Below are 222,617 nucleotides of genomic sequence, written 5' to 3'. Positions count from 1 at the left end.
AGGCCAATCCGCGATGGACTGGACCCATGGCGCGCACTCCCTCTCCCGGTCCCGGCGGTCTGGCCGACCTGGGCCCGCTCGCACAGCTGCGCGCCGGCCGGCTGGCGCGCCGGGTCCCGCAGCTCTACGTCGGGCTCGTGTTCTACGGCGTCTCGCTGGCGATGATGGTCCGCGGCAACCTCGGCCTGGCGCCGTGGGACGTGCTGCACTCCGGGCTCATCCGGCACCTGCCGATGAGCCTGGGCCAGGCGGTCGTGGTGATGAGCTTCGTGGTGCTCGTGCTGTGGATCCCGCTGCGCGAGGCGCCCGGGCTCGGGACGGTCTCGAACGCCCTCGTGGTGGGCATGTCCGCCGACGCCACCCTCGCCCTGCTCGACGCGCCGGCCGGGGCGGGGTGGCGCGTGGCGCTGTGCGTCGGCGGAGTGGCGCTGTGCGGGGCCGCGGGGGCGATGTACATCGGCGCCCAGCTGGGGCGCGGCCCGCGCGACGGGCTGATGACCGGCCTGGCACGACGTACCGGACGGTCCCTCGGGCTGGTCCGCACCGGCATCGAGGTCGCGGTGGTCCTGGTCGGGCTGGCCCTCGGGGGCGCACTGGGGGCAGGGACGGTGCTCTACGCCCTCGCGATCGGGCCGCTGACGCAGTGGTGGCTGCCGGCCTGGACCGTGGAGGTCGGCGGGGTTCGCGACCACTGCTCCGCCGCCTGATAGCAGGATATATGATCTCGGTCATGGCCTTCGGGCCGCCATCCTGCCGGAGAGGGAGCAGCACCCATGGCCTTCAGCACCATCACCGACCTCGACGTCGCCGCGTCCCAGCGCCACAGCCGCGAGCTGCGTGCACGACTGCTGGAGACGGAGTCCACGACGTACGTCACCGGACCGGTCGGCACCGGCGACGGTGAGCGGGTGCTCCTGCTCGGCGGCACCGGCTACATCGGGCGCGCGGTGGTGAAGGAGCTGGCCGCGCGTGGCTACCGCCCGGCGGTGCTGGCCCGCAGCGCCGAGACCAAGAACGACCCCGACTACGCCGAGGCCGAGATCGTCGTGGGCGACCCGACCCGCGCGAGCGACGTGGAGTCCGCGGTCGCCGCGGCGCCGACCGCCGTGGTGATCTCGCTGCTGAGCGGGCGCAAGCCGAACGACGCGGCGGAGTGCGAGGTCGTCGACCACGACGCCGTCGTCAACGGCATCCGCTCGGCCGTCGCGCACCAGGTCGAGCAGTTCATCCACATCAGCGACTTCGGTGCCTACCGCCCCGAGCTGATCCCGCAGGTCTACAAGCTCCAGGTCGAGGGCGAGCTGATCGGCGAGCACCACGGCCGGCTGAACTGGACGATCGTGCGCCCCACGGCGTACTACCCCTACCTGTCGATGACCTTCGGCGACGTCAAGAACGGCGAGCCCTACCGGATCTTCGACCACGGCGAGTACAGCGTCGTGAACCCGATCGCGCGCGAGGACCTCGCGGAGTTCATCGTCAACCAGGTGCTCGCGCCGGACTCCTACCGTCGGGTGCTGCCGGTGGGCGGGCCGTGGGTCCCCGACAACGTCGTGACGCTGAAGGCGGCCGGCGAGATGATGTTCGACGTGCTGGGCCGGGCTCCGGAGTTCAACGTGGTCACGATGGCCTCGTGGGACAAGAAGATCGCCCGCCTGACCCGGCTCGGCAGGATCAGCAAGCAGCTCAAGCCGGTCGCGTTCTACCTCGAGGCCGCGAAGTACTGGTCGGTCGTGGACCACGTCGCCCCGGCGTACGGCACCCGCACCCTGCGCGGCTTCATGGACAAGCTCAAGGACCGCGAGTTCCCCACCGGCAGCTTCAAGGAGCGGATGAAGAACGGCACCCAGATGATGCCGACCGACATCTGAGCGGCGCGCCTCGCCGTTCTCGCCGACTCGGGGGAGGGGTCAGTGGCGGGTGGCGACGATCACGGAGGCGTCGGAGGCGACCATCACCTCGACGGCGGTGAAGCGCTCGTCGGTCAGCCACTGCTCGCGCAGGGTGTCGACGCGGCCGTAGGTGACCGGGGGCCAGATCTCGCAGGGCGTGAAGTCGTCGAGGACGACGATGCCGCCCTCCTCCACCAGGTCGGCGATCGCGTCGACCCCGACGTCGGCGGGCTCGCCGGAGTCGAGGAACAACAGCGAGAACGGGCCCTTGTCGAGCAGCGTCGACCAGTCCGCAGCGAGCACCTCGACCTGCGGGTCGTCGACGAAGATCGTCGCGGCCGCTCGCGCCAGCTTGGGGTTGAGCTCGGCGGTGATGATGCGCGCGGAGTCGCGGCGTACGCCGGAGCGCAGCCAGGCCGTGCCGACGCCGCACCCGGTGCCGAACTCCGCCATCGTCCCGCTGCGGGTGGCGGCGAGCGTGGCCAGCAGCCGCCCGGTCTCGTTGCGGCAGAACGACACGTAGCCCGCGGTGCGGGAGACGGCGAACGCGCGGGAGACCACGTCGGGAAGCTCGGGCGGGGCGCTCATGCTGGCGAGTCTCCCACCTGCGCGGACCTGTCTCGCATGGCGAGCAGTTCGTGAGAAGGGTGTTCCGCGACCCGGAACCCGGGAGTAACATCTCGGCCATCATGCGGAGCGTCTTCGTACTTATCGAGCGCCGCGGCGAGGCCTGAGCAGCAACTGCTCACGAGAGGCCACCTCGCCGCGGTGGTCGGCGTTGACGGCTTCTCGGCACATCTGTAGATGTCTCCGCGGCGGGTACGCCCTCGAGCTGGCGCGATCCGCACTCTCCTGACCGGCAGTTGGCCGTTCCCCGGGCGATCCTCGGGCTCGGTCCTCCGCACTGTCGTCCCCACCGCGGGGTCATCTCCGGATGTGGCGTACGCCGCCACCGGAACCGCACCGCACCCGTCCCGCGACGATGAGGAGAGACCGATGTACGACATGTACCCCGAGTGGGGACCCGCGAGCCACCACCCCGACAACCCGCGCAGCCGTGAGAACACCCTGCTGGCCGTCCAGCGCGCGCTCGACCTGCGGGACAACGGCGGCCAGCGCCCCGACGACAACTAGCGTGACCCCCATGAACAGCTCGAACCCCACCAGCGCACCAGCCTCCGGCACCGTCAGGCTCGCCGTCGTCCCCGGCGACGGCATCGGTCAGGAGGTCACCCCCGAGGCCCTCAAGGTCCTCGAGGTGGCGGCGCCCGCGGGTGTGAAGTTCGAGCAGACGCACTACAGCCTCGGTGCCGAGCACTACCTCGCCACCGGCGAGGTGCTGCCCGACGCCGCGCTCGCCGAGATCCGCCAGCAGGACGCCATCCTGCTCGGCGCCATCGGCGGCAAGCCGAACGACCCGAACATCCCCCCGGGCCTGCTCGAGCGCGGTCTGCTCCTGCGCCTGCGCTTCGAGCTCGACCACTACGTCAACCTGCGACCCTCGCGCCTCTACCCCGGCTCGAGCTCGCCGCTGGCGAACCCCGGCGACATCGACTTCGTCGTGGTGCGCGAGGGCACCGAGGGCCCCTACACCGGCAACGGCGGCGCCCTGCGCGTCGGTACGCCGGCCGAGGTGGCCACCGAGGTGTCGGTCAACACCGCCTTCGGCGTCGAGCGCCTGGTGCGTGACGCCTTCGCGCGTGCCCAGCGACGCCCCCGCAAGAAGCTCACCCTGGTCCACAAGACCAACGTGCTCGTCCACGCCGGATCGGTGTGGTGGCGGCTGTTCAACGAGGTGGCCGAGGAGTACCCCGAGGTCACCACGGACTACCTGCACATCGACGCGGCCACGATCTTCATGACCACCGACCCCGCGCGCTTCGACGTGATCGTCACCGACAACCTCTTCGGCGACATCATCACCGACCTCGCCGGCGCCGTCACCGGCGGCATCGGCCTGGCCGCCTCCGGCAACGTGAACCCGTCGGGCACGGCCCCGTCGATGTTCGAGCCGGTCCACGGCTCCGCGCCCGACATCGCCGGGCAGCAGAAGGCCGACCCGACCGCGGCCATCCTCTCCGCGGCCATGCTGCTGGACCACCTCGGCCACCCCGAGGCGGCCCGCCGCATCGACGACGCCGTCGTCGCCGACCTCGCCGCGCGCACGCCCGGCCAGGCCCGCCGTACCCCCGAGGTCGGCGACGCGATCGCCGCCCGAGTATCCGGCTGAGGCCCGCTCCGCCCTCCGGTCGGACGCCGGGCACCCGTGTGGTGCCCGGCGTCGGCCATTTTGTCCCCGACTGCCTCGCAGTCGCCCCGAAAACCACCACCGAGTGCCGCCCACGGGCCCGCACCGATCCGACGAGGACTACCGTGCCTTCCATGCAGATCCGCACCACCACCAACCCGAACCCGGTCGACGACGAGCGTCTGGCGCAGATCCTCGCCGACCCCGGGTTCGGCAACCACTTCACCGACCACATGCTCACCGTGGAGTGGACCCCCGAGGCCGGGTGGCACGACGCCCGGATCGAGCCGTACGGCCCGCTCACGCTCGACCCGGCCACCGCGGTGCTGCACTACGCCCAGGAGACCTTCGAGGGCATGAAGGCCTACCGCCACGCGGACGGGTCGATCTGGGGCTTCCGTCCCGAGGCCAACGCCGAGCGGATGGCCCGCTCCAGCGAGCGCCTCGCGCTGCCGGTGCTCGAGGTCCCCGACTTCCTCCAGGTCGTGGAGGAGCTGGTCCGCGTCGACCAGCGCTGGGTGCCCGACACCACCGCGCCGGGCGCGGGGGAGAAGAGCCTCTACATCCGCCCCTTCATGTTCGCCTCGGAGAAGTTCCTCGGCGTGCGCCCCTCCCAGCACGTCACCTTCATGGTGATCGCCAGCCCGGCGGGGTCGTACTTCAAGGGCGGGCTCAAGCCGGTCTCGCTGTGGCTGACCGAGGACTACACCCGCGCCGGGCGCGGCGGCATGGGCGCGGCCAAGACGGGCGGCAACTACGCCAGCTCGCTGGTCGCCCAGCAGCAGGCCTCCGCCCACGGCTGCGACCAGGTGGTCTTCCTCGACGCCCAGGAGGGCAAGTACGTCGAGGAGCTCGGCGGGATGAACATGTACTTCGTCTACGCCGACGGCCGCATCGTGACCCCGGCCACCGGCACGATCCTCGAGGGCATCACCCGCAGCAGCATCATCGACCTGGCCCAGAAGATGGGCCACCCGGTCGAGGAGCGCCGCTTCGCCATCGAGGAGTGGCGCGAGGGCGTCACCAGCGGCGAGATCGTCGAGATCTTCGCCTGCGGCACCGCCGCGGTGGTCACCCCCGTCGGCAGCCTGAAGTGGGACGGCGGCGAGGTGCCGTGCGCCAACGAGGGCGGCGAGGTCACGATGGCGATCCGGTCCGCGCTCGTCGACATCCAGTACGGCCGCGCCGAGGACACCTTCGGCTGGATGCGCCGCATCGTGTGACCCGTCCCCGCACGGGTCTCGGGCCCGTCGGTGCGCTGCGTCGTGCCGGCGGGCTCGCCAGCCGTGGCCGGTGAGGTTAGCCTTACCTTTGGGAACGCGTCGTCCGGATGCGCGTCAGCTGCGGAGGTGGTCATGAGCTCGCTGCTCGACCGTGCCGCCGGCGCCTCCGCAGGACCCCCGTCGCCGCCCGCCGCGGTGCGCACCACCGGAAGCTCGCGCGGCGTCGTCAGCGTGCTGGTCCTCCTCGTGCTGCTCGCCCTGGTCGCGCTGGCCAGCCTGATGTGGGGCGCGCGCGACATCAGCGCCGCCCAGGTGTGGGCCGGGCTGTTCTCCCCGGTCGCCGGCGACAACGACCACTCCGTCGTACGCGACCTGCGGGTGCCGCGCACCCTGGTCGGCCTGGTCGGCGGCGCCGCCCTCGGTGCGGCCGGGGCGCTGCTGCAGGGCGTCACCCGCAACCCGATCGCCGACCCCGGCCTGCTCGGCATCAACGCCGGCGCCTCGCTCGCGGTGGTCACCGCGATCTCCGCGCTCGGGGTCTCCTCGGTCGCGGGCTACCTGTGGTTCGGCTTCGCCGGAGCCGCGATCGCCGCCGTGGTGGTGTACGGCGCCGCCTCCCTGGGCTGGGAGGGCGTCACCCCGATCAAGCTCGCGCTGGTGGGCGCCGCGTTCACCGCCACCGCCACCTCGCTGAGCAGTGTCGTGCTGCTCACCGACCGCCGCACGCTGGGGGAGTACCGCTTCTGGCAGGTCGGCTCGCTGGCGAACCGGCCGCTCGACGTGCTGGTCGCCGTGCTGCCCTTCGTCGCGGTCGGCCTGCTCCTGGCGCTGGCCTCCGGGCGGGTGCTCAACGCGCTCGCCCTCGGCGACGACGTGGCCCGCGGCCTGGGCCAGGACGTCGCCCGCGGCCGGCTCCTGGTCGTCACCGCCGTCGTCCTGCTCTGCGGCTCGGCCGTGGCGCTGGTCGGCCCGATCGCCTTCATCGGCCTGGTGGTGCCGCACCTCGCCCGGGTGCTCGTCGGGCCCGACTACCGCTGGCTGGTCGCGCTCTCGGCGCTGCTCGGTCCGGTGCTGCTGCTGGCCGCCGACGTGGTCGGGCGCCTGGTCGTGCGCCCCGGCGAGCTCGAGGCCGGCCTGGTCGTCGCCGTCCTCGGTGCGCCGGTGCTGATCGCCGTCGTGCGCCGCTCCCGGACGGTCGCGGCATGAGCGCGTCCCCGGGCCTGCTGCCCACGACCCCTGCGGAGCGCCTGGACGTCGCGGCCCGCGGGCTGCTCGCCAACCGCCGGCACCGCCGGGCCCGGCGCACGGGCGTCACCCTCGGCCTGCTCGCCGTGGCCGTGGCGCTGTGCCTGACCTCGCTCATGATGGGCGACTACCCGCTCTCCGTCGGCCAGGTGCTGGCCGCCGTGGCCGGCTCCGACGAGGCGCCGGCCGCCTTCGTCGTCACCGAGCTGCGCCTGCCCCGGGTCGCGCTCGGGGTGCTCGTGGGCATCGCCTTCGGCATCGCCGGCGCGCTGTTCCAGTCGGTGCTGCGCAACCCGCTCGCCAGCCCGGACGTCATCGGCATCTCCCAGGGCGCGAGCGCCGGCGCGGTCGCGGCGATCCTGGTCGGCGGCGCCACCGGTGCGGTCGTGTCGCTCTCGGCGCTGGTCGGGGGAGCAGCCGTCGGCCTGCTGCTGTACGCCGTGGCGTGGCGCGGCGGGATGACCGGCCACCGCTTCGTGCTGGCGGGCATCGGCGTGGCCTACGTCTGCTCCTCGGTGGTCGGCTACCTGCTGACGCGCAGCGAGGTGCAGCAGGCGCAGTCCGCGTTGCTGTGGATGACCGGCAGCCTGGCCCAGGCCGACTGGAGCCTGGTCCGGTCGCTGGCCCTGGCGCTGGTCGTGCTGGTGCCGCTGGTCGCCGCCGTGGCGCGGGCCCTCGACGTGCTCCTGCTCGGCGACGACCAGGCCCGCAGCCTGGGCCGGCGCCCCGACCTCACCCGCGGCCTGGTGATCGCGCTCGGCGTCGGCCTCGCCTGCGTGGCCACCGCCGCGGCCGGCCCGGTCGCGTTCGTCGCGTTCACGGCCGCCCCGATCGCGCGCCGCATGCTCGGCGACGGCACCCTGGCGCTGCTCCAGGCCGCCCTGGTCGGGGTGGTCCTGGTGGTCGGCGCCGACCTGGTGGCCCAGCACCTGCTCCCCGCCGACATGGCGGTCCCGGTCGGGGTCGTGACCGGCGCCGTCGGCGGGCCCTACCTGATCTGGCTGATGGCCAGCGGCCGCGCCCGCGCGGCCTAGGCGCGCTCCGCGCCCCGCCCCCGCCCACCCGAGACCCGCAGGCACCCGTGAGAAGGAGAACCCCGATGACCCTCACCGCGCACCGGTCCGAGGAGACCGGCGCCCGCGACGAGGCGCCGGTGTCGCTGGTGGCGCGCGGCGTGCACCTGGCCTACGACCAGCGCACCGTCGTGCACGGCGTGGACCTGGCGGTCCCCTCGGGGCAGGTCACCGTGATCGTCGGGGCCAACGGGTGCGGCAAGTCCACCCTGCTGCGCGGCCTGGGCCGGATCCTGCGCCCCGCCGCGGGCACCGTCGAGCTCGACGGTACCGACCTGCAGCGGCTGCGCCCGCGCGACGTCGCGGCGGTGCTCGGCCTGCTGCCCCAGCAGCCGGTCGCGCCCGAGGGGATCACGGTGGCCGACCTGGTCGCCCGCGGGCGCCACCCGCACCAGGGGGCGTTTCGCCGGTGGAGCTCCACCGACGCCTCCGCGGTCTCGGCGGCCCTCGCGCTCACCGACACTCACGAGCTCGCCGGGCGCCGGGTCGAGGAGCTCTCCGGTGGCCAGCGCCAGCGCGTGTGGGTGGCGATGATGCTCGCCCAGGACCCGCGGATCATGCTGCTCGACGAGCCCACGACGTACCTCGACATCGCCCACCAGGTCGACCTGCTCGACCTGCTGGCCGAGCTCAACGCGACCCGGGGCACCACCGTGGTGATGGTGCTGCACGACCTCAACCTGGCCGCCCGCTACGCCCACCACCTGGTGGTGATGGCCGAGGGGCGACTGCTGCGCGAGGGCCCGCCCGCCGAGGTCCTCGACGTGGACTGCGTGCGCGACGCCTTCGGCCTGGAGTCGCGGGTGATCCCCGACCCGGTGACCGGCTGCCCCCTCGTCGTACCGGTCGGGCGGTACGCCGCGGGCTCGGGCCACGGCACGGTCCCGGTCCGGCCCCCGGTGGAGTGACGCGATCGACCCGACGGGGTAAGGTAAGCCTGTCCTAATCAGTGGGCCGCCCGTCGGCCCCGCACCCCGAGGAGTGGACGTGACGTCCCTTCGCCCGATCCCTGCGCGCGCCCGCCTGCGCGCGGTCCTTCCGCTCGCCGCGGCCGCCCTGCTCGTCCTCCCGCTGGCTGCCTGCGGCTCCGACGACTCCTCCGACGCCCCCGAGGCCGGTGGCAGCAGCGGTTCCTTCGAGCCGGTGACCATCGAGCACGCCTTCGGTGCGACCGAGATCGACGAGCAGCCCGAGCGCGTCGTCACCTGGGGCTGGGGCTCCCCGGACGCCGCCCTCGCCCTCGGCGTCACCCCGGTCGCCATGGAGAAGCTGACCTACGGCGCCAACGAGGCCGGGTTCATGCCGTGGCAGGAGGAGGCGTTCGAGGAGTTCGGCGACGAGGTGCCGATCGCGCTGACCCCCGGCGAGGCGCCGCCGTTCGAGGAGATCGCCGCCGCGGAGCCCGACCTGATCCTCGCCAACTACTCCGGCATCACCGAGGCCGACTACGAGAAGCTCTCGAAGATCGCCGACACCGTCGCCTACCCGGAGGAGCCCTGGGCCACGCCGTGGCGCGACGTGGTGACCACCGTCGGCGAGGCGCTGGGCAAGCCCGAGGAGGCCGAGCAGCTGCTCGAGGGCATCGACGCCGAGGTTGCCGAGGCCGCCGAGGAGCACCCCGAGTTCGAGGGCAAGACCATCGCCGCGGTCGCGATCGACCCCAGCGCGTTCTACGTCTACCGCGGCGTCGACCCGCGCGTGCAGTTCCTCGAGGACCTCGGCTTCACCCTGGCGCCGAGCGTCGACGAGCTGGACACCGAGGAGACCACCTTCTACTACACGCTCAGCACCGAGGAGGTCGACAAACTGACCTCCGACGTGCTGCTCTCCTACGTCCCGACCGAGGAGCGCGCCGAGCAGATCGCGAAGGACCCGACCTTCAAGACCATGCAGCAGTTCCGTGACGACACCGTCGCCACGGTGGTCGGCGAGGACGTCGTCTCCGCCGTCTCGCCCCCGACCGCGCTGTCGCTGACCTGGGGCCTGGACGTCTTCGTGGACGCCCTCGCGCAGGCGGCCGACAACGCCGGCTGAGCCCGTCGACGTCGCGGCGGTGGCGCGGAGACCGGCCCGGCGCAGGTAGATTCCGACCTGTGTCAGAGCTTCCGGCCTCCCGCGCCGCCGCGACGGTGGGTGACTACACCCTCCTCGCCAAGATCGGCGAGGGCGGCATGGGCGTGGTCCACCTCGCCCGCCACGCCGACGGCCACCGCGTCGCGCTGAAGGTGATGCGCCCGCACATCGTCGGCGACGACGAGGCGCGCGCCCGGCTGGCCCGCGAGGTGAGCTCGCTGGAGCTGATCCGCAGCCGCTGGGTCGCGGAGATCCTCGACGCCGACCCGTGGGCCGAGGTGCCCTACGTCGCGACCCGCTACGTCCCGGGTCTCTCGCTGCACGACCACGTCGTGGAGGAGGGGCCGATCAGCGGGCCGGACCTGATCTGGTTCGCCGCGGGGCTCGCGGAGGGCGTGGCGAGCGTGCACGCCGCCGGCGTCCTGCACCGCGACATCAAGCCCTCCAACGTGCTGATGGAGGGCCGCACGCCGATCCTCATCGACTTCGGGCTGGCCCGCGTCGCCGACGACCCGCGGCTGACCCACACCGGCTGGCTGCTCGGCACGCCGGGCTACCTGGCCCCCGAGATCCTCTACGGCGAGGACGCCACCGCCGCCTCCGACATCCACTCCTGGGCCGCCACGGTCGCCTACGCCGGCACCGGCCGCCCGCCGTTCGGCCGCGGCCCGGCGATGGCGATCATGGACCGGGTGCGCCGCGGCGAGCACGACGTCACCGGCCTGCCCGACGACCTCCCCGAGGACCTGCGCGGACTGGTCGAGGCCGCCCTGGACCCCGACCCGCTGTTCCGCCCGAGCCTGGCCGACGTGCTGCACCGGCTGCGCCCGCGCACCACTCGCGCGACCACACCGGTGCCGCCTCCGCCCCCGGCCGAGGACCTGCACACCGTGCCGCTGGCACTGGCCGCCCAGCAGGCGCCGTACCAGCCCACCGACCGGATCGCCGAGCCGCCCGCGGCCGACGAGGACTGGGCCGACGACGGGTGGAGCCACGACCCGCCGCCCACGCGGATCGAGACCCAGCACGCCACCCAGGTGCTGCCGTGGGCCGAGGAGCCGGGCCACGAGCCCGTCCACCCGGTGCCGCAGCAGGCCTGGCACGAGGAGCCCTGGCCCTACGCCGAGCCGCAGGAGCTCGCGCCGCCGCGCGCCGGCTTCGCGGAGCGGGCCCGCCGCGCGGTGCTGTGGGGCGGTGCGGCGCTCGGCGTCGGTGTCGGCGTCGCGGCGTACCCCTGGCTGGCCACCGCCGCGGTCCTCGTCGTGGTCTGGCTGCTGCGCAGCGGCTCGCTCGCGGCCAGCGCGGTCGGCGAGCGGCGCCGGCTGCGCGGGCGGCGCTGGTACGACGGCCCCCAGCTGCTCCTCAGCGCCCCGTGGGGGCTGGTGCGCTCGATCCCGAGCACGCTGGTGCTCGTGCTGTGGAGCGTCGGGCTGAGCGCGGCCGCCGGACTGGTCTGCTACGCCCTCGCCACCGCCCTGCCGGCGACGCTCGTGGTGTGCGGCACGGTGCTGGCGCTCGCGCTGGCCTGCGGTCCGGGCGGCAACCGGGTGCGCCGTCCGCTGGCCCGGGTGGTCCACCCGGCCGCGGCCTCGGGGTCGAGCTGGGTGCTGGCCGCCGCCGTGCTCGTCGCGGTGGTCGGCACGCTGGCCTGGCAGCTCCAGGACGGCGGCCCGAGCTGGGCGCCGGGCGTGGACCAGCCGCTCGCCGGCCTCTCCGACCGCCCGGCCCTGCCGTGGGACGACGGCGCGCGCTGATCCCGCCCCACGGTTGAGTCGAGACTTCTGACGGTTGAGTCGAGACTTCGTACGACGTGAGTCGAGGGTCATGACCGTCCGGTCCGGCTGTCGCGTCCCAACCGCCGACTCGGCGCGCCACGAGAGCCGACTCGGGCAACCACAAGAGCGGACTCGGCGAGGCGGGGGAGGGGTCAGCGGCCGACGATGCGGGAGGCCAGGTCCACCCAGGCAGCGTGGATGCGGTCCACGTCGATCCCCTCGAGGGTGACCTGGCGGTGCAGCACCGGCTCCTCGAGCGGGGCCAGCAGCGCGGTGGCCAGCAGCGGCAGGTCGCCGGGGGTGTGCAGCTCGGCGAGCAGGTAGCGCACGTGCAGCGCCGTGAAGGAGTGCACGGCGGCGGAGCGCGCGTTGCTGAAGTCGGCGGCCTGGATCAGGTCGGCCGCTTCCAGCACGCGCTGCAGGCGGGAGCGCCCGAAGGCGACCAGCCGGTCCCAGGGCGGGGCCCCCGGGCCCAGCGGCGGCGGGCCGGCGATCACCGAGGCCTGCCACTCGGCCTCGGAGAAGTCCAGGACGGCGGCCATCAGCCCTCCGCGCGAGCCGAACCGGCGGAACACCGTGCCCTTGCCGACCCCGGCCGCGGTGGCCAGCGCCTCCATCGTGAGATGCTCCGGGCCGTCCTCCCGGATCAGCCGGTGGGCCGCCGCGAGCAGACGCTCCCGGTTGCGGGCGGCGTCGCTGCGCTCCGCGGGGGCGGAGCCGAGCAGCGGCAGCAGGTCGGGATCGGGCATGGTGCGGCCAGCCTAGAGAGCCCGACCAGGACGCGGGCGAGAACGCCCCCGAGCGGCGCGACGCAGGTCACGCCCGGTCCGGGCCGGTCCAGGGAATGAAAGCGGACCACGGTCCGTTTAGTCCGACTGAGACCTGACCCTGATCGAAGGAGCACCATCGTGAGCACCATCCGTGTCGCCGTCCTCGTCGGCAGCCTGCGCGCCGACTCGCTGAACCGCAAGGTCGCCGAGAAGCTCGCCGCCGAGGCCCCCGAGGGCGTGACCCTCTCGATCGTCGAGGGCCTGGACCAGCTGCCGTTCTACAACGAGGAGCTCGACGCGGGTGACGCTCCCGCCGCCGCGGTCGCCGTGCGTCAGGCCGTCGCCGACGCCGACCGCGTCCTGGTCGTCACCCCCGAGTACAACGGCACCATGCCCGCCGTGCTCAACAACGCCATCGACTGGCTCTCGCGCCCGTACGGCGCCGGCGCGCTCAGCGCCAAGCCGTTCGCCGTCATCGGCACCACCCCCACGCCGTACGGCGGCAAGTGGGCGCACAACGACACCGCCCGCTCGGCCAACATCGCCGGCGCGGTCGTGCTCGAGGACGTCACCGTCTCCCAGTCCGCCCTCGAGGTCGACGTCCTCAACGACGCCGAGGTCTTCGGCAAGCTCCAGGCGGCCGTGCAGGCGCTGGTCGACTACTCCGAGACCGCCGCGGCCTGACCCGTCCGGGCCGGGAGGTCGGCTAGCGTCTGCGCATGGCCGACCTCCACGACCTGACGGCGCTCGAGCAGGGCGAGCTGGTGCGGCGCCGCGAGGTGTCGCCCCTCGAGCTCACCGAGCACTACCTCGAACGCGCCGACCGGCTCGACTCGGTCGGCGCGTTCGTCACGCTCACTCCCGACCGCGCCCGCCGGGCCGCGCGCGACCTCGGCCCGGGCGTCCCCGGACCGGGCGAGGCGACCGGCCCGCTGTACGGCGTCCCGACCGCGATCAAGGACCTCAACCTCACCGCGGGCGTCCGCACCACCTTCGGCTCCGCGGCGTACGACGACCACGTACCGGAGGTCTCCGACGCGGTGACCCTGGCCATCGAGGCCGCGGGCCTGGTCAGCCTCGGCAAGACCAACACGCCGGAGTTCGGCTCGCCCTGCTACACCGAGCCCGACGTCGCCCCGCCCGCCGTGACTCCCTGGGACCGCACCCGCACGGCCGGCGGCTCCTCCGGCGGTGCCGCCGCGGCGGTGGCGGCCGGGCTGGTGCCGCTCGCGCAGGGCTCGGACGGGGGTGGCTCGATCCGGATCCCCGCCTCCTGCTGCGGCCTGGTCGGGCTCAAGCCCAGCCGCGGGCGGATCAGCGGCTATCCGATGTACGGCGACCCGATCGGGCTCGGCACCGCCGGCTCGATCGCGCGCACGGTCCGCGACGCCGCCGCGCTGCTCGACGTGCTCGCCGGGCGGCGCGCCGGCGATCCGTCCTGGGCGCCCGCGCCGGGCGGGTCGTTCCTCGCGGCCTGCGACAGGGAGCCGGGCCGGCTGCGGGTGGCCCGGTTCGTCGCGCCGGTGATCTCCGAGGTCTCGGTCGACCCGGAGTGCGTGCGCGCCTGGGAGTACGCCTCGCGCCTGTTGGAGTCGCTGGGCCACGAGGTGGAGGACGTCGCGGTGCCGCTGCCACCGGAGGCGGTCCCCGTCTTCGAGACCTGCTGGGCGGTGCTGACCGCGCTGTCCACCGCCCCCGCCGGGCGCGAGGACCGGTTGCGGCCGCTGACCCGCTGGCTCACCGAGCGCGGCCGGGCCGTGAGCGGTCCCGAGTTCGGCCTCGCCATCGGCGCGCTGCGCCGCTACGCCGCCGAGGCGCTCGTCGCGCTCGCGCCGTACGACCTGGTGCTGACCCCGACGCTCGCCTCCCCGCCGGTCCCGGTCGGCGCGCTGCGCGACGACGCCGACCCGGAGCGCGACTTCGAGGCGCAGAAGGCATTCACCCCGTGGACCTCGGCCTGGAACGTCACCGGGATGCCCGCGGTCTCGCTGCCGCTGCACTGGACGCCCGACGACCTGCCGGTCGGCGTGATGCTCGCGGCCCGCCCGGCCGAGGAGGAGCTGCTGCTCTCGGTCTCCGCGCAGATCGAGGCCGCGGCGCCGTGGGCGCACCGTACGGCGCCCGGGTGGTGAGCGTGGCCCCGCAGGGCGGCGTCGGCGTGCTCGCGCTGGCGCGGGAGTGGGGCGACCTGCCCGCCCCCGGCCTCGCGGACCTGCGCGCCGAGGTGTCCGGCGACCTCCGGGCGTCGTTCGCGCGCCCGCTGACCCGCGTCGCCCCGCTGGGCCTCGGCCTGGTCGGGCTGCCGCGCTGGCAGGGCAAGCGGTTCCGCGACGACGGTGCCGACGGTGACGGGATCGCCGGCGCCAACGTCGTACGCCGTCGCGACGGCGCGACGGAGGAGGTCCTGGCCATGCGGGCGAGCATCGGGGCGTCCTTCGCCGACGGGCGCCCCGCTGTCGTGGTCGCCTACGCCGCCGACGCGCGGCGTCCGTGGCGCTGGGTGCGCGACGAGCTGCGGCTTCGCCCCGACGGCACGCTGCTCGGGATGACCTGGGTGGACGCCCCGGTGCTGCGGCGTGCGCCCGGCACGCCGTTCCTCCTCACGCCGTCGCGCTGAGGGTCCTGCGCACACCGTCGCGCTGAGCGGGCCCACCCTCGCCGGGTGAGCGGCTGCGCCGACCCCGCGCGCAGCCGCGGACAGCGGACGCGACCTGACTGTTGACGCAGATCACGATGGCGCCTTAGCCTCCTTCCACGCCGTGGAACATTGTTCCGCGTGACGAAACAAGTGAAGGAGTGGTCCATGCGTGCTCGGCGCAGGTGGCGTCATCTCGGGCGCTCGGTGATCGTGGGGAGCGCCTTGGCGCTCGTCCTCGCGGGGTGTGGCTCCGGGGGCCAGGGCGGAGGAGGTGGGGCCGGGTCCGACGGATCGCCCCAGCGTGGCGGCACCGTCACGATCGACTGGGTGGCCAACCCGACCAGCCTCGACCCGTTGAAGTACAACGTCTTCGCGACCTACAACCTGGTCGGACTCGTCTACAACACGCTGTACCGCTGGACCGAGGAGGGCGAGCTCGAGAACGAGCTGGCCACGGCCCCGCCGCGCCTCAGCAAGGACGGTCTGACCGTCACGATCCCGATCCGGGAGGGCGTGAGCTTCCACGACGGCACGCCGCTGGGCGCCGAGGACGTCGCGTTCACCATCGAGACCGTGCTCGACCCGGAGAACGCCTCCATCTGGTTCGCCGGGCTCTCCCCGATCACGCAGGTCGACACCCCCGACGAGCAGACCGTCGTCGTGACGCTCGCGCGCCGTCACGACGTCCTGGCCGGCGTCCTCGCCCAGGTCCCGATCATCTCCAGCGAGCAGCCGTACCTGCCCTCCGACACCTACGCCCGCACCATGATGGGCACCGGGCCGTTCAAGTTCGTCGCCTGGGACCAGGGCGTCCAGGTGGAGCTGGAGCGCAACGACGACTACTTCGTCGCGGACCAGCCCTACCTCGACGGTGTCGTGATGCGCACCGTCTCCGAGGACGCCGCCCGGATGGCCAACCTCGTCGGCGGCGCGGCCGACATCATGCCGATGGTGCCGTTCAACCAGGTGAGCAACCTGGAGAAGAGGGACGTCGAGGTCGAGGTGACCTCCCGGTCGGCGCTGATGCCGACGATCTTCCCGTCGATGGCGGCGGGCAGGCCCAGCGCCGACCCGGCGTTCCGCCGCGCGGTCGCGTGGGCCATCGACCGTGGCAAGCTCGTCGACACCGTGTTCCAGGGCGTGGCCGAACCGGCCTCCACCGTCCTGGCGGACGGTACGCCGCACTGGGACGCCGAGCTGGGCGGCACCTACGGCGACGCCGCCGACCTCGAGCAGGCCCGCGCCGCGCTGGCCGAGTCCGGGGTGCCGGAGGGCACGAGGATCGAGCTGATCGTGCGCAACGAGCCGTTGAGCATCTCGCTGGGCACGGTCATCCAGGCCAACCTGCGCGAGCTGGGCCTGGACGCGACGCTGTCCCCGCAGGAGTCGGCCGCCTACATGCCCAAGCTGGTCTCGGGCGAGTTCGACCTGATGATGCTCAACGTCGAGGCCGGTCTCTCCTCGGGCTACACGCCGATCTACGCCTTCTCCTCCCTGCACTCGGAGTCGCGCGCCAACTACACCGGGTTCGCGGACGCCGAGCTGGACCGCCTTCTCGTCGAGGCCATCGGCGCGCCCGAGGACCCGGACGCGGCGTGGCGTGCGGTCCAGGAGCGCGAGCTCGAGGTCGTGCCGCTGATCCCGACCGTCACGGCCCGCTACGTCGAGGCCTACTCGCACCGGTTGAAGGGCCACACCGCCTCGTCGCTGTTCAGCCTCCGCGACCTCGACCGCGCCTGGCTCGCCGACTAGTCACCCCGGCCGCTGGCGCTCCGGCCTGCGGCTCCTCCATCACCGAGCCCGAGAGGGGCACCCCATGATCGCTTCGCCCGAACGAACCCCGCTGGACACCGCGACCCTGATGCTGGACTCGCTGCGCGACCGCAGCCTCGAGGGGGTGCTCGACTGCTTCGACGAGGCGGAGGACACCTACGTCTTCGTCGAGGGCCCCCGCTGGACCAACAAGGGCGGAGAACGCATCCACCAGGGCTGGCGGGACTACTTCCAAGCCCCCATCCGGCTGCTCGACTGGCGCTGGACCGAGGGGCCCGCGGTCTTCGAGAGCGGTGACCTCGCCACCGTGTGCGGCGTCATCGAGTACCAGTTCGAGGGCGACGGCAAGCCGCGCCCGCTGCCCATGCGGATGACCTGGGTGGTGCGCCGCCGTGAGGACCGGGTCTGGCGGATCGTCCACGAGCACGGCTCGCAGCCGCTGGAGGACCCGTACGGCACCGGTGACTGGCTGGTCGAGCCCGCCCAGCCCTGAGGCTCCTGCGCCGCGCGACCCGCGCGGCGCAGGACTCAGTCCTCGCCGATCCCGCGGGCCTGGAGCGCCTGGCCGGTGCTGCGCGCCTCGGCGACGACGCGGATCACCAGCGGGACGAGCAGGGCGCGCGGGTCGCGCTGCAGGCCGCGGGCGATGGCGGCCTGCCGGGTCTCCCGGGCGATCTCCAGGGTGGTCGGGATGGCGCGCAGGGTCAGCGAGAACGCCAGCGCGACGGTCTCCGGGTCCACCCCGAGCCGGCGCAGGGGGCGCAGCAGCCGGGTGAGGGTGTCGAGCAGCTCGTCGACCGAGGTGGTCGCGGTGAGCACCGTCGCGGCCAGCACCAGGGCCACCAGGTCGGCGACCGACTCGACCGCGCGCCACCAGCCGTGCTGCCAGACCGCGAACGCGCCGAGCAGGACGACGACCACGGCGATCCGCCGCAGCGCGCGCAGGGTGCGGCGCAGGCCCATGCCGGACACTGCCACGAGGACCAGCGAGACCGCGAGCGCGACCAGGCCGATCGTCGGCGAGCGCAGCGCGACGACGGTGCCGCCGACCGCCAGGGCGAGCAGCTTGGCGCCGGCCGGGAGCCGGTGCAGCACGGTGTCGCCGGGGCGGTAGTCCCCGAGCAGCGGGTCGCTCACGCGGTCGCCCGGTAGTGCGCGACCGCGTCCGCACCGGTGCCGTCGTGCACGACCCGGCCGCCGTCGACGACCAGCGCCCGCTCGCAGCGGGACGCGAGGTCGAGGTCGTGGGTGACCAGCACCAGCTGCTGCTCCAGGCCGAAGAGCAGGTCGGCGACGCGGCGGGAGTTGCGCAGGTCCAGCAGGGTCGTGGGCTCGTCGGCGACCAGCACGGAGGGTCCGGTGGCGAGCACTCCGGCCAGCGCGAGCAGCTGGCGCTGGCCCCCGGAGAGCGCGTGCACGCTGCGGTCGGCCAGGTCGGCGAGCCCGTGCGCCTCGAGGACCGCGAGCGCGGCGCGCTGCCGCTCGGCGCGGTTGCGGTGGGCGCGGCGCAGCGAGAGCGCGACGTCCTCGACCGCGGTCGGCATGACCAGCTGCGCGGCCGGGTCGGTGAAGACGAACCCGACGCGGCGGCGTACCTCACGGCCCTGGGTGGCCACGTCGAGGCCGTCCACGGTGACCTGTCCCGTGGACGCCTCGACCAGGCCGTTGACCAGCCGCGCGAGGGTCGACTTGCCCGAGCCGTTGGGGCCGATCAGCGCGATCCGCCGCTCGGTCAGGTCGAGGGTCGTCTCCTCGAGGATGGTCAGCGGCCCGTCGGGGCCCGGGACGGTGACGCCGACGCGGTCGAGCCCGATGCTCACGCGGTCGCCGGGGCGGGGCGGCCGGCGCGGCGCGGGCGGCGAGGGAGCAGGTCGGGGAAGGCGCGGTGCACGGCGGTGGCGACCACGGCCATGCAGACGTTCTTGATGACGTCGCCGATCCAGAAGACCTTGTCGACGTTCCAGGCCTGCGACCAGGTCATGTCGGCGCGCCAGACCAGTCCGGCCATGCCGAAGGTGTGGATGAACAGCGCGCTGCTGGTCAGGCCGGCCACGAGGACGAGCGGGACGCCGACCCGGGTGGCGCGCCGCGGGAGCAGCCGCCCGACCAGCAGGCCGCACAGCGCGGCCGCGAACGGGAAGCCGACCAGGTAGCCCGCGGTCGGGCCCTGGAGCACGGCCAGCCCCGCGGCGCCCCCGGAGAAGACCGGCATCCCGGCCGCGCCGACGGCGACGTAGAGGCAGACCGAGAGGAAGCCGCGCCACGGCCCGAGCAGCGCGCCGGTGAGCAGCACCGCGAAGGTCTGCAGCGTGATCGGCACCAGGCCGGCGCCGACCTTCAGGGCGGGCAGGAGCGCGCACACCGCGATCAGGGCGGCGAAGGCGGCGACCAGCGCCAGGTCGGCGGGGGTGAGGCGACGGGTGACGGTGCTGCTCATGGGACCTCTTCCGGGCGAAACCTGAACGGTGGTCAGGTGAACGGCGTTCAGGTTAGGGTGAGGGGACCAGCCGGGTCAACGAGGGTCCCGACGGCGGGGCCGGCCGGCGAGGCGAGGAGGGCGGGTGCGCAACCACCGCGAGGACGTGGTCGAGCGGGCGCTGGACGTGCTGGACCGCTTCGGCCTGTCCGACCTCACCATGCGCCGCCTCGGCACCGAGCTCGGCGTACGCCCCAGCGCGCTCTACCACCACTTCGCCAACAAGCAGACGCTGCTGGCCGCGGTCGCCGACGAGGTGCTCGCGCGGGGCGCGCGTCCGGTCGCGCCGGGGGCGTGGGACGCGCAGGTGACGGCCGTGTGCACCGGGCTGCGCGAGGCGCTGCTGGCCTACCGCGACGGCGCCGAGCTGGTCGCCACCGTGCGCGCCTTCGGGCTCGGGGCGAGCGCGCCGTACGACGCGCTGGTCGGGGTGCTCGCCGATGCCGGGCTCCCGCCGGCGCTCGCGGCCACCGCCGCGGACACGCTGCTGCATTTCGTGCTCGGCCACACCCTCGACGAGCAGACCCACCTCCAGGCCGGCAGCGCCGGCGCGATCGCCGACGAGCCGCGCAGCGCCTCGGACTTCCCGCTCGGCCTGGCGATCGTGGTGGACGGGATCCGGGCGCGGGTGCCGCAGGAGGCGCGGAGCCGCTAGTCGAGAGGGGCGCCGAGCCGCCAGGACGCGAGGGTGCCGCAGCGGTCCTGCTCGTACCACGCGAGGTCCACCCGGTCGGCGCGGCACTCCAGCGGCAGCGGCTCGTCGAGCAGGGTGTCCAACAGGGCGCGGGTCGACTCCTCGGTGACCACCTCGCCCGGCTCGCTGACGCGCAGGTCGAGGGTGAGGTGGGGCTGGAGGGCCTCGAGGCTGCCGAACGCCCCGTCGTACGGCGCGCACTGCGGGAACGCCTCGACCAGCCGGGCGGTCAGCTCGCGGAACCCCGTGTCGGGCTCGGGCACCAGGTGGATGATCCCGTTGGGGAAGGTCGCCAGCCGCGCGAGCCGGAAGTCGAACGGCGCCACCGCGGCCGCCACCGCCCCGACCCGGGCGCGCACGTCGTCGCCCACGCCGTCACCGACCTCGGGCAGGAACGGGCCGAGGACGGTGACGTGCGCGTGGACGTGGGCCGGGTCGGGGGAGAGGTACGCCGGGTCGTGGTGGCGGGTCCGCGCCCGCACGAACCGCTCCAGCGCCGGCACCGGCACCTGCAGCACCGAGTGCCCCGGCCACCGCCGCCCCTGCTCTCCCACACCCGCCACCCTCTCAGTCCCTCGCCGAGTCGGCCCGTGTGGTGCGCCGAGTCGGCCCGAATGGCGCCTCGAGTCGGCCCGAATGGCGCGCCGAGTCGGCGCTGGTGGCGCAGCTGGTGCGGTGCTGTGGTCGCTTCCCCCGTCGTACGCCGCGTGTTCAGCGTCAACAACCCCGCGTGACAAGCAGATCCCGCGCCTCGGCCGCCGGGTTGCGCAGCGTGCCGGCGTACATCAGCGACTCGGCCTGGTCGCTGATGTCAACCATCTCCAGGGTGTTGCGCAGCTGGAGACGGTTGAGGCAGCTGTGCTGGAACTCCTCGCGCAGCAGGCCGTACGACGCGGACTGCGCGGCGAGCCCGGGGTGGTCGGCGGCGTGCTCGGTGAGGCAGGCACGCACCTCGGCCCAGAACTCCTCCTGGTCGAGCACCCCGTCGGCGTGCAGGATCGCGGCCAGGTGGCGCAGGAAGCCGTCGAAGACGTCGGTGTGCAGCGACAGCGAGCGCAGGTCGCGCGGCACCCGGGCCCGGATCCGCTCCACCTCGGGCGGCAGCGGCCGGTCGTCGAGCACCGCGACCTCCTCGCCGATGTCCTTCATCACCGCGCGCACCGGCACGTGGTCGCGCAGCACCAGCACGAGGTTCTCCCCGTGCGGCATGAACGCCAGCTCGTGGGCGAGCAGGCAGTGCGCGACCGGGCGCACGTAGGCGCGCAGGTAGGAGCGCACCCACTCCCGCGCGGTCACCGGCGCGGCGGCGACCAGCTCGGCCACCAGCGCGCGCCCGTCGCGGTCACGGTGCAGCAGCGAGGCCATCGAGGCCAGCCGCTCGCCGGGTCGCACCCGCGGCAGCGGGCTCTCGCGCCACAGCGCCGCGATCATCCGCCGCTGCGGCGACGGCTCGGGCAGGGCGTGGAAGACGTCGCCGGTGTAGCCGATCGCGGCCCGCTCGCGCAGCACCGAGAAGCCGCACTCGACCAGCGTCGGGTCGCTGCGCACCAGCGCGTCGACCCAGTCGTTGATCGCCGGCGTGGGCCCCATGTAGGCCGGGGACAGCCCGCGCAGGAACCCCATGTTCTGGATCGCCAGCGCGGTCTTCACATAGCTGCGCTCGGGGCGGCTGGTGTTGAAGAACGTGCGGATCGACTGCTGGGCGCGGTAGCCGTCCGGCCCCTCGCCGAGCAGCACCAGGTCGCGCCGGGCCAGATCGGGCGCGAAGGTGATCGCCAAGCGGTTGCGCCACTGCCAGGGGTGCACCGGCAGGAGCAGGTAGTCCGCCGGCTCCAGGCCGAGCCCCCGCAACCGCGCCTCGAACCCCGCGCGCACGGGCGCGTCGAGCTCCGCGGCGTACAGCTCCTCCTCGCTGAGCCCCTCGCCGAGCGAGAGGTGCGTCATGCTGCGCCGCGCGGCGACCCACACCAGCCGCACCTCCGAGCCGGTCTCGGGGGCGTAGGCGGCGTAGTCGTCGAGGCCGAACCCGATCCGCCCGTTGTTGGCGAGGAACGCGGGGTGGCCCTCGGTCATCGCCGCCTCGATCTCCTGGTAGTCCGCGTCCAGCAGCTCCGCGGCGCTCGGAGCGGGGTGGGCGAGCTTCCAGCAGGCGGCGGCCAGCGTGCTGGCCAGCTCCTCGAGGTACGTCGGGAGCAGCGCGGCCGGCAGCCCGAGCACCTCGGCGTGCTCGGCGACGAAGGCCTGCACGTCCAGCGGCGCCTCGCGCCCGTCGACGGTGCGCACGAGCGAGCCCTCCTCGAGTGCCCAGTGCTCCAGGGCCAGGACCTGCGCCCGGAAGCGGTACGACGTGGCGCCGTCGGGCGCCTCCAGCACCCAGGCGTCCGGACCCGAGGCGCGATCCGGGCGCGGGGCGAGCAGCCGCTCGTGGGACAGCTCGGAGACCGCCTTGGCGACCAGGTGGCGCTGGGCGCGGGCGAGGTGCTCGGGGGACAGGTGGTCGGCGGTCGGGACGGGGTCGAGCGGGCGGGACGTCATCGGGGCACCTCCGGGGCGCGGTCGTGCAGCGGCGAGGCGGCGAACGCCTCGCGCGTGCAGACGGACAGGGCGGCGGTCTTGGTGGGCAGGGCGAGCTCGCGCAGCACCACGAACCCGGCCTCCGCGTTGAGCGCGGCGATGGCGCGGTTGCGCACGTCGGGCTCCACCACGACCCGCGCCACTGCTGGGTCGGCGAAGCAGTGCGCCATCACGGCCGCGAAGACGGTGCGGGTCAGCCCGCTCACGGGCTCGCCGGCGGGCGGCGCGACCAGCACGTGCATGCCGAGGTCACCGGGCCGCAGGTCGGGCAGGCTCACCAGCCCGGCCTGCGGGGAGCGCGCGGGGTCGTAGGTCTCGGCCAGGAAGGCGGGCTCGCCGTCGACGCGCCCCAGCCAGGCGTGGTGGTGCGGCTGCTCGGCGATCGCGGCGTACTCGGCGTGCACCTCCTCGCGGGTGGCGTCCAGCATCTGCCAGTACGACGAGCGCGGGTGGGTCACCCAGGCGTGCACGAGCGCGAGGTCGCGGTCGAGGTCCAGCGGTTCGAGTGTCGCCCTCATGCGGACACCTCCCTGGTCGGCGCTTGCGTGCGCAGGTGGTCGGGGACGCCGAAGGTCTGCACCGCGATCCGCTTCTCCACCGGGTAGACCTCCCGCCCGGCCATCCTCGCGATGATCACGGAGTTGCGGTAGGCGCCCATCCCGAGGTCGGGCGCGACGAAGCCGTGGCTGTGCTCCTCGGCGTTCTGCACGAACACCTCGCCGTCGACGACGCCGGCGCTGTAGGTCGGGGAGACCCGGAAGCGGCCCCGGTCGTCCCAGGCGATCCGGTCGCGGACCGGCTCGAGGAACTCCGGCACCTGCGCGGCGTACCCCGTGGCGAGCACGAGGCCGTCGGTCTCGACGCCGAAGCGCTCGCCGGTCTCGTGGTGCTGCATCCCCAGGGAGTACGTCGTGCCGTCCCACGCCGCGTCGGTGACCTCGGTGCTGGTCACCAGCGTGGTGCGCGGGCCGTCCCCGGTGACGCGCAGCCGGTAGTGCAGGTCGGAGATGGCGTTGATCGTGTCGCCGCTGATGCCCTTGTAGAGCGCGCGCTGCTCGCGCAGCAGGGAGGCGCGGGTGGTCTCGGACAGGCCCTGGAAATAGCGGGTGTACTCCGGGGAGGTCATCTCGAGGGTGAGCTTGGTGTACTCCATCGGGAAGAACCGCGGGCTGCGGGTCACCCAGAGCAGGTCGTAGCTGTGCGCGGGGCTCTCGGCGAGCAGGTCGAGGTAGACCTCCGCGGCGCTCTGGCCGCTGCCGACGATCGTGATCGTGCGGCGCTGCTGGAGCTCGGCCTTGTGGCCCAGGTAGTCGGCGGAGTGGATCGCCGGCCCGCCGGCGTCGCGCACGCAGTCGAGGACCCGCGGACGGGTGCCGACGCCGAGCACGAGGCGGCGCCCGCGGAAGACCGTGCTGCCCGCGGAGCCGCCCGCGACGCGCACGACGTAGGCCTCCCCGTCGTGCTCGACCGCGGTGACCGGGCACCCGAAGCGCACCGAGGGCAGCCGCTCGGCGGCCCAGCGGCAGTACTCGTCGTACTCGCGGCGCAGCGGGTAGAAGGACTCGCGGATGTAGAACGGGTAGAGCCGCCCGGTCTCCTTGAGGTGGTTGAGGAAGCTCCACCGCGAGGTCGGGTCGGCCATCGTCACCAGGTCGGCGAGGAACGGCACCTGGAGCGTCGAGTCGTCCAGGAGCATCCCGGGGTGCCACTCGAGGCGCTCGCGGGCCTCGAGGAAGACGCCGTCGAGGTCCTCCACCGGGTCGGTGAGGCAGGCCAGGCCGAGGTTGAACGGGCCGAGGCCGATCGCGACGAAGTCGTGGACCCGCTCGCTGGTCTGAGCGTTGGTCGGGGTGCCCATCAGGCCACCGCCCCGGCGCCGACACCCAGCTCGCGGCCCGCGGTGGCGACCCGGTCGATGATCGCCAGGACGTCCTCGCAGGTGGTCATCGGGTTCAGCAGGGTCAACTTGAGCCAGCAGCGCCCATCGACCTTGGTGGCGGCGACCATGGCGCGGCCGCTGTCGTAGAGCTCCTGGCGGATGCGGGGGACCAGCTCGTCGGCGCGGTCCTCCTCGAGCCCGGCCGGGCGGTAGCGGAACACGATCGTGGACAGCCCGGGCGGCGCGGCGACCTCGATGTCGTCGCGGTGCGCGAGCCGGGCGTGCACCTCCTGGGCGAGGTCGCAGACGGTGTCGACGTAGTCGCCGATGCGGTCGGGGCCCATCACCCGCAGCGTCATCCAGAGCTTGAGGGCGTCGAAGCGGCGGGTGGTCTGCAGGCTCTTGTCGACCTGGTTGGGGTGGCCGGTGCCGTCGGGGTCCTCCGGGTTCAGGTAGTCGGCGTGCCAGGTGACGTGGCCCAGGTGGTGGGCCTCGCGCACGATCAGCGCGCTGGAGGAGACCGGCTGGAACCAGGTCTTGTGGAAGTCCACGGTCACCGAGTCGGCGCGCTCGATGCCGGTGAGCAGGTGGCGCCGGCGGGTGGAGGCCAGCAGCCCCCCGCCGTACGCCGCGTCGACGTGCAGCCAGGTGTCGTGCAGGTGGCACAGCTCGGCCACCGCGGGGAGCGGGTCGATCGCGCCGAAGTCGGTCGTGCCGGCGGTGGCGACGACGGCCATCGCGACCTCGCCCCGCGCGGCGCACCCGGCGAGGGCGCGGGCGAGGGTGGGCACGTCCATGCGGTGCCGCTCGTCGACGGGCACGGTGATGACCGCCTCGTCGCCGAGCCCGAGCAGCCGGGCGGCCTTCTGCACGCTGAAGTGGCCGTCGGTCGAGGCGACCACCCGCAGCCGGGCGAGCTCGCCGCGGGCGCGGCCGGCGAGCGCGCGGTCGCGGGCGAGCAGCAGGCCCTGGAGGTTCGACTGGGTGCCGCCGCTGGTGAAGATGCCGTCGGCGGTCTCGCCGAAGCCGATCCGGCCGGCGGTCCAGTCGACGAGGTGGCGTTCCATGAAGGTGGCGCCGACGGACTGGTCGAAGGTGTCCAGCGAGGCGTTGACGCCCGAGACGAAGACCTCGGCCAGCAGCGCCGGGATGACGACGGGGCAGTTGAGGTGCGCGGCGTACCCGGGGTCGTGGAACCACACGGTGTCCTCGAGCCAGAGCCGGCTCATCTCGCCCAGCGCCGCCCCGGCGTCGCCGAGCGGGCGGTCCAGGTCGACGTCGGTGACGAGCTTGGCGGCGTGCTCCGGGGAGGTGCCGGTGGAGGGGCCGGTGAGGCCGGCCATCGTCGCGCCGAGCTGGGCGACGCCGCGGTGCATGGTCTCGACGTACCCGTCGAGGTTGGCCGGGTGGAACAGGTCCCGATGGTTTTCGGGCAGGGGGCAGGTGCTCACCTGAGAGGTCCTTCCGAGCAAGGAGTTAGGTAAGGCTTACCTTATAAACATCGTCCGCCCGGATGGCAAGCCCTGTCTCACCCCGGGCGTGTCGCCGCGTGTCGCCGAGTCGGCGCTTGTGGCGCGCCGAGTGGGCTCCAATGGCGCGCCGAGTGGGTCGAAACGGCTTCCGCAGTGCTGTGGACGCTTCCCGCGCCGTAGACCGTGTGTGCAGCGTCAGTAACCCCGCGTTACAGCGGGGCGGGGACCGCGAGCAGCCTCTGGCACTCCGCAAGCAGCGCGGCGCGCAACGGCGCACCCCGCTCGGCGAACCCCCGCTGGGCCGCGACGTACTCGGCCTTGCCCTCGGGGGTCTCGATGCGCACGGGGGTGAACGGCGAGCCGTCGTGGTCGGTGAGCCCGGTGAGGTCGTACGGCGCGGCGCGCATGTCGAGCACGCGGATGTCGCGGGCCAGCTCGAAGCAGTCGGCGACCAGGTCCGAGCTGATCATCGGGGTGAGCCGGAAGGCGTGCTTGTAGAGGTCCATCCCGGCGTGCAGGCAGCCCGGCTGCTCGAAGTCGACGCGGTCCGCGCTGGTCGGGGCGAGCGCGTTGAGCGGGCGCGCCGGCTCGGTGAAGAACCGGAACGCGTCGAAGTGGCTGCACGCGATCTTGTGCGACTCCACGACCGCGTCGGTGCCCTCGGCGCCGAGGCGCAGCGGCCACGCGTTGTGGCGGGTCTGCTCCTGGGTCTGGCGGTAGACCATCGCCCACTCGTGCAGGCCGAAGCACCCGAAGCTCGCCGGGCGCGACGCGGTCGCGCTCAGCAGCGCGTGCAGCGACTCCAGCACCGGGCGCTGCCGGGCCACGTGCGCGGGCGTGACCGCGCCGTCGGCGTACCCCTTGAGGCCGTCGTACTCCGGCGCGTCGGCGAGGCGTACGTCGTACCCCGGGTGCCAGCGGCGCAGCTGCGCCGGGCGCTGGGAGTAGTAGGTGAACAAGAAGTCGTGCACCGGGTGCTTGACCCGCGCCTCGCGGCGGGCGAGGTGGGGCGCGACGAAGGCGTCGACCCGGGCGGCGTGCGCCGCGGCCCGCGCCTGCCACTCCTCACGCGCCAGCACCTCCACGGCCACCAAGGCTAGGTCGCGCCGGGGTCGATAGGGTCGGGGGGTGCGCATCGCTAGGTTCACCACAGGTGAGGACCCGCTCTACGGAGTGGTGTCGGGAGAGCTCGACGACTTCGGTCAGCCGAGCGAGGACAGCGTGGTGGTCGCCCTCGCGGGTGACCCGCTGTACGTCGGGGTGAAGCCGCTGGAGCAGGAGTACCGCTTGGCGGACGTGCGCCTGCTGGCGCCGGTGCTCCCGCGCAGCAAGGTGATCGGCATCGGGCGCAACTACGCCGCCCACGCCGCGGAGCTCGGAAACGAGCTGCCCACCGAGCCGCTGATGTTCCTCAAGCCCAACACGAGCGTCATCGGGCCGGGCGAGGCGATCCAGCGCCCCGCGCAGTGCGAGGACCTGCACTACGAGGGCGAGCTGGCCGTGGTCATCGGCCGGATCTGCCGCGACGTGCCGGTCGAGCGCGCGACCGACGTCATCCACGGCTACACGATCGCCAACGACGTGACCGCCCGCGACCTGCAGCGTCGCGACGGCCACTTCACCCGGGCCAAGGGCTTCGACACCTTCTGCCCGCTCGGGCCGTGGATCGAGACCGACGTCGACCCGAACGACTTCGCCGTCGGGCGCACCGTGCAGACCTTCCTCAACGGGGACCTGGTGCAGGACGGCTCGACCGCCGACATGGTCTTCGACATCCCCACGCTGGTGGCGCACGTCTCCAGCATCATGACGCTGCTCCCGGGCGACGTCATCCTCACCGGCACCCCGGAGGGTGTCGGTCCGATGGAGCCCGGCGACGAGGTCGAGATCTCGATCGCCGGACTCGGCTCTCTCACGAACAAGGTGGCACAGCGTTGAGCACCCACACCCCCACTCGTCCCGTCCGCGTGCGGATGGCGCCGTCGCCGACCGGCAGCCCGCACGTCGGCCTGGCCCGCACCGCCCTCTACAACTGGGCCTTCGCCCGCCACCACGGCGGCACCTTCGTCTTCCGCATCGAGGACACCGACAAGGAGCGCAACACCGAGGAGTCCTACGAGGCGCTCATCGAGGTCATGCGCTGGCTGGGCCTGGACTGGGACGAGGGCGTCGTCGTCGGCGGCCCGTTCGGTCCCTACCGCCAGTCCGAGCGCGGCGACGTCTACGCCGACGTGCTGGCCAAGCTGCGCGGCTCCTCGCGCACCTACGACTGCTTCTGCACCACCGAGGAGGTCACCGCGCGCCGCAAGGAGTCCGGCTCCAAGGTGCTCGGGTACGACGGGTTCTGCCGCGAGCTCTCCGCCGAGCAGCGCGCGGCGTTCGAGGCCGAGGGGCGCCCCAGCGTCGTCCGGTTCCGGATGCCCGACGGCGAGATCACCTTCACCGACCTGGTGCGCGGCGAGATCTCCTTCCAGACCGAGTTCGTCCCGGACTTCGCGCTGGCCCGCGCCAACGGCGACCCGCTCTACACCCTGACCGCACCGGTCGACGACGCCACGATGGAGATCACCCACGTGCTGCGCGGTGAGGACCTGCTGTCCTCCACGCCGCGTCAGATCGCGCTGTTCGAGGCGCTCAAGGAGATCGGCGTCGCCACCGAGACGCCGGCCTTCGGCCACCTGCCCTACGTCATGGGCGAGGGCAACAAGAAGCTCTCCAAGCGCGACCCCGAGGCCAACCTGCTCGGCTACCGCGATGCCGGCTTCCTGCCCGAGGGGCTGCTCAACTACCTCGCGCTGCTGGGCTGGTCGATCGCCGCGGACCGCGACATCTTCTCCCTCGAGGAGATGGTCGAGGCCTTCGACATCGCCGACGTCAACCCCAACCCGGCGCGATTCGACCTCAAGAAGGCCGACGCGATCAACGCCGCCCACATGCGGCTGCTGTCGATCGAGGAGATCACCGACCGGGTGCTGCCGTTCCTCAAGGACGCCGGCGTCGTGTCGGAGCCGGTGAGCGACGCCGACGCGCAGCTGCTGGAGCTGGCGATGCCGCTGGTCGCCGAGCGCATGAACAAGCTCACCGAGGCCCCGGCGATGCTCGGCTTCCTCTTCGTCGCCGAGGAGGACTTCGTGCGCGACGAGGCCGACGTGGCCAAGCTGCTCGACGAGACCGGCCGCGGCGTCGTCCAGGCGTCGTACGACGCGCTGGCGGGGCTCGAGGAGTGGTCGACCGCCGCGATCCAGGACGCGCTCCAGGCGGCCCTGATCGACCGGATGGGCCTCAAGCCGCGCCACGCCTTCGGGCCGGTGCGGGTCGCGGTGACCGGTCGTCGGGTCTCCCCGCCGCTGTTCGAGTCCCTCGAGCTGCTCGGGCGCGAGCGCGGCCTGGGCCGCCTCCAGAGCGCGCTCGCCTGAGGCGCGCCGCATGAACGAGCCGCTGGAGCCGCTGGAGTACCACCGGCTCCAGCGGGCCGCTCCGTGGGCGCCCTGGCGCCCGCTGGTGGGCGTCGTGACGCTCAGCGTCGTCTTCGTGGTCCTGGCGCCCGTGGTGAGCCTCGCGGCGTTCACCGTCGGGCTGGGGATCAGCGGCGCCGACGTCACGAGCTCGGTGGAGCGGATGCTCGACACCGACCACGTGACCCCGCTGGGCCTGGCCTACCTCAACGTCGCCATCGCCCTGATGATCCCGGCGACCTGGCTGGTCGCGTGGGCGCTGCACCGCCAGCGGCCCGGGTGGCTGGCCTCGGTGGCGCCCCGGATCCGCTGGCGCTGGCTGCTGATCTGCCTGGGCCTGGCGTTCCTCGCGCTCCTGGTGACCCTCATGGTCGCCGCGGTGGTGCCGGCCAGCGAGGACGCCGGCGAGGTGAGCACCCAGCTCAACGGCTGGACCACGACCACGCGCGACTTCGTGCTGGTCGTGCTGCTGCTGACCCCGCTGCAGGCGGCGGGGGAGGAGTACGTCTTCCGCGGCTACCTCACCCAGGCCTTCGGCGGGCTGGTCCGCTCGCGCTGGCTCGCGGTGGTGGGACCGGCGCTGCTCTTCGCGCTGGCGCACGGCGCGCAGGACCCGCAGATCTTCGTCGACCGGTTCGCCTTCGGGCTGGTCGCCGGGATCCTGGTGATCCTCACCGGGGGCCTGGAGGCGGGCATCGCGATGCACGTGCTGAACAACTTCTTCGCCTTCGGCCTGGCGCTCGCGTTCGGCGACATCACCACCGTGCTGAACCCCACCGGCGGCAGCTGGTGGAGCCTCGCGACCACGCTCACCCAGTCGGTGTCGTTCCTCGTGTTGAGCGTCGGGGCGGCCCGTCTCCTGGGCCTCCGGACGGTCGCGAAGCCCCCCGTTTTGGCGCCGTCGGACACCCGTGTGTAATGTTTCCGATCGTGCCCAGCCGCGCAGCGGAGGGGACACAAACACTGGAAAGTCAGTGGGATATGGTGTAATTGGCAGCACGACTGATTCTGGTTCAGTTAGTCTAGGTTCGAGTCCTAGTATCCCAGCGAGATCGAGACCACACGGTCACGATTTTGAAGCAGAACTGCGAAAGCGATAAAGTTCTGCGAGTCAGGCCGAGAGAGATCCGCAAGGATTGATCGAGGATGACAAGGCAAGCCCCCGTTGTGTAGCGGCCTAGCACGTCGCCCTCTCAAGGCGGTAGCGCCGGTTCGAATCCGGTCGGGGGTACGTCGAAGCGAAGGGCCCGGATCCGCAAGGATCCGGGCCCTTCGTGCATTTCCCGCCGAGTCGGCTTTTGTGGTCCGCCGAGTCGGCGCGTGTGGTGTGCCGAGTCGTCGCTTGTGGCGCTGGTCTCACGCGTTCGCCGAGGGGTACGCCGTGTGCGCGGTGTCACAGCTCTCGACTCGTGCGCGAGAACTCTCGACTCGCGCGCGAGAACTCTCGACTCGAGCGTCAGAAGTCTCGATTCAACGAGTGGGGTCAGGCGCAGAGGCCGTTGGCGAGGGCCTGGGCGCGCCGGGCGTCCTCCTCGTCGCTGCCGCCCGCGCCGCCCCCGCCGTTGCCGGTGCCACCGCCCTGCGAGGGGCGCCCGGAGGGGCTGCCGGACGGCTCGCCCGCGGTGCCGTCCGGCGGGTCGGCGACGGTGATGCTGTCGTCGGAGAACTCCGCGCCGAGCGGCTGGTCGGCCGCGATGCGCTTCCACAGCCGGGAGGCCTCGGGCGACCACTGCAGGCGGTTCTCGTCGGGCGGGTACGCCTCGAAGGGGACCGTCACGAAGCGGATGTCGGCCAGGTCGGTGTGGCGGAACTCCATGGCCAGGTCGGCCAGCTTGCGCAGGCTGTCGAGGTCCTCGTCGACCTGGATGGAGTCTGCGACGGCGCTGAGGAAGTCGTAGATCCGCGTCGGCTGGGCCAGCGTGTCCGCGGAGAGCACCCGGTTGAGCAGGGAGGCGATGAAGGCCTGCTGGCGCTTCATCCGGCCGATGTCCCCGGTGACCGAGAGCTGGGTGCGCTCGCGCACGTAGTTGAGCGAGTCGCGGCCGTCGAGCACCTGGGTGCCGGCGTCGAGGAAGATGTTGTGTGCGGGGTCGTTCACGGCCTTGGGCAGGCACACCGTGACCCCGCCGACCGCGTCGACCATGTCGACGAAGCCGCCGAACTCCAGCACCAGGTAGTGGTCGATGAACAGCCCGGTGAGGCTCTCCACCGTCTGCACCGCGCACGTCGGACCGCCCACGGCGTACGCCGTGTTGAACATCGCCGGGTCCTCGCCCGCGACCCTGCCCTCGGCGGTGCGGCAGTCGGGGCGCGCCACCATCGCGTCGCGCGGCAGGCTCACGCCGTACGCCGAGCGCCGGTCTGCGGAGATGTGCAGCAGGATGCTGACGTCCGAGCCGCCGCCACCGCCCTCCTCGTCGATGCCGCAGCCCTCGCAGTCGCGCTCGTCGATGCCCATCACCAGGATGTTGAGTGGCGCCTTGGGCCCGTCGTGCCGCTTCTTGCTGACCTCGTGCGGGATCTCCCCGCCCGCCTCGATGCGCCCGTCGATGCGCTGGTAGGCCACCGTCACCACCAGCGCCGTGAGCAGGGCCATCACGAGCTGGGTCGCCAGGACGACCCGGAGGACGGTCCGGCGGTGCGGCGGCGTCTGACTCGGGGTCTCGGGCACATGTCCATGCTGACACCAGGAGGGTCACCGGTGCGCGACTTCGGCCCGACGCGATCCGGGCCGTCGTGTCCGATTCCCGCCGGAAGGCGCTCGGGGCGGAGGTGGATGATGGGGTCATGAGCACGTCGAGCCGGCTGGACCGCGAGTCCTGCTACCGCGCGGTGAAGTCGCGCGACCGGCGTTTCGACGGCACCTTCTACACCGCGGTCCGCACGACCGGGATCTACTGCCGGCCCAGCTGTCCGGCCCGCACCCCGGCGTACGCCAACGTCACCTTCCACCCGACCGCGGCCGCGGCCCAGGCGGCCGGCTACCGCGCCTGCAAGCGCTGCCTGCCCGACGCCACCCCGGGCAGCCCCGACTGGGACGTGGCCGCGAGCGTCGCCGGCCGCGCGATGCGGCTGATCTCCGACGGCGTCGTCGACCGCGAGGGCGTCGAGGGGCTCGCCCGGCGCGTCGGCTACACGCCGCGCCACCTCGGCCGGATCCTGGTCGCCGAGCTCGGGGCCGGGCCGCTCGCGCTCGCCCGGGCCCGCCGGGCGCAGACCGCACGAGTGCTGGTCGACACCACCGACCTGGCCCTCGCCGACGTGGCGTTCGCCGCCGGGTTCGCCAGCGTGCGCCAGTTCAACGAGACCGTGCGCGAGGTCTACGCCGCGAGCCCGAGCGAGCTGCGCGGTCGCCGCGCCGGGCGTCCGGCGACCGGCACCGTCACGCTGCGCCTCGCGGTGCGCACGCCGTTCGCCGGACGGGCGCTGCTCGCGTTCCTCGCCCACCACCTGGTGCCGGGCGTCGAGGTGGCCCGGGTGGGGTCGGACGGCACCGGCTCCTACGAGCGGACCCTCGACCTCCCGCACGGCTCGGGCACGCTGCGCCTCGACCTCGGGGACGAGACCCGCGCCGGGGCCACGGCGTTCGTGCCGGCCACGCTGCGCCTCACCGACCTGCGCGACGTCCCCGCGGCCCTCGAGCGCGCGCGGCGCCTCCTCGACGGCGACTGCGACCCGGTGGCGGTGGGGGAGCACTTCGCCGGTGACCCCGTGGTCGGCCCGCTGGTACGTCGGACCCCGGGGCTGCGCGTGCCCGGCCACGTCGACGGCGACGAGCTCGCGGTGCGCACCGTGATCGGCCAGCAGGTCAGCGTCGCCGGCGCCTGCACGGTCGCCGGGCGCCTGGTCGCGGTGCACGGGCGCCCGGTCGAGACCGGCGCGCCGGGCCTGACCCACGTGTTCCCCCGTGCCGGCGACCTCGCCGACGTGGACCCCGAGAGCCTGCCGATGCCCCGGTCCCGCGGCCGCGCGCTGGTCGGCCTCGCCCGGGCCCTCGCCGACGGGAACCTCGCACTGGACCGCGGCGCCGACCGCGACGACGTGCGCCGGGCGCTGCTCGCGCTGCCCGGGATCGGCCCGTGGACGGCCGACTACGTGGCGCTGCGCGCCCTGGGCGACCCGGACGTGATGCTGCCCAGCGACGTCGGCGTCCGCAACGCGCTGCGCGGCCTGGGCCACGACCCGGCCGCGGTGCTCGCCGCCGCCGAGCGGTGGCGCCCCTGGCGTTCCTACGCCCTGCTGCACCTGTGGGACACCCTGATGCCCCGCCCCGACCCCATCCCCCGGGAGAGCTGACCATGTGGACCACCATCGAGAGCCCCGTCGGCGAGCTGCGCCTCGTCGAGCAGGACGGCGCGCTGAGCGCGATCGAGTTCACGCCGTTCCGCGACCCTGGTCCCGACGGGCCGCGCGCGGACGACGTACCGGTGCTGCGGGAGACCGCACGCCAGCTCGCGGCGTACTTCGCCCGTGAGCTGACCGAGTTCGACCTGCCGCTGGCGCCGCGCGGCACCGAGTTCCAGCACCGGGTCTGGGCCGAGCTGCGCGCGATCCCGTGGGGGCGCACCGCGAGCTACGGCGAGGTCGCGCGCCGCCTCGGGCTGACCAACGCGGCCTCGCGCGCCGTCGGCCTGGCCAACGGGCGCAACCCGGTCCCGATCGTGGTGCCGTGCCACCGGGTGATCGGGGCGAACGGCACCCTCACCGGGTACGCCGGGGGGCTGCCGCGCAAGCAGCTGCTCCTCGACCTCGAGCGGGCCGAGGAGCCCGTGCTGTTCTAGCGGGGGGCGGGACGTGGGGGAGGGCTCAGCCCTCGGCGGCGGCGCGGCGCAGCGACTCGGAGAGCCGCTCGGCGGCCGCGAGGACGGCGGGTGCGTGCATCCGGCCGGGCTGGCGCGAGAGCCGCTCCAGCGGGCCGGAGACCGAGACCGCGGCGATGATCTTGCCGCTGGGGGAGCGGACCGGGGCCGAGACGGACGCGACGCCCTGCTCGCGCTCGCCGACCGACTGCGCCCAGCCGCGCCGGCGGATGCCGGAGAGGGCGGCGGCGGAGAACGCGGCGTTCTGCAGGCCGCGGTGCATGCGCTCGGGGTCCTCCCAGGCGAGCAGCACCTGGGCGGCCGAGCCGGCGCGCATGGTCAGCTGCGAGCCGACCGGGATGGTGTCGCGCAGGCCGCTGGGACGCTCGGCGGCGGCGACGCACACGCGGTGCTCGCCCTGGCGGCGCCACAGCTGGGCGGACTCACCGGTGATGTCGCGCAGCCGGGCCAGCACCGGGCCGGCGGTGGCCAGGAGGCGGTCCTCGCCGGCGGCGGCGGACAGCTCGGAGAGGCGGGGCCCCAGCACGAAGCGGCCCTGCATGTCGCGAGCGACGAGGCGGTGGTGCTCCAGCGCGACGGCGAGGCGGTGGGCGGTGGGCCGGGCGAGGCCGGTGGCGCCGACGAGGCCGGCAAGGGTCGCAGGTCCCGACTCGAGGGCAGTGAGCACGAGGGCGGCCTTGTCGAGCACGCCCACGCCGCTGGAGGTGTCCATATGCCAATACTGTCGTCTCAGAACATGGGATGCAAGTCGGTACGCCGCGGTCGGCCGCCCGAGGCTGCCGGGCCGGGCGAACGGGGCGCCGCCCGGGGTGCGGTGCCGTCGCGGAGGCCGACTCGTGACCCACTCGTAATCTCATATGTCGAGAATCGAATCTCATCTTATGGGATCGCGGGGTTAGCCTCGATCTTCGTAAGCAGGACGTACACGAGGGAGTGGACATGGGCAGGACACTGGCGGAGAAGGTGTGGGACGAGCATGTCGTCCGGTCGGCCGAGGGGGAGCCGGACCTGCTCTTCATCGACCTCCACCTCATCCACGAGGTGACCTCGCCGCAGGCGTTCGACGGCCTGCGCCTGGCCGGCCGCACGGTCCGCCGCCCCGACCTCACGCTGGCGACCGAGGACCACAACGTCCCCACCCTGAACTGGGACAAGCCGATCGCCGACCCGGTCTCGCGCATCCAGATCGAGACGCTGCGCAAGAACTGCGAGGAGTTCGGCATCCGGCTGCACCCGCTCGGCGACGTCGAGCAGGGCATCGTGCACGTGGTCGGCCCGCAGCTGGGCCTGACCCAGCCCGGCATGACGATCGTGTGCGGCGACTCCCACACCGCCACCCACGGCGCCTTCGGCGCGATCGCGCACGGCATCGGCACCTCCGAGGTCGAGCACGTCCTGGCGACCCAGACGCTGTCCCAGGCGAAGCCGAAGACCTGCTCGGTCACGGTCAACGGCAGCCTCCCCGAGGGGGTCACCGCCAAGGACCTGATCCTCTACCTGATCACCCAGGTCGGCACCGGCGCCGGCATGGGCTACATCGTGGAGTACCGCGGCCAGGCGATCCGCGAGCTCTCGATGGAGGGCCGGATGACGGTGTGCAACATGAGCATCGAGTGGGGCGCGAAGGCGGGCATGATCGCCCCCGACGAGACCACCTTCGCCTACCTCGAGGGCAAGCCCGAGGCGCCCAAGGGTGCCGAGTGGGACGCCGCGGTCGAGCACTGGAAGACCTACTACACCGACGAGGACGCGGTCTTCGACAAGGAGATCGTCATCGACGCTTCCGACGTCACCCCGTGGGTCACCTGGGGCACCAACCCCGGACAGGGCGCCCCGCTGGCCGGCAGCGTCCCGGTCCCGGCCGAGTTCGCGGACCCGATCGAGCGCACCGCCGCCGAGAACGCCCTGGAGTACATGGGCCTGGAGCCCGGCACGACGCTGCGCGACGTCGCCGTGGACCACGTGTTCATCGGGTCGTGCACCAACGGCCGTCTCGACGACCTGCGCGCCGCGGCCGTGGTGCTCGAGGGCCAGCGGGTCGCCGACAGCGTCAAGATGATCGTCGTCCCCGGCTCGGCGCGGGTGCGCCTGGAGGCCGAGGCCGAGGGCCTGGACAAGGTCTTCCTCGCCGCCGGCGCGGAGTGGCGCGGCGCCGGCTGCTCGATGTGCCTGGGCATGAACGACGACAAGCTCGACGGCCCGGTCCGCACGGCGTCGACCTCCAACCGCAACTTCGAGGGCCGTCAGGGCACCGGCGTGCGCACGCACCTGGTGTCGGTCCCGGTGGCCGCGGCCACCGCGGTCCGCGGCACCCTCTCGTCCCCGGCCGACCTCGTGTCGGCCACGGTCTGATCGCAGGAGCACTGACATGGAGAAGTTCATCAGCCACACCGGTGTGGCCGCTCCGCTGCGTCGCAGTGACGTCGACACCGACATGATCATCCCGGGCGACTTCCTCAAGAGGATCACCCGCACCGGCTTCGAGGACGGGCTGTTCTTCGGCCTCTTCAAGGACCCGGAGTTCGTGCTCAACAAGGAGGGCTTCCGCGGCTCCTCGGTGCTCGTGGCCGGGCCCAACTTCGGCACCGGCTCCTCGCGCGAGCACGCCGTGTGGGCGCTGCAGGACTACGGCTTCAAGGTGATCGTCTCGCCGCGCTTCGGCGACATCTTCCGCGGCAACTCCGGCAAGTCCGGGCTGCTGACGGTCCAGATCGACGAGGCCCGCGTCGTGGAGCTGTGGGACCTGCTCGACGCCGCCCCCGGCACCGAGGTCACCGTGGACCTGGAGAACCGTGAGGTCCGGGTCGGCGACACCTTCGTCGCGCCGTTCCAGATCGACGACTACACCCGCTGGCGCTTCATGGAGGGCCTCGACGACATCGGCATCACGCTGAGCCACGAGGACGACCTGATCGCCTACGAGGCCACGCGCCCCAGCTGGCGGGCCCGGACCATCCCGGCCTGACCCACCCCACGGCGTACGACGGGCCGCGGTCCCCTGCGAGGGGGGCCGCGGCCCGTCGCCGTACCGCAGAAAAGTCGGCGGGTTGCCCGTGGGGCGTTGTGGCCGGCCCCGGGAGTGCCTACCGTGCCGTGCAGAGCGGCGCTACCGCACGCGCCGCCGCGACCACGCGGCTCGGCCGGGCGCCGGTCCCACCGGTGGTCCTTCGTCAAAGGGGAAGCCAGTGAACAAGACCCAGCTCATCGATGCCCTCGCCGCCCACTTCGAGGGCAACCGCCGGGCCGCGGCGCACGCGCTCGACTCCGTCCTCGACACCATCACCCGCGAGGTCGCGAAGGGCGAGAAGGTCGCGATCACCGGGTTCGGGTCCTTCGAGAAGCGGGTCCGCGAGGGCCGCTGGGTGCGCAACCCGCAGACCGGCGACCGAGTGCACACCCAGACCAGGGAGGTGCCGGCCTTCCGGCCCGGTGCGGACCTCAAGAACGTCGTCTCGGGCGCCAAGATGCTGCCCCAGCTCACCATCGCCGTGGCCACGGCGCCGATGAAGGCGGCCGCCTCGGCCGCTCGCAAGGCGGCGGCGGGCGCGGCGCCCGCGAGGCCTGCTGCCGCTGGGGCGGCGGCGAAGAAGAGCACCACGACGACGAAGGCGGCGGCGTCGAAGACCACGCCTGCCAAGGCGGCAGGGTCCGGCACCGCGAACGGCTCGGCGACCACCTCGAGCGCCAAGAAGGCGGCATCGGGGTCGACGGCGAAGAAGTCGAGCGCCACGAAGGCGTCCGCGAAGAAGACCACGTCCAAGGCGACCGCCCCGTCGGCCGCGAAGAAGACCACGGCCAAGAAGACCACCGCGAAGAAGACCACCGCGAAGAAGTCGTCCGGGAGCAGCACCGCGAAGAAGAGCACGTCCTCGACGGCGAAGAAGACCGCCTCGGGGTCGTGAGCGGGCGGGCGCCCGCGGGGGTCAGGGGAGCAGGTCGAGGCGGGCCGCGAGCGCGCGCGTGCGGGGGCCGACGCCGAGGACGAGGGCTCGCGCGAGGTCGTCGAGGTCGTCGACGTCGAGGCGCAGGCTGGCGAGCTCGCCACGCACCTCGAGCGCGAGCTCGTCGTGCGCCGCCCGCGATCCGGGGCCGAACCGGGGCGCGAACTCCTCCACCGCAGCGGTGTAGAGCGTGGTGCCCTCGCCGGCCGCGTCGGCGACGAAGAACGACTGGTCGCTGCGGGACGCGACCGTGGCCAGGGCCTCGTCGAGGTCGTCGGGACGCAGGGCCGGGAGGTCCGCGCACAGGGCCACCGGGCGCAGGTCGGGCCAGCGCCGCGCCGCCTCGAGCGCCGCCTGGCGCAGGCTGGAGTTGAGGTCGCCGGTGACGGCGTCGGGGATCGCCGACCAGCCGGCGGCGCGCACCTCGCGGGCGAAGGCCGCGTCGTCGGTCGCCACGAGCACCGCGCCGACCAGCCGGGCCGCACCGCAGGCGGCGATGGTGTCGAGCGCGAAGGCCGCCGCGAGCTCCTGGCGCGCGGCGTCGGGCAGGCCGACCAGACGCGACTTGCCGAACGCCGGGGGCTTCACCGGGACGACGACGCTGAAGGCGGGGTGGGAGGGGGCGGGCGCGGACATCGCCCGCGATCCTGTCAGGTCCGGCGCCGGCTCGCGAGGCGGGGCGGGTCCGCGACGCCGAGAGAGCGAGTAGCCTGCCGTGGTGCGGCGCGAGGATGCGCCGGGTGGTCGGCCGTGGGCCGCGGAGAGAGGGAACGAGGCTCGGGGTGACGGTGCGCAAGGTCGAGGCCGAGCGGGGATGGCCCTGGCGCCTCGCGGTTCTGCTGGTCAAGCCCCCGCTGCTGGCCACGACGCGCCAGGACTGGCAGGGCGGCGAGCGGATCCCCGCCTCGGGCGGGTGCCTGGTGGTGCTCAACCACGTCTCGCACGCGGACCCGTTCACCGCGGCGCACATCGTCTACGACCACGGCCGGCTGCCGCGCTACCTGGCCAAGTCCGGGCTGTTCCGCACCAGGATCCTGGCCCGGTTCCTCAACGCGCTGGGCCAGATCCCGGTGGACCGGCACTCCGCGAACGCCGCCGGCGCCTACGACGCCGCGGTGGCCGCCGTACGCCGCGGCGACTGCGTGGTGGTCTACCCGGAGGGCACGATCACCCGCGACCCCGACGGCTGGCCGATGGTCGGCAAGTCCGGTGCCGCGCGGATCGCGCTGGCGACCGGGTGCCCGGTCGTCCCGATCGGCCAGTGGGGCGCCCAGGAGCTGCTCCCGCCGTACTCGGCCCGGTTCCGGCCGTTCCCGCGCAAGACGATCCACATGCGCGTGGGGGAGCCGGTGCGCCTGGACGACCTGCGTGCGCAGGAGGTGAGCGCCCAGACGATCCGGGCCGCCAGCGACCGGATCATGACCGCGATCACCGATCTGGTCGCACAGGTCCGCGGCCAGGAGCCGCCGACGGTACGGTACGACCCGCGCCGAGACGGGACCCCCCGGACCGGTGACCAGCAGCCCGATCAGCACCGGAGGGACCAGGCATGAGCGCAGGCAAGGTCGCCGTCCTCGGCGCGGGCTCCTGGGGGACGGCGTTCTCCATCGTGCTCGCCGATGCGGGCAACGAGGTCACCATCTGGGGTCGCCGCGAGGAGGTCTGCGCCTCGATCAACGAGCAGCACGAGAACGTCGAGTACCTCCCCGGGGTCCAGCTGCCGCCCACGGTGACCGCGACCCACGACCCCGAGAAGGCCGTGGCCGGGGCCGACGTGGTGGTCCTCGCCGTGCCCTCGCAGTCGCTGCGGGCCAACCTGACCGAGTGGGCGCCGTTCATCGACGACTCCGCGGTCATGGTGTCGCTGATGAAGGGCGTGGAGCTCGGCACGCTGAACCGGATGAGCGAGGTGATCGCCCAGGTCACCGGCGCCGGTCCCGAGCGGATCGCCGTGATCAGCGGCCCCAACCTCGCCAAGGAGATCGCGCGTCGCGAGCCGGCCGCCTCGGTGGTGGCCTGCGCCGACGAGGACGTCGCGAAGATGCTCCAGGCCCGGTCCAACTCGCCGGCGTTCCGCCCCTACACCTCGGTCGACGTGCTGGGCTGCGAGCTGGGCGGGGCGTACAAGAACGTCGTCGGGCTCTGCGTCGGCATGGCCGTCGGGCTGGGCTTCGGCGACAACACCACCGCCTCGCTGATCACCCGCGGGCTGGCGGAGACCGCGCGGCTGGCGATGAAGCTCGGCGCGAACCCGCTCACGCTGATGGGCCTGGCCGGTCTCGGCGACCTGGTCGCGACCTGCTCCTCCCCGCTGTCGCGCAACCGCAGCTTCGGCGAGAAGCTCGGCCAGGGCATGACCACCGACGAGATCGTCGCCTCCACCCGTCAGGTCGCCGAGGGCGCGAAGTCGTGCTCCTCGCTGCGCGCCCTCGCCGAGCGCAACGGCGTCGACGCCCCCATCGCGGTCGCCGTGGACGACGTCGTCGCCGGCAGGACCACCGCCGTCGACATGATGGACGCCTTCATGGCGCGGGAGACCAAGGCCGAGACAGACTGACGAACTACCCCTCGCGCAACCCCAAGCCCCGGCTCGCGAGGTCAGGTGAGGTCGTCGAGGGCGGTGGCGAGGTCGTTCCAGAGGTCCTCGACGTCCTCGACGCCGACGGACATGCGGACCAGCGCGTCGGGGACGGTGGCGGGCTCGCCCTTCCATCGGCGGCGGCGCTCGAAGGTGGACTCGACGCCGCCGAGGCTGGTGGTGTGCACCCACAGGCGGGTCTTGCGCGTGAACAGGTCGGCGGCCATCGCGCCCTGGGCGAGGACCACCGAGACCATCGCGCCGAAGCCGGGGTAGCGCACCTCGCTGATCGCGGGGTGCTCGCCGAGGCGGACCGCGAGCTCGGCGGCGTTGGCCTGGGCGCGCTCGACGCGCAGGTGCAGGGTCCGCAGGCCGCGCAGCGCGAGGAACGCCTCGAGGGTGCCCGGCACGGCGCCGACCAGGTCGCGGCGGCCCTTCAGGACGCCGAACAGCTCGGGGTCCTCCACCACGAGCGCACCCATCAGGATGTCGCTGTGCCCGGAGAGGTACTTCGTCGCCGAGTGCACGACGATGTCGGCGCCGAGCTCCAGCGGCTTCTGCAGCAGGGGAGTGGCGAAGGTGTTGTCCACCACGACGTGGGCGCCCGCGTCGCGGGCCGCTGTGGCGATCGTCTCGATGTCGGCGACCTCGAGCATCGGGTTGGTCGGTGACTCCAGCCACACCAGGGCGGCGTCCTCGCAGGCCGCGACGTACGCCGCGGTGTCGGTCACGTCGACCAGCCGCGAGCGGATCCGGCCCCGCGCCTCGAGGTCGCCCAGCTGCATGATCGTGCCGTTGTAGGAGTGCCGCGGCGCGACCACGGTGGCGCCCTGTCCGACCAGGTCCAGGACGGTGGCGACCGCGGCCAGGCCCGAGGAGAAGGCGAGCGCGCGCCCGCCCTCCAGGGCGCCGAGAGCCTCCTCGAAGGCCTGCCAGGTGGGGTTGCCGTAGCGGCCGTACTCGCGGTCCCCGCCGGCGACGTAGGTCGAGGCGAGGGTCAGCGGGGTGTTCAGCGGCTGGTCCGGCTCGTGGGGCGGGCGTCCGGCGTGGACGCCGAGGGTCGCAGGGCTCACGTGGTCGAGGGGGGTGTCCGTCACTTCTTCACGGTATCGACCCGGCTAACCTCGTCGTCGTGCTGACCACCCTCCTGAACGGACGTGCCTTCGGTGAGCGGTTCGGCTCCAACGAGGCCAGAGTGGTCGCCCTCCACGGGTGGGGCCGCTCGCGTGCCGACTGGAGCGCGACCCTCGACGGGTACGACGCCCTCGCCCTCGACCTGCCCGGCTTCGGGGCCACCCCGGCGCCCGAGACCGGCTGGGACACCGCGGCGTACGCCGACTGGACCGCGGAGATCCTCGCCGACCTGGAGCGCCCCGTGCTGCTCGGGCACTCCTTCGGCGGCCGGGTCGCCGTCCAGCTCGCCGCGACCCGCCCCGAGCTGGTCCGCGGGCTGGTGCTGACCGGCGTACCGCTGCTGCGTCCCGAGGCCACGGGGAGCACCTCGTCCGGCCCGAAGCTCGGCTACCGCGTGGTCCGCGCCCTGCACCGCCGCGGCCTGGTCTCCGACGCGCGCATGGAGGCGCTGCGCCAGAAGCACGGCTCCGCCGACTACCGCGCCGCCCAGGGGGTGATGCGCGAGGTGCTCGTCAAGGCCGTCAACGAGGAGTACGCCGACCAGCTCGCCGCCGTGCGCGAGCACGGCGTGCCGGTGGCCATGGTCTGGGGCGAGCACGACACCGCCGCCACCGTGGAGATGGCGCGCCGCGCCCAGGCGCTCCTCGGCCCGCAGGCCACGCTCGACGTGGTCGCCGGCTCCGCCCACCTGCTCGACCCTGCGCTGGTCACCGCGATCCGCGCCCAGATCGACCGCCTCGGAGGCACTGCATGAGCACGCTGGAGATCCTCTGCACGGTGGGGGTCACGCTGCTGGTCCTGCTCAGCCAGCTGCGCTGGCTGCGCGTCGCCCAGCGCGAGCACTACGAGCCCGGCCGGCTCTTCGCGATCGCCGCGATCTGGGCGCGCGCGGGCTGGATCAACACGCTGGGGCTCGTGGGTGTCGTCGCCGGCACCGTGCTCGCCGTCGACCCGCTCTCGGCCTGGACGGTGCTGCTCCCCGCGCTGTTCTGGTTCGCCTGGCCCGAGGGCCTCGCGGTGTGGCCGTCCTCCTCGCGGGTCGTCTTCACCGACCGCGTCAAGCGGCTCGCCGCCGTCATCGTGGTCCTCGAGCTCGTGCTCGCCGCCGGTCTCACCGCGGTCGGGCTCATCGGCCTGCTGCCGATCCTGGCGCTCCCGGTCGCCGAGCTGGCGCAGCTCATCACCGCGCCCGTCGAGCGCGCCATGGGGCGCAAGTACCAGGTCGCGGCCGCGGCCAAGATGCGCAAGCTCGACCCCCGCGTCGTCGCGATCACCGGCTCCTACGGCAAGACCTCGACCAAGAACTACGCCGCGCACCTGATGTCCGGGCGCTGGGCGACGCTGGCCAGCCCCGCGAGCTTCAACAACGCGATGGGCCTCTCCCGCGCGGTCAACGACCGCCTCGAGGGCGGCACCGACGTGTTCGTCGCCGAGATGGGCACCTACGGCCCCGGCGAGATCGCTGCGCTGTGCGAGGTGTTCCGCCCCGAGGTCTCCGCGATCACCACGATCGGCGAGGCCCACCTGGAGCGGATGAAGAACCGTGAGACCATCGTCCGCGCCAAGTCCGAGATCCTGCCGCCCGCGAGCACCGTCGTGCTCAACGTCGACGTCCCCGAGCTCGCGGCGATCGCCGACGAGATGGCCGCCACCAAGCGGGTGATCCGCGCCTCCGGCGGCGAGACCCCGGACGCCGACGTCGTCGTACGACGTGCCGGCGACGGCTGGGAGGTCGTGCTGTCGGGCGCGGTGCACCGCGTGGACCTGCCGGCCGAGGTGGGGCACCCGATCAACGTCGCGGTGGCCATCGGCCTGGCCCAGGCCGTGGACGTGCCGGAGCAGACGATCCTCGACCGGCTCCCCGGCATCCCCAGCACACCGCACCGCGCCGAGGCCACCCGCACCGAGACCGGGCTCACGGTCATCGACGACACCTACAACTCCAATCCGCAGGGCGCCGCGCAGGCGCTGGCCCGCGCGCGCGAGCTCGTCGGCGAGGGCGGGACCGTCTGGACGATCACGCCCGGTATGGTCGAGCTCGGCGCCTCGCAGCACGAGCGGAACGCCGACCTGGCTCGCGCGGCGACGGCGGACGACGGCATGATCCTGTGCGTCGTCGGTCGGACCAACCGTGCGGCGCTGGACTCCGGCACCGCCGGGCGGACCCGCCACTTCGCCACGCGCGAGGAGGCCGCCCAGCACGTCATGGCGCAGGCCGGGCCCGACGACGTGGTGCTGTACGAGAACGACCTCCCCAACCACTACCCGTAAACCGCGGGCGGAGCGGGAACCCCGAAGCAGACACGAGGAGACACAGTGGCAACCAAGGCGACCGTGGTGTTCGGCGGTCCGTCCGCCGAGCACGACATCAGCATCCTGACCGGGCTCCAGGCCGAGCGGGTGCTCGCCGGTGCCGGGCACACGGTGCAGTGCATCTACTGGGCGCGTAGCGACCAGTGGTTCCTGGTCCCGAGCAACACCGAGGCGCGCGACTACCTCGGCGGCCCGCCGTCCGGCTCGAAGCGCGTCGAGCTGCGCATCGGCGCGGAGAAGGGCGACGGCTTCTACATGAAGGCCGGCCTCGGCGGCGCCAAGCCGCTGGAGACCGGCACCATCATGAACTGCTTCCACGGCGGCGCCGGCGAGGGCGGCGGCGCCCAGGGCCTGTTCGCGCTGGCCGGGCTCAAGGCCACCGGCGGCACCGTCGCCGCGGCCGCGCTCGGCATGGACAAGCTGGCCTTCGGCGCGGTCATGGAGACCGCCGGCGTGCCGTGCCTCAAGCGGGTGCTGCTCTCCGCGGACGCCCCGCCGCCGTACGAGGGGCCCTACATCGTCAAGCCGCGCTTCGGCGGCTCCAGCATCGGCATCGAGGTCGTCGAGGACCACGCCACCGCCGTGGCGCTGCTCCAGACCAGCCCGCACCTGCGCGAGGGCGCGGTGGTCGAGCCGAACCGCCCCGACCTGTTCGACCTCAACATCTCGGTGCGCACCGCGCCGACCGTGCAGGTCTCCGAGATCGAGCGGCCGCTGCGGCCCACCGACGGCGCGATCTACTCCTACGCCGCCAAGTACCTGCACTCCGACGGCCTGGCCAGCGCCCCGCGCGAGTTCCCGGCGAACATCCCCGACGCGGTGCGCGACCGCATCAAGGAGCTCGCGGTCCGTGTCGTCGAGCTCACCGGCCTGACCGGCGTGCTGCGCATCGACTTCCTCTCCGACGGCACCGAGGTGTTCGTCAACGAGGTGAACTCGATCCCGGGCGCGATGGCGCTCTACCTGTGGCCGCAGACCACCCCCGGCGAGGTGCTCGGCAGCGCGCTGGCCGAGGCCGAGCGGGCCCGTCCGCGCGCGACCAGCAACTTCGAGGAGGGCGTCGCGCTGCGTGCCGCCGGCGGCATCGCCGGCAAGCTCGCGGCGCTGCCCGAGCAGCCGCGCTGAGCAGGCCCTGAGGCACCGACGCACGACGAAAGGGCCCGGGCCGGAGCGAGATGCTCCGGCCCGGGCCCTTCTTCGCTCGTGGCGGGTGGGGCTCAGGCGCCGCGGCGGACGGCGCGCTCGAGCAGGGTGCGCGCGACCTCGCCGAGGGAGGTGCCGCTCTCCTTGCAGGCGAACGGGAACACCGAGGTCTCGGTCGTCCCGGGCGTGATCGCGGTCTCGAGCAGCACGAACGTGCCGTCGGCGGAGACCACGAAGTCGGAGCGGGAGACGTCGTCGAGGCCGAGCACCCGGTGCGCCTCGCAGGCGACCTCGCCCAGCCCGGCGATCAGCTTGTCGTCGAGGTCGGGGCGGTGCAGGGAGACGAACTCGGCGGTGTAGCGGGCGCTGAAGTCGAACTCGTGGCCCTTCTCGTACTCGATCGCGATCGGCTCCAGGGAGCGGAGCCCCTCGTCGCCCTCGAGCACCACCACGCTCACGTCGATGCCGTCGTGGAAGCGCTCGATGAGGGCGTCCTCGCAGTAGGCGTAGCTGCCCACCAGGGCGGAGGGGAGCGCGCCGAGGCCGTCGACGCCGGTCACGCCCAGCGCGCTGCCGCCGCGTGCGGGCTTGACCACGACCCGGTCGCCGAGGCGGTCCATGACATGGCTCATCAGCGCGGTGGCGCCGATGTCGCGGAAGGTCTGGGCGGAGAGCCCGACGCTGTCGGGGACGGGGATCCCGGCGCGGCGCAGCAGCTCGCGCGCGGTGCCCTTGTCGTAGGCGACGCGGCAGGCGCGGCTGCGCGAGCCGACGTAGGGCAGGTCGATGAGCTCGAGCAGCGTCTGGATCTCGCCGTCCTCGCCGAACTGGCCGTGCAGCGCGGGCAGCGCGACCGCGACCTGGTCGCGCTCGAGGTCGTGGAGCAGGTTGCGGTCGAAGTCGTAGGTCTGGGCCTCGACCCCGAGCCCGCGCAGCTCGCGGACCAGGTTGCGCCCGCTCGACAGGGAGACGTCCCGCTCGTGGCTGAGGCCACCGGCGATGATGGCCACGGGTCCTGCGAAGTCCTCGATCGTCATGGGACGACGATCCCACATCGCCCCGCCGCCCCGGCGCGCAGGTTCAGCCGCCCCGGCGCGCAGGTTCAGCCGCAGCGGGGGGTCGTCTCGAAGCCGCTGAGCGGCTCCGCGAGCTCGCCGAAGGCGTCGAAGGCGACCTGGCCGCGGTACTGCGCGGGCACCACGAGCGCCACCCGCGGGGAGACCTCGACGGCGGTGGCGACCAGGTCCTGGTCCTCGTCGCGCTGGCTCGGCGGGACGAACCACGCCACGCCCGCGACGATGTCGCACTCCTCGGCCGGCGCGAGCTCCTCGGGCTCCGGTGCGCCGCAGATCACGGCGAGGCCGTCACCCCAGGCCCGCGCCGGGGCGTCGGGCGGGTCGACCTCGGCCGGCTCCAGGCCGGCCAGGTCGTCGGGCAGGGAGTCGAGGAAGTCCTCGCACACCGACCGCTCGGCCGCGGAGAGCTCGGGGGAGTCGACCTCGACGGCGTCGCTGCAACCGGCGAGCAGCGCGAGCGCCAGCACGAGGGGGAGTCCGGACATGGCCGCGCCCCGCGTCCGGAGGGACGCGAGGCGCGGGCGGGGCTGCTGGGGGTCCACTCAGATGTGGACGACCGGGCAGGTCAGCGTGCGGGTGATGCCCTCGAGGGTCTGCACCTTCGCGACGACCAGCTTGCCGAGCTCGTCGACGTTGCGCGCCTCGGCGCGGACGATCACGTCGTAGGGACCGGTGACGTCCTCGGCCAGGGTGACCCCGTTGACCTGGGCGATGGCTCGGGCGACCTCGGCGGCCTTGCCGACGTCGGTCTGGATCAGGATGTAGGCCTGGACGACCATCGCTCGTCTCCTCGGTGTGAAGGGGGCGTTGCAGGGGGATGCCGCTGCGCGCGGGGCAGGGGCCCCGACCGGCGGTTCAACCTACCCCGACCGGTGGCAGCGGCACACCCCGTGTCGTGGGGCACGTGGCGAAGACCTCGCTGCCGGGCCCGAGCGCGCCGCCCGGCCCGCGCGCCGGGTCTCTGGTGGACTGGGGGCATGCCGCTTGCACCCGACGCGACCCTCGCCGACGCCGGTGAGTTCGGCCTCCTCGCCGAGCTCCTGCCCCTCTTCCCCCAGGGCGAGCAGGTCCTGATCGGCCCCGGCGACGACGCCGCCGTGCTGCGCGTGCGCACCGGGCACGTCGTCGTCTCGACCGACCTGATGGTCGAGGGCCGCCATTTCCGCCGCGAGTGGTCCTCCGCCGCCGACGTGGGCCACCGCGCCGCCGCCCAGAACATCTCCGACATCAACGCGATGGGCGGCACCGCGACCTCGCTGACGATCGGCGTCGGCGCCCCGCCGGACCTGCCGGCCCAGTGGGTGCTCGACCTGGCCCGCGGCTTCGCCGAGGAGTGCGGCGAGGTCGGCGCGAGCGTGGTCGGCGGCGACCTGACGCGCGCCGACCAGGTGGTCATCGCCGTGACCGTGCTCGGTGCCTGCACCCAGGCCCCGGTGGTCCGCTCCGGTGCCGCACCCGGCGACGTCGTGGCGCTCGCCGGTCGGCAGGGCTGGGCCGCGGGCGGACTCGCCGTGCTGGGGCGCGGCTTCCGCTCCCCGCGGGTGCTGGTCGAGGCGCACCGCCGCCCGCAGCCGCCGTACGCCGCCGGGCCGATCGCCGCCGCGGCCGGGGCCACCGCGATGATCGACGTCTCCGACGGCCTGCTCGCCGAGGCCGGCCACCTGGCCACGGCCTCCGGGGTGGCGGTCAACGTGCGCGCCGACGCCTTCGACATCGCCGAGCCGCTGCACGCCGTCGGCGCCGCGCTCAACGCGGACCCGCTGCAGTTCGTGCTCACCGGTGGCGACGACCACGCGCTGCTGGCCACGTTCCCCGACGCGGCCTCCGTGCCGTCGGGCTGGCGGGTGGTCGGCGAGGTGCTCGAGGGCAGCGGCGTCACCGTCGACGGTCGGACCCACGTCGGCTCCGCCGGCTGGGCGCACTTCTGAGCCTCGCCCGGGGCCGGGACGGCGTACGACGTCTCCCGGCCCGGGGCAGGCACGCCGCGCCGCCGCCCGCGCTCCGGCGAGGGCGCGCACCCGTCCGGGCACACAGAAACGGCCGCCGTCCCGAGGGACGACGGCCGTTGCTGCTAGCTGAACTGGGTCAGCGGGAGACCTTGCCGGCCTTGAGGCAGCCGGTGCAGACGTTGAGGCGCTTCGGGGTGCCGTTGACGGTCGCCCGGACGCGCTGGATGTTGGGGTCGAAGCGACGCTTCGTGATCTTGCGCGACCAGGGTCGGTTGTTGCCGAAGCCCGGCTTCTTCGCGCAGATGTCGCAGACGGCAGCCACCGTGAACTCCTGAAAAATCGAGGTTGTGAACGAGGGGCCCGGCGGAGCGGGCAACCGAACGAGAGTATCCGATCGAGGCGCTCGCGAGAAAATCGCGGCTCGCCCCGGGTTCCCCGTGGGTGGGTCACCCCGCTCGGGCACCACTGACATTACCCTGACTCCTTCATCCGATCGACGGCGAGGCAGGCGATGCAGCAGGTACCCACGGGCGGCAGGCTGAGCCTGGGCCTCGTGCTGCGCTTCGTCGACGTCGCCTTCGACGCCCTCGCGGGGGCGCGCGAGGAGATCGACGCGCTCAACGTCTACCCCGTGCCCGACGGCGACACCGGCACCAACATGTACCTCACGATGTCGGCGGCGCGCGACGCGCTGCGCGAGGCCTGCGGCGGCGACGAGGGTGCGCCGCTGGGGGAGTCCATGGCGACGTTCGCCCGCGGCGCGCTGCTGGGCGCGCGGGGCAACTCCGGGGTGATCCTGAGCGAGATGCTCGGCGCGATCGCGCGCCGGATCGTGCGCGCCGACCCCGCGGAGCCCAACGCCACGGTGATGGCCGAGGCGCTCCAGGCCGCCAGCGACGCGGCGTACGCCGCCGTCGGCACGCCGGTCGAGGGCACGATGCTGAGCGTGATGCGGGCCGCGGCGGCCGCGGCCCTCGAGTGCGCGGGGCGCGCCGGGTCCCGCGCCCGCGACGTCTTCGCCGCCGCCGCCGGCGCCGCCCGCGAGGCCCTCGCACGCACCCCCGAGCAGCTGCGGGTGCTCGCCGACGCGGGTGTGGTCGACGCGGGCGGGCGCGGGCTGAGCGTGATCCTCGACGCGGCCGAGACCGTGCTCACCGGTCGCCGCCCGGTGCCGGTCACCGCGCCGATCGGCGCCCGGACGATCCCGGTCCCGGTGACGCCGCTGCCCGAGGGCGACCTGACCGCCGACGGTCCCGCCTACGAGGTGATGTACCTGCTCGACGCCGAGGACGACCGGATCGCGCCGCTGCGCGCCACGCTGGCCGGGCTCGGCGACTCCCTCGTGGTGGTCGGCGGCGAGGGCCTGTGGAACGTCCACGTCCACACCGACGACGTCGGCGCCGCCATCGAGGCCGGCATCGAGGCCGGCCGTCCCCGCCGCGTGCGGGTCACCCACTTCGCCGAGCAGGTCGCCGCCCGGACCTCGCAGGCGCGCAGCGGGCGCCGGATCGTGGCGGTCGCCGCCGGTCCCGGCCTGGCCCGGCTCTTCGAGGAGGCCGGCGCGATCGTGCTGCCCGGCGGCCCCGGCCGCCGCCCCTCGACCGGGGAGGTCCTCGCGGCGATCCGCGACTGCGGCGCCTGCGAGGTCGTGGTGCTGCCCAACGACCCCGACTCGGTGCGGGTGGCGCGTGCCGCCGCCTCGATGGCCGAGAACGACCCCGACCTCGAGGGCATCCGGGTCGCGGTGATCGCCACCCAGGCCCAGGTGCAGGGCCTCGCCGCCCTCGCGGTCCACGAGCCCGGCCGGGTCTTCGACCAGGACGTGCTCGAGATGACCGCCACCGCCCGGCACGCGCGCCACGGCGCGGTCACGGTCGCGGCGCGGCAGGCGATGACGATGGCCGGTCCCTGTGAGCCCGGCGACGTGCTCGGCGTGGTGGCCGGGGACTTCGTGGTGGTGGGGGACGACCGCTACGCGGTCGCGACCGACGTGCTGGAGCGGCTGCTCGGCGGAGGTGGCGACCTGGTGACGGTGGTCGCCGGCGCCGAGGACGCCGACGGCGGGCTCGCGGCCCGCTGCGCGGCGTACGTCGAGGCGCACCACCCGGCTGTCGACGTCGTGGTGTACGACGGTGGCCAGGAGCGCTACCCGCTCCTGGTGTCGGTGGAATAGGTCGGGAGGAGCCGCGTGATCACCCTGGAGTCGCCGATCGAGGCGGTGCTGGCCGGGCACGCCAAGGCCGACCGGATCACCGAGGGCCTGGGTCTGCGCACGGTGGGGGACCTGCTGCACCACTTCCCGCGCCGCTACCTGCGCACCGGCGAGCTGACCCGCCTCGACGAGCTCGAGGAGGGCAGCATCCTCACCTTCGTCGGCGACGTCGTCGAGAGCGCGGAGCGCACCTACACCGACCGGCGCACCGGGCGCACGGCGTACCGCCTCGACGTCCGGGTGCGCGCCGACGGCGCCACGTTGCGCATGTCGTTCTTCGCCAAGAGCGCCCACATCAACCGCTGGCAGGCCGGTCGGCTGAGCGTGGGGCGCCGCGGGGTGTTCCTGGGCAAGGTGAGCAGCTTCCGCGGGGAGTGGCAGCTGACCAACCCGCAGATGACCCTCTTCGGCAGCGGCGAGGAGGACTCCGCGCTGATGTCGCTGGACGCGATGCGCGAGCTGTTCCCGATCTACCCGCTCACCAAGGGCGTGGAGTCCTGGGACCTCCAGCGCGCCGCCACCTTCGCGCTGACCGTGCTGGACGAGGTCCCCGAGCTGCTGCCCGAGGAGATCCGCACGACCTACTCCCTGCTCGACGCCCGCGAGGCGCTGCAGTCGATCCACGCCGCCGACTCCATGGAGGAGGTACGCCGCGCGCAGCGACGCTTCCGCTTCGAGGAGGCGCTGGTCACCCAGGTCGTGCTCGGCCGGCGCCGGCGCGAGCAGATGGCGCTCGGCGCCCAGGCGCGCCCCGGACGGCCCGGCGGGCTGCTGGAGGCCTTCGACGCCCGGCTGCCCTTCGAGCTGACCGGCGGCCAGCGCGAGGTGGCCGCGGAGATCGAGCACGACCTGGCCCAGCCGCACCCGATGAACCGCCTGCTCCAGGGCGAGGTCGGCTCCGGCAAGACGCTGGTGGCGCTGCGCGCGATGCTGCGCGTGGTCGACTCCGGCGGGCAGGCCGCGCTGCTCGCGCCCACCGAGGTGCTCGCCCAGCAGCACCACCGCACGATCACCGCGATGCTGGGCGACCTCGGCATGGGCGGGTTGTTCGGCGCCGCCGAGGGCACCACCGTCGAGCTGCTCACCGGGTCGATGACCAAGACCCAGCGCAAGGCGCCGCTGAGCCGCCTGGTGACCGGCGAGGCCGGGATCGTGGTCGGCACCCACGCACTGCTCGAGGACCAGGTGATGTTCGCCGACCTCGGTCTGGTCGTGGTCGACGAGCAGCACCGCTTCGGCGTCGAGCAGCGCGCCGCGCTGACCGACAAGGCCGGGAGCCCTCCGCACGTGCTGGTGATGACGGCCACGCCGATCCCGCGCACGGTGGCGATGACCGTCTTCGGCGACCTCGAGGTCTCCACGCTCACCGAGCTGCCCGCCGGGCGCGCCCCGATCCAGACCAACGTGGTGCCGCTGGGCGAGCAGCCGCTGTGGATCGACCGGGCCTGGGCCCGGCTGCGCGAGGAGATCGAGGCCGGCCACCAGGCCTACGTCGTGTGCCCGCGCATCGTCCGCGACGAGATGGAGGCCGGCGAGCACGACCAGCTCGACCTCGACGAGGAGGACAACCTCGTCGTCGACCGCACCGGCACCGGCCTCAGCTCGGTGGTCGACGTGGCCGCCGACCTCGCCGACGGCCCGCTGCGTGGCCTGCGCATCGGGGTGCTCCACGGTCGGCTGCCGGCCGAGGAGAAGGACCGCACGATGCGCGCCTTCGCCGCCGGCGACCTCGACGTGCTGGTCTCGACGACGGTCATCGAGGTCGGCGTCGACGTCGCCAACGCCACCGCGATGGTGATCCTCGACGCGGACCGGTTCGGGGTCTCCCAGCTGCACCAGCTGCGCGGCCGCGTCGGTCGTGGCGGGCTGCCGGGCCTGTGCCTGCTGGTCACCCGCGCCGAGGCCGGGTCGCCCGCCCGGGGGCGCCTGGACGCCGTGGCCGCCACCAGCGACGGCTTCGAGCTCAGCCGCGTCGACCTCGAGCAGCGCCGCGAGGGCGACGTGCTCGGCAAGAACCAGTCCGGCTACCGCTCCAGCCTGCAGAACCTCCGGGTGCTGCGCGACGAGAAGACCATCCGCGAGGCTCGCGAGGCCGCCTCCCTGCTCCTCGACACCGACTTCGAGCTGCGCCACGCGCCGGAGCTCGCGGCGGCGGTCGCGGAGATGGAGCGCTCCGTGCAGTCCGACTACCTCGAGAAGTCGTGAACCGATGACCCGCATCATCGCCGGCCGCGCCGGCGGCCGCCGCCTGTCCACCCCACCGGGCACCGCCACCCGGCCCACCAGCGACCGGGTCCGCGAGGCGCTGTTCTCCGCGGTGGAGTCGTGGTGCGGCTCGCTGGCCGGCCTGCGCGTCCTGGACCTGTACGCCGGGTCCGGCGCGGTCGGCCTGGAGGCCTGGTCGCGGGGCGCGGCGGCGGTGACGCTGGTCGAGTCCGACCGGCGCACCGCGGCCCTGGTCACCGCGAACGCCCGCGAGATCGGGGCCGGCGAGGCCCAGGTCGTCACCGGCGCGGTGGCCTCCGTGCTGGCCCGCCCGCCGGCCGCGGCGTACGACGTGGTGTTCGCCGACCCGCCGTACCCGCTGTCCGACGAGGCGGTCGCCGACGACCTCCGCGCGCTCGTCGCCCACGGCTGGCTGGCGCCCGACGCGCTGGTGGTCGTGGAGCGCTCCGCGCGCAGCCCCGAGCCCGCCTGGCCCGAGGGCCTGGAGCCGCACCGACGGCGTGCCTACGGCGAGACCGTGCTCTGGTACGGTCACGCGGCCCCGCCCCCGGAGGCCGAGGCCCCGCAGTCGTCCGACAGCCACCACCAGCCCGAAGGGGAGTGAGTCCCGTGCGCCGAGCCGTCTGCCCGGGATCGTTCGACCCGGTCACCAACGGTCACCTCGACGTCGTGGGACGCGCCTCGTCGCTGTTCGACGAGGTCGTCGTCGCGGTGGGGGTCAACGCCTCCAAGAACCGCCTGTTCAGCGCCGAGGAGCGCATGGAGATGCTGCGCGAGGTCTGCGCGGACCTGCCCAACGTGCGCGTCGCGGGCTTCACCGGCCTGCTGACCACCTTCTGCGCCGAGCAGGGCATCCAGGCCATCGTCAAGGGCCTGCGCGCCGTCTCCGACTTCGAGTACGAGCTGCAGATGGCGCAGATGAACGCCTCGCTCACCGACGTCGAGACCGTCTTCGTGCCCACCAGCCCGGAGTACTCCTTCCTCGCCTCGAGCCTGGTCAAGGAGGTCGCGACCTTCGGCGGCGACGTCTCCTCGCTGGTGCCGGCGAGCGTCCACGCGCGCCTCACCGAGCGGCTCGCCGAGGTCGCCGCGCGCCGGGCACAGGCGTGAACCTGCCCCCGGCGTGCGCCGGGGACCGCCCGGGTTTGGTGACCCGTCTCCCGGGCGGATACGATTCCCGACGATCTGTTCGTGCCCGGAACCGGAAGTGATTCAACTGTCTAGCCTGGACCCGAGAGCGCCGCTCGTGCTCGACACCCGCGAGCTCGGCCGCCGCCCGGGGTCCCAGCAACAGCTGACACTGTCGGTGCCGGCACCCCCAGATCTTGGCATCGAGGTCCTCAAGGTCCCCGAAGGTGCGCCGGTCGAGCTTGACCTGCGCCTGGAGGCGGTCATGGAGGGCGTCCTGGTCACCGGCACGGCGAAGGCCGTGCTGGAGGGCGAGTGCGTGCGGTGCCTGGAGGAGATCGACGACGAGATCGACGTCCGCTTCCAGGAGCTGTTCGTGTACGACGACCTGCGTGACAAGGACGCCGACGACGAGGACAACGGGGTCAGCAACCTCCAGGACGACCTGCTCGACCTGGAACCCCTGCTGCGGGACGCGGTGGTGCTCGCACTACCGTTCCAGCCGCTGTGTCAGGACGACTGTCCGGGACTGTGCACCGAGTGTGGTGCGCGCCTGGCGGATGATCCGGACCACCAGCACGAGGAAGCGATCGACCCGCGATGGGCGGGGCTGACCGCGCTGGACAAGCTCGACAAGATGGACTCGGAATCCTCCGAGAACTGACCAAGCACATCAATGCGGCCGGACCTCCCGGCCACGGTATGAGGAGAGAACAGTGGCTGTCCCGAAGCGGAAGATGTCGCGCAGCAACACGCGTCACCGTCGCTCGGCCTGGAAGGCCGTGGCACCGACCCTGGTGACCTGCGCGAACCCCGCCTGCGGCGTCAAGCACCTCCCGCACCGTGCGTGCGGCGAGTGCGGCCAGTACGGCGCCCGTGCCGACCGTCGTCAGGTCCTCTGAGCCCGCTCAGGGTCTCTGACCACGGTTGACCAACTACGCGGAGCTGCGTCGAGCGCTCGGTGATCCCCAGCTGGATCCCGAGCTGCTCGAGCGCGCGCTCACCCACCGGTCCTACGCCTACGAGAACGGCGGCCTGCCGACCAACGAGCGGCTGGAGTTCCTCGGGGACTCCGTGCTCGGGGTCGTCGTCACCGAGACGCTCTACCGCACCCACCCGGACCTCTCCGAGGGCCGGCTGGCGAAGCTGCGCGCCGCGGTCGTCAACGCGCGCGCCCTCGCCGAGGTCGGGCGCGGCATCGGCCTCGGCGAGCACGTCAAGCTCGGCCGCGGCGAGGAGTCGACCGGCGGACGCAACAAGTCCTCGATCATCTCCGACACCGTCGAGGCGGTGATCGGGGCGGTCCACCTCTCCGGTGGCATGGAGGTCTCCGCACAGGTCGTGCACCTGCTCTTCGACCCGCTCCTCGAGGCCGCCTCGGCGCTCGGCGCCGGGCTGGACTGGAAGACCTCGCTGCAGGAGATCGCCGCCGAGCACTCCCTCGGCGTGCCGGAGTACGTCATCACCTCAGACGGCCCCGACCACATGAAGACCTTCACCGCGCAGGTGAAGGTCGCCGACCGGCTCTACGGCAACGGCGTCGGCCGCTCCAAGAAGGAGGCCGAGCAGGCCGCCGCGGAGACGGCGTACGGCGAGATCGTCGAGCAGCTGGGCCTCACCGCCACCTCCGACGCCAGCTGACGTGCCGGAGCTTCCCGAGGTCGAGGTCGTCCGGGCCGGCCTGGAGCGGCACGTCGTCGGGCACACCGTGCTCGGCGTCGAGGTCCTGCACGAGCGCCCGGTGCGCCGCGACCTGCGCGGTCCCGCCGGCTTCGCCGCCGCGCTGACCGGGCGCGTGGTCACCGGTGCGCGCCGCCGCGGCAAGTACCTCTGGCTGCCGCTGGACAACGGCGACGCGCTGCTGGCCCACCTCGGCATGAGCGGGCAGATGCTGGTGCAGCCCGCCTCGGCGCCCGACGAGCGGCACCTGCGGGTGCGCCTGGTCCTCGACGACGCTCGTCAGCTGCGCTTCGTGGACCAGCGGATGTTCGGCGGGCTGACCGTCTCCGCCGGCGGCGCCGACCTGCCGGGCGAGATCGCCCACATCGCCCGCGACCCGCTGGACCCCGAGTTCGACGACGACGAGTTCGTACGCCGGGTGCGCCGGCGTGCCTCCGGGATCAAGCGCCAGCTGCTCGACCAGGGGCTCGTCTCCGGCGTCGGCAACATCTATGCCGACGAGTCGCTGTGGCGCGCCCGGATCCACGGCGAGCGCCCGGGGGACCGGCTGAGCGCGGCCCAGGTCCGCGAGCTGCTCGGCCACGCGCGCGACGTGATGGCGGAGGCGCTCGCCCAGGGCGGCACCTCCTTCGACGCCCTCTACGTCAACGTCAACGGCCAGTCGGGCTACTTCGACCGCTCGCTGCGCGCCTACGGGCGCGAGGACGAGCCCTGCGAGCGCTGCGGCACCCCGATGCGCCGGGTGGCGTTCATGAACCGCTCCTCCTACTTCTGCCCGACCTGCCAGCCGGCCCCGCGGCGGCGCCGGGCGCCCGCCCCGGGACGCGGGGTCGCAGGCACCCCGGGCACCCCCGTCCCGGATTGACCCGACCGGCGTCCGGGTGGGATTCTTGAAGACGGTCCGCGGCGAGCGGATCGCCCGCGCGGCCATCGGCGCCGCCCGGCCCCACCACCCGAATTCGGAAGGCTCACCATGGCCAAGGCACTCATCGGCCACCTGAGCAGGGATCTGCGCACGCCCAGCCACGTGATGGTCGAGAACTCCCGGCTGCGCGCCCGCGTGGGCGAGCTCGAGGCGCTCGTGCTCCGGCTGGCCGAGGAGAACGACCGGCTCAGCGCGGCGCACCGCACCGACCTGCTCGACCTCGACGACGCCACGTCCGTCGAGGACATGCAGCCCGCCTGAGGACCTGCTCCCTCCCGCCCGGCCGGACCGGCCGGGCCACGGCCCGTGCCCGCCGCACCGTCCGGGGCGGCCCGAGACGGCGTGAGACGTCGTCCGGCCGGGGTCCTGGTGACCCCCGGCACCCCCTCGGAGGCCCTCCGCGTGGCTGCCCGATCGACCGCGCGCCCGCGAGTAGGGTGACACGCACCGCGCTTCCCCGCCTGCGGTGCTGCGGCGATGCAGCATCGTCCCTGAAGTCCAGCGATGGGAGCCACGGGTGTATCTGAAGAGCCTGACCCTCAAGGGGTTCAAGTCCTTCGCCTCCGCGACCACGCTCCAGCTCGAGCCCGGGATCACCTGCATCGTCGGCCCCAACGGGTCGGGCAAGTCCAACGTCGTCGACGCGCTCGCGTGGGTGATGGGCGAGCAGGGCGCGAAGTCGCTGCGCGGCGGCAAGATGGAGGACGTCATCTTCGCCGGCACCTCCGGGCGCCCGCCGCTGGGCCGCGCCGAGGTCGTGCTCACCATCGACAACTCCGACGGCGCGCTGCCGATCGAGTACACCGAGGTCACGATCAGCCGCACGATGTTCCGCAGCGGCGGCTCGGAGTACGCCATCAACGGCAGCACCTGCCGGCTGCTCGACGTCCAGGAGCTGCTCTCCGACTCCGGCATCGGGCGCGAGATGCACGTCATCGTCGGCCAGGGCCAGCTCGACCAGATCCTGCACGCCACCCCCGAGGAGCGGCGCGGGTTCATCGAGGAGGCCGCCGGGGTCCTCAAGCACCGCAAGCGCAAGGAGAAGGCGCTGCGCAAGCTCGACTCCACCGACGGCAACCTGCACCGCCTCAACGACCTGATCGCCGAGATCCGCCGCCAGCTCAAGCCGCTGGGCCGCCAGGCCGAGGTAGCACGGCGCGCGGCCGGCGTCCAGGCCGACGTCCGGGACGCCCGAGCCCGCCTGCTCGCCGACGACCTGGTCACCGCGCGCGCCGCCCTGGAGCGGGAGCTGGCCGACGAGTCCGCCCTCCACGAGCGCCGCGAGGAGCTCGAGGGCCAGATCGCCCGCGCCCGGACCCAGGAGGCCGAGCTCGAGGCCGGGCTCCGCGAGGACCTGCCGGCCCTGGCCCGCGCCCAGGACACCTGGTTCGCCCTCTCCGGCCTGCGCGAGCGGCTGCGCGGCACCCAGTCGCTGGCCGCCGAGCGGCTGCGCAACGCCACGGCGGCCGCCGAGACCGACCACCGCGGCGGCCGCGACCCCGACGAGCTCGAGGCGCAGGCGGCCCAGGCCCGCGGCCAGGAGGAGCAGATCGCCGCGGAGGTCGAGGCCCAGCGCGTCGCCCTGGAGCGGGCCGTGCTCGCCCGGCGGGCCGCCGAGGACGCCGCCGCCGAGGAGGAGCGCCGGGTCGCCGCGCTGCACCGCGCCGCCGCCGACCGGCGCGAGGGGCTCGCGCGCCTGCAGGGTCAGGTCAACGCGATGCGCTCGCGCGCCGTGGCCGCCGACGAGGAGGTCGGCCGGCTCACCGCCAGCCGCGAGGACGCCCTGGCCCGCGCCGAGCGCGCCCAGCGCGACTTCACCGCCCTCGAGACCCAGGTCGCCGGCCTGGACGCGGGGGAGGAGGGCCTCGACGCCGAGCACGAGGCGGCCGTCGCCGCGCTCGAGGACCTCGAGGACCGCCTCGCCAAGCTCCGCGAGGAGGTGCAGCAGGCCGACCGCGACCGCTCCTCGCTCGCCGCCCGCAAGGACGCCCTGGAGATGGGGCTGAACCGCAAGGACGGCGCGGGCGCGCTGCTCGCCGCGGCCCAGACGGGCGCAGCCGACACGGACGACACGGACACTGCCGGAACCGCGGTCGCGGGGATGGCCACCGGCCTGCTCGGCTCGGTCGCCGCCCTGCTCACCGTCCGCCCGGGGTACGAGGCCGCGCTCGCCGCCGCGCTGGGCCGCGCCGCGGACGCCGTCGTCGTCGCCGACGCCGCCACGGCCGTCGCGGCGATCGACCACCTGCGCGCCGAGGACCTCGGCCGCGCCGCCCTGCTGCTCGGCGGCGGACCGGCCGACGACGAGGCGTGGCCGGCGCTGCCCGGCGACGCGGCGTACGCGCTGGACGTCGTGGAGTGCCCCGCCGAGCTGCGCGCCGCCCTCGCCCGGCTGGTGCGCAAGGTCGCGGTCGTCGCCGACCTCGCCGCCGCCCGGGTGCTGGTGGACCAGCACCCCGACGTCACCGCCGTGACCCGCGAGGGCGACCTGCTGGGCGCCCACTTCGCCTCCGGCGGCTCCAGCAGCCAACCCAGCCTGATCGAGGTCCAGGCCGCCGTCGACGAGGCCGCGGCGCAGCTCGCCGAGGTCACCGCCGGCGCCGAGCGGCTCGGGTTCGAGGTGAGCCGGCTGGAGGCCGAGCGGCTCGCGGCCCAGCAGCGCGTCGACGTGGCGCTCGCGCGGCTGCACGAGTCCGACGCCACCCTCGCGGCGGTGGCCGAGGAGCTGGGCCAGCACGGCTCGCTGGCCCGCGCCGCCCGCGGCGAGGCCGAGCGCCTCGCCCGCGCCATCGAGGCCGCCCAGCAGGCACGCGAGCAGGCGGTCTCCGGGCTGGCCGAGCTCGAGGCCCGGCTCGGCGCCGCCGAGGAGACCCCCGAGGAGGAGCCGGACACCGAGACGCGCGAGCGGCTCGCCGACGCCGCCCGCGCCGCCCGGCAGGCCGAGACCGACGCCCGCCTCGCGCTGCGCACCAGCGAGGAGCGCGCCCGCGCGATCAGCGGCCGCGCCGACTCGCTGCTGCGCGCCGCCCGCACCGAGCGCGAGGCCCGGGCCCGGGCCGCACGCCGCCGCGAGCAGGCCCGGCGCGAGGGCCGCGCGGCCGAGGCCGTCGGCACCGCGGTGGCGCACGTGCTGGCCCGCCTGGAGGAGTCCGTCGCGCAGGCGGCCCGCGAGCGCAGCGAGGTCGAGGAGGCGCGCCGCGGCCGCGAGCAGGAGCTGATGGGCGTGCGGGCGAGCCTGCGCGACCTGGGCCGCGCCCACGACGAGCTCGTCAACGCCGCGCACCGCGACGAGATGGCGCGCGCCCAGCAGCGGATGCGCATCGAGCAGCTCGAGGAGCGCGCGGTCGAGGAGCTCGGCACCGCCCCGGACGCGCTCGTCGCCGACTACGGCCCGGACCAGCCGGTCCCGGCCACCGAGGCCGGCCCCGACGGCGAGCTGCGAGACCCCACGCCGTACGTCCGCGAGGAGCAGCAGAAGCGGCTGCGCGCCGCCGAGCGCGCGCTGGCCCAGCTGGGCAGGGTCAACCCGCTGGCGCTCGAGGAGTTCTCGGCCATGGAGGAGCGCCACAAGTTCCTCACCGAGCAGCTCGAGGACCTGCGCCGCACCCGCAAGGACCTGCTCGACATCGTCCGCGAGGTCGACGCGCGCGTGGAGCAGGTCTTCACCGAGGCCTACGCCGACGTCGAGCGCGCCTTCGACGCCACGTTCGCGCGGCTGTTCCCCGGCGGCGAGGGCAGGCTGGTGCTCACCGACCCCTCCGACATGCTCACCACCGGCATCGAGGTCGAGGCCCGGCCGCCGGGCAAGAAGGTCAAGCGGCTCTCGCTGCTCTCCGGCGGCGAGCGGTCGCTGGTCGCGGTGGCGTTCCTGGTGGCGCTGTTCAAGGCGCGCCCCTCGCCATTCTACATCCTCGACGAGGTCGAGGCGGCCCTGGACGACACCAACCTGGGCCGGCTGCTCGAGATCTACGAAGAGCTGCGGGAGAGCTCCCAGCTGCTCGTCATCACACACCAGAAGAGAACGATGGAGGTCGGGGACGCGTTGTACGGGGTCACCATGCGAGGAGACGGCGTCTCGGCCGTGATCAGCCAGCGGCTGCGGGAGGTGGAGCCCGCGTGAGCGAGGACCGCACCCGCCCGGCCCGCCCCACCCGCGCCGACTACGTCGCCTGGCGCACGGTGACCACGCGCTGGCGCGACGACGACGCCTACGGCCACCTCAACAACGCGACGTACTACGAGCTGTTCGACACGGCCGTCAACGCGCACCTGTTCGAGGCGACCGGCACCAACGTGCGCCACCTGCCGCAGATCGGCGTGGTCGCGGAGACCTCGTGCCGCTACTTCCGCGAGATCGGGTTCCCCGAGCCGATCGAGACCGGGATGGTCGTCGACAAGGTCGGCACCTCCTCGATCGTCTACCGGATCGGTCTCTTCCAGGGCGACTCCGACGAGGCGGCCGCGGAGGGACGCTTCGTACACGTCTACGTCGACAACGCCGCCGGCGCGGGGGACCGCCCGGTCGCACCGATGCCGGACGTGATCCGCGCCGCGGTGGAGCCGCTGCTGCGTCCGTAGGCGCACCGGCGGGCCTCGGGCGCGGGCAGCGGCACGCACGGCACGGCGAGCCCCACCGCGCCCGGACCGGTCGGCCCGGCCCGGTGGGGACCAAGGACCCGGTGCCGCTCGCCCGGGGTCGGCTGGGACGCTGGGGGCTGTTCCCCGGGCGGGCAGCACCGCCGCCCGCACCTCGTCTCACTCGGGAGTTCACCCATGACCTACGTCGTGCTGTCCATGGTCGCCATCGTCGCGGTGGCCGCCACCGTCGTGGTGTACGTCGCCTACCCGCACCGGGGGCGCGAGATCCCGCTGGCGCCGTGGCTGGGCCGGGCGGCGCGCCGGGCGAGGTCGCGGGTCTCCGTGGTCGAGCGCGACGGTGACCGGGACCACGACGTTCACCTCGCGGCCTCGCTGAGCGGGGACCGCGCCGCCTGACCGGCCCGTCGCCGACCCGGCACGGCGTACGCGCGTCGGGCCGGGTGAGCCCTCTGGTTGGATTGGGCCCATGGACTCTCTCGCCCTCGTGATCCTGCTCGTCGCCGTCGTCGGCCTCGCGCTGGTCGCCACCGTCGCCGGGCTGCTGGTCAGCGGTCGGCGCAAGCCCCGGCCGCTCCCGCGCACCCACACCGACGTCATCGCGACGCCTCCCACCGATCCCGACGCCCCGCCGGTCGAGCTCAGCTCGCCGCCGGCGACCATCGAGCCCGAGACCGAGGCGGAGCCGGTCGTCGTCGAGGAGCCGGCCGCCCCGACCCTGGAGCGCCCCGAGGGCACCGCGTCGCGCCTGGTGCGCCTGCGCCAGCGCCTGGCCGGCTCGCAGGGAGGCCTTGGCCGCGGCCTGCTCGCGCTGCTGAGCCGCGACCGCATCGACGAGGACACCTGGGAGTCCATCGAGGACACCCTGCTCACCGCCGACGTGGGCGTGGTGCCCACCCAGGAGCTCGTGGAGCGCCTGCGCACCCGGATGCGCGTCGAGGGCACCTCGGCCGCGGAGACCCGCACGATCCTGCGCGAGGAGCTGCTCACGCTGGTCGGCCCCGACATGGACCGCCGCCTGCGGGTCAGCGGCGAGGACGGCAAGCCCGGCGTGGTCCTGGTCGTCGGCGTCAACGGCGCCGGCAAGACCACCACGGTCGGCAAGATCTCGCGCATCCTGGTCGCCGAGGAGCGCAGCGTGGTGCTCGGCGCGGCCGACACCTTCCGCGCCGCCGCCGTCGAGCAGCTGGCCACCTGGGGCGAGCGGGTCGGCGTCGAGGTGGTCCGCGGGCCCGAGGGCACCGACCCCGCCAGCGTCGCCTTCGACGCCGTCAAGGAGGGAGTGGACCGCGAGGTCGACACCGTCATCGTCGACACCGCCGGCCGCCTGCAGAACAAGGCCGGGCTGATGGACGAGCTCGGCAAGGTCAAGCGCGTCATCGAGAAGCAGGCCCCGGTCACCGAGGTGCTGCTCGTCCTCGACGCCACCACCGGCCAGAACGGCATGATCCAGGCCCGCGTGTTCAGCGAGGTCGTCGACGTCACCGGCATCGTGCTCACCAAGCTCGACGGCTCGGCCAAGGGCGGCATCGTCGTGGCCGTCCAGCGCGAGCTCGGCGTACCGGTCAAGCTGGTCGGCCTGGGCGAGGGGGCCGACGACCTCGCACCCTTCGACCCCGGCGCGTTCGTGGACGCCCTCCTCGGCTGAGGAGCACCCCTGCACGTCCCTCGACCCCGGTCGCGTCCGTCGCGGCCGGGGTCGCGGCGTTCCCGGACGTCCAGACCGGCAAACGTGCCCCGGGCAGCCGACATGCAGATGTAACAAACAGGTCGGACTCGTTTCCTGCCGGCAACAAACGGCGGTCCGCGACGAAACCTCCGGGACCGAAGGTCTACGAGAACGGACACGGAGCCGGCCCGACACGACAACGCCGTCAGCGGCCTCCCGTCGTCCACAGATCGCTAACCCTGGAGGTTCGATGGACTACGGCTACCACGCCTTGATGCTGATCGCGGCGTCACTCGTCCTGATGATGACGCCCGCCCTCGCGATGTTCTACGGAGGCATGAGCCGGTCCAAGTCCGTGCTCAACATGATGATGATGTCGTTCTCCTCGATGGGAGTCGTCGGCGTCATCTACGTCCTGTGGGGCTGGAGCATGTCCTACAGCGACGGCGACGTCGCGATGCTGTTCGCGAACCCCTTCGACCTCTTCGGCCTCGACGGCGTCGCCGGGCAGGACTACATCTTCGTCGGCTTCCAGCTGACCTTCGCGGTCCTCACCGCCGCGCTCATCAGCGGTGCGGTGGCCGACCGCCTGAAGTTCTCGGCCTGGCTGCTGTTCCTCCCGCTGTGGGTGACGCTGTCGTACTTCCCCCTCGCCCACATGGTCTGGGGTGGCGGCTTCCTGAGCCACGCCTCCGGTGGTCTCGCGGACCTGATCTTCTCCGGTCCCGACGGTGCCGAGGTGGCCCCGATCGACTACGCCGGCGGCACGGTCGTCCACATCAACGCCGGTGTCGCCGGCCTGATCCTGGCCATCATGCTCGGCAAGCGCCTCGGCTTCGGCAAGGAGCCGATGAAGCCGCACAACCTGCCGCTCACCATGCTCGGTGCGGGTCTGCTCTGGTTCGGCTGGTTCGGCTTCAACGTCGGCTCGATCGTGTTCGCCGGTGACAGCGCCGAGGGCGACGCCGCCCAGTTCCTCAGCGAGACCAGCCTGGTCTGGCTGAACACCACCGTCGCCGCGGCCGCCGCGATCCTGGGCTGGCTGGTCATCGAGAAGATCCGCGACGGCAAGGCCACCTCGCTGGGTGCCGCCTCGGGCGTCGTCGCCGGTCTGGTCGCGATCACCCCGGCCTGTGGCGCGGTGTCGCCGATCGGCGCGATCATCCTGGGCGCCGTCGCCGGTGCCCTCTGCGCCCTGGCCGTCGGCCTGAAGTACAAGCTCGGCTACGACGACTCCCTCGACGTCGTCGGCGTCCACCTCGTCGGTGGCATCGTGGGCACCGTGGGCATCGGCTTCGTCGCCACCGCCGGCGGCCTGTTCTACGGCGACGGCCTGAAGCTCCTCGTGGTCCAGTTCGTCGTCGCCCTGTTCGCGATCCTCTGGTCCGCCGTGGCCACCGTGATCGTCGCGCTGATCGTCAAGGCGATCATCGGGCTGCGCCTCCCCGAGGAGGACGAGGCCGGGGGCATCGACTTCGCCGACCACGGCGAGGCCGCGTACGACTTCTCCGGCAGCGGTGCGACCCGCCGCTCGTCGGTCCTCGCCGGCGGCTCCGCCCCGGCGTCCACCTCGGCCAGTGAAGGAGCCAACGCATGAAGCTCGTGACCGCGGTCATCAAGCCGCACAAGTGGGAGGACGTCCGCGAGGCCCTCGAGACCTTCGGCGTGACGGGCATGACCGTCAGCGAGGTCAGCGGCTACGGCCGCCAGAAGGGCCACACCGAGGTCTACCGGGGCGCGGAGTACGACATCGCCCTGGTGCCCAAGATCCGCATCGAGATCGTGACCGAGGACGAGGACACCGACGACGTCGTCGGGATCATCGTCAAGACCGCCCAGACCGGGCGGATCGGTGACGGCAAGGTCTGGGTCAGCCCCGTCGAGACGGTGGTCCGCGTGCGGACCGGCGACCGCGACCAGGCCGCCCTGTGACCCGACACCGCTGAGCCACCACGGCCCGACCCCGCCCGGGGTCGGGCCGTGGTGCGTCCTACGGCATGATCGAACACCCGCTGCGCGCCCCCGCCCGGGGCGACCGCGACGCCCTCCTGCCCCCGAGCGCACCCTCAGGAGACCCCCGCGATGGACCCCTCGACGACCACCGGAACCCCAGGACAGCCCGCGTGACCGCTGCCGAGCGTGCCCGTCGTACGGCCGAGGCCGACACCCTGTGCGCCACGGCGTACGCCGACTGCGGAGGCCCGGACACCGGCATCGCGCTGGTCGCGGTCGGGGGCTACGGCCGCGGCGAGCTGGCCCCGCACTCCGACCTCGACGTGGTGCTGGTCTGCGACGAGGGCCTCGAGCCCGGGGAGCTGGCCGAGCGGGTCTGGTACCCGCTGTGGGACTCCGGCGCCCGCGTCGACCACGCGGTGCGCACCCTGCCGGAGGTGCAGCGCGCCGCGGAGGACGACCTGCGGGTCGCGCTCGGGCTGCTCGACGTGCGCCACCTGGCCGGGGACCCGAACCTCACGCTGCGCCTGCGCACCCACGTGCTGGCCCAGTGGCGGCGCGGGGCGCTGCGCCGCCTGCCCGAGCTCCAGCGCCTCGTGCGCGACCGGCAGCGCCGCGTGGGCGAGCTCGCCCACCTGTCGGTGCCCGAGGTCAAGGAGGCCGGCGGCGGACTGCGCGACGCCGGCGTGCTCAAGGCGCTGTCGGCGACCTGGCTGGTCGACGTCCCGCACGTGGAGCTCGAGCAGAGCCGCCGCGCGCTGCTCGACGTCCGCGACCTGGTGCAGACCCTCGCTGGCCGGGCATCCGACCGGATCGCCCCGGAGATGTGGACCGACATGGCCGAGGGGCTGGGGCTCGGCGACGCCCGGGCCGCGCAGGTTCACGTGCGCGAGCTCGGCCGCCGCATCACCCACCTGTCCCGGCTGTCGTGGCGCCGTGTCGACGCGCGGTTCGCGCAGCCCGCGGTGGTCGGCGTACGACGTCCTGCCCTGGTGCCGGTGGCGCCGGGGGTGGCGGTGTCGCGGGCGGAGGTCGTGCTGGCCAAGGGGGCGCGTCCGGACCGCGACCCGCTCCTGCTGCTGCGGGCCGCGACCGTCGCCGCCGAGCGCGACCTGGTGCTCTCTCCGCTGACGGCCGCCCGACTGGCGCGGGAGTGCCCGCCGCTGCCGGACCCGTGGCCCGACGAGGCGCGGCACCTGATGGTGCGGCTGCTGGCCTCCGGCCCCGGGCTGCTCGCGGTGTGGGAGACCCTCGAGGAGACCGGCGCGCTGGACTCGCTGCTCCCGGAGTGGGAGGCGATCCGGATGCTGCCGCACGCCTCGGTGATCCACCGCTTCACCGTCGACCGGCACGTGGTCGAGACCTGCATCGAGGCCTCCACGCTGATCCGCGAGGTCAGCCGCCCCGACGTGCTGATGGTCGCCGCGCTGCTGCACGACATCGGCAAGGGCCGCCTCACCGAGCACAGCGTCGCGGGAGAGCCGATCGCGCGCACCATCGCCGCGCGGATGGGCTTCGAGGACGAGGCCATCGACCTCGTCGCCCGGCTGGTGCGCTGGCACCTGCTGCTCTCCGAGACCGCCACCACCCGCGACCCCGACGACCCGGCCACGGTGGCGCTGGTCGCCGAGCGGCTGGGCGACGCCGAGGCGCTCGACCTGCTGGCCGCGCTCACCCAGGCCGACGCCCGCGCCACCGCGCCCCAGGCATGGACCACCTGGCGGGCCGGGCTCGTGCGCGACCTGACCCGGCGGGTGCGGGCCGCGCTGCGCGGCGACGCCGCCCCGGCACGGGTGGTCGAGGAGCAGGTCGCGGTGCCGCGCGAGGCCACCCGCGGGCGCCTGGTGCTCGAGGTCGAGGCGGTGGGCGACGGCTCGCGGGTCACCGCGATCGCGCCGGACCGGGTCGGCCTGCTGGCCGACGTGGCCGCCACCTTCGCCCTCCAGCGGCTCCCGGTGCGCGCGGCGCGCGCGTGGGCCCAGGACCACTACGGCGTGAGCGTGTGGCAGCTCGCCGGGGAGGGCCTCGACCCCGCGCTGCTGCGCGAGCGCTACGAGGCGATCCTCGAGGGCCGCCTGGACCCGCAGCCCCGGCTCTCCCGGCCCGCCGCGCGGCAGGCGCTGGCGCCGAACGTCGCCGTACGCCCCGAGGCCTCGACGCAGTCCACGGTGCTGGAGGTGCGCGCCGACGATCGGCCGGGCGTGGTCTACCTGGTGTGTGCCGCGCTGGCGCGCCTCGACGTCGCGGTGCGCTCGGCGCACGTGGACACCCTCGGCCCGCAGGCCGTCGACGTGTTCTACCTGCAGGAGGCCGGCGCCGGGGCGCTGTCGGACTCGCGGGCAGCCGACGCGGCGCACGCCGTACGGTCCGCGCTCGGCGGGGACCCGCTGCCGCCGGCCTGACGCCGGCTCAGCAGCAGCGGGCCGACTGGTGGTGCTCGCGCCGGTCGGCCCGGTGCCGCTCGAAGTCGCGGCGCGACATCGGGGTGCGGCCCTCGGCGGCGCAGTGCGCGAGGTAGTCGTCCCACCGGGCCTCGCCGGTGAACTCGCGCAGGTACCAGCGCACCCCCGCCAGGGCCCGGCGCAGCGGGCCGGGGGCCTGCTGCACGGTCATCGCGGGTCACCGCTCAGGTGCCGGGAGTCCTGGCGCCGGGACTCCTCCCACTCGCGCACCGCCGCCTTCTCCTCGGGGGTGGCGAAGAAGTCGCTGGGGGCGACGAGGTGCGACGGCGTGTAGGGCACCTCGGTGGTCGGCAGGCCGCCGGCCCGCGCGGCCCGCACGCAGACCAGGGCGGCGTTGGCGACCACCACGATCACCAGCACCGCGAAGGTCGCCTGGAGCACGCCGTTGAGGGTGGAGTTGAACACCACCTGGTCCATCTGCGCCGCGTCGGCGGCCGGGGCGAGCACCTCCCCGGCGTCGCGGGCCTCGCGGTAGCGGTCGGCCTGGGCGAAGTAGCCGATCGCGGGGTTGTCGGAGAAGACCTTCTGCCAGCTCGCGGTCATGGTCACCACCAGGTCCCAGGCCAGCGGGAGGCCGGGCACCCAGGCCCAGCGCAGCTTGCCGTGCTTGACGAGCAGGGTCACGCAGAGGGTGAGCGCGATCGCGGCCAGCAGCTGGTTGGCGATGCCGAACAGCGGGAAGAGCTGGTTGATGCCGCCGAGCGGGTCGGTCACGCCGATGTAGAGCATCGAGCCCCACGCGGCGACGACCACGGCACTGGCGCCCCAGGCGGCGGGCTTCCAGGAGGTGTCGCCGAAGCGCTTCCACACGTTGCCGATCGTGTCCTGGAGCATGAACCGGCCGACCCTGGTGCCGGCGTCGACGGCGGTGAGGATGAACAGCGCCTCGAACATGATCGCGAAGTGGTACCAGAACGCCGCCAGCCCGCCGCCGAAGGCGTCCTCGAAGATCTGCGAGATGCCGAACGCCAGCGTCGGGGCCCCGCCGGTGCGCGAGACCAGCGTCTGTTCCTCCACCGCGGCCGCGGCGGCCTGGAGCTCGTCGGGCGTGATGGTGAAGCCGAGGCCGGTGACGTACTCCGCGGCCGAGGCGAAGTCGCCGCCGGTGGCGCCGGCGGGGCTGTTCATCGCGTAGTACATGCCCTGGTCGATGACGACGGCGGCGATCAGCGCGCTGATGGCCACGAAGGACTCCATCAGCATCCCGCCGTAGCCGATCATCCGGACCTGGCTCTCCTTGGCGATCATCTTCGGCGTGGTGCCGGAGGCGATCAGCGCGTGGAAGCCCGAGAGCGCACCGCAGGCGATGGTGATGAACACGAACGGGAACAGCTCACCGGCGAAGACCGGGCCGTCGCCGTCGCGGGCGAAGCTGGTCACGGCGTCGGCCTGGAGGACCGGGCGGGCCAGGACGAAGCCGACGGCGAGCAGCGCGATCACGCCGACCTTCATGAACGTCGAGAGGTAGTCGCGCGGGGTCAGCAGCGTCCACACCGGCAGCACCGAGGCGATGAAGCCGTAGACGACCAGGCACAGCGTCAGGGTCTCGGGGGAGAGGGTGAGCGCGTCGCCGAGGGCGGTGCCGTCGACGTAGCCGCCGCCGATGATCGCGACCAGCAGCAGGACCACGCCGATCGCGGTCACCTCGAGCACCCGCCCGGGGCGCAGGAAGCGCAGGTAGACGCCCATGAACAGGGCGATGGGGATGGTCAGGCCGATGGAGAAGACGCCCCACGGCGACTCGGCGAGCGCGTTGACCACGACCAGCGCGAGGACCGCCAGGATGATGATCATGATGGCGAAGACCGCGATCAGGGCGGCGGTGCCGCCGACGACCCCGATCTCCTCGCGCACCATCTGGCCCAGGCTCTTGCCGTCGCGGCGCATGGAGAAGAACAAGACGATCATGTCCTGCACGGCGCCCGCCAGGATCACGCCGACGACGATCCAGATGGTGCCCGGCAGGTAGCCCATCTGGGCGGCCAGCACCGGGCCGACGAGTGGCCCCGCGCCGGCGATCGCGGCGAAGTGGTGGCCGAAGAGGACCCGGCGGTCGGTGACCTCGAAGTCGACGCCGTCCTCGAGGCGCTCGGCCGGCGTGGCCCGGGTGTCGTCGACCTCCAGCACGCGGTTCGCGATGAAGCGGGAGTAGAAGCGGTAGGCGATGGCGTACGACGCGAGCGCGGCGAACAGGATCCACAGCGCCGACACCTCCTCGCCGCGCGACAGCGCGAGCACCGTCCAGCAGGCGGCGCCGAAGACGGCGACCAGGACCCACAGCACGATGGAGAGCGGGCTGGGCCGGCCCCGGGGCGCGGGGGTGCGCGGCCGGTCGGCGTGCGGGGTGGGGGCGGTGGTCTCCATGGGTCCTCCAAGGGCCGAGCTCGGCGACGTGGGGCCCACAGTGTGGGGTGCGTCACCCTGCCGCGGCCAGTACCCACCGCCGTTCGAGGGGTCCGCCGGTCGCGCCGGGGCGGCGGATCGGCGTGGGCCCGTTAGGATTTCCCCCGATCACCCACCCACAGGACCGAGGACTCCCTTTCGTGTTCGCCACTCTTTCCGACCGCCTCGCCGACACCTTCAAGAACCTCCGGGGGAAGGGCCGGCTCTCCGAGGCCGACATCGACGCCACCGCGCGCGAGATCCGCATCGCGCTGCTGGAGGCCGACGTCGCCCTCCCGGTCGTCAAGGAGTTCGTCGGCGCGATCAAGGACCGGGCCCGCGGCGAGGAGGTCAGCCAGGCGCTGAACCCCGCCCAGCAGATCGTCAAGATCGTCAACGAGGAGCTCGTCGAGATCCTCGGCGGCGAGACCCGACGCCTGCGCTTCGCCAAGACCGGCCCGACCGTCATCATGCTCGCCGGCCTCCAGGGTGCCGGCAAGACGACGCTGGCCGCCAAGCTCGCGCTGTGGCTCAAGGAGCAGGGCCGCACGCCGATGCTGGCCGCCTGCGACCTCCAGCGGCCCAACGCGGTCAACCAGCTCCAGGTCAACGGCGAGCGCGTGGGCGTGCCGGTCTTCGCCCCGCAGCCGGGCAACGGCGTCGGCGACCCGGTCGCCGTCGCCCGCGAGGCCCTCGACGAGGCCAAGCGCAAGCTGCACGACGTACTCATCATCGACACCGCCGGCCGCCTCGGCGTCGACGCCGAGCTGATGCAGCAGGCCGCCGACATCCGCGACGCGGTCCAGCCCGACGAGGTCCTCTTCGTCGTCGACGCGATGATCGGCCAGGACGCCGTCACCACGGCGCAGGCCTTCCTCGACGGCGTCGGCTACGACGGCGTCGTGCTCACCAAGCTCGACGGTGACGCCCGCGGTGGTGCGGCGCTCTCGATCCGCTCGATCACCGGCAAGCCGGTCATGTTCGCCTCCAACGGCGAGAAGATGACCGACTTCGACCTCTTCCACCCCGACCGCATGGCCTCGCGCATCCTCGACATGGGCGACGTCATGACCCTGATCGAGCAGGCCGAGAAGACCTTCGACGCCGAGCAGGCGATGAAGGCGGCCGAGAAGCTCTCGGGCAAGGGCGACTTCACCCTCGACGACTTCCTGCAGCAGATGCAGCAGGTGCGCAAGCTCGGCTCGATGTCGAAGATCATGGGGATGCTCCCGGGGATGGGGCAGTTCCGCGACCAGCTCGAGAACTTCGACGAGCGCGAGATCGACCGGATCCAGGCGATCATCCAGTCGATGACCCCCGCCGAGCGGGCCAACCCGAAGATGATCGACGGCTCGCGCCGCGCGCGCATCGCGAAGGGCTCCGGGCGCCAGGTCTCCGACGTCAACAACCTCGTCGACCGCTTCTTCGAGGCGCGCAAGATGATGATGCAGATGGCGCGCGGCGGCGGCATCCCGGGGATGCCCGGCATGCCGGGGATCCCGGGCATGCCCGGCCCGGGCAAGAAGGGCAAGCAGGCCAAGCAGGCGAAGAAGGGCAAGAAGCGCGTCTCGGGCAACCCCGCCAAGGCGGCGCAGGAGAAGGCCGCCCAGGCCGAGCGCCCCGCCGCCGGGGCGAACCCGTTCGGCAAGCCCGCCGGTGAGGACCTGGACTACGAGCAGGCCGCGGCCGCGCTCAACCTGCCCAAGGACTTCTCCAAGTTCCTCAAGTGAGCCGTTCCCTGGTGGGTCTGCGGTGAGCACGGTCCTGGTCGTCGACGGCGCGAACGTCGTCGGCGCCAACCCGGACGGCTGGTGGAAGGACCGCGCCGGTGCCGCGCGGCGCCTGCACGAGCGGCTGCTGGTCGGCGACACGGCGTACGACGAGGTCGTGCTGGTGCTCGAGGGCCAGGCCAAGGGCGGCGTGCGCGCCGGCCGGGACGCCCACGTGCGCACCGTGCACGCCCCGCGCGACGGCGACGCGACGATCCTCGCCGAGGCCCGCGGCGCCGCCGAGCGCGGCCGCCGGGTCACCGTGGTCACCGCCGACCGCGCCCTCGGCGCCAACGTCTCCGGCGTCGCCCAGGTCCTCAGCCCCTCCTGGCTGCTCGACCAGATCTGACGCCGAGTCGGCTCGTGTGGTTGCGCGAGTCGGCCCCACTGTCACCGACTCGGCGCGCCACAAGCCCCGACTCGGCGCGCCACAAGCCCCGACTCGGTGATCAGGGGTGGTGGGCGAGGCGGGCGTTGGCGAGGGCGACGGCGCCGAGGGCCTCGGCACGGTCGCCCAGCTCGCCGGCGACGACCCGGACCGCGCTGGCGGCCCCGGGCTGGGCGAAGCGGTCGATGGCCTCGCGGGTCCCGGCAACCGTCGAGGCGGTCGCCCCCAGCACCCCGCCGAGCACGACGGCGCCCGGGTTGAGCACGTTGCACAGGTCCGCGACCACCCGCCCCACGGCCCGCCCGGCGTCCGCGAGCACCCGCGCCACCCCGGGGTCGCCGAGCGCGTCGAGCTCGCGCACCCGCGCGGCGCTCAGCCGCTCGTCGTACGCCGGCTGGAGCTGCTCGAGCAGCCGGGGCGCGGAGACCCGGGTCTCCAGGCAGCCGCGGTTGCCGCAGCGGCACAGCGCACCGTCCTCGTCGACCTGGACGTGCCCGATCTCCCCGGCGATGCCGCTGGCCCCGCGCTGCAGGCGTCCGCCGAGCACCACCCCGGCGCCCAGCCCGCTGGCGACGGTGACGTAGACGAGGTCGCCGGTGCCGCGCCCGGCGCCGTGGTGGAGCTCGGCCAGCGCGCCGAGGTTGGCGTCGTTGTCGGCCCGCACCGGCACCGCGAGCCGCTCGCGCAGCTCCGCGGCCGGTGCCAGCCCGCGCCAGCCGCGCAGGACCCCGGAGCCGATCCGCCCGGTTGTGGCGTCGACCGGGGCCGGCACGCACAGGCCCGCGGCCAGCAGCGGTCCCGCGTCGCGCTCCTGCTCGGCCAGCCGGCGCACCATCGCGGCGGCCAGGTCGAGCGAGCCGGACCCGCTCGGGTCGACGTCGACCTCGGCGTGGCCCTCGGCGAGCAGGGAGCCGCCGCGATCGGCGAGCAGCACGCGCACGTGCCGGTGCCCGATGTCGACCCCCGCGACGGTGCCCGGCGGCGTCGCGATCTCCAACAGCACCGGCGGGCGCCCGCTCCCGCCCTTGTGCGGCACCCCGCGGTCGCTCGACACCGCTGCCTCCCCGCTGCGCAGCAGCTCGGCGACGACCACCGACACCGTGGAGCGGGCCAGTCCCGTGCGCCGGCCGATGTCGGCGCGGCTCAGCGGCCCCTCCGCGGCGAGGAGCGCGAGCACGGCACGCCGGGTGGCCGCCCGCAGGCGGTCCCCGGGAGCGGGACGGGCCATCTCGGCAGGGTAGGCCGATTGGTGCGCGGCGTGAACTAACAAGTCGGGCGAGAGCGCAGGTTCTGCATTGACCCCGATCGAATGGCGGCCGGAAGGTGAGGCACGTGCCAGGGCGCGTCGACGGGGCGAGACCCGCGCTCCGTCGTTCTTGATCGGGCAAGGAGGCCCCTCATGACGCTGCACACCACCCCGGTCCCGCCGCCGCGGACCGCAGCACGACGCCGGCGACGAGGCCCGCTCGCCGCGGCCGTCCTGTCCCTGGCACTGACCGGGACCCTCGCCGCCACGTCGCCGACGTCGGCCGCGCAGTCCGCGGACGAGGCCACCGGTCAGCGAGCCGGTACGACGAGCGCCGGCCAGGGCGCCGGGCGCGCGGCGTACCGCAACCCGTCGCTGCCCACCCGCGTGCGGGTCGCCGACCTGCTCTCCCGGATGACCATCGAGGAGAAGGTCGGCCAGATGGCGCAGGCCGAGCGCGCCGACGTGGCTGCGGACCCGAGCCTGATCACCACCTACGGGCTCGGCAGCGTGCTGTCCGGCGGCGGCTCGGTCCCGGCCGACAACACCCCCGCGGGCTGGGCCGACATGGTCGACGAGTTCCAGCAGGCCGCGCTCGACACCCGGCTCGGCATCCCGCTGCTGTACGGCGTGGACGCCGTCCACGGGCACGGCAACCTGCTGGGCGCGACGGTCTTCCCGCACAACATCGGCCTCGGCGCCACCCGCGACCCCCGCCTGGTGGAGCGCATCAGCCACGTCACCGCGGAGGAGACCCGGGCCAGCGGGCCGCAGTGGAACTTCGCCCCCTGCCTCTGCATCGTGCGCGACGACCGGTGGGGCCGCACCTACGAGTCGTTCGGCGAGGACCCGAGGCTGGCCGCCGTGCTCGGCGGCGCCGCGATCGACGGGCTCCAGGGCCGGCGTCACCGCGACCTGCGCCGCCCCGACCGGGTGCTGGCCACCGCCAAGCACTTCGCCGGCGACGGCCTGACCACCTTCGGCACCGGCGAGGGCGACTACACCGTCGACCAGGGCATCGCCGAGGTCTCCCGCGAGGAGTTCGACCGGCTGGCGCTCTCGCCCTACGTGCCCGCCGTGCGCCGCCACGACGTCGGCTCGGTCATGCCGTCCTTCTCCAGCGTCGACTGGACCGAGGACGGGCTGGGCAACCCGCTGAAGATGCACGCCCACGAGGAGCTGCTCACCGGCGTGCTCAAGGGCGACCTCGGCTTCGACGGCTTCGTGATCTCCGACTGGCGCGGCATCCACCAGATCCCCGGCGACTACCCGACCCAGGTCGCCACCTCGGTCAACGCCGGGGTCGACATGTTCATGGAGCCCGCCACCGGCACCGAGACGGCGTGGCGCGACTTCGTCCCCACCCTGCTCGACCTGGTCGCCGACGGCACCGTGTCGACCGCGCGCATCGACGACGCCGTGGGCCGCATCCTGACCGCGAAGTTCGACCTCGGCCTCTTCGAGCGCCCGTTCACCGACCGGCGCAACCTCGACCAGATCGGCAGCGAGCGGCACCGGGCCCTGGCCCGCGAGGCGGTCGCGAAGTCGCAGGTCCTGCTCCGCAACCGCCACCGCACCCTCCCGCTGCCGGCCACCGGCCGCGGCGCCCACCGCAGCACCCGGGGCGGCGCGGTCTACGTCGCGGGCAGCAACGCCGACAACATCGGCAACCAGGCCGGCGGCTGGACGCTGACCTGGCAGGGCGGGTCCACCAACGTGATCCCCGGCGAGACGATCCTCGACGGGATCCGGGACACCGCCCGCGGACCGGTCACCTTCAGCGAGACCGCGTCCACCCCGGTCCCGCGGGGCGCCCACGGCGTCGTGGTGGTCGGGGAGACGCCGTACGCCGAGGGGTTCGGCGACGTCGGCGGCCCGCAGTGGGGCTTCGACCCCGGCGACAACGGGGTGCTGCGCCCGCCGCAGACGATGCAGCTCAACGACGCCGACCAGGCGGCCGTGGAGACGGTGTGCGCCGAGGCGCGCAGCTGCACGGTCGTGGTCGTCTCCGGGCGTCCGATGGTGATCGAGCCGGAGCTGCTCGGCGAGATCGACGCCCTGGTCGCCTCCTGGCTGCCGGGCAGCGAGGGCGCCGGCGTCGCGGACGTGCTGTTCGGGCGGCGCCCGTTCACCGGCCGACTCTCGGTCAGCTGGCCGCGCTCCGTGGACCAGGAGCCGATCAACGCCGGTGACGGCCAGGACCCGCTCTACGGCTACGGCTGGGGGCTGCGCACCGGTCGCCACGGTGGCCACCACGGTGGACATCACGGGGGCCACCACGGGGGCCACCACGGGGGACACCGCTGAGCATCACTGAACAGAGCCGAACACGGCTGAGCACCACCCGTCGTGGCCCGGGCGCGCGATAACGTCCGGGCCATGACGGCACTCAGGTTCAGCGGACCGGTCCTGCCCGACGGCGACACGCGTGACGTCTACGTCGTCGACGGGCGCATCACCTTCGAGCGCCAGCCCGGCGCCGAGACGGCCGCGCGCGGCTGGATCGTCCCCGGCCTCGTCGACGCCCACAACCACCTCGGCCTCGAGGACACCGGCGCGGTCAGCGACGAGGAGACCGAGCGCCAGGCGCTCGCCGACCGGGCCGTGGGCGCACTGCTGCTGCGCGACTGCGGCTCGCCGGCCGACACCCGCTGGGTGCACGAGCGCGAGGACCTGCCGCGCCTGGTGCGCGCCGGGCGCCACATCGCCCGCACCCGCCGCTACCTGCGCGACTACGGCCACGAGGTCGAGCCCGACGACCTCGTCGCCTGCACGGCCCGCGAGGCACGGGCCGGGGACGGCTGGGTCAAGCTGGTCGGCGACTGGATCGACCGCGAGGCCGGCGACCTCAAGCCGTCCTTTCCCGCCGACGCCTTCGCCGCCGCGATCGCCGAGGCCCACGCGCACGGCGCGAAGGTCACCGCCCACTGCTTCGGCCGCGAGGTCCTCCCGGCGCTGCTCGACGCCGGCATCGACTGCATCGAGCACGGCACCGGCCTCGGGCTCGACCAGGTGGAGCAGATGGCCGCGCGCGGGGTGGCGCTGGTGCCGACGGTCATGCAGACCGCGAAGTTCCCCGACTTCGCCCGCGACGGCCGCGCCAGGTTCCCGGCGTACGCCGCGACGATGGAGGACCTCCACGCCCGCCGCCGCGAGGTGCTGATGAGCGCCCACGAGGCCGGCGTGGCGATGTACGTCGGCAGCGACGGCGGCGGCCCGGCGCGCCACGGGCACCTGCCCGGCGAGGTGCTGGCGATGGTCGAGATGGGCCTGCCCGCCGACTACGTCCTGGGCGCGGCGTCGTGGCGGGCCCGGGAGTGGCTGGGCTGGAACAGCGGGATCGAGGAGGGCGCGCCCGCCGACTTCGTCGTGTACGACGCGGACCCGCTGGCCGACCTGTCCGTGCTCTACCGGCCCGCGTGCGTGGTGCTGCGGGGCCGGGTGGTCGAGACCGCCTGAGCCCCGGGGGCTCCCCGCGGACTCAGACGCGCGCCCGCGGGGGACGGGTCGCCCACAGCACACCGGTCAGCACCAGCACGACCAGGCCCGCGCCGCCGAGCAGCAGCGGCACCAGCACGGTGAGCAGCAGCCCGCCGACGAAGCCGCCCACGCTCGGGGCCGGGCCGATGAGCAGCGTGCCGGTCGCGCCCGGGCAGGTGATCGACACCGTCCCCGAGCCGGGGTCGAAGCGCAGGACGCCGACCCACGAGCCGGAGGAGTCGGAGCGCCGCAGGTCCCCGGTGACCGCGCCGGTGCGCACCGGCTCGCCGGTCGCCACGTCGAGCACCTGGCAGCGCACCGAGGTCCCCTCCGGCACCCACAGCATCCGCTCGCCGTCGGTCGGGACCGTGACCTCCTGGGTCCCGGTCGCGTCGACCCGGGCGTCGGTCGACAGGAAGCCGCTGAGGGTGGACACGAACAGCACCACGCCGGCGACCACCCCCGCGACCAGGAGCGCGCCGCCGGCCACGAACCACCAGCCGCTGGGGCGGGGCGGGCGCGCGGGCACGGGGGCGGCGGCGTACGGCGGGCCGGCAGGAGGCAGCATGGCGGACATCCTGCCGAGTTCTCGCCGCGATCCCGCGGATGTCGAGGCCGAGCACGGCCGCCCTCCGGTCCGATTTCGGTGGTGCGGTGGTGTCTGGCATCATGTTCTGCTGAGTCCTGTGCGCCCGGGACCCTCTCACCCCGGGCGATGCAGTGCCATCGGCGGCCAAGGCCCGGTCCCCACCTGGAGACGAGGCCGTCACCCATTCACGATTCCAAGGAGACACCACAAACGTGGCCGTCAAGATCCGTCTGAAGCGCCTCGGCAAGATCCGGGTTCCGCAGTACCGCATCGTCGTCGTCGACTCCCGCAAGAAGCGCGACGGTCGAGTGATCGAGGAGATCGGCAAGTACCACCCCAAGGAGGAGCCGTCGTTCATCGACGTCGTCTCCGACCGGGCGCAGTACTGGCTGGGTGTCGGCGCGCAGCCGACCGAGGCCGTCGAGGCCATCCTCAAGATCACCGGCGACTGGCAGAAGCACAAGGGCCTGCCGGGCACCGAGGGCACCCTCAAGGTGGCCGAGCCCAAGCGCGACAAGCTCGAGATCTTCAACGAGGCCCTCAAGGAGGCGCACGGCGCCGCGGCGGCCGAGGCCGTCACCAAGAAGGCCAAGAAGGACGAGCCCAAGAAGGACGAGCCCAAGAAGGACGAGCCCAAGGCTGAGGCGAAGACCGAGGACGCTCCGGCGGCCGAGGTCAAGGCTGGTCAGAGCCCTGAGGACGCCACCGTCGAGGCGGAGACCGCCGAGACCAAGGGCGAGGCCTGAGCACCATGCTCGCCGACGCTCTCGAGCACCTCGTGCGCGGGGTCGTCGAGCACCCTGACGACGTCTCCGTCCGCGACAAGCAGCTTCGTCGCGGATCGATCCTCGAGGTCCGGGTCCACCCCGACGACCTCGGCAAGGTGATCGGCCGGGGCGGGCGCACCGCCTCGGCGTTCCGGACCGTCATCGCGGCGCTCGCCGGCAAGGGTGGCGCCCGGATCGACTTCGTCGACGTCGACCGCCGCCGCTGAGCGGAGGCCGACGGAGCACCGACACGGGTGCCGCGCCGCGAGGCGCGGCACCCGTGCTGCATTTCCGGCCGATCCCCGGCCACCCCGTGACGTCTGGAGGAGAGAACGCGTTGGAGACTATCGAGCTCGTGGTCGGCCGCATCGGCAAGCCGCACGGCATCCGCGGTGAGGTCACCGTCGACGTCCGCACCGACGAGCCGGAGCGCCGCTTCGCCCCCGGGACCGTGCTGCGCGCGGCCCCGCCGAAGGGCTCCGACACCCGGGCCCGCCAGATGCGGGTCGAGCGGTTCCGCTGGCACCAGCAGGTGCTGCTGGTGACCTTCGCCGAGCTCGACGACCGCAACGCCGCCGAGGCCGCCCGCGGCCTGGTGCTGCACGCCGACGTGCCCCTCGACGCGACGCCCGAGGACCCCGACGAGTTCTACGACCACCAGCTCGTCGGCCTCGCCGTCTGCGACCTCGACGGCACCCACCTCGGCGAGGTGACCGGCCTGACCCACGGCGCCCAGGACCTGCTGATGGTGCGCACCCCCGACGGGCGCGACGCCCTGGTGCCCTTCGTCAAGGCGCTGGTGCCCGAGGTCGACCTCGCCGCACGCCGCGTCGTGGTCGCCGACCGGCCCGGGCTCGTGACGCCGCTGCCCGACGACGAGCCCGACGAGCGGCCCGACGGGTCCCGCGACGGGCGGGGCTGAGCCGCCGTGCGGCTGGACTACCTCACGATCTTCCCCGACTACCTCGCCCCGTTGCAGCTCTCGCTGCCGGGCAAGGCGGTCGCCTCGGGCCTGCTCGAGATCCACGTGCACGACCTGCGCACCTGGGCGCACGACCGGCACCGCACCGTCGACGACACGCCGTACGGCGGGGGCGCGGGCATGGTGATGAAGCCCGAGCCGTGGGGCGAGGCCTTCGACGAGCTCGACCTGGACGGCGCGACCCTGGTGGTGACCACGCCCTCGGGCGAGCCGTTCACCCAGGCGACCGCACGCGAGCTGTCCACCCGCGAGCGGCTGGTCTTCGCGTGCGGGCGCTACGAGGGCATCGACCAGCGCGTCCTCGACCACGCCCGCACCCGCACCGAGGTCCGCGAGATCTCGATCGGCGACTACGTGCTCAACGGCGGCGAGGTCGCCGCGCTGGCGATCACCGAGGCCGTCGTGCGCCTGCTGCCCGGGTTCATGGGCAACGCCGCCTCCCTGGTGGAGGAGTCCCACGAGGACGGGCTGCTGGAGTACCCCGTCTACACCAAGCCGGCCGCGTGGCGCGGGCACGAGGTGCCCCCGGTGCTGCTCTCGGGCGACCACGGCCGGATCGCCACCTGGCGCCACGAGCAGGCGGTACGCCGTACCGCCGAGCGGCGCCCGGACCTGCTGCACGCCAGCGCCGCGGCGGGGGAGTGGGACATCGTCGCGGCGTCCCCGGGCGACGCCGCCGAGATCCTCGTCCTCCAGCGCGCCTGCTGGGTGCAGGAGGCGCTGGTCAACGACTCCCTGGCGATCCCGCCGCTGCACGAGTCGCTCGACGACGTGCGCGCGGACCTCGCCCGTTGGGACACCTACGTCGTGCGCTCCGGCGGCCGGCTGGTCGGCGGCGTGCGCGGCCGGCTCGAGAGCACGCAGTGGGACATCGGGCGGCTGATGGTCGCCCCGGACCTGCAGGGGCGCGGCCTCGGGCGGCTCCTGCTCGAGCACGTCCAGGCCGTCGCGCACCCCGACGCCACGTCGTACGTCCTGTTCACCGGGGTGCACAGCGCGGAGAACCAGCGGATGTACCGCAAGGCGGGGTTCCGGGTCCGCGACGACCTCGAGGCGCCGCCGGGCGCCGTGGTGATGACCAAGCCGGTCCGCAGGCGGATTTCCGGGCGCTGAGCGGGCTGTGGCAGACTGACTCGTCGGCCAGTCGGTCGAAGGGCAGCCCCGAGGAACGCACGGGGGGCCCGCGCGGGGATCCTGCCACAGGGGGACCAGCGCCACCGACCACCGTACCGCCTCGCGCGGTGCACTGAGCCGCGACCCGATCCGCACCACCGAGACCGCGTCTGACCTGTGGCACACGCGAGGAGAACCACCATGACCAACATCCTTGCCGAGCTCGGCAACGCCGCGAAGCGCGACGACGTCCCCGACTTCCGCGCCGGCGACACCGTCAAGGTCCACGTCAAGGTCATCGAGGGCAGCCGCTCGCGCGTCCAGATCTTCCAGGGCGTCGTGATCCGCGTGCACGGCTCGGGTATCGGTCGCACCTTCACCGTCCGCAAGGTCTCCTTCGGCGTCGGCGTCGAGCGCACCTTCCCGCTGCACTCCCCGATCTTCGAGCAGATCGAGATCGTGACCCGCGGCGACGTGCGTCGCGCGAAGCTGTACTACCTGCGCAACCTGCGCGGCAAGGCCGCCAAGATCAAGGAGCGCCGCGAGTTCTGATCCCGTCGGGGCCGACCCTCAGGGTCGGTTCCTAGGATCGACGCGTGACCACCGAGGACCGCGAGACCCCACCGGCCGACCAGGCCGGGACCGGGGACTCGCGGTCCTCGTCGTCTCGCTGGCGCCGGATGCGCTGGTGGCAGGAGCTGCTGGTCGTGGCCGTGGTCGCGCTGGTGGCCGCCGCCCTCGTCAAGACCTTCCTGCTCCAGCCGTTCTACATCCCCTCGGAGTCGATGGAGCCCGGGCTGGTCAAGGACGACCGGATCCTGGTCGAGAAGGCGTCGTACTGGTTCGGCTCGCCGCAGCGCGGGGACGTGGTCGTCTTCGCCGACCCGGGCGGCTGGCTCGCGGAGCCCGAGGCGGACGGCGCGGTGGCCGCCGTCCTGGCCCGGCTGGGGCTCCAGCCCACCGGCGGGCACCTGGTCAAGCGGGTCATCGGCGTCGCGGGCGACACGGTCGTGTGCTGCGACGAGGAGGGCCACCTCCAGGTGAACGGCGAGACCATCATCGAGCCCTACGCCCGCCCCGACGCCGCCGGCTGCTTCGGGCCGATGCAGCCGGGCTGCGAGTGGAGCGCCGGGCCGGTGCCCGAGGGGCAGGTCTTCGTCATGGGCGACAACCGCGCGGAGTCCGCGGACTCCTCCTACTGGCTCTGCCCGCCCGCCGCCTCGGCCTGCGAGCCGGATCCCTACGTCGACGTCGACCTGGTCGTCGGCAAGCTGGCGGCGGTCGTGTGGCCGCTCGACCGTCTCGACCTCGGCGGCGGCACCGAGGTGTTCCTGGAGGTGCCTGAGCCGTGAGCGTGCTGCCACGCGGCGTGACCGTGCGGCGCGACGCCGGGATGTACGGCTACGAGCGCGCGCTGCGCCGCCACGGTCTGGACCCGGTGGCCGGCGTCGACGAGGCCGGCCGCGGCGCCTGCGCGGGCCCGCTGGTGGCCGGGGCGGTCGTGCTGCGGCCGGGGCGCGCCGGCGTGATCCCGGGACTCGCGGACTCCAAGCTGCTCACCGAGCGGGCCCGGGAGCGCTGCTACGAGGAGGTCGTGGCCCGGGCGCAGTCGTGGTCGGTGGTCGTGGTCTCGCACGAGGAGTGCGACCGGCTCGGCATGCACGTCGCCAACGTCGAGGCGCTGCGCCGCGCGGTCGCGCTGCTCGACGTCGCCCCGTCGTACGTGCTCAGCGACGGGTTCCCCGTCGACGGGCTCGGCGTGCCCAACCTGGCGATCTGGAAGGGAGACCGGGTCGCGGCCTGCGTCGCGGCCGCCTCGGTGATCGCCAAGGTGACCCGCGACCGGCTGATGACCGGGCTGGACGCGGAGTACCCGGCGTACGACTTCAAGACCCACAAGGGCTACATCACCCGCACCCACACCGCGGCGCTGCGCGAGCACGGCCCCTGTCCGGTTCACCGGATGCGGTTCGTCAACGTCCGGCGGGCCGCGGGCCTCGAGGTCGACGCGCCGGGGCACAATGGCGAGACCCCGTCGGTCCTGGCTGGGCTGAGCGAGGGGCAGACCCTGGAGGAGACGCGATGAGCACCGAGGACCTCGAGCGCTACGAGGCCGAGATGGAGCTCACCCTCTATCGCGAGTACCGCGACGTCGTCGGCATCTTCAAGTACGTCGTGGAGACCGACCGCCGCTTCTACCTGTGCAACCAGGTCGACGTGAAGGCGCGCACCGAGGCCGGCGAGGTCTTCTTCGAGGTCTCGATGACCGACGCCTGGGTGTGGGACATGTATCGCCCCGCCCGCTTCGCGAAGAACGTCAAGGTGCTGACCTTCAAGGACGTCAACGTCGAGGAGCTCAGCCCTTCGGACATCGATCCGCCCAAGCAGTAGCCCGTTCGGGCCATCTCGCGGCGCGGGTGCTGCCAGGCGCGAGGCGGCTGTCCTAGGGTCCGGGAGCGGTTCGCAAGCCGCAGGTGGCGGCCTCGGACCGTCCGCCTCCCTCCGGTCGAAGGTGTGCCGATGCCCCGGTCCCGTGCGCGCTCCGAGCGCGGCGCGGCGGCGGTCGAGTTCGCGCTCGTCGTGCCGTTGCTGCTCCTGCTGGTGTTCGCGGTCATCAGCTACGGCTACCTGCTCAGCTTCCGCCAGGCGCTGTCCCAGGGCGCCTCGGAGGGGGCGCGCGCGGTCGCCGTCGAGGTCGACGCCAACACCGGGGGCGCCGACGCGCTCGCCGTGATCGACGGCTCGCTGGACAGCTACGGCGTCACCTGCGCCAGCGCGGCGATGACCTGCGAGGTGTCCGCGCCGCAGCGCTGCGGCGCCGAGGCGGAGCCGCTGTGCGTCACCGTGACGCTGAGCTACGACTACGAGGCGGACCCGCTGCTGCCGTCCTTCCCGGGGCTCGGGCTGGTCCTGCCCGACCGGCTCTCCTACACCGCCGTGGCCCGGGTCAGCTGATGGCCGGCCATCTCGGCCGGGACCGGGAGAGGCGCGAGGAGCGGGGCGCGGTCCTCGTGCTGGTCGCGGTCGTCGTGGCGCTGTGCCTGCTGGTCGCGGCCTTCGCGGTGGACCTCGGGATGCAGCGCGTCGTGCGCCGCGACCTGCAGGCGCTCGCCGACGTCGCCGCGATCGACCTCGCGCGCGAGCTCGACGGGCGCGCCCGCTCGGAGTACGGCACCAGCCTCGACCCGGTGCTCGCCGCCACGCTGTCCCGCAACGACGACGTCCTGGGGGACCCGGCCGAGCTGAGCTACGAGCTCGGTCGCGTCTCCCCGACGGGCGGGTTCGTGCCGGTCGGCGCCGAGGAGGTCCCGAACGCGGTGCGCGTGCGCGCCGACGGCGCCGTCGACTTCGCGATCGCCGGCGGTTCGGGTCGCGCGAGCCGGGCGGCGGTGGCCTCCGCGGAGAAGGCCTCGTGCTTCCGGGTCGGTTCCTACGCCGCCGGGCTGAGCTCGAACGAGTCGGCGGTGCTGCGCCCGCTGCTGGCGCTCCTGGGCGGACAGGTCGACCTGAGCGTGCTCGACCTGCAGGGCCTGGCCGCGGTCGACGTACGGCTGCTGGACCTGTTCGGCGCCGACGGCCTCGGGCTCGACGTCGACGCACTGGACTGGGACAGCCTGCTGGGCACCGAGGTCACCTTGTCGCGCCTGTTCCTCGCCACCGCCGACGTCCTGCGGCGCGACACCGGGCGGGTCGCCGAGATCGACCTGCTCCAGCGCCTCGCCCAGGTCAACCTGCCGCACCTCGACCTCACCCTCGCCAGCCTGGTGGAGATCGACACCGCGGGCCGCTCGGCGCTCGACGCCGAGGTGAACCTCCTCGACCTCGTCGCCGCCTCGCTGTTCCTGGCCAACGGCACGAACCTGCTCGGTCTGGACGCGGGTCTCGGGTTCTCCAGCGCCGATCTCCTCGGGCGCCTCGGCGGCTTCCTGAACACCCTCGGGGTCCTCGGGGTGACCGTCGACCTGCCGGTCTCGCTGGGCGTGGGCCAGCGCCCGGTCCTCTACTGCGGGACCGTGGACCGCGTCGAGGGGTACAGCTCCCAGGTCCAGCTCAGGGTGGGGAACCTCGCCCCGGGCAGCGAGGAGGTCGTGGTGAAGATCGCCGGGACCACCGTGGCGCTGAACCTCGACCTGTCGCTCGACCTGACACCGGTGCGTGCGCGACTGCGCGACGTGGTGTGCGGGGCCGGCGGACGCAGCGTGCGCTTCGACGCCGTGCACGGCCTCCTCGACCTCGACCTCGCCGTCCGCCTCCGGGTGGCGACCTGGGACCCGGCGAACGTCGTGCCCGACCTGATCAGCGCGCCGCTCAGCATCAAGGTCACCCCGGCCGGCGCGTCGACCTCGGTGTCCGTCCCCTGGGCGCCCGGCAGCTTCGAGACGCCCGGCCTCGTCGGCCAGGGCGACGGGCTGCCGGTGGGTCAGGTCTCGATCACCACCGCGCAGCTCACCGCGCTCGGGATCCCGATCGGGATCGCCACCTCGTGGCTGGTCGACCGGCTGCTCACCGAGACGGTCAACTGGCTGCTCGCGAGGTTGAACACCACGGTGCTGACCCCGCTCCTGCGCTCCCTCGGCCTCGAGGTCGCCGGCGGCCGCATCCACCTGGCGCCCACCCCGGACTGCGGCGTCCCCGTCCTGCGCGGCTGACCCGCCGAGTCGGCCCTTGTGGCGCGGCGAGTCGGCGCTTGTGGTGCGGCGAGTCGGCGTTTGTGGTGCGGCGAGTCGGGGTTTGTGGTGCGAGGCGGGCCACCTGGCGTCCACAGGGTCGCCGACGACGGGTGGCGTCCACAGCCCGAGACCGGGTCCCGCCCGGCGCCGTGCCCGAGGCCGGAGGCTGACCGCAGGAGGTCAGCCCATGACGACGACAGCAGCCCGCAACCTTGCCCTCGGGCAGTACGGCGAGACCCTGGCGGTGCGCCACCTCACCCAGCGGGGCATGGTCCTGCTCGACCGCAACTGGCGCTGCGACGCCGGCGAGATCGACCTGGTGCTCCGCGACGGGCCGGTGCTGGTGGTGTGCGAGGTCAAGACCCGCTCCAGCAGCGAGCGCGGCACGCCCCACGAGGCGGTCGACGAGGTCAAGCTCGCCCGCCTCCAGCGGCTGGGGGAGCGCTGGCGCCAGGCGCGCGGCCTCGGGCCGGTGGACATCCGCGTCGACCTGGTCGCGGTGCTGCGCCCGCGCAAGGGCGCCTCGGTGGTCGAGCACGTCCCCGGGATCGGCTGATGCCGTTCGCCACCGCGCGCACGGTCTCGCTGCGCGGCGCCCTGGGGCACGTGATCGACGTGCAGAGCGATGTCTCGCCCGGTCAGGTGGGCACCACGATGGTCGGGCGCCCAGACGTCTCGCTCAACGAGTCCCGCGACCGGGTGCGGATGGCGATCATCAACTCCTCGCTGCCCTGGCCGGCGACGAAGCGGATCACGATCCTGCTCTCGCCCGCCGACCTCCACAAGTCCGGCACCCACTTCGATCTTGCGATCGCGATCTCGCTGCTGGCGGCCGACGGGTGCGTCCCCCCGCGGGCGCTGGAGGACGCGCTGTTCATCGGCGAGCTGTCCCTGGACGGGGCCCTGCGCCCGGTGCAGGGGGTGCTGCCGATGGTGCTGGCCGGATCCGCGCGCGGGCTGCGCCGGGTGTTCGTGCCCGAGCCCCAGGCCCAGGAGGCGGCGATGGTGCCCGGCACCTCGGTGCTGGGCATGCGCTCGCTGGCCCAGGTGGTGGCCGAGCTGCGCGGGGAGGAGGTCCCCGAGGCGCCGCCGGTGGTGACGTCCTCGGGATCGCGGCTGCTGGCCTGGCGCGGGGAGACCCGCATGGAGGAGGTCGACATGGCCGACCTGATGGGCCTGGAGGACACCCGCTACGCCCTCGAGGTGGCCGCCGCAGGCGGGCACCACCTGATGCTGTCGGGGCCGAAGGGAGCGGGCAAGACCAGCATCGCCGAGCGGCTGCCCTCGGTGCTGCCCGACCTCGAGCCCGACGAGTCCCTCGAGCTCACCGCGCTTCACTCCCTGGCCGGCACCCTCGATCCCGATCACGGGATGCTCGTGCGGCCGCCGTTCTCGGCCCCGCACCACGACGCCAGCAAGACCAGCATCGTGGGCGGCGGGTCGGGACAGGTGCGCCCCGGCGCGGTCAGCCTGGCCCACGGCGGGGTCCTGTTCCTCGACGAGTTCCCGCTGTTTCGCAGCGACGTCATCGAGGCGCTGCGCCAGCCCCTGGAGAGCGGCGACATCGTGATCGCCCGCACCGACGAGCAGGTCCGGCTCCCGGCGCGCGGCATCGTGGTGCTGGCATGCAACCCCTGCCCGTGCGGGGAGTACACCGCCAGCGCCCGCACCAACCGCTGCCAGTGCCCCGAGGTGCGCCGCCGCGACTACCGGGCCAAGGTGACCGGTCCGGTCGCCGACCGCGTCGACATCGTGCGCCACGTGCCGGCGTTCAGCCCCCACGACGACCACCGCTTCGCGGTGCGCGAGTCCTCCGCGGTGATCCGGCGCCGGGTGCACGCCGCGCGGCGACGCCAGGCCGAGCGGTACGCCGGCCTCGCGTGGCGCCTCAACGCCCACGTCCCCGGCGCGGTGCTGCGCGAGTCGTGGCCTCTCGACGCGGCCGGGCAGCGGCTGGTCGACGACCGGATCTACGCCGGCCGGCTGACCGCGCGCGGCGCGGTGCGGGTGCACCGGCTCGCGCTGAGCGTCATGGACCTCGCCGCCGTGCGCAACGGCGTGGTGCGACCCGGCCCGGGACCCGGCGTCGAGGACGTCGCCGCCGCGCTGCAGCTGCGGCTCGGCGAGCCCCTCGCGCTCGACGTGATCGAGGTGCGCGCCGGATGAGCGGGCACGAGGAGGAGCGCCTGGCCCGGGCCGCGCTGTCGCGGCTCAGCGAGCCGGGGGAGCCACGGCTGAGCAGCCTGGTCGCCCAGCTCGGCCCGGTGGTGCTGCGCGACCGACTGCTCGAGGGGCGCGGCAGCGACGGCCTCCAGGACGACGTCGCGACCCGGCTCGCGGCCTGCGACCCGGTCGCGGAGCTCGAGCGGGCCGACCACCTCGGGCTCCGGTTCGTGATCCCGGGCGACGAGGAGTGGCCGACGCAGCTCGACGACCTCGCCGCGGTCGAGCCACTGCACCGACGCGGCGGCGTACCCGTGGGGCTCTGGGTGCGCGGCCCGCTGCGCCTTCACGAGCTGCGCCACCCGGTCGCCGTCGTCGGGTCGCGCTCGGCGACGACCTACGGCACCGCCGTCGCGGCGGAGATCGCGGCGATCGCCGGCCGGGAGGGGTACGCCGTCGTCTCCGGCGCGGCGTACGGCATCGACCACGCCGCCCACCGCGGGGCGGTGTCCGCCGAGGGGCCGAGCGTCGCGGTGCTGGCCTGCGGGGCCGACCGGGTCTATCCGGTGGCGCACCGCGCGATGCTGGAGTTCCTGGCCGCGGAGGGCGCGGTCGTCTCGGAGGCGCCGCCGGGGTGCGCGCCGACCCGGATCCGGTTCCTCAGCCGCAACCGGCTGATCGCCGCCCTGGCCGAGGGGACGGTGGTCGTGGAGGCGGCGGTGCGCAGCGGCGCCCTCAACACCGCGACCTGGACCTCGCGGCTCAACCGGCACCTGATGGGCGTGCCCGGCCCGGTCACCAGCGCGTCCTCCCAGGGCGTGCACGAGCTGGTGCGCTCCGGAGCCGCCACCCTGGTCACCTCGGGCGCAGACGTGCTCGACGTGCTGGGCGCGGTGGGGGAGCACCTGGTGCAGGTCCCGCGCGCCCGCGAGCGTGCCCGCGACCGGCTCACCCGTCGCCAGCAGCAGGTGCTCGACGCGGTGCCGCTGGCGCAGGGCGCCCCGGTCGACTCGGTGGCGCGCACGGCGGGGATCGCCCTGCTGGAGGTGCAGACGGCGCTGGCCGGCCTGGAGCGCGGCGGCTACGTCGAGCGCGACGAGGACGGCTGGCGGCTCGCCGCCCTCGCTCACGACTGAGCCGTCCCGCCTTCCTAGACTCGGGCCATGACCGACGACGGCACCGGGACGCCTGCACCGTCCGCTCAGCCCGGTCCCGCCGCGGGGGACGAGGAGCTGCCCGAGCCGATGGCCCGGGTGCTCGGCGAATACGAGCGCCACCTGGTCTCCGAGCGCGACCTGACCCCGCACACCGTGCGCGCCTACCTCGGCGACGTCGCCGGCCTGCTGGAGCACGCCTCGCGCCTGGGCCAGACCGACGTGGCCGAGCTGGACCTGCGCACCCTGCGCAGCTGGCTGGCCAAGCAGCAGACCCTGGGCCGCTCGCGCACCACGATCGGGCGCCGCGCCACCGCCGCCCGGGTCTTCACCGCCTGGCTGGCGCGCACCGGGCGCCTGGCCACGGACGTCGGGTCCAGCCTGGGCTCGCCCAAGGCGCACCGCACCCTGCCCGCGGTGCTGCGCACCGACGAGGCCAGCGACCTCATCGCGGCCGCCACCGACCTCGCCGACGACGGCCCGGTCGGGCTGCGCGACGTGGCGATGCTCGAGCTGCTCTACGCGACGGGGATCCGGGTCGGCGAGCTCGTCGGCCTCGACGTCGACGACCTCGACCACGACCGCCAGCTGGTCCGGGTCCTGGGCAAGGGCCGCAAGGAGCGCTCCGTGCCGTTCGGGCGCCCGGCCGCCCGTGCCCTGCGCTTCTGGCTGCGTCAGGGCCGGCCGCTCCTCGCCCAGGACCACTCCGGGCCGGCGCTGTTCCTCGGCGTCCGGGGCGGGCGCATCGACCAGCGCGCGGTCCGCACGCTCGTGCACCGCCGGATCGGCGCGGTGCCCGGTGCCCCCGACATCGGCCCGCACGGGCTGCGGCACAGCGCGGCCACCCACCTGATCGAGGGCGGGGCCGACCTGCGCTCGGTGCAGGAGCTGCTCGGCCACGCGTCCCTCGCGACCACCCAGCTCTACACCCACGTGAGCAGCGAGCGGCTGCGGAGCGCCTACCAGCAGGCGCACCCGCGGGCCTGAGCCGCGCGGGTCGCGAGCGGCCGCCAGCCCGGCTCCGCGCCCGCCAGGGCTGGCACGGCGACGGCCGCGCGGGGCGCCGGACCCGGGGCGACCGGACGCAGAGGCGCCGCAGCGCGCGGCGGCGTACCGGCCGGCGCGTCCAGCGGGAGCAGCCGGACCGGCCCGCCGCCCACCAGGCGCAGCGGGTCGAGGTAGGTCTCGGCGCCCTCGATCCAGCCCCAGTGCAGGCAGGCCTGCGGTGCGCAGTGCGACCCGGCGGTCTCGAGGGTCCCGAGCGGGCCGCCGGCCGGCACCGGCGCGCCGACCTCGACCCCCGCCGTCACCGGTTCGTACGTCGTGCGTGTGGCGCCGTGCCTCACGACGACCACGCCGCGCCCGGCCAGCCGACCGGCGAAGGACACCGTCCCGGGCAGCGCGGCCCGCACCCGCGCGCCGGGCGTGCCGAGCAGGTCGACCCCGCGGTGGCCGGGGCCCCACGGCTCGGCCGGCGGGTCGAAGTGGGCGACCACGGCGGGCTCGGGGACCAGCGGCCACACGCCCACCGGGTCCGGTGCGGGGGAGGCCGCCGCGGGCGGCACCCCCACGGTCACCCCCACCGGCGATCCGAGCAGCGCGCCCAGCAGCGGACCCACCACGAGCCCCACGACACGTCCATACGCGACCATGGTCCACAGGCTCGCGCGGCCACCGCTGAGACGGGCGCGGCGACGTCCGCGCGGGGGAGCGGACGGCCGCCGAGCCGGGCTGTGGAGGCCCGGTGGCTCGGATTCGCGGGGTGCCCCGGTTCTCGCGTAGGCTGGGCGCCGCAATCGGTGTGACCTCACACGGATTGACTTCGCACGTCGGCTGACCACGACGGGACCTGCTCCAGGGCCCGACCACCCGTGGGCGGCGGTCCTCGGTCCCGGGCATCCGGGTCGGACCTCGCGCCGGCGTCAGGGCGAACGGCACCCGCCGGATCGCACGCAACTGAAAACTACCGGACCCCTCGTCGGTGAGCCCTCCTGCGCGAACAGGTGAAGGGCGCACACGTCGGCGGCGGGCCCACACAGGAGAGAATCACCATGGCAGTCGTGACCATGCGCCAGCTCCTCGAGAGCGGCGTCCACTTCGGACACCAGACGCGTCGCTGGAACCCGAAGATGAAGCGCTTCATCATGACCGAGCGCAACGGCATCTACATCATCGACCTGCAGCAGTCGCTGGCCTACATCGACCGCAGCTACGCCTTCATCAAGGAGACCGTGGCCAAGGGCGGGACGATCATGTTCGTCGGCACCAAGAAGCAGGCGCAGGAGGCGATCGCCGAGCAGGCGACCCGCGTCGGCATGCCCTACGTCAACCAGCGCTGGCTGGGCGGCATGCTCACCAACTTCCAGACCGTGCACCAGCGGATCAACCGCCTCAAGGAGCTTGACGACGTCGACTTCGACAACGTCGCCGGCTCGGGCCGCACGAAGAAGGAGCTCCTGCAGATGAAGCGGGAGCGCGACAAGCTCGACAAGACCCTGGGCGGCATCCGCGAGATGGGCCGCGTCCCGTCCGCCGTGTGGATCGTCGACACCAAGAAGGAGCACCTCGCCGTCGAGGAGGCTCGCAAGCTCCGGATCCCGATCATCGGCATCCTGGACACCAACTGCGACCCCGACGAGGTCGACTTCCCGATCCCGGGCAACGACGACGCGATCCGCGCCGTCGGTCTGCTGACCCGCGTCGTCGCCGACGCCGTCGCCGAGGGCCTCATCTCCCGCTCCGGTGGCAAGGCCGAGGGCGAGACCGCCACGCCGGCCGAGCCGCTCGCCGAGTGGGAGCGCGAGCTCCTGACCGGTGACGCCGAGAAGGCCGCCGAGACCGCCACCGACGCCACCGAGGCCCCGGCCTCCGAGGCGACCGGCGCGTCCTCCGAGGGTGCCGAGGCCGCTGAGGTCGCCGAGGCCGCCGCCCCCGCCACCGAGGGTGCCGAGGCAACCGAGGTCGCCGACGAGGCGAAGGCCTGATCAAGCCCTACGACGCAGCGACCGCGGGCCGACGGCCCGCGGTCCGCTGCGCGTGTGGCCCGGCTCGCGGGGCCCATCCGGTTGCCGAGCCGTACCGACTCCCCACCAGACGACACAGAGGGAAGAAGCACCATGGCTAACATCTCCGCGGCCGACGTCAAGAAGCTCCGTGAGCTCTCCGGCGCCGGCATGATGGACTGCAAGAAGGCGCTGACCGAGGCCGAGGGCGACTTCGAGAAGGCCGTCGAGATCCTGCGCATCAAGGGCGGCAAGAAGATGGCCGAGCGCGCCGCCGAGCGCGAGGCGTCCGCCGGCCTGGTCGCCACCGCCGGTGGTGCCCTCGTCGAGCTCAACTGCGAGACCGACTTCGTCGCCAAGAACGACGCGTTCATCGCCGCCGCCGACCAGATCGCCGCCGTCGCGAACGAGTCCAAGATCGGTGACGCCGAGGCGCTCAAGGCCGCCCCGCTCAACGGCAAGACCGTCGGCGAGGTCGTCAACGACCTGGCCGTCTCCATCGGCGAGAAGATCGAGCTCGGCCGCGTGGCGTACTTCGACGGCAACGTCGTCACCTACATGCACCGTCGCGCCGCGGACCTGCCGCCGGCCGTCGGCGTCATCATCGAGTACACCGGTGACGAGGCCGCCGCGCGCGCCGCCGCCATGCAGGTCGCCGCGATGCGTCCGAAGTACCTCAGCCGTGACGAGGTCCCCGCGGACGTGGTGGCCAAGGAGCGCGAGATCGCCGAGGCCACCTCGCGCGAGGAGGGCAAGCCCGAGCAGGCGATCGCCAAGATCACCGAGGGTCGCCTCAACGGCTTCTTCAAGGACGTCGTCCTGCTGGAGCAGCCCTCCGTCGTGGAGAGCAAGAAGTCGGTCCAGGCGGTGCTGGCGGACTCCGGCACCGAGCTGACCCGCTTCGCCCGTTTCGAGGTCGGGGCCTGATCCACTAGGTTTCACCCAGACATCACAAGGAGGCCGGTCCCGCTTGATCCCCCACACACGAGGATCAGCGGACCGGCCTTCTTGCATCTCCCGCACACCCGCGATGAAGGGAACCCCCGTGGCTGGTTACCGCCGTGTCCTCCTCAAGCTCTCCGGAGAGGTCTTCGGTGGCGGACAGGTCGGCCTCGACCTCGACGTCATCAACGGCATCGCCGCCGAGATCGCCGACGTCGCCCGCTCCGGCACCGAGGTGGCGATCGTCGTCGGCGGAGGTAACTTCTTCCGCGGCGCCGAGCTGCAGCAGCGGGGCATGGAGCGCGCCCGTGCCGACTACATGGGCATGCTCGGCACCGTCATGAACTGCCTGGCCCTCCAGGACTTCATCGAGAAGCACGGCGTCGAGACGCGGGTGCAGACCGCGATCACGATGGGCCAGGTCGCCGAGCCGTACATCCCGCGCCGCTCGATCCGCCACCTCGAGAAGGGCCGCGTCGTGATCTTCGGCGCCGGCGCCGGCATGCCGTTCTTCTCCACCGACACCGTCGCCGCCCAGCGCGCGCTCGAGACCCGCTGCGAGGTCATCCTCATGGGCAAGCAGGGCGTGGACGGCGTCTACGACTCCGACCCCAAGACGAACCCCTCCGCGGTGAAGTTCGACGCGCTGACCTACGACGAGTTCATCGCGCGCGACCTCAAGGTCGCCGACGCGACGGCCGTCAGCCTGGCGCGCGACAACGATGTCGACATGGTCTTCTTCAACCTCTCCACGCCCGGCACGATCGCCCGCGCGGTCTCGGGTGAGAAGATCGGTACGACGGTCACCCGCGGCTGACGCGTCCCGACCGGTCGCACCACCACTCCAGAGCAGCAGCGAACACACAGGAGCACCCGTGATCAACGAGATCCTCAACGAGGCCGACGCCAAGATGGGCAAGTCGGTGGAGTCCACCCGCGAGGAGTTCGCCGCGATCCGCGCCGGGCGTGCTCACCCGAACATGTTCAGCAAGATCGTGGTCGACTACTACGGCTCGCCGACCCCGATCCAGCAGCTCGCGTCCTTCACCGCCCCCGAGGCGCGCACGATCCTGGTCGCGCCGTTCGACCAGGGCGCGATGAAGAACATCGAGAAGGCGATCCGCGACTCCGACCTGGGCGTCAACCCCGCCGACGACGGCAAGGTCATCCGCTGCGTGTTCCCCGAGCTCACCGAGGAGCGGCGCAAGGAGTACATCAAGGTCGCCCGCGGCAAGGCCGAGGACGGCCGCGTCGCCGTGCGCAACCTGCGCCGCACGGCCAAGCAGCAGCTCGAGCGCCTCGAGAAGGACGGCGAGGTCGGCAAGGACGACGTCACCGGTGCCGAGAAGCGCCTGGACACGATGACCAAGAAGCACACCGACACCATCGACGAGATGCTGAAGAACAAGGAGGCCGAGCTGATCGAGGTCTGATGACCTCGACACTCGTCTGACCTAGATGCACTCCACCACCGCGCAGCCCAAGGACCACGGCCGCGCCGGACGCGACCTGCGCGCAGCCTTCGGCTCCGCGTTCGTCCTGCTCGGCGCCGTCGTGGCGTCCCTGATGGTCTGGAAGACCGCCTTCATGGTGATCGTGGCGGCCGCCGTCGTGGTCGCGATCTGGGAGCTCCACAAGGGCTTCCTCGCCAAGGACATCGACCTGCCCGAGCAGCCGATGATGGCCGGCGGCATCGTGATGGTGGTGGTGGCGTACTTCTGGGGCGCCCCGGCGCTGGTCACGGCCACGGCGGTGACCGCGCTGGCGATCATGCTGTGGCTGCTGCGCCGCGGCATCGACGGCTACGTCAAGAACGCCACCGCCGCGGTCTTCACGGTCGTCTACGTGCCCTTCCTCGGCTCCTTCGTGGCGTTGATGCTGGCCGAGGGCGGGACCTCCGGGGGTGGCCTGGACAACGACGGCGTCAAGGGCATCCTGGTCTTCGTGCTCGTCACCATCGCCTCCGACACCGGCGGGTACGCCGCGGGCGTGCTGTTCGGCAAGCACCCGATGGCCCCGGTCATCTCCCCGAAGAAGTCCTGGGAGGGCTTCGCGGGCTCGATCGTGTTCACCGTGGCGGCGGGCTGGGCGCTGGTCACCTACTTCCTCGACGGCGACTGGTGGGTCGGCGTCGCGCTCGGCCTGATCGCGGTCGTGATGGCCACCCTCGGCGACCTGTGCGAGTCGGTGATCAAGCGCGACCTCGGCATCAAGGACATGAGCCAGGTGATCCCGGGCCACGGCGGGCTGATGGACCGCCTGGACTCCCTGCTCGCCACGATCGCCCCGATCTGGCTGCTGCTGCACTACGCGGTCTTCTGATCGCGTCGTGACCTACTTCCTGGTCCGGCACGGGCGACCACTGGTCGTCCCGGGCACCCCGGCCTCCTCCTGGGACCTCGACCCGGCCGGCTTCGACGACGTCTGGGCGCTGCGCGCGCGGCTGCCGCAGGACGCCGTCTGGTTCACCTCCCCGGAGCCGAAGGCGGTCGCCACCTGCCAGCTGCTCACCGAGGGCGACGTGGGGATCCTGGAGGGGCTGCGCGAGCAGGAGCGCGGTGCCGCCTGGGTCGAGGACCTCGAGGCGACGGTGCGCCGCGCGTTCGCGGCGCCCGACGAGGCGGCGTACCCCGGCTGGGAGCCGCTGGCGGCCACCCGGGAGCGGCTGCTCGCCGCCGTAGGACCGGTCCGGCAGGCGCACCCCGACGAGGACGTCGTGCTCGTCGGGCACGCCACCGCCTGGACCCTGCTCGCCGCCGAGCTGACCGGGAACGAGCCCGACCTGGCTCGCTGGGCCCGCCTCGGCATGCCCGACGTCCTCGAGCTGCCCGAGCCGCTACTGTCGCTGCAGTGAGCACCGACGAGCAGGCACCCGCGCAGCCGGAGCCATCGGTCCCGGCCCCGGCGGAAGAGCGGCGCTGGCGCCAGGCCGACCACCCCACCCTGGTCTCGCTCGCGGGCTTCTTCACCGGCCTGGTCTTCATCGTCGTCGTCCCCGGCACGTACGCCGCCCTGCTGCGGGCGGTGGTCGACCAGGAGACCGCCGAGGAGCTGTTCGCCCTGGTGCTGATCGCGCTCGCGGTCCCGGTGACCCTGGCGATCGTGCCCCGCACCCGCCGCTTCGGGCGCTACATGCTGCTCGGCCTGGTCAGCACCGCGGTGGTGGTCCTCGGCGCCGCCGCGATCGCGCTGTGGGTGCTCTACCGCGTCGAGGCCTGAGCACCTGCGTCGCGCTCCGGCGCGCCGGGTCCGCGCGGGGTTTTCGCCCCTCACCACCGCGGTGGGAGAATCGGTGGCCTGATGTCTGAGACGCCCCCTGCCACCGCGCCCTCCGGAGCCACGACGCTCCCGCTGGTCTTCGAGGAGCCGCGAGGTCGCAAGAAGCCGCCCCGCCACCTCGCCGACCTCGACCCCGCCGGCCGCAAGGCGCTCCTGGAGGAGCACGGCCTGCCCGGGTTCCGGGCCAAGCAGCTCTCCACCCACTACTTCGCGCGCCTGGTCGACGACCCGGAGCAGATGACCGACCTGCCGGCCGCCCAGCGCGCCGACCTGGTCCAGGCGCTGCTGCCCGAGCTGATGACGCCGCTGCGCACGCTCGAGGCCGACAAGGGCACCACCCGCAAGACGCTGTGGAAGCTCTTCGACGGCGCCTTGGTGGAGTCGGTGCTGATGCGCTACCCCGACCGGGCCACGATGTGCGTCTCCAGCCAGGCCGGCTGCGGCATGGCCTGCCCGTTCTGCGCCACCGGCCAGGGCGGCCTGCAGCGCAACATGTCGACCGCCGAGATCGTCGAGCAGGTCGTCGCGGGCGCCCGGGCCCTGGCCCGCGGCGAGGTCCCGGGCGGCCCCGGCCGGGTCTCCAACGTGGTCTTCATGGGCATGGGGGAGCCGCTCGCGAACTACAAGGCCGTGATCGGCACCATCCGCCGCCTCACCGACCCCTCGCCCGACGGCCTGGGCATGTCGGCGCGCGGGATCACCGTCTCCACGGTCGGCCTCGTGCCGCGCATCTACCAGCTCGCCGACGAGGGCATCCCGGTCACGCTCGCGCTGAGCCTGCACGCGCCCGACGACGAGCTGCGCAACGAGCTGGTGCCGATCAACACCCGCTTCTCGGTCGCCGAGACGGTCGAGGCGGCATGGAACTACGCGCGCACGACCAAGCGCCGGGTCTCGATCGAGTACGCCATGATGCGCGGCATCAACGACCAGGGCCACCGTGCCGACCTGCTCGGCGACGTGCTGCGCTCCTACGGCGACTGGGGCTGGGTGCACGTCAACCTGATCCCGCTGAACCCGACGCCGGGCTCGAAGTGGACCGCCTCGGACCCGGCCGACGAGCGCGAGTTCGTACGCCGCCTGGAGGCCAAGGGGATCCCGACGACGGTGCGCGACACCCGCGGCCGCGAGATCGACGGCGCCTGCGGCCAGCTGGCCGCCACCGAGGACTGAGCGCCCCGCGACCGGTGCGCGCGGGCGCTCAGGCGCCGGCGCGCACGATCGCGGCCGCCTCCTCGTCGGTCTCGGCGAGGTGGACGTGCTCCTCCATCGCGCGACCGCGGGCCAGGGCGCGCAGCAAGGGCCAGGCCGGCAGCGTGGAGGTCCAGTACTCCCGCCCGACCAGCACCATCGGCGCCACCGAGGACTCATCGGCGTAGTAGTTCTCGCACGCGTCCTGGAAGATCTCCTGCACCGTGCCGCCCGCGCCCGGCAGGAACACGATCCCGGCGTCGCAGACCTCCAGCAGGGTCGCCTCGCGGGTGGCGTTGCGGAAGTACTTCGCCACCGCCGTCGCGAAGAAGTTCGGCGGCTCGTGGCCGTAGTGCCAGGTGGGGATGGACAGCGAGTCGGCGCCCGGCGCCACCCCGGCACGGACCTCGCGGGCGCTCGCCACCCAGTCGTCGACCGAGGGCCGGTACGACGGCACCCGCGCCAGGCGCCCGACCGCGTCGTCGAGCTCGCCCGGCGTCGCCGCGGCGTACCACGCGCCGAGGTTGGCGGCCTCCATCGCGCCCGGGCCGCCGCCGGTGGCCACCGCGAGGGTGGAGCCGAGGGCCTGCGCGAGCCGGGCGGCGCCGCGGTAGACCGGGTCGCCGCGCCGGGCGGCGTGCCCGCCCATGACCCCGGCGACGCGGCGCGGCCGGGCCCACTCCTGGAGCGCCTGGTCGATGGCGTGGTCGTGCAGCGCCCGGCGCAGCGCGGAGTCCGGCGTCGAGGGCCGCTGGGACCAGGCGTAGGCGCGCCCGTCGAAGGACGTGGTCCAGGTCGGGGCGTCGTACAGCTCCTCCACGGTGTACAGCGCCGTGCGGGCCGGGTCGGGGGCCGCCGCCGGGACCGGGCCCAGGACGGAGTCGAGGGCGGCGGCGTCCGGCACCGCCATCACGACCGCGCCCGCCGCGCGCGCCCGCTCGGCCTCCCCGGGCCCCCACTCGCAGCCCAGGAACGTCGCCCCGCCGAGGTCGCGCGCGTGCAGCGCCGCGGACCGGTCACGCAGGTCGACCCCGCGTACCCGCCAGCCCGACAGCGACCGTGCGCCCAGCGCGAGGCGCCGGTCGAGGTCGGCGAGGGAGTCGACGTCGACGATGCGCCCGCGGTGCTGCTCCACGCCAGCGAACCTACGCCCCGCCGTGGCCCCAGGGGGCCTGCGCCATCAGCTCGGCGAAGAGCGCGTGCTCGTCGACGGGCAGGCCGCGGGCGGTGAACCAGGCGCAGATGTTGGCACAGTCGCGCATCAGGAAGTCCGGGCCCTGCAGGTTGCCGACCAGGTCGACGCCCTGGCTGGTCACCACCCAGTCCGGGCGGCGCGCGTGCCGGTGACAGTCGTGGCCATGTCACGCTCCTCTCGACGGTGGGCGCCTCGCTGCGCCCCGCGGGGCAAGCATGGGCGGCCCGCAGCCGGTGCGGCAACGGGCTATCGGGCAGGCGGGCTCAGGCGTGCAGGCGGCTCGGCCCGGTCAGGCGGCGGAGTCGTGCGGCACCGCGAGGTCGGCGACCCGGTCCCAGCCGTCGTCGATGTGCACGACCGCGCGGCCCAGGCGCTGGAGCAGGCTGGCCGCGATCCCGGCGAGGTGCCCGGAGCGGCAGTGCACCCAGAGCTCGCCCGACGGCAGCAGCGGGCCGACCCGCTCGACGTCGTGGAGCGGCACGTGCACCGCGCCGGGCAGGTGCGCCTGCTCGTGCTCGGCGGCCTCCCGCACGTCGAGGAGCACCCGGGGCCGGGCGGGCTGCTGGTGCTGCTCGGCGGACCGGTCCCCGTGCTGGGCGGCCAGGTAGTCGGCCCAGGTGGCGCGGCGATAGCTCGCCGGCGGCGGCTCGGGCGGCAGCACGTGGGTGCCGACCCCGTCGACCCCGATGCGCGCCAGGGCGCGCAGCGCCGGCTCCAGCAGGGCGGGGGAGTCGGTGAGCAGCACGATGTCGTCGTGCCACGGCACCAGCCACCCGACGTGCGTCGCGAACTGCTCGGACCACTCGACGTTCACGCTGCCCGGGACGTGGGCGTCGGCGAACCGGGCCCGCTCGCGCAGGTCGATCACCCAGGACCCGGAGAGCACGGCGTCGGTGACCTCCTCGGCGGTGACCTGGCGGGCCGGACGCGGGGCGACCGCGGTCGGGGGTGCAGGGGTGGCGTCGCGCCGGTCGTCGAGGCTCATGGTCCCTCCCGCGCTCGCTCAGACAAAGTCCAGTGACTTAGTTCAGTTATACACGGCGCGTGCGTCCCGGCCAAGGGGCTGCGCGAGTAGGTTGGCCAGGTGCACCTCGCCCTCTCGCGTCGCCTGGCCGCGGCCGTCACGCCGCTGCTGCTGCTCCCGGTCCTGGTGGCCGCTCCGTCCGCGGCCCGGGTGGCCGACCCGGTGGCAGGTGCGGCCGGCATCGGCGACCCCTACTTCCCGCTCGACGGCAACGGCGGGTACGACGTCCAGCACTACGACGTGCGGGTCGCCTACGACTTCGACACCGGCCGGCTCCGGGGGCGCACCCAGGTGCGCCTCGAGGCGACCCGGTCGCTGCGCAGCCTCCACCTCGACCTGCTGCTCCCGGTCCGCTCGGTGCGGATCGACGGGCGGGCCGCCGAGTTCGATCGGCCGCAGCACCACGAGCTGCGGATCACCCCGCGCGAGCCGGTCGCGGCGGGTCGCGTGGTGAGCGTCGAGGTGCGCTATGCCGGCCGGCCGGCGCGCCTGTCGTACGCCGGGGAGGGCAACTGGCTCGCGGACGGCCAGGAGGTCGTCACCATGAACCAGCCGCACATGGCGCCGTGGTGGTTCCCGGCCAACGACCACCCGCTCGACAAGGCGACGATGGACGTCCGGGTGACGGTGCCGCGCGACCGGCAGGTGGTCTCCAACGGCACGCTCGTGGACCGCCGGGTCGTCGGGCGCCGGGCCACCACCCACTGGCGCTCGACGGACCCGATGGCGCCGTACCTCGCGTTCTTCGCCGCCGGGCGCTACGCCGTGGCGCGCGGCGTACACGACGGGCTGCCGTGGTACGTCGCGGTGTCGAAGGAGCTGCGCCGTCCGGTCGCGCGGCGCGCGATGAGGCTGATGAAGCGGACCCCGACGATCACGCAGTGGGCCGAGTCGGTGCTGGGGGACTACCCGTTCGAGAGCACCGGCGGGCTCACGACGTCGCTGCGCCCCGGCTTCGCGCTGGAGAACCAGACCCGGCCGACCTATCCGGTGCTGCAGTCGCAGCGGGTGGTGACGGTGGTCCACGAGATCGCCCACCAGTGGTTCGGCGACTCCGTCGCCCTGGCGCGGTGGCGCGACATCTGGCTCAACGAGGGCGCCGCGACCTTCATGGAGGTGCTGTGGACCGAGGAGCGCGGCGGCACCTCGGGGCAGGACTGGCTGGTCGAGCAGCACGAGGCCTGGTCGCCCGAGCGGGGCTTCTGGCAGGTGCGCGTCGACGACCCCGGCCCGCAGCGGATCTTCGACACGCCCGTCTACCTGCGCGGGGGGATGGCCTTCCAGGCGCTGCGGCACCGCATCGGCGAGCAGGACTTCCGCGCCCTGCTGCGCACCTGGGTGCAGGAGCGCGCGCAGGGGCACGGCACCACCGAGGAGTTCGTCGCGCTCGCCGAGCAGGTCAGCGGCGAGGACCTCGACGGCTTCTTCGAGGCGTGGCTGCGAGCTCCGCGCCCGCCGGCCCGCACCGCCGCAAACGGCTTCTGAGCACTCCGCGAGGTCCCCCAGGTCACTGGTCCGGGAGGGTCCTCGCCGCACCGTCGGCGCCAGACGGCACGATGGGCCCCGATGACGACGCACACGCCGGCCGAGGTCCTCTCCCGGGTCTTCGGCTACGACGCCTTCCGCGGAGACCAGGCCCAGATCATCGACACCGTCGTCGCGGGCGGGGACGCGCTGGTGCTGATGCCCACCGGTGGCGGCAAGTCGCTGTGCTACCAGATCCCGGCGCTGGTACGGCCCGGCACGGGGATCGTCATCTCCCCGCTGATCGCGCTGATGCAGGACCAGGTCGACGCGCTGGAGGCGCTCGGCGTCCGCGCGTCTTTCCTCAACTCCACGCAGTCGGCCGAGGAGCGCCGCTCGGTCGAGGCGGCGTACGTCGCGGGTGAGCTCGACCTGCTCTACCTGGCCCCGGAGCGGCTCTCGGTGCCCTCGACCGTGGCGCTGCTGGAGCGCGGCACGATCTCGCTGTTCGCGATCGACGAGGCGCACTGCGTGTCGTCGTGGGGCCACGACTTCCGGCCCGACTACCTGGCGCTCGCGATCCTGGGGGAGCGGTGGCCCGGCGTACCCCGGATCGCGCTGACCGCAACGGCGACCGAGGCGACCCGCGCCGACATCGTGGCCCGCCTCGGCCTCGGCGGGGCGCGGGTGTTCGTGTCGTCGTTCGACCGGCCCAACATCGAGTACCGCATCGTGGCCAAGGACAACCCGCGCCAGCAGCTGCTGGAGCTGCTGCGCACCGAGCACGCCGGCGACTCGGGCATCGTCTACTGCCTGTCGCGGCGCTCGGTGGAGGAGGCCGCGCAGTTCCTCTCCCGCAACGGGATCCCGGCGCTGCCCTACCACGCCGGCATGGACGCCCGGCAGCGCGCGGAGCACCAGTCCCGCTTCCTGCGCGAGCCCGGGCTGGTCATGTGCGCGACCATCGCGTTCGGCATGGGCATCGACAAGCCCGACGTGCGGTTCGTCGCCCATCTCGACCTGCCGAAGTCGGTCGAGGGCTACTACCAGGAGACCGGCCGCGCGGGGCGCGACGGCAACCCGGCCACGGCGTGGCTGGCCTACGGGCTCGCCGACGTCGTGCAGCAGCGCAAGATGGTGCAGACCTCCGACGGCGACGCCGCCCACAAGCGCCGCCTCGGGGCCAACCTCGACGCGATGCTCGCCCTCTGCGAGACCGTGGAGTGCCGTCGCGGGCAGCTGCTGGCCTACTTCGGCCAGCCCGGTGGCTCGGCCTGCGGCAACTGCGACACGTGCACGGCGCCGCCGGAGACCTGGGACGGCACCGTCGCTGCCCAGAAGTTCCTCTCCGCGATCGTCCGCCTCGCCCAGCGCCGCCAGCGCTACGGCGCCGGCCACGTCATCGACATCCTGCTCGGCAAGGCCAACGAGCGGATCGTCAACCTCGACCACACCTCGCTGAGCGTCTACGGCATCGGCACCGAGCTCGACGAGCGGCAGTGGCGCGGCGTCGTGCGACAGCTCCTCGCGCAGCGGCTGCTGACCGTGGGTGACGACGGCTACGGGACGTTGGAGCTCACCGAGGACTCCTCCGCCGTGCTGCGCGGCGAGCGCGAGGTGCGCCTGCGCCACGAGGTCGCGCCGTCCTCGACCCGCCGCTCGCGGTCGTCGACGCGGAAGGCCAAGCCCGACGACGTACCGCTCGACGCGGCGGGGGAGCAGCTCTTCGAGCAGCTCCGCGCCTGGCGCGCCGCGACCGCCAAGGAGGCCGGCCTCCCGGCGTACGTCGTGTTCCACGACGCCACGCTGCGCCAGATCGCGGCCATGCGTCCCACCGCCCGCGAGCAGCTCGCCGGGATCTCCGGGCTGGGTGCCGCCAAGCTCGAGAAGTACGGCGAGGCGCTGCTCGGCGTCACTGCGGGTTAGGCCTGGCCTAGTCGCGGTACAGCGGTACGTCCTCGCCGTAGCGCACCTCTCGGACTGCTCCGGGTAGCGCGCTTGCCAAGGCGCGGGACGCCTCGATCGAGCAACCCACGGTGAACTCGATCTCCTCGTCGACCTCGCAGGCCAGGCACCATGCCTGGTCGGCGGGCCAGACGAGGTGAGGTTCTTGATAGTGGCCCTGCGCGGTGCCGTACCACGCCAGCGCCGGCGCGTCCCTGAGGTCGCTGACGGGGCCGGTGAAGAGCAGCATCTCTCGGTTCGGAATCGCCACGCGCGGGGCCTCGGGGATCGGCCCCCGACTCGTCCAGCCCTCCCAGATCGCGGCGTATCCGCGCTGGGGCGTCGCCGTGTGATCTGCCAAGGTCGCGAGTGCTGTGCGGAGGGTTGGATCCTCGCCGTCCCAGTCGGTGTCGTGATCGAAGGCGATCCGCACGTAGACGTCGAAGCCGGGTGGGCCGTAGCGAACGAGGTCCCACCAATCGACATCGGAGCGACGCAGCCATCGGGCCGGGTCCGCTGTCGTTGCCGCTCTGACCTTCGACATGCGCCCAGTCTGGGGCAGCCACGGTGGAACGGGCGCACTTCCGGCCCAGAGCGGCAACCACATTCGGCAGTGCACAGATGGGGTAAACCGCTCGATCTCGAACGCATGTTCGACTAGACTGAAGGAGTCATCCCGCAGCTCTCGGAGGCTCGCATGGCTCACCCGATCCGCCTCGCCGCCCGCGAGCTCGAGGGTGTGCTGAAGTCCGTCGCCGACATCAACCCGGCCTTCATGACCACCCCCGACAAGGCGGCCGCGCTGGTGGAGCTCGCCGCGGTGGAGGCGCGGGTGGCGGAGCTGCGGCTGCGGGTCACCGCGGATGCCGGTGACGTCGCCGACGAGTCGGGCGCCCGGGACGCGGGTGCGTGGGCCGCGGTCGCCACGCATCGGCGCCGCGGCGACTGTGCCGCCGAGCTCCGCCTCGCCCTGGCGCTCGCGGAGCGGCCGGTGCTGGCGGGTGCGTTGCGCGACGGGCGGGCCAACCTCGACCAGGCGCACGTCATCGCCGCCGCCCTGGACAACCTGCCGCGCGAGGTGTCCGTGGAGGTGGTCGACCAGGCCGAGGCCGTGCTGGTGGAGTACGCCGACCGCTTCGACCCCACCGAGCTGAGCCGCCTGGGCCGCCGGATCCTCGACGTGATCGCGCCGGAGATCGCCGAGGCCGCCGAGGCCCGCCGGCTGGCCGACCTCGAGGCGTCCGCCCGTCGGCGCATGCGCCTGCGGCTCCGCGCCCTCGGCGACGGCACGACTCGCATCAGCGGGTTGATCCCCGACGTCTACGCCGCCCGGCTCGCGACCTACCTCCACGCGTTCACCAACCCCCGCCGCGAGGACGCCGCCTCCCCGTCCCCGGAGGCGCCGCGCGAGCCGCGCACCCCGTACGGCCGTCGCGCCGCCCAGGCGTTCTGCCAGCTCCTGGAGACCCTCGACCCGACCCGCCTCCCGATCCACGGCGGCGACGCCACCACGCTGATGGTGACCATGTCGCTGGCCTCGCTGCGCGCCGACCTGGCCAGCGCGACGTTGGGCAACCCCGCCCCGGGCGACTCCCACGACCGCATCACCGCCGAGGAGGCCCGCCGCCTCGCCTGCACCGCCCAGATCGTCCCCGCGGTGCTCGGCGGGAAGGGCGAGGTCCTCGACCTCGGCCGCTCCCAGCGCCTCTTCACCCGCGCCCAGCGCCGCGCCCTCGCCCTCCGCGACGGCGAGTGCCGCGCCGAGGGCTGCCACATCCCGGCACCCTGGTGCGAAGCCCATCACGCCGGCTCCCCCTGGGCAGCGGGCGGCCGCACCGACCTCGCCGACGGGCTCCTCCTCTGCCCCCACCATCACCACCGGGCTCACGACCCGAGGTTCGCCACCGATCGGCTGGCCGACGGGGGAGTCAGGTTCCATCGGCGGACGTAGATCGGCGGGGCCGTCCCAGCCACTTCGCGGACCGGTCGAACAGCAGCCTGCGACCCCGCTACCAGCCGCGTCGTGACCCGGCAATCCGGCTGCGTCCGGTCAATCCGGGTGCAGGCTGCATGCGCCTTCCGTAGCCTCGGTCGCCGGCCTGCCCAACGCGCGGCGCTGGTACCGCGCGTCACTGCCCCTAGGGATGGCAGCACCGTTCGAGTCGGGCCAGGCTCCAGGGCTTCGTCCGGACGTCTATGTCCGGACGAACCCCGAAACTCGTTCTGCAGACTCCCTTGACACAGAGGGGAGCCAGATCGGTGCGCCCGACTCGCGGTGGCATGACGCACCGGGCCGTGCGCTCATCGCGGCAGAAGCGGACCTTCTGTGCAACCGTGAGGCGTGCTCGAACGTCCCATGCCTGTGAGGCACCCGCGACTGGCCGCTGCGAATCTTCTGCTCCTGGCGCTTGTCGTCGCCTGCGGCGAAGATGACAGCGCCGATGCCGACCCCAGTTCGAGCGGGAACGGTCCAGTCGTCGCGCACCGTGCTGAGGGAGACGGTTCTGGCGACGGCGCACTGATCGAGGGTTCACTGGCAATGTCCGGCGGGTGCCTGTTGGTGGGCGATCTCCCGGTTGTCTGGCCATACGGAACCACGTGGGATGCGGAAGCCCAAGTAGTCCGGTTGTCCGACGGCGAAGTGGTCGCCTCGGGCGGTCGAGTTAGCGGTGGTGGCGGCTACCACTACTTAGGCGACCTTGCAGCCGAATTCGCCGAGCCGCTGGCGGACTGCCCGACGAACAAGTATGAGGAAGTCGCGATGTTCAATGCCGGGGAGCAGATCACCGTCACCGAATAGTGCATGTTCGCAGCGGCAGGTGCGGAAGTTTCGAAGCGCCGGCCTCCTACGCACGCTCGCTCATCGGCAGATCCGTGTGTCCGGATCGCGGCGGATCGACGCATCAGTTGGCGGGCGCTACACGGCGAATGACGCGGCTGACGACAGCTGGCGGTTTCTCCTTGGCGAGCGGTCGGGGCGCCAAACCAATCACCGCTTATGCGCGCTATCGGACCCACTCGTGGGAACAGCTTGGGCAAACGATAGTTTCGCCACTCTTCGCTACAGCAGGTCGCCGAGCCAGATTGTAAACGTAAGAGAGGCCGCGGTCTTGAGGCCATTGACCACCTCCTCGCACCCAGATGGACACCTTGGCGAACTTCGACGCGTTACTTTTCGCCCCGTCTTCGGTGAGCCCACGGCGGAGCATCTCCAGTCGGACCAGCTCGTAGATCGTGGTCTTCGAATCCTGTGTAGCTGCTGCTTTCAGACAGGCATCATGGAACGCGCGACTGGCTGCTTTGACGTCTCGCTGATTGAGTTCGGCCCCCTCGGCAGCCTTCTCGGCGTACTCGGTCATGCTCCGAGCGTCTCACGGTTCCCGCGCCTCACAGAGCAGAATGCCGAGGGGTGATGGTCGGCCGGACGACAGATTCAGACCGATCGTCGCGGCCACGGGCCAGACCGTACGGGCTCCGTGTTGAACTCACCGACGGCCGGCGTAGGCGGCGGGATGATGCACCTCAATGTTCCTGTCGCCGATCGATGTAGCAGTCTCTGGCGCATTCGCGTCCGCCAGGCATGAACGCGTCGTACGGTGCCGGCATGACGCCCCGATTCGCCGTCGTCACGGCCGCGCTCGCGCTTTCGGCGTGCCTTACTTCGTGCGGAGACGAGCGGGGCTCGGGCACGGCCGGGTCGACCGAAGCCGCGGAGACCGACACCCAGGACCCTGCCGCGGCGGAGGCCGAGATGGTGTCCCGCGCCGAGCACCTGGTGATCGGGGAGCTGGGCGACGCACCTATCTGGGAGGGCGTGACCGCCAACGGCACCGTCATGGATGCGGAGACCGTCTGCGTGGACCGCACGTACGGGCCTACGGGCGGCTTGGACGGGGATGGCGGCAGCGCGGGCTACGTCGTGGTCGCCTTCCCCGGAGAGGAACTCGGCGAGCCGCAGGACGGCAAGTGCAAGGACTTCGCTCCTGAGCCGGAGGTCGAGCCGGTGCCGGTTGACGTTCCCGCCGAGGTAGAAGGCGACCCGGGCCTTCTGGTCAGGACTGACTACGGTGCTGAGTGGCCGCTGAAGGTCGACTACGCGGTCTTGTCGTGCGAGAGCAAGACGGTAATGGGTCGCGGGCTCTTGATCGTCACCATGGAGGACCCTGACGGCAACGCATACGCCGTCAATGGGACCGCGCAGGATCACACTGACCTCCCCGGCATCGGGCCCATATGGGCAGATGACCCGGACGTCAATGGCTTGAAGATCGACATCAGCCCGGTCATCAATGCCGGCCTGGCGCTCTGCAGCTGAGCCTCCGGCACCGCGGCGGGCTCGGGTGGCTCACTCGTCCGTGGCTACATGCCAGGACCTATATCGACGCGGCAGTGTCAAAGTGGTGGCCGGCACCGACGCCAGTCGCGGCCTCTAGGTGGCCGTCCATGCGGGGAGCCTGCCAGTCGCGTCCTGAAGGGACTACATCTGCGCCTAGATGACTCTCGTCGGTGCAGACGCTTGGCGGCGGGAAGACGCAGCTATAGACCACGGGCAGCGCAGGGGACTGCCATCCGGAATGCGAGTAGGGACGGCGGCTCATGACCGGGGGGCGTGGTGACGCTAACCCCGTACTGCTGTGCCGCTGATGCGTTGGTACTCCCTCACCGACTTGATCGGGGGCAGCGCGAGCAGGAGCACGAGGTATCCGAGCACTGTCGCGGCGATGAAGAGCAGCATCGGAATGCCTTCTCCGAGCGGGGCCAGGACTCCCGCGACGAGGAACGCGGCGCCCACCGAGATTCCTCGCACCCATGCGGCGTCGAAGCCGCCGCGCGCGGCGATGCCCAGGCAAGCCCCGCCGAGCCATTTGCCTTCCGTGATCCGAGCCCAGAACGGGCCACGCTGCGGGGATGGTTGTGGATGGCTAGCCGGGTCGGGCGTAATCGCCCCGGCTTGATCGAGAATCGTCAGCATTTGGTCCTCGTCCACCGCAGTGTCCGGGGTGGCGTAGAACGGTTCGAGGTGGTCGCCGATTGAGGCTTCGAGGTCACGGAGGGTCTCGTCGGATTCGGGCTCTGCGCAGAGCGCGGTGCGTGCCCGATCCAGGTAGTCCAGGAGTTCCGCGTGCGCGTCGTCGGTGAGTACGAACACGCGTGCATGTCCAGCCAGTCGCATGTGTTGTGTGCTCATGAGTGTCGTCCAATCTGTTCAATCGTGTCCGTCAGGTCTCTCCAGTACGCCCTAAACTCGGATAGCTGCCGCTCTCCTGCCGGGGTCAGGCTGAGATACTTCCGTGGCGGCCCTGATGAGGATTCCCGCCATTCGTGCGTTACCGCCCCCTCGCGACCAAGCTTGGTCAGCAGCGGGTAGAGGGTGCCTTCCTGCGCAGGGAAGCCCGCGTCCCGCAGCGCCGCGACAATTTCTGCCGGGTAGCGCTGCCGACGGTCCAGCGCTGTCAGCACCAGTGGCTCCAGCATCCCCCTGCGTAAAGCCGCCATCCGCGGATTCTCGCTCATGCAAGTACCTTAGCAGTCACAAGTACTGATCAGCAACCAACAACCCGCACCCTTGAGTGGCCCGCAGGGTGCCTTCGGTGCAAGGTTTGACACCGCTCGGCGGCGACCGGGGTAGCCGCGTCCTTCTGGGCGGAAAGACACTCATCCGCCCGACCATTCCGATATGGCACGCGGGCGAAGGATCACTGAGAAGTGCCCATCACGCGGGGTCAGACCACCGCTGACGCGTCGTACACCCAACTCGTATCAGCGGAAGCGAGTGACTCGACCCACGACGCGGGGGCGTGGTTCATGATCGCGGCGTAGTCCCAGTAGTCCTTCCACAGGCACACGCGGCCGTCGCGGACGCGGTGGACGGTGGCGAAGGGGAGGGTGAGGACCTCGCCGGTGGCGAAGGTCCAGGTCTCGGAGTGCTCGTACATCACGTTGCCATCCGCGTCGGCGACGAGGAGTCCGTCGTGGTTCTCATAGGCCGCGAGCTCGCCCCAGCCGACCTTCAACCGCTTGGCGATGTCGTCCGGGCCGCGGGCCGACAGCGTCGGGCCGAGGGGCATGTCCATGTAGACGCAGTCCTCGGTGACCCACTCGGCGAGGCCGTCGTAGTCGCGCGCCGACAGCGTGCGCCACAGGCCGCGCACGGCCTCCTCGGGCGTGCGGGTCACGACGCGACGTCCGCGGCGGTACGACGGGTCGCGGCGAGGGGCTCGCGTGACTCCTCGCCAGCGCGCAGGAAGCGGCCGGTGCGCTCGCGGCGCAGCGGCTCGCCGGGAGCACCGTCGCGCCACACCACGCGGCCGCCGACCATCACCAGCGGGACCGTGGCGTCGTTGCGGTTGACCATCCGGGAGAGGCCGCCGTACTGCTCGACAGGCTCCTCGGCGTACTCCTCGAGGGAGTCGTCGAGGCGGGTCGGGTCGATGAGCACCAGGTCGGCGCGGTCGCCCTCGCGCAGGTGGCCGGCGTCGAGGGCGTACCAGTCGGCGAGCTCGCCGGTCAGCCGGTGCACCACCTGCTCCATCGACAGGAACGGGCGGCCCGCCTGCTCGGCGTCGCGGGCGTGCTTGAGCAGGCGCAGCCCGAAGTTGTAGAAGGCCATGTTGCGCAGGTGCGCACCGGCGTCGGAGAACCCCATCTGCACGCTCGGGGTCTGCGCCAGCTTGCGCAGCACATCGGGGCGGTGGTTGGAGATCGTGGTGCGCCAGCGCACCGCGGTGCCGTGCTCGAGCACCAGGTCGAGGAACGCGTCGACCGGGTGCTGCCCGCCGCGCTCCACCCCGACCTCGCCGAAGGACTTGCCGACCACGGAGGCGTCGGGGCACGCGACGATCTCGGCGTCGAAGAAGTCGCGGTGCCAGACGCGGGGGCCGTACTTGGACTCGTAGTCCTTGCGGAAGCGAGCCCGGTACGCCGGGTCGCGCATGAGCTCGTCGCGGGCCAGCTTCTCCTGCAGGTGCAGGGCGGCCGCGCCGGAGCCGAACTCCTCGAAGATCACCAGGTCGATGCCGTCGGCGTAGACCTCGAACGGCACCGGCAGGTGCTGCCAGCGGAAGTCCGCCCCGAGTCGGTTCACGGTCCCCGCGAGCAGGCGCATCAGGTGGATGATGAACGGGATCGCCTTGATGTCGGCGGCGGAGAGCAGGCTGGTGCGCAGCGGCTTGCCGCGCAGCCCGATCGAGCCGAGCGCCTGGGTCACGATCGTGTGCGGGTGCGAGGCGTCGGGTCCGGCCTGCAGCACCCGCTCGCGGCGGCGCAGGATCGAGCGCAGCCCGCGCATCTCGCGCCACTTCGCATACGTCGAGGGCAGGGTGCGCGAGCGGCACAGGTCGCCGTCGAGCTTGTCGAAGAGCAGCTGCTGGGCCGACATGCCGACGAACCCGGCGTCGAGCGCCTCGGTCAGCCGCGCCTCCATCCAGGCCTGCTCGGCGCGCGTCGGTCGTACGTCGTCGCGGGTCGCGCGGTCCAGCCCCATCGCCGCGGTGCGGATGTCGGAGTGCCCGAGGAACGCGGCGAGGTTGGGCCCCAGCGGCAGCGACTCCAGGCCCGCGACGTACTCCTGCGCCGAGCTCCACGTCTGGCGGCGCTCGAGGTTGTCGATGACGTGCTGGCGCGGGATCGCCTCCACCCGGCCGAACAGGTCGCCCGCGTCGACCGGCCCCACGTGCACCGTGGACAGCGAGCACGAGCCGATCAGGATCGTGGTCACCCCGTGGCGCAGCGACTCGCGCAGGTCGGGCTCCTCGAGCACCTCGACGTCGTAGTGGGTGTGGATGTCGAGCATGCCCGGGACCACCCACTTCCCGGCGGCGTCGACGACGTCTGGACAGCCCGTCTCGTCGAGCGGGTCGGCGGACAAGGTGGCGACGCGGCCGTCGGTGATGCCGAGGTGGCGTACGGCCGAGGGGCCGCCCGTCCCGTCGAACCAGCGGGCGCCGCGGATGATGGTGTCATACGTCACACCGCATTCGAACCCGCTTCCTGACACACGTCAAGCGTTCGTGCGCGACGGCGGCTCAGCGCCCCCTCAGCGCGTCCTCAGCGACGGCTGCGACCATGGCCCGCGTGAGAGACGTCGTGATCCTCGGTTCGACCGGTTCCATCGGCACCCAGGCGCTGGAGCTGGTGCGCGCCAACCCCGACCGGTTCCGGGTGGTCGCCCTGACCGCCGGAGGGTCCAACCCCCAGCTGTTCGAGGCCCAGGTGGCAGAGTTCGCGCCGGCGCTCTCGGGCCTGGGGGAGCAGGCCTCGGTCGAGGCCGCCGGCATGGCGTGCGACGTGGTGCTCAACGGCATCACCGGCGCGGTCGGCCTGCGTCCCACGCTGGCCGCGCTCGACGCCGGCAACACCCTCGCGCTGGCCAACAAGGAGTCGCTGATCATCGGCGGCCCGCTGGTGCGCGAGCGCGCCAAGCCCGGGCAGATCGTCCCCGTCGACAGCGAGCACAGCGCGATCGCGCAGAGCCTGCGCGCCGGCCGCGCCGAGGAGGTGCGCCGCCTGGTGCTGACCGCCAGCGGGGGACCGTTCCGCGGCCGCACCCGCGAGCAGCTGCTCGAGGTGACCCCCGCCCAGGCGCTGGCCCACCCCAACTTCGCGATGGGCACGGTGGTCACCACCAACTCCGCGACCCTGGTCAACAAGGGCCTGGAGGTCATCGAGGCCCACCTGCTCTTCGACGTGCCCTTCGACCGCATCGACGTCGTGGTCCACCCCCAGCAGCTGATCCACTCCATGGTCGAGTTCGTCGACGGCGCCGTGGTCGCCCAGATCGGGCTGCCCACGATGATGGTCCCGATCGCGATGGGCATGGCCTGGCCCGACCGGGTCCCCGACGCCGAGGCCGCGGTGGACTGGACCAAGGCCGCCGACTGGCGCTTCGAGCCGCTCGACGACGTGGCGTTCCCCGCCGTACGCCTGGCGCGGGAGGCGGGGCAGCGCGGGGCCACCGCGCCGGCGGTCTACAACGCCGCCAACGAGGTGTGCGTCGAGGCCTTCCACGCGGGCCGGATGCGCTTCGTCGACATCGTGCCCACGATCGAGGCCGTCCTGGGTGCGCACGACGTACGCTCGACGATGTCGCTCACCGTCGACGACGTGCTCGCCGCCGACTCCTGGGCGCGCGCAGAAGCCACCCGCACCATTGCCGAGGGACCCGCATGACCGTTCTGCTCTACATCGCCGGCGTGCTCATCTTCGTCGTCGCGATCCTGGCCTCGATCGGCCTGCACGAGCTGGGCCACATGATCCCGGCCAAGCGCTTCGGTGCGAAGGTCACGCAGTACTTCATCGGCTTCGGGCCCACGGTCTGGAGCAAGCAGGTCGGTGAGACCGAGTACGGCGTCAAGGCGATCCCGCTCGGCGGCTACGTCAAGATCGTCGGGATGCTGCCGCCGGGCGCCTCCGAGCTCGCCGAGTCCCAGCACCTCGACGAGCACGGCCAGCAGGTCACGGTCGTGCGCAAGTCCAACACCGGCATGTTCACCCAGCTGATCTCCGACGCCCGCGCGGCCGAGTGGGAGCTGGTCGGCCCCGAGGACCGCGACCGGCTGTTCTACCAGCTGCCGTCGTGGAAGAAGATCGTCGTGATGGCCGGCGGGCCGACGGTCAACATCCTGATCGCGTTCTTCCTCTTCTGGACCATCTTCGCCACCTACGGCACCCGCGAGGTCGTGCCCGACGAGGGCCGCCCGGTGCTGGAGACCGTCTCCCAGTGCGTCATCCCGTACGCCGACCTGCGCACCACCTGCGAGGCCGGCGACCCGCCCAGCCCGGCCTACGAGGCGGGCCTGCGCCCCGGCGACGAGATCGTCTCCTTCAACGGCACCCCGGTCACCGACTGGTCGCAGCTGCGCGAGCTGATCCGCGACAACGACGACGGCCAGGCGCGCATCACCTACCTGCGCGACGGCCAGGAGCTGAGCGGCACCACCAGCACCACCGTCGAGGCGCGCCCGGTCGACGACACCGGCGAGACCGTCCGCGAGGTCGGCTTCCTCGGCGTCACCCCGACCTCGCACGTGCAGGTCACCAAGGGCGGCCCGCTCTACACGCTGGACCAGATGGGCGACATGACCGTGCGCACGGTCGAGGCGCTGGCGACCCTGCCGGTCAAGGTCTGGGACGTCGGCCAGGCCATCCTCGGCCTCGAGGAGCGCGCCGCCGACAGCCCGGTGAGCATCGTGGGCGGCGGCCGGCTGGCCGGCGAGACGGTCTCGCACGAGGAGTTCCCGGTCCTCGAGAAGACGATGTTCGTGCTCAGCCTGATCGCGGGCTTCAACTTCTTCATCGGCATGTTCAACTTCGTGCCGCTGCTGCCCCTGGACGGCGGCCACATCGCCAGCGCGCTCTACGAGTGGGTGCGTCGCGGCCTCGCCCGGCTGCGCCGCCGGCCCGACCCCGGGTACGTCGACGCGGCGCGCCTGCTGCCGGTCGCGTACGTCGTGGGGCTGGCGATGCTCGTCATGGGTGTGGTGCTGATCATCGGTGACCTCGTCGTACCCCTGCGCCTGGGCGCCTGAGGCCAGGCACCCGCCGGTACTCTTGCGCCCATGAGCACCATCAGCCTCGGCATGCCCGCCGCCCCTCCGCCGGTGCTCGCACCGCGCCGGACCACCCGCCAGATCCAGGTCGGGACGGTCGGGGTGGGCAGCGAGCACCCCGTCTCGGTGCAGTCGATGACCACGACGCTGACCAGCGACGTGAACAGCACGCTGCAGCAGATCGCCGAGCTGACCGCCGCGGGCTGCGACATCGTGCGCGTCGCCTGCCCCAGCGCCGACGACGCCGCGGCGCTGCCCGCGATCGCGCGCAAGTCGCAGATCCCGGTGATCGCCGACATCCACTTCCAGCCGAAGTACGTCTTCGCCGCGATCGAGGCCGGCTGCGCCGCGGTGCGCGTCAACCCCGGCAACATCAAGAAGTTCGACGACCAGGTCAAGGAGATCGCCCAGGCGGCCAACGACCACGGCACGTCGATCCGGATCGGCGTCAACGCCGGCAGCCTCGACAAGCGGCTGCTGGAGAAGTACGGCAAGGCCACCCCCGAGGCGCTGGTCGAGTCCGCGATCTGGGAGGCGAGCCTGTTCGAGGAGCACGGCTTCCGCGACTTCAAGATCTCGGTCAAGCACAACGACCCCGTCGTGATGGTGCGCGCCTACGAGCTCCTCGCCGAGGCCGGCGACTGGCCGCTGCACCTCGGCGTCACCGAGGCCGGGCCGGCGTTCCAGGGCACCATCAAGTCCGCCACCGCGTTCGGCGCGCTGCTCAGCAAGGGCATCGGCGACACGATCCGGGTCTCCCTCTCGGCACCGCCGGTCGAGGAGGTCAAGGTCGGCATCCAGATCCTGCAGTCGCTCAACCTGCGCCCGCGCAAGCTCGAGATCGTCTCCTGCCCCTCCTGCGGGCGGGCCCAGGTCGACGTCTACACGCTGGCCGAGCAGGTCACCGCGGGCCTCGACGGCCTCGAGGTGCCGCTGCGGGTGGCCGTGATGGGCTGCGTCGTCAACGGTCCGGGGGAGGCCCGCGAGGCCGACCTCGGCGTGGCGTCGGGCAACGGCAAGGGACAGATCTTCGTCAAGGGCGAGGTCATCAAGACCGTGCCGGAGTCGAAGATCGTGGAGACCCTCATCGAGGAGGCCATGCGCATCGCGGAGGGCATGGAGGCCGTCGACGGTGCCGGCGCCGAGGTCACCGTCTCCTGAGACCAAGCGGGACTCGGCCGCCACACGGCCGGGTCCCGGTCGTAGGCTGCCCCCGTGCTGACGATGCAGCAGGGGATCCGCCCGCTGGGCGCGCCCGACCTGGACGCCTTCCTGGCCCTTGCTGCGCTCGACCCGGTCGTGAACGTCTTCGCCGACCACCGGGCCCGCACGACCCACCTGGAGCCGCGCTGGCTCGGCGGGGAGATGTGGGGCCGCTTCGTCGACGGCCGGCTGGTCGCGGCCTGCCACGTCGGCGCCAACCTGGTGCCGGTGGGCGCCACCGAGGAGGACGCCCGGCTCTTCGCCGAGCGCGCCCTGGAGCGGGGGCGCACGGTCTCCACCATCGTGGGCCCGCACGACGCCGTGCGCGCCTTCTGGGACGGCGTCGCCGACGTCTGGGAGGAGCCGCGCGAGGCGCGCTGGGAGCAGCCGCACCTGGAGCTGGCCGGCCCGCCGCTGGTGGAGCCGGACCCCGAGGTGCGGCGTACGACGCCCGCGGACCTCGACGAGCTCTACCCGGCCTGCGTGGCGATGTACACCGAGGAGGTCGGGGTCTCCCCGGAGGAGGGCGGCGGCGCCAGCCTCTACCGCGCCCGGGTGCAGCAGCTGATGAGCCGCGGCTGGTCCTTCGCCCGCTTCGACGAGCGCGGTCGGCTGGTGTTCAAGGCGGAGGTCGCCTGCGCCTCGCCGTACGCCGCCCAGATCCAGGGCGTGTGGGTGCCCCCGCACCGGCGCGGCGAGGGCCTGGCCACCCACGGCATGGCCGCGGTCGCGGAGATCGTGCGTCGCGAGATCGCTCCGGTGGCCTCGCTCTACGTCAACGACTGGAACCGCTCCGCACGCCACAGCTACGCCACGGCCGGCTTCGTGGAGACCGCCCGGTTCTCCACGATCATGTTCTGAGGCGACCCGCTCCGGACGCCCGGCACCGGCCTCCACGGTGACGCGGCCCTCGTCACAGGGGAACTGGTTCGAGGCGTCACAGGCCCCGGCCCTACCCTGATCCCATGATCTTGCGGATGTCGAGCCTGTTCGTGCGGACCCTGCGGGAGGATCCCGCGGACGCGGAGGTCCCGAGCCACCGGCTCCTCGTCCGGGCGGGCTACATCCGGCGCGCCGCGCCGGGCATCTACAGCTGGCTGCCGCTCGGCCTGCGCGTGCTGCGCAAGATCGAGGGCATCGTGCGCGAGGAGATGGACGCCATCGGCGCCCAGGAGGTCTCCTTCCCGGCCCTGCTGCCCCGGGAGCCCTACGAGGCCACGAACCGCTGGACCGAGTACGGCGACAACCTGTTCCGCCTCCAGGACCGCCGGGGCAACGACTACCTGCTCGGCCCCACCCATGAGGAGATGTTCACCCTCCTGGTCAAGGAGATGTACTCCTCCTACAAGGACCTGCCGCTCTCGATCTACCAGATCCAGCAGAAGTACCGCGACGAGGCGCGTCCGCGCGCCGGGCTGCTGCGCGGACGCGAGTTCACCATGAAGGACTCCTACTCCTTCGACGTGGACGAGGCCGGCCTGGAGCAGAGCTACCAGAACCACCGCGACGCCTACGTGCGGATCTTCGACCGCCTCGGCTTCGACTACGCCATCGTCAAGGCCACCGCAGGGGCGATGGGCGGGTCGCGCTCGGAGGAGTTCCTCGCCAAGGCCGCCGTCGGCGAGGACACCTACGTGCGCTGCACCAGCTGCGACTACGCCGCGAACGTCGAGGCGGTGCAGGTGCGCCCCGGGGTGCCCGTCGGCCACGACGACGCACCGGCCGCCCACGTGGAGGACACCCCGGCCACGCCGACCATCGACTCGCTGGTCGACCACCTCAACCACGCCTTCCCGCGCGCGGACCGCCCCTGGACGGCCGGCGACACGCTGAAGAACGTCCTGGTCGTGCTGCGCCACCCCGACGGCACCCGCGAGCCGCTCGCCATCGGCCTGCCCGGCGACCGCGAGGTCGACGCCAAGCGGCTCGAGGGCCAGCTCGAGCCGATCGAGGTCGAGCCCTTCGACGAGGCGGAGTTCGCCAAGCACCCGACCCTGGTCAAGGGCTACATCGGCCCCGGCGTGCTGGGGGAGGAGAACGCCTCCGGCATCCGCTACCTCGTCGACCCCCGCGTCGTCGAGGGCACCCGCTGGGTCACCGGCGCCGACCAGGACGGCCGGCACGTGATCGACCTGGTCGCGGGCCGCGACTTCACCCCCGACGGCACCATCGAGGCCGCCGACGTCCGTGACGGCGACGAGTGCCCCGCCTGCGCCGAGGGCGTCCTCGAGACCGCCCGCGGCATCGAGATGGGCCACATCTTCCAGCTCGGCCGCAAGTACGCCGAGGCGCTCGGCCTCGAGGTGCTCGACGAGAACGGCAAGCGGGTCACGGTCACGATGGGCTCCTACGGCATCGGCTGCACCCGCGCGGTCGCGGCCATCGCGGAGGGCACCCTCGACGAGCACGGCCTGAGCTGGCCGCGCAACGTCGCGCCCGCCGACGTGCACCTGGTGGCCGCCGGCAAGGACGAGGCCGTCTTCGCCGCCGCGGAGCGGATCGCGCACGAGCTGTCCTCGCAGGGCGTCGAGGTCCTCTACGACGACCGGGCCGGCAAGGTCAGCCCCGGCGTGAAGTTCAAGGACGCCGAGCTGATCGGCGTCCCGACCATCGTCGTGGTCGGCAAGAACCTGGCCCAGGACGGGACCGTCGAGGTGCGTGATCGGCGTACGGGGGACAAGGCGGCCGTCGCTGCCGACCACGTCGTCGACCACATCGTCCAGGTCGTCCGCCGCGTGCGGGCCTGAGCAGGAGCAGCAGGACAATGAGCAGGATCTCGGACCCCTTCCTCGCCTCGAAGGTGACGACCGCCGAAGCCGCCGCGGAGCTCATCGGCCCCGGCGACTCGGTCGGCATCAGCGGCTTCACCGGTGCCGGCTACCCGAAGGCGGTCCCGGCCGCCCTCGCGCGCCGCATCGAGGCCGCGCACGCCCGCGGCGAGGAGTTCACCGTCGGCCTGTGGTCGGGCGCCTCGACCGCGCCCGAGGTCGACGGCGTCCTCGCCGACGCCCACGGCCTGCACATGCGGGTGCCCTACAACTCCGACCCGTCGCTGCGCGCGCTGATCAACTCCGGGGAGGTCGACTACGTCGACTCCCACCTGAGCCACTCCGCGCAGCACATGTGGTTCGGCTTCTACGGCAACCTCGACGTCGCCGTGGTGGAGGTCGCCGCGATCCTGCCGAACGGCCTGCTGATCCCCGGCAGCTCGGTGGGCAACAACAAGACCTGGCTGGACCAGGCCGACAAGGTGATCCTCGAGGTCAACCACTGGCACCCGCGCGAGTACGAGGGCTTCCACGACATCTACTACGGCACGGCGCTGCCCCCGCACCGCTTCCCGCTGCAGATGACGCACTCCTTCCAGCGCCTCGGCGACCCCTACCTGCGGGTGGACCCCGCCAAGGTGGTCGCGGTCGTCGAGACCGACGCCCCGGACCGCAACACGCCCTTCAAGGCGCCCGACGCGGACTCCCAGGCGATGGCGGAGCTGCTGGTGGACTTCCTGCGCCACGAGGTCGCCCACGGGCGGATGCCCAAGGACCTGCTCCCGCTCCAGAGCGGGGTCGGCAACGTCGCCAACGCGGTCCTCGAGGGCCTGGTCGACAGCGAGTTCGAGAACCTCACCTCCTTCACCGAGGTGATCCAGGACGGCATGCTCGACCTGCTCGACTGCGGCAAGCTGCGCTCGGTCTCCGCGACCTCCTTCGGGCTCTCGCCCGAGGGCCAGGAGCGCTTCCTGGACAACATCGGCGCCTACAAGGGCCGGGTGCTGCTGCGCAGCGAGGAGATCTCCAACCACCCCGAGCTGGTGCGCCGCCTCGGCGTGGTCGCGATCAACGGGATGATCGAGGCCGACATCTACGGCAACGTGAACTCCACCCACGTGATGGGCTCGGGGATCATGAACGGCATCGGCGGCAGCGGCGACTTCGCCCGCAACGCCTTCCTGAACTTCTTCGTCTCCCCGTCGACGGCGAAGAACGGTGCGATCTCCTCGATCGTGCCGATGGCCAGCCACGTCGACCACACCGAGCACGACGTCCACGTGCTGGTGACCGAGCAGGGTCTCGCCGACCTGCGTGGTCTCTCGCCCAGCGCGCGCGCCGAGCGGATCATCGCCAACTGCGCGCACCCCAACTACCGCGACGCGCTCACCGACTACGTCGAGCGCGCCCGGGCGGCGCGCCCGACCGCGCAGCACACGCCGCACCTGCTCGACGAGGCGCTGTCGTGGCACAGCCGCTACCTCGCGACGGGGAAGATGTGAGCCGCCCGGTGAGCGGCATCGAGGCGGTCATCTTCGACTGGGGCGGCACCCTCACCCGGTGGCACGACGTCGACTTCCACGCCGAGTCCGTGGCGCTGGCCCAGGCGGTCATCACCACCCCGACCCCCGAGGACGACCACCACGCGCACGCCGCCAGGCTGCACCGGGCCGGCGACGTGATCTGGGGACGCAGCCGCGACCACCAGCAGAGCTCGACGATCGGTGACCTGTTCACCGAGGCCGGGCTCGACCACGACCCCGAGCTGCTGAGCGCGTACTACGCCTTCTGGGAGCCGCACACCGAGACCGACCCCGACGTGGAGCCGATGTGGGAGGCGCTGCGCGCCGAGGGCATCAAGGTCGGCGTGCTGTCCAACACCATCTGGCCGCGCGGGTGGCACGAGGGCTTCTTCGAGCGCGACGGGGTGCGCCACCTCATCGACGGCGACGTCTACACCAGCGAGATCCCCTGGACCAAGCCGTCCCCGCAGGCCTTCGCGGCCGCGATGGCGGCCGTCGGCGCCACCGACCCCGCCCGCTGCGTGTACGTCGGGGACCGGCTCTTCGACGACGTCTGGGGCGCGCAGAACGCCGGCCTGCGGGCCATCCACGTCCCGCACAGCAACATCCCCTCCGAGCAGGTCGGGCACACCGAGGGCACGCCGGACGCCGTGGTCTCCCGGCTCTCGGAGATCCCGGACGTCGTCCGCGCCTGGGCCTGAGCACGGCCCGGCGCGCCCGGCGCTCGCCGGCTGCTCCCTGCGGTGATGCGACTTCGTGCAATGCACGATCCTGAGGAGCCCGCGCGGCCCGCGCGAGGCGCGCGAACTGGCAGGCTTCGTCTTGAGGTCGCCGGCGGTCCCCCAATTCGGTCGGCGATCCGTGGACCGGTCACGGTCCCAGCAGCGGTCCGCGTGGTCCCGGCGCCGGGAGACATCTCGGGGGTCTCCCTGGCGAGGGCCACGCGGACCGCTCCATGTCCGGGCACCAGCAGCCCGACGCCGCCGGCCGAGGGGCCGTGGGCGACGCCGTGGCGCCTCCTCGGGCCGGTGCTGCCCGGGGAGCGCCCCGTCCCGACACCGACGATGCCGGCCGGCACCCACCCCGCGTGGGAGGCCGGCGCCGTCTACCGGGCCGGGGCCAAGGTGCTGCACCACCGCAGCGGCTACCCGGCCAAGTGGTGGACCCAGGGCGAGGCGCCGGACGGCGACTACCGGACCCCCTGGGACAACCCCTGGCGACTGCTCGACTGACCCGAGCGGGCCGATCAGTCCAGGCCGGGCAGCGTCTCGGGCCGGGCGCCGAAGGCGAGGCCGCGCACGGCGGCGTCGCTGAGGTCCACGATCGCGCGGGCGCGCCGCTCGCCGGTCGTGCTCGACACCACGAAGGCGTAGGTGCGGGCGGCGTCCTCCTCGAGCTCACGCGCGCGCTGGGTGACGACCGCCGGGTCGCCGAGCCGCTCGGGCAGGTCGTACGCCGCCTCCGGGCCGACCGGGGTGCCGCCGAGGTCGCGCACGTCCGCGATCGCGCGGTCGCGCCGGGCCCGGTGCTGGGTGTAGGCGTCGCCGAGCGCGGCGGCCAGCGCGGGCTGGGCGGTGCGGGAGGTCTGCGCGCCCAGCACGCCGTACACGTGGACGGCGGCGTGCTCCGCGGCGAGCGCCACCTGGAGCGCCTCGAGCTCGCTCATGCCGCACCCGCCCCCACGGACGATCCCGCGGACGAGCCGGAGGAGAGCTGCGCCAGCCGCTGGGCGACGGCGGCCGCCATCGAGGCCAGGGCGCCCGCGAGCGCGCCGCTGGACGCGCGTCCGGCCAGCTCGGCCAGGGTCGCGCGGTGTGCCTGCTCCTGCGCGACCAGCGCGCGACGACCCGGCCGCCCCACCCCGTCGGGGGCGCCCGGCACGTCAGCGCCGCCGGCGCCCTCGGAGCCGCTGGGGGAGCCGAGCGCACCGGCCCGGGTGCCGTCGGGGTCGAGGTCGGCGAGGTGGGCGCGGTGCAGCCGGTCCAGGTCGACGACCGCGCGCCGCAGCGCGGCATCGCCGCCGCGCACGGACTCCACGAGCGCGAGCGTGGCGACCAGGCTGGACACCGCCGCGTCGACCAGGCCCGTGTCGCCGGCGTCACCAGCGGCGTCGGGCTCCTGGGCAGGGGCGTTGCCCACCGGGTCCGGCACGGGACGCGGGTCGAGGTCGTCGAGGTCGCAGCCGGTGGTGACCAGCACGCCGGCGGTCAGGCCGACGAGGGTCGCGCGCCGGGTGGCGACGAGGCGGGCAGGCACGGCGTGACCCTATCCCTGCCCGGCCGCAGGGCCTCCTCAGGCCGCTCGCCGTGAGTGGTCCCGGGGCCGCCAGCGGTTATCGTGTGCGTAGACATGGCGCGCGCCAGCGCGCACAACAGAACAGGGAGGCCGAGAACCGTGAGCACAGCCAGGCAGGACGAGGTCCGGGCCAGGATCGAGACCGAGCTCGCGGAGCCGCTCGCAGCCCTCGGGCTCGACGTCGAGGCGGTGGAGCTGACTCCCGCCGGGAAGCGCCGGGTCCTGCGCATCGCCGTCGACAAGGACGGCGGGGTCACCCTCGACGACGTCGCCGACGCCACCGGAGCCATCAACCGGGTGCTCGACGACTCCGACGTGCTCGGCGAGCAGCCCTACACCCTCGAGGTCACCTCGCGCGGTGTCGACCGGCCGCTGACGCTGCCGCGCCACTGGCGCCGCAACGCCGACCGGCTCGTGCGCGTCACGTTCGAGGACGGCTCCACGGTGACGGGGCGGATCGGCGGCTCCGACGAGACGTCGGTGACCCTCGACGTCGACGGGACCACCCAGCAGGTCGCCTACGCCGACGTCGTCAAGGCGCTCGTGCAGATCGAGTTCAACCGGAAGAGCGAGGAGTCCTGATGGACATCGACCTGAGCATCCTGCGGATGCTGGAGCGCGAGAAGGAGATCTCCTTCGACGTCCTCGTCGAGGCGATCGAGCAGGCCATGCTCACGGCGTACCAGAAGACCCCGGGCGCGCAGCAGCACGCGCGGGTCGTCCTGGACCGCCGCAGCGGCCACGTGAGCGTCCTCGTCCGGGAGACCGACGACGAGGGCAACCTCATCGGCGACGAGTACGACGACACCCCGCAGGGCTTCGGCCGGATCGCCGCGACGACCGCGAAGCAGATCATGCTCCAGCGCCTGCGCGACGCCGAGGACGACATCCGCTACGGGGAGTTCGCCGGCAAGGAGGGCGACATCGTCTCGGGCGTGATCCAGCAGGGTCGCAACCCCGACGACGTGATGGTCGACCTCGGCAAGCTCGAGGCACTGCTGCCGGTCAGCGAGCGCGTCCCGGGGGAGACCTACGCCCACGGCACCCGCATCAAGTGCCTGGTGATCTCGGTGCGCAAGGGGATGCGCGGCCCGCAGATCACGCTGTCGCGCTCGCACCCCAACCTGGTCAAGAAGCTCTTCGCCCTCGAGGTGCCCGAGATCGCCGACGGCACCGTCGAGATCGCGGCCATCGCGCGTGAGGCCGGCCACCGCTCCAAGATCGCGGTCCACTCCACGGTGCCCGGCGTCAACGCCAAGGGCGCCTGCATCGGACCGCTGGGCCAGCGGGTGCGCAACGTGATGGCCGAGCTCAACGGCGAGAAGATCGACATCGTCGACTGGTCCACGGACCCCTCGGTGCTCGTCGCCAGCGCGCTGTCGCCGGCGCGGGTCAGCTCGGTGGAGATCGTCGACGCCGCCGCCCGCTCGGCGCGCGTCGTCGTCCCGGACTTCCAGCTCTCCCTCGCCATCGGCAAGGAGGGCCAGAACGCCCGCCTCGCCGCGCGGCTGACCGGCTGGCGCATCGACATCCGTTCCGACGAGGAGGCCCCGGCCTCCTGACCGGGCATCCGGCAGGCCCGTGCGGGACGCGGTGTGGCGCAGCTCACCCGCGTTCCGCCCGGCCCTCCCGGACGCCGAGGCGTCCCGGTTCGGAAACCGGCGCCGTTGAGGGTAGTCTTCTCGTTCAGTGGCTCGACAACGCAATGCTCCCGCACGCCCGGACCTCCCATCCCTCACCGGACCGGTCCGGACCTGTGTGGGGTGTCGCGTCCGGGCCACGAAGCGCGAGTTGTTGCGGGTGACCGCCGGCTCGGACGCAGACGGCCGACCGGCCGTCGTGCCCGATCCATCGGCCACCTCGCCCGGACGTGGAGCGCATCTGCACCCCACGACCGAGTGCTACGAGCTCGCGGTGCGACGTAGGGCCTTTCCACGTGCACTGCGGATCACCGCAGGCGCAGGGGGACTCTCCACCGCGCCGCTGGGCGAGTACGTCGGCCAGCGTGACCACCAGGCATGAAGAAACCGACCAGAAACTGGAGCAGCAGCTCATGAGCACTCGATGAGTACTTCCCGATGAGTTCGCCCCACCACTAACGCCTCTCGAGCAACACCCGGAACCGGGTCGAGGGGCACGAAGGAGAAACGTGGCCAAGACCCGAGTTCACGAACTCGCCAAAGAGTTCGGTGTCGAGAGCAAGTTCGTTCTCGAGAAGTTCAAGGAGATGGGGGAGTTCGTCAAGTCGGCGAGCTCCACTGTCGAGCTGCCCGCCGAGATGCGCTTCCGCAAGGAGTACGGCGACAAGCTGAAGGCTCCCCAGGCTGGCCAGGCTGGTCAGGGTGGCCAGGGAAGCAACGCCGCTCCGGCGAGCGCCCCCGTGCCGACCGCGCCGAAGCCCGGCCCGAAGCCCTCGAAGCCGGCTCCCAAGCCTGCCGAGGCCCCCGCCGCGCCGGCCGCCCCCGTCGCCGAGCCCGCAGCCCCGGCCCCCGTGGCCGAGGCCCCGCAGGCCCCCGCCGCCGAGGCCGCTCCCGCCGCGCCTGCTGCTGCCCCGGCTCCCGCCGCGGCCGAGCAGCCTGCCGCCCGGGCCCCGCGCCCCGGTCCGAAGCCGGGCCCCAAGCCCGCGCCCAAGCCCGCCCCGGCCGAGCCCCAGGCTCCTGCCGCCGCCGCTCCGGCGCCGGCTGCCCCCAAGCCCGCCCCGAAGGCCCCCGGTGGCCCCAAGGCGCCGTCCCCGGGCCCGCGCCCGGTCGGTCGCCCCGGTGCCCCGCGCCCCGGCAACAACCCGTTCGCCTCCAGCCAGGGCATGGGCCGTCGGCCCTCCGCCCCGCGTGACGGTGGCGCCCCCGGCGCCCCCGCCGCAGGTGGCGGCGGCGACCAGCAGCGTCCGCCGCGGCCCCCGGCCGCGCGTGACGGCGGCGCTCCGGGTCGTCCCGGCATGCCGCGTCCGAACCCGGCGATGATGCCGAAGTCCCCTGCCGCCTTCGCCGGTGGCCGTGGCGCTCCGGGTCGTCCCGGTGCCCCGGGCCGCGGTGGCGCCCCCGGTCGTCCCGGTGCTCCGGGCCGCGGTGGCCCCGGTGGCGCTCCCGGTCGTCCCGGCGGCGGTGGCTTCGGTCCCGCCGGCGGCGGTCGTCCCGGTGGTGGCCGTCCCGGCCAGCGTGGCCAGACCCAGGGTGCCTTCGGTCGCCCCGGTGGCCCCTCGCGCCGTGGTCGCAAGTCGAAGCGGGCGCGTCGCCAGGAGTTCGAGGCCATGGAGGCCCCGACGATCGGCGGCATGCGCGTCCGCAAGGGCAACGGCGAGACCGTTCGCCTGGCCCGTGGCGCCTCGCTCACCGACTTCGCCGAGAAGATCAACGTCGACGCCGCCCAGCTGGTGCAGATGCTGTTCGGCCTGGGCGAGATGGTGACCGCGACCGAGTCGGTCAACGACGCCACGCTCGAGCTGCTCGGCGAGGAGCTCAACTACGTCGTGCAGGTCGTGTCCCCGGAGGACGAGGACCGCGAGCTGCTCGAGTCCTTCGACATCGAGTTCGGTGAGGACGAGGGCGACGAGGCAGACCTCGTCGTGCGTCCCCCGGTCGTCACCGTCATGGGTCACGTCGACCACGGCAAGACCAAGCTCCTCGACGCGCTGCGCAACGCCAACGTCGTCGCCAAGGAGGCCGGTGGCATCACGCAGCACATCGGTGCCTACCAGGTGCAGACGGAGGTGGACGGCCAGGAGCGCCGCATCACCTTCATCGACACCCCCGGTCACGAGGCGTTCACCGCCATGCGTGCCCGTGGTGCGCAGGCCACCGACATCGCGATCCTCGTGGTCGCGGCCGACGACGGCGTCATGCCGCAGACGGTCGAGGCGCTCAACCACGCCAAGGCCGCCGGCGTCCCGATCGTGGTCGCGGTCAACAAGATCGACAAGCCGGAGTCGGACCCGACCAAGGTCCGTGGCCAGCTGACCGAGTACGGCCTGGTCCCCGAGGAGTACGGCGGCGACGCGATGTTCGTCGACGTGTCGGCGAAGTCGGGGCTCAACCTCGACAAGCTGCTCGAGGCCGTCGTCCTCACGGCCGACGCGTCCCTGGACCTGCGGGCCAACCCGACCCAGGACGCCCAGGGCCTCGTCGTCGAGGCGCACCTGGACCGCGGTCGCGGTCCGGTCGCCACGGTGCTGGTCCAGCGCGGCACGCTGCGCGTCGGCGACTCGATCGTCGCCGGCCCGGCCCACGGCCGTGTCCGGGCGATGCTCGACGAGTTCGGCAACGAGCTCACGCAGGCCGACCCGTCGCGTCCCGCGATGGTGCTGGGTCTGTCCTCGGTGCCGGGTGCCGGTCAGAACTTCCTCGTGGTCGAGGACGACCGGATGGCGCGTCAGATCGCTGAGAAGCGTGAGGCTCGTGAGCGTGCGGCCATGCAGGCCAAGCGTCGCGTCCGCCGCACCCTCGAGGACTTCATGGCCTCCATGGAGAAGGGCGAGAGCCAGGAGCTCAACCTCATCCTCAAGGGCGACGTGTCCGGCTCGGTCGAGGCGCTGGAGGACTCGCTGTCGCAGATCGACGTCGGCGACGAGGTCACCCTGCGCGTCATCGACCGCGGTGTCGGTGCGATCACGGAGACCAACGTCGACCTGGCCGCCGCCTCCGACGCCATCATCATCGGCTTCAACGTCCGGCCCCAGGGCAAGGCGACCGAGATGGCGGACAAGGAAGGCGTCGAGATCCGCTACTACTCGGTCATCTACCAGGCGATCGAGGAGATCGAGGCGGCCCTCAAGGGCATGCTCAAGCCGGAGTACGAGGAGAGGACCCTCGGCCAGGCCGAGATCCGCGCGATCTTCCGCTCCTCCAAGATCGGCAACATCGCGGGCTGCATGGTCACCAGTGGCCTGCTGCGCCGCAACGCGAAGGTCCGGGTCATCCGCGACGGCAACGTCATCGCGGACAACCTCGACCTGGCCTCGCTCAAGCGCGAGCGCGACGACGCATCCGAGGTCCGCGAGGGCTTCGAGTGTGGTCTGGTCCTGAAGAACTTCCAGGACATCAAGGAGGGCGACGTCATCGAGGCGTTCGAGATGCGGGAGATCCCCCGCAGCTGATCCCTGTCATCGAGTCGGCGCCACTCCCCGCGGGGGGTGGCGCCGACTCGGCAGTTTCGGGACCGTCGGTACCGCGCCACCTGGTGCGGAGGAGTAGGAAGACACCATGAGCAACCCCCGTGTGCGCAAGATCGCCGATCGGATCCAGGTCATCGTCGCCGAGATGCTCGAGCGCCGGATCAAGGACCCGCGGCTCGGCTTCGTCACCGTCACCGACGTCCGGGTGACCGGCGACTCCCAGCAGGCGACCGTGTTCTACACCGTCCTGGGCGATGAGGAGGAGATGGCCGGCACCGCCGCCGCGCTGGAGTCGGCCAGGGGCCTGCTGCGCTCCGAGGTCGCCAAGCAGCTGCAGATGCGCACCGCGCCGACCCTGTCGTTCGTGCACGACGCGCTGCCCGAGACCGCCCGCCAGCTCGACGAGGTGCTCGCCCGCGCGCGCCAGTCCGACGAGCAGGTCGCGGCCGCCCGTGAGGGCGCGACGTACGCCGCCGGCGAGGACCCGTACAAGAAGCCGCGCGTCGAGGGCGACGACGAGGAGTCCGAGGACGACGAGGACACGGTGGCGCGCGAGCGCGCCGACGAGGAGTGAGTGCCGAGTCCGGTCTCGCCGGGCTGGTCGTCGTCGACAAGCCCGGCGGCATGACCTCGCACGACGTCGTCGCGCGGGTACGCCGGCTGGCCGGCACCCGCAAGGTGGGCCACGCCGGAACGCTGGACCCGATGGCCACCGGCGTGCTGGTGCTCGGCATCAACCGGGCCACCCGGCTGCTGGGGCACCTGATGCTCACCGAGAAGGGCTACGAGGCCACCGTCCGCCTGGGCGTGGCGACCAGCACCGACGACGCCGAGGGCGAGGTGCTGGCCACCACCCCGGCCGCGCACCTCGACGAGGCGGCGGTCCGGGCGGCGTTCGCCACCCAGGTCGGTGACCTCGAGCAGGTGCCGACAGCGGTCTCGGCGATCAAGGTCGACGGCAAGCGCGCCTACCAGCGGGTCCGCGACGGCGAGCAGGTCGAGCTGAAGGCGCGCCCGGTGACGGTCCACGAGCTCACCGTCTCCGACGTGCGCACGGTCGGCGAGCACGTGGACGTCGACGTCTCGCTGCGCTGCTCCAGCGGCACCTACGTGCGGGCGATCGCCCGTGACGTGGGCGTCGCCCTCGGGGTCGGCGGCCACCTCACGGCGCTGCGGCGTACGGCGGTGGGCCCCTACGACCTCACGGTGGCGCACACGCTCGAGGAGCTGACCGACTCCTTCACGATGCTCCCGATCGCCGAGGCGGCCCGGGCGGCCTTCCCCGCGGTGGAGCTCGACGAGTCCGCCGCCGGCGACGTCCGGGTCGGCCGTGCCCTGGACCTGGAGCTGGACGCGCTGAGCGCGGTGTTCGCGCCCGACGGGGAGTTCCTGGCGCTCTACGAGCCGCGCGAGGGCCGGGCGCGCGCGGTCGCGGTGTTCGTGTGACCCACGGCGCACCCCGGGTGACCGGGCCGGGACCGATCCGCCCGCAGCCCGCAAGTAGGGTTCTGCGTGTGGAGATCTGGCGTTCGCTCGACGACGTACCGGCCGACCTGGGCCGCACCTCGGTCGTCATCGGCAACTTCGACGGCGTGCACCTGGGGCACCGTCAGGTCCTCGCGCGAGCGAGGGCGATCGCGGACGCGCAGGGGCTGACCCTGGTCGCGGTGACCTTCGACCCGCACCCGATGGCCGTCCTGCGCCCCGAGCACGCGCCCACCACGCTGACCACCATGGAGGCCCGCGCCGAGCTGCTCGGCGAGGCCGGCGCCGACGCGGTGCTCGCGGTGCCCTTCGACGACGACGTCGCGGCCTGGTCCCCGGAGGAGTTCGTGCAGCGCGTCCTGGTCGACGCCCTCGGTGCCGCCGCGGTCGTGGTCGGCGCCAACTTCCGCTTCGGCAGCCGCGCCAGCGGCGACGTGGCCACGCTGCGCGAGGCGGGGGAGCGCCACGGGTTCACCGCCGAGGGCATCCCGCTCGACGGGGGCCCGATGGTGTGGTCCTCCACCTACGTCCGCACCTGCCTGGCCGCCGGCGACGTCGCCGGCGCCGCCGAGGCGCTGGGCCGCCCCTACGCCGTGCGCGGCGCGGTCGTGCGCGGCGACCAGCGCGGACGCGAGCTGGGATACCCGACCGCCAACGTCCCCACCGACGGGATGACGGCCGCCCCCTCCGACGGCGTCTACGCCGGGTGGCTGCGCCGCCTCGACACCGGCGAGCGCTTCCCGGCCGCGATCTCGGTGGGCACCAACCCGACCTTCGACGGCGTCCGCGCCCGTCGGGTGGAGAGCTACGTGCTCGACCGCACCGACCTGGAGCTGTACGGCGTGGAGGTCGAGGTCTCCTTCGTGGAGCGGCTGCGCGGCATGGTGGCCTTCGACTCCGTCGACGCGCTGATCGTCCAGATGGACGACGACGTGCGCCGGGCGCGCGAGCTGCTCGTCCCGTGAGGCAGGGGGCGGCGCCGCCACGTGACCTGCTCGCAGCGACCGACGCGTGGTTCCTGACCCACGGCCTCGCCTACTTCGTCCCCGAGGAGCGCGCCGCGGCCAGCGCCGCCCTGCGCGGACGCCGCACCCTGCCGCTGGCGGTGCTGATCGGCGTCCTGGCCGCCGGCACCGGGGCCGCCCTGGCCTGGGTGAGCGGCCAGCCGAGCGTCGCGCCCGCGCTGATGATCTCCGCCGCGATGGTGGCGGTGCTGCTCTACGCGCTCACCGCACTGCGCGCCGCCCCGATCGTGCGCTGGGCGCTGGGACGCACCTTCGGCAGCCTGCGCACGCTGCTGCCGATGATGAGCCGCGCGCTGCCGCTCCTGCTGCTCTTCGTCACCTTCTTGTTCATCAACGCCGAGGTCTGGCAGGTCGCCGCCGACCTGCCCACCGGCACGCTGTGGCTGACCGCGCTGCTCTTCGTGCTGCTGGCCACCGGCTTCCTGCTGGTGCGCCTGCCCGAGGAGGTCGACAAGGTCGACGACGAGGTGGACGCGGAGTTCCTGCGCCGCACCACCGCGGGCACGCCGGTCGCCGAGGCTGCGCGCGCGCTGCTGGCCGACGAGGGCGGGCAGCCCGGCCTCGCGTCGTACGCCGAGGTGCGCGGCTTCGAGCGCTGGAACCTGGTCCTGGTGCTGGTGGTGATCCAGGCCGTGCAGGTCGCGGTGCTGAGCGTGGGCGTCTTCGTGTTCTTCCTGGCCTTCGGCGGCCTGGTCATGGACCTCGACGTGCAGTCGTCGTGGACGGCGATCCCACCGCACGACATCCACTCGCTGCCGGCGCTGTCGCAGCTGAGCATGCCGCTGGTGCAGGTCTCGGTGTTCCTGGCCTCCTTCTCGGCGCTCTACCTCACGGTCTCGACGGTCACCGACGAGACCTACCGGGTGCAGTTCTTCGGCTCGGTGATGCGCGAGCTCGAGCGAGCGGTGGGCGTGCGGGCCGTCTACCTCGCGCTGCGCGACCGGAGCAGCACCCCTTCCTAAGTTGAGTCATTTACTGTAGTAAATGACCATGACCACTCCTCCCGCGCGTCTCGCCAGCCGCCGCAGCGTCCTGAAGGTGTCCCTCGCCGCCGCCGCGGTGGCGCCGGTGATCGCCGCGTCGCCCGCCGCGGCCCGGCCGCGCACGGGCCCGCGCGTGCCGCCTGCACCGGGCGCGCCGGCCACACCGGCGCCCGCCGGCCCGATCCTCAAGCCGCTGCCGGCGGACCGGTTCATCGTCCACGGCACCAACGCCGAGATGCGCTGGGGCGCGGTGCGCGCCCGCGAGGAGCTCACCGCGCAGGCCGACCTGTTCGTGCGCAACCACACCCGGACGCCGGTGATCGACGCCGCGACGTACCGGCTGCGGGTGCACGGCGACGGGCTGGCCCGCCCGCGCGCGGAGGACGACGCGCTGGTGCTGGGCCTGCGTGAGCTGCGGCGGCTGCCGCGCACCACGATCACCGCGACCCACGAGTGCACCGGCAACGGGCGGCGCTTCTTCGACTCCCAGCAGGGCACGCCGGCCTCCGGCACGCCGTGGGGGCTGGGGGCGGTGGGGGCCGTGCGCTGGGAGGGGGTGCTGCTGCGCGACCTGCTGGACCGCGTCGGGATCCGCCGCGACGCGGTGTCGGTGATGGCCACCGGCCTCGACGACCCGTTCGTCAGCGGCGGGGTGGACCACGGCCGGGTCCGACGCCCGTTCCCGGTGCGCAAGGCGCTCGACGACGCGCTGCTGGCCTGGTCGGCCAACGGCGAGCCGCTGCTGCCCGACCACGGCTTTCCGCTGCGACTGGTGCTCCCGGGGTGGGTGGGCATCGCCAGCATCAAGTGGCTCGGCTCGCTCGAGGTCTCCACGTCCGAGCAGAGCTCGCCGTGGAACACCATCTGGTACCGGATGACCGGGGGCGCGTACCCGTCCGACGCGCCGCCGCTCACGGTCAACCCGGTGCGCTCCGCCTTCGAGCTCGACTGGGACGCCGAGCTGCCCGCCGCGCGCTCGATCACGCTGACCGGGCGCTCGTGGAGCGGGGCGGCGCCGATCGCACGCGTCGAGGTCAGCGTGGACGGCGGAGCGACGTGGCGGCGCGCGGACCTGCACGAGCGGCGCCGGCACGGCGAGCGGCAGGAGCGACGCGGAAAGCGGCTGGACCGGTCCTGGACCCGCTGGTCCTACCGGTGGGAGCGGCCGGCCACCGGCCCCCACGAGCTGCTGGCGCGGGCCACCGACGCCGCGGGCCGCACCCAGCTGCCGACCGCGCCGTTCAACGACGGTGGCTACCTGTTCGACGCGGTGGTCAGGCACCCGGTCACGGTGCGCTAGCTCAGACCCGCAGCCAGGCGAGCACCGCGCGGACCCGGCGGTGGTCGTCGGGGGCGAGCGGCAGGTCGAGCTTGGTGAAGATGCTGTTGATGTGCTTGGCGACCGCCTTCTCGCTCACCACCAGGCGTGCGGCGATCGCGGCGTTGGAGCGGCCCTCCGCCATCAGCGTCAGGACCTCGCGCTCGCGCGGGCTGAGCCGGTCGACGGGGGAGGCGCCGCGCCGGGTCATCACCGCGGCGATCACCTCGGGGTCGAGCACGGTGCCGCCGGCGGCGACCCGGCGCAGCCCGTCGACGAACTCGCCGACGTCGGAGACCCGGTCCTTGAGCAGGTAGCCGACCGCCCCCTCGCCGCTGGCGAGGAGCTCGCGGGCGTAGAGGTGCTCGACGTACTGGCTCAGCACCAGCACCGGGAACCCGGGGCGCGCCGCTCGCGCCTCGATCGCGGCGCGCAGACCCTCGTCGGTGTGCGTGGGCGGCATCCGCACGTCGAGCACGGCGGCGTCCACGTCGTCGCGGCGCAGGGCCGCGCGCAGGTCGTCCTCGTTGTCCACGGCCGCGACGACGCGGCACCCGTGGGTCTCGAGCAGCTGGGTCAGGCCGGCCCGGAGGAGGGCGTGGTCCTCGGCGAGGACAAGGCGCACGGGACCTCCAGGGTCACGAGGGTCGGCCCGCCGGTCGGGCTCGAGACCGCCATTGTCCCGTCGAACGCCGCCAGGCGGCGCATGACGCCCAGCATCCCGGTGCCGTGTCCCGGGTCCGCCCCGCCCCGTCCGTCGTCGCCGACCTCCGCGCAGAGCACGCCGTCGCGGTGCGCGAGGCGGACCCAGGCGTGCGCGGCGCCGGAATGCTTGACCACGTTCGCCAGGCACTCCGCGACCGCGAAGTAGACCGCGGACTCGACCGGGGCCGGCGGGCGGCCGGGCAGCGCGGTGTCGAGCTGCACGGGCACCGCGAGGTCCAGCGCGAGGGCGCCGACGGCGCCGGCCAGGCCCCGGTCGGCGAGCACCGGGGGATGGATGCCGCGCAGCACCGAGCGCAGGTCGCCGATCGCAGCGACCGTGCTCTGCCGGGCGTCCGCGACCAGTCGCCGGGCTGCCTCCGGGTCGGCCGCGAGGACCGACTCCGCCATGCCGAGGTTCATCGAGAGCGCGACCAGGCGGGCCTGCGCGCCGTCGTGCAGGTCCCGCTCGATGCGGCGCAGCTCGGTCGCTGAGTGGTCGACGACCTCGGCACGCGAGGCGGTGAGGTCCTGGACCCGCCGCTCGAGGCGCTCGGTGTGGCCGGGGACGAGGAACCAGCGGTCCACTGCGCAGCGCAGGCGCATCAGCGGCTCGATGCCGAAGTACCACAGCGCCCCGGTCACGACGACCACGAGCAGCAGCACCGCGAGCAGGGAGAGCGCCAGCCCGAGCGACGCCGCCCACGCCAGCCAGACCAGGTCGCGCCACGTCATCGGGTCGCGGGCCCACCCGAGCACCCGGCGTACGACGCCCGGCCCGTCGGCCGGCAGGTACGGGTCCGGCAGCGGGGTCCCCAGCACCGCGCCCGCCATCGCCCGGTGCCGGCGCGCCAGCCAGCGGCTGGCCGGCACGGCGAGGGCCACGACCACGATCCCGACCCAGAGCAGGGCCAGGGCACCCCCGACGACCAGGACCACGAGGAGCAGCAGCGCGAGCGGGGCCGCCGCCACCTGGGCCAGCGCGTACGCCGTCAGCCGCAGCCGGCTCGGGCGCCGGGCGGCCGGAGGGATCGGGGTGCTCACCGCCCCATCCTCGCCGATCCGGGCGCCGGGCGCGGTGGTGCTGGCACCACCTCGCACCCGGGTGCACGCGTCCCTGACGGCGGCCCGGGCGCTCGCGACGCTGAGGGGAGCCGGACCGGCCACCGGTCCCAGCCCGTTCCCCGCACGAACCCAGGAGCCCCCGATGTCGAACCCCGTCACTGCCCTGCCCATCCGGGCCGCCCGGTGGAGCGCGACCCACCCCTGGCGCGCGATCGGCGCCTGGTTCGTGCTGGTCGTCGTGGCGGTCGGCCTCGCCTCCGTCATCTCGACCCAGGAGACCACCTCGGCGGACTTCCGGGTGGGGGAGTCCGGTCGCGCCGACGCGCTGGTCGAGGACGCCGGCCTCGCCGACCCGGAGGCCGAGCACGTCCTGATCACCGCCGCCGACGGCGGGGCCCTCGACCGCGCCGAGGCCGGAGCGGCGGCGACCGCGCTGGGAGAGCGCCTCGGGGAGGCCGAGGGCGTCACGGGGGTCTCGCCACCCGCGTGGAGCGCGGGCGGGACCGCGGCGCTCGTCTCGATCGAGGTCGAGGACGGGCACGAGGACCTGGACGAGATGGCCGCGGCCACCGAGGCGGTCCAGGGCGCCCACCCCGACCTCGACCTGCGCCAGGGCGGGGACCTCAGCCTGGACGCGGCGATCGACGAGCGGGTCGCCGACGACCTCTCCTCCGCGGAGCTGACCAGCGTCCCGATCACCCTGCTGCTGATGCTCCTGGCCTTCGGCGCCCCGATCGCCGCCGGGCTGCCGGTGCTGCTGGCCGCCACCAGCGTCGCGGCCACGATGGGGCTGATCGCGCCGCTGTCCCACCTGGTGCCGACCGAGGCCACCGTCGGCAGCATGATCGTGCTCATCGGGATGGCGGTCGGCGTCGACTACTCGCTGTTCTACCTCAAGCGGGAGCGCGAGGAGCGGGCCGCGGGACACAGCACCCGCGACGCGATCGAGATCGCCGCCCAGACCTCGGGGCACTCGATCCTGGTGTCGGGAGGTGCCGTGATCGCCTCGATCGGCGCGCTCTACGTGATGGGGGACCCGACCTTCAGCTCGCTGGCGACCGGGTCGATCGTCGTGGTCGCGGTCGCCGTGCTCGGGTCGATCACCGTGCTGCCCGCGCTGCTGGCCACGCTCGGCCGCTGGGTGGACCGCCCGCGGGTCCCTGTGCTGTGGCGCCTCAATGCCCGGATCGGCCGCGGCGGCATCAGCAGCCGGCTGCTCTCGCCGGTGGTGCGCCACCCCGTCGCCGCCCTGCTGGTCTCGAGCCTGGCCGTGGTCGCGCTCGCGGTCCCGGCGCTCGGCATGAGGACCGGCCACGCCGACCTGGACACCCTCCCCGCGGACCTGCCGGCGGTGGGGACGATGAAGGCGATCGCGGCGGAGTTCCCGACCGAGGGGGCCTCCGCACGGGTGGTGCTCCGCTCCGAGGCGGGGGAGACGGCGATGACGCGCGCCCTCACCGGGCTCGGGCGGGACGCCCTGGCCGCCGGGGACTTCACCGGGACCAGCGAGGTCCGCGTCTCGGCCGATGGCCGCACCGCGACCCTCGAGCTCGGGACGGACTGGGCCGAGACCGACCCGCGCGCCCGGGAGGCCGTCACCGCGCTGCGGGAGGACCTGGCGCCGGCCGCCCTCGACGGGGTGGACGGCGAGCACGCCGTCGGCGGCGGTGTCGCCGAGGCGCTCGACTACGACCAGGACCAGCGCCTGGCCCTGCCGCTGGTGATCGGCACGGTCCTGCTGCTGACCATGCTGATGATGTACGGCGCGTTCCGCAGCGTGCCCCTCGCGCTTCTCTCCACGGCGCTCAACCTGGCCTCGGTCGGTGTCGCCTTCGGGGTGCTGGCCCTGGTCTTCCAGCACGGCTGGGGGAGCGCGGCGCTCGGCCTCACCGCGCCCGGGTTCGTGATCCACTGGATCCCGCTGTTCGTGCTGGTGGTGCTCGTCGGGCTCTCGATGGACTACCACGTCTTCGTGGTGAGCCGGATCCGCGAGCACGTGGCCAGCGGCCTGCCGACCCGGGTCGCGGTCGAGCGCGGCATCGCCGACACGGCCGGCGTGGTCACCAGTGCCGCCGCGGTGATGGTCTCGGTGTTCTCGATCTTCGCGACGCTGAGCATGATGGAGATGAAGATGATGGGCGTGGGCCTTGCCGCCGCGATCCTGCTGGACGCCACCCTGGTCCGCCTGGTGCTGCTGCCCGCGGCGCTGGTGCTCCTGGGCGAGCGGGCCTGGTGGCCGCGCCGCCCGCAGCCGCCGGCCGGCGAACGGGTCCTCGAGGGCGACCCGGCGTACGCTCTGGTGGAGTGAGCCGAGCGCTCGCGGCCGTCGCTCCCGCGTTTTGGGGGCGGATCGGGCCGCGCGCTAGTCTGGCTCGGTCGTCTGGCTGCTCGCGCACCCGGAGGACATCAATCCATTGCTGAGTCATCTGCCGTGCAACGGCCGCGGATCCAGAGTGCCCGGGAGAACAGGCCCCGGCGCGCCGCGCAGCGAGAGTGCCCTGGAAGGGGCGGAGGGGAGCCCGCATGTCGATCGGTACCGACGCGGAGACCAAGAAGAAGATCATCGCCGAGTACGCCCTGACCGAGGGTGACACCGGTTCGCCCGAGGTGCAGATCGCGCTGCTGAGCCACCGCATCTCGCACCTCACGGAGCACCTCAAGCAGCACAAGCACGACCACCACAGCCGTCGTGGTCTGCTGCTGCTCGTCGGTCAGCGCCGTCGCCTGCTGAACTACCTGCAGAAGACGGAGATCAGCCGTTACCGCTCGATCGTCGAGCGCCTCGGCCTGCGTCGCTGACGCTTGGTCCTCGCGGGCGGGGCGGCCGCTCCTCGAGAGCGGCCGCCCTGCTCCATTTCCGGCCCGGCCTTCGCTAGGCTCGAAGACACAACTTCACAACTTCACAGCATCCACATCCAGGAGCGACCGCATCGTTTCGGCCCGGTCCTCGGTAGTGGCCTTCAGATCCGTCTGGGATCTGCGGGCCTCGATCGAAGACCGGCCCCTCGCACCAAGGCGAGGCCCGGCGGGCACCTCGAGATCGAGATCCCCGCACCCCCTCCCGGGACGACGCGGAGCTCCGCGCACAGAACAGGGAAAACCCCTTGACTGAACCCGTCATCAGCGCCGTCGAGACCGTTCTCGACAACGGCAAGTACGGCACCCGCACCATCAAGTTCGAGACCGGGCTCCTCGCCCGGCAGGCCGCCGGCTCGGTGACCGCCTACCTCGACGACGACACCATGCTGCTATCAGCGACCACCGCCGGCAAGCACCCGAAGGACCACTTCGACTTCTTCCCCCTGACGATCGACGTCGAGGAGCGGATGTACGCCGCGGGCAAGATCCCCGGCTCGTTCTTCCGCTCCGAGGGTCGTCCGGGCGAGGACGCGATCCTCACCTGCCGCCTGATCGACCGCCCGCTGCGCCCGACCTTCAAGAAGGGTCTGCGCAACGAGGTCCAGGTCGTCATCACGGTCATGGCGCTCAACCCCGACGCGCCGTACGACGTGCTCGCGATCAACGCCGCGTCGCTCTCCACCCAGCTCTCCGGCCTGCCGTTCTCCGGCCCGGTCGGCGGCGTCCGCGTCGCCCTGATCGAGGGCCAGTGGGTCGCGTTCCCGACCCACAGCCAGCTCGAGGACGCCGTCTTCGACATGGTCGTGGCCGGTCGCGTCACCGACACCGGCGACGTCGCGATCATGATGGTCGAGGCCGAGGCCACCGAGACGACCTTCGACAAGGTCCAGAACGGCGCCCAGGCGCCGACCGAGGACGTCGTGGCCTCCGGCCTCGACGCCGCGAAGCCGTTCATCAAGCAGCTCTGCGAGGCGCAGAGCGAGCTGGCGAACGTCGCCGCCAAGCCGGTCCAGGACTTCCCGATCTTCCTCGACTACGAGGACGACGTCTTCGCCGCCGTCGAGTCGGCTGCCCGCGAGGACCTCGCCGCCGCGATGAAGATCGCCGACAAGGGCGAGCGCGAGGAGCGCACCGACGAGATCAAGGCCTCGCTCATCGAGCGCCTCGCCGCCCAGTTCGAGGGCCGCGAGAAGGAGATCGGCGCGGCGTTCCGCTCGCTGAACAAGCAGCTCGTGCGCGAGAGCATCCTGCGCGACAAGATCCGCATCGACGGCCGCGGCCTGGCCGACATCCGTCCGCTGCACGCCGAGGTCGGCGTGATCCCGCGGGTGCACGGCTCCGCGCTGTTCGAGCGTGGCGAGACCCAGATCCTGGGCGTCACCACCCTGGACATGCTCAAGATGGAGCAGCAGCTCGACACCCTCTCCCCGGAGAAGTCGCGCCGCTACATGCACAAGTACGTCTTCCCGCCGTTCTCCACCGGCGAGACCGGTCGCGTCGGCTCCCCGAAGCGCCGCGAGGTCGGCCACGGCGCCCTGGCGCGCCGCGCCCTCCTGCCGGTGCTCCCGGACCGCGAGGTCTTCCCCTACGCGATCCGCCAGCTCTCCGAGGCCATGGGCTCCAACGGCTCGACCTCGATGGGCTCGGTCTGCGCCTCGACCCTCTCGCTGCTCCAGGCCGGCGTGCCGCTGAAGGCCTCCGTCGCGGGCATCGCGATGGGCCTGGTCTCCGGTGAGATCGACGGCAAGACCCAGTACGTCGCGCTGACCGACATCCTCGGGGCCGAGGACGCGTTCGGCGACATGGACTTCAAGGTCGCAGGCACCCGCGAGTTCGTCACCGCCCTGCAGCTCGACACCAAGCTCGACGGCATCCCCGCCGAGGTCCTGGCCGCCGCGCTGACCCAGGCGCGCGACGCCCGCCACGCGATCCTCGACGTCATGGCCGAGGCCATCGACGCCCCCGAGGAGATGTCCTCCACCGCGCCGCGGATCATCAGCGTCAAGATCCCCGTGGACAAGATCGGCGAGGTCATCGGCCCGAAGGGCAAGGTGATCAACCAGATCCAGGACGACACCGGCGCCTCCATCTCCATCGAGGACGACGGCACCATCTACATCGGTGCCACCAACGGTGACGCGGCCGACGCGGCCCGCTCGGCGATCAACGCGATCGCCAACCCGACGATGCCCGAGGTCGGCGAGCGCTACCTCGGCACCGTCGTGAAGACGACGAACTTCGGTGCGTTCGTCTCGCTGATGCCCGGCAAGGACGGCCTGCTGCACATCAGCAAGCTGCGCCCGCTGGCCGGTGGCAAGCGCGTCGAGGCCGTCGAGGACGTCGTCTCGGTCGGTCAGAAGATCCAGGTCGAGATCGGTGAGATCGACGACCGCGGCAAGCTCTCCCTCATCCCCGTGGTCGAGGAGACCGCGGCCGAGGGCGACGCCGCGGAGCCGGCCGCCGAGGCGACCGAGGAGGCCTGACCTCCACGTGGCTGAAGCCAACACGACGACCGGCCCGCAGGCGACTGCGGGCCGGTCGTCCGGTTCCCGGGGCATCTCGCCCACGACCGTGTCCGGCGCCGAGCAGGAGCCGGGCACCACTGTCACCGTCCAGACCGTCACCGACGCCGCCGGCCAGGTGACCTCCGAGGTCCGCCGTACCGTCCTGCCCGGCGGGCTGCGCGTCATCAGCGAGCGCCTCGCCGGGGTCCGCTCGGCGAGCGTCGGCGTGTGGGTCGGGGTGGGCTCGCGCGACGAGACCGCCACGCTGCACGGCTGCTCGCACTTCCTCGAGCACCTGCTCTTCAAGGGCACCAGCACCCGATCGGCGCTCGACATCTCCATCGAGCTCGACGCGGTGGGCGGGGAGTTCAACGCCTTCACCGCGAAGGAGTACACCTGCTTCCACGCCCGGGTCCTCGACGAGGACCTGGGGCTCGCGGTGGACGTGCTCGGCGACATGATCACCGACTCGCTGATCACCCCCGAGGACGTCGAGGCGGAGCGCGACGTGATCCTCGACGAGATCGCGATGCACGACGACGACCCCGACGACGTGGTGCACAACCTCTTCGCCGAGCAGGCCTGGGGTGCGGACACGCCCCTGGGGCGGGGGATCGCCGGCACCATCGAGTCGATCGGCGCGCTCACCCGTGAGCAGATCCACGACTTCTACCGGGCGCACTACCGCCCGGCGACGATGGTCGTCGCGGTGGCCGGCAACGTCGACCACGACGAGCTGGTCGCCCAGGTGAGCACCGCCTTCCGGCGCAACGGCTTCCTGTCCGGCGACGAGCGCCCGGTCCCGCCGCGCGGCGTCACCGGGCCGGTGTCGATCCACCCCGGCACCGCCAGCACCACCCGGCCCTTCGAGCAGGTCAACGTGGTGCTCGGCATGGCCGGCATCCGCCGCGACGACGAGCGCCGCTACGCGCTCGGCGTGCTCAACACCGCGCTGGGCGGCGGCACCTCCAGCCGGCTGTTCCAGGAGGTCCGGGAGCGTCGCGGGCTGGCGTACTCGGTCTACTCCTTCGGCAGCCACCACGCCGACGCGGGACTGGTCGGGGTGGCCGTCGGCTGCCTGCCGGCCAAGCTCGACGACGTGCTGGCCGTGGTCCGCGCGGAGCTGGCCAAGGTCGCCGCGGAGGGCATCAGCGCCGAGGAGGTCGCGCGGGGCAAGGGCCAGCTGCGCGGCGGCCTGGTGCTGGGCCTGGAGGACTCGGGTTCGCGGATGTCGCGGCTCGGCAAGGGCGAGCTGGTCCACGACGAGCTGCTGAGCATCGACGAGGTGCTCGCCCGCATCGACGCCGTCACCGTCGAGGACGTCCGCGAGATCGCCGCGAGCGTGTACGGCGCGCCGGAGATCCTCGCCGTGGTCGGCCCGGAGAACGGCACCGCCACCGAGCCGCTCACCTGACGTGGCGGTGGGCCGGGGTCACTGCGCCAGCACGACGACGGCGGCGCAGGCCCCGGCCCACAGCACGCTCGCGAAGGTGCCGATGATGAAGCGCTCCGCCGCACCGGTGCGCACGCCGTCCTCGGCCGCGCGCAGCTCGGGATAGCGCCCGAACGCCTTCACGGCCAGCACCACGGCGATCCCCTCGGGCCAGCCGGCCACGAGCGAGGCGTAGACCGCCGCGCGCTCCAGCACCCCGATCCAGGTCCCGCCGCGCAGCACCGACCCGGCGCCCTGGGTGGTGGTCGTGGCCCCGTCGGCGCGCGGGCGGTCGACGACGGCGAAGAGTCGCGCGGTCACCGGTCCGCCGCCCAGGACGGCCGCCGCGCCGCCGAGCACGACCAGCAGCGCCGTGGTCGCCCGCCCGCCCCCGTCGACCGCGGCGGGGGTCGCCGCCACCCCGGCGGCCGCGGCGAGCAGCACGAGCGTCGCAGGGGTCCACACGTCGCGCCCGGAGCGCGTCCAGGCCAGCGTCGCGGCCACCGCGGTGGCCGCGAGCAGCGCGGTGACCAGCTGGCCCCAGTTCTCCGGACTCATGGGCCCATCCCAGCACCCGGCGCCCCCAGCAGGGGAGCGGCGAGGTGGGCGAGGAGCTCGCGGGCGCGCCGGCCCTCAGCCAGTCCGGCTGCCTGGGCGCGCTGGCTGACCGCCGACTGGCTGATCCCCAGCCGGCGCCCGATCTCCTCGTGGGTGAGCCCCTGGTCGGCGAGGTCCACGACCTCCCAGCCCCGCGGCGTACGACGGGCCAGGACGGCCGCCCACAGCCACAGGGCCGACTCGAGCTGCCGGGCGTGGTCGGCGAGGTGGGGGTCGGCGTGCACCCGCAGGTGCCACGGACTGTTCTTGGCACGGTTGATCGCGTCGCGCGCGTGGAGGTACGCCGGGCCGCGTCCGGCGCGCGCGTGGTCGGGCAGCGGCTGCTCGACCTCCCCGGCGCCGAGGCCGAGGTGCCAGGCGCCGTCGCGCAGCAGCGGCTCCAGGACCAGCGGGAGGTGCTCGGCGCGGTCCAGGACGCCCTGGACCTCGTCACCGGCGGTGCGCTCCAGGGGCCGCAGCAGCGGCACGGAGGCGGTCAGCTCGAGAGCGCGGGGGACCCGGTCCGCGTCGGCGCGGCTGGAGCGCTGGTCGGCGGTGAGCACGAGCACGGGCACGGGCGCCTCCGGAGCCGACGGTGGATCAGGTCCGAGGATGCAGTAGGAAATTTCCTGATGTCAAGGTCGGATAAGGGAAAACCCTTATCGACGACCGATGATCCCGACCACGGCCGGGTTCTTCTGCTCCACGACCGAGACCCGGAACCCGCCCTGCGCCAGCGCCGCCGAGGACTTCGCGACGACCGTGGGCATCTGGTCGGGGAACTTCACCTCGAAGAAGAGGAACACCGCACCGCCGGGCAGCACGCGCTCGTGCAGCAGCGCGATCTCGTCGGCGCAGTCGCGCACCCAGAACAGGTTGACGTTGAAGGCGTAGACCTTGTTGAGCCGCTTGACCGGCACCCGCAGGGTCGCGAGGTCGATCTGGCGCACCGTCAGCCGGCCGGCCTCCACGAACCGCGCGCAGCGGCGCTTCGTGCGGTCGACGCCGGACTCCGAGCGGTCGATGGCGAAGAGCTTGCCCGTCGTCAGGCGTGAGCAGATCGCCTCCGCACCCGCGCCGGGTCCACAGCCGATCTCCAGGACGTGGTCGGTCGGCTGGACATCCATGAACTCGACCGCCCACCGAATCCGCGCAGGGATCGTCTGCACCACCATGGGGTCAAGACTGCCAGAACCCCGAGGGTGGTGGTGCCACCCGGTCCCCTACGTGCGCTGAGTCTCACACCGATCGGGCCGGATCGGCCCCTCTCCGGTCTCGCCGCGACCGGCCCCGGGGGCCGCAGGAGCGGCGACGTCCTAGGCTGGCGGCGTGGGTGAGACGCGCGTGATGAAGGTCGGGGTCCTTGGTGCTCGGGGCAAGGTCGGCTCGGAGGTCTGCCGTGCGGTCGAGGCCGCCGCGGACCTGGAGCTGGTGGCGGCGATCGACGCGGGCGACCCGCTGGAGACGCTGCTCTCGGCCGGCGCCGAGGCGGTCGTCGACTTCACCCACCCCGACGTGGTGATGGCCAACCTGGAGTTCTGCGTCGAGCACGGCATCCACGCCGTGGTCGGCACCACCGGCTTCGACGACGAGCGGCTGGCCCGCCTGGAGTCGTGGCTCGAGACCTCGCCCGGCACCGGCGTGCTGATCGCCCCGAACTTCTCGATCGGCGCGATCTTGATGATGCGCTTCGCCGCCGCGGCCGCGCCGTTCTACGAGTCGGTGGAGGTCGTCGAGATGCACCACCCGGACAAGGCGGACGCCCCCAGCGGCACCGCCCGTCGTACGGCGCAGCTGATCGCGGCCGCGCGGCGCGAGGCCGGCTGTGACCCGGTCCCGGACGCCACGTCCACCGCGCTCGAGGGCGCCCGCGGGGCCGACGTCGACGGGATCCGGGTCCACGGCCTGCGGATCCGCGGCATGGTCGCCCACCAGGAGGTCGTGCTCGGCGGCGTGGGGGAGACCCTCACCATCCGCCACGACTCGATGGACCGCGCCTCCTTCACCCCCGGCGTGCTGACCGGGCTGCGCACGATCGCCGACCGCCCGGGCCTCACCGTCGGCCTCGAGCACGTCCTCGACCTGGACTGAGCCCCGCGCGTCCCGCGCTCAGCCCACGGCGCGGATCAGCGCGGCCAGCAGCGCCGAGCCGAAGACGACCACCAGGAACGGCGCGCGCAGCACCAGCAGCACCGCGGCCGCCGCCAGCGCGGCCAGCCGGGCGTCGAGCACCAGCTCGCTGCCGCTGGCGGCGACCTGCACGGCGATCAGCGCCGCGAGCAGGGCGACCGGGATCAGGTCGGCCACCCGGCGCACGAGCGGGTGCTCGAGCACCCGCGGCGGGACGCTGAGCCCGCCGAGCTTGAGCAGGTAGCAGCCGGCGGCGGCGAGCAGCACCGCGACCCAGGTCACGACGCCTCCTCGCGGCGCCCTGCGGGCCGCAGGAGGCCCGCGAGCACGGCGACGGCCCCCGCGGCCAGCACCGGTACGCCGGCCGGCGTGAGCGGCACTGCCCCCAGCGCGACGGCCGCGGCGAGCAGGGCGACGACGCGGTGGTGCCAGCTGTCCAGCCGCGGCCACAGCAGCGCGAGGAAGGCCGCGCCGACGGCGGCGTCGAGGCCGTAGGTGGCCGGGTCGCCGATGGCGGTGCCGGCGAGGGCGCCGAGCAGGGTGAACAGGTTCCACAGCACGAAGATCGAGACGCCGGTGGTCAAGAAGCCCAGCCGCGCCGCAGGGACCGAGTCGCGGCCCACGCTCATCGCGGTCGACTCGTCGATCAGCAGGTGCGCCCCCAGTGCGCGCCGCCACCCCCGCCACTGCAGCAGCGGGCCCACCTTGAGGCCGTAGAGGGTGTTGCGGGTGCCGAGCAGGAGGGCCGCGGCGGTGCCGGCCAGTGGTGCGCCGCCGCCGGCCACCACGCCCACGAGGGCGAACTGCGAGGCGCCGGTGAAGACCAGGAGGGACAGCGCGCAGGTCTGCCACACGTCGAGGCCGGCGGCCACGGAGACGGCGCCGAACGACACGCCGTACGCGCCGGTCGCGATGCCGACGCCGAGGCTGTCGCGCACGATCGCGGTGCGCTCCGCGGCCGGCAGGGCCGGGTCGGGCGAGGACGACACATCGGGACCCTAGCCGCTGCGGCGACCGGTCCCTGCCCGCTCTCGCTGGCGCGGACGCCGACCGTGCCGGAGGCGTCCCAGGAGGTCAGTGCGGGGTCAGTGCCGGCGCGCGCGTGCCTGGCGGGGGCGTCGCGGGTCGTCGGGGTCGTGCAGCAGCCGGTGCGCCACGCCGAGCCCGGTGAGGGCGCCGAGCACGGCGCCGAGGGTCGTCGGCAGTGGCGTTGCGAGGGCGCTCCAGGCACCCACTGTCGTGAGTACCAGGACCACCACGATCGCCACGACGAGCTGGTGCAGACGGGGCAACGGGCCGAGCATGCGAGGTCCTCTCCGATGGAGCGCGGGTGCGCTGCGCCCTCCATAGTGACGCACGTCACCAACCGGACAAGACCCAAACGGGTGAAGTCGTCGCGCGTGTCGCCGACCCGCGATTCGCGATCCGCCGGACGCGGAGCCGGAACCGCCCTAGCGTCGCCGCGTGCACCCGATGACACGCCGCGTCGCCGCCCTGCTCGTCGCAGGCGTCCTCGGCCTCACCGCGGCACCGGCCGTCGCCGCCGAGGACGCGCCCACAGGGCCCGAGGCCACGCGCATCATGATCATCGGAGACTCGGTGACCCACGGCTCCTCCGGGGACTGGACCTTCCGCTACCGCCTGTGGCGCCACCTGCAGGCGACCGGTGCGCGCGTCGACTTCGTCGGTCCAGCGAGCTCCGTGCACTCCTGGGAGGGCGACCCGCCCGTCTACGCCGACCCCGACTTCGACGCCGACCACGCCGCGGGCTGGGGCATGTGGGCGAACGACGGCGCCTCCGCGGTCACCGACCTGGTCACCACCTACGCCCCCGACGTGCTCGTGGTGAACCTCGGCGTCATCGACATCATCTGGGGCGCCGCGCCGTGGATGGTGGAGCTGTCCCTCGCCGAGCTGGTGCGCAGGGCCCAAGCGGTCGACCCGGAGATCGACGTCGTCATCGGCGAGGTGACCCAGACCTGGATGACCTTCGAGGGCCGTGAGGGCCCCCGGGCGCTGAACCTCGTCCTGCCCGCCCTGGCGGAGCGGCTCACCACCGCCACCTCCACGGTGAGCATCGCCGACACGACGGCCGGCTACACGGTGGCCGACACCTACGACTCCTCCCACCCGGCGGCGAGCGGGGAGGTCAAGATCGCGGCCGCGCTCGCCGACTCCCTGGCCGGGCTCGGCGTCGGCGCGCCCCATCCCCGTCCGCTGCCCGTGGTCTCCGGGCTGCCCGGCACGCTGACGGTCTCGGCGACCCCCGCGGTGGGCTCGGTGGCGCTGGCCTGGTCGCCGGTGCCCGGGGCGAGCGGCTACACCGTGTCGCACTCCACCGGGGGTGCCTGGCGCACCCTGACGCTCACCAGGGCGACCACCGCCGTCCTCACCGGCCTGCGCGCCGGCGTGCCCACCAGGTTCCGGGTGCGGGCGGACAAGGGCACCAGCACCCGCGCGGTCGGCGAGACCGTCGCGGTGCCCGCCGTCGCGCCCGTCACCGCGGTGCGCGCCACACGGGCGCGCACCCGCCTGGTGGTGTCCTGGCGGGCGGTGCCCGGAGCCCGCTACGCGGTCACCGTGCGGGGACCCGGTGCGCGCGTGCAGCGCACGGTGGCGAGGCCGCGCCTGGTCGTGCCGCGGCTGAAGCGCGGGCGTGCCTACACCGTCACGGTGCGTGCGGTCGCCGGCGAGGCCGCCAGCCGGCCCACCCGCGCGAGGTTCCGCACCCGCTCCTGAGCCCACGCCGGCGTACGAGCCGGAGAGCCGCCGCGCCCGGGTCAGCCCAGGGACGTGTGCAGGCGCACCTGACGGACCCGGGTGACGCCGTCCCCGGCGAGGTCGAGCTCGCGGTGCGCGCCGTCGGGGCCCCAGCCGGCGGAGGTGAGGAACCCGCGCAGCGCGTCGTCCTTCGACACCGCCCAGAGCACCGAGCGGGTGAACCGGTCGGCCCGCATCGTGTCGACCGCCGCCTGGAGCAGGCGGGAGCCGTGGCCGGCCCCGCGGTACGCCGGGTCGACGAGGAGCTCCGCGAGCTCGGCGTCGGCCACGGGGTCGCAGTCGGGGTCGCTCGCCGGGCCGGTGACCGCGAAGCCGACGACGCGGACGCGCTCGAGCGCGACGAGCACCCGGTGCCGGGCGTCCCCGGGCCGCGCGAACGCGGCCCGCCAGGCCTCGGTGGCCGCGGCCTCGGCCTCCGGCCCGCTCGGGAACGCCTCCGCGGGCACCAGGCCGGCGTAGGTCTGCGGCCAGGTGCGCAGCTGCAGCCGGGCGACGTCCGGGGCGTCCTCGGCCCAGGCGACCCGCACGGACACGTCTGCGGTGGGGGAGCTCATGCCCGCATCCTTGCAGCCCGCCGGGGGGCGCTCGGTGGTCTGGCTATGGTCGGGGCATGGAGTTTCGCAACCTCGGCGCGAGCGGCCTGAAGGTCTCGGCCATCTCGTACGGCAACTGGCTCACCCACGGCTCCCAGGTCGAGGAGGACGCCGCGCTCGCCTGCGTGCGGCAGGCCCTCGACGAGGGGATCACGACGTTCGACACCGCCGACGTCTACGCGAACACCGCCGCCGAGAGCGTGCTCGGCAAGGCGCTCGCCGGCGAGCGCCGCGAGGGCCTGGTGGTCTGCACCAAGGTCTACTGGCCCACCGGTCCCGGTGGACCCAACGACCACGGGCTCTCCCGCAAGCACATCTCGGAGGCGATCGACGGCTCGCTGCGCCGCCTCGGCACCGACCACGTCGACCTCTACCAGGCGCACCGCTACGACCACGAGACGCCGCTCGAGGAGACGATGCTCGCCTTCGCCGACGTCGTGCGTGCCGGCAAGGCGCTCTACATCGGCGTCTCGGAGTGGCGCGCCGAGGAGATCCGCGCCGCGGCCGAGCTGGCGCGCGAGCTGCGGGTGCCGCTCGTGTCGAACCAGCCGCAGTACTCCATGCTCTGGCGCGTCATCGAGAGCGAGGTCGTGCCGGCCAGCGTCGAGGCCGGGATGGGCCAGATCGTGTGGTCGCCGATCGCCCAGGGCGTCCTCACCGGCAAGTACCTCCCCGGCGAGCAGCCGCCGCCCGGGTCGCGCGCCACCGACGACAAGGGCGGCTCCGACATGATCGGGCGCTGGATGCGCGAGGACGTCCTCGAGCGGGTCCAGCTGCTGCGCCCGATCGCGGAGGACGCCGGGCTGACGATGGCCCAGCTCGCGGTCGCCTGGGTGCTGCAGAACCCGAACGTCTCCAGCGCGATCATCGGCGCCAGCCGTCCCGAGCAGGTCAGCGACAACGTCTTGGCCGCCGGCGTGCGCCTGGACGCCGACCTGATGCGCTCCATCGACGAGGTGCTGGTCGGCGTGGTCGAGCGGGACCCCGCCAAGACCCAGTCGCCCCCGAAGCGGGACTTCTAGACCTCGATGCGGGTGGGCCGGGCGGCGCCGCGGGCCTGGGCGCGCGCCAGCCGCACGGCGCCGTACGTCGAGACGAGCAGGCCGGCGACGACCGCCCAGCCCCACCCCTCGCGCACGCCGTCGCCGAGCAGGCCGATGCCGATCGCGGCCGGGATGAAGGTCTGCCCGACGATCATCGGCGCCGAGGCGGCCGCGACCGCGCCGACGCTCATGGCGCGGGAGTAGAGCCAGAAGGCGACGAGGCTCAGCGACGGGACGGCCAGGGCGCACCACACGACCGGTCCGTCGACGGGGAGCCCGACCCCGCGGACCGCGAGCGCGGACCCGGCGTACCCCAGGCCGGCCAGCGCACCGAGGCCGGAGCCGAGGACCAGGAGCCGACCGGGCGCGACGGCGAGGAGCGCGAGCACGCTGAGCACCACCAGGCCGGCCCACAGGCCGCCCGCGAGCCACCAGCTGGAGACCGCGTCGCCGGCACTGCCGGAGCCGGCCGAGAGCAGCACCAGGCCCAGGCTCACCAGCGCCACGGAGCCCCACTGGCTCGCGTCCAGGCGCTCGGCCACCCGGCGCGAGGCCAGGGCGGTGACCGGCAGGGACATCGCCACGGTGGCCTGGGCGAGGTAGAGCGGGAGCAGCCAGATCGCGACCGCGTGCAGGACGAAGCCGACGAGATAGGCGACCAGCACCACCCAGATCCAGGCGTCGCGCACGGCGTGCCGCACGAAGGCGCGCAGCGTGTCGAGCGTGAAGCCGGGACGACGTACGGCGTGGGCCTGCGCGACCGCCGCGAGGCCGAAGACGGCCGCGCTGCCGAGGCCGGCCGCCAGCCCGAGGACCTGGTCGGCGCTCATCGGACGAGCGCGATCAGCGGTAGTGGTCGGGGAGGCGCTGGCCGATCTTGACCTGCGCCTTGGGCAGGCGCATGAACTTCATCTGCAGGGCGCGGGTGATGGCGTAGTACGTCGTGCCCTTGTGGCTCTCGTTCGGGAATCGGGCGGCGAGCTCGCGGCGCAGCCGCAGGCGCAGGAACACCATGTCCAAGACGATCAGCACGATCGTGGCCATCAGCACCAGGCTGCTCAGGTTGGCCATCGCGGCGTTGCCGGAGTAGCCGAGGATCATCGAGAAGATCAGCAGCGGGATCATCAGCTCGATGAAGGAGAACCGGCTGTCGACGAAGTCGCGCACGAAGCGGCGCACCGGGCCCTTGTCACGCGGCATGAAGTAGCGCTCGTCGCCGGTCTTCATCGCCTGGCGGACCTTCTGGCTGGACTCCGCACGGGACGCGCGCTGTGCGCGGGCCATCTCCTTGCGGGTGCGCGGCGCGGCCTTGGCGCGGGCACGCGCGGCGGCCTCCGCCTCCTTGCGCGACGGGGTCGGACGGCCCTTGCCCCCGGGCTTGGTCTCGACGGGCTCCGGGGTGACGGTCACGGTCTTGGTACGACGGAACAACGCGGGCCTTCTCGCTGAGGGCGTCCTGCTGCGGACGTGCGGGTGTGCGGATCGGCGCCAGTCTACCGGCGGACCTGCGCCTACGGGCCCGCGCGGGTTGGTCACGGTGCCCTAGAGTGAGACGAGACCTGCAGCACAGAACGTCGTCCGAGAGGGACCGCACCACATGAGCATCATGAAGCGCATGAGCCTGATCTTCCGATCAAAGGCCAACAAGGCCCTCGACCGGGCCGAGGACCCTCGCGAGACCCTCGACTACAGCTACCAGCGCCAGCTGGACCTGCTTGCCAAGGTCCGCCGCGGCGTCGCCGACGTGGCGACCAGCCGCAAGCGTGTCGAGCTCCAGGTCAACCAGCTCGAGCAGCAGGGCGCGAAGCTGACCGCCCAGGCCGAGAAGGCGATCCAGATGGGCCGCGAGGACCTCGCCCGCGAGGCGCTGACCCGCAAGTCCGCCCTCGCCGGTCAGATCAGCGACCTGCAGGCCCAGCACGCCAACCTGATGGGGGAGGAGGAGAAGCTCACCCTCGCCCAGCAGCGCCTGCAGGCGAAGGTCGAGGCGTTCCGCACCCGCAAGGAGACCATCAAGGCCACCTACACCGCGGCCGAGGCGCAGACCAAGATCGGCGAGGCCGTCTCCGGCATCAGCGAGGAGATGGGCGACGTCGGCCTCGCGATCCAGCGCGCCGAGGACAAGACGGCCAACATGCAGGCGCGTGCCGGCGCGATCGACGAGCTGATCGCCTCGGGCGCGCTCGACGACGCCAGCTCGCTGAGCCGCGGCGACGACATCAGCCGCGAGCTGGAGTCGATGAGCTCGCAGGCCGACGTCGAGTCCGAGCTCGCCCGGCTCAAGGGCCTCAGCGCCCCCAGCCGGCCGGAGGCCATCGAGGGCGGCGACATCATCACGCCCGAGCAGCAGAAGTCCGCCGAGCCGCGCGAGGGCCAGGCATGATCGTGCGGATCCTCGGGGAGGGTCAGTTCGACCTGACCGAGGCCGACCTCGATCACCTCAACACCCTCGACTCCGCGGTCGAGGCGGCGGTCGAGGCCGGCGACCAGGAGGCGTTCGCGCCCGCGCTGGCCTCGCTGCTGGACGCCGTACGCGCCCACGGTGCGGTGCACGACCTCGCCGCGCTCGACTCCTCCGACCTGATCCTGCCGCCGGCGGACGCCTCGATCGACGAGGTGCGCGCCATGCTCGGCGAAGAGGGCCTGCTCCCGGGCTGAGCCCCGTCTCCGCGCCGCAGGAACCTGCGCCGCACGCTCCAGCGCTGAAGGACGCGTCCGCCGGACGCGTCCTTCAGCCTTTTCTTGGGCAGGACAGGGAGAATGTCGCCATGGCACACAGCCGCTTCCTCCCCGATCGCGGGCTCACGGCCCGCATGACCCTGGTGCTCTTCCTGCTGGGGTTCCTCTTCGTCGCCTTCGTGGCCGTGGTGATGGGCGTCTTCGCCCAGGCCGGCAGCCCCGGGATCGGGCTGCTGATCGGCCTCGCCGGCCTCGGCGTGGTCTGGTACCAGTGGTACTCCTCCGACACCGTGGCGATGAAGGCGATGCGTGCCCGCGAGGTCACCCCGCAGCAGGCGCCCGAGCTGCACGGCATGATCGACCGCCTGTGCGCGATGGCGGACATGCCGAAGCCGCGGGTCGGCATCGCCGACAGTGCGATCCCCAACGCGTTCGCCACCGGCCGCTCGCCGCAGCGCTCCGTGGTCGTGGTGACCACCGGCATCCTGCAGACGCTCAACACCGAGGAGCTCGAGGGCGTGCTCGCCCACGAGCTCTCCCACGTCGCCCACCGCGACGTCCTGGTGATGACCGCGGCCTCCTCGGCCGGCATCGTGGCGGGCATGCTCGCCCAAGGCTCGCAGTACGGCGCGATGTTCGGCGGCAACCGCCGCGACAACAACAACGGCCTGCCGATCTGGCTGCTGGTGCTGCTGGTCAGCCTGGTGACCTACGCCGTCAGCTTCGTGCTGATCAAGCTGCTCTCGCGCTACCGCGAGCTCTCCGCCGACCGCGCGGGTGCCTACCTCACGATGAAGCCGCAGGCGCTCGCCTCCGCGCTGCAGAAGATCACCGGCGAGATGAACACCATCCCGCAGCGCGACCTGCGCTCGGCGCAGTCGATGAACGCCTTCTTCATCGCCCCCGCGATCCGCGGCGCGTCGCTGAAGACGCTCACCTCCACCCACCCGAGCCTGGAGCAGCGCCTCGACCAGCTCGCCCGCATCCAGGCCGACCTCGGCCGCCAGACGAGCTGAGGAGCACCGTGGGATTCCTGGACGCCATCCTGGGCCGGTCCAAGCCGAAGCAGGCCAACCTCGACTCGCTGTTCCTGGTGCCCGGCGCCGCGATCACGCTCGAGACCACGCTCGGCCTGCGGCCGACCGGCGACGGGTCGGTCTGCTACCGCGCCGCGAGCGGCCTGGCGTTCTCCCAGGTCCAGCAGGAGATCCTCGAGCTGGTGCGCAGCACCGGCGAGGCCCCCGAGGTTCGTGTCACCCAGGACGGCTACGGCTACACCTGGGCCGAGGTGGACCGGGAGCCGGGCGCCTCGGTGGAGGGGCTGTGCACGGCCCTGCACGCCGTCAACACCAGCCTGGAGGGTCAGGGCTTCGGCCCCGGCCTGCTGTGCACCCTGATCGGCTTCGAGGACCCCGACGGACGCCGTGTCGGGCTGGTCTACCTCTACAAGCAGGGCACCTTCTACCCCTTCGCGCCGGCGCCGGGCGGGCGCCAGCAGCGCGACAACATGCTCGAGCTCCAGGTGCGCGACGCGCTCGGCGGCGAGCTTCCCCTCGAGCAGGACCTGTCGCGCTGGCTCGCGGTCTGGGGAGCCCCCGGACTCTGACCCCGAAGCAGCGGGTGGGACGACCTGATCAGGCCTGCGGCGCGGAGCGGCCGGGCAGGGCGAGCATCCGCTCCAGCGCGACCAGCGCCCAGCGCTCGGTCTCGGGGTCGACGGTGATCTGGTTGACCACGGTGCCCTCGACCAGCGACTCGAGCGCCCAGACCAGGTGCGGCAGGTCGATGCGGTTCATCGTCGAGCAGTAGCAGACCGTCTTGTCCAGGAACGAGATGTTCTTGTCCGGGTGCGCCTGGGCCAGGCGCTTGACCAGGTTGAGCTCGGTGCCGATCGCCCACGTCGAGCCGGCGGGCGCGGCCTCGATGGTGCGGATGATGAACTCGGTGGAGCCGACCAGGTCGGCGCGGGTCACGACCTCGTGCTGGCACTCGGGGTGGACCAGGATCTTCACGTCCGGGATGGTGGCGCGCAGCTCGTCGACGACCTCGGGGGAGAAGCGGCCGTGGACCGAGCAGTGGCCCTTCCACAGGATCATCTTCGCGTTGCGCAGCTCCTCGGCGCTCAGCCCGCCGTTCGGCTTGAAGGGGTTCCACACGACGCAGTCCTCGAGGGACAGACCGAGCTCGAGGACCGCGGTGTTGCGGCCCAGGTGCTGGTCGGGCAGGAAGAGGATCTTGGCGTCCTCCTTCTGCGCGAACGCCCAGTCCAGGGCCACCTCGGCGTTGCTGGAGGTGCAGACCACGCCGCCGTTGCGACCGCAGAAGGCCTTGATGTCGGCGCTGGAGTTCATGTAGGTCACCGGCACGACCTGGTCGGCGATGCCGGCGTCGGCCAGCGCGTCCCAGGCGTCCTCGACCTGGGCGAGGCGGGCCATGTCGGCCATCGAGCAGCCGGCGGCGAGGTCGGGCAGGATGACCTGCTGCTCCGGCTTGGTGAGGATGTCGGCCGACTCGGCCATGAAGTGCACGCCGCAGAAGACGATGAACTCCGCCTCCGGGCGCGCCGCGGCGTCGCGCGCGAGCTTGAAGGAGTCGCCGGTGACGTCGGCGAACGCGATGACCTCGTCGCGCTGGTAGTGGTGGCCGAGCACGAAGACCCGGTCGCCCAGGGCCTCCTTGGCCGCGCGGGCGCGGGCCACCAGGTCGGGGTCGGACGGCGACGGCAGGTCGCCGGGGCACTCGACACCACGCTCGGCGGCCAGGTCGGTGCCACGGCCGAGGGGGAGCAGCGGAAGGTCGACGGTCGTCATGGGGCGCATCCTATTCGGGTGGGGACGCCCCGGGCCGCTTTGTCCCACGGCTCCCGGGCCATGCAGCGATCACAGCAGGGCGCCGTGGTGAACGTACGGCGCCGGCGGATTCATCCCGCGCAGCGCCAGGTAGCCGCCCTGGCCCAGCTCGAGGCGGGCGGCCAGGCCGACATCGATCGCCCAGGCGTTGGCGGCGCTGACGTGTCCGAGCCGGGTCGGTCCGGTGCTCTCGGCCAGCGCCGCCCACAGCAGGCGGGTCGCGGTACGCCGGTTCGTGGCGGCGAGCAGGGCGACCGAGCCGCCGGGCTCGACGTAGACGTAGCCCGATCCGGTGGAGGTGTCGGAGACCAGCAGCCGCAGCTCCGCGAGCAGCAGCTCGTGGTCGGGGCCGTGGGCGGCGCCGCGGGTGCCCCGGTCCACGGAGTCCATCAGGTCGCTGTCGCCGGCCGAGCCGTCGCGGACCTTCTCGATCACGGGGATCGCGGCGCGGTCGACGGTGCCGCTCAGGTGCATCTGGGGGTGCAGGGTGAACCCGGCGAGCCGGTAGCGCCGGGCGGCCTGCGGGTCGGCCATCGCGCTGATCATGCCGTGCAGGCAGCCCCGGCCGTGGTGCATCGCCGCGGCGAGCAGCTGCACGCCGGTGCCGCGGCCCTGGTGGCCGGGCAGGACGGCGTACGTCGCGAGGAACCAGGTCGTCTCGCGCACGAAGGAGGTGGCGAACCCGACGAGGGTGTCGCCCTCCTCGGCGACCCAGCAGCCGCCTGGGTCGGTGCGCAGCAGGTGCAGGGTACGGCGGGCCCAGGCCTGGCCGCGGTCCGCGGGGCGCGCCGCCGGCTCGGGCAGCGACCGGGGGAGGTGGCGCCGCTCCACCTCGAGGAACGCCTGCGCGCTGAGCCGCTCGGCGGCCGGGACGTCGCCGGGCGTCATCGGCCGCAGGATCAGCGCATCTGCGTGGTGGGCCATGCGCGGAACCCTAGGGTGAGCGCATGCGGATCCTCGTGGCGCCCGACAAGTTCGCCGGCACCCTCACCGCCGTGCAGGCGGCCGACGCGATCGCCACCGGCTGGCGCCGCCACGCCCCCGACGACGAGCTGGACCTCGCCCCGATGTCCGACGGCGGCCCCGGCTTCGTGGACGTGCTGCACGCCGCGCTCGGCGGCGACCTGCTCGCGGTCACCGTGCGCGGCCCGCACGCCGAGCCGGTGCCCGCCACCGTGCTGAAGGTGGGCGCGACGGCGTACGTCGAGTCGGCCCAGGCCTGCGGGATCCACCTGACCGACGGGGCCTGGGAGGACGCGACGACCCTGGGTGTCGGCGACCTGATCGCCGCGGCCCTGGACGGCGGCGCGCGCCGGGTGGTCGTCGGCCTGGGCGGCTCCGGGACCAACGACGGCGGCGCGGGCCTGCTGCACGCGCTCGGCGCGCGCGGCGACGCCGACCTCGGCCGGGGACCGGCCGGCCTGGCCGGCATCACCGCGCTCGACCTCGCCGCTGCCCGGGCCCGGGTCGCGGGCGCGGAGCTGGTCGCGGCCAGCGACGTCGACAACCCGCTCACCGGCCTGTTCGGCGCGACCAAGGTCTTCGGGCCCCAGAAGGGGGTGCCGGAGGACCGCCTGGTCGACGTGGACGCCGGGCTGGAGGCCTTCGCCGAGGCGACCGACCGACGGCTGTCGCTGGCGAAGGGCGCCGGCGCGGCCGGGGGACTGGGCTTCGCGCTGCTGCTGCTCGGTGGTGCCCGCGAGCCCGGCCTGCCGCTGGTCTCCGCCGCGGTCGGGCTGCCCGCACGCGCGGCGAAGGCCGACCTCGTGGTCACCGGCGAGGGTGCCTTCGACGTCAGCAGCCGCGCCGGCAAGGTGCCCTACGGCGTGGGCGAGGTCGCCGCCGAGGCGCTGCGCCCGTGCGTGGTCCTCGCCGGCAAGGTGCAGGTCGGTGCCCGCGAGATGCGGGCGCTCGGCGTGGAGTCGGCGTACTCGCTGGTGGACCTGGTGGGCGAGCAGGAGGCGATGGCCGCCCCGGCCGACGCCCTCGAGCGGCTCGCCGCGCGCGTGGCCCGCACCTGGTCGCGCTGAGCGTCCGCGAGTGGGTCGGCGACCCGGTCTGAGCGGAGGGGCGAGGAATATCCGGGTGTGTGCGACGATTGAGGGAGTACCAACCCTTTGTCTTTCTATCTGGGAGCTGCACACATGACCGAGCAGGTGGACACGACCACGGAGCGTCGTACCGACCAGATCAACCTGAGCCCGGTGGCGGCCGCCAAGGTGAAGAGCCTGCTGGCGCAGGAGGGCCGCGAGGACCTCCAGCTGCGGATCTCGGTGCAGCCCGGTGGCTGCTCGGGCCTGCGCTACCAGCTCTTCTTCGACGAGCGCACCCTCGACGGTGACGTCGTGACCGACTTCGACGGCGTGTCCGTGGTCGTCGACCGGATGAGCGTCCCGTACCTCAACGGCGCGATGATCGACTTCGTCGACAGCATCGAGAAGCAGGGCTTCACCATCGACAACCCGAACGCCACGGGTTCCTGCGCCTGCGGCGACTCCTTCCACTGAGTCGCAGCACGGTGCCCAGCACCTGAGCAGCACCCACGAACACAGCAGCACGGCAACAGCCCCCGCCAAGAGGCGGGGGCTGTCGTCGTCGGTGGCGAGCTGGGAGGGGGCGCCACCGACGCGGGGCCGGGTGTGGGGCCCCTGCTCGTCCGGTCCGGTCCGCGTGACGCGGGGGACCGGTGGTCCGTGTCGAGCGGGTCGGCAGGTCAGTCGAGGTGCAGGTGCAGGGCGTTCGCCAGGCGCTGGGCGGCCTCGGTGACCTCGAGGCCCTTGGCGGAGTCGGTCGGGTAGTCGGCGAACAGGATGCTGGGCGCCGGGCGCACGGCCGCACGCGCGGCGCGGGCCAGGTCGCCGCCCGCGGCCGCCGCGGGCAGGTGCGCGCCGGCCGCGCGGCAGTCGTCCTGCATCTCGGGGAGGGTGGCCAGGTCGTCGTAGGCCAGACGCGCGGTGGGGCCGGCGGTGGGGCGGAGGGCGCTCATGGGATCGACGCTAGGTCCTACCGAGGGGTAGACCCAGCGGTACCGACCGGTAGTCTCCGGGCCATGTCTCTGCTGATCGCCGGATCGATCGCCACCGACCACCTGATGTCCTTCGGAGGGCGCTTCGAGGACTCCCTCGTCGTCGAGCAGCTGAGCAAGCTGTCGGTCTCCTTCCTCGTCGACGACCTCGAGATCCGCCGCGGCGGCGTGGCGCCGAACATCTGCTTCGGCCTGGCGCGCCTGGGCCTGCGCCCGGTGCTGGTCGGGGCGGCCGGCGAGGACTTCGCCGACTACCGCTCCTGGCTGGAGCGCCACGGCGTGGACTGCTCCCACGTGCACATCTCCACCACCAAGCACACCGCGCGCTTCGTGTGCACCACGGACACGACGATGGCGCAGTTCGCCTCCTTCTACCCGGGCGCGATGAGCGAGGCCCGCCTGATCGAGCTCGAGCCGATCGCGGCCGCCGCCGGCGCCCCCACCTACGTGCTCATCGGTGCCGACGACCCCGACGGCATGCTGCGCCACACCGAGGAGTGCCGCCAGCGCGGCTACCCCTTCATCGCCGACCCCAGCCAGCAGCTCGCCTTCGGCGAGGGCGACCTGATCCGCCGGCTGGTCGACGGCGCCGCGATCCTGCTCACCAACGAGTACGAGTCGCACCTGATCGAGCAGAAGACCGGCTGGTCGGCCGACGAGGTGCTCTCCCGCGTGGGCATCCAGGTGACGACCCTGGGCAAGGACGGCGTGCGGGTGCTGCGCCGCGGTGAGGAGCCGATCGTGGTCCCCGCCGCGCGCAACGTCAGCGCCGTGGAGCCGACCGGGGTCGGCGACGCCTTCCGCGCCGGCTTCCTCGCCGCCTCCGAGTGGGGCCTGGGCCTGGAGCGCGCCGCGCAGGTGGGCTGCGTCCTGGCCGCCTACGTCGTGGAGACCGTCGGGACCCAGGAGTACTCCTTCACCCTGGGGGAGTTCCTGGCCCGCTTCGAGGACTCCTACGGCGAGGCCGCCGCGGCCGAGGTCGCCCCGCACCTCTCGCGCTGAGCGCTCCCGGGCCGCCTGCGCCCGCCTAGCTGAGCCGTCGTACGACGTAGCGGGGGACGCCGTCCGCGGCGACGTCCTCCCCGACGTACTCCTGCCCGCGCATCCGGCACCACGCCGGTACGTCGTGGCGCGCGGCGACGTCGTCGGCGACGACGGCCACCCGCGCGCCCACCGCGACCTCGCCGACCCTGCGGCCCAGCGCGATCACGGGCAGCGGGCACAGCTGTCCGCGGCAGTCCAGCTCGAGCTCCACCGGGCCGAGCCCCTCGTGCGGCTCGCTCACAGCCCCGCCTCCGCGCGGATGCCGGCGACGACGCCGGGGAGCACCTCGAGGAAGCGCTCGACGTCCGCCTCGTCGGTGTCGCGCGTGAGGGAGAGGCGCACGTTGCCGTGGGTGAGCGCCCCCATCGCGGTCAGCACGTGGCTGGGCTCCAGGCTCGACGCGGTGCACGCCGACCCGCTCGCGACCGCGAAGCCGTGGCGGGCGAGTCGGTCCACGAGCGCCTCGCCGTCGACGTAGAGACAGCTGAAGGTCAGCACGTGGGGGAGCCGGTCCTCCGGGTCGCCCACGACCTCCACGTCGGGCACGACCTGCACGCCGTGGCGGATCCGGTCGAGGAGCGCGCGCTGGCGCGCCCCCACCTCCGCGCGCTCCTCGACGACGGCGCGCAGCGCGGCCGCCGCGGCGAGCGCCGCCGGGACGTTCTCGAACCCCGCGGTGCGCTCGTCGACCCGGTCGTCGCCGGGGAAGGGGTTGCGCCAGCGTGCGCCCTTGCGGACTGCCAGCACGCCCACACCTGCCGGACCGCCCCACTTGTGGGCGGAGGCCGCGGCCACGGCCCAGCCCGCCGGCAGCGGCACCCGCCCCGCCGACGCGCAGGCGTCGACCAGCAGCGGGACCTCCCCGATCCGGGAGGCGACCTCGGCGACCGGCTGGCAGGTGCCCACCTCGTGGTTGGCCGCCTGGAGGGCCGCCACGGCCACGCCCGGCCCCGCGCAGGCCGCGACGAAGTCGTCGGGGGAGACCCGGCCGTGGCGGTCGACGGGGACCGACACGTGCTCGCCCCCGGCCCAGGCGGCGGCGTGCAGCACCGCGGAGTGCTCGACGGCCGCGTGCACGAGCCGGTCCCCGGCGCGGCGGCGGCCCCGCAGCAGCCCGAGCAGACCGCGGTGCACGGCCTCGGTGCCGGAAGCGGTGAAGGAGACCTCGTCGGGGCGCGCGCCGAGGCACTCGGCGACCACTTCCCGGGCGTTGTCGAGCATCAGCCGGGACGCGCGCGCCGGGGGATGCAGACGCCGAGGGTCGGCGTACCCGCGATCGAGCGCCGCGAGGAGCACCTCGCGGGCGGCCGGATGGAGCGGCTCTGAGGACGCGGAGTCGAAGTAGCGCGGCGGCGGCTGTGGCGTCCCAGCGGCGTTTGTCACACCGGGAACCTACCGGGAGACCCGCTCCCGAGGTCCCCCGCCAGCCGCGATAGTGTGCGATGTATTCACGACCACCCGAGAGGAAGGCTCAGACGTTGAGTCTGCAACTCCCCAGGCGCAGGGCCGAATCCGGCGCACGCCGGGTCCTCCTGCCAGCTGCCCTGGCTGCCAGCACGCTTGCCTTCGCCGGCTGCTCTGTCGACGAGGGCGCCATCAAGCGGATCGCCATGCCCGAACCGGCCACCACCCAGGGCGAGCACACCCTCGCCCTGTGGCAGGGAGCCTGGATCGCGGCACTCGCCACGGGCGTGCTCGTGTGGGGCCTGATCTTCTACGTGATCTGGCGCTACCGTCGGCGCCACGCTGACGAGGTCCCGATCCAGACGCGGTACAACCTGCCGCTCGAGATCTTCTACACGATCGCGCCGATCATGATGGTGGTTGTGTTCTTCGCGCACACCGTCCGCACGCAGAACGCCGTGCTGGAGGAGAGCCCGACCCCCGACAACATCGTCGAGGTCACCGCCCAGCAGTGGTCCTGGACCTTCAACCACGGTGTCGGCGAGCCCGACTACGCCGCGGAGGAGGACTCCAACGACGACGAGTGGGCCTACGACGAGTACGTCTGGGAGCTCGGCACGGGGTCCTACATCCCCACGCTGGTGCTTCCGGTCGGCGAGACCACGCGGTTCAACCTGCACTCGCCCGACGTGATCCACAGCTTCGGCATCCCCGGCTTCCTCATGAAGATGGACGTCATCCCCGGCCGGGTGAACCACTTCGAGGTCACCCCGAAGACCGAGGGCACCTACGTCGGCAAGTGCTACGAGCTCTGCGGTGTCTACCACTCGCGGATGCTGTTCAACGTGGAGATCGTCAGCCCCGAGCAGTACGACGAGTACGTGGCCGAGCTGGCCGCGAACAGGACGAGCACCAGCCCCCTCCGGGGCCAGGAGGACGCTCGCACGCAGGCTGGCCTTGCGGGCGAGGACGAGGGAGACACCGAGTGACCGCGACCGCTGCACGAGCCATCGACGTCCAGCCGGCGCGCAAGCCGCTGGGCCGTGAGCTCGTCCGCATCATGACGACCACCGATCACAAGCTGATCGGCAAGATGTACCTGATCACGTCGTTCGCGTGGTTCTGCATCGGTGGCCTGATGGCGCTGCTGATCCGCTCCGAGCTGACCTTCCCGGGCCAGCAGGTCGTGAACGACGAGCTGTACAACCAGCTGTTCACGATGCACGGCACGATCATGCTGCTGCTGTTCGCGACGCCGCTGTTCTTCGGCTTCGCCAACGTGATGATGCCGATCCAGATCGGCGCGCCCGACGTGGCGTTCCCCCGCATGAACATGCTCAGCTACTGGCTGTTCCTGTTCGGCGGCCTGATCGCAGCCTCCGGCTTCCTCACCCCGCAGGGCGCGGCGGACTTCGGGTGGTTCGCCTACACCCCGCTGTCCGACGCGGTCCGCTCGCCGGGCGTGGGCGGTGACCTGTGGATCATGGGTCTCTACATCGCCGGTATCGGCACCATCCTCGGTGCGGTCAACTTCATCACCACGATCATCTGCATGCGCGCCCCGGGCATGACCATGTTCCGGATGCCGCTGTTCACCTGGAACACGCTGATCACCAGCCTGCTGGTGCTGCTCGCCTTCCCGATCCTCGGTGGCGCGCTGCTGTCCCTGGAGGCCGACCGCCTGCTCGGGGCCCACATCTTCGACACCGCGCACGGCGGACCGATCCTGTGGCAGCACCTGTTCTGGTTCTTCGGCCACCCCGAGGTCTACATCATCGCCCTGCCGTTCTTCGGCATCGCGACGGAGATCCTGCCGGTCTTCAGCCGCAAGCCGATCTTCGGCTACGTCGGCCTGGTCGGCGCGACCCTCGGCATCGCGATCCTCTCGGTCGCGGTGTGGGCCCACCACATGTTCGTCACCGGAGCGGTCGACCTGCCGTTCTTCTCCGGCATGACGTTCTTGATCGCGGTGCCAACCGGGGTGAAGTTCTTCAACTGGATCGGCACGATGTGGGGCGGATCGGTGTCCTTCGAGACACCGATGCTGTGGACCATCGGCTTCCTCACCACCTTCCTCTTCGGTGGTCTGACCGGTGTCATCCTCGCCAGCCCGCCGCTGGACTTCCACGTCTCGGACTCCTACTTCGTGGTCGCGCACTTCCACTACGTCGTGTTCGGCACCGTGGTGTTCGCGATGTTCGCCGGCTTCTACTTCTGGTGGCCCAAGTTCACCGGGCGGATGCTCGACGAGCGCCTGGGCAAGGTCCACTTCTGGCTGCTCTTCGTCGGCTTCCACCTGACCTTCCTGGTCCAGCACTGGCTGGGTGTCGAGGGCATGCCGCGCCGCTACGCCGACTACCTGCCCGAGGACGGCTTCACCTTCCTCAACCAGGTGTCCACGGTGGGCGCGTTCCTGCTGAGCTTCTCGATGCTGCCGTTCTTCTACAACGTCTACGTCTCGCGTCGTAACCCGAAGGTCGAGGTGGACGACCCGTGGGGCTGGGGCCGCTCGCTGGAGTGGGCCACCAGCTGCCCGCCGCCGCGACACAACTTCACCAGCCTGCCGCGGATCCGCTCGGAGTCGCCGGCGTTCGACCTGCACCACCCCGAGGTGGCGGCGATCGAGCTGGAGGAGAACCAGGCGGCGCGTGACGGCGGCTTCGCCGACGCTCCCGACATGGACGGGCGCCAGCAGGTCATCGACCAGCGCACCCACGAGACCCCGGAGGACAAGTCCTGATGAAGGCCGAAGCCTGGATCTTCGCCACGTGCGCGATCTTCTTCACGCTGGTCACGCCGGCCTACTGGCTCATCACCGACGCCAGCGACACCGGCGCCGACTGGACCGGTACGTCGGCCCTCGCGATGGCGACCTTCCTCGCCATCATGGTGGCCCTCTACCTGGGCTTCCACGCCAAGCGCATGGACCCCCGGCCCGAGGACCGCAAGGAGGCGGAGATCGTGGAGGGCGCCGGCGAGCTCGGCTTCTTCCCGCCGTACTCCTGGTGGCCGCTGTGGTGCGCGAGCGCCGTCGCCGTGATCGCCGTCGGCATCGCGTTCCTCGCCTGGTGGCTCGTGATCATCGGGTTCACCCTCGGCGCGTTGGCGCTGTGCGGTCTGGTGTTCGAGTACTACCGTGGTGAGCACGCCCACTGATCTGGGCGAGACTCGCAACTTCTGCGGGCCCCCGTGCGTCTCAGACGCACGGGGGCCTTCGGGCATCTCGGATCCGGTCCTCCCCGGTCGCCGCCCCGCCTCACCCGACCCCCGGATCCACGGAGAACGCATGACCGCCCAGCCCTCGCCCCTGCGTCGTCGCGGCACCGCCCGCACGCGGTCCGTCGCGACCGCGGCGCTCCTGCTCTCGCTCGTCGCCCTCACCGGTGCCGCCTGCGACGCCTCCGACGGCACCGACACCGACGCCCCGGGCGGCCCGGGCCAGGGCGTCGCGGCCGCGGAGCTCCCCGCCCTGCGGCTCACCGCCAACGTCCGCCGCGACGCGCGCGAGGTCCCCGTGGACCGCGTCGTCGAGGTCGGCGCCGAGCACGGCCGGCTGAGCCGGGTCCGCCTGAGCGCCGGCGAGCGGCAGGTCCCCGGGCGCCTCACCGACGACGGCTCCGCCTGGCGGGCCTCCGCGCGCCTCGAGCCGGGCACGGCGTACACGCTGCGGGTCGTGGGCAGCGACGGCGCCGGCGAGCGGGTCGCGGAGTCGCGGTCCTTCCGCACCCGCGCGCTGAGCCTCGCCGAGCAGACCTTCGCCTCGGTCGCGCCGCTGGACGGCGAGACCGTCGGGATCGGGATGCCGGTGGTGGTCACCTTCGACGTCCCCGTCACCGACCAGGCCACCTTCGAGAAGCACATGACGGTGCGCTCGGAGCCGCAGCAGGCCGGTTCCTGGCACTGGATGTCCGCCACCGAGGCGCGGTGGCGGCCCAGGAAGTACTGGCGCCCGGGCACCCGGGTCAGCGTCGACATCGACGTCAACAGCCTCCCGGCGGGCGGCGGGATCTACGGCCAGGAGAGCCGACGGCTCGCGTTCGAGGTCGGCGACGCCCACGTCTACCGCGTGGACGCCGCCGCCCACCAGATGCGGGTGTTCACCAACGGCAGCCTGGTCCGGACCTTCCCCATCACCACCGGCAAGGAGGGGTTCACCACCCGCTCCGGCGTCAAGGTGATCATGGAGAAGTCCGAGAGCCGCCGGATGAACTCCGAGACCGTCGGCATCGCCGCCGGCAGCGCCGACTCCTACGACATCGACAACGTGCAGTGGGCGATGCGGCTCACGACCTCGGGGGAGTTCATCCACGCGGCCCCCTGGTCGGTCGGGTCCCAGGGCAGCGCCAACGTCAGCCACGGGTGCACCGGCATGAGCACCGCGGACGCCGCCTGGCTCTACGCCCAGTCGCGCCGCGGCGACGTCGTGGAGTACGTCGGCACCGACCGCCCCATGACCGTCGAGAACGGCTGGGGCGACTGGAACCTGCCCTTCGCCGAGTACCGCGACGGCAGCGCGCTGGGCTGAGACCCGGTCAGCGCGCGGGGGAGGGCTGCGCGAGCAGCTCGCGCACCCGCGGCGCCACCTCGGTGCCGTACAGCTCGATGCAGCGCATCAGGTGCGCGTGCGGCAGCGGCCCGTTGCTGTACTTCAGGTCGAAGCGGCTCAGCCCGAGCACGCGCACGGTGTCGGCGATCTTCGCGGCGACCGTCTCGGGCGAGCCGACGACCAGGGCGCCGTGGTCGGCCTCCCGCTCGAAGTCGGCACGCGAGGCCGGCGGCCAGCCGCGCTCGCGGCCGATCCGGTCGCGGTTGGCCTTGAAGTGCGGGAAGAGGATCTCGCGCGCCTCGGCATCGGTCCCCGCCACGAAGCCGGGGGAGTGGACCCCGATCGGGAGCTCGGGCGAGCCGAGCTGGGCCAGCGCGCGCCGGTAGAGGTCGGTGAACGGCGCGAAGCGGGCCGCCTCCCCGCCGATGATCGCGAGCATGAGCGGCAGCCGGTGGCGCGCCGCGCGTACGACGGACTCCGGGGAGCCGCCGACCGCGACCCAGGCCGGCAGCGAGCCGCGATCGGTGCGCGGGTACACCTGCGCGTCGACGAGCGGGCGGCGGGTGGTCCCCTGCCAGGTGACCGGGCCCTCGGAGCGCAGGGCGGTGAACAGGTCGAGCTTCTCCTCGAAGAGCACCTCGTAGTCGGCGAGGTCGAAGCCGAAGAGCGGGAAGGACTCGGTGAACGAGCCACGTCCGAGGGTGACCTCCGCGCGTCCGTGCGAGATCGCGTCGATGGTCGCGAAGCGCTCGTAGACCCGCACCGGGTCCTCGGAGCTGAGGACGGTCACCGCGGTGCCGAGCGTGATCCGCTCGGTGCGCGCGGCGATCGCGGCCAGCACGACGTCCGGGGCGGAGATGGCGTAGTCGTCGCGGTGGTGCTCCCCGACGTTGAACACGTCGAGCCCGACGCGCTCGGCCAGCACCCCCTGCTCGACGACGTCGCGGACGACCTGGGCATGGGGGAGCGGACGTCCGTCCTCGTCGACGGTCACGTCGCCGAAGGTGTCGAGGCCGAGCTGGAGCGGGCGAGTCATCGGGTACTCCTTCTGAGTGATTGACAGATCAACCACCCGGGCGGGTGATTTCATTCCGGAGGGGGCGGGCGCAGGGCTGGGAAATGGCCGAAGGCCCCGGACGAGTCCGGGGCCTTCGGGTGGAGCGGGTGGATCAGTGCTTGTCGCGCAGCGGCTCGTCGTCGACGGGGTGCATCCCATCGAACTGGTGGCCGTCCACCGCGTGACCGTCGAGCGCACCGGCGAGCTCGTGCTCGGCCTCGTCGTGGTGGTGCGACGCCTCGAGCTCGGTGACGGTCGGCTTCTGCACGTTGTCGGCGTACCAGAGCGCCCGCAGCTTGCGCCGCAGCTTCGCGGCCCGGCCGTCGTCGCTCGGGTCACCCTCGGTCTCGATGGTCTCGAGGTCCGGCTCGCGGTCACGAGCGGTGAGGGCGTAGGCCTCGTCCTCGCCGATCGGCAGGTGCTTCTCGGCGTAGGCGCCCTCGGGGGAGCGCATGATGATGCCGGTCTCGTAGCCGTGCAGCAGCACGTCGTTGTCGTGACGCTGCAGCGAGATGCACCAACGACGGGTGATGAAGAACGCGATGGCCGGACCCACGAACACCAAGACGCGCATGGCGTAGGTGATCTGGTTGATGCTCAGGTGCAGCTTGATCGCGATGATGTCGTTGCCGCCGGCCGCCCACATCAGGCCGTAGAAGGTCATCAGCGAGACCATCAGGGCGGTGCGGGTCGGAGCGTTGCGCGGGCGGTCGAGCAGGTGGTGCTCGCGCTTGTCGCCGGTGATCCAGGCCTCCAGGAACGGCAGGAGGAGCAGGATCGTGAACATCAGGCCCGGCAGGACGATGATCGGGAGGAACACGTTCCAAGGGATCGTGTGTCCCCAGAACTCCGACTCCCAGCCCGGCATGATGCGCAGCGCGCCGTCCGGCCAGCCCATGTACCAGTCCGGCTGGGAACCCGCCGTCACCTTCGTCGGGTCGTACGGTCCCATCTTCCACACCGGGTTGATCGTCATCAGGCCACCCATGAGGGCGCTGACGCCGAAGACGATGAAGAAGAAGCCACCGGCCTTGGCGGCGTACACGGGGAGCATCGGGAAGCCCACGACGTTGCCCTCGGTGCGACCGGGGCCGGCCCACTGGGTGTGCTTGTGGTACACGAGCAGCAGCATGTGCGCCGCGATGAGCGCCAGGAGCAGGCCCGGCAGCAGCAGCACGTGGGCGATGTAGAACCGGGTGATGATGTCGTCGCCGGGGAACTCGCCGCCGAAGATGAGGAACGACAGGTAGGAGCCGACCACCGGGATGGCCTTGATGAAGCCGTCCGCGGCCCGGACGCCGGTGCCCGAGAGCAGGTCGTCGGGGAGGGAGTAGCCGGTGAAGCCCTCGAGCGTGCCCAGGATCAGCAGCAGGCAGCCGATGACCCAGTTGAGCTCACGCGGCTTGCGGAACGCACCCGTGAAGTACACGCGCAGCAGGTGGATCATCATCGAGGCGATGAAGAGCATCGCCGCCCAGTGGTGCATCTGCCGCATGAGCAGACCGCCACGGATATCGAAGGAGATGTCCAGGCTCGAGGCGAACGCCTCCGTGACGTACATGCCACGGAACTGGTCGTAGGAGCCGTTGTAGACGATCTCCGCCATGGTCGGCTTGAACCACAGCGTCAGGAACACGCCGCTGATCAGCAGGACGACGAAGCTCCACAGGGCGATCTCGCCCAGCATGAAGGACCAGTGGTCCGGGAAGACCTTGCGCAGGTTCTTCTTCATCATGCCGGCGAGGCCCAGGCGCTCGTCGGCCCAGTTGGCGACGATGCCGCCCTTGCTCGGCTTGGAGGGCGTGGCAGCGGTCTTGCCGTTGCTCGACGCCACCTTGCTGGTGTCGCTGCTCATCAGCCACGCTCCCAGTAGCTCGGCCCGACGGGCTCGGTGAAGTCGCTTCGCGCGATCAGGTAGCCCTCCTCATCCACGTCCAGCGGGAGCTGGGGGAGGGGACGGGCGGCGGGGCCGAACACGACGCGGGCGGAGTCGCCCAGGTCGAAGGTCGACTGGTGGCAGGGGCACAGCAGGTGGTGCGTGGTCCGCTCGTAGAGCGAGATCGGGCAGCCCACGTGCGTGCAGATCTTCGAGTAGCACAGGATGCCGTCGACGCTCCAGTCCTCGCGGCCGGGGCCGGGGATGATCTCGTCGGGCTCCATGCGGACGATGACGATCGCCGTCTTCGACTTGTTGACCTGCAGCTTGGAGCCGTGCGCCTCCTCGGCCGGGTAGCCGTTCTCCGGCGTGGGGAACAGCGCCTCGGGGAGACCGTTGACCAGGTCGCCGACCTCGAGGTCGGAGGCCTTGATCGGGGTGCCGACGACGTCGCGGACCAGGCGCATGCCCGGGGCCCAGATGGTGCGGGCCAGGGCGGGGATGTCGATCTTGCCGAGGTCGCGCAGCAGCACGACGCTGGGCAGGGCGAGCATGCCGACGGCGCCGAGCAGCGAGTTGCGCACCAGCGGGCGGCGTCCGATGCCGGACTCCTCCAGGCCCTGGGCGAGCGCCGCGAGGGTCGCCTCGCGGTCCTCCTCCGAGGACGCGGCCGGGTGGCGCATCTCGACGATCTCCTGGTCACCCATGAGCTTGCGGGCCCACTGGATGATGCCGATGCCGATCAGGAGCAGCGCGAGACCGAGCAGGACGCCCAGGGCGATGTTCTGCGCGCCCAGGTAGCCGAACCGGGTGGGGTTCTCGGTGCCGCCGTCGATGGCGAAGTAGGCCACGACGAAGCCGATGGCGCTCAGCGCGGAGAGGCCGAAGAGGGCCGCCACCTGACGCTCGGCGCGCTTCTCCGCCTTCGGGTCCACATCGGTCGGTCGCCACTGGTGGGGCTCGAGGCCCGGGTCAGCGATCGGTTCCTGCTCCGCCTGGGCGGGCAGGTTGGGGTCGTGGGCGCTCACGCTTCCACCTTCTCCTTCTTCGAGCGCGTGGTGTGGGCCGCGATCCAGATCGCGAAGCCCACGAGGCTGCCGATGCCGAGCAGCCAGGCGAACATGCCCTCGCTCACCGGGCCGAGGGCGCCGAGGCCGAAGCCGCCGTAGCTGGGCTGCTCCTCGGTCGCCTCGAGGTAGGCGATGACGTCGCGCTTCATCTCGGGCGTGATGTTGCCGTTGGCGAAGTTCGGCATCTGCTGCGGGCCGGTCAGCATGGCCTCGTAGATGTGCTTGGCGTCGACGCCGCGGATGGTCGGTGCGTAGCCGCCGCGGGGCATGGCGCCACCGGAGCCGTCGAAGTTGTGGCACGCGGTGCAGTTGGTGAGGAAGATCTGGCCACCGCGGACGATCGCGGCCTCGCGCTCCTCCTCGGTGAGGTCAGCGGTGCTGTAGTCCGCCTCGGTGGGGATCGCCGGGCCGGGGCCCAGGGAGGCGACGAACGCAGCGAGCTGGTCGATCTCCTCCTGGTTGTAGACGACGTCCTTGCGCGGTGCCTGGGCACCGGGCTGAGACATCGGCATCCGGCCGGTGCCGACCTGGAAGTCGACGGCGGCGGCGCCCACGCCCACGAGGGAGGGGCCGATCTGGTTGCCGTTCAGGGTGCTGACACCCTCGCCGTTCTCGCCGTGGCAGAAGGCACAGCCGACGAGGAACAGCTCGCGGCCCTTCTCGACCTCGGCCGCGGTGGTGTCGGTGTTCTCCGCGGTGGCCGGCGAGAGTGCGGCGTACAGGCTCCCGGACAGCACAAGGCCGAGGAGCAGCAGCACCAGCCCGGCGACCTTCCCGCGGCGATGGCGGGAGAGGCGTCCGGCGGAGCGGTTCAGAAGACGCACGGATTCAGTCCTGTTCGATGGCTGCAGGGACGGGGCGGGTTACTGGACGAGGTAGATGGTGGCGAAGAGAGCGATCCACACCACGTCGACAAAGTGCCAGTAGTAGGACACGACGATCGCGCTCACCGCTTGTTCGTGGGTGAAGCGCCGCGCCATGTAGGTGCGTCCGAGGACGAAGAGGAAGGCGAGGAGACCGCCCACCACGTGGATGCCGTGGAAGCCGGTGGTCAGGTAGAAGACCGAGCCGTAGGCGGAGGACTGGATGGTGACGTCCTCCTGCACGAGGATCGCGTACTCGACGGCCTGACCGGCGACGAAGACGGCGCCCATCAGGTAGGTCAGGATGAACCACTCGCGCAGTCCCCAGCCCTTGACGTTGAGGAGCGATCCGGTCCGTCCCACCTGGCCGCGCTCGGCGGCGAAGACGCCGAGCTGGCAGGTCAGGGACGACAACACGAGGATCGTCGTGTTCACCGAGGCGAACGGAACGTTCAGCAGCTCGGTGTTCTGCGACCACAGGTCCGGGGATACCGAACGGATCGTGAAGTACGCCGCGAACAGGGCCGCGAAGAACATCAACTCGCTCGAGAGCCAGATGATGGTCCCGACGCTGACCATGCTCGGGCGGTCGTGATGCCCGTGAAGCCGGGATGCCGGAATGGAAGCTGCTGCTGTCGCCACCCGGCCATTATGTCCCGGAAGGTTTCACGGGGGACCACGACCCCCTGCATCGGGATGCACCAAGCCAGCCCAGCCGGTCTCAGGAGCGCTTCAGGAGGGGCTCAGGAGCGCCTCAGGAAGGCCGCATGGACGGCTGGATGAGCTCGTCGATGGACTTGTGCGAGCCGGTGGAACCCACGGCTCCGCTCCCATGATCCACCCGCGGACAAGGGGGCGGTCCTGCCCGGGCCCGCCGAGCCTGCGGGCGGGGACGCGCCCGGCGTCGTACGATCGCCGGCGTGAGCGACTCGAGGACAACCGCCCCGTTGAAGGTGCTCGTCTACAGCGATGACGTGAACACGCGTCAGCAGGTGATCCTGGCCCTGGGCCGGCGTCCCCACCCGGACCTGCCGGAGGTGGAGTACGTCGAGGTGGCCACGGAGCCGGTCGTGATCGCCAACCTCGACGCCGGTGGCATCGACCTGGTGATCCTGGACGGCGAGGCCGTGCCCGCCGGTGGCATGGGCATCGCCAAGCAGCTCAAGGACGAGATCGCGCACTGCCCGCCGGTGGTGGTGCTGACCGGTCGCCCCCAGGACGCGTGGCTGGCCACCTGGTCGCGTGCCGAGGCCGCGGTGCCGCACCCGATCGACCCGATCCAGCTCGCCGAGACCGTCGTCGGGCTGCTCGGCTCGCGCGTCGTCGCCTGAGGTGACCAGCTGGGCCGAGGTGCTCTCCGCGCTCGTCGCGGGCACCGACCTGAGCACGGACCAGACCGCCTGGGCCATGGGGGAGATCCTCAACGGCGCTGCCACGCACGCCCAGGTCGCCGGGTTCGCCGTGGCGCTGCGGGCCAAGGGCGAGACGATCGAGGAGGTCTCCGGCCTCGTCGACGCGATGTACGCCGCCGCGACCCCGCTCTCCGTCCCGGGACGGAGCCTCGACATCGTCGGCACCGGGGGCGACCGCTCGATGTCGGTCAACATCTCCACGATGTCGGCGATCGTCGCCGCGGGCGCGGGCGCGCGCGTGGTGAAGCACGGGTCCCGCTCGGCGTCCTCGAAGTCCGGATCAGCCGACGTGCTCGAGGAGCTGGGGATCCGCCTGGACCTGCCGACCGAGCGGGTGCCGGAGGTCCTGGACCGCGCCGGCATCACCTTCTGCTTCGCCGCCGCCTTCCACCCCGCGATGCGGCACGCTGCCGCCCCGCGGCGCGAGCTGGGCATCGGCACGACCTTCAACATCCTCGGCCCGCTCACCAACCCGGCGCGCCCCGGCGCCCAGGCGATCGGCTGCGCCGACGCCGCGACGGCGCCGGTGATGGCGGGGGTGTTCGCACGCCGTGGCGTGGACGCCTGGGTGATGCGCGGCGACGACGGGCTCGACGAGCTCACCATCACCACGACCTCCTCGCTGTGGCGGGTGCGCGACGGCGAGGTCAGCACGCACAGCGTCGACCCCCGCGAGCACGGGATCACCCTCTCCCCGATCGAGAGCCTGCGTGGCGGCGACGCGGCGTACAACGCCGACGTGGTGCGCCGGCTGGTGGCCGGCGAGCAGGGAGCGGTGCGGGACGCCGTCCTGCTCAACGCCGGTGCGGCGCTCGCGGTCCACGACGCCCCCGAGGCCGACGTGCCCGAGGCGCTGGCCGCCGGCATCGAGAAGGCCCGCGCGGCGCTCGACTCGGGTGCGGCGCGCGACGTGCTGGAGCGCTGGGTCGCCGCCTCGTCGTCCTGAGGCCCGCCGGGCTCAGTCCAGGCCGAGGGAGAACGCGGCCTCGAGGTCGTGGCGCGAGTAGGTGCGGAACGCGATGTGGGTCTCGGTGGAGATGATGCCGGGGACCTTGTTGACGCGGTCCGCGACGACGTTCGCGACGTCCTCGTGGTTGCGCACCCGCACCAGCGCGACCAGGTCGATCTGGCCGGTGACGGAGTAGACCTCGCTGATGCCGTCGAGGGCGGCGATCGCCTCGGCGACCTCGGGGATCCGGGCGACGTCGGCCTTGACGAAGACGATGGCGGTGATCATGGCCAGACGCTATCGCGCCGGGCGGTGCACCGGTGTCACGTCGGTGCGCTCGCCGAAGGGGACCAGGGTGCGCCGCGACTCGGCGACCGCGTCGTGGAGGGCGAGGTGGCGGGTGGCGCCGGCGACCGGGCAGGTCCACTCGCCCTCGACGTCGACGAGGCGCACGCCCGGCGACTCCAGCCAGCGCAGCACCTTCTCGGTCTCCTCGGCCGTGGCGGCGGGCACCGGCCCGGGCGCGGTGCGGACCGTCTCGGCGCTGGCGCGCAGCTGCTCGACGTAGGCGTGGGCGTCGGCGCCGGCCGGGATCACCCCGGCCGCGGCGAGTCGGCCGTGGCGCACCACGTGGACGCTCCACCGGCCGTCGTCGTCGCGGCGGGCGGCGACGACCTCGGGGCACCGGGTGAGCGCCGAGAGCCGCTGGGTGCGGGAGGCGGCGCGGACGAACGCCGCGAGCCGGTCGCGGTGCACCCCGGCCTCCTCGAAGCGCTCCTCGGCGGCGAGCGCGGCCATCTTGCGGTTGATCGTCTCCACGACCTCGTCGGGCCGGCGCACGAGCGCGTCGCGCAGCTGGCCGACCACGATCCCGTAGGCGGCCTCGTCGACGCTGCCGTCGCACGGGGACAGGCACCGCTGCATCTCGGCCAGCACGCAGGGCACGCGGGAGGCGACCTTGCCGAACCGGTCGGAGCACTGGCGCACCGGGAAGGTCTCGTGGAGGGCGGCGAGGCACTTCTCGGCGACCTTGCGCGAGCCGAACGGGCCGACGTAGTCGGCGTCGTCGTCGAGGACCCGGCGCACCAGCGACAGGCGCGGCCACGGCTCGCGGGTCAGCTTGAGGAAGTGGACCTTCTCGGGGAAGCGGGAGCGTCGGTTGTAGCGCGGCTTGTGCTCGGCGATCAGGCGCAGCTCGCGGACCTCGGCCTCGAGCGGGGTGGCGCACTCGATCCCGGTCACGCTCTGCGCCAGCCCGATCATCTCGCCCATCCGGGACCGGGTCTCGGAGGCGGTGAAGTAGGAGCGCACCCGGGTGCGCAGGTCGCGCGAGGTCCCGATGTAGAGCACCCGCTCCTCGGCGTCGCGGAAGAGGTAGACCCCGGCGGACCGGGGGAGACCCTCGGCGAGGTGGCGCTTCTGGCGCTGGGCGGTGCTGACCCGCGAGGAGAAGGTCTGCAGCTCCTCCAGGGTGTGCACGCCGAGCGCGCCCAGGCGCTCCATCAGTCCGTGCAGGACGTCGACGGTGGCGCGCGCGTCGGCCAGCGCCCGGTGGTTGGGGGTGGTGCCGGCGCCGAAGAGCGCGGCGAGGGTGGAGAGCTTGCAGTTGGGCGCGTCGTCGCGGGTGATCACCCGCCGGGCCAGGCGCACGGTGTCGACGACCTCGAACGCGGGCCACGCCCGCTCCTGGCTCGCCGCGAAGTGCTGGAGGAAGCCGACGTCGAACGGGGCGTTGTGGGCGACCAGGACCGTCCCGGCCGCGAACTCCAGGAACGCGGGCAGGGCGGTCTCGATGCCGGGTGCGTCGGCGACCATCGAGTTGCTGATGCCGGTCAGGACCGCGATGAAGGCGGGGATCTCGGTGTGCGGGTTGACGAGGGTCTGGAACTCCCCGAGGACCTCGCCGCCGCGGACCTTGACCGCGCCGATCTCGGTGATCATCGACCCGGCGGCCGCCGAGCCGCCGGTGGTCTCGAGGTCCACGACGCAGAAGGTGATGTCGCGTAGCGGACGGCCGAGCTCGTCGAAGGAGCGCTGGGACTCCCACCGCGATCCGCTCGGCGACCCGTCCAGGGACCCGTCCAGGGACCCGTCCAGGGACCCGTCCTGCGACCCACCCGGCGATGCCGACCCTGGAACCCTGTTGCGAACTGCGATGCCGGCACTGCTCATGGGCTTGACCGTAGGGCGCGGCACCGACAGCCCCGGGGAGGACGCGCGGCATAGGCTGGTCACCCCATGGACGAGGTCGTGAGCACCACCACAGAGCAGACGCTCGACGCGCTGCCGGGCGCGGTGCGCACCCGCGTGCTCGCCCGCACCGCCGAGGTGCTGCCCGATGTGCCCCACCTGCCGCCCAGCCTGCGCCGGGTCGCCGCCTTCGCTCCCGCCCGGCGGGCCCGGCTCGGCGCCGGTGCCATCACCGCCGCGCTCGCCGACGACGAGCTGCGCGAGCGGGTCGCGGTGCAGCTGCAGGCCCGGGGCCCCGCCGCGCTCGACGCCGCGGACGAGGTGGCGCTGGCCTGGCTGCTGCGTCCCGAGGGATGGGCGCTCGTCGTGGCCGACGGCGTACGCCGGCTGGGCGAGCGCGCCGGCGCCGAGGGACGCGACGCGGAGGTGGAGCGGCTGCGTGCCCGGCTGGAGCGGGCCGAGCAGGCCCAACGCGAGCTGCGGGCCAGCCACCGCGTGCAGGTCGAGGAGTACAAGGCGGAGATCAGCGCCCTGCGCCGGCGCCTGGGCGAGGCCCGCGCCGCGGAGCGGGCGGCGCGCACCGGCGAGGAGCAGGAGCTGCGCGACGCCGAGGCGGCCCGCGCCGAGGCCGAGGCCCGGGCCGGTGCCCAGCACAAGGAGGTCCGGCGGCTGCGGGCGCAGGTGGCGGCGCTGGAGGAGGAGCTGGCCGCGGGCCGGCGCTCCACGCGGACCGCGAAGGACGAGGCGACCCTGCGCGCGCGGGTGCTGCTGGAGACGGTGCTCGACGCCGCCGGCGGCCTCCAGCGAGAGCTGGGCCTGCCCCCGGTCTCCGGCAGCCCGGGCGACCGGGTCGAGGCCGAGGTCGCCGGCGCGGGGGAGCAGGACCCGGCAGGAGGCCCGGTCCGGGCCCCGGTGACGCCTGCGCTGCTCGAGCAGTACCTCGCGATGCCGCGGGCGCGTCTGCTCGTCGACGGCTACAACGTCAGCAAGACCGCCTGGCCGCAGTCCTCGCTGGAGGCGCAGCGGATCCGGCTGCTCCAGGCGCTCGCCCCGGTCGTCGCACGCACGGGTGCCGAGACGACGGTGGTCTTCGACGCGGCCGCTGCGGGCCGACGGCCGGTGGTCATGACCCCGCGCGGGGTCAAGGTGCTGTTCAGCCCCGAGGGCGTGATCGCAGACGACGTGATCCGCGACCTCGTGGGCGCCGAGCCCAGCGGTCGGGTCGTGCTCGTCGTCACCAGTGACGGCGAGCTCGGTGCCGACGTGGCCCGCGCCGGCGCGCGTGTGGTCACCTCCGACGTGCTGGTCGCCCTGCTCGGCCGCACGGGCTGAGCGCCGCGCCGTACGCCGGCCGACATGCCGGGCCGACACGCCGGGCCGACACGCCGGGCGGCCCGGGGAGCGCGACTGTCGGTGGTCGCTGTCAGCGTGCGGAGCATGACGACGAGGATCGACTGCGGCACCTGCGTGGTGCGAGCGCTGGCCTGTCACAACTGCGTGGTGACGGTGCTCCTGGGCCCGCCGCCCGAGCTCAGCTTCGACGACGACGAGCGTCGCGCGCTCGACGTGCTGGCCGAGGGCGGCCTGGTGCCCCCGCTGCGGCTGGTGAGCGCCGTCGACGCGCCCCACACGGAGTCGGCCTGAGGTCGGGTGATGTGACCCACGAGTAAATTCCTGCGACTCGTGGGGACCATGATTGGCCGACCCCGACCGCTGCGACTAACGTGTCGCCCTGAGGTGCCCGTGGGAGTGGATCACTCGATCCGCGCGGGCACCGCGCTGAGTCTCGAACCGTTCTCGGACGGTGCGGGAGCCGGGGAACCACCATTCCTGGGGTGAATCCCTCGCAAGGCGGCGTGCGCAAGCACGCCGAGGAGCGGGGGTAGGGCAAGTCGTGCCCGAACCCGACAGCTCACCCGGTAGGCGTACGACATGCAAGGGAGACCGCCCGCTCGTGCAGCACGGTCGCAAGCGAATCATCAGTGCCCTCGCGGGCACCGGACTCATCGGGGCCATCGCGCTCAGCCCCTCCACCCCGGCCCACGCCGAGCCCGACATCGACGATGTCAAGGAGCGGGTGGACCGCCTCTACCACGAGGCCGAGCAGGCCTCGGAGCGCTACAACGACGCCAAGCTCGAGCTGGCCGACCTCCAGGGCGACCTCACCTCGCTCCGCGCCGACGAGAAGCGACAGGACCAGCGCCTGTCCGGCGTCCGCGACCAGGTCGCCGACTCGATCGTGACCCAGTACACCGGCCAGGGCCTCTCGGCCGCCGGTGAGGTCTTCGTCTCCGACGACCCCGGCGCCTTCCTCGCCTCGCTCACCACGATGGCGGCCTTCAACGACCTCCAGGGCGAGCTGCTCGGCAGCTACACCACCGAGGTCCAGGCCCTCGAGCTGCGCCGCGAGGCCACCGAGAGCCGGATCGCCGCGGTCGAGGAGACCAAGGAGGAGATGGCCGAGGAGAAGGCGGCCATCGACGAGAAGTTCGACGAGGCCCAGGCCCTGCTCGACCGTCTCGAGGCCGAGGAGCGCGAGGCGATCGTCTCGCGCAGCTCCTCGCGCGAACCCGCTCCCGCCCCCGCCAGCGTCCCGAGCTCCGGCCGCGCCGGCGCCGCGATCCAGTACGCCATGGCGCAGGTCGGCGACGCCTACGTCTACGGTGCCGCGGGCCCCAGCGCCTTCGACTGCTCCGGGCTGACGATGATGGCCTGGGCCCAGGCCGGCGTCTCGCTGCCGCACTCCTCGAGCGCGCAGTTCTCCTCCGGCCCGCGGATCGCCGAGGGCGACCTGCAGCCCGGCGACCTGGTCTTCTACTACAGCCCGATCAGCCACGTCGGCATGTACATCGGCAACGGCCAGATCGTCCACGCGGCCAACCCGGGCAGCGGTGTCACCACCGCGCCGCTGCACTCGATGCCCTACGTCGGCGCCGTCCGCCCGGGCTGATCGCCCTGGCACACCCGCCGCCCGCGAAGGCCGGTCGCCCACCTCGGTGGGTGGCCGGCCTTTCGCTGTTCCTGCTGCTCCTCGCGGTGGGCGGGTTCCTGGTGCTCAGGCCCGGCACCTACACCGCCCCGGAGCGCCCGGAGGGGGAGACGGCCGGCGCGGTCGACCCCACCGGCGCCGCGCGTGCCCTGGCCGCCCTGGAGCGGGCCGTGCGGGAACGCGGCGACGTCCCGGACGAGCTCGCCGGGGTCGCGCACGTCGTGACCAACGCCCGCCGCCTCGGCGTCGCCGACTTCTCGCTGCGCTACGTCGACGCCTCCGCCCCGGCGGACGCCGACGGGCGGTGGCGCGCCTCCGTCGAGACCACCTGGCGCTTCGCCGGTTTCGACGACACGGTGGCCCGCGCCGAGCTCCAGGTGCAGCTCCGGTCCACGGGCACCGGGGTGGAGGTCGAGTCCGTCGGCGGCACCGGGCGCGCGCCGCTGTGGCTGGCCTCCGCGGTGCAGGTGCGCCGCACCCCGCAGACGCTGGTGCTCGCCGCCGAGAGCACCGACGACGTGGCGCGCTACGCCGCGCTGGCCCGCGACGCCGTGCCCGTCGTAGGCCGGGTGCTGCCGTCGTGGAGCCCGCGCCTGGTCGTGGAGGTGCCGGCGTCCTCGCGCGACCTGGACCGGGCGCTCGGTGCCGAGCCCGGGACCTACGCCGGGATCGCCGCGGTGACCGCCACGGTCGACGGCTCCGACGACGCAGACGCGCCCACCCACGTGCTGGTGAACCCCGAGGAGTTCGACCGGCTGCGCCGCTCGGGGGCCCAGGTGGTGATGAGCCACGAGGCAGTGCACGTGGCCACCGGCGTGGCCACCAGCGCGATGCCGCTGTGGCTGCTGGAGGGGTTCGCCGACTACGTCGCGCTGCGCGGCGTGGACCTGCCGGTCTCGACCACCGCGGCCCAGGTGGTGCGCCAGGTGCGCGAGCGCGGTGCCCCGCGGGCGCTGCCCGACGCCGCCGCCTTCGACGTCGCGAACGGCCGCCTCGGGGCGGTCTACGAGAGCGCCTGGCTCGCGGCCGTGGTGCTCGCCGAGCACACGGGGGAGGCCGGGCTGGTCGCGGTCTACGAGGCCGTGCGCGACGGCGAGGACCTCGAGGCCGCGCTCGCCCGGATCACCGGGTGGGACGTCGCGTCGCTGACCGCCGCCTGGCGCGAGCGGCTGCGAGACTTGGCGGCGTGACCCAGGAGCACCGGCCGGCAGCGCTCGGCGTCAGCATCGTGGCCGGCCTGCTGTTCGTGGCGCTGGCCGCCTGGCTGGTCCCGTGGGACCCGGTCCCCGGCGGCGACCTCGAGCCGGTCGACCCGGCGGCGTACTTCGGCGCCGAGCACCTCGCGCGGGCCGAGACCTTCACGACCTGGTCGCGGGTGTGGAGCTGGAGCTCGCTGGCGGTCTCGCTGCTGGTGGCCTGCTGGTTCGGGTTCACGCGCCGGGGCCGCGGCATCGTGGCCAAGGTCCAGCGCGGGCCGTGGTGGCTGCAGGTGGTCGCCGCGGTGGCGTTCCTCGACGTGGTCGGCCGGCTCGTGACCCTGCCCTTCGGCATCCGCCAGCGCCAGCACCTGCGCGAGTACGGCCTGTCGGTGCAGTCCTGGGGCGGCTACGCCGCCGACCTGGTCAAGGGCGAGGTGCTCGACGTGGTCGTGACCTCGCTGGCGCTCGTGGCCGTGATGGCCTGCGCGCGCCGGTGGCGGCGCGCCTGGCCGGTGATCGCGGCCGGGGTCGCCGCGACGCTGGTGATGCTCGGCTCGTTCGTCTACCCCCTCGTCGTGGAGCCGCTGTTCAGCTCCTTCACGCCGCTGGAGGAGGGACCGCTGCGCGCCGGCGTGCTGGCCCTCGCCGAGGAGGAGGGGGTCGAGGTCGACGAGGTGCTGGTCAGCGACGCCTCACGACGTACGACGACGCTGAACGCCTACGTCTCCGGCTTCGGGGGGACGCGGCGGGTGGTCCTCTACGACACGCTCGTCGAGGAGCTGCCGCGCGAGCAGGCGCTCACCGTGGTCGCCCACGAGCTGGCCCACGCCCGCCACGACGACGTGCTGGTCGGCTCCGTGCTGGGCGCGACCGGTGCCGCGTTCGGGGTCGGCCTGCTCGGCCTGGTCCTCGGTGGACGGCGCCGGGCCACCCGGCTGGGCGACCCGGCGTCCGTGCCGGTCGTGCTCGCGCTGTTCGCGCTGGCCTCGTTCCTGTCCAGCCCGGTGCAGAACACCATCAGCCGCCAGGTCGAGCTGCGCGCCGACGTGGACTCGCTGCGCGCCACCGAGGACCCCGAGACGTTCGTCGACATGCAGGTCCAGCTGATGACCCGCTCGCTGGCCGACCCGACGCCGTGGGCTCCCTCGCAGCTGTGGTTCGGCTCCCACCCCACCGGCTGGACGCGGATCGCGCTGGCCGAGCGGATGGGTGGGGCGGGCGACTGAGCCGCGTCGGCTCAGGGGGTCACGGGCGTCTGCCCCTCGTTGTCGATCGCGTCCTTGGTGTCGTTGAACAGCCCGGTGACCGTCTCGCCCAGCATGAACACCGCCAGGATGATCACCGCGGCGATGCCGGCGACCAGCAGGCCGTACTCGACCGCGGAGGCGCCCCGCTCGTCGCGATCGAGGCGGGCGTGGAGCAGGATGCGCAGGTAGTCGATCATCGGATGTGTTCTCCCTCGGGTGCGTCGGGTCCTGGACGGACCTCGCTGCGACGATCCTCGCGAAGGACGGGAGCGTTGCCATCCGAAGGACGGCTCGCCCTGGGTAGTCACTTCGGGCTACCGGATCCGACGTCCGGGGCAGCACCCGGGCCAGGAGGCTCAGCGCGTGGCAGGGCCCACGGCCGAGAGGAGCCCGGTGCGCATCGCGGTGACGAGCGCCTGGGCGCGGTTCTGGGCGCCCAGGCGCTGGTAGATCTTCGCGATGTGCGACTTCGCCGTGGACTCGCTGAGGTAGAGCCGCTCGCCGATCGCGGCGGCGCTCAGACCGTCCGCGAGCAGCTTGAGCACCTCGTGCTCCCGGTCCGAGAGCCGCATGGACTCCGGTGAGGACCGGCGCACCATGGCCTGGACGAGTCCGGCGGAGACGAAGGAGCGCGGGGAGATGGCCGCGTGCCGGGCGGCCTCGACCACGTCGCGCGCTGGCGCGTCCTTGCCCACGAAGCCGGAGGCGCCGGACTCCATGCTGGCGAAGATCTGGGCGTCACCTGCGTGCATCGTCAGCACGACCAGCCCCACCGTGTCGCTCTCGCGGCGCACCTGGCGGACCAGGTCCAGGCCGGTGCCGTCCTGCAGCTGCAGGTCGGTGACGACGACGTCGGGTCGCAGCTCGGCGTACAGGCGCAGTCCCTCGGCGAGGGTGGCGGCCTGCCCGACCACGCTCATGTCCTCCTCGAGGTCGAAGATGCCGGCCAGTCCTGTGCGGATGAGCTCGTGGTCGTCGACGAGGACGACGGTGGTGCGGGGTCTGCTCACACCGAGACGGTATCGCTGGTCCTGGGCGGGCGGACGGGATCTTGCGAGACGGTCGGAAGACGGATCGACACGACCAGCCCGCCGCTGTCGCGATTGTCGATCTCCAGGTCGGCGTGCACCAGGTCGGCCCGCTCCTGCATGATCTTCAGCCCGTAGGAGTCGCGCCGCGACTGCTGCAGGCCCAGGCCGTCGTCGGCGACGGTGATCGCCGCTCGCGGGGCGTGCACCAGGCAGTGCACGTCGATCCGGCTGGCGCGGGCGTGACGCACGGCGTTGTTGAGCGCCTCCTGGGTGATCCGGAAGAGCTCGGCCTCGACCTCGGGTCGCAGCCGGGTCGTGCGCTCGTCGGTGGTCACCTTGATCGGGATGCCGGCGGCCTCGCCGAGGTTGCGCGCGAGGGTGGCGATCGCGGCACCCAGGCTCTCGCTCGCACCGACGTCGGTGCGCAGGCTCTCCACGGACCGGCGCACCTCCGTGACGACGCTGCTGATCCGCGTGCGCAGTGCCTCGAACTGCTCCGCCTGGGCCGGGGAGGCGGGCCGGGCCGCGAGCAGGTCCAGGAGGTAACCGAGCGAGGCGATGTCCTGGGCGATGCCGTCGTGCATCTCCCGGGCCAGCCGCCGGCGTTCCTCGGCCGTGGCGCTGTCGCGCAGGGCACGGAACAACAGTGCGGTCTCGAGCCGTACGGCGCTGGCGGTCAGGCTGGGGAGCAGGCGCGTGAACCGGGCGCTGTCGAGACCCGCGGTGGCGGCGGGCCCAGGTAGCAGCCCGGCGACGACGCCGACGGTCGTGACGGCGTCGGCCACCAACGGCACGGCGAAGCGGTCCTCGTGCAGCACCAGATGGCCGCAGCGCCGGGCCTCCTCGGCGATCTCCCCGAGCAGGTCGAGGTCGGTCTCCGCGGAGTCGTGCTCGGTGGTGGTCTGGACCGCAACGAGGGGGGTGAGGCAACCGCCGTCGTCGTTGCGTGGCACCAGCAGCACCAGGGTGCGGGTCGCCACGGTGTCACCCACCGTGCTCAGCAGGGCCCCGCCCAGCACCTGCGGGTCGAGGCCGGAGTCGAGACCGCCGGAGAGGTCGAGCAGCTCGCCGATCAGCGTGCGGGCCGAGCGGTAGGCGCTCAGGGAGTCCGGGCGCCGGTGCAGCGTGGCGTGCAGGAAGCAGGCGATCAGGCCCAGCCCGACGCCCATCGCGACCCAGCTGAACAGCACCAGGCCCATCTCGGTGTCGACGGCCCACTGGGTCAAGGCGACCATGAGCGCGATCGGGATCACCCCGGTGGAGACCGCGACCGCCATCGCGAGCAGGCCGCGGCGCAACCCGGCGATGAACGGCGGCAGGGCCACCGCCCCGGCCAGCCCGAGCGTGGTGTCGAGGGTGACCGCGACCAGGACCCCGATCAGCGCTGCCTCGGCGATCGGCGTCCAGCCGGCGAGCCAGCGCGGCACCAGCTCGGTGAGGATCCCGCCGAGCAGCACCACCCCCAGCACGAGCAGCAGCGACAGCCCGGCGACGTCCTTGGACCACAGCATCGGGGTCCCCAGGGCGACGAAGGCGAAGAGCCTGGCCGCCACCCCCAGACGGCGGACGGCGGTGTCCCCGGACACCATCAGAAGGTGTCCATGATGGACAGGAACGCCGGGCCCAGCACGACGACGAAGAGGCACGGGAGGATGCAGAAGATCAGCGGGACGGTGATCTTCACCGGCACCTGCTGGGCCTTGTGCTCCGCGCGCTGGCGGCGCGTGGTGCGCATCTCCTCGGACTGCACGCGCAGGACGTGCCCGACGGGCAGCCCGAAGCGGTCCGACTGGACCATCGCGGAGACGAAGGTGTTCAGGTCCGCGACGTCGGTGCGCTCGGCCAGCGCGCGCAGGGCCTCGCCTCGGCTCTGGCCCAGCTGCATCTCCCGCAGGACCCGGGAGACCTCCTCGGCGAGCGGGCCCTCGGTGTGCTGGGCGACCTGCAGCATCGCCGCGTCGAAGCCGAGACCGGCCTCGACGCTGATGGCGAGCAGGTCGACCGAGTCCGGGAGGTCGCGCTGGATCCGCTCGGAGCGCTCGTAGGCGCGCTGGTAGAGCCACAGGCCGGGGCCGAAGAAGCCCAGGGCCAGCGAGCACAGCACGGCCAGGAGGAGCAGGGGCAGCGGCAGGCCGAGCAGGACCGCGAGCGTGAGGCCGGCTCCGAGCCCGGCGCCGCCGAGCAGCACCTTGGCCGTCAGCACCCGGTCCACGTCCCAGCCGGGAGGGTTGCCGGCCAGGTCGAGACGATGGCGCAGGCGATCGACGCTGTCGGATCCGACCAGGCGGCGCCCCAGGGCGAGGGCGCGCGCCCGGAGCGGCGCGCTCACCCGGTCGACGAACGGCCGGTCGACCTCCTGGGCGAGCTCGGCGGGTGCGTGGGTCAGTGCCGCGAGCACGGCCAGCGAGCGCTCGATCCCGAGCGCCTCGCGGTGCGGGCGCAGCGCCGCGCCGAGCAGCGCGACCGAGGCGAGCAGCAGGGCCAGGCCCATGACCAGGAGCAGGACCATCTCAGACCTCCACCTTGATCAGCCGGCTCATCCAGAAGATCCCGACCGCGAGCCACAGCCCGCCACCGAGCATCAGCACCCAGCCGCGGGGGTCACCCAGGAGCGGCGCGACGTAGTCGCGGTTGGCGACCAGCAGGTAGACGAGGAACACCGGGGGGAGGAGGGAGAGGACCCAGGCCGAGAGCTTCCCCTCGGCCGCGAGCGCGTTGACCTGCTGGCGCAGCTGCTCGCGCTCACGCATGGTCGCGGCGACGGTGCCCAGCAGCTCCGCCAGGTTGCCGCCCACCTCGCGCTGGATCCGGATGGCCATCACCACCCAGGCGAAGTCCTTGCTCTCGAAGCGCGTGGCCACGCTGTCCAGGGCGTCCTCCATCGAGACCCCGAGGCGGAGCTCGACGAGCACCCGGCGCAGCTCTGAGGCGATCGGCTCGGCCCCCTCGCGGGCGACGGTGTCGATCGACTGCGGCAACGACTGGCCGGCGGAGAGCGCACCGGCCAGGAGACTGAGGGTTCCGGGAAGTGCGCGGTCGAAGGCCCGGCGCCGGCGTGCCCGCCGTCGCCCGAGGTAGGCCCAGGGCCCGACGGCGCCCAGCGTCAGGAACACCACACCGAGGAGAAGCCCGCCCTGGCCGACCAGCAGGCCGAGCAGGCCGGCCGACACGAAGACCGCGATGTGGACCAGCAGCCACTCCGCCGCGCGCAGCTCGCTCCCTGCGGCCTCCAGGCGCCGTGCGATGCGCGTCTCCAGCGATCCATGTCGCTGCAGCACCCGTTCCGCGGCACCCCGGGCCTGGCGCAGCGCCTCGTCGGCGTCGACGCGAGTCTCCGCGGCGTGCGGCGCACGGGAGGCACGCGCCGTGTAGACGGCCACCCGGTGGGCCGGGGACATCGGCGCCGGAGGCGCCGGCACCAGCAGCGCGAGCAGCGCGGCCAGGCCCACGCCGAGGCCGAGCACTCCGCCGTACGCCGCCCAGGCAGGGACCCCTGGCCCGGCGCCGTCGCTCGTGGTCGCGGCTCCGGTGGGACCGGGCGACCGGTCCTCGGACGTGTCGGCGGACGCTGCGGCCGCGGGGTGCAGCACGGGCGAGCCCCCCACCGCGGGACCCAGCCAGAACAGGGCGCCGAGGAGCAGCCCACCGAGCAGCAGCCGGAGCGCGGTCGTCGAGGAGCGGGGCCCCCTCACAGCCGGTCCGTCGCGAAGAGGAGCGGGTCGACGCTCACGTTGACGTCGGCGAGCTTGTCGAGGAACGCGGGCCGCAGGCCGGTGGGGCGCAGGCGCCCCAGTGCTGTGCCGTGCGCGTCGAAGCCGGACGAGCCGTCCCAGACGAAGATGTCCTGGAGGGTGATCACGTCGCCCTCCATGCGGTCCACCTCGGTGATGTGGGTGATCCGACGGGTGCCGTCCTTGAGGCGCGTCTGGTGCACCACGAGGTCCACGGCGGAGGCGACCTGCTCGCGGATCGCTCGGATCGGCAGGTCCATGCCCGCCATCAGCACCATCGTCTCCAGCCGCGCGAGGGTGTCGCGCGGACCGTTGGAGTGCAGGGTGCAGATCGAGCCGTCGTGGCCGGTGTTCATCGCCTGGAGCATGTCGAGCGCTGAGGCGTCACGCACCTCGCCGACGATGATGCGGTCCGGGCGCATCCGCAGCGCGTTGCGCACGAGGTCGCGGATCGTGACCGAGCCCTTGCCCTCGATGTTGGCCGGCCGTGACTCCAGCCGGACGACGTGGGCCTGGCGCAGCTGCAGCTCCGCCGCGTCCTCGATGGTCACGATCCGCTCGTCGTCGGGGATGAAGGAGGACAGCACGTTGAGCGTGGTGGTCTTGCCCGATCCGGTGGAGCCGGACACGATCACGTTCAACCGTCCGCGCACGCAGGCGTCCAACAGCTCGGCCGCCGGCGGCGTGAGGCTCCCGAAGCGGATCAGGTCCTCCACGCCCAGCGGGTCGGCGGCGAACTTGCGGATGGTGAGCGCGGCTCCGTCGACCGCCAGCGGAGGCACGACCGCGTTGACCCGGCTGCCGTCCGGGAGCCGGGCGTCGACCATGGGGCTGGACTCGTCGATGCGCCGCCCGAGGCGGGCCACGATCTTGTCGATCGTGCGACGCAGGTGCGCCTCGTCGAGGAAGTGGGCGTCGGAGGCGACCAGCCGGCCGTCGCGCTCGAGCCATACCGACGCGTGGCCGTTGACCATCACCTCGGAGACCGCGGGGTCGCGCAGGTAGGGCTCGATCGGCCCGTAGCCGAGGATCTCGTCGCTGATCTCCTGGGTGACCCGCGCCCGGTCGCTGTTGCTCAGCGGTCGGTCCTGGGCTCCCAGCACCTCGGCCAGCACCTCGCGCACCCCGCGGGCGAGGTCGGTCTGGTCCATGTCGGCGTCGTAGAGGTGCGGGCCGAGCCGGGCGAGCAGCTCCGTGTGCACGCTGCTCTTGATCTCCTGGATGCGGCGCTCCTCGCTCACCCCCAGCGTCCGCCGCGGTGGGGGAGCCGCGGACGCGTCGGGACCTGTCGTGGACCGGCGCCGCCCCGGGGCGGGTGGCGTGGCCGAGGTGATCAGGGCGCCAGCGGTGCCGGGAACCGGGACCGCAGGGACACCGGCCGGAGCCGGGGTCATCGGGTCCGTACCGCTGCCGGCCGGGACACCGGGGTCGTCGACGGCGGGCGGGCCCGCGTCGACGGCGGCGGCAGCCTGGGCGAGGCGAGCGGCGGCGAGGCGGTCGCTGAGGCTGGACATGGCTACCTCCGGATCCTGAAGCGGCGGGGGCTGCGCCCCGGAACGGACTGGGCCGCTGCGAGCGACGCGTCACCCCGGGCCGCTGGCGGCGCCGCGGGCCCGGGGTGTGTCGCGTCCGCCAGCGCGCCGCCGGCCAGAAGCTCGGCGAGCCCGCGGATCGAGGCGCTGGAGGGGTGGTCGGGATTGCCCCTGACGATGGGGCTGCCGGTGTTGGTGGCGGCGGCGATCTCGATCGACGTGCTGACCTGCGCGGCGATCCTCATGCCGAGGATGGCCTCCACCTTGTCCGGGCCGATGCCGACCGCGTCGTCCGCGCGGTTGAGCAGCAGGTGGCGGTGGTCGCGAGCGATGTCGAGCAGGTCGAGGGTCTCGATCGCGACCTTCACGTTCTTCAGGGTCGGTACGTCGAGCGTCGCGACGATCACGCACTCGTCGGTCTCGTCGAGCGCGGTGAGCGTCTGCTCGTCGAACGAGGGCGAGGTGTCGACGACCACGACGTCGAAGCTCTGCCGCAGCGTGGACAGCACGCGCGTGACGAGCGCCGCGGGGACCCGCTCCCGCACGTCGGGGTGGGCCGGCGCGGCCAGCACCATCAGCGAGTCCTCGTGCCGGGTCAGCAGCGCGTCGAGCTGCTCGGGGTCCAAGGTCGACTCCGAGCCGATCGCGTGCTCGATGGAGTGGGTGGGGAACAGCTGGAGGGTGATCGCCACGTCGCCGAAGGCGAGGTCGAGGTCCACCAGGCAGACCCGCCGCGCACCTCGGTCGGCCATCGCGAGGGCGAGGTTCACCGCCATCGTGGTCTTGCCGACGCCGCCCTTGGGGGAGAAGACCGTCACCACCCGTCCCTGTTCGGTGGCGCCGAGCGCGGGGTGCCCGCGCAGCGCGACGTGGAGGTCCCGGGCGCGGGCGATCGCCGCGACGACGGCCTCGGCGTCGTCGGACGCGACCACGTCCCGGGCGCCGGCCTTGATCGCCCGGGTCAGCACGGCGGCGTCGAGGTCGTCACGGACCAGCACGACGCTCAGCGTCGGTCGCGCGGTGCGGAGGTCCTCGCAGAGTGCGAACGCCTCGTCCAGCGCCACGTGGGGCCCGAGCACCACGGCGTACTCGTCGCGCTGCTGAGCCAGGCGTGCGCGGAGCCGTTCGGTGGAGTCCACGCCGTGGGCGCCCGGGGGCGCCGCGGTCAGGAGGCGGGTGAGCGTGGGCGAGTCAGGATCGACGATGACCGGCACGCGCGCTCACCCGAAGAGGTTGCGGTTGGTGACGGCGGGCGCGGGGGTGATCTTGCTGTCCTCGGTGAGCAGCGCGAACGCGAGCTCGCCGTTGGCCTGGGCGAACAGCACCCGCTCGGCCTGGCGCTGGTTCAGCGACAGCGTGATCAGCGTGCGGGGGAGCTGCTCCACGGTCTGCGCGCCCCCGGCCTCGGTCGTGGTCGTCGACACCGGCGTGGTCGAGCCGACCCCGAGCACCGAGACCCGCTCCAGCAGGACCCGGGTGAACGGCTGTCCGGTGGCGGCCTCGGTGCCGTTGAGGAAGACCGCGACCTCGGAGCCCGGGTTGACGAAGCCGGCCACGCGGGCCGGGTCGGTGAGGTTGACCGAGACCGCCATCTTCCCGCCACCGGGGATCAGCAGGTCGGGTCCGGTCGAGGCGCTCTCCCCGAACCGCTCGGCGATGATCTGCTCGCCCGGGTAGATCGGGCTCAGCGCGACCATGCCGCTGATCGGTGAGCTGTCGCTCAGCGCGCCGTCGAGCACGGCATCGCGGACCACGTCCTCGACGACCACCTTGCCGCTGGACAGCGCGCCGTCGATCGACTCGCCGGCGGCGACCACGGAGGTCGCCCGCAGGACCGGTGTCGTCTCGAAGCGCTCCTGCGCCCGCTCGTCGGCCTGGCGTACGTAGAGCAGGACCAGGATCGTGCCGAGTGCGGCGACGACCGTCGCCGCGACCATCAGAACCCTTCGTCGGTCCATCTAGACCCTTCCGACAGACACCCCGCAGCCGGACCGGACGTCGGTCGTGCCCGTCCGGCCGTACGCCGGGGCTGAGCCGCTCGGCTCGACGATCAACCTAGGGATCGCGGCGGCGACGGAGGGCGGATTTCGCCCAGAAGGGCCCCGTCGGACACGAACTCTGGCCGATCGGTCAGATATCGACCCAGGCGTCTGGTCCGGACGGGTGGTCGGCAGGCAGGTGTCTCAGGTGTACAGCGAGTCGATGTCGGAGCGGTGCTGCTTCACGACCTCGCGGCGCTTGAGCTTGAGACTGGGCGTGAGCAGGCCGTCCTCCTCGGTCCAGTCGATCGAGAGGATGCGGAACTTGCGGATCGACTCGGCCTTGGAGACCGCGAGGTTGGCATCGTCGATGGCCGACTGGATCTCGGCACGCAGGTCCGGGTCGTCGACGTGGTCGGCGAGGCTCCCGGACTTGTTGTTGCGCTCGGCCCAGCGCGGCCAGGTCTCGGGGTCGAGCGTGACGAGGGCGGCGATGAACGGCTGCCCGTCTCCGACCACGATGCACTGGCTGATCAGGTGGTGCGCGCGCAGCCGGTCCTCGAGCACGGCCGGGGCGACGTTCTTGCCGCCGGCGGTGACGATGATCTCCTTCTTGCGCCCGGTGATCCGGATGAAGCCCTCGTCGTCGACCTCGCCGATGTCGCCGGTGTGGAACCAGCCGTCGGCCTCGAGCGCCTCCGTGGTGGCCTTCTCGTCGTTCCAGTAGCCGGCGAAGACCTGTCCGCCGCGGAAGAGCAGCTCGCCGTCCTCGGCCACGCGTACGGCGGTGCCGGGGAAGGGGCGGCCGACGGTGCCCATCTTGGTGGCGGTCGGCATGTTGGCCGAGAGCGCGGCCGTGGTCTCGGTGAGGCCGTAGCCCTCGAGCACGGTGAGGCCCACGCCGCGGAAGAAGTGGCCCAGGCGCTCGCCGAGCGCGGCGCCGCCGGAGATGGCGTAGCCGCACTCGCCGCCCAGGGCGGTGAGCAGCTTGCCGTACACGAGCTTGGAGAACAGCGTGTGCTGGACCCGCACGCCGAGCGGGATCCGACCCGCCTCGATGCCGCGGGAGTAGGCGATGGCGACCTCGGCGGCGCGGTCGAAGATCTTGCCCTTGCCGTCGGCGGCGGCGTTCTGCGAGGCGGTGTTGAAGACCTTCTCGAACACGCGCGGCACGGCGAGCAGGAACGTCGGGCGGAACGACTGGAGGTCGGCCATCAGGTTGGTGGTGTCCGGCGTGTGGCCGATGCGGGCCCGGGCCTTGATCGCGCCGATCTGGAGGATCCGGGCGAAGACGTGGGCCAGCGGCAGGAAGATCAGCGTCGAGGCGTTCTTGCCCGAGAAGAGCTCGTCGAGCTCGTCGACGGCCACACCCAGCTCGAACATGAAGTTGCCGTGGGTGATCATGCAGCCCTTGGGGCGACCGGTGGTGCCCGAGGTGTAGATCAGGGTGGCGAGGTCGAGTGGGGTGGCGGACGCGCGCCGCTTCTCAAGGTCCTCGTCGGCGATGTCACCGCCCAGGCTGGCGAGCACCTCCACGGCGTCGTCGCCGATCGACCAGACGTGGTTGAGCTCGCTCAGCTCGCCGCGGACCTCCGCGATCCGGGCGAGGTGGTCGGCGTTCTCGGCGATGATGGCGCGGGCGCCGGAGTCCTCGAGGATCCAGCGGATCTGGGAGGCCGAGGAGGTCTCGTAGATCGGCACCGACACGGCGCCGGCGAACCAGATGGCGTAGTCGAGCAGCGTCCACTCGTAGCGAGTCTTCGACAGCAGGGCCACCCGGTCGCCCGGCTCGATCCCGGCCGCGACCAGCCCCTTGGCGGTGGCGTGCACCTGGTCGAGGAACTCGGTGGCCGTGACATCGGTCCAGCCCTCCGGCGTCTGACGGCTGAAGAGGATCGCACGGGGCGCCTCCGCGGCGTTGCGCACGACGTCGTCGGTGAGGTTGCCCGTGCTGGGGACCTCGATCGTCATGGGCGTGGAGAACTCCCGCACGTTTTTCCTCCTGGTCGGACCGTAGGTGGTCAATGTCGTGCACGTTACCGCCGGGTTCCGGCGCTCCTTCATCCGGTACGCTGCCGAGCGCCCCACCCGATCCGACCCCACGCCGACCTCAAGGGGAACCGATGGCCGAGCAGACCACCTCCTCGATCGTGATCGCGGCCGCTCCGGCCCAGGTCATGGAGGTCATCGGCGACTTCGAGGCCTATCCCCAGTGGGCCAAGGGGATGCAGGAGGTCCAGGTCGTCGAGCCGGGCGAGGACGGCTGGGCCAAGCGGGTCCACTTCGTCCTCGACGTCGCCCCGATCAAGGACGAGTACACCCTCGCCTACGAGTGGGACGGCTACGACGAGGTCACCTGGACCCTGGTCGAGGGGAACATGCTCAAGGCCCTCGACGGCGCCTACACGCTGCGCGACCTGGGCTCCGGGCGCACCGAGGTGACCTACCGCCTGGTCCTGGACGTCTCCATCCCGCTGATCGGCATGCTGAAGCGCAAGGGCGAGAAGATCCTCATCGACACCGCGCTCAAGGGCCTCAAGAAGCGCGTCGAGTCGCTGGGCTGACCGCGCCCACGACGCGACCCCGCCCACGACGCGACCCCGCCGAGCCACCGCTGCCGTGCGCATCCTCCTCCTCACCGGCAAGGGCGGCGTCGGCAAGTCCACGCTCGCGGCCGGTACCGCCGCCCTCGCCGCCGCGGACGGCGCCCGCACGCTCGTGCTCTCGACCGACGCCGCGCACTCGCTGGCCGACGTCTACGGCGTCCCTGTCGGCGCGGACCCGGTCGAGGTCGCGCCGCGGCTGTGGGTCCAGCAGGTCGACGCGCAGCTGCGCTTCGAGCAGTCCTGGGCCGACGTGCAGCGCTACCTGCTCCAGGTGCTGGACGCGGTCGGGGTGGACCGGGTGGCGGCCGAGGAGCTCACCGTGCTGCCGGGTGCCGAGGAGGTGCTGGCGCTGCTGGAGCTGCGGCTGCGCGCCCGCTCGGGGGAGTGGGACGTCATCGTCGTGGACTGCGGCCCGACCGCGGAGACGCTGCGGCTGCTCGCGCTGCCGGAGGCCCTGGGCTGGTACATCCAGCGGGTGCTGCCGGTCGAGCGGCGCGTGGTGCGCACGCTGCGCCCGGTCCTCCAGCGCACCGTCGGGGTCCCGATGCCGGGCGGGGACGTCTTCGACGCGGTCGAGCGGCTGCACGCCGAGCTCGCCGAGGTGCACGCGCTGCTCACCGGCCCGGGCGCGAGCGTGCGGCTGGTGCTCACCCCCGAGGCGATGGTGCTGGCCGAGTCGCGGCGTACCTGGACCCACCTCTCGCTGTTCGGCTACACCGTCGACGGGGTGCTCGCCAACCGGGTCTTCCCCGCCGAGGGGGCCGACGACTGGCGCGCCGGCTGGGTGCAGGCCCAGGCCCGGGTGCTGGCGCAGGTGGAGGAGTCCTTCGCCGGGCTGCCGGTGTGGCGCTCGATCTACCGCGACGCCGAGCCGCTGGGCGTCGCGGCGCTCACCGCCCTCGCCCGCGAGGTGTACGACGGCGCCGACCCACTCGCCGCGCCCTCCGGGGACGGGCCCTTCGCCCTGCGCCGCACCGAGAGCGGGGCCGAGCTGCGGCTCGCGCTGCCGCTGGCCCAGCGCGGTGACGTGGACCTCGCGCGCAACGGCGAGGAGCTGGTCGTGACGGTGGGGTCGTATCGTCGGCTGCTGACCCTGCCCTCGGGCCTCGCCCGGATGCGGGTCGCCGGCGCGCGCGTCGCCGACGGCGGCCTCCGGGTCCGCTTCGTCGAGAGCAGCGAACGCGAGTCCGTCCCGCACCACACCGACCAGCAGCCCGCCCCACATCCTGCCCAGCAGCCCGACCAGCCCACGGAGGACCTGGCGTGACCGGCCCCCACGACGCACCCCACGAGCAGGACCCCGCGCGCCCCGACGCCGCGGAGCACCCCGACGGCATCGGCAGCGTGACCGAGGAGGCCGCGAAGCTCTTCGGCGCGCTCGCCGGCCTCGCTCGCGAGCACGGGTTCGGCGACCACCCGGCCGGCGGGCACGAGGCCGCCGGGTCTGCCGGGTCCGCCGAGGACACCCACCCGGAGCACGGTGAGCCCCGTGAGCCGGGCGAGCACACCGAGCACGCCGAGCACGCCGGTCACACGGGCGGCCCCGAGTGCACCTGGTGCCCGGTCTGCCGGGCGGTGCACCTGGTGCGCCAGACCAGCCCCGAGGTCCGCACCCACCTGGCCAGCGCGGTCTCCTCGCTGGCCAAGGCGGCCGCCGGCCTGCTCGCCACCACCGTCCCCGACGCCGCCCGCACGCCGCGTCCGGGGGTCGACCACATCGACATCGACCTCGACGACGACCTCGGGGATCCCGACGGCGGGCCGGACCGCGGAGGAGCGCAGTGAGCCTCGCCTGCGGCATCGACATCGGCGGCACCAAGATCGCCGGGGGCGTCGTCGCCGAGGACGGCACCGTGCTCGAGGAGCTGCGCGTCGAGTCGCCGGCGACCGACGTGGAGGCCATCGAGGACGCCGTGACCGGCCTGGTCAAGGAGCTCGGCTCGCGCCACGACATCTCGGCGGTCGGCGTCGGCGCGGCCGGCTACATCGACCGGGACCGGGCCAAGATCTACTTCGCCCCCAACATCGCCTGGCGCGACGTCAGCCTGCGCGACGAGCTCGAGGAGCGCGTCGACCTGCCCTTCGTCATCGAGAACGACGCCAACGCCGCGGCGTGGGGGGAGTTCCGGTTCGGCGTCGGCCAGGACGTCGACGACCTGCTCCTGCTGACCATCGGCACGGGTGTCGGCGGCGGCCTGGTGCTCGACCGGTCCCTCTACCGCGGCGGCTTCGGCGTCGGTGCCGAGATCGGCCACCTGCGCGTCGTGCCCGACGGCCTGCCGTGCGGCTGCGGCAACCGCGGCTGCCTGGAGCAGTACGCCAGCGGCTCGGCACTGGTGCGCGAGGCCCGGGCCGCGGTGCGGCAGGACCCGGCGCGCGGCGCCGGCCTGCTGGACCTCGCCGGCGGCGACCCCGAGCGCATCGACGGGCCGCTGGTCACCCGCGCCGCCCAGGCCGGCGACGAGCTCGCCCGCGCCTGCCTCGCCGGGCTGGGCCGCTGGATCGGGGAGGGCATCGCCTCGCTGGCCGCCGTCCTGGATCCCGCGGTCGTGGTGATCGGCGGCGGGGTCAGCGAGGCCGGCGACCTGCTGCTGGACCCGGCCCGCGAGGCGTTCGACGCCCAGCTCCCGGGCCGCGGGTACCGCCCGAGCCTGGAGATCCGCCGCGCCGTGCTCGGCAACCGGGCCGGCATGGTCGGCGCCGCAGACCTCGCGCGGCGCTAGGACGGGACCCGCGACGATGGCGCTCCACATCGGGGTCGACGTGGGCGGCACCAAGGTCCTCGCGGCCGAGGTCGACGCCGACGCGTCGGTGCTGCGCACCGCACGGCGTACGACGCCTGGACGGCGCGTCGAGGTCGCCGTGCTCGAGCAGGCGCTCACCGAGGCCGTGCTGGAGGTGGCCGACGGTCGGCGCATCGACGGTGTCGGGCTGGCGGCGGCGGGGTTCGTGGACCCGGCGGGGGAGCGGGTGATGTTCGCCCCGCACCTGCCGTGGCGCGAGGACCCGGTCCGCGCGCGCCTCGCGCAGCGCTGGGGGACGAGCGTCGTCATGGACAACGACGCCAACTGCGCGGCCCACGCGGAGGTCGAGCACGGCGCCGCGCGGGAGTTCTCCGACGTGCTGGTCATCACCCTCGGCACCGGGATCGGCGGCGCCGTGGTGCTCGGGCGCCGGCTGCTGCGCGGCCGCAACGGGATGGCCGGGGAGTTCGGCCACCAGCAGGTGGTGCCCGGCGGGCTGGCCTGCGAGTGCGGCGGCAGCGGGTGCTGGGAGCAGTACTGCAGCGGCAACGCGCTGGTGCGCCACGCCCGGGCCCGCCTCGGTCACGAGCCCACCCTGCTCGAGGAGCCGTGCGGCGGGGACCCGGGCCGGCTCACCGGGCCGATGGTGAGCGCCGCGGCCGCGCAGGGCGACCCGGTGGCCCTGGCCGCCTTCGCCTCGGTCGGGGACTGGCTCGGCGTCGGCGTGGCCAACCTGGTCGCGGCGCTCGACCCGGAGGCCGTCGTCGTCGGGGGTGGGGTCTCGGCCGCGGACGAGCTGTTGCTGGAGCCGGCCCGCGCGGCGCTGCGGCGCAGCCTGGTCGGGGCGCACCACCGCGTCGTACCGAGACTGCTGCGGGCCCGGTTCGGCCCGGAGGCCGGCGTGATCGGCGCCGCCCGCCTGGCCGCGCGCGCCACCCTGCGCGACCTCACCTGAGCCCACCTGAGCACGCGGTCACGCGCGCCAGCAGGGCCGGGGTCAGACGCGGGCGCCGTCGTCCCAGGGGTCGCGTGGCTCCCGCGGCATCCGCCAGACCAGGTAGACGAACCCGCCCACGAAGCCGGAGACCAGCAGGTAGGACACGATCCCCGGCAGCGAGACGCCGAACAGCAGGCACAGCAGCAGGATCGCGGGGGAGCCGAACACGCCGGCCCACGCCACGAACCGGTCCCGGGTGGGGCGGGGCAGTGGCGGGGGAGTCGGGGGCACGAAGCCCTCCTCGGGCTCCGGGTCCGGGTCGACGACGTACGCCGCGAACGGCTCGGGCTCCGGCTCGGCCGGCTCCACGGGGGCGGGCGCGTCGTCGAGCTGCGGCCGCTCGCCGTAGTTCTCGACGATGCCGCGCCAGACCTCGTCGTCGTTTCCACGCTGCACTCGTCCAGCCTAGTTCCGTGGGGGTGGGGGCGCTATCGGGCGCTCACGCGGGCGAGCAGGTCGGCGGTCTCGGCGAAGATGCGCGGCGCGTCGTGGTCGAGGGTGGCGACGTGGAAGCTGTCCTCGAGGTGCACCACCCGCACCTCGCTCGAGGAGACCCGCTCGGTGATCAGCGGCTCGGACAGGTCGTCGACGACGTGGTCCACGCGCGAGCGCAGGTAGAGCAGCGGTGCGGTCACCTGCGGCAGCGCCGCGACCAGCTCGGGCCAGGCGCGGAACATGGAGCGGGCGGCGCGCAGCGGGGTGCGCGGGTAGCCGTGCTCGGTCACGCCGGGCTTGCGGATGTCGTCGACGATGCCCGGCATCGAGGGCAGCACGTGCTGGAGCACCGGCAGCAGCCTGACGTCGAGGCGGCGCGTCGCCACGGCCGGGTTGACCACCACGACGCCGGCGACCCGGTCGGGGTGGTCGGCGGCCAGGCGCAGCGCGAGGGCCCCGCCCATGGAGAGCCCGCCCACGACGACGGCGTCGTTCTCGAGGCACAGCCCGTCGAAGACCCGGCCCAGCTCGCCGTACCAGTCCTCCCACCGGGTGGTGTTCATCTCCTGCCAGGTGGTGCCGTGGCCGGGCAGCCGCGGCACCTCCACGGCGTACCCCAGGGCGGCGAGGTGCTCGCCCCACGGCTTGACCGAGGCGGGCTGGCCGGTGAACCCGTGGCTGAGCAGCACGCCCACCCGGCGCCCGCCCGTGAGCTCGGGTCGGGCAGGGACCGAGAGGGGGGCCGCGAGCGGGTGGATCGTCATGGGCGGATCCTAGGTCTAGAGTTCGGCTGTCCGGGTCGTGTTCGGAAGGTGCTGCGCGTGTTGTACTGGTTCCTCAAGTGGGTCGCTCTCGGCCCCGTGCTCAAGGTCGTGTTCCGTCCTGAGCTGCACGGCGTCGACAACGTGCCCTCCGAGGGCCCGGCGATCCTCGCCAGCAACCACCTGTCCTACGCCGACTGGCTGTTCATGCCGCTGCGGCTGCCGCGCCGGGTGACCTTCGTGGCCAAGGCCGAGTACTTCACCGGCACCGGCATCAAGGGCGCCCTGCAGCGCGCGTTCTTCGGCGGCTCCGGCCAGGTCCCGATCGACCGCGCGAGCGGCAGTGCCGCGGAGGGCGCGCTCAGCGCGGCCAAGCGGATCCTCGGCGAGGGCCACCTCTTCGGCATCTACCCCGAGGGCACCCGCTCCCACGACGGCCGTCTCTACCGCGGCAAGACCGGCGTGGCCCGCCTCGCGCTGGAGACCGGCGCCCCGGTGATCCCGGTCGCCGTGATCGGCACCGACGTGGTCGCGCCCCCCGGCAAGAAGTTCGGCAGGTTCACCCGCCCGGTGGTGAAGTTCGGCGAGCCGCTGGACTTCTCGCGCTACGAGGGCATGGAGAACGACCGCTACATCCTGCGCTCGATCACCGACGAGATCATGTACGAGATCATGCGGCTCTCCGGCCAGGAGTACGTCGACATGTACGCCGCCCAGGCCAAGGAGCTCTCCAAGGAGCAGGCGAAGGAGCAGGCCCGCGCCGCCCGCCACGCGGCCGAGCAGAAGAAGGCGTCCTGATCGACCCGCTCGGTTGGCGCCGCCCGGCGCCGACCGTCGAGGACCGGCTGTTCCGCGCGCTCGCCGTGCTGCGCGTGGTGTTCTGGGTCAACACGGTCGCGGTCAACCTCTGGAACGCCGACAACTTCCAGCGCCCGGTCGCGGGCGTCGTGGTCGTGGTGCTCCTCGGCGCCTGGACGGCGTACGTCCTGCACGCCTGTGCGGACGCCGCCCGGCGCACGCCGGTGCTGCTCGGGCTCGACCTCGCGGTCGCGGTCGCGGCCCTGGTGTCGTCCCCGCTGCTCAAGGGCGAGGGGTTCCAGGCCACGGTGCCGGGCTTCTGGGTCGCCGGTCCGCTGCTCGCGCTCGCGGTGCGGTACGGCGTGCGCGGCGGGCTGCTCGCGGGCGCGGTGCTCGCCGGCACCGACCTGCTGGTGCGCGCCGAGGTCAGCCAGGGCAACTATGGCAACGTCTTCCTGCTGCTCATCGGCGGTCCGGTGGTGGGCTACATGGCGGACTCGCTGCGACGGATGGCCGCCGAGCGCGACCGCGCCCAGCGCGAGGCGGCCGCGGAGGCCGAGCGGGTGCGCCTCGGCCGGGCCGTCCACGACGGCGTGCTCCAGGTGCTGGCGCTCGTGCAGCGCCGCGGCGCCGAGCTGGGCGGCGAGGGCGCCGAGCTGGGCCGTCTCGCCGGCGAGCAGGAGGCCGCGCTGCGCCGCCTGATCCAGGCCCAGGACGCGGTGGGCCCCGAGGACCGCACCGGCATCGCCGACCTCACCACCGCGCTGGCCGCGCTCGGCTCCTCCCGGGTCAGCGTCGCCACCCCCGGCGCCCCGGTCGAGCTGGCCGCGCACGCCGTCGAGGAGCTGGTGGCGGTCGTGCGCGCCTGCCTGGACAACGTGCGGACCCACGTCGGCGCGGACGCGCCCGCCTGGGTGCTGCTCGAGGACGTCGGCGACCGGGTGGCGATCTCGGTGCGCGACGAGGGCCCCGGGATCCCCGCCGGCCGGCTGGACCAGGCCGTCGCCCAGGGACGCCTCGGCGTCAGCCAGTCGATCTGCGGCCGGGTGGCCGACCTCGGCGGCAGCGCCGAGCTCAGCACCGGCGCGTTCGGCACCGAGTGGGAGGTCGTCGTCCCGCGGGGCCCTAGGGTCGGCCCATGACGATCCACTCCACGCATCCCTTCCCCACCGGGGAGGACCGGGTGCGGCGGCTGCGGGGACGCCTCGGCGGCGCGGTGTCGCTGTGGACCACCGGCTCCGGTGCCGACCGCGCGGGACTGACCGTGACCTCGCTGATGGTCGCCGCCGGTGAGCCCGCCCGCCTGCTCGCCCTGGTGGACCCCGACTCCGACCTGGCCGACGCGCTGCGCGACTCGCTGGGCGACTCGGGGACCGGCGAGGACGGCGCGCGCTGCGTCGTCCAGCTGCTCTCCTGGCCCGACCGCGGCCTGGCCGACATGTTCGCCGGGACCGCTCCGGCGCCGGGCGGGGTGTTCCGGCAGGCGGAGTTCGAGCAGACCGCCTGGGGCCCGCGGTTGGCGACGGCGACCACGTGGGCCGGCGTACGCCTGGAGTCGGTGGCCACCGTCGGCTGGTCGGACCTGCTGACCTGCACCGTCGAGGAGCTCGTCGTCGGCGAGGACCACGAGGCGCTGGCGCACCGCCGCGGGCGCTACCACCGGGCGGTCGGCGATGCGTGAGACCCCCGCTGCCCCTGCCTCCGACCCTGCCGTTTCCGAGGCCGCCGCTCCGGCGTCCGCGGAGCCGGCCCCGGTGCGCGTGATGGTGGTCGACGACCACCCGATGTGGCGCGACGCGGTGGAGCGCGACCTGGCCGCGGCCGGGTTCGACGTGGTCGGCGTGGCCGCCGACGGCCGCCAGGCGCTCGCCCGCTTCCCCGCCTGCCGCCCCCAGGTCCTGGTGCTCGACCTGCAGATCCCCGAGCCCAACGGCGTCGCGGTCACCGCGGAGGTCCTGCGCCACGACCCCTCGGCCCGGGTGCTGATCCTGTCCGCCTCCGGCGAGCAGGGCGACGTGCTCGAGGCGGTCAAGGCCGGCGCCACCGGCTACCTGGTGAAGTCGGCCTCCCGTGAGGAGCTGATCGACGCCGTACGCCGCGTCGCCGCGGGCGACACCGTGTTCACCGCCGGCCTGGCCGGGCTGGTGCTGGGGGAGTTCCGTCGCCTGGCCGACCCCGGTGCCGGGCCCGAGGACCCCGGGCACCCCGAGCTGACCGAGCGCGAGACCGAGGTGCTGAAGATGGTCGCGAAGGGGATGAGCTACAAGCAGATCGCCGAGCGCCTCGTGCTCTCCCACCGCACCGTGCAGAACCACGTGCAGAACACCCTGCGCAAGCTGCAGATGCACAACCGCGTCGAGCTCACCCGCTGGGCGATCGAGCGGGGCCTCGACGGTGACTGACGAGGCGCAGCTGCTGGGCATCGCCGACGAGCTCTACGGGCTCGCGCTGGCGGAGTTCACCCCCGCCCGCGACGCGCGGGCCAAGCAGCTGCGCGGCACCGACGAGGCGGCGCCGGTGAAGGCGCTGCGCAAGCCCGCGAGCGCCGCGTGGGTGGTCAACCAGCTGGTGCGCAGCGAGGCCGAGCAGGTCGAGCAGGTGCTCGCCCTCGGGGCCGCGCTCCGCGAGGCGCAGGCGTCCATGGACGGCGAGGAGCTGCGCGCGCTCACCAAGCAGCGCCGCCAGCTCACCGCGGCCGTCACCACCCGGGCCCGCGCCGTCGCCCGCGAGCGCGGCCAGCGGGTCACCGAGGCGGTCGCCGAGCAGGTCGAGGCCACCCTGACCGCCGCGATGCTCGACGAGGACTGCGCCCGCGCGGTGCGCAGCGGCCTGCTGGTCGCCCCGCTCGCGGCCACCGGCGTCGACCCCGTCGACCTCGCCGAGTCGGTCGCGCTCCCGGGCGCCCTGGGGTTCACCGCGAGCCCGCGCCCCGCGGAGGAGGCCGCGCCCGAGGCCCGCCCGGGCCTGCACGTCGTACCGGACCCGGAGGCGGACGCCAAGGCGCGCGCCGCGGCCGAGGACGCCCTCGCCGCCGCCGAGGACGCGGTGCAGGACGCCGAGCACGACCGGGACGTCACCGCCGCGGAGGTCAGCGACCTGGAGGCCAGGTCGCTGCAGCTGCAGGCCGAGATGGACGAGCTGCGCCGGCGCCTGGCCGAGCTGGAGTCCGCGGCCGAGGAGGTCGACGACGAGCTCAGCGACGCCGAGCAGGTCCGCGACGCCGCCGAGGCCGGCCTCACCGCCGCCCGCCGTACCCGCGACGAGGCCGCGGCCGCGCTCGAGAAGCTGCAGGGCTGAACCGAGGACCGGGAGGCGCACGATGAGGACGGACTTCAAGCGGACGCTGGACGCCTATCGCGCGCGGGTCGGCGAGCTGCGCCTCGTGGAGGTGCCACCGATGCAGTACCTCATGGTCGACGGCCACGGCGACCCCAACACCGCGGGGGAGTACGCCGACGCGATCGCCGCACTCTTCCCCGTGGCCTACGCCGTCCGGGCCGCCAGCAGGGGCGAGCTGGACCGGGACTACGTCGTCCCGCCGCTGGAGGCGCTGTGGTGGGCCGCCGACATGGCGCTGTTCACCTCCGGGCGCGACAAGTCGCAGTGGGACTGGACGGCGATGATCATGACGCCCGACTGGATCACGCCCGACCTGGTGGCGGCCGCCGTCACCCGCGCCGCCGCCAAGGACGGCGCCTCGCCCGCGCTCGACCGGCTGCGCCTGGAGACCCTCGAGGAAGGCCGGTGCGTCCAGACCCTGCACGTCGGCCCCTACGACGCCGAGGCCGCCGTGCTCGCCGAGATCCACGAGCGCTTCATCCCCGACGCCGGCCTGCGGATGCGCGGGCGGCACCACGAGATCTACCTGAGCGACGCCCGTCGCGTCGAGCCGTCCCGGCTCCGCACCATCCTGCGCCAGCCGGTCGAGGATGCCTGAGGCGTACGCCGGGTCCGCGCAGGCGGCCTGGCGGTGGGTGCTCGACCAGGTGCGCTGGGACGAGGACGGGCCGTGGCTGCCCGACATCGCCGCCCACCTCTTCCGCCTCGCACGCCTCCTCGACCAGGGCCCCGACGCCCCCGTCGTCGCGCGCACCGACAGCTGGTGGGCGCTCCCGATCCCGGAGGTGTGGTGGCCGCCGCAGGATGCCTAGCGTGCGTCTCTGGCGCTGGTCCTGTCGTCCCCGTCAGTCGCGGAAGCGTGCGCGGACCTCGGCGGCTCGCTCAGGTGCCAGCTGCCATCGCGTGTAGGGCACGCTCTGCCAGCCCTGGTCCCGTAGCCACTTGCGGATCGTCCTGGGACTGACGCCCAGCTCGGCTGCCAGCTGTTGGGGCGTGACTGTCTCGGTCATGCGCGCCACCGTAGACGCGGCGATGATCGCGGGGAGGACGTTCAGGGCGTAGATCCGCCACGTGGGTCTGTGCCACCTCGGCTACCCGGCTAGCGGCCATCAGGCATCTACGTCCGCCTGGCGAAGCGGAGGTCGCCGTTCGGCATGCGTTGGTGCAGGTAGCGGTCGTCGTCGATCAGATGGTGGTGGTGGAAGCAGAGGAGCAGCGCGTTCGCGAGGTCGGTCCTCCCGCCGGCTGATCACGGCCTCAGATGATGTGCCTCGCACCACGTGGAGGGGATCGTGCAGCCGTCCGCGCGGCACTCCCGGTCACGGAGCGCGAGGGCCTTGCGTTGTCCGGGAGTCTCGACTCAACCGGTCGGGAGTCTCGACTCAACCCTCGAGGCGATCGCTGACCAGGAGCGCGAGGTGGAGATGCCGGCCGGCCCGACCGTGGCTCCCCGCCCAGGTGCACGCCGGCCGAGGACGTGGGCGGACTCGAGTAGCCTCCCGCCATGCCCGACCTCGAGGTCTCCGTCGCCGGCCGGTGCGTCATGGTGCGCGACGGCGGCGACCCGGACGGCGTCCCCGTGGTGCACCTCCACGGCACGCCAGGATCGCGCGTGGAGGCCGATCCGGGCGCGGCGGTCGGCGCGCGGACGGGCGTACGGGTGATCGGCTTCGACCGGCCCGGTTACGGCCGGTCCGACCCGGCGCCGACCACGCTGCGCCTGGTCGCCCACGACGTCGAGGCGATCGCCGACCGGCTCGGGCTGTCCGAGGTCGCCGTCCTGGGCTGGTCGGGCGGGGGACCGTTCGCCCTGGCCGCCGCCGCGGTGCTGGGTGATCGGGTGACCAGGGTCGGCGTCTCGGGCGGCCTGGCCCCGGTGCAGCAGATGCCGCGCGCGCTCGATGCGCTCGACGACAACGACCGACGGGCCCTCTCCTTCCTCCCGGCGGACCCGGTCCGGGCGGCCGAGCAGTTCCGCACCGGGAACGCCGAGCTGCTCGACGCGATGATGTCGGTCCGCGAGGACCCGGACGCGCCGTGGATCGACTGGATGTGGGGGACCAGCGACCCGGAGGTGGTCGCCGACGCGGATGCGCGCCGGGCGCTCCTCGTGTCGTTCCGCGAGGCCCTGCGCCAGGGGACGATGGCCATCGCCTGGGACAACGTCGCCTTCGTGGGGCCGTGGGGGATCCGGCTCGAGGACGTGGGCTGCCCGGTCCACCTCTGGTACGGCGACCGCGACCAGATGGCGCCGCCGGCCAACGGCGAGTGGCTCGCCGCGCACCTGCCCGACGCCGAGCTGGTGCTCCTCGAGGGGGAGGGGCACCTGGTCCCGCTGCGGCACTGGGCGGAGATGCTGCACGCGCTCACCCGCCCGCGGTGAGCATGCGGTGATCCGGTGCCGACCTACAGCCAGCCGTTCCCCTCGGCGGTGATCACGGCCTCCGCGCGGTTGGTGGCGCCGGTCTTGCCGATGGCCGCGGAGAGGTGGTTGCGCACGGTGCCCTCGGAGAGGAAGAGGCGCGCGGCGATGCGCGCGACCGGGGCGCCGTCACGCGAGGCCCGCAGCACATCGGTCTCCCGGGCGGTCAGGGGCGAGTCGCCCGCGACCAGGCTGTCGGTGGCCAGCCCGGGGTCCACCACGCGCAGGCCGGCGTGCACGCGGCGTACGGCGTCGGCGAGCTGCGCTGCCGGGGTGTCCTTGACGACGAGCCCGCGGCGCCGGCCTGCAGGGCACGTCGCAGGTAGCCCGGCCGCCCGAAGGTCGTCACGCGGGCGCCGGAGTGCCGGATGACGTTGGTGACGCCCTCGCGAACCGTCCACGCGAACAGCTCGCGCAGCTCGGAGGGCACCTCGTCGGCGGCCCGGGGGAGCACCGCCCGGATCCCCGCCGCCTCCAGCGCGACGCGGGCGCGGGTCAGCTCGCCGGGCAGCGTGAGCTCGCGGTAGCCCGCCACCGCGTGGCGTACGTCGCCCAGCGCGTCGCGGCTGAGCCGCTCCAGGTCGACCAGCTCCGCGCGGGCGCGGTCGAGGTCGACGTCCAGCAGCCGCTGGGCCAGCTCCGCCTTGACCGTCACCACGGTCAGGGAGTGCCCGAGGATGTCGTGGAGGTCGCGCGCCAGTCGGATCCGCTCGTTCTCGACGGCGAGCCGGCCGTTCTCCTCGTGGACCAGGAGCAGCTCCAGGTTGCGGCTGATCACCGCGCGCATGCCGAAGATGCCGACCGAGGCGGCCACGATCCCGAACGTGATCCCGACCTGGGTTCCCCACGCCTCGACACTGCCCAGGGACAGGACGACGAGCGCGAGGACGGCCACGGCCGGGCCCGCGAACCGCAGCGGCAGGACCATGACGACCGAGACCCCGAGGAAGACCGTGAAGCTCAGCCCCGGCTCGCCGAGGCAGGCGACCATGACCACGCCGAGCGCGGTCAGAGCCGAAAGGTAGCCGACCGCCCGGCGCGGATCGGGGGCGTCTGCGTGGAGGCGGGTGGCGGGGGCGCGGTGAGGGTCATGGCACCACCGTGGCCGCGCCGCACCCCGGACACCTCGCCTGCTTGTCACGACCCACCCGTGACAGATGTCAGGGGCCACGGTGGGCGATGATGCGCCGATGCGTCCCGACCGTCCCTCCCCGTCGTCCCGCACCCCCGACACGCCTGTGCGCCGTACCGCCCACACCCGGCCGGCGGGCCTGGCCGCCGTGGCCGCGCTGCTCGTCCTGGCCCCCACGGCCTGCGCGACGGGCGGCTCCGAGGAGCCCGCAGGCGCCCCGAGCCCGCCGACCCCGACGGCTGCGGCGACTCCCACGGCTCCGGAGCCGAGCGGCTCGGCGGACGTCGATCCCGGGGACGCCTTCGTGGCCCTCGAGGAGCGGTACGACGCCCGGCTCGGCGTCTTCGCGATCGACACCGGCACCGGCGCGACGCTGGCGCACCGCGCCGACGAGCGTTTCGGCTACGCCTCGACGCACAAGGCGCTGTCCGCGGCCGCCCTCCTGGCGGACACCGACCCGGGGCGCTGGGAGGAGGTGGTCCGCTACGACGCCGGCGACCTCGTCGCGCACTCGCCGGTGACCGAGCAGCACGTGGGGTCCGGCCTGTCGCTGCGGCGCATCGCCGAGGCGGCCGTCCGGGAGAGCGACAACACGGCCGCCAACCTGCTCCTCGACGAGCTCGGCGGCCCCGCCGGGTTCCAGCGGGCCTTGCGGGCACTCGGCGACGACGTCACGGTCGTGTCCCGGCGCGAGACCGCGCTCAACGACACCTCGCCGGGGGACCGGCGCGACACCACCACGCCGCGCGCGTTCGCCCAGGTGCTCCAGGCGTACGCCGTGGGGCCGGCGCTGTCGCCCGACGCGCGACGCACCCTGCTGGACTGGATGAGCGGCAACGCCACCGGCGAGACGCTGGTCGCGGCCGGCGTCCCGGACGGGTGGCGGGTGGCCGACAAGTCCGGCGCCGCGGCGTACGGCACCCGCAACGACATCGCCGTGGTCGAGGTGCCGGGGCGTGACCCGGTCGTGATGGCGGTCTTCTCCGACCGGAGCACGCCCGATGCCGAGTACGACGACGCGCTGGTCGCCGAGGCGGCCCGGGTGGCGCTGCGGAATCTGGTCCCTACGTCCGCCGACTGAATCGGATATCACCGTTCGGCATCCGTTGGTGCAGATAACGCTCGTCGTGGATCAGATGATGGTGATGGTTGCAGAGCAGGATTCCATTGTCGAGATCGGTCTTTCCACCTGCTGACCACGGATTCAGATGATGTGCCTCGCACCAGGTCGAGGGAATCGTGCACCCGTCTGCGCGGCATTCCTTGTCGCGAATAGCGAGGGCTTTTCTCTGACCGGGACTGAAGAGGCGATTCGCGTGGCCGAGGTCGAGCGGGACCGACTTGGTGCCGAGGACTGCCGGGACGAGTTGGGCGGTGCAGGCCAGCCGCCGCGCCTCGCCGGCGGTGATACGTGAGCCGTCGGCGAGTGTGGCTGAACCCAGCCCGTCGACGAGGGCCGTCAGGTCCATCGTGATCACGAGAGTGGTGGCGTCGCCGCCGTGCAGCGGCAGTCGGGACGGATCGACGGCCTCCAACAACGAGCAGAACGCCTCGCCCAACCGACGCTCGTAGGGCACCCGCCGCCCGTCCGCCGCCGGCTCATCCGCTCGGCGGGGGTTGGTGAACGACTCCAGCATCGTGGTGAGCCGCAGCGCGATGCTCTCCGGCACCTGGGCGCGGATGATCGCGGAGCCGTCGCCGAGGTGCCGCACGCCCAGCGTCGTACGCCGCCGGGCGCGGCGTTCCGCGGCGCGCAGCTGCTCCTCCTCGACCTTCTCCGCCCACTCGGGAGCGACGACCTCCATCAGCCGCTCGGCCAGACGGCCCAGCTCACGCGGCCCGAAGTCGGCGGCCTGCTCGACGAGGTAGGTCTCGGCGCGGGCCAGCATCGCCGACCACTCCTCCGCGCTCGCCTCGACGAGGTCGAACGCATCAGTGAGGTCGTCGAGCGCCGCGACCATCACGTGGCCCTGGTCGACGCTCACGTGCCCACCGGCGAGTGCTGTGCCGACGCGGTGCCAACGCAGCTCGCACGCCACCCCGAGCCGCTGCAACCGCCGCGCGGCCGCCCCTGAGGTGTGGGTGCGGTGCGCCACCCACGCGGCCACGTCGCGACACCCGTCCGCGTCGGCCACGTCATCGGCGCACGCGATCACCCGCGCGTGCATCGCCTGCGCGCGCGAGGCCAGGTGGGCCGTCATCCGCAACGCCTGACGCTTCTCGGGCACCGAAAGAAAGGTCGGGTCCCGGTCGGCGATCTTGTCGAGGAACGCTTCCGCGCACCCCACGTCGGCGAGGTAGGGATGAGCCGTGTCGGCCATCGTCGCCTCCCGAGAGGACTGGTGGAAGATTCGGTTTCGTGAGGCCGATTCTACCGGTGTTCGAAAGTGTTCGAAATAGCCCAGAAGGTAAAGAGTGAATCTGTGGAGAACGCTGCGGCTGGGCTTGCGGTGCAGTGCTCGCGGTCAGACATGCGGAGATGTCGAGGTCAGGATGCGTCTTGAGCCAGGACGCCCATGATCACGTCGTCGTGCCAGGTGTCGCCCACAAGCGCTGACTCACGCTCCCGGCCTTGCTCGACAAAGCCGCACCTCGAGTAGCAGGCGGTGGCGCGCACGTTGTACGCGAGGACTCGCAATCCGATGCGATGAAGGCCCACGTCCTGGAACCCATAGCGGATGACGGCACGCGTGACCTCTTCGCCCAGCCCGATGCCGAGTCGCTTGCGGTCGAGGATTCCGACTGCGTATTGCGCTCGCTGGTCGAGCTCATCCGCGCTGTGCAGACGCGCCGTCCCGATGAAGGTGCCTTCGACTTCGGTGGCCCAGTGGAGCGGGCTTTCGTCGGTGCCCACGTGCTGGAGCCACGCTTCGGCTTCTTTGATCGGCATCGCAACTGGCTGCGAGAACGGAGGAGACCCCAGAACACCCGAATGATGTCCGGGTCGTTGCCGCACCGTGCTCGACCTTGAGCGTCCTGAGGCTGGAACGGCCGAAGGAGGACGCGGTCTGGCGGGATCGGTCGTCGCACCGGTGTGGGCGGGACCTCGAGGGGACGCTCGGGCATCCGTCGCCCGGGCACGCCCTCCTCAGGGTTGTCGACGCCTCCGCCGTCGTACACCACGTGTGAAGCGTCAATAACCCCGCGTTACAGGGCGGGGCGGGGGAGCGGCTCGCTCAGTCCTCCGGCAGCGCGGCAAACGCGCGCTGGGTGTCGCGGTACCAGCCGAGCGACTTCTTCGGGTGCCGCCAGCGGCCCTTCATCGCGTCGCGCGCCTCCTGGTGGGTGGCGTCGCCGGCCTTCTCTGCCTCCTTGAGGTGGCGGTCCTGGGCGTTGATCACGTCGTCGGCGCTCTCGCCGCGGTGGGCGAGGTCGCAGGGTCCGCCGAGGTCCCGGCAGGTCATCGTCTTCATGTCGTCTCCCGATGGATGAAGTGGGTTGCCTGTGCTGATGACGAACCGCGGCGACCGGGTGTGACCGGACCGGGAGCTCAGGTCTGGTCCCGTGCCCCGTCGCCGTCGCGGCGGACGACCTGCGCCAGCACCTCGGGCGCCGCGCGGAAGGTGATGGCGCGCACCAGCCCGTCCTCGACGGCGAAGTCGAAGACGACCTTCGCGGCGCCGCGGTGGAACCACGCGGTGCCGGGGCGCTCGCCCACGAAGACCGGGAGCGCCGCGGTGGCGCTGCCGTTGAAGAACGTCGCCACCTCCTCGCGTCCGACCATCCGCTGCGGGGTGCCGGCCAGGACCGCGGCGTCGTCGGCGCCCACCGTCGCGTCGGGCGCGAGCAAGCGCAGCAGCCTCTCGAAGTCGCCGGCCTTGGCCGCGGCCATGAACGCGTCAACCACCTGCCAGTTCGCGAGCCGGTCCTCGGTGCGTGGCTGCGTGACCTTGGCGCGGGCCCGCGAGGCGAGCTTGCGCGCCGCGGTCGGCGTGGTGTCGAGCACCGCCGCGATGGTCGGGAACTCGAACCCGAAGCTGTCGTGCAGCACGAAGGCGACTCGCTCACGGGGGGAGAGCCGGTCGAGCACGACCTGCAGGGCGAGGCTGACCGAGTCGGCTCGCACCACGTCGTCGGCCGGGTCGCCGGCGGTGGCTGCGGCGTCCGCGGGCTCGACCTCGGCGACAGGTTCCGGGGTGCGGACGCGCAGCCGGTCCAGGCACAGTCGGGTGGTCACGGTCGTCAGCCAGGCCGGCAGGCTCTCGATCACGGTGTCGGTGCGGTGCAGGCGCAGCCACGCCTGCTGCACGATGTCCTCGGCCTCGGCGTGGTCGCCGAGCACCCGGCTCGCGATCGCCACCAGCCGCGGCCGCTCGGCCTCGAACAGGTCCGTCTGGTCCACGGCGCCACCCTTCCATCCCGACTCGTGGCTGTCAGTCACCCGACTGACGAACGGGCCGGGGCGGGTGTGAGGGCTCCCGCGGCTCAGATGATGCCCGTCAGCACCCCGCCGTCGGCGCGCAGCGCGGCGCCGTTCGTGGCGGACGAGAGCGGGTTGGCCAGGTAGAGCGCGAGGTGGGCGATCTCCTCCGGCTCGATGAAGCGCTCCAGCAGGGTGGTCCGGTTGCCGCCGATGATCGCCGCCCGCAGGTCCTCCGGCGCCATCGCCTGGGCCTGCGCGAGCTCGTGGACCGTGCCGGCGACGCCGTCGGACCAGGTCGGCCCGCCCAGGATCGTGTTCACCGTGACCGCGGTCCCTCGGGTCAGCTTGGCCAGGCCGTTGGCCAGGGCGAGGCTCGCGGCCTTGGTGACCCCGTAGGTCACCATGTCGCCCGGGATGTTCACGCCGGACTCGGTGCCGACGAAGACGATCCGGCCCCGGCCCCGCTCGAGCATGCCGCGCAGCACGTGGCGCGAGAGCCGGACGCCGCTCATGAGGTTCACCTCGAGGTAGTGCTGCCACTCCTCGTCCGTGACCTCCTCGAACGACTGGAGCTCGAAGAGCCCGACGTTGTTCACCAGGACGTCGACCTCGCCCAGCGCGGCGAGCAGGTCGCGCACCTGGGCGGGATCGGCGAAGTCGGCGACGAGGCCCGAGACCTGCGCCCCGGGCACCTCGGACCGCAGCCGGTGGACCGCGGCATCGAGCCGCTCCCGGTCGCGGCCGTTGATCACCACCTGTGCGCCCTCGTCGAGCAGCCCCTCCGCGATCGTGTAGCCGATGCCCTGGGTCGAACCGCTGATGAAGGCCCTCGTGCCGGCCAGCTGCAGATCCATCTCTCGTCCCTCTCCTCGGACCGTGCCGCAGGTCGGAATGACTTGCCTGGTCAAGTGAAAGTTACGGAGGAGTCACTTGCCTGGTCAAGTCATCGACGGCGCCGGGGAGCCGTGGGATCGCCTACGCTGCTCCCATGACCGACCACCGCGAGCGCGCCGCCCTCGGCGACGAGGACCTCGAGACCTGGTCCGCGCTGGCGACCCTCCTGGAGTGGCTGCCGGCCGCGCTGGACGCCCAGCTGCAGCGCGACGCGGGCCTGACCCACTTCGAGTACGGCGTGCTCTTCGCGCTCCGCGAGGCCCCCGACCGCACGCTGCGGATGAGCACCCTCGCGGCCTACTCCCACAGCTCGCTGTCCCGGCTGTCCCGGGCGGTGGCCCGCCTCGAGGCGAAGGACTGGGTACGCCGCGCGCCCGACCCCGCCGACGGGCGCTACACCCTGGCGACCCTGACCGACCCGGGCGCACAGAAGGTCGACGAGGCGGCCCCCGGCCACGTCGAGCTGGTCGAGCGGCTGGTCCTCGGACCGCTGACCCGGGCCCAGGCCCGCCAGCTCGGCGACATCAGCCGGCGCATCACGTCCGCGATCCGCTCCGAGGAGGGCTGGCGCCCGCCCGCGCGGGCCGCCCGGAGCACGCCGGGGGACCGGAGCGCGCCGGGCGGCTAGAGCTCCGCCCACCCCTTGGAGCGCTCGACGGCCGCCAGCCAGCGGCGGTGGTCGGCGTCGGCGTCCTCGCGAGGGCGGGCCGGGGTGAAGGAGCGGTCCAGCGTCCAGGTCTCACGCAGCTCGTCGGTGGAGGACCACACCCCGGTGCCGAGACCGGCCAGGAACGCCGCACCGAGGGCGGTGGTCTCGATCATCCGCGGCCGCTCGACCGGGACGCCGACCTGGTCGGCCTGGATCTGGCAGAGCAGGTCGTTGGCCGCCGCACCGCCGTCCACGCGCAGCGCAGCGGGCCGCCCGGGCATCGTCTCCAGGACGTCGCGGACCTCGAAGGCGATCGCCTCCAGGGTGGCGCGGACCAGGTGGGCGCGGGTGGTGCCGCGGGTGATGCCGACGATCAGGCCGCGGGCGTGGGGGTCCCAGTGCGGGGCGCCCAGGCCGGTGAGCGCGGGCACGAAGACCACGCCGTCCGAGGACGGCACGGTGGCCGCGATCGCGGCGGTCTCCGCCGCGGACCCGACCAGCTGGAGGCCGTCGCGCAGCCACTGCACCGCGGCGCCGGTGACGAAGATCGACCCCTCGAGGGCGTAGGTGAGCTCACCGTCGGGGGAGCGCCACGCGGCGGTGGAGAGCAGACCGGCGTCCGAGCGCTCGAGGGTGGTGCCGGTGTTGGTGAGGATGAAGGACCCGGTGCCGTAGGTGCACTTGGAGTCGCCGACGTCGAAGCAGGTCTGCCCGAACAGCGCCGCCTGCTGGTCCCCGGCGATGCCGGCGATCGGCAGCGCCAGGTCGACGAAGGTGCGCGGGTCGCTCACCGCGACCTCGCCCCAGCTGGGCACGAGCTCGGGCAGTGCGTCGTCGGGCACGCCGAACAGCCCGCACAGCTCCTTGCTCCAGGTGCCGGTCTCCAGGTCCATGAGCAGCGTGCGGCTGGCGTTCGAGACGTCGGTGACGTGGTGCAGGCCGCGGGTCATCCGCGCGATCAGGTAGGAGTCGACGGTGCCGATCGCGTAGCGGCCGGACTCCACCAGCGCCCAGGTGTGCGGCTCGTGCTCGGCCAGCCAGGCCAGCTTGGTGGCCGAGAAGTACGGGTCCAGCCGCAGCCCGGTCAGCTCGCGGACCCGGTCCTCGTGCCCGTCCTCGCGCAGCCGCACGCACACGTCCGCCGTACGCCGGTCCTGCCACACGATCGCGCGCCGCGGCGAGCCGAGGGTGTCGCGGTCCCACAGCAGCACCGTCTCGCGCTGGTTGGTGATCCCGATGCTGCTCAGGGTGGAGCGGTCGACGCGGGTCAGCACCTCGCGGACCGCCTCGAGCGTTGCCTGCCAGATCTCCTCGGGGGCGTGCTCGACCCAGCCGGGCCGCGGGAAGTGCTGGCGGAACTCCTGCGACGCGCTGGCCTCGACGGCCCCCTCGGGGCTGACGACGACTGCTGTCACACCGGTGGTGCCGGCGTCGATGGCCAGAACGCTCATGGGGCGCACCCTAGCGAGGGGCACCCTGCGCGGGGCGCTCAGCCGGCGCGGACGATCTCCAGGACCCGGCGGTCAACCCAGGACAGGTCGGGCGCGACGCGCATCTCGAGGTTCTCCACGCCCACCCAGGTGCGGAAGTCCGGCTGCCCGGCGGAGCGGGCGTGCTCCTCGAGGGTCTGCTCGAGCTCGGGGGTGACCGCGACCTTGTCCTCCTCGCTCGAGGCGGTCAGGTAGAGGTCGTTGAGGCCCAGCAGCCGCTCGAGCTCGGGGATCGGCGCGGTGTGGTCGTCGACGCGCAGGTCGACGGCGATGTCGTCGTTGCCGCCGTACCCCGCCTCGTCGCGTACGACGAGGAGCGCGGCCGACTGACGCCCGCGCCAGTCGCCGCCAGCGGCGTCGCCGGCGGCCAGGGCGGCCAGCAGGCGGCGCTCGAACGGCAGGTCGGAGCCCTCCAGCCAGCTGCGCTCCATAGCCTCGATGACCTCCGGGCCGGCGAGGCAGTTGCCCTGGATGGCGTAGCCGGGGCCGGTGGTGTGGCCCGCGTAGGTGACGCAGCCACGGCCGGTGTGGCTGGCCGCGCCGCCGTCGGAGTCGACGATGCCGACCTGGCGGTGCTCGCGGCCCTCGTCCTCCTCGAGCAGGCGCTCCAGCGCGATCTCGGCGGTGGCGCCCTCGTCGAGGTGGGACAGCGCAAGGCCCTTGTAGGCGACGTTGGCGTCGGCCTGGGTCGCGATCGCGCCCACCTGCGCGACAGCGGCCGGCACGGCCGATCCCACGGCAAGGAACTTCGAGGCGACGGCGACGCCCCAGGACTCGCCGTCGTCGGAGCGGGCCACGATCGAGAACGTCATGGCTGAAGGTTAGACAGGCCCGCGTGTTCCCCGGCGATCGGCGTGCCGCCGCCGCTACGGTGAGCCGTGCTCAACGACGTCGCGCGCCGAACCCGCCTCTACACCTTCGTCATGGGGCTGAGCGTCGGCCTGGTCTTCGGCCCCTTGGCGGCGACCATCGCCCGGCCCCTCGACGTCGGCACCGGCTCCGTGATCGCCTTCCCTGTCGCCGCGATCGTCGTCGTGGTCCTGGCGAGCAACGTGATGTTCGCGTCGCTGTACCTCGACACCTTCCGCTTCTGGGAACAGGTGGTCATCGGGTCCCAGGAGATCGTCACCGGCACCGTCTCGACGGTCTCCGTGCCGGGTCGCGTGCTGACGCACCGGATCTCGCGCGGCCGTCCGCACTTCTCGGTCCTCGGCGGCCGCCAGGCGGGGGAGGGACTGGTGCTGCCCGTCACGGTCGTCGGCGACGGCCCGCCGCGGCGCGTCGCCCTCCTCGCGCCGGTCCTGCCCGCGCTCCAGCACCGCGGCGCCCCGCTCGTGGTGGCCCTGCACCCGGAGCGCCCGGAGGTCGGCGTCCTCGACGACCGGGTGACCAGTGCGGACCTCGCCGCCGCCGCCCACGACCCGCGCTGGGCCGACCGGCTGCCGACCAACGGCAGCACCGCCGGAGGCTGGGGGAAGCTGGTGGCGTGCGGCCTGGCCGGTGCGCTGGTGGCAGGCGTGCCCCTGTTCGCGCTGCTCACCTGAGCGACCCACTGGCCAGCGCCCGCGCTGGCCGCGGCACGGGCGTCGTCGCTAGGGTCGTTGGTGGAACATCCACGGTCGAACCAGGAGGATCCATGCGCGTCGGAGTGCTCACCGGAGGCGGGGACTGCCCCGGCCTGAACGCCGTCATCCGTGCCGTCGTCCGCAAGGGCGTGCGCGAGCACGGCTTCGAGTTCGTGGGCTACCGCGACGGCTGGAAGGGTCCCCTGGAGGGGCTGACGATGGAGCTCGGCATCGAGCAGTGCCGCGGCATCCTGCCCCGCGGCGGCACGATCCTGGGCTCCTCGCGCACCAACCCGTTCGCCATCGAGGGCGGCGTCGAGCGGATCAAGGACAACCTGGCCGCGCACGGCGTCGACGCGCTGGTCGCGATCGGCGGCGAGGACACCCTCGGCGTCGCCACCAAGCTCGCCGACCTGGGCGTCAACGTCGTCGGCGTGCCCAAGACCATCGACAACGACCTCTCCGGCACCGACTTCACCTTCGGCTTCGACACCGCCGTCAACATCGCCGTCGAGGCCATCGACCGGCTGCACACCACCGCGGAGTCCCACCACCGCGCCCTGGTCGTGGAGGTGATGGGCCGCCACGCGGGCTGGATCGCGCTGCACTCCGGCATCGCCGGCGGCGCCAGCGTCGTGCTGATCCCCGAGCAGCCCTTCGACATCGAGAAGGTCTGCGCCCACGTCGAGACCCGCTTCACCTCCGAGTACGCCCCGATCATCGTGGTCTCCGAGGGCGCGGTGCCGGTCGAGGGCGGCGACATGACGCTGCAGTCCGGCGAGGTCGACGCCTTCGGGCACGTGCGCCTCGGCGGCATCGGCGACCGGATCGCCCAGGAGATCGAGCAGCGCACCGGCAAGGAGGCCCGCGCGGTGGTCCTCGGTCACGTGCAGCGCGGCGGCACCCCGTCCGCGTTCGACCGCTGGCTGGCCACCCGCTGCGGCCTGCACGCCATCGACGCGGTCGCCGACGGCGAGTTCGGCGTGATGGTCGCCCTGCGCGGCACCGACATGGTGCGCATCCCGCTGATCGAGGCGACCGGCGAGCTCAAGGTCGTCACTCCTGAGGAGTACGCCGAGGCGGAGGTCTTCTTCGGCTGACGCTGACCTCGCCGTGCCCGCCCACGGCGAACAGCACCGTCGCGGCGTCGAGCTCGTCGGGACCGATCCCGACGGCCTCGGCGCCGGTGCGGGCGTCCTCGCGCTCGACCGCCCAGCCGGTCCACGGCCCGCCCACCGGACGCACCCAGCGCCCGTCGAGGAGCAGGTACGGCGTGCCGGCCGAGGAGGTCCGCAGCACGCCCGCGGCGTCGGTGCGCAGCAGCAGGACCCCGTCCTCGTGGACGGTGGCCGCCTCGAGCCGCGAGATCATCGGCAGCCCGGCGGTCGGGGAGCCGGCCGGCCAGGGCCACGGCGACACCCGCTCCTCCAGGACCTGCGGCCCGGAGGCCGGGCTGCCGGGGCCGGCGGGGACGACCCGGGTCCAGGGACGACCCAGGCCGTTCACCAGGTGCCGCTCCCAGCCGCCCAGCACGTCGACGGGCCCGGCCCACGCGGTGCGCAGGTGCTCCCAGGGGCGCGCGTCCGGGTCGGCGCCGGCCAGTGCGGCCACCGCGCGGGCCCCGTCCTCCGCGCGGGCCAGCGCCGCGGGGTCCGGCACCGCGAGGCGGAAGCCCATCCCGAGGAAGGTCGGCACCAGCCGGGTCCAGCCGCGCTCGTCGAGGTCGACCGGCTCCCCGTCGTACCAGGTCCGGGCGGGCACGGTCGGACTCAGGACCCGAGCAGGGCGCGCAGCGCGGCGGCGCGGTCGCGGTAGTCGGCGTACTCGTCGAAGCTGGGGGCGCCGGGGGAGAACAGCACCCGGCGGGCGGGGTCGTCCGAGGCGAGCACGGCGCGCACCGCGTCGGCGAACCCGGCGGCGAGATGGGCCGCATGCGGGCCGTCGTCGGGCAGTGCGGCCGCGAGGCGGGTCCCGGCCGCGCCGAAGGCGTGCACGGTGACCGGCGTGGCGCGCGCGCCCAGGTAGGTCACCAGCGGGTCCAGCTCGAGGCCGCGGTCGGCGCCGCCGAAGAGCAGCACGAGCGGCTCGTCGGGCCAGACCTCCAGCGCCGCGACGACCGCCTCCGGTGCGGTGGCCAGGCTGTCGTCGTACCAGGCCCGCCCGTCGGTGGAGGCGACCGGCTCGAGGCGGTGGGCGAGTGGGGCGAAGTCGCGCAGCGAGGCGAGCGCGGTGCGCCGCGCGTCGTCGTCGGCGAGCAGCCCGGCCACGTCGACGGCGCGCAGTGCGAGGGCGCAGTTGGCGGCGTTGTGGCGGCCCGGCAGCGGGAGCTCCTCGGCGCGCAGGCGCCCGACCCCGGGCCACACCAGGTCACCGGAGCCGTCTGCCTGGTCGACGTGCACGTGCTCGGCGTCCGGGCGGTGCAGCACGGTGCGCCCGTCCAGGCGCGCCGCGGCCTCGTCGTACGGCGTGCCCGGCGCGGCGACGACGTGCTCGGGGCCGTGGGCGAGGAGGTTCAGCTTGTCGTGGACGTACTGCGCGTAGCCGCCGTGCCAGGGCAGGTGCTCGGCGTACAGCGAGGTCAGCACCACGACCCGCGGCGAGGTGGTCACGGTGCGGGCCTGGTAGCTGGAGACCTCGAGCGCGACCACGTCGAGCTGCGCAGGGTCGGCTGAGAGCACCGGGGTGCCGACGTTGCCGAGGACCGCACTGCGCAGGCCGACCGCGCGGCACACGTGGGCGACGAGCGAGGCGGTGGTGGACTTCCCCTTGGTGCCGGTGACGCCGATGGTGAGGCCGGCGTGGTCGCCGAGCCACAGGTCGGTCAGCCCGGTGAGCGGCACCCCGGCCTCGCGCAGCTCGACCTGGAGGTCCGCGGTGGCGGGGACGCCGGGGGAGACCACGACGGCGCGGGCGGCGCGCAGCGCCTCGGTGGCGGCGGCGCCGAGGCGCACCGGCAGCGGGGCGTCGGCGGGGGCGGTCCCGGCGTCGGGCAGCGCGATGGTGGCGTCCAGGCCGCGGCGGGCCAGCTCGGCGGCGACCGCGGCGCCCTCGCGGCCGTAGCCCCAGACGACGGTGCCGGTCGCGGGCAGCTCAGAGAACCGCACGGGCGGCCTGCTCCAGCGCGGGGGACAGCTCGTGCTGGGAGGAGAAGGTGAAGGCGTCCTCCTCCTGCTCGGGGCTCACCACGACCTCGCGGACGCCCGGCAGCGCCAGGAACGGGTGGTCCTTCCACTCCGGGTGGCGGCGCAGCAGCTCCACCGCGACCTGGCACTCCTCCGGCTCGCCGACGCACTCGAACGGCTTGTGGGCCGGCCCGGTCCCGAGCAGGTCCAGGAAGCCGTCGCGCTGGGTCGCGTCGTCCAGCGCGTCCGCGAACAGGTCGCGGCCGCCGTAGATCGCGAGCAGCTCGGCGCGGGGCAGGAAGGGCGCGAGGCACAAGAACACGAAGCGGCACTTGTCGCAGTGCCCGCACCACTCGGTCCGCTTGGCGGGGTCGAGGTGGAAGGAGCGGTTGCAGCTGGTGAACGCGCGGTGGTACGCCGTGTGGGCGGCGAAGCGGCGCATGATCGCCAGCTCCGAGAGCGGGCGCAGGAACGAGACGTAGTCCACCGGGACCCCGGCGAGCCGCTCGCGCAGCAGCCGCTCGAAGTCCAGGCCCTTGGACCACTGGTGGTTGACCTCGACGCCGGCCCAGGTGAGGTTGCCGTACGACGAGCTGCGCTCGTTGCTGAACACGACGCTGTCGAAGCCCGAGCGCAGCGCGACCAGGCAGCCGATCAGCGAGTTGATCGCGGTGACCGGGACGTGCCCGTTGAACGCACCCGCCTCGTTGAGCGCCTTGAGGCCGGGGTCGATCGTGCGGCGCGCGGTGAGCAGCGGCAGGCCCGCCACCTCGGCGGTGCGGGTGATCGGGGCGTAGGTGTTGACCGAGAACAGAGCGACGTCGAAGCCGGCGGCGCGCAGCGCCTCGAGCGTGACGATCGAGTCCTTGCCGCCGCCGACCGCGGCGAGCACCCGCGCGCCCGGGCGGGTCTCCGTGGGCCGGGCGGCGGAGCCGGTGGCCACCGCGTCGGTGCCGGTGCCGGTGACCTCGGGGCGCAGCGCCTCGGGCAGGTCGTTGCGGTAGGCGAACTCGCCGAGCCCGTTGCGGGTCACGGTGGCGAGGAACGCCTGCTCCTGCGGGCCGGCGCCGAGCGGCGTGGTGTCGACGCGCGCCGGGACGGCCGCCTTGTAGTAGCTCAGCCCGGCGGCCAGCGACAGCAGCCGGACGACGAGCGCGAAGTCCGCGTCCACGGGCCGGGGGTCGGCGACCTCGGGCAGCTCGACGACCTCGGTGAAGCGCTGGCGGGCGCCGCCACCGGCGAGGGTCCAGTGCAGCTCGACCCGGGCGCCGTCGTCGCTGACGACGGGCTCCTCATGGGTCAGGACGAGCTCTGAGCGGGGGACGTCGAGCAGGCGGGACACCTCCCGATCATAGGAGCGTGGCCACGGCGCCGGGCGGGCGCACCGCGACACGCGGCCCGCGCGGCCCGAACTACGCGCTGACCTGCGACGGGACGGCGCGGATCTTGTCCCGTGGAAAGGGGTTACGCGAGGGGGGTCCGGGGGCAATGGTGGTCCCATGAGCACCTCCGCGCCGGCGCAGCCGGAGAGCAGCCAGCAGGGTCCCGAGCTGAAGCGGACCATCGGGCCCGGCCTCCTGCTGCTGTTCATCGTCGGCGACATCCTCGGCGCGGGCGTCTACGCCGTCACCGGCCGGCTCGCCGGCGAGGTCGGCGGCGTGGCCTGGCTGCCGTTCCTGGTCGCCTTCGCGGTCGCCACGCTGACGGCGTTCTCCTACCTCGAGCTGGTCACGAAGTACCCCCAGGCCGCCGGGGCGGCGCTCTACGCCCACAAGGCGTTCGGCATCCACTTCGTCACCTTCCTGGTGGCCTTCACGGTGGTCTGCTCGGGCATCACCAGCGCCTCCACGTCCTCGGGCCTGCTCGCCGAGAACCTCCTCATCGGCATCAACGAGCTGGTGCCCTCGATGCCGACCGGAAAGACGGCCTCGCTGGTGACCGCGCTGATCTTCATGGGCGTGATCGCGCTGATCAACCTGCGCGGGGTCAGCGAGAGCGTGAAGTTCAACGTCGTGCTGACGATCATCGAGATGATCGCGCTGGCCATCGTCATCGGCATCGGCATGTGGGTGGTCGGCCGCGGTGACGGCGACCTGTCGCGGATCACGGTGTTCGAGAGCCCCGAGGAGAAGAACCTCTTCATGGCGGTCACGGTCGCCACCGCCATCGCGTTCTTCTCGATGGTGGGCTTCGAGGACTCCGTCAACATGGTGGAGGAGACCAAGGACCCGCTGAAGATCTTCCCGCGGATGATGTTCACCGGCCTGGGCATCGCGGCGCTGGTCTACGTGCTGGTCGCGATCTCGGTGGTGGCCGTCATCCCGCCCGGCGAGATCGCCACCCCGAAGAACCCCGAGGCCGGCGTGCTGCTGGACGTCGTCCGCATCGGCGCCCCGGACCTCCCGATCGACAAGATCTTCCCGTTCCTGACCGTCTTCGCGGTCGCCAACACGGCACTGATCAACATGCTGATGGCCAGCCGGCTGATCTACGGCATGGCCCGCCAGGACGTGCTGCCGCGCAGCCTGGGCCGGGTCTCGCGCCGGCGCCAGTCGCCGTGGACCGCGATCGTGTTCACCACCGTCCTGGCCCTCGCGCTCATCGTCCTGGTCCGTCTCCAGGCGGAGTCCACGATGGTGGCGGCGCTGTCGGGCACCACCTCGCTGCTGCTGCTCGCGGTCTTCACACTGGTCAACGTCGCCTGCCTGGTGACCCGCCGCCGCCCGGAGCCCACCAAGTTCCGCGCGCCGACCGTCGTGCCGGTCATCGGCGCCGTGGCCTGCGCCTACCTGCTCGGGCCGTGGGCGCGGCTGGAGGAGGACATGGTGCAGTACCGCATCGCCGGGCTGCTGCTGCTCCTGGGCGTCGTGCTGTGGCTGGGCGCCTGGCTGACCAACCGTGGGGTGCGCGCGAAGAAGACCGGATTCCGCGACATCGACCACCTCGACGGCTGAGCCCCGTTCCGGCCCGGAGGCGAGCGGGCGCCCGAGGCGTCCCGGGTGGACGGGGAGTCGGCCACCCGGCCCCGCCCGCGTAGGCTGGGGGAGTGAGCAGCATCCCGTCCCTCGAGTCCCTGCACGCCATGGGCGCGGCCCAGCAGCCGACGTACCCCGACCGTGCCGCCCTCGGATCCGCCGTCGACCGGCTGCGCACCATGCCGCCGCTCGTCTTTGCCGGCGAGTGCGACGACCTGACCGACAAGCTCGCGGCCGTCACCCGTGGTGAGGCGTTCCTGCTCCAGGGCGGCGACTGCGCCGAGACCCTGGCCGGCGTCACCGCGGACAACGTGCGCAACAAGCTGCGGGTGCTGCTCCAGATGTCGGTGGTGCTGACCTACGCCGCCTCGGTCCCCGTGGTCAAGGTGGGCCGGCTCGCGGGCCAGTACGCCAAGCCGCGCTCCAAGGACACCGAGACGCGCACCATGCCCGACGGGCAGAGCGTCACGCTGCCGGCGTACCGCGGCGACGCGGTCAACGGCTTCGACTTCACCCCCGAGTCCCGCACCCCGGACCCGCAGCGCCTCGTCGACGTCTACAACGCCTCGGCGGCCACGCTCAACCTGGTGCGCGCGTTCACGACCGGCGGGTACGCCGACCTGCGCCAGGTGCACACCTGGAACACCGACTTCGTCCGCAGCTCCCCGGCCGGGCAGCGCTACGAGGCGGTCGCCAACGAGATCGAGCGGGCCCTGGAGTTCATCCGGGCCATCGGCGCCGACCCCGAGGAGTTCCACCGGGTCGACTTCCACTCCAGCCACGAGGCGCTGGTGCTGGAGTACGAGCACGCGATGACGCGCATCGACTCGCGCACCGAGCAGCCCTACGACGTGTCGGGCCACTTCGTGTGGATCGGCGAGCGCACCCGCCAGCTCGACGGCGCGCACGTCGAGCTGCTGAGCCGCATCCGCAACCCCATCGGCGTCAAGCTCGGCCCGACCACGACCGCCGACGACGCGCTGGCGCTCGCGGCCAAGCTGAACCCCGACAACACCCCGGGCCGGCTCACCTTCATCACCCGCTTCGGCGCCGGCAAGATCCGTGACGGCCTGCCGCAGATCGTGGAGAAGGTCACCGCCGAGGGCGTCCAGGTCGCGTGGGTCTGCGACCCGATGCACGGCAACACCTTCGAGGCCTCCTCGGGCTACAAGACCCGTCGCCTCGAGGACGTCGTGGAGGAGGTCCAGGGCTTCTTCGACGTGCACCGCTCGCTCGGCACCTGGCCCGGCGGCCTGCACGTCGAGCTCACCGGCGACGACGTCACCGAGTGCGTCGGCGGCGGCGAGGACCTGCTGGAGATGGACCTGCACAACCGCTACGAGTCGGTGTGCGACCCGCGCCTGAACCGGGTGCAGTCCCTCGAGCTGGCGTTCCTCGTCGCGGAGATGCTGCGCAAGGCCTGAGCGCTGGCAGTATCGCTCGCATGATCGACCTGCGCTCCGACACCGTCACCCGTCCCACCGAGGCGATGCGCGCCGCGATGGCGCGCGCCGAGGTGGGCGACGACGTGTACGGCGAGGACCCCACGGTCCTCGCCCTGGAGGAGCGGGTCGCGGACCTGTTCGGCCACGAGGCGGCGCTGTTCACCCCCACCGGGTCGATGGCCAACGTGCTGGCCGTGGCAAGCCTGGTCTCGCCCGGCCAGGAGGTGCTCTGCGAGTCGCGCGCCCACATCGCGCGCGCCGAGCTGGGCGCCCACGCAAGCATCGGCGGGGTCACCATGCGCACCTGGGTCGACGAGGGCGGACAGATCGACCTGCCGGTGATCCGCCGGCTCTTCGCCCCGGATATGGGTCCGTTCTTCGTCCCGACCGCGGCGATCTCGGTGGAGAACACCCACAACTTCGCCGGCGGCGCGGTGCTCCCGCTGGCCGACCTGCGCGACCTGCGCGAGTTCGCCACCGAGGTCGGCACCGGCGTGCACCTCGACGGCGCGCGGATCTGGAACGCCCACGTGGCCACCGGCACCCCCCTGCGCGAGTACGGCGCGATCGCCGACGTGCTCGCGGTCTGCCTGTCCAAGGGCCTCGGCGCCCCGGTCGGCTCGCTGATGGTCGGCTCGGCGGACGCCGTCGCCGAGGCACGCGTGCGCCGCAAGCGGATGGGCGGCGGGATGCGCCAGGTCGGGATCCTCGCCGCCGCCGGTCTCCACGCCCTCGAGCACCACCTGGAGCGGCTGGCCGAGGACCACGAGCACGCGAGGATCCTCGCCGAGGCCCTGGGCGCCGACCCCGCCGCGGTGTCGACCAACATCGTCGTCGTCGACCGCCCGGACGCCGCGGAGGTCGTCGTACGAGCGCGGGAGGAGGGGGTCCTGCTCAGCACCGTCGGCCCCACCGCCCTGCGCCTGGTCACCCACCTCGACGTCGACCGCCCCGCCGTCGACCGCGCCGCCCGCTTCCTCGCCACCCTCTGACCCCCTTCCCCGCGAGTCGGGGTCAGTGGCGCGCCGAGTCGGGGTGAATGGCGCGCCGAGTCGGGGTCAGTGGCGCGCCGAGTCGGGGTTAGTGGCGCGCCGAGTCGGGGTTAGTGGCGCGCTGAGTCGGCGTCAATGGCGGCGGCGGCCCCGGAGCTGTGGAGAACTTCGCCACAAGGGCCGACTCGCGCAACCACAAGGGACGACTCGCGCAACCACAAGGGCCGACTCGCGCAACCACAAGGGCCGACTCGGCGAAGGAGGGGTCAGCGGGCCGAGCGGGCGACCTCGCCGGCGTCCGTGCGGCCCACGACGGGCGGGAGCTTGCGCACCGCCTGGGCCAGCTCGCGCAGCTCGTTGCCGAGGAGGGCCTGGGGGCCGTCGCAGAGCGCCGTCTCCGGCGAGGGGTGGACGTCGACGATGATGCCGTCCGCGCCGACGGCGATCGCCGCCCGTGAGAGCGGTACGACGAGGTCCTTGCGGCCCGCGGCGTGCGAGGGGTCGACGATGACCGGCAGGTGGCTGCTGGCCTGGACGACCGGGACCGCCGAGATGTCGAGGGTGTTGCGGGTGGCCGGCTCGAAGGTGCGGATGCCCCGCTCACACAGCACGATGGCGAGGTTGCCGCGCTGCGCGATGTACTCCGCGGCCATCAGCCACTCCTCGATGGTCGCGGTCATCCCGCGCTTGAGCAGCACCGGCTTGCCGGCGTCGCCGACGGCCTGGAGCAGTCCGAAGTTCGCCATGTTGCGGGTGCCGATCTGGAGCATGTCGGCGTGCTCGGCGACGATCTCCACGTCGCGGGCGTCGACGACCTCGGTGACGACCGGCAGCCCGGTCAGCGAGCGCACGTCGGCAAGGATCTCCAGGCCCGCGCGCCCCAGCCCCTGGAAGGCGTACGGCGAGGTGCGCGGCTTGTAGGCGCCGCCGCGCAGGATCGTGGCGCCGGCGGACTTCGCCATCTGCGCGGCCTCGAGGGTCTGCTCGGGACTCTCCACCGCGCACGGACCGGCCATGAAGGTGAACGTCCCCGGACCGATCGGCACCTGCCGGCCGGGCTGGCCGACCCAGACCGTGGAGCGGTCCGCGTGGTGCTGGCGGCTGACGAGCTTGTAGGGGTCGGAGATCCGGTGGACGTCCGCGACGCCGGGCAGCGTGCGCAGATTGAGGTGGTGGAAGGACCCGACGTCGCCGACCAGGCCGATGATCGTGCGGACGACGCCCTTGCTGACGAACGCCGCGCCGCCGACGTTCTCCACCCGGCTGACGACGCGGGCGACGTCCTGCTCGGTGGCGTCCGGGGACATGACGACGACCATGGTGCTTCCTCTCAGTGGCCCGTGCCCCGCGCGCGAGGACCGACGGCGCGCCCGGCCGGCGTCGGTCTGGAGGGGTGTTCGACGGGCACGACGGTAGTCAGCCCGTCCGGCGCCCTCGACCGGTTTTCCGGAGCATGGGACGGACGCCCCGGGTGATGCGCGACTCAGCCCGGGAACGCCGCTGCGCGCAGCGTCTTGAGCAGCGCGATGTCGGGGTTCCCGGTGTCGCGGGAGCCGGGCGTCTCGAGCACGAACGGCACCCCGGCGGTCTCCGGGTGGGCGAAGAGCTCGCTGAACGCCCCGGTGCCGATGTGGCCCTGCCCGATCTGCTGGTGGCGGTCCTTGAAGGCGCCGCGGACGTCCATCGAGTCGTTGGCGTGGATCAGGCGCAGCCGGCCGGGGCCGCCGATCTCGACGATCCGGTCCACGGTGGCGGTCGTCCCGCCGGGCTCGTCGAGCGGCGCGCCCGCGGCGAAGACGTGGCAGGTGTCCAGGCAGATGCCGGCCCTGGGGTGGTGGTCGAGCGCGTCGAGGTACGGCGCGAGGTCCTCCACGCCCGCGCACAACGAGCGGCCCTGCCCGGCGGTCGGCTCGAGCAGCAGCGACGGCCCGTCCGGGTCCTCGCCCAGCTCCTCGAGCGCCGGCAGCAGGCCCTCGCGGACCTGCGCCATCGCCGCGGCGTACCGCTCCTGGCTCGCGGCCGGGTCGGGGTCGACGAAGGAGCCGGTGTGCACGACCACGCCCTCGGCGCCGATCGCGGCCGCCCGGCGCAGGTTGTGCGCCACGACCGCGACGGACTTCTCGTAGGTCGCGGGGGTCGGGCTGCCGAGGTTGACCAGGTACGGCGCGTGGATGAACACCCGCAGGCCGCGCTCGGCGATCGCCTCGCGGAACGCGGCGTCCTCGGCCGGCTTGCCGGGGGAGAGCGCCCAGCCGCGGGGGTTGCCGACGAACACCTGGAAGGCCTCGCAGCCCAGCTCCTCGGCGCTGGCCAGCGCGCCGGCGACGAGGCCCTTGCCGACCTGCACGTGGGTGCCGACGGGGTTGCGCTCCGCCGGGGTGGTCGAGGGGTGGGACGGGCTGAGCGGGGCGGGGCTGGTCACCCCCGAACGCTACGTGAGGCCGGGACTGCCGACGGCACCCAGGTCGTCGCCACGATCGCTGCACCATGGGTCGCGTCGGCGGGAACCTCGGCGGCAGGTGAGGACAGGTCAGAGCACGGTGAGCGCGTCGCCCAGCCGGATGGTGCCGGGGACGGCCACGTCGCCGTACACCGCGAGGGAGAGGTCGCGCTCCGCGGCGAGGTGCCTCAGGAGGCGGCCCTCGGCCGTGGCGCCGTCCTGGTCGATGTCGACCATGCGGCACCGCGGGATGCGGTCGACCACCCGCAACCGCGCGTCCCCGCAGGCCAGGGTGCGCCCGACCCAGGTCTCCTCCACGAACGGCTCGTCGGTGGCCACCACGACGTTCACCCGCAGCCTGCGGGGATCGGCGTTCACGTCCCACCGCCGTGCGCACCACTCGAGGGTCGCGGTGCCGACCAGCGACACGGGCCCGCTGTCCTGGTGCGGGGTGCCCGTCTCGGGCAGCAGGCGCACGGCGTCACCCATCGTGCGGCTCAGCTCGGCGTCGAGCGCCGGGTCGCCGGCGCTCGACCGGCCGTCCGGGCCGACGACCACGACCTCGCCCGGGCGGTCCCCGGCGAGGGCGGTGTAGGCGAAGACCGCGTCGCGGCGACGGAAGCGGGGGCCGTTCTTGCCCGAGGCGAGGCGGCCCTCGTCGTCCACCACGGCGTACCAGCGGTCGCCCGCGATGCCGCGGGCGTCGAGCACCGCGGCGTCGAGCCCCTCGCCACCCATCGACTTGACCGGGTAGCGGCGCAGGGAGACGACCGTGAAGGACATCCCCGAACGGTAGCGCGCGGGAGCGTCACCGGGCTGGGTACGCGCCCCGGCGGCCGCTCTCAGACCAGCGACAGGGTGACGGTGCTGCCCTTGGGGGCGCTCTTGCCGGAACCGGGGCTGACGCCGACGACGTAGCGCAGGCCGACGTACAGCGCGCTCTCCTCGGTCTTGACCTTGAAGCCCGCGGCCTCCAGCTTGGCGATCGCCTCCTCGACGCCGGAGCCGCGCAGCCCACCGGGGATCTCGACCATCTCGGGGCCCTTGGAGACCACGAAGCTCACCGCGTCGTCGCGGAACAGGGTGCCCTCGCGCGGCGACTGCGAGATCACGACGCCCTCGGGAACGTCGTCGGAGAACCGCTCCTCCTCGACCTCGGCGCGCAGCCCGCGCTTCTCCAGCGCGGCCTCGGCGTCGTCGAGGTCCTCGCCGACCCACTTGCCCACGGGGATCGGGCGGCGACCCTTGCTGACCACGAGCTCGACGTTGGCGCCGGGGGCCAGGATCTTGCCGGCCGCGGGCACCGTGCGGATGACCGCGCCCTCGGGGATCTTCTCCGACCACCGTTCGGTGGTGCGCCCGACACTGGCCTTGATCTCGGTGAGCCGCTCCTCGGCCTGCGCCCGCGGCGTGCCGGTGAGCCGGGGGAGCTGGTAGCGCTCCGGGCCCAGGGAGACGGTGAGCGTGACGGCGCCGCCGTCGAGGATCCGTTCGCCCGCGCCGGGGTCGGTGTCGATCACCTCGCCCTTCGGGACCGTCTCGGAGTACGCCGGGTCGCCGGCCTCGACGTCGAGGCCCGCGGCCTCGAGGCGGTCGGTGGCCGCGGACTCGGAGAGGCTGATGACGGCCGGCACGTGGGTGTACCGCGCCCACCCGAACCAGTAGGCGCCGCCGCCGACCGCGACGGCCAGCACCAGCGCGAGCACCAGCAGCAGCGGTCCGCGGCGCGAGCGCCGTGGGCGCCGGCCGGGCTCGGCTGGTCCGGCCGCGCCCTCGGGCTCGTCGTGGTCCTTGGGACCGTCGGGACCGTCCAGCATCGGGACCCGGGTGGTGAGGTCGGTGCCGGCCGCCTCGGTGGAGCCGGAGGAGGCCCGGGCGGAGGGCTCGGGGGAGGCGAGGTCGGAGGGGGCCAGCACCGCGAACGGCGCGGTCGCCTCCTCGGCACCGGCCCCGCCGGGCAGCAGCGGGACCACGCGGGTCTGCTCGGACTCCGGGACCGGGCGCGGGCGCAGGTCCTCGGTGAGGTCGGCGTCCTCGCTCAGCCCGTCGGCGAGCGCCAGCGAGACCCGGCGCACGTGGTGCAGCAGCACGCCGGCGTCCGCAGGGCGCTGCCCGCGGTCGCGCGCGGTGGCGCGGGCGACCAGCGCGTCGACGTACGCCGGGATGCCGGGCACCAGGCTGGAGGGGGCGGGGACGTCCTCGTGGACGTGCTTCCAGGCCACCTGGATCGGGCTCTCGCCCTCGTGCGGCTTGCGCCCGGTGAGCAGCTCGAAGAGCACCACACCCGCGGCGTACACGTCGGCGCGCTCGTCGGCGCGACCCTCCACGACCAGCTCGGGGGCCAGGTAGGACAGCGTGCCGATCAGCACCCCGCCGGTGGCGGTGTGCTGGGTGTCGGCGCTGACGGCCTTCGCGAGGCCGAAGTCGGCGACCTTGATCCGTCCGTCCTCGGCGATCAGGACGTTCTCGGGCTTGACGTCGCGGTGGACCAGCCCGGCGCGGTGCGCGGTGGCCAGCGCGGCGAGCACCGGCTCGAGCAGCGCGATCGCCCGCGCCGGCGACATCGGGCTCTCCTGCGAGATCGTGTCGCGCAGGGTGTGGCCCACGACCATCTCCATCGCCAGGAACACGACGCCGTCGTCGTTGCCCTGGTCGAAGACCGCGACGACGTTGGGGTGGCTCAGCCGGGCGGCGGCGTGCGCCTCACGCACGAACCGGGCCGCGAACTCGTCGTCGTCGCCGAGGCCGGGGTGCATGACCTTGACCGCGACGGTGCGGTCCAGCCGGGTGTCGGTGGCCTCGTACACGCTGGCCATGCCGCCGCGGGCGATCCGGCGCCCGACCCGGTAGCGACCGTCGAGGAGGCGACCGGTCAGGGGGTCGGCAGGGGACGCCGCGGACGCGGCTTTGCCCGCGCGGGCGTGCCGATCCGTCTGCACAGCGACCCTCCTGCGACCGGAAGGGGAAGGTTCCGGTGGCGCCCATCGTACGGATCCGCCCGCCCCCG

222 protein-coding genes, 2 tRNA genes, 2 pseudogenes and 1 riboswitch are annotated in these 222,617 nt (G+C 73.2%); of the genes and pseudogenes, 141 read left to right on the top strand and 85 right to left on the bottom strand.

Annotated features, from left to right (window positions below; all coding sequences use genetic code 11):
- Positions 1 to 26: 26 nt before the first annotated feature.
- Together HOQ23_RS02435 and HOQ23_RS02430 are read left to right on the top strand one after the other, a co-directional pair.
- Complete coding sequence (locus tag HOQ23_RS02435; protein ID WP_172211477.1) at positions 27 to 707, top strand: YitT family protein; 681 nt, start codon at positions 27 to 29, stop codon at positions 705 to 707.
- 66 nt (positions 708 to 773) lie between these two features.
- Entirely contained in the window at positions 774 to 1,871 is a 1,098-nt protein-coding gene (locus tag HOQ23_RS02430; protein WP_172211475.1) for an NAD(P)H-binding protein, read from the top strand.
- Positions 1,872 to 1,910: 39 nt separating this feature from the next.
- Here HOQ23_RS02430 and HOQ23_RS02425 read toward each other — a convergent pair whose 3' ends face one another.
- On the bottom strand, positions 1,911 to 2,480 hold the full coding sequence (locus tag HOQ23_RS02425) for an O-methyltransferase (RefSeq protein WP_172211473.1): 570 nt from the start codon (positions 2,478 to 2,480) through the stop codon (positions 1,911 to 1,913).
- Positions 2,481 to 2,888: 408 nt separating this feature from the next.
- Between HOQ23_RS02425 and HOQ23_RS02420 the strand changes: the two genes are divergently transcribed.
- From HOQ23_RS02420 to HOQ23_RS02385, 8 genes are all read left to right on the top strand, one after another.
- A complete protein-coding gene (locus HOQ23_RS02420; RefSeq protein ID WP_172211471.1) occupies positions 2,889 to 3,026 on the top strand; it encodes a hypothetical protein in 138 nt (45 codons plus the stop codon).
- 10 nt (positions 3,027 to 3,036) lie between these two features.
- Complete coding sequence (locus HOQ23_RS02415; RefSeq protein ID WP_172211469.1) at positions 3,037 to 4,122, top strand: 3-isopropylmalate dehydrogenase; 1,086 nt, start codon at positions 3,037 to 3,039, stop codon at positions 4,120 to 4,122.
- Between the two features lie 152 nt (positions 4,123 to 4,274).
- A complete protein-coding gene (locus HOQ23_RS02410) occupies positions 4,275 to 5,363 on the top strand; it encodes a branched-chain amino acid aminotransferase (RefSeq protein ID WP_172211467.1) in 1,089 nt (362 codons plus the stop codon).
- Positions 5,364 to 5,495: 132 nt separating this feature from the next.
- Complete coding sequence (locus HOQ23_RS02405; RefSeq protein ID WP_172211465.1) at positions 5,496 to 6,569, top strand: iron ABC transporter permease; 1,074 nt, start codon at positions 5,496 to 5,498, stop codon at positions 6,567 to 6,569.
- Positions 6,566 to 7,642: an iron chelate uptake ABC transporter family permease subunit gene (locus tag HOQ23_RS02400; RefSeq protein WP_172211463.1), complete on the top strand. Its 1,077-nt coding sequence runs from the start codon at positions 6,566 to 6,568 to the stop codon at positions 7,640 to 7,642. Before HOQ23_RS02405 ends, HOQ23_RS02400 begins: the two co-directional genes overlap by 4 nt.
- Positions 7,643 to 7,707: 65 nt before the next feature.
- Positions 7,708 to 8,589, top strand: coding sequence for an ABC transporter ATP-binding protein (locus tag HOQ23_RS02395; protein WP_172211461.1), 882 nt, complete (start codon positions 7,708 to 7,710; stop codon positions 8,587 to 8,589).
- 79 nt (positions 8,590 to 8,668) lie between these two features.
- On the top strand, positions 8,669 to 9,715 hold the full coding sequence (locus tag HOQ23_RS02390; protein ID WP_216653451.1) for an iron-siderophore ABC transporter substrate-binding protein: 1,047 nt from the start codon (positions 8,669 to 8,671) through the stop codon (positions 9,713 to 9,715).
- 59 nt (positions 9,716 to 9,774) lie between these two features.
- Positions 9,775 to 11,508, top strand: a complete 1,734-nt coding sequence (locus tag HOQ23_RS02385; RefSeq protein WP_172211459.1) for a serine/threonine-protein kinase — start codon at positions 9,775 to 9,777, stop codon at positions 11,506 to 11,508.
- Positions 11,509 to 11,681: 173 nt separating this feature from the next.
- Here HOQ23_RS02385 and HOQ23_RS02380 read toward each other — a convergent pair whose 3' ends face one another.
- The gene (locus tag HOQ23_RS02380) at positions 11,682 to 12,278 is read right to left on the bottom strand and encodes a TetR/AcrR family transcriptional regulator (RefSeq protein ID WP_172211457.1); all 597 of its coding nucleotides are present in this window, start codon (positions 12,276 to 12,278) and stop codon (positions 11,682 to 11,684) included.
- 159 nt (positions 12,279 to 12,437) lie between these two features.
- Here HOQ23_RS02380 and HOQ23_RS02375 point away from each other — a divergent pair, with 159 nt between their 5' ends.
- From HOQ23_RS02375 to HOQ23_RS02355, 5 genes are all read left to right on the top strand, one after another.
- On the top strand, positions 12,438 to 12,983 hold the full coding sequence (locus tag HOQ23_RS02375; RefSeq protein ID WP_172211455.1) for an NAD(P)H-dependent oxidoreductase: 546 nt from the start codon (positions 12,438 to 12,440) through the stop codon (positions 12,981 to 12,983).
- Between the two features lie 35 nt (positions 12,984 to 13,018).
- Entirely contained in the window at positions 13,019 to 14,431 is a 1,413-nt protein-coding gene (locus HOQ23_RS02370; protein WP_172211453.1) for an amidase, read from the top strand.
- A complete protein-coding gene (locus tag HOQ23_RS02365) occupies positions 14,401 to 14,916 on the top strand; it encodes a hypothetical protein (RefSeq protein ID WP_172211451.1) in 516 nt (171 codons plus the stop codon). Before HOQ23_RS02370 ends, HOQ23_RS02365 begins: the two co-directional genes overlap by 31 nt.
- Positions 14,917 to 15,264: 348 nt before the next feature.
- The gene (locus HOQ23_RS02360) at positions 15,265 to 16,689 is read left to right on the top strand and encodes an ABC transporter substrate-binding protein (RefSeq protein WP_172211449.1); all 1,425 of its coding nucleotides are present in this window, start codon (positions 15,265 to 15,267) and stop codon (positions 16,687 to 16,689) included.
- Between the two features lie 64 nt (positions 16,690 to 16,753).
- Positions 16,754 to 17,203, top strand: coding sequence for a nuclear transport factor 2 family protein (locus tag HOQ23_RS02355; RefSeq protein WP_172211447.1), 450 nt, complete (start codon positions 16,754 to 16,756; stop codon positions 17,201 to 17,203).
- 35 nt (positions 17,204 to 17,238) lie between these two features.
- On the opposite strand, the gene HOQ23_RS02350 is transcribed toward HOQ23_RS02355, so the two are convergent.
- The 3 genes from HOQ23_RS02350 to HOQ23_RS02340 are packed head-to-tail and all read right to left on the bottom strand — an operon-like array spanning position 17,239 to position 19,147.
- Positions 17,239 to 17,847, bottom strand: coding sequence for an energy-coupling factor transporter transmembrane protein EcfT (locus HOQ23_RS02350; protein WP_172211445.1), 609 nt, complete (start codon positions 17,845 to 17,847; stop codon positions 17,239 to 17,241).
- On the bottom strand, positions 17,844 to 18,530 hold the full coding sequence (locus tag HOQ23_RS02345; RefSeq protein WP_367650330.1) for an energy-coupling factor ABC transporter ATP-binding protein: 687 nt from the start codon (positions 18,528 to 18,530) through the stop codon (positions 17,844 to 17,846). Before HOQ23_RS02345 ends, HOQ23_RS02350 begins: the two co-directional genes overlap by 4 nt.
- Positions 18,527 to 19,147: a biotin transporter BioY gene (locus HOQ23_RS02340; protein WP_172211443.1), complete on the bottom strand. Its 621-nt coding sequence runs from the start codon at positions 19,145 to 19,147 to the stop codon at positions 18,527 to 18,529. The genes HOQ23_RS02345 and HOQ23_RS02340 overlap by 4 nt, the downstream gene beginning before the upstream one ends.
- Before the next feature lie 124 nt (positions 19,148 to 19,271).
- On the opposite strand from HOQ23_RS02340, the gene HOQ23_RS02335 reads away from it, so the two are divergent.
- Entirely contained in the window at positions 19,272 to 19,841 is a 570-nt protein-coding gene (locus HOQ23_RS02335; RefSeq protein WP_172211441.1) for a TetR/AcrR family transcriptional regulator C-terminal domain-containing protein, read from the top strand.
- Here HOQ23_RS02335 and HOQ23_RS02330 read toward each other — a convergent pair.
- The 6 genes from HOQ23_RS02330 to HOQ23_RS02305 form a co-directional block, all read right to left on the bottom strand.
- Positions 19,838 to 20,434: a 2'-5' RNA ligase family protein gene (locus HOQ23_RS02330; RefSeq protein WP_172211439.1), complete on the bottom strand. Its 597-nt coding sequence runs from the start codon at positions 20,432 to 20,434 to the stop codon at positions 19,838 to 19,840. The two genes, HOQ23_RS02335 and HOQ23_RS02330, sit on opposite strands and share 4 nt — an antisense overlap.
- Before the next feature lie 163 nt (positions 20,435 to 20,597).
- Positions 20,598 to 22,415: an IucA/IucC family siderophore biosynthesis protein gene (locus tag HOQ23_RS02325; RefSeq protein ID WP_172211437.1), complete on the bottom strand. Its 1,818-nt coding sequence runs from the start codon at positions 22,413 to 22,415 to the stop codon at positions 20,598 to 20,600.
- On the bottom strand, positions 22,412 to 22,972 hold the full coding sequence (locus tag HOQ23_RS02320; protein ID WP_172211435.1) for a GNAT family N-acetyltransferase: 561 nt from the start codon (positions 22,970 to 22,972) through the stop codon (positions 22,412 to 22,414). The genes HOQ23_RS02325 and HOQ23_RS02320 overlap by 4 nt, the downstream gene beginning before the upstream one ends.
- Complete coding sequence (locus tag HOQ23_RS02315; RefSeq protein ID WP_172211433.1) at positions 22,969 to 24,312, bottom strand: lysine N(6)-hydroxylase/L-ornithine N(5)-oxygenase family protein; 1,344 nt, start codon at positions 24,310 to 24,312, stop codon at positions 22,969 to 22,971. The genes HOQ23_RS02320 and HOQ23_RS02315 overlap by 4 nt, the downstream gene beginning before the upstream one ends.
- Positions 24,312 to 25,784 carry an aspartate aminotransferase family protein gene (locus tag HOQ23_RS02310; protein WP_367650329.1) on the bottom strand — a complete coding sequence of 491 codons (1,473 nt, stop codon included), beginning with the start codon at positions 25,782 to 25,784 and terminating at the stop codon, positions 24,312 to 24,314. Before HOQ23_RS02310 ends, HOQ23_RS02315 begins: the two co-directional genes overlap by 1 nt.
- A gap of 230 nt (positions 25,785 to 26,014) precedes the next feature.
- Complete coding sequence (locus HOQ23_RS02305; protein WP_172211431.1) at positions 26,015 to 26,890, bottom strand: 3-methyladenine DNA glycosylase; 876 nt, start codon at positions 26,888 to 26,890, stop codon at positions 26,015 to 26,017.
- A 43-nt stretch (positions 26,891 to 26,933) separates the two neighbouring features.
- Here HOQ23_RS02305 and HOQ23_RS02300 point away from each other — a divergent pair, with 43 nt between their 5' ends.
- The 5 genes from HOQ23_RS02300 to HOQ23_RS02280 all read left to right on the top strand — a co-directional run bounded on the left by HOQ23_RS02300 (position 26,934) and on the right by HOQ23_RS02280 (position 30,491).
- Positions 26,934 to 27,743, top strand: a complete 810-nt coding sequence (locus tag HOQ23_RS02300) for a fumarylacetoacetate hydrolase family protein (protein ID WP_172211429.1) — start codon at positions 26,934 to 26,936, stop codon at positions 27,741 to 27,743.
- 35 nt (positions 27,744 to 27,778) lie between these two features.
- The gene (gene gltX / locus HOQ23_RS02295; RefSeq protein WP_172211604.1) at positions 27,779 to 29,221 is read left to right on the top strand and encodes a glutamate--tRNA ligase; all 1,443 of its coding nucleotides are present in this window, start codon (positions 27,779 to 27,781) and stop codon (positions 29,219 to 29,221) included.
- Positions 29,222 to 29,231: 10 nt separating this feature from the next.
- A complete protein-coding gene (locus HOQ23_RS02290; RefSeq protein ID WP_172211427.1) occupies positions 29,232 to 30,179 on the top strand; it encodes a CPBP family intramembrane glutamic endopeptidase in 948 nt (315 codons plus the stop codon).
- A 56-nt stretch (positions 30,180 to 30,235) separates the two neighbouring features.
- Positions 30,236 to 30,307 (top strand) — tRNA-Gln (locus HOQ23_RS02285).
- A gap of 111 nt (positions 30,308 to 30,418) precedes the next feature.
- A tRNA-Glu gene (locus tag HOQ23_RS02280) sits at positions 30,419 to 30,491 on the top strand.
- Between the two features lie 252 nt (positions 30,492 to 30,743).
- Here the strand turns inward: HOQ23_RS02280 and HOQ23_RS02275 are convergent.
- Positions 30,744 to 31,931: an LCP family protein gene (locus tag HOQ23_RS02275; RefSeq protein ID WP_172211425.1), complete on the bottom strand. Its 1,188-nt coding sequence runs from the start codon at positions 31,929 to 31,931 to the stop codon at positions 30,744 to 30,746.
- Positions 31,932 to 32,047: 116 nt separating this feature from the next.
- Here HOQ23_RS02275 and HOQ23_RS02270 point away from each other — a divergent pair, with 116 nt between their 5' ends.
- The gene (locus HOQ23_RS02270; RefSeq protein ID WP_172211423.1) at positions 32,048 to 33,556 is read left to right on the top strand and encodes a DNA-3-methyladenine glycosylase 2 family protein; all 1,509 of its coding nucleotides are present in this window, start codon (positions 32,048 to 32,050) and stop codon (positions 33,554 to 33,556) included.
- Positions 33,557 to 33,558: 2 nt separating this feature from the next.
- Positions 33,559 to 34,041 carry a methylated-DNA--[protein]-cysteine S-methyltransferase gene (locus tag HOQ23_RS02265; protein WP_172211421.1) on the top strand — a complete coding sequence of 161 codons (483 nt, stop codon included), beginning with the start codon at positions 33,559 to 33,561 and terminating at the stop codon, positions 34,039 to 34,041.
- Between the two features lie 25 nt (positions 34,042 to 34,066).
- Here the strand turns inward: HOQ23_RS02265 and HOQ23_RS02260 are convergent, their stop codons facing one another.
- Positions 34,067 to 34,792: an IclR family transcriptional regulator gene (locus tag HOQ23_RS02260; protein ID WP_153322594.1), complete on the bottom strand. Its 726-nt coding sequence runs from the start codon at positions 34,790 to 34,792 to the stop codon at positions 34,067 to 34,069.
- Positions 34,793 to 35,019: 227 nt separating this feature from the next.
- Here HOQ23_RS02260 and leuC point away from each other — a divergent pair, with 227 nt between their 5' ends.
- From leuC to HOQ23_RS02245, 3 genes are all read left to right on the top strand, one after another.
- Complete coding sequence (gene leuC, locus HOQ23_RS02255) at positions 35,020 to 36,432, top strand: 3-isopropylmalate dehydratase large subunit (protein WP_172211419.1); 1,413 nt, start codon at positions 35,020 to 35,022, stop codon at positions 36,430 to 36,432.
- Between the two features lie 16 nt (positions 36,433 to 36,448).
- Entirely contained in the window at positions 36,449 to 37,045 is a 597-nt protein-coding gene (leuD, locus tag HOQ23_RS02250) for a 3-isopropylmalate dehydratase small subunit (protein WP_172211417.1), read from the top strand.
- A gap of 220 nt (positions 37,046 to 37,265) precedes the next feature.
- Positions 37,266 to 37,982 carry an HU family DNA-binding protein gene (locus HOQ23_RS02245; protein ID WP_172211415.1) on the top strand — a complete coding sequence of 239 codons (717 nt, stop codon included), beginning with the start codon at positions 37,266 to 37,268 and terminating at the stop codon, positions 37,980 to 37,982.
- Positions 37,983 to 38,003: 21 nt separating this feature from the next.
- Here the strand turns inward: HOQ23_RS02245 and cofC are convergent, their stop codons facing one another.
- Positions 38,004 to 38,657 (bottom strand): 2-phospho-L-lactate guanylyltransferase, encoded by a 654-nt coding sequence (cofC, locus tag HOQ23_RS02240; protein WP_172211412.1) that lies wholly within the window; start codon positions 38,655 to 38,657, stop codon positions 38,004 to 38,006.
- A gap of 146 nt (positions 38,658 to 38,803) precedes the next feature.
- Here cofC and HOQ23_RS02235 point away from each other — a divergent pair, with 146 nt between their 5' ends.
- Positions 38,804 to 39,574 (top strand): lysophospholipid acyltransferase family protein, encoded by a 771-nt coding sequence (locus HOQ23_RS02235; protein WP_172211410.1) that lies wholly within the window; start codon positions 38,804 to 38,806, stop codon positions 39,572 to 39,574.
- A complete protein-coding gene (locus tag HOQ23_RS02230; protein ID WP_172211408.1) occupies positions 39,571 to 40,578 on the top strand; it encodes an NAD(P)H-dependent glycerol-3-phosphate dehydrogenase in 1,008 nt (335 codons plus the stop codon). Before HOQ23_RS02235 ends, HOQ23_RS02230 begins: the two co-directional genes overlap by 4 nt.
- A gap of 41 nt (positions 40,579 to 40,619) precedes the next feature.
- Here the strand turns inward: HOQ23_RS02230 and HOQ23_RS02225 are convergent, their stop codons facing one another.
- Positions 40,620 to 41,696 carry an aminotransferase class I/II-fold pyridoxal phosphate-dependent enzyme gene (locus HOQ23_RS02225; protein WP_172211406.1) on the bottom strand — a complete coding sequence of 359 codons (1,077 nt, stop codon included), beginning with the start codon at positions 41,694 to 41,696 and terminating at the stop codon, positions 40,620 to 40,622.
- Between the two features lie 35 nt (positions 41,697 to 41,731).
- On the opposite strand from HOQ23_RS02225, the gene HOQ23_RS02220 reads away from it, so the two are divergent.
- From HOQ23_RS02220 to HOQ23_RS21425, 3 genes are read left to right on the top strand one after another with little or no spacing between them, the layout of a single operon-like run.
- Positions 41,732 to 42,487: an alpha/beta fold hydrolase gene (locus HOQ23_RS02220; RefSeq protein WP_172211404.1), complete on the top strand. Its 756-nt coding sequence runs from the start codon at positions 41,732 to 41,734 to the stop codon at positions 42,485 to 42,487.
- Entirely contained in the window at positions 42,484 to 44,004 is a 1,521-nt protein-coding gene (locus HOQ23_RS02215; protein ID WP_172211402.1) for a UDP-N-acetylmuramoyl-tripeptide--D-alanyl-D-alanine ligase, read from the top strand. Before HOQ23_RS02220 ends, HOQ23_RS02215 begins: the two co-directional genes overlap by 4 nt.
- Before the next feature lie 45 nt (positions 44,005 to 44,049).
- Positions 44,050 to 45,171, top strand: coding sequence for a hypothetical protein (locus HOQ23_RS21425; RefSeq protein ID WP_172211400.1), 1,122 nt, complete (start codon positions 44,050 to 44,052; stop codon positions 45,169 to 45,171).
- 92 nt (positions 45,172 to 45,263) lie between these two features.
- Here the strand turns inward: HOQ23_RS21425 and HOQ23_RS02205 are convergent, their stop codons facing one another.
- From HOQ23_RS02205 to HOQ23_RS02195, 3 genes are all read right to left on the bottom strand, one after another.
- Positions 45,264 to 46,226, bottom strand: coding sequence for a D-alanine--D-alanine ligase (locus HOQ23_RS02205; RefSeq protein ID WP_172211398.1), 963 nt, complete (start codon positions 46,224 to 46,226; stop codon positions 45,264 to 45,266).
- Between the two features lie 65 nt (positions 46,227 to 46,291).
- On the bottom strand, positions 46,292 to 46,750 hold the full coding sequence (locus HOQ23_RS02200; protein WP_172211395.1) for a DUF3515 family protein: 459 nt from the start codon (positions 46,748 to 46,750) through the stop codon (positions 46,292 to 46,294).
- Positions 46,751 to 46,807: 57 nt separating this feature from the next.
- Positions 46,808 to 47,044, bottom strand: a complete 237-nt coding sequence (locus HOQ23_RS02195) for an Lrp/AsnC family transcriptional regulator (protein WP_172211393.1) — start codon at positions 47,042 to 47,044, stop codon at positions 46,808 to 46,810.
- Between the two features lie 198 nt (positions 47,045 to 47,242).
- On the opposite strand from HOQ23_RS02195, the gene HOQ23_RS02190 reads away from it, so the two are divergent.
- Positions 47,243 to 48,193, top strand: coding sequence for a thiamine-phosphate kinase (locus HOQ23_RS02190; RefSeq protein WP_172211391.1), 951 nt, complete (start codon positions 47,243 to 47,245; stop codon positions 48,191 to 48,193).
- 157 nt (positions 48,194 to 48,350) lie between these two features.
- On the opposite strand, the gene rpmB is transcribed toward HOQ23_RS02190, so the two are convergent.
- Positions 48,351 to 48,536, bottom strand: coding sequence for a 50S ribosomal protein L28 (gene rpmB / locus HOQ23_RS02185; protein WP_028645381.1), 186 nt, complete (start codon positions 48,534 to 48,536; stop codon positions 48,351 to 48,353).
- Between the two features lie 189 nt (positions 48,537 to 48,725).
- On the opposite strand from rpmB, the gene HOQ23_RS02180 reads away from it, so the two are divergent.
- The 16 genes from HOQ23_RS02180 (at position 48,726) to HOQ23_RS02105 (ending at position 67,005) form a co-directional block, all read left to right on the top strand.
- Positions 48,726 to 50,387, top strand: coding sequence for a DAK2 domain-containing protein (locus HOQ23_RS02180; RefSeq protein WP_172211389.1), 1,662 nt, complete (start codon positions 48,726 to 48,728; stop codon positions 50,385 to 50,387).
- A gap of 15 nt (positions 50,388 to 50,402) precedes the next feature.
- Positions 50,403 to 52,631, top strand: coding sequence for an ATP-dependent DNA helicase RecG (locus HOQ23_RS02175; RefSeq protein ID WP_172211387.1), 2,229 nt, complete (start codon positions 50,403 to 50,405; stop codon positions 52,629 to 52,631).
- A gap of 4 nt (positions 52,632 to 52,635) precedes the next feature.
- Complete coding sequence (gene rsmD / locus HOQ23_RS02170) at positions 52,636 to 53,256, top strand: 16S rRNA (guanine(966)-N(2))-methyltransferase RsmD (protein WP_172211385.1); 621 nt, start codon at positions 52,636 to 52,638, stop codon at positions 53,254 to 53,256.
- Positions 53,257 to 53,261: 5 nt separating this feature from the next.
- Positions 53,262 to 53,762 (top strand): pantetheine-phosphate adenylyltransferase, encoded by a 501-nt coding sequence (gene coaD / locus HOQ23_RS02165; RefSeq protein ID WP_172211384.1) that lies wholly within the window; start codon positions 53,262 to 53,264, stop codon positions 53,760 to 53,762.
- A 136-nt stretch (positions 53,763 to 53,898) separates the two neighbouring features.
- The gene (locus HOQ23_RS02160; RefSeq protein ID WP_367650328.1) at positions 53,899 to 54,444 is read left to right on the top strand and encodes a DUF177 domain-containing protein; all 546 of its coding nucleotides are present in this window, start codon (positions 53,899 to 53,901) and stop codon (positions 54,442 to 54,444) included.
- Positions 54,445 to 54,496: 52 nt separating this feature from the next.
- A complete protein-coding gene (gene rpmF, locus HOQ23_RS02155; protein WP_166140317.1) occupies positions 54,497 to 54,682 on the top strand; it encodes a 50S ribosomal protein L32 in 186 nt (61 codons plus the stop codon).
- 25 nt (positions 54,683 to 54,707) lie between these two features.
- The gene (rnc, locus tag HOQ23_RS02150; RefSeq protein WP_172211383.1) at positions 54,708 to 55,421 is read left to right on the top strand and encodes a ribonuclease III; all 714 of its coding nucleotides are present in this window, start codon (positions 54,708 to 54,710) and stop codon (positions 55,419 to 55,421) included.
- Position 55,422: 1 nt separating this feature from the next.
- Complete coding sequence (mutM, locus tag HOQ23_RS02145) at positions 55,423 to 56,325, top strand: bifunctional DNA-formamidopyrimidine glycosylase/DNA-(apurinic or apyrimidinic site) lyase (RefSeq protein ID WP_172211382.1); 903 nt, start codon at positions 55,423 to 55,425, stop codon at positions 56,323 to 56,325.
- Between the two features lie 108 nt (positions 56,326 to 56,433).
- Positions 56,434 to 56,646: a hypothetical protein gene (locus HOQ23_RS02140; RefSeq protein ID WP_172211381.1), complete on the top strand. Its 213-nt coding sequence runs from the start codon at positions 56,434 to 56,436 to the stop codon at positions 56,644 to 56,646.
- A gap of 256 nt (positions 56,647 to 56,902) precedes the next feature.
- Entirely contained in the window at positions 56,903 to 60,505 is a 3,603-nt protein-coding gene (smc, locus tag HOQ23_RS02135) for a chromosome segregation protein SMC (protein ID WP_172211380.1), read from the top strand.
- Positions 60,502 to 60,963 carry a thioesterase family protein gene (locus HOQ23_RS02130; RefSeq protein WP_172211379.1) on the top strand — a complete coding sequence of 154 codons (462 nt, stop codon included), beginning with the start codon at positions 60,502 to 60,504 and terminating at the stop codon, positions 60,961 to 60,963. The genes smc and HOQ23_RS02130 overlap by 4 nt, the downstream gene beginning before the upstream one ends.
- A 195-nt stretch (positions 60,964 to 61,158) precedes the next feature.
- On the top strand, positions 61,159 to 61,380 hold the full coding sequence (locus HOQ23_RS02125) for a hypothetical protein (RefSeq protein ID WP_172211378.1): 222 nt from the start codon (positions 61,159 to 61,161) through the stop codon (positions 61,378 to 61,380).
- Between the two features lie 70 nt (positions 61,381 to 61,450).
- Positions 61,451 to 62,629 carry a signal recognition particle-docking protein FtsY gene (gene ftsY, locus HOQ23_RS02120; RefSeq protein WP_172211377.1) on the top strand — a complete coding sequence of 393 codons (1,179 nt, stop codon included), beginning with the start codon at positions 61,451 to 61,453 and terminating at the stop codon, positions 62,627 to 62,629.
- Between the two features lie 271 nt (positions 62,630 to 62,900).
- Complete coding sequence (locus HOQ23_RS02115) at positions 62,901 to 64,247, top strand: ammonium transporter (protein ID WP_216653446.1); 1,347 nt, start codon at positions 62,901 to 62,903, stop codon at positions 64,245 to 64,247.
- Positions 64,244 to 64,582, top strand: coding sequence for a P-II family nitrogen regulator (locus tag HOQ23_RS02110; protein ID WP_172211376.1), 339 nt, complete (start codon positions 64,244 to 64,246; stop codon positions 64,580 to 64,582). The genes HOQ23_RS02115 and HOQ23_RS02110 overlap by 4 nt, the downstream gene beginning before the upstream one ends.
- Positions 64,583 to 64,773: 191 nt before the next feature.
- Positions 64,774 to 67,005 carry a [protein-PII] uridylyltransferase gene (locus HOQ23_RS02105; RefSeq protein WP_172211374.1) on the top strand — a complete coding sequence of 744 codons (2,232 nt, stop codon included), beginning with the start codon at positions 64,774 to 64,776 and terminating at the stop codon, positions 67,003 to 67,005.
- 7 nt (positions 67,006 to 67,012) lie between these two features.
- Here the strand turns inward: HOQ23_RS02105 and HOQ23_RS02100 are convergent, their stop codons facing one another.
- Positions 67,013 to 67,216 carry a YbdD/YjiX family protein gene (locus tag HOQ23_RS02100; RefSeq protein ID WP_172211372.1) on the bottom strand — a complete coding sequence of 68 codons (204 nt, stop codon included), beginning with the start codon at positions 67,214 to 67,216 and terminating at the stop codon, positions 67,013 to 67,015.
- Positions 67,213 to 69,429, bottom strand: a complete 2,217-nt coding sequence (locus HOQ23_RS02095) for a carbon starvation CstA family protein (RefSeq protein WP_172211370.1) — start codon at positions 69,427 to 69,429, stop codon at positions 67,213 to 67,215. Before HOQ23_RS02095 ends, HOQ23_RS02100 begins: the two co-directional genes overlap by 4 nt.
- Before the next feature lie 179 nt (positions 69,430 to 69,608).
- On the opposite strand from HOQ23_RS02095, the gene ffh reads away from it, so the two are divergent.
- Complete coding sequence (gene ffh / locus HOQ23_RS02090; RefSeq protein WP_172211368.1) at positions 69,609 to 71,177, top strand: signal recognition particle protein; 1,569 nt, start codon at positions 69,609 to 69,611, stop codon at positions 71,175 to 71,177.
- 22 nt (positions 71,178 to 71,199) lie between these two features.
- Positions 71,200 to 71,565 (top strand): hypothetical protein, encoded by a 366-nt coding sequence (locus HOQ23_RS02085; protein WP_172211366.1) that lies wholly within the window; start codon positions 71,200 to 71,202, stop codon positions 71,563 to 71,565.
- 100 nt (positions 71,566 to 71,665) lie between these two features.
- Here HOQ23_RS02085 and HOQ23_RS02080 read toward each other — a convergent pair whose 3' ends face one another.
- Complete coding sequence (locus HOQ23_RS02080) at positions 71,666 to 72,832, bottom strand: ROK family protein (RefSeq protein WP_172211364.1); 1,167 nt, start codon at positions 72,830 to 72,832, stop codon at positions 71,666 to 71,668.
- Between the two features lie 171 nt (positions 72,833 to 73,003).
- On the opposite strand from HOQ23_RS02080, the gene HOQ23_RS02075 reads away from it, so the two are divergent.
- Entirely contained in the window at positions 73,004 to 75,157 is a 2,154-nt protein-coding gene (locus HOQ23_RS02075) for a glycoside hydrolase family 3 protein (protein WP_172211362.1), read from the top strand.
- A gap of 72 nt (positions 75,158 to 75,229) precedes the next feature.
- A complete protein-coding gene (locus HOQ23_RS02070; protein WP_172211360.1) occupies positions 75,230 to 76,309 on the top strand; it encodes an amidohydrolase family protein in 1,080 nt (359 codons plus the stop codon).
- Positions 76,310 to 76,331: 22 nt separating this feature from the next.
- Here HOQ23_RS02070 and HOQ23_RS02065 read toward each other — a convergent pair whose 3' ends face one another.
- Positions 76,332 to 76,898 (bottom strand): hypothetical protein, encoded by a 567-nt coding sequence (locus HOQ23_RS02065; RefSeq protein WP_172211358.1) that lies wholly within the window; start codon positions 76,896 to 76,898, stop codon positions 76,332 to 76,334.
- A 233-nt stretch (positions 76,899 to 77,131) separates the two neighbouring features.
- Between HOQ23_RS02065 and rpsP the strand changes: the two genes are divergently transcribed.
- The 14 genes from rpsP to HOQ23_RS01995 all read left to right on the top strand — a co-directional run bounded on the left by rpsP (position 77,132) and on the right by HOQ23_RS01995 (position 88,755).
- On the top strand, positions 77,132 to 77,665 hold the full coding sequence (gene rpsP / locus HOQ23_RS02060; RefSeq protein WP_172211356.1) for a 30S ribosomal protein S16: 534 nt from the start codon (positions 77,132 to 77,134) through the stop codon (positions 77,663 to 77,665).
- A 5-nt stretch (positions 77,666 to 77,670) separates the two neighbouring features.
- Positions 77,671 to 77,913, top strand: a complete 243-nt coding sequence (locus tag HOQ23_RS02055; RefSeq protein ID WP_172211354.1) for an RNA-binding protein — start codon at positions 77,671 to 77,673, stop codon at positions 77,911 to 77,913.
- 110 nt (positions 77,914 to 78,023) lie between these two features.
- The gene (rimM, locus tag HOQ23_RS02050) at positions 78,024 to 78,608 is read left to right on the top strand and encodes a ribosome maturation factor RimM (protein WP_216653445.1); all 585 of its coding nucleotides are present in this window, start codon (positions 78,024 to 78,026) and stop codon (positions 78,606 to 78,608) included.
- A 6-nt stretch (positions 78,609 to 78,614) separates the two neighbouring features.
- Positions 78,615 to 79,781 carry a tRNA (guanosine(37)-N1)-methyltransferase TrmD gene (gene trmD / locus HOQ23_RS02045; RefSeq protein WP_172211352.1) on the top strand — a complete coding sequence of 389 codons (1,167 nt, stop codon included), beginning with the start codon at positions 78,615 to 78,617 and terminating at the stop codon, positions 79,779 to 79,781.
- A 201-nt stretch (positions 79,782 to 79,982) separates the two neighbouring features.
- Positions 79,983 to 80,333, top strand: coding sequence for a 50S ribosomal protein L19 (rplS, locus tag HOQ23_RS02040; RefSeq protein ID WP_172211350.1), 351 nt, complete (start codon positions 79,983 to 79,985; stop codon positions 80,331 to 80,333).
- A gap of 44 nt (positions 80,334 to 80,377) precedes the next feature.
- A complete protein-coding gene (gene lepB / locus HOQ23_RS02035; RefSeq protein ID WP_367650327.1) occupies positions 80,378 to 81,133 on the top strand; it encodes a signal peptidase I in 756 nt (251 codons plus the stop codon).
- Positions 81,130 to 81,867 (top strand): ribonuclease HII, encoded by a 738-nt coding sequence (locus HOQ23_RS02030; protein ID WP_172211348.1) that lies wholly within the window; start codon positions 81,130 to 81,132, stop codon positions 81,865 to 81,867. The genes lepB and HOQ23_RS02030 overlap by 4 nt, the downstream gene beginning before the upstream one ends.
- On the top strand, positions 81,864 to 82,172 hold the full coding sequence (locus tag HOQ23_RS02025; protein WP_172211346.1) for a DUF2469 domain-containing protein: 309 nt from the start codon (positions 81,864 to 81,866) through the stop codon (positions 82,170 to 82,172). The genes HOQ23_RS02030 and HOQ23_RS02025 overlap by 4 nt, the downstream gene beginning before the upstream one ends.
- Positions 82,173 to 82,301: 129 nt before the next feature.
- A complete protein-coding gene (locus HOQ23_RS02020) occupies positions 82,302 to 82,736 on the top strand; it encodes a TadE/TadG family type IV pilus assembly protein (protein ID WP_172211344.1) in 435 nt (144 codons plus the stop codon).
- Positions 82,736 to 84,430: a pilus assembly protein TadG-related protein gene (locus HOQ23_RS02015; RefSeq protein ID WP_172211342.1), complete on the top strand. Its 1,695-nt coding sequence runs from the start codon at positions 82,736 to 82,738 to the stop codon at positions 84,428 to 84,430. The genes HOQ23_RS02020 and HOQ23_RS02015 overlap by 1 nt, the downstream gene beginning before the upstream one ends.
- A 208-nt stretch (positions 84,431 to 84,638) precedes the next feature.
- Entirely contained in the window at positions 84,639 to 85,007 is a 369-nt protein-coding gene (locus HOQ23_RS02010; protein WP_172211340.1) for a YraN family protein, read from the top strand.
- Positions 85,007 to 86,617, top strand: a complete 1,611-nt coding sequence (locus HOQ23_RS02005; RefSeq protein ID WP_172211338.1) for a YifB family Mg chelatase-like AAA ATPase — start codon at positions 85,007 to 85,009, stop codon at positions 86,615 to 86,617. Before HOQ23_RS02010 ends, HOQ23_RS02005 begins: the two co-directional genes overlap by 1 nt.
- Positions 86,614 to 87,750, top strand: a complete 1,137-nt coding sequence (gene dprA / locus HOQ23_RS02000) for a DNA-processing protein DprA (protein WP_172211336.1) — start codon at positions 86,614 to 86,616, stop codon at positions 87,748 to 87,750. Before HOQ23_RS02005 ends, dprA begins: the two co-directional genes overlap by 4 nt.
- Positions 87,751 to 87,858: 108 nt before the next feature.
- Complete coding sequence (locus tag HOQ23_RS01995) at positions 87,859 to 88,755, top strand: tyrosine recombinase XerC (protein WP_253945108.1); 897 nt, start codon at positions 87,859 to 87,861, stop codon at positions 88,753 to 88,755.
- On the opposite strand, the gene HOQ23_RS01990 is transcribed toward HOQ23_RS01995, so the two are convergent.
- Entirely contained in the window at positions 88,728 to 89,399 is a 672-nt protein-coding gene (locus HOQ23_RS01990) for a peptidoglycan DD-metalloendopeptidase family protein (RefSeq protein ID WP_367650326.1), read from the bottom strand. The genes HOQ23_RS01995 and HOQ23_RS01990 overlap by 28 nt on opposite strands.
- A 420-nt stretch (positions 89,400 to 89,819) precedes the next feature.
- Between HOQ23_RS01990 and rpsB the strand changes: the two genes are divergently transcribed.
- The 8 genes from rpsB (at position 89,820) to rlmN (ending at position 96,164) form a co-directional block, all read left to right on the top strand.
- Positions 89,820 to 90,752: a 30S ribosomal protein S2 gene (rpsB, locus tag HOQ23_RS01985; RefSeq protein ID WP_172211330.1), complete on the top strand. Its 933-nt coding sequence runs from the start codon at positions 89,820 to 89,822 to the stop codon at positions 90,750 to 90,752.
- Between the two features lie 132 nt (positions 90,753 to 90,884).
- On the top strand, positions 90,885 to 91,697 hold the full coding sequence (tsf, locus tag HOQ23_RS01980) for a translation elongation factor Ts (protein ID WP_172211328.1): 813 nt from the start codon (positions 90,885 to 90,887) through the stop codon (positions 91,695 to 91,697).
- A 118-nt stretch (positions 91,698 to 91,815) separates the two neighbouring features.
- Positions 91,816 to 92,529: a UMP kinase gene (pyrH, locus tag HOQ23_RS01975; protein WP_367650325.1), complete on the top strand. Its 714-nt coding sequence runs from the start codon at positions 91,816 to 91,818 to the stop codon at positions 92,527 to 92,529.
- Positions 92,530 to 92,590: 61 nt separating this feature from the next.
- A complete protein-coding gene (gene frr, locus HOQ23_RS01970) occupies positions 92,591 to 93,145 on the top strand; it encodes a ribosome recycling factor (protein ID WP_367650342.1) in 555 nt (184 codons plus the stop codon).
- Between the two features lie 25 nt (positions 93,146 to 93,170).
- On the top strand, positions 93,171 to 94,034 hold the full coding sequence (locus HOQ23_RS01965; RefSeq protein WP_172211322.1) for a phosphatidate cytidylyltransferase: 864 nt from the start codon (positions 93,171 to 93,173) through the stop codon (positions 94,032 to 94,034).
- A gap of 7 nt (positions 94,035 to 94,041) precedes the next feature.
- Positions 94,042 to 94,566: a histidine phosphatase family protein gene (locus HOQ23_RS01960; protein WP_172211320.1), complete on the top strand. Its 525-nt coding sequence runs from the start codon at positions 94,042 to 94,044 to the stop codon at positions 94,564 to 94,566.
- Positions 94,563 to 94,931: a hypothetical protein gene (locus HOQ23_RS01955; RefSeq protein ID WP_172211318.1), complete on the top strand. Its 369-nt coding sequence runs from the start codon at positions 94,563 to 94,565 to the stop codon at positions 94,929 to 94,931. The genes HOQ23_RS01960 and HOQ23_RS01955 overlap by 4 nt, the downstream gene beginning before the upstream one ends.
- An 81-nt stretch (positions 94,932 to 95,012) precedes the next feature.
- Entirely contained in the window at positions 95,013 to 96,164 is a 1,152-nt protein-coding gene (rlmN, locus tag HOQ23_RS01950) for a 23S rRNA (adenine(2503)-C(2))-methyltransferase RlmN (protein ID WP_172211316.1), read from the top strand.
- 28 nt (positions 96,165 to 96,192) lie between these two features.
- On the opposite strand, the gene HOQ23_RS01945 is transcribed toward rlmN, so the two are convergent.
- The 3 genes from HOQ23_RS01945 to HOQ23_RS01935 all read right to left on the bottom strand — a co-directional run bounded on the left by HOQ23_RS01945 (position 96,193) and on the right by HOQ23_RS01935 (position 98,362).
- Complete coding sequence (locus tag HOQ23_RS01945; protein ID WP_172211314.1) at positions 96,193 to 97,317, bottom strand: Rossmann fold nucleotide-binding protein; 1,125 nt, start codon at positions 97,315 to 97,317, stop codon at positions 96,193 to 96,195.
- Positions 97,318 to 97,327: 10 nt separating this feature from the next.
- Positions 97,328 to 97,498: a hypothetical protein gene (locus HOQ23_RS01940; RefSeq protein ID WP_172210675.1), complete on the bottom strand. Its 171-nt coding sequence runs from the start codon at positions 97,496 to 97,498 to the stop codon at positions 97,328 to 97,330.
- A gap of 168 nt (positions 97,499 to 97,666) precedes the next feature.
- Positions 97,667 to 98,362 carry a rhodanese-like domain-containing protein gene (locus HOQ23_RS01935; protein ID WP_172211312.1) on the bottom strand — a complete coding sequence of 232 codons (696 nt, stop codon included), beginning with the start codon at positions 98,360 to 98,362 and terminating at the stop codon, positions 97,667 to 97,669.
- Positions 98,363 to 98,461: 99 nt separating this feature from the next.
- On the opposite strand from HOQ23_RS01935, the gene HOQ23_RS01930 reads away from it, so the two are divergent.
- Together HOQ23_RS01930 and recQ are read left to right on the top strand one after the other, a co-directional pair.
- On the top strand, positions 98,462 to 99,886 hold the full coding sequence (locus HOQ23_RS01930; protein WP_172211310.1) for a M1 family metallopeptidase: 1,425 nt from the start codon (positions 98,462 to 98,464) through the stop codon (positions 99,884 to 99,886).
- A gap of 81 nt (positions 99,887 to 99,967) precedes the next feature.
- Complete coding sequence (gene recQ / locus HOQ23_RS01925) at positions 99,968 to 101,791, top strand: DNA helicase RecQ (RefSeq protein WP_172211308.1); 1,824 nt, start codon at positions 99,968 to 99,970, stop codon at positions 101,789 to 101,791.
- A 7-nt stretch (positions 101,792 to 101,798) separates the two neighbouring features.
- Here recQ and HOQ23_RS01920 read toward each other — a convergent pair whose 3' ends face one another.
- Positions 101,799 to 102,353, bottom strand: a complete 555-nt coding sequence (locus HOQ23_RS01920) for a hypothetical protein (protein ID WP_172211306.1) — start codon at positions 102,351 to 102,353, stop codon at positions 101,799 to 101,801.
- Between the two features lie 153 nt (positions 102,354 to 102,506).
- On the opposite strand from HOQ23_RS01920, the gene HOQ23_RS01915 reads away from it, so the two are divergent.
- The 3 genes from HOQ23_RS01915 to HOQ23_RS01905 all read left to right on the top strand — a co-directional run bounded on the left by HOQ23_RS01915 (position 102,507) and on the right by HOQ23_RS01905 (position 106,124).
- Positions 102,507 to 103,760 carry an HNH endonuclease signature motif containing protein gene (locus HOQ23_RS01915; protein ID WP_172211304.1) on the top strand — a complete coding sequence of 418 codons (1,254 nt, stop codon included), beginning with the start codon at positions 102,507 to 102,509 and terminating at the stop codon, positions 103,758 to 103,760.
- Between the two features lie 390 nt (positions 103,761 to 104,150).
- Positions 104,151 to 104,609 (top strand): hypothetical protein, encoded by a 459-nt coding sequence (locus tag HOQ23_RS01910; protein ID WP_172211302.1) that lies wholly within the window; start codon positions 104,151 to 104,153, stop codon positions 104,607 to 104,609.
- Between the two features lie 804 nt (positions 104,610 to 105,413).
- A complete protein-coding gene (locus HOQ23_RS01905) occupies positions 105,414 to 106,124 on the top strand; it encodes a DUF2511 domain-containing protein (RefSeq protein WP_172211300.1) in 711 nt (236 codons plus the stop codon).
- A gap of 303 nt (positions 106,125 to 106,427) precedes the next feature.
- Here the strand turns inward: HOQ23_RS01905 and HOQ23_RS01900 are convergent, their stop codons facing one another.
- The 4 genes from HOQ23_RS01900 to HOQ23_RS21415 form a co-directional block, all read right to left on the bottom strand.
- Positions 106,428 to 106,997 (bottom strand): PspC domain-containing protein, encoded by a 570-nt coding sequence (locus HOQ23_RS01900; RefSeq protein WP_172211298.1) that lies wholly within the window; start codon positions 106,995 to 106,997, stop codon positions 106,428 to 106,430.
- On the bottom strand, positions 106,994 to 107,323 hold the full coding sequence (locus tag HOQ23_RS01895; protein WP_172211296.1) for a PadR family transcriptional regulator: 330 nt from the start codon (positions 107,321 to 107,323) through the stop codon (positions 106,994 to 106,996). Before HOQ23_RS01895 ends, HOQ23_RS01900 begins: the two co-directional genes overlap by 4 nt.
- A 209-nt stretch (positions 107,324 to 107,532) precedes the next feature.
- A complete protein-coding gene (locus HOQ23_RS21420; protein WP_216653444.1) occupies positions 107,533 to 107,985 on the bottom strand; it encodes a nuclear transport factor 2 family protein in 453 nt (150 codons plus the stop codon).
- The gene (locus tag HOQ23_RS21415) at positions 107,982 to 109,778 is read right to left on the bottom strand and encodes an amidohydrolase family protein (protein WP_172211294.1); all 1,797 of its coding nucleotides are present in this window, start codon (positions 109,776 to 109,778) and stop codon (positions 107,982 to 107,984) included. The genes HOQ23_RS21420 and HOQ23_RS21415 overlap by 4 nt, the downstream gene beginning before the upstream one ends.
- A 95-nt stretch (positions 109,779 to 109,873) precedes the next feature.
- Between HOQ23_RS21415 and dxr the strand changes: the two genes are divergently transcribed.
- The 8 genes from dxr to HOQ23_RS01845 all read left to right on the top strand — a co-directional run bounded on the left by dxr (position 109,874) and on the right by HOQ23_RS01845 (position 119,082).
- Positions 109,874 to 110,977, top strand: a complete 1,104-nt coding sequence (gene dxr / locus HOQ23_RS01880) for a 1-deoxy-D-xylulose-5-phosphate reductoisomerase (protein WP_172211292.1) — start codon at positions 109,874 to 109,876, stop codon at positions 110,975 to 110,977.
- Entirely contained in the window at positions 110,974 to 112,335 is a 1,362-nt protein-coding gene (locus HOQ23_RS01875) for an RIP metalloprotease (RefSeq protein ID WP_172211290.1), read from the top strand. Before dxr ends, HOQ23_RS01875 begins: the two co-directional genes overlap by 4 nt.
- Positions 112,336 to 112,365: 30 nt before the next feature.
- Positions 112,366 to 113,517 carry a flavodoxin-dependent (E)-4-hydroxy-3-methylbut-2-enyl-diphosphate synthase gene (ispG, locus tag HOQ23_RS01870; protein WP_172211288.1) on the top strand — a complete coding sequence of 384 codons (1,152 nt, stop codon included), beginning with the start codon at positions 112,366 to 112,368 and terminating at the stop codon, positions 113,515 to 113,517.
- Positions 113,518 to 113,580: 63 nt separating this feature from the next.
- Positions 113,581 to 114,420 (top strand): DUF4081 domain-containing GNAT family N-acetyltransferase, encoded by an 840-nt coding sequence (locus tag HOQ23_RS01865; protein ID WP_216653517.1) that lies wholly within the window; start codon positions 113,581 to 113,583, stop codon positions 114,418 to 114,420.
- A gap of 104 nt (positions 114,421 to 114,524) precedes the next feature.
- On the top strand, positions 114,525 to 116,306 hold the full coding sequence (locus HOQ23_RS01860; protein ID WP_172211284.1) for a proline--tRNA ligase: 1,782 nt from the start codon (positions 114,525 to 114,527) through the stop codon (positions 116,304 to 116,306).
- A gap of 17 nt (positions 116,307 to 116,323) precedes the next feature.
- A complete protein-coding gene (locus tag HOQ23_RS20695) occupies positions 116,324 to 117,829 on the top strand; it encodes an acetyl-CoA hydrolase/transferase family protein (protein WP_172211282.1) in 1,506 nt (501 codons plus the stop codon).
- Positions 117,826 to 118,551: an HAD family hydrolase gene (locus HOQ23_RS01850; protein ID WP_172211280.1), complete on the top strand. Its 726-nt coding sequence runs from the start codon at positions 117,826 to 117,828 to the stop codon at positions 118,549 to 118,551. Before HOQ23_RS20695 ends, HOQ23_RS01850 begins: the two co-directional genes overlap by 4 nt.
- Before the next feature lie 327 nt (positions 118,552 to 118,878).
- Positions 118,879 to 119,082, top strand: coding sequence for a carbohydrate-binding protein (locus HOQ23_RS01845; RefSeq protein WP_172211278.1), 204 nt, complete (start codon positions 118,879 to 118,881; stop codon positions 119,080 to 119,082).
- Positions 119,083 to 119,096: 14 nt separating this feature from the next.
- Here HOQ23_RS01845 and HOQ23_RS01840 read toward each other — a convergent pair whose 3' ends face one another.
- A complete protein-coding gene (locus tag HOQ23_RS01840; RefSeq protein ID WP_172211276.1) occupies positions 119,097 to 119,516 on the bottom strand; it encodes a ferritin-like domain-containing protein in 420 nt (139 codons plus the stop codon).
- Positions 119,513 to 120,106, bottom strand: coding sequence for a hypothetical protein (locus HOQ23_RS01835; protein WP_172211274.1), 594 nt, complete (start codon positions 120,104 to 120,106; stop codon positions 119,513 to 119,515). Before HOQ23_RS01835 ends, HOQ23_RS01840 begins: the two co-directional genes overlap by 4 nt.
- Before the next feature lie 138 nt (positions 120,107 to 120,244).
- Here HOQ23_RS01835 and rimP point away from each other — a divergent pair, with 138 nt between their 5' ends.
- From rimP to HOQ23_RS01790, 9 genes are all read left to right on the top strand, one after another.
- The gene (rimP, locus tag HOQ23_RS01830) at positions 120,245 to 120,727 is read left to right on the top strand and encodes a ribosome maturation factor RimP (protein WP_367650324.1); all 483 of its coding nucleotides are present in this window, start codon (positions 120,245 to 120,247) and stop codon (positions 120,725 to 120,727) included.
- Positions 120,727 to 121,707 carry a transcription termination factor NusA gene (gene nusA, locus HOQ23_RS01825; RefSeq protein WP_172211269.1) on the top strand — a complete coding sequence of 327 codons (981 nt, stop codon included), beginning with the start codon at positions 120,727 to 120,729 and terminating at the stop codon, positions 121,705 to 121,707. Before rimP ends, nusA begins: the two co-directional genes overlap by 1 nt.
- A gap of 127 nt (positions 121,708 to 121,834) precedes the next feature.
- A complete protein-coding gene (locus tag HOQ23_RS01820) occupies positions 121,835 to 122,167 on the top strand; it encodes a YlxR family protein (protein ID WP_172211267.1) in 333 nt (110 codons plus the stop codon).
- A 127-nt stretch (positions 122,168 to 122,294) separates the two neighbouring features.
- Complete coding sequence (gene infB / locus HOQ23_RS21100; protein ID WP_172211265.1) at positions 122,295 to 125,234, top strand: translation initiation factor IF-2; 2,940 nt, start codon at positions 122,295 to 122,297, stop codon at positions 125,232 to 125,234.
- Positions 125,235 to 125,340: 106 nt separating this feature from the next.
- Positions 125,341 to 125,826 carry a 30S ribosome-binding factor RbfA gene (gene rbfA, locus HOQ23_RS01810; RefSeq protein WP_172211263.1) on the top strand — a complete coding sequence of 162 codons (486 nt, stop codon included), beginning with the start codon at positions 125,341 to 125,343 and terminating at the stop codon, positions 125,824 to 125,826.
- Positions 125,823 to 126,698, top strand: coding sequence for a tRNA pseudouridine(55) synthase TruB (gene truB / locus HOQ23_RS01805; RefSeq protein WP_172211261.1), 876 nt, complete (start codon positions 125,823 to 125,825; stop codon positions 126,696 to 126,698). The genes rbfA and truB overlap by 4 nt, the downstream gene beginning before the upstream one ends.
- A 68-nt stretch (positions 126,699 to 126,766) precedes the next feature.
- A complete protein-coding gene (locus HOQ23_RS01800; RefSeq protein ID WP_172211259.1) occupies positions 126,767 to 127,702 on the top strand; it encodes a bifunctional riboflavin kinase/FAD synthetase in 936 nt (311 codons plus the stop codon).
- The gene (locus tag HOQ23_RS01795) at positions 127,699 to 128,724 is read left to right on the top strand and encodes a hypothetical protein (RefSeq protein ID WP_172211257.1); all 1,026 of its coding nucleotides are present in this window, start codon (positions 127,699 to 127,701) and stop codon (positions 128,722 to 128,724) included. Before HOQ23_RS01800 ends, HOQ23_RS01795 begins: the two co-directional genes overlap by 4 nt.
- A gap of 28 nt (positions 128,725 to 128,752) precedes the next feature.
- The gene (locus HOQ23_RS01790; protein WP_172211255.1) at positions 128,753 to 130,045 is read left to right on the top strand and encodes a sulfite oxidase; all 1,293 of its coding nucleotides are present in this window, start codon (positions 128,753 to 128,755) and stop codon (positions 130,043 to 130,045) included.
- Position 130,046: 1 nt separating this feature from the next.
- Here the strand turns inward: HOQ23_RS01790 and HOQ23_RS01785 are convergent, their stop codons facing one another.
- Complete coding sequence (locus tag HOQ23_RS01785; protein WP_172211253.1) at positions 130,047 to 130,688, bottom strand: response regulator transcription factor; 642 nt, start codon at positions 130,686 to 130,688, stop codon at positions 130,047 to 130,049.
- Positions 130,640 to 131,809, bottom strand: coding sequence for a sensor domain-containing protein (locus tag HOQ23_RS01780; protein ID WP_216653442.1), 1,170 nt, complete (start codon positions 131,807 to 131,809; stop codon positions 130,640 to 130,642). The genes HOQ23_RS01785 and HOQ23_RS01780 overlap by 49 nt, the downstream gene beginning before the upstream one ends.
- A gap of 163 nt (positions 131,810 to 131,972) precedes the next feature.
- On the opposite strand from HOQ23_RS01780, the gene HOQ23_RS01775 reads away from it, so the two are divergent.
- The 4 genes from HOQ23_RS01775 (at position 131,973) to HOQ23_RS01760 (ending at position 138,607) form a co-directional block, all read left to right on the top strand.
- The gene (locus HOQ23_RS01775) at positions 131,973 to 134,138 is read left to right on the top strand and encodes an MMPL family transporter (RefSeq protein ID WP_253945037.1); all 2,166 of its coding nucleotides are present in this window, start codon (positions 131,973 to 131,975) and stop codon (positions 134,136 to 134,138) included.
- Between the two features lie 215 nt (positions 134,139 to 134,353).
- Positions 134,354 to 134,629 (top strand): 30S ribosomal protein S15, encoded by a 276-nt coding sequence (rpsO, locus tag HOQ23_RS01770; protein WP_172211249.1) that lies wholly within the window; start codon positions 134,354 to 134,356, stop codon positions 134,627 to 134,629.
- 305 nt (positions 134,630 to 134,934) lie between these two features.
- Entirely contained in the window at positions 134,935 to 137,172 is a 2,238-nt protein-coding gene (locus HOQ23_RS01765; protein ID WP_172211248.1) for a polyribonucleotide nucleotidyltransferase, read from the top strand.
- A gap of 7 nt (positions 137,173 to 137,179) precedes the next feature.
- Entirely contained in the window at positions 137,180 to 138,607 is a 1,428-nt protein-coding gene (locus HOQ23_RS01760) for a pitrilysin family protein (protein WP_172211247.1), read from the top strand.
- An 18-nt stretch (positions 138,608 to 138,625) separates the two neighbouring features.
- On the opposite strand, the gene HOQ23_RS01755 is transcribed toward HOQ23_RS01760, so the two are convergent.
- The 3 genes from HOQ23_RS01755 to HOQ23_RS01745 form a co-directional block, all read right to left on the bottom strand.
- Positions 138,626 to 139,183 carry a hypothetical protein gene (locus HOQ23_RS01755; protein ID WP_172211246.1) on the bottom strand — a complete coding sequence of 186 codons (558 nt, stop codon included), beginning with the start codon at positions 139,181 to 139,183 and terminating at the stop codon, positions 138,626 to 138,628.
- Positions 139,180 to 139,797: a sigma factor-like helix-turn-helix DNA-binding protein gene (locus HOQ23_RS21410; protein ID WP_367650323.1), complete on the bottom strand. Its 618-nt coding sequence runs from the start codon at positions 139,795 to 139,797 to the stop codon at positions 139,180 to 139,182. The genes HOQ23_RS01755 and HOQ23_RS21410 overlap by 4 nt, the downstream gene beginning before the upstream one ends.
- An 84-nt stretch (positions 139,798 to 139,881) precedes the next feature.
- Positions 139,882 to 140,349 carry a trans-aconitate 2-methyltransferase gene (locus HOQ23_RS01745; protein WP_253945036.1) on the bottom strand — a complete coding sequence of 156 codons (468 nt, stop codon included), beginning with the start codon at positions 140,347 to 140,349 and terminating at the stop codon, positions 139,882 to 139,884.
- 217 nt (positions 140,350 to 140,566) lie between these two features.
- Between HOQ23_RS01745 and dapB the strand changes: the two genes are divergently transcribed.
- On the top strand, positions 140,567 to 141,313 hold the full coding sequence (gene dapB, locus HOQ23_RS01740; protein ID WP_367650341.1) for a 4-hydroxy-tetrahydrodipicolinate reductase: 747 nt from the start codon (positions 140,567 to 140,569) through the stop codon (positions 141,311 to 141,313).
- Positions 141,314 to 141,331: 18 nt separating this feature from the next.
- On the opposite strand, the gene HOQ23_RS01735 is transcribed toward dapB, so the two are convergent.
- The 3 genes from HOQ23_RS01735 to HOQ23_RS01725 form a co-directional block, all read right to left on the bottom strand.
- Positions 141,332 to 141,634, bottom strand: coding sequence for an AzlD domain-containing protein (locus HOQ23_RS01735; protein ID WP_172211244.1), 303 nt, complete (start codon positions 141,632 to 141,634; stop codon positions 141,332 to 141,334).
- Positions 141,631 to 142,341, bottom strand: coding sequence for an AzlC family ABC transporter permease (locus tag HOQ23_RS01730; RefSeq protein ID WP_172211243.1), 711 nt, complete (start codon positions 142,339 to 142,341; stop codon positions 141,631 to 141,633). The genes HOQ23_RS01735 and HOQ23_RS01730 overlap by 4 nt, the downstream gene beginning before the upstream one ends.
- 96 nt (positions 142,342 to 142,437) lie before the next feature.
- Positions 142,438 to 142,656 carry a hypothetical protein gene (locus HOQ23_RS01725; protein WP_172211242.1) on the bottom strand — a complete coding sequence of 73 codons (219 nt, stop codon included), beginning with the start codon at positions 142,654 to 142,656 and terminating at the stop codon, positions 142,438 to 142,440.
- Positions 142,657 to 142,825: 169 nt separating this feature from the next.
- Between HOQ23_RS01725 and HOQ23_RS01720 the strand changes: the two genes are divergently transcribed.
- Positions 142,826 to 144,091, top strand: coding sequence for a GDSL-type esterase/lipase family protein (locus HOQ23_RS01720; RefSeq protein WP_253945094.1), 1,266 nt, complete (start codon positions 142,826 to 142,828; stop codon positions 144,089 to 144,091).
- Positions 144,092 to 144,132: 41 nt separating this feature from the next.
- Here the strand turns inward: HOQ23_RS01720 and HOQ23_RS01715 are convergent, their stop codons facing one another.
- The gene (locus tag HOQ23_RS01715) at positions 144,133 to 144,687 is read right to left on the bottom strand and encodes a GNAT family N-acetyltransferase (protein WP_172211238.1); all 555 of its coding nucleotides are present in this window, start codon (positions 144,685 to 144,687) and stop codon (positions 144,133 to 144,135) included.
- Between the two features lie 56 nt (positions 144,688 to 144,743).
- Here HOQ23_RS01715 and HOQ23_RS01710 point away from each other — a divergent pair, with 56 nt between their 5' ends.
- Positions 144,744 to 145,748: an aldo/keto reductase family protein gene (locus HOQ23_RS01710; RefSeq protein ID WP_172211236.1), complete on the top strand. Its 1,005-nt coding sequence runs from the start codon at positions 144,744 to 144,746 to the stop codon at positions 145,746 to 145,748.
- On the opposite strand, the gene HOQ23_RS01705 is transcribed toward HOQ23_RS01710, so the two are convergent.
- Positions 145,745 to 146,599 (bottom strand): hypothetical protein, encoded by an 855-nt coding sequence (locus HOQ23_RS01705; protein WP_172211234.1) that lies wholly within the window; start codon positions 146,597 to 146,599, stop codon positions 145,745 to 145,747. The genes HOQ23_RS01710 and HOQ23_RS01705 overlap by 4 nt on opposite strands.
- Before the next feature lie 13 nt (positions 146,600 to 146,612).
- The gene (locus HOQ23_RS01700; RefSeq protein WP_172211232.1) at positions 146,613 to 147,200 is read right to left on the bottom strand and encodes a DUF3043 domain-containing protein; all 588 of its coding nucleotides are present in this window, start codon (positions 147,198 to 147,200) and stop codon (positions 146,613 to 146,615) included.
- 166 nt (positions 147,201 to 147,366) lie between these two features.
- Here HOQ23_RS01700 and HOQ23_RS01695 point away from each other — a divergent pair, with 166 nt between their 5' ends.
- From HOQ23_RS01695 to HOQ23_RS01680, 4 genes are all read left to right on the top strand, one after another.
- A complete protein-coding gene (locus tag HOQ23_RS01695) occupies positions 147,367 to 148,152 on the top strand; it encodes a PspA/IM30 family protein (RefSeq protein ID WP_172211230.1) in 786 nt (261 codons plus the stop codon).
- Positions 148,149 to 148,427, top strand: a complete 279-nt coding sequence (locus HOQ23_RS01690) for a hypothetical protein (RefSeq protein WP_172211228.1) — start codon at positions 148,149 to 148,151, stop codon at positions 148,425 to 148,427. The genes HOQ23_RS01695 and HOQ23_RS01690 overlap by 4 nt, the downstream gene beginning before the upstream one ends.
- A 110-nt stretch (positions 148,428 to 148,537) precedes the next feature.
- Positions 148,538 to 149,464: a zinc metalloprotease HtpX gene (gene htpX / locus HOQ23_RS01685; protein WP_172211226.1), complete on the top strand. Its 927-nt coding sequence runs from the start codon at positions 148,538 to 148,540 to the stop codon at positions 149,462 to 149,464.
- Between the two features lie 8 nt (positions 149,465 to 149,472).
- Entirely contained in the window at positions 149,473 to 150,054 is a 582-nt protein-coding gene (locus tag HOQ23_RS01680; RefSeq protein ID WP_172211224.1) for a hypothetical protein, read from the top strand.
- A gap of 28 nt (positions 150,055 to 150,082) precedes the next feature.
- On the opposite strand, the gene nadA is transcribed toward HOQ23_RS01680, so the two are convergent.
- Together nadA and HOQ23_RS01670 are read right to left on the bottom strand one after the other, a co-directional pair.
- Positions 150,083 to 151,258 carry a quinolinate synthase NadA gene (gene nadA, locus HOQ23_RS01675; RefSeq protein WP_172211223.1) on the bottom strand — a complete coding sequence of 392 codons (1,176 nt, stop codon included), beginning with the start codon at positions 151,256 to 151,258 and terminating at the stop codon, positions 150,083 to 150,085.
- A gap of 69 nt (positions 151,259 to 151,327) precedes the next feature.
- Entirely contained in the window at positions 151,328 to 152,221 is an 894-nt protein-coding gene (locus tag HOQ23_RS01670; RefSeq protein ID WP_216653441.1) for a GNAT family N-acetyltransferase, read from the bottom strand.
- 23 nt (positions 152,222 to 152,244) lie between these two features.
- Here HOQ23_RS01670 and HOQ23_RS01665 point away from each other — a divergent pair, with 23 nt between their 5' ends.
- Positions 152,245 to 153,327 carry a glycerate kinase gene (locus HOQ23_RS01665; RefSeq protein WP_172211222.1) on the top strand — a complete coding sequence of 361 codons (1,083 nt, stop codon included), beginning with the start codon at positions 152,245 to 152,247 and terminating at the stop codon, positions 153,325 to 153,327.
- A 114-nt stretch (positions 153,328 to 153,441) separates the two neighbouring features.
- Positions 153,442 to 153,804 carry an iron-sulfur cluster insertion protein ErpA gene (gene erpA / locus HOQ23_RS01660; protein WP_172211221.1) on the top strand — a complete coding sequence of 121 codons (363 nt, stop codon included), beginning with the start codon at positions 153,442 to 153,444 and terminating at the stop codon, positions 153,802 to 153,804.
- A gap of 206 nt (positions 153,805 to 154,010) precedes the next feature.
- On the opposite strand, the gene HOQ23_RS01655 is transcribed toward erpA, so the two are convergent.
- The gene (locus HOQ23_RS01655) at positions 154,011 to 154,283 is read right to left on the bottom strand and encodes a hypothetical protein (protein ID WP_172211220.1); all 273 of its coding nucleotides are present in this window, start codon (positions 154,281 to 154,283) and stop codon (positions 154,011 to 154,013) included.
- A 63-nt stretch (positions 154,284 to 154,346) separates the two neighbouring features.
- Between HOQ23_RS01655 and HOQ23_RS01650 the strand changes: the two genes are divergently transcribed.
- On the top strand, positions 154,347 to 155,324 hold the full coding sequence (locus tag HOQ23_RS01650) for a carbohydrate kinase family protein (RefSeq protein WP_172211219.1): 978 nt from the start codon (positions 154,347 to 154,349) through the stop codon (positions 155,322 to 155,324).
- Positions 155,325 to 155,349: 25 nt separating this feature from the next.
- Here HOQ23_RS01650 and HOQ23_RS01645 read toward each other — a convergent pair whose 3' ends face one another.
- Positions 155,350 to 155,607: a sulfurtransferase TusA family protein gene (locus HOQ23_RS01645; RefSeq protein ID WP_172211218.1), complete on the bottom strand. Its 258-nt coding sequence runs from the start codon at positions 155,605 to 155,607 to the stop codon at positions 155,350 to 155,352.
- Positions 155,604 to 156,749, bottom strand: a complete 1,146-nt coding sequence (locus HOQ23_RS01640; RefSeq protein ID WP_172211217.1) for an aminotransferase class V-fold PLP-dependent enzyme — start codon at positions 156,747 to 156,749, stop codon at positions 155,604 to 155,606. The genes HOQ23_RS01645 and HOQ23_RS01640 overlap by 4 nt, the downstream gene beginning before the upstream one ends.
- A gap of 227 nt (positions 156,750 to 156,976) precedes the next feature.
- On the opposite strand from HOQ23_RS01640, the gene coxB reads away from it, so the two are divergent.
- The 4 genes from coxB (at position 156,977) to HOQ23_RS01620 (ending at position 161,295) form a co-directional block, all read left to right on the top strand.
- Entirely contained in the window at positions 156,977 to 157,759 is a 783-nt protein-coding gene (gene coxB / locus HOQ23_RS01635) for a cytochrome c oxidase subunit II (protein ID WP_253945035.1), read from the top strand.
- A gap of 71 nt (positions 157,760 to 157,830) precedes the next feature.
- A complete protein-coding gene (ctaD, locus tag HOQ23_RS01630; RefSeq protein ID WP_172211584.1) occupies positions 157,831 to 159,510 on the top strand; it encodes a cytochrome c oxidase subunit I in 1,680 nt (559 codons plus the stop codon).
- Positions 159,510 to 159,926 carry a cytochrome c oxidase subunit 4 gene (locus HOQ23_RS01625; protein ID WP_172211214.1) on the top strand — a complete coding sequence of 139 codons (417 nt, stop codon included), beginning with the start codon at positions 159,510 to 159,512 and terminating at the stop codon, positions 159,924 to 159,926. Before ctaD ends, HOQ23_RS01625 begins: the two co-directional genes overlap by 1 nt.
- Before the next feature lie 130 nt (positions 159,927 to 160,056).
- Positions 160,057 to 161,295 (top strand): Ig-like domain-containing protein, encoded by a 1,239-nt coding sequence (locus HOQ23_RS01620; RefSeq protein ID WP_172211213.1) that lies wholly within the window; start codon positions 160,057 to 160,059, stop codon positions 161,293 to 161,295.
- A gap of 7 nt (positions 161,296 to 161,302) precedes the next feature.
- On the opposite strand, the gene HOQ23_RS01615 is transcribed toward HOQ23_RS01620, so the two are convergent.
- The 5 genes from HOQ23_RS01615 to HOQ23_RS01595 form a co-directional block, all read right to left on the bottom strand.
- The gene (locus HOQ23_RS01615; protein ID WP_172211212.1) at positions 161,303 to 162,352 is read right to left on the bottom strand and encodes an LLM class flavin-dependent oxidoreductase; all 1,050 of its coding nucleotides are present in this window, start codon (positions 162,350 to 162,352) and stop codon (positions 161,303 to 161,305) included.
- Between the two features lie 133 nt (positions 162,353 to 162,485).
- The gene (locus HOQ23_RS01610) at positions 162,486 to 164,228 is read right to left on the bottom strand and encodes a cytochrome bc complex cytochrome b subunit (RefSeq protein WP_172211211.1); all 1,743 of its coding nucleotides are present in this window, start codon (positions 164,226 to 164,228) and stop codon (positions 162,486 to 162,488) included.
- Entirely contained in the window at positions 164,228 to 165,277 is a 1,050-nt protein-coding gene (locus HOQ23_RS01605) for a Rieske (2Fe-2S) protein (RefSeq protein ID WP_172211210.1), read from the bottom strand. The genes HOQ23_RS01610 and HOQ23_RS01605 overlap by 1 nt, the downstream gene beginning before the upstream one ends.
- Positions 165,274 to 166,134, bottom strand: coding sequence for a c-type cytochrome (locus HOQ23_RS01600; RefSeq protein WP_253945091.1), 861 nt, complete (start codon positions 166,132 to 166,134; stop codon positions 165,274 to 165,276). Before HOQ23_RS01600 ends, HOQ23_RS01605 begins: the two co-directional genes overlap by 4 nt.
- Before the next feature lie 48 nt (positions 166,135 to 166,182).
- The gene (locus tag HOQ23_RS01595; protein ID WP_367650340.1) at positions 166,183 to 166,803 is read right to left on the bottom strand and encodes a heme-copper oxidase subunit III; all 621 of its coding nucleotides are present in this window, start codon (positions 166,801 to 166,803) and stop codon (positions 166,183 to 166,185) included.
- Positions 166,804 to 167,102: 299 nt separating this feature from the next.
- Between HOQ23_RS01595 and HOQ23_RS01590 the strand changes: the two genes are divergently transcribed.
- Both HOQ23_RS01590 and trpD read left to right on the top strand, forming a co-directional pair.
- Complete coding sequence (locus HOQ23_RS01590) at positions 167,103 to 167,513, top strand: response regulator transcription factor (RefSeq protein ID WP_172211206.1); 411 nt, start codon at positions 167,103 to 167,105, stop codon at positions 167,511 to 167,513.
- 1 nt (position 167,514) lies between these two features.
- Positions 167,515 to 168,540, top strand: coding sequence for an anthranilate phosphoribosyltransferase (trpD, locus tag HOQ23_RS01585; protein WP_172211204.1), 1,026 nt, complete (start codon positions 167,515 to 167,517; stop codon positions 168,538 to 168,540).
- 12 nt (positions 168,541 to 168,552) lie between these two features.
- On the opposite strand, the gene HOQ23_RS01580 is transcribed toward trpD, so the two are convergent.
- Positions 168,553 to 168,831 carry an Lrp/AsnC family transcriptional regulator gene (locus HOQ23_RS01580; protein ID WP_172211202.1) on the bottom strand — a complete coding sequence of 93 codons (279 nt, stop codon included), beginning with the start codon at positions 168,829 to 168,831 and terminating at the stop codon, positions 168,553 to 168,555.
- 9 nt (positions 168,832 to 168,840) lie between these two features.
- Positions 168,841 to 170,715, bottom strand: a complete 1,875-nt coding sequence (locus HOQ23_RS01575; protein ID WP_172211200.1) for a DEDD exonuclease domain-containing protein — start codon at positions 170,713 to 170,715, stop codon at positions 168,841 to 168,843.
- 78 nt (positions 170,716 to 170,793) lie between these two features.
- Here HOQ23_RS01575 and HOQ23_RS21405 point away from each other — a divergent pair, with 78 nt between their 5' ends.
- The 5 genes from HOQ23_RS21405 (at position 170,794) to HOQ23_RS01550 (ending at position 176,147) form a co-directional block, all read left to right on the top strand.
- Positions 170,794 to 172,065, top strand: a complete 1,272-nt coding sequence (locus HOQ23_RS21405) for an NYN domain-containing protein (protein ID WP_172211198.1) — start codon at positions 170,794 to 170,796, stop codon at positions 172,063 to 172,065.
- A 105-nt stretch (positions 172,066 to 172,170) separates the two neighbouring features.
- Positions 172,171 to 172,377 carry a hypothetical protein gene (locus HOQ23_RS01565; protein WP_172211196.1) on the top strand — a complete coding sequence of 69 codons (207 nt, stop codon included), beginning with the start codon at positions 172,171 to 172,173 and terminating at the stop codon, positions 172,375 to 172,377.
- 123 nt (positions 172,378 to 172,500) lie between these two features.
- A riboswitch (cyclic di-AMP (ydaO/yuaA leader) is annotated at positions 172,501 to 172,674 on the top strand.
- A gap of 13 nt (positions 172,675 to 172,687) precedes the next feature.
- A complete protein-coding gene (locus HOQ23_RS21400) occupies positions 172,688 to 173,683 on the top strand; it encodes an NlpC/P60 family protein (RefSeq protein ID WP_172211193.1) in 996 nt (331 codons plus the stop codon).
- 50 nt (positions 173,684 to 173,733) lie between these two features.
- Positions 173,734 to 174,912, top strand: a complete 1,179-nt coding sequence (locus HOQ23_RS01555; protein WP_172211191.1) for a hypothetical protein — start codon at positions 173,734 to 173,736, stop codon at positions 174,910 to 174,912.
- A complete protein-coding gene (locus HOQ23_RS01550; protein WP_172211189.1) occupies positions 174,909 to 176,147 on the top strand; it encodes a M48 family metalloprotease in 1,239 nt (412 codons plus the stop codon). The genes HOQ23_RS01555 and HOQ23_RS01550 overlap by 4 nt, the downstream gene beginning before the upstream one ends.
- An 11-nt stretch (positions 176,148 to 176,158) precedes the next feature.
- Here the strand turns inward: HOQ23_RS01550 and HOQ23_RS01545 are convergent, their stop codons facing one another.
- The 9 genes from HOQ23_RS01545 to HOQ23_RS01505 all read right to left on the bottom strand — a co-directional run bounded on the left by HOQ23_RS01545 (position 176,159) and on the right by HOQ23_RS01505 (position 186,433).
- Positions 176,159 to 176,365, bottom strand: coding sequence for a Flp family type IVb pilin (locus HOQ23_RS01545; RefSeq protein WP_172211187.1), 207 nt, complete (start codon positions 176,363 to 176,365; stop codon positions 176,159 to 176,161).
- Between the two features lie 159 nt (positions 176,366 to 176,524).
- A complete protein-coding gene (locus tag HOQ23_RS21395; protein WP_172211185.1) occupies positions 176,525 to 177,178 on the bottom strand; it encodes a response regulator transcription factor in 654 nt (217 codons plus the stop codon).
- Positions 177,175 to 178,785 carry a histidine kinase gene (locus HOQ23_RS21085; RefSeq protein ID WP_172211183.1) on the bottom strand — a complete coding sequence of 537 codons (1,611 nt, stop codon included), beginning with the start codon at positions 178,783 to 178,785 and terminating at the stop codon, positions 177,175 to 177,177. Before HOQ23_RS21085 ends, HOQ23_RS21395 begins: the two co-directional genes overlap by 4 nt.
- A 2-nt stretch (positions 178,786 to 178,787) precedes the next feature.
- On the bottom strand, positions 178,788 to 179,708 hold the full coding sequence (locus HOQ23_RS01530) for a type II secretion system F family protein (protein ID WP_172211181.1): 921 nt from the start codon (positions 179,706 to 179,708) through the stop codon (positions 178,788 to 178,790).
- Position 179,709: 1 nt separating this feature from the next.
- Positions 179,710 to 180,891, bottom strand: coding sequence for a type II secretion system F family protein (locus HOQ23_RS01525; protein ID WP_172211179.1), 1,182 nt, complete (start codon positions 180,889 to 180,891; stop codon positions 179,710 to 179,712).
- A complete protein-coding gene (locus HOQ23_RS01520; protein ID WP_253945034.1) occupies positions 180,888 to 182,444 on the bottom strand; it encodes a CpaF family protein in 1,557 nt (518 codons plus the stop codon). Before HOQ23_RS01520 ends, HOQ23_RS01525 begins: the two co-directional genes overlap by 4 nt.
- Before the next feature lie 2 nt (positions 182,445 to 182,446).
- On the bottom strand, positions 182,447 to 183,676 hold the full coding sequence (locus tag HOQ23_RS20665; protein ID WP_172211177.1) for an AAA family ATPase: 1,230 nt from the start codon (positions 183,674 to 183,676) through the stop codon (positions 182,447 to 182,449).
- Positions 183,677 to 183,682: 6 nt separating this feature from the next.
- Positions 183,683 to 184,399 (bottom strand): Flp pilus assembly protein CpaB, encoded by a 717-nt coding sequence (cpaB, locus tag HOQ23_RS01510; protein ID WP_172211175.1) that lies wholly within the window; start codon positions 184,397 to 184,399, stop codon positions 183,683 to 183,685.
- Between the two features lie 246 nt (positions 184,400 to 184,645).
- The gene (locus HOQ23_RS01505) at positions 184,646 to 186,433 is read right to left on the bottom strand and encodes an AMP-dependent synthetase/ligase (RefSeq protein WP_172211173.1); all 1,788 of its coding nucleotides are present in this window, start codon (positions 186,431 to 186,433) and stop codon (positions 184,646 to 184,648) included.
- Positions 186,434 to 186,564: 131 nt separating this feature from the next.
- On the opposite strand from HOQ23_RS01505, the gene HOQ23_RS01500 reads away from it, so the two are divergent.
- Genes HOQ23_RS01500 through HOQ23_RS01480 form a run of 5 tightly spaced genes read left to right on the top strand, consistent with a single transcriptional unit; the run spans position 186,565 to position 190,746 of the window.
- Positions 186,565 to 187,005: an SRPBCC family protein gene (locus tag HOQ23_RS01500; protein WP_172211171.1), complete on the top strand. Its 441-nt coding sequence runs from the start codon at positions 186,565 to 186,567 to the stop codon at positions 187,003 to 187,005.
- A gap of 55 nt (positions 187,006 to 187,060) precedes the next feature.
- Positions 187,061 to 188,314 (top strand): ArsA family ATPase, encoded by a 1,254-nt coding sequence (locus tag HOQ23_RS20660; protein ID WP_172211169.1) that lies wholly within the window; start codon positions 187,061 to 187,063, stop codon positions 188,312 to 188,314.
- Positions 188,311 to 188,832 carry a hypothetical protein gene (locus tag HOQ23_RS21390; RefSeq protein WP_172211167.1) on the top strand — a complete coding sequence of 174 codons (522 nt, stop codon included), beginning with the start codon at positions 188,311 to 188,313 and terminating at the stop codon, positions 188,830 to 188,832. The genes HOQ23_RS20660 and HOQ23_RS21390 overlap by 4 nt, the downstream gene beginning before the upstream one ends.
- Entirely contained in the window at positions 188,829 to 189,770 is a 942-nt protein-coding gene (locus HOQ23_RS01485) for an ROK family glucokinase (protein WP_172211165.1), read from the top strand. The genes HOQ23_RS21390 and HOQ23_RS01485 overlap by 4 nt, the downstream gene beginning before the upstream one ends.
- Before the next feature lie 16 nt (positions 189,771 to 189,786).
- The gene (locus tag HOQ23_RS01480; RefSeq protein ID WP_172211163.1) at positions 189,787 to 190,746 is read left to right on the top strand and encodes an ROK family protein; all 960 of its coding nucleotides are present in this window, start codon (positions 189,787 to 189,789) and stop codon (positions 190,744 to 190,746) included.
- A gap of 42 nt (positions 190,747 to 190,788) precedes the next feature.
- On the opposite strand, the gene HOQ23_RS01475 is transcribed toward HOQ23_RS01480, so the two are convergent.
- A complete protein-coding gene (locus HOQ23_RS01475; protein WP_172211161.1) occupies positions 190,789 to 191,184 on the bottom strand; it encodes a hypothetical protein in 396 nt (131 codons plus the stop codon).
- Positions 191,185 to 191,216: 32 nt separating this feature from the next.
- Positions 191,217 to 191,987 (bottom strand): carboxylesterase, encoded by a 771-nt coding sequence (locus HOQ23_RS01470; protein WP_172211159.1) that lies wholly within the window; start codon positions 191,985 to 191,987, stop codon positions 191,217 to 191,219.
- 57 nt (positions 191,988 to 192,044) lie between these two features.
- On the opposite strand from HOQ23_RS01470, the gene HOQ23_RS01465 reads away from it, so the two are divergent.
- From HOQ23_RS01465 to HOQ23_RS01435, 7 genes are all read left to right on the top strand, one after another.
- Entirely contained in the window at positions 192,045 to 192,782 is a 738-nt protein-coding gene (locus HOQ23_RS01465) for a lysophospholipid acyltransferase family protein (RefSeq protein WP_172211157.1), read from the top strand.
- Positions 192,779 to 193,924: a MacS family sensor histidine kinase gene (locus HOQ23_RS01460; protein ID WP_216653499.1), complete on the top strand. Its 1,146-nt coding sequence runs from the start codon at positions 192,779 to 192,781 to the stop codon at positions 193,922 to 193,924. Before HOQ23_RS01465 ends, HOQ23_RS01460 begins: the two co-directional genes overlap by 4 nt.
- Complete coding sequence (locus HOQ23_RS01455; RefSeq protein WP_172211153.1) at positions 193,921 to 194,463, top strand: flavin reductase family protein; 543 nt, start codon at positions 193,921 to 193,923, stop codon at positions 194,461 to 194,463. Before HOQ23_RS01460 ends, HOQ23_RS01455 begins: the two co-directional genes overlap by 4 nt.
- 82 nt (positions 194,464 to 194,545) lie before the next feature.
- Positions 194,546 to 195,184, top strand: coding sequence for a response regulator transcription factor (locus HOQ23_RS01450; protein ID WP_253945079.1), 639 nt, complete (start codon positions 194,546 to 194,548; stop codon positions 195,182 to 195,184).
- Positions 195,177 to 196,079 (top strand): hypothetical protein, encoded by a 903-nt coding sequence (locus HOQ23_RS01445; RefSeq protein WP_172211149.1) that lies wholly within the window; start codon positions 195,177 to 195,179, stop codon positions 196,077 to 196,079. The genes HOQ23_RS01450 and HOQ23_RS01445 overlap by 8 nt, the downstream gene beginning before the upstream one ends.
- Positions 196,080 to 196,101: 22 nt before the next feature.
- Positions 196,102 to 196,719, top strand: a complete 618-nt coding sequence (locus HOQ23_RS01440) for a GyrI-like domain-containing protein (RefSeq protein WP_172211147.1) — start codon at positions 196,102 to 196,104, stop codon at positions 196,717 to 196,719.
- Positions 196,712 to 196,933: a hypothetical protein gene (locus HOQ23_RS01435; RefSeq protein WP_172211144.1), complete on the top strand. Its 222-nt coding sequence runs from the start codon at positions 196,712 to 196,714 to the stop codon at positions 196,931 to 196,933. The genes HOQ23_RS01440 and HOQ23_RS01435 overlap by 8 nt, the downstream gene beginning before the upstream one ends.
- 33 nt (positions 196,934 to 196,966) lie before the next feature.
- Here the strand turns inward: HOQ23_RS01435 and HOQ23_RS01430 are convergent, their stop codons facing one another.
- Complete coding sequence (locus HOQ23_RS01430; protein ID WP_172211141.1) at positions 196,967 to 197,131, bottom strand: YfeC-like transcriptional regulator; 165 nt, start codon at positions 197,129 to 197,131, stop codon at positions 196,967 to 196,969.
- Positions 197,132 to 197,625: 494 nt separating this feature from the next.
- On the opposite strand from HOQ23_RS01430, the gene HOQ23_RS01425 reads away from it, so the two are divergent.
- A complete protein-coding gene (locus tag HOQ23_RS01425) occupies positions 197,626 to 198,504 on the top strand; it encodes an alpha/beta fold hydrolase (protein ID WP_172211139.1) in 879 nt (292 codons plus the stop codon).
- Between the two features lie 23 nt (positions 198,505 to 198,527).
- Here the strand turns inward: HOQ23_RS01425 and HOQ23_RS01420 are convergent.
- Together HOQ23_RS01420 and HOQ23_RS20650 are read right to left on the bottom strand one after the other, a co-directional pair.
- Positions 198,528 to 198,892 (bottom strand): annotated as a pseudogene (locus HOQ23_RS01420) (response regulator transcription factor); the annotation flags it as partial.
- Between the two features lie 177 nt (positions 198,893 to 199,069).
- Positions 199,070 to 199,330 (bottom strand): annotated as a pseudogene (locus tag HOQ23_RS20650) (histidine kinase); the annotation flags it as partial.
- Positions 199,331 to 199,733: 403 nt separating this feature from the next.
- On the opposite strand from HOQ23_RS20650, the gene bla reads away from it, so the two are divergent.
- Positions 199,734 to 200,756, top strand: coding sequence for a class A beta-lactamase (bla, locus tag HOQ23_RS01410; RefSeq protein ID WP_172211137.1), 1,023 nt, complete (start codon positions 199,734 to 199,736; stop codon positions 200,754 to 200,756).
- Here the strand turns inward: bla and HOQ23_RS01405 are convergent.
- The 5 genes from HOQ23_RS01405 to HOQ23_RS01385 form a co-directional block, all read right to left on the bottom strand.
- Positions 200,740 to 201,996: an HNH endonuclease signature motif containing protein gene (locus tag HOQ23_RS01405; RefSeq protein WP_172211135.1), complete on the bottom strand. Its 1,257-nt coding sequence runs from the start codon at positions 201,994 to 201,996 to the stop codon at positions 200,740 to 200,742. The genes bla and HOQ23_RS01405 overlap by 17 nt on opposite strands.
- 167 nt (positions 201,997 to 202,163) lie before the next feature.
- Entirely contained in the window at positions 202,164 to 202,565 is a 402-nt protein-coding gene (locus HOQ23_RS01400) for a GNAT family N-acetyltransferase (protein WP_172211133.1), read from the bottom strand.
- Positions 202,566 to 202,851: 286 nt separating this feature from the next.
- Positions 202,852 to 203,088: a DUF1059 domain-containing protein gene (locus HOQ23_RS01395; protein ID WP_172211131.1), complete on the bottom strand. Its 237-nt coding sequence runs from the start codon at positions 203,086 to 203,088 to the stop codon at positions 202,852 to 202,854.
- A gap of 77 nt (positions 203,089 to 203,165) precedes the next feature.
- Positions 203,166 to 204,017: a sigma-70 family RNA polymerase sigma factor gene (locus HOQ23_RS01390; RefSeq protein WP_172211129.1), complete on the bottom strand. Its 852-nt coding sequence runs from the start codon at positions 204,015 to 204,017 to the stop codon at positions 203,166 to 203,168.
- An 83-nt stretch (positions 204,018 to 204,100) separates the two neighbouring features.
- Positions 204,101 to 204,892: an SDR family NAD(P)-dependent oxidoreductase gene (locus HOQ23_RS01385; protein WP_172211127.1), complete on the bottom strand. Its 792-nt coding sequence runs from the start codon at positions 204,890 to 204,892 to the stop codon at positions 204,101 to 204,103.
- Positions 204,893 to 205,026: 134 nt separating this feature from the next.
- On the opposite strand from HOQ23_RS01385, the gene HOQ23_RS01380 reads away from it, so the two are divergent.
- Complete coding sequence (locus tag HOQ23_RS01380) at positions 205,027 to 205,560, top strand: MarR family winged helix-turn-helix transcriptional regulator (RefSeq protein WP_172211125.1); 534 nt, start codon at positions 205,027 to 205,029, stop codon at positions 205,558 to 205,560.
- Here HOQ23_RS01380 and glpK read toward each other — a convergent pair.
- Positions 205,557 to 207,032: a glycerol kinase GlpK gene (gene glpK / locus HOQ23_RS01375; RefSeq protein WP_172211123.1), complete on the bottom strand. Its 1,476-nt coding sequence runs from the start codon at positions 207,030 to 207,032 to the stop codon at positions 205,557 to 205,559. The two genes, HOQ23_RS01380 and glpK, sit on opposite strands and share 4 nt — an antisense overlap.
- A 38-nt stretch (positions 207,033 to 207,070) precedes the next feature.
- Positions 207,071 to 207,883, bottom strand: coding sequence for a DUF1028 domain-containing protein (locus HOQ23_RS01370; protein ID WP_172211121.1), 813 nt, complete (start codon positions 207,881 to 207,883; stop codon positions 207,071 to 207,073).
- Positions 207,884 to 207,949: 66 nt separating this feature from the next.
- Here HOQ23_RS01370 and HOQ23_RS01365 point away from each other — a divergent pair, with 66 nt between their 5' ends.
- Positions 207,950 to 208,615, top strand: a complete 666-nt coding sequence (locus HOQ23_RS01365; protein ID WP_172211119.1) for a hypothetical protein — start codon at positions 207,950 to 207,952, stop codon at positions 208,613 to 208,615.
- A 92-nt stretch (positions 208,616 to 208,707) separates the two neighbouring features.
- Complete coding sequence (locus tag HOQ23_RS01360) at positions 208,708 to 209,736, top strand: 6-phosphofructokinase (protein WP_172211117.1); 1,029 nt, start codon at positions 208,708 to 208,710, stop codon at positions 209,734 to 209,736.
- On the opposite strand, the gene HOQ23_RS01355 is transcribed toward HOQ23_RS01360, so the two are convergent.
- From HOQ23_RS01355 to HOQ23_RS01345, 3 genes are read right to left on the bottom strand one after another with little or no spacing between them, the layout of a single operon-like run.
- A complete protein-coding gene (locus HOQ23_RS01355) occupies positions 209,693 to 210,397 on the bottom strand; it encodes a hypothetical protein (protein ID WP_172211115.1) in 705 nt (234 codons plus the stop codon). The two genes, HOQ23_RS01360 and HOQ23_RS01355, sit on opposite strands and share 44 nt — an antisense overlap.
- Positions 210,398 to 210,405: 8 nt before the next feature.
- Positions 210,406 to 211,740: a UDP-N-acetylmuramoyl-L-alanine--D-glutamate ligase gene (gene murD, locus HOQ23_RS01350; protein WP_172211112.1), complete on the bottom strand. Its 1,335-nt coding sequence runs from the start codon at positions 211,738 to 211,740 to the stop codon at positions 210,406 to 210,408.
- Positions 211,727 to 213,100, bottom strand: a complete 1,374-nt coding sequence (locus tag HOQ23_RS01345) for a hypothetical protein (protein ID WP_172211110.1) — start codon at positions 213,098 to 213,100, stop codon at positions 211,727 to 211,729. The genes murD and HOQ23_RS01345 overlap by 14 nt, the downstream gene beginning before the upstream one ends.
- A 157-nt stretch (positions 213,101 to 213,257) precedes the next feature.
- Here HOQ23_RS01345 and HOQ23_RS01340 point away from each other — a divergent pair, with 157 nt between their 5' ends.
- The 3 genes from HOQ23_RS01340 to HOQ23_RS01330 all read left to right on the top strand — a co-directional run bounded on the left by HOQ23_RS01340 (position 213,258) and on the right by HOQ23_RS01330 (position 217,170).
- Entirely contained in the window at positions 213,258 to 214,712 is a 1,455-nt protein-coding gene (locus HOQ23_RS01340) for an APC family permease (protein WP_172211108.1), read from the top strand.
- Between the two features lie 92 nt (positions 214,713 to 214,804).
- Positions 214,805 to 216,157: a class II 3-deoxy-7-phosphoheptulonate synthase gene (locus HOQ23_RS01335; RefSeq protein WP_172211106.1), complete on the top strand. Its 1,353-nt coding sequence runs from the start codon at positions 214,805 to 214,807 to the stop codon at positions 216,155 to 216,157.
- Between the two features lie 20 nt (positions 216,158 to 216,177).
- Positions 216,178 to 217,170: a low specificity L-threonine aldolase gene (locus tag HOQ23_RS01330; RefSeq protein ID WP_172211104.1), complete on the top strand. Its 993-nt coding sequence runs from the start codon at positions 216,178 to 216,180 to the stop codon at positions 217,168 to 217,170.
- A gap of 266 nt (positions 217,171 to 217,436) precedes the next feature.
- On the opposite strand, the gene aroF is transcribed toward HOQ23_RS01330, so the two are convergent.
- The 4 genes from aroF to pknB form a co-directional block, all read right to left on the bottom strand.
- A complete protein-coding gene (aroF, locus tag HOQ23_RS01325) occupies positions 217,437 to 218,489 on the bottom strand; it encodes a 3-deoxy-7-phosphoheptulonate synthase (protein ID WP_172211102.1) in 1,053 nt (350 codons plus the stop codon).
- Between the two features lie 164 nt (positions 218,490 to 218,653).
- On the bottom strand, positions 218,654 to 219,592 hold the full coding sequence (locus HOQ23_RS01320) for a deoxyribonuclease IV (protein WP_172211100.1): 939 nt from the start codon (positions 219,590 to 219,592) through the stop codon (positions 218,654 to 218,656).
- A 108-nt stretch (positions 219,593 to 219,700) separates the two neighbouring features.
- Positions 219,701 to 220,393, bottom strand: coding sequence for an MOSC domain-containing protein (locus HOQ23_RS01315; RefSeq protein ID WP_172211098.1), 693 nt, complete (start codon positions 220,391 to 220,393; stop codon positions 219,701 to 219,703).
- 59 nt (positions 220,394 to 220,452) lie between these two features.
- Complete coding sequence (gene pknB, locus HOQ23_RS01310) at positions 220,453 to 222,549, bottom strand: Stk1 family PASTA domain-containing Ser/Thr kinase (protein WP_367650322.1); 2,097 nt, start codon at positions 222,547 to 222,549, stop codon at positions 220,453 to 220,455.
- Positions 222,550 to 222,617: the final 68 nt, after the last annotated feature.

Origin of the sequence: Nocardioides sp. zg-DK7169, from assembly GCF_013155365.1 — a bacterium.
GTDB lineage: Bacteria > Actinomycetota > Actinomycetes > Propionibacteriales > Nocardioidaceae > Nocardioides.
This window is presented reverse-complemented; position numbering and strand designations above follow the sequence as displayed.

Excerpts from the sequence above, each read along its gene's own strand:
- HOQ23_RS01670 (WP_216653441.1), bottom strand. The coding sequence starts at position 152,221 with ATGGCCCACCACGCAGATGCGCTGATCCTGCGGCCGATGACGCCCGGC.
- HOQ23_RS01995 (WP_253945108.1), top strand. The coding sequence starts at position 87,859 with ATGGCCCGGGTGCTCGGCGAATACGAGCGCCACCTGGTCTCCGAGCGC.
- HOQ23_RS01405 (WP_172211135.1), bottom strand. The coding sequence starts at position 201,996 with ATGGCCGACACGGCTCATCCCTACCTCGCCGACGTGGGGTGCGCGGAA.
- HOQ23_RS02405 (WP_172211465.1), top strand. The coding sequence starts at position 5,496 with ATGAGCTCGCTGCTCGACCGTGCCGCCGGCGCCTCCGCAGGACCCCCG.
- ctaD (WP_172211584.1), top strand. The coding sequence starts at position 157,831 with ATGACGACCACCGATCACAAGCTGATCGGCAAGATGTACCTGATCACG.
- HOQ23_RS02230 (WP_172211408.1), top strand. The coding sequence starts at position 39,571 with ATGAGCGCAGGCAAGGTCGCCGTCCTCGGCGCGGGCTCCTGGGGGACG.
- HOQ23_RS01655 (WP_172211220.1), bottom strand. The coding sequence starts at position 154,283 with ATGAGCGCCCTCCGCCCCACCGCCGGCCCCACCGCGCGTCTGGCCTAC.
- dxr (WP_172211292.1), top strand. The coding sequence starts at position 109,874 with ATGGCCCGCGTGAGAGACGTCGTGATCCTCGGTTCGACCGGTTCCATC.
- erpA (WP_172211221.1), top strand. The coding sequence starts at position 153,442 with ATGACCGAGCAGGTGGACACGACCACGGAGCGTCGTACCGACCAGATC.
- HOQ23_RS01395 (WP_172211131.1), bottom strand. The coding sequence starts at position 203,088 with ATGAAGACGATGACCTGCCGGGACCTCGGCGGACCCTGCGACCTCGCC.
- HOQ23_RS02125 (WP_172211378.1), top strand. The coding sequence starts at position 61,159 with ATGACCTACGTCGTGCTGTCCATGGTCGCCATCGTCGCGGTGGCCGCC.
- HOQ23_RS02115 (WP_216653446.1), top strand. The coding sequence starts at position 62,901 with ATGGACTACGGCTACCACGCCTTGATGCTGATCGCGGCGTCACTCGTC.
- HOQ23_RS01690 (WP_172211228.1), top strand. The coding sequence starts at position 148,149 with ATGATCGTGCGGATCCTCGGGGAGGGTCAGTTCGACCTGACCGAGGCC.
- nadA (WP_172211223.1), bottom strand. The coding sequence starts at position 151,258 with ATGACGACCGTCGACCTTCCGCTGCTCCCCCTCGGCCGTGGCACCGAC.
- rsmD (WP_172211385.1), top strand. The coding sequence starts at position 52,636 with ATGACCCGCATCATCGCCGGCCGCGCCGGCGGCCGCCGCCTGTCCACC.
- HOQ23_RS01385 (WP_172211127.1), bottom strand. The coding sequence starts at position 204,892 with ATGGATCTGCAGCTGGCCGGCACGAGGGCCTTCATCAGCGGTTCGACC.
- rpsB (WP_172211330.1), top strand. The coding sequence starts at position 89,820 with ATGGCAGTCGTGACCATGCGCCAGCTCCTCGAGAGCGGCGTCCACTTC.
- aroF (WP_172211102.1), bottom strand. The coding sequence starts at position 218,489 with ATGGTCGTCGTCATGTCCCCGGACGCCACCGAGCAGGACGTCGCCCGC.
- HOQ23_RS01440 (WP_172211147.1), top strand. The coding sequence starts at position 196,102 with ATGAGGACGGACTTCAAGCGGACGCTGGACGCCTATCGCGCGCGGGTC.
- HOQ23_RS02080 (WP_172211364.1), bottom strand. The coding sequence starts at position 72,832 with ATGGCCCGTCCCGCTCCCGGGGACCGCCTGCGGGCGGCCACCCGGCGT.
- HOQ23_RS01400 (WP_172211133.1), bottom strand. The coding sequence starts at position 202,565 with ATGCCGATCAAAGAAGCCGAAGCGTGGCTCCAGCACGTGGGCACCGAC.
- HOQ23_RS01450 (WP_253945079.1), top strand. The coding sequence starts at position 194,546 with ATGGTGGTCGACGACCACCCGATGTGGCGCGACGCGGTGGAGCGCGAC.
- HOQ23_RS01520 (WP_253945034.1), bottom strand. The coding sequence starts at position 182,444 with ATGTCCAGCCTCAGCGACCGCCTCGCCGCCGCTCGCCTCGCCCAGGCT.
- HOQ23_RS02395 (WP_172211461.1), top strand. The coding sequence starts at position 7,708 with ATGACCCTCACCGCGCACCGGTCCGAGGAGACCGGCGCCCGCGACGAG.
- HOQ23_RS02205 (WP_172211398.1), bottom strand. The coding sequence starts at position 46,226 with ATGACGATCGAGGACTTCGCAGGACCCGTGGCCATCATCGCCGGTGGC.
- HOQ23_RS02190 (WP_172211391.1), top strand. The coding sequence starts at position 47,243 with ATGCCGCTTGCACCCGACGCGACCCTCGCCGACGCCGGTGAGTTCGGC.
- HOQ23_RS02005 (WP_172211338.1), top strand. The coding sequence starts at position 85,007 with ATGCCGTTCGCCACCGCGCGCACGGTCTCGCTGCGCGGCGCCCTGGGG.
- HOQ23_RS01725 (WP_172211242.1), bottom strand. The coding sequence starts at position 142,656 with ATGCTCGGCCCGTTGCCCCGTCTGCACCAGCTCGTCGTGGCGATCGTG.
- HOQ23_RS01530 (WP_172211181.1), bottom strand. The coding sequence starts at position 179,708 with ATGGTCCTGCTCCTGGTCATGGGCCTGGCCCTGCTGCTCGCCTCGGTC.
- leuD (WP_172211417.1), top strand. The coding sequence starts at position 36,449 with ATGGAGAAGTTCATCAGCCACACCGGTGTGGCCGCTCCGCTGCGTCGC.
- HOQ23_RS02340 (WP_172211443.1), bottom strand. The coding sequence starts at position 19,147 with ATGAGCAGCACCGTCACCCGTCGCCTCACCCCCGCCGACCTGGCGCTG.
- HOQ23_RS02095 (WP_172211370.1), bottom strand. The coding sequence starts at position 69,429 with ATGGAGACCACCGCCCCCACCCCGCACGCCGACCGGCCGCGCACCCCC.
- HOQ23_RS02010 (WP_172211340.1), top strand. The coding sequence starts at position 84,639 with ATGACGACGACAGCAGCCCGCAACCTTGCCCTCGGGCAGTACGGCGAG.
- HOQ23_RS01715 (WP_172211238.1), bottom strand. The coding sequence starts at position 144,687 with ATGAGCTCCCCCACCGCAGACGTGTCCGTGCGGGTCGCCTGGGCCGAG.
- HOQ23_RS02265 (WP_172211421.1), top strand. The coding sequence starts at position 33,559 with ATGTGGACCACCATCGAGAGCCCCGTCGGCGAGCTGCGCCTCGTCGAG.
- HOQ23_RS01620 (WP_172211213.1), top strand. The coding sequence starts at position 160,057 with ATGACCGCCCAGCCCTCGCCCCTGCGTCGTCGCGGCACCGCCCGCACG.
- HOQ23_RS01755 (WP_172211246.1), bottom strand. The coding sequence starts at position 139,183 with ATGAGTCCGGAGAACTGGGGCCAGCTGGTCACCGCGCTGCTCGCGGCC.
- HOQ23_RS01340 (WP_172211108.1), top strand. The coding sequence starts at position 213,258 with ATGAGCACCTCCGCGCCGGCGCAGCCGGAGAGCAGCCAGCAGGGTCCC.
- HOQ23_RS01470 (WP_172211159.1), bottom strand. The coding sequence starts at position 191,987 with ATGACGATCCACCCGCTCGCGGCCCCCCTCTCGGTCCCTGCCCGACCC.
- HOQ23_RS01580 (WP_172211202.1), bottom strand. The coding sequence starts at position 168,831 with ATGATCACCGCCATCGTCTTCGTCAAGGCCGACGTCGCCCGGATCCCC.
- HOQ23_RS02430 (WP_172211475.1), top strand. The coding sequence starts at position 774 with ATGGCCTTCAGCACCATCACCGACCTCGACGTCGCCGCGTCCCAGCGC.
- HOQ23_RS02260 (WP_153322594.1), bottom strand. The coding sequence starts at position 34,792 with ATGGACACCTCCAGCGGCGTGGGCGTGCTCGACAAGGCCGCCCTCGTG.
- HOQ23_RS20695 (WP_172211282.1), top strand. The coding sequence starts at position 116,324 with ATGAGCAGGATCTCGGACCCCTTCCTCGCCTCGAAGGTGACGACCGCC.
- HOQ23_RS01915 (WP_172211304.1), top strand. The coding sequence starts at position 102,507 with ATGGCTCACCCGATCCGCCTCGCCGCCCGCGAGCTCGAGGGTGTGCTG.
- ftsY (WP_172211377.1), top strand. The coding sequence starts at position 61,451 with ATGGACTCTCTCGCCCTCGTGATCCTGCTCGTCGCCGTCGTCGGCCTC.
- HOQ23_RS01480 (WP_172211163.1), top strand. The coding sequence starts at position 189,787 with ATGGCGCTCCACATCGGGGTCGACGTGGGCGGCACCAAGGTCCTCGCG.
- HOQ23_RS02410 (WP_172211467.1), top strand. The coding sequence starts at position 4,275 with ATGCAGATCCGCACCACCACCAACCCGAACCCGGTCGACGACGAGCGT.
- HOQ23_RS02025 (WP_172211346.1), top strand. The coding sequence starts at position 81,864 with ATGAGCACCGAGGACCTCGAGCGCTACGAGGCCGAGATGGAGCTCACC.
- HOQ23_RS02270 (WP_172211423.1), top strand. The coding sequence starts at position 32,048 with ATGAGCACGTCGAGCCGGCTGGACCGCGAGTCCTGCTACCGCGCGGTG.
- HOQ23_RS02325 (WP_172211437.1), bottom strand. The coding sequence starts at position 22,415 with ATGACGTCCCGCCCGCTCGACCCCGTCCCGACCGCCGACCACCTGTCC.
- rlmN (WP_172211316.1), top strand. The coding sequence starts at position 95,013 with ATGTCTGAGACGCCCCCTGCCACCGCGCCCTCCGGAGCCACGACGCTC.
- glpK (WP_172211123.1), bottom strand. The coding sequence starts at position 207,032 with ATGAGCGTTCTGGCCATCGACGCCGGCACCACCGGTGTGACAGCAGTC.
- HOQ23_RS02140 (WP_172211381.1), top strand. The coding sequence starts at position 56,434 with ATGGCCAAGGCACTCATCGGCCACCTGAGCAGGGATCTGCGCACGCCC.
- HOQ23_RS01920 (WP_172211306.1), bottom strand. The coding sequence starts at position 102,353 with ATGTCGAAGGTCAGAGCGGCAACGACAGCGGACCCGGCCCGATGGCTG.
- HOQ23_RS02180 (WP_172211389.1), top strand. The coding sequence starts at position 48,726 with ATGCAGCAGGTACCCACGGGCGGCAGGCTGAGCCTGGGCCTCGTGCTG.
- recQ (WP_172211308.1), top strand. The coding sequence starts at position 99,968 with ATGACGACGCACACGCCGGCCGAGGTCCTCTCCCGGGTCTTCGGCTAC.
- HOQ23_RS01905 (WP_172211300.1), top strand. The coding sequence starts at position 105,414 with ATGACGCCCCGATTCGCCGTCGTCACGGCCGCGCTCGCGCTTTCGGCG.
- HOQ23_RS01425 (WP_172211139.1), top strand. The coding sequence starts at position 197,626 with ATGCCCGACCTCGAGGTCTCCGTCGCCGGCCGGTGCGTCATGGTGCGC.
- HOQ23_RS01650 (WP_172211219.1), top strand. The coding sequence starts at position 154,347 with ATGTCTCTGCTGATCGCCGGATCGATCGCCACCGACCACCTGATGTCC.
- cpaB (WP_172211175.1), bottom strand. The coding sequence starts at position 184,399 with ATGGTCGCGGCGACGGTCGTCGCCGCACTCGGCACGATCCTGGTCCTG.
- HOQ23_RS02355 (WP_172211447.1), top strand. The coding sequence starts at position 16,754 with ATGATCGCTTCGCCCGAACGAACCCCGCTGGACACCGCGACCCTGATG.
- HOQ23_RS01875 (WP_172211290.1), top strand. The coding sequence starts at position 110,974 with ATGACCGTTCTGCTCTACATCGCCGGCGTGCTCATCTTCGTCGTCGCG.
- HOQ23_RS01860 (WP_172211284.1), top strand. The coding sequence starts at position 114,525 with ATGATCTTGCGGATGTCGAGCCTGTTCGTGCGGACCCTGCGGGAGGAT.
- HOQ23_RS01575 (WP_172211200.1), bottom strand. The coding sequence starts at position 170,715 with ATGAGCAGTGCCGGCATCGCAGTTCGCAACAGGGTTCCAGGGTCGGCA.
- HOQ23_RS02055 (WP_172211354.1), top strand. The coding sequence starts at position 77,671 with ATGCTCGCCGACGCTCTCGAGCACCTCGTGCGCGGGGTCGTCGAGCAC.
- HOQ23_RS01840 (WP_172211276.1), bottom strand. The coding sequence starts at position 119,516 with ATGAGCGAGCTCGAGGCGCTCCAGGTGGCGCTCGCCGCGGAGCACGCC.
- HOQ23_RS01430 (WP_172211141.1), bottom strand. The coding sequence starts at position 197,131 with ATGACCGAGACAGTCACGCCCCAACAGCTGGCAGCCGAGCTGGGCGTC.
- nusA (WP_172211269.1), top strand. The coding sequence starts at position 120,727 with ATGGACATCGACCTGAGCATCCTGCGGATGCTGGAGCGCGAGAAGGAG.
- rpsO (WP_172211249.1), top strand. The coding sequence starts at position 134,354 with ATGTCGATCGGTACCGACGCGGAGACCAAGAAGAAGATCATCGCCGAG.
- HOQ23_RS02215 (WP_172211402.1), top strand. The coding sequence starts at position 42,484 with ATGAGCACGCTGGAGATCCTCTGCACGGTGGGGGTCACGCTGCTGGTC.
- htpX (WP_172211226.1), top strand. The coding sequence starts at position 148,538 with ATGGCACACAGCCGCTTCCTCCCCGATCGCGGGCTCACGGCCCGCATG.
- HOQ23_RS01705 (WP_172211234.1), bottom strand. The coding sequence starts at position 146,599 with ATGAGCGCCGACCAGGTCCTCGGGCTGGCGGCCGGCCTCGGCAGCGCG.
- bla (WP_172211137.1), top strand. The coding sequence starts at position 199,734 with ATGCGTCCCGACCGTCCCTCCCCGTCGTCCCGCACCCCCGACACGCCT.
- HOQ23_RS01720 (WP_253945094.1), top strand. The coding sequence starts at position 142,826 with ATGACACGCCGCGTCGCCGCCCTGCTCGTCGCAGGCGTCCTCGGCCTC.
- HOQ23_RS02200 (WP_172211395.1), bottom strand. The coding sequence starts at position 46,750 with ATGTCCGGACTCCCCCTCGTGCTGGCGCTCGCGCTGCTCGCCGGTTGC.
- HOQ23_RS01775 (WP_253945037.1), top strand. The coding sequence starts at position 131,973 with ATGTCGAACCCCGTCACTGCCCTGCCCATCCGGGCCGCCCGGTGGAGC.
- HOQ23_RS02370 (WP_172211453.1), top strand. The coding sequence starts at position 13,019 with ATGGCCGACCTCCACGACCTGACGGCGCTCGAGCAGGGCGAGCTGGTG.
- HOQ23_RS02075 (WP_172211362.1), top strand. The coding sequence starts at position 73,004 with ATGACGCTGCACACCACCCCGGTCCCGCCGCCGCGGACCGCAGCACGA.
- leuC (WP_172211419.1), top strand. The coding sequence starts at position 35,020 with ATGGGCAGGACACTGGCGGAGAAGGTGTGGGACGAGCATGTCGTCCGG.
- HOQ23_RS02020 (WP_172211344.1), top strand. The coding sequence starts at position 82,302 with ATGCCCCGGTCCCGTGCGCGCTCCGAGCGCGGCGCGGCGGCGGTCGAG.
- HOQ23_RS02435 (WP_172211477.1), top strand. The coding sequence starts at position 27 with ATGGCGCGCACTCCCTCTCCCGGTCCCGGCGGTCTGGCCGACCTGGGC.
- HOQ23_RS01665 (WP_172211222.1), top strand. The coding sequence starts at position 152,245 with ATGCGGATCCTCGTGGCGCCCGACAAGTTCGCCGGCACCCTCACCGCC.
- HOQ23_RS02065 (WP_172211358.1), bottom strand. The coding sequence starts at position 76,898 with ATGCTGCCTCCTGCCGGCCCGCCGTACGCCGCCGCCCCCGTGCCCGCG.
- HOQ23_RS02100 (WP_172211372.1), bottom strand. The coding sequence starts at position 67,216 with ATGACCGTGCAGCAGGCCCCCGGCCCGCTGCGCCGGGCCCTGGCGGGG.
- HOQ23_RS02290 (WP_172211427.1), top strand. The coding sequence starts at position 29,232 with ATGAACGAGCCGCTGGAGCCGCTGGAGTACCACCGGCTCCAGCGGGCC.
- rplS (WP_172211350.1), top strand. The coding sequence starts at position 79,983 with ATGACCAACATCCTTGCCGAGCTCGGCAACGCCGCGAAGCGCGACGAC.
- cofC (WP_172211412.1), bottom strand. The coding sequence starts at position 38,657 with ATGTCCGCGCCCGCCCCCTCCCACCCCGCCTTCAGCGTCGTCGTCCCG.
- HOQ23_RS01370 (WP_172211121.1), bottom strand. The coding sequence starts at position 207,883 with ATGACGTTCTCGATCGTGGCCCGCTCCGACGACGGCGAGTCCTGGGGC.
- HOQ23_RS01330 (WP_172211104.1), top strand. The coding sequence starts at position 216,178 with ATGATCGACCTGCGCTCCGACACCGTCACCCGTCCCACCGAGGCGATG.
- HOQ23_RS01360 (WP_172211117.1), top strand. The coding sequence starts at position 208,708 with ATGCGCGTCGGAGTGCTCACCGGAGGCGGGGACTGCCCCGGCCTGAAC.
- HOQ23_RS01710 (WP_172211236.1), top strand. The coding sequence starts at position 144,744 with ATGGAGTTTCGCAACCTCGGCGCGAGCGGCCTGAAGGTCTCGGCCATC.
- HOQ23_RS02320 (WP_172211435.1), bottom strand. The coding sequence starts at position 22,972 with ATGAGGGCGACACTCGAACCGCTGGACCTCGACCGCGACCTCGCGCTC.
- HOQ23_RS01625 (WP_172211214.1), top strand. The coding sequence starts at position 159,510 with ATGAAGGCCGAAGCCTGGATCTTCGCCACGTGCGCGATCTTCTTCACG.
- tsf (WP_172211328.1), top strand. The coding sequence starts at position 90,885 with ATGGCTAACATCTCCGCGGCCGACGTCAAGAAGCTCCGTGAGCTCTCC.
- ispG (WP_172211288.1), top strand. The coding sequence starts at position 112,366 with ATGAGCACCATCAGCCTCGGCATGCCCGCCGCCCCTCCGCCGGTGCTC.
- HOQ23_RS01435 (WP_172211144.1), top strand. The coding sequence starts at position 196,712 with ATGCCTGAGGCGTACGCCGGGTCCGCGCAGGCGGCCTGGCGGTGGGTG.
- HOQ23_RS01615 (WP_172211212.1), bottom strand. The coding sequence starts at position 162,352 with ATGACTCGCCCGCTCCAGCTCGGCCTCGACACCTTCGGCGACGTGACC.
- HOQ23_RS01545 (WP_172211187.1), bottom strand. The coding sequence starts at position 176,365 with ATGATCGACTACCTGCGCATCCTGCTCCACGCCCGCCTCGATCGCGAC.
- HOQ23_RS02415 (WP_172211469.1), top strand. The coding sequence starts at position 3,037 with ATGAACAGCTCGAACCCCACCAGCGCACCAGCCTCCGGCACCGTCAGG.
- HOQ23_RS02315 (WP_172211433.1), bottom strand. The coding sequence starts at position 24,312 with ATGGGCACCCCGACCAACGCTCAGACCAGCGAGCGGGTCCACGACTTC.
- HOQ23_RS01865 (WP_216653517.1), top strand. The coding sequence starts at position 113,581 with ATGCAGCAGGGGATCCGCCCGCTGGGCGCGCCCGACCTGGACGCCTTC.
- HOQ23_RS02195 (WP_172211393.1), bottom strand. The coding sequence starts at position 47,044 with ATGGTCGTCCAGGCCTACATCCTGATCCAGACCGACGTCGGCAAGGCC.
- HOQ23_RS02110 (WP_172211376.1), top strand. The coding sequence starts at position 64,244 with ATGAAGCTCGTGACCGCGGTCATCAAGCCGCACAAGTGGGAGGACGTC.
- HOQ23_RS02070 (WP_172211360.1), top strand. The coding sequence starts at position 75,230 with ATGACGGCACTCAGGTTCAGCGGACCGGTCCTGCCCGACGGCGACACG.
- coxB (WP_253945035.1), top strand. The coding sequence starts at position 156,977 with ATGCCCGAACCGGCCACCACCCAGGGCGAGCACACCCTCGCCCTGTGG.
- HOQ23_RS02380 (WP_172211457.1), bottom strand. The coding sequence starts at position 12,278 with ATGCCCGATCCCGACCTGCTGCCGCTGCTCGGCTCCGCCCCCGCGGAG.
- HOQ23_RS01380 (WP_172211125.1), top strand. The coding sequence starts at position 205,027 with ATGACCGACCACCGCGAGCGCGCCGCCCTCGGCGACGAGGACCTCGAG.
- HOQ23_RS01900 (WP_172211298.1), bottom strand. The coding sequence starts at position 106,997 with ATGAGCACACAACACATGCGACTGGCTGGACATGCACGCGTGTTCGTA.
- HOQ23_RS01695 (WP_172211230.1), top strand. The coding sequence starts at position 147,367 with ATGAGCATCATGAAGCGCATGAGCCTGATCTTCCGATCAAAGGCCAAC.
- HOQ23_RS01895 (WP_172211296.1), bottom strand. The coding sequence starts at position 107,323 with ATGAGCGAGAATCCGCGGATGGCGGCTTTACGCAGGGGGATGCTGGAG.
- HOQ23_RS02425 (WP_172211473.1), bottom strand. The coding sequence starts at position 2,480 with ATGAGCGCCCCGCCCGAGCTTCCCGACGTGGTCTCCCGCGCGTTCGCC.
- HOQ23_RS01790 (WP_172211255.1), top strand. The coding sequence starts at position 128,753 with ATGACCACTCCTCCCGCGCGTCTCGCCAGCCGCCGCAGCGTCCTGAAG.
- HOQ23_RS02400 (WP_172211463.1), top strand. The coding sequence starts at position 6,566 with ATGAGCGCGTCCCCGGGCCTGCTGCCCACGACCCCTGCGGAGCGCCTG.
- HOQ23_RS01565 (WP_172211196.1), top strand. The coding sequence starts at position 172,171 with ATGACGACGAGGATCGACTGCGGCACCTGCGTGGTGCGAGCGCTGGCC.
- HOQ23_RS01315 (WP_172211098.1), bottom strand. The coding sequence starts at position 220,393 with ATGTCCTTCACGGTCGTCTCCCTGCGCCGCTACCCGGTCAAGTCGATG.
- gltX (WP_172211604.1), top strand. The coding sequence starts at position 27,779 with ATGGCGCCGTCGCCGACCGGCAGCCCGCACGTCGGCCTGGCCCGCACC.
- rbfA (WP_172211263.1), top strand. The coding sequence starts at position 125,341 with ATGAGCAACCCCCGTGTGCGCAAGATCGCCGATCGGATCCAGGTCATC.
- HOQ23_RS01610 (WP_172211211.1), bottom strand. The coding sequence starts at position 164,228 with ATGAGCAGCGACACCAGCAAGGTGGCGTCGAGCAACGGCAAGACCGCT.
- dprA (WP_172211336.1), top strand. The coding sequence starts at position 86,614 with ATGAGCGGGCACGAGGAGGAGCGCCTGGCCCGGGCCGCGCTGTCGCGG.
- HOQ23_RS02015 (WP_172211342.1), top strand. The coding sequence starts at position 82,736 with ATGGCCGGCCATCTCGGCCGGGACCGGGAGAGGCGCGAGGAGCGGGGC.
- HOQ23_RS01500 (WP_172211171.1), top strand. The coding sequence starts at position 186,565 with ATGGCCGAGCAGACCACCTCCTCGATCGTGATCGCGGCCGCTCCGGCC.
- HOQ23_RS02420 (WP_172211471.1), top strand. The coding sequence starts at position 2,889 with ATGTACGACATGTACCCCGAGTGGGGACCCGCGAGCCACCACCCCGAC.
- HOQ23_RS01455 (WP_172211153.1), top strand. The coding sequence starts at position 193,921 with ATGACGATCCACTCCACGCATCCCTTCCCCACCGGGGAGGACCGGGTG.
- HOQ23_RS01935 (WP_172211312.1), bottom strand. The coding sequence starts at position 98,362 with ATGAGCCTCGACGACCGGCGCGACGCCACCCCTGCACCCCCGACCGCG.
- HOQ23_RS01965 (WP_172211322.1), top strand. The coding sequence starts at position 93,171 with ATGCACTCCACCACCGCGCAGCCCAAGGACCACGGCCGCGCCGGACGC.
- HOQ23_RS01745 (WP_253945036.1), bottom strand. The coding sequence starts at position 140,349 with ATGGATGTCCAGCCGACCGACCACGTCCTGGAGATCGGCTGTGGACCC.